General features: G+C 62.9%; 154 protein-coding genes and 1 other RNA gene. 61 read left to right on the top strand and 94 right to left on the bottom strand.

Going from position 1 to position 163,401, the window contains the following annotated elements; genetic code table 11:
* The first annotated feature begins 375 nt into the window (after window positions 1-375).
* From JOY50_RS14935 to JOY50_RS14955, 5 genes are all read left to right on the top strand, one after another.
* On the top strand, window positions 376-1,803 hold the full coding sequence (locus JOY50_RS14935) for a di-heme oxidoredictase family protein (protein WP_138737352.1): 1,428 nt from the start codon (window positions 376-378) through the stop codon (window positions 1,801-1,803).
* Window positions 1,804-1,823: 20 nt separating this feature from the next.
* Window positions 1,824-2,888 carry an imelysin family protein gene (locus JOY50_RS14940; RefSeq protein WP_019473877.1) on the top strand — a complete coding sequence of 355 codons (1,065 nt, stop codon included), beginning with the start codon at window positions 1,824-1,826 and terminating at the stop codon, window positions 2,886-2,888.
* 2 nt (window positions 2,889-2,890) lie between these two features.
* Window positions 2,891-3,988: a DUF1513 domain-containing protein gene (locus JOY50_RS14945; RefSeq protein ID WP_132842353.1), complete on the top strand. Its 1,098-nt coding sequence runs from the start codon at window positions 2,891-2,893 to the stop codon at window positions 3,986-3,988.
* Window positions 3,989-4,224: 236 nt separating this feature from the next.
* On the top strand, window positions 4,225-5,373 hold the full coding sequence (locus JOY50_RS14950; protein WP_132842355.1) for an efflux RND transporter periplasmic adaptor subunit: 1,149 nt from the start codon (window positions 4,225-4,227) through the stop codon (window positions 5,371-5,373).
* Window positions 5,374-5,385: 12 nt separating this feature from the next.
* A complete protein-coding gene (locus JOY50_RS14955) occupies window positions 5,386-8,430 on the top strand; it encodes a multidrug efflux RND transporter permease subunit (RefSeq protein ID WP_132842358.1) in 3,045 nt (1,014 codons plus the stop codon).
* A 169-nt stretch (window positions 8,431-8,599) separates the two neighbouring features.
* On the opposite strand, the gene JOY50_RS14960 is transcribed toward JOY50_RS14955, so the two are convergent.
* The 5 genes from JOY50_RS14960 to colR all read right to left on the bottom strand — a co-directional run bounded on the left by JOY50_RS14960 (window position 8,600) and on the right by colR (window position 12,310).
* Window positions 8,600-8,833, bottom strand: a complete 234-nt coding sequence (locus JOY50_RS14960; protein ID WP_019473785.1) for a hypothetical protein — start codon at window positions 8,831-8,833, stop codon at window positions 8,600-8,602.
* Window positions 8,833-9,531, bottom strand: coding sequence for a lipopolysaccharide kinase InaA family protein (locus JOY50_RS14965; protein WP_019473784.1), 699 nt, complete (start codon window positions 9,529-9,531; stop codon window positions 8,833-8,835). Before JOY50_RS14965 ends, JOY50_RS14960 begins: the two co-directional genes overlap by 1 nt.
* Before the next feature lie 6 nt (window positions 9,532-9,537).
* Window positions 9,538-10,218, bottom strand: a complete 681-nt coding sequence (locus tag JOY50_RS14970; RefSeq protein WP_243055463.1) for a class I SAM-dependent methyltransferase — start codon at window positions 10,216-10,218, stop codon at window positions 9,538-9,540.
* 108 nt (window positions 10,219-10,326) lie between these two features.
* Window positions 10,327-11,637 (bottom strand): HAMP domain-containing sensor histidine kinase, encoded by a 1,311-nt coding sequence (locus JOY50_RS14975; protein WP_019473782.1) that lies wholly within the window; start codon window positions 11,635-11,637, stop codon window positions 10,327-10,329.
* Window positions 11,627-12,310, bottom strand: a complete 684-nt coding sequence (gene colR / locus JOY50_RS14980) for a two-component system response regulator ColR (RefSeq protein WP_003255215.1) — start codon at window positions 12,308-12,310, stop codon at window positions 11,627-11,629. Before colR ends, JOY50_RS14975 begins: the two co-directional genes overlap by 11 nt.
* A gap of 183 nt (window positions 12,311-12,493) precedes the next feature.
* Here colR and JOY50_RS14985 point away from each other — a divergent pair, with 183 nt between their 5' ends.
* Window positions 12,494-13,222, top strand: coding sequence for a phosphatase PAP2 family protein (locus tag JOY50_RS14985; protein WP_138737350.1), 729 nt, complete (start codon window positions 12,494-12,496; stop codon window positions 13,220-13,222).
* A 102-nt stretch (window positions 13,223-13,324) separates the two neighbouring features.
* Here the strand turns inward: JOY50_RS14985 and groL are convergent, their stop codons facing one another.
* From groL to JOY50_RS15010, 5 genes are all read right to left on the bottom strand, one after another.
* Window positions 13,325-14,968 (bottom strand): chaperonin GroEL, encoded by a 1,644-nt coding sequence (gene groL / locus JOY50_RS14990; RefSeq protein ID WP_019473890.1) that lies wholly within the window; start codon window positions 14,966-14,968, stop codon window positions 13,325-13,327.
* 48 nt (window positions 14,969-15,016) lie between these two features.
* Window positions 15,017-15,310 (bottom strand): co-chaperone GroES, encoded by a 294-nt coding sequence (locus JOY50_RS14995; protein WP_016488938.1) that lies wholly within the window; start codon window positions 15,308-15,310, stop codon window positions 15,017-15,019.
* A 244-nt stretch (window positions 15,311-15,554) separates the two neighbouring features.
* Window positions 15,555-16,016, bottom strand: coding sequence for an FxsA family protein (locus tag JOY50_RS15000; RefSeq protein WP_132842364.1), 462 nt, complete (start codon window positions 16,014-16,016; stop codon window positions 15,555-15,557).
* A gap of 67 nt (window positions 16,017-16,083) precedes the next feature.
* Complete coding sequence (locus JOY50_RS15005) at window positions 16,084-16,815, bottom strand: HugZ family protein (protein ID WP_132842366.1); 732 nt, start codon at window positions 16,813-16,815, stop codon at window positions 16,084-16,086.
* Between the two features lie 189 nt (window positions 16,816-17,004).
* Window positions 17,005-18,015: a DUF481 domain-containing protein gene (locus tag JOY50_RS15010; protein ID WP_019472984.1), complete on the bottom strand. Its 1,011-nt coding sequence runs from the start codon at window positions 18,013-18,015 to the stop codon at window positions 17,005-17,007.
* 151 nt (window positions 18,016-18,166) lie between these two features.
* On the opposite strand from JOY50_RS15010, the gene JOY50_RS15015 reads away from it, so the two are divergent.
* Together JOY50_RS15015 and JOY50_RS15020 are read left to right on the top strand one after the other, a co-directional pair.
* Window positions 18,167-18,520, top strand: coding sequence for an MGMT family protein (locus JOY50_RS15015; RefSeq protein ID WP_132842369.1), 354 nt, complete (start codon window positions 18,167-18,169; stop codon window positions 18,518-18,520).
* Between the two features lie 43 nt (window positions 18,521-18,563).
* Window positions 18,564-20,111, top strand: a complete 1,548-nt coding sequence (locus JOY50_RS15020) for an AmpG family muropeptide MFS transporter (protein WP_028614123.1) — start codon at window positions 18,564-18,566, stop codon at window positions 20,109-20,111.
* A gap of 132 nt (window positions 20,112-20,243) precedes the next feature.
* Here the strand turns inward: JOY50_RS15020 and JOY50_RS15025 are convergent, their stop codons facing one another.
* From JOY50_RS15025 to JOY50_RS15035, 3 genes are all read right to left on the bottom strand, one after another.
* The gene (locus tag JOY50_RS15025) at window positions 20,244-21,488 is read right to left on the bottom strand and encodes an MFS transporter (RefSeq protein ID WP_243055464.1); all 1,245 of its coding nucleotides are present in this window, start codon (window positions 21,486-21,488) and stop codon (window positions 20,244-20,246) included.
* 200 nt (window positions 21,489-21,688) lie between these two features.
* A complete protein-coding gene (locus JOY50_RS15030) occupies window positions 21,689-22,531 on the bottom strand; it encodes a mechanosensitive ion channel family protein (RefSeq protein WP_019471528.1) in 843 nt (280 codons plus the stop codon).
* Between the two features lie 114 nt (window positions 22,532-22,645).
* On the bottom strand, window positions 22,646-23,131 hold the full coding sequence (locus JOY50_RS15035; protein WP_016395531.1) for a YajQ family cyclic di-GMP-binding protein: 486 nt from the start codon (window positions 23,129-23,131) through the stop codon (window positions 22,646-22,648).
* A 100-nt stretch (window positions 23,132-23,231) separates the two neighbouring features.
* On the opposite strand from JOY50_RS15035, the gene JOY50_RS15040 reads away from it, so the two are divergent.
* From JOY50_RS15040 to JOY50_RS15050, 3 genes are read left to right on the top strand one after another with little or no spacing between them, the layout of a single operon-like run.
* The gene (locus tag JOY50_RS15040) at window positions 23,232-24,149 is read left to right on the top strand and encodes a putative 2-dehydropantoate 2-reductase (RefSeq protein ID WP_132842375.1); all 918 of its coding nucleotides are present in this window, start codon (window positions 23,232-23,234) and stop codon (window positions 24,147-24,149) included.
* A 38-nt stretch (window positions 24,150-24,187) separates the two neighbouring features.
* On the top strand, window positions 24,188-26,212 hold the full coding sequence (locus JOY50_RS15045) for an ATP-binding protein (protein ID WP_132842377.1): 2,025 nt from the start codon (window positions 24,188-24,190) through the stop codon (window positions 26,210-26,212).
* A 1-nt stretch (window position 26,213) separates the two neighbouring features.
* Window positions 26,214-26,780, top strand: coding sequence for a cob(I)yrinic acid a,c-diamide adenosyltransferase (locus JOY50_RS15050; protein ID WP_019471524.1), 567 nt, complete (start codon window positions 26,214-26,216; stop codon window positions 26,778-26,780).
* 129 nt (window positions 26,781-26,909) lie between these two features.
* Here JOY50_RS15050 and JOY50_RS15055 read toward each other — a convergent pair whose 3' ends face one another.
* From JOY50_RS15055 to secA, 4 genes are all read right to left on the bottom strand, one after another.
* The gene (locus JOY50_RS15055) at window positions 26,910-27,854 is read right to left on the bottom strand and encodes a Nudix family hydrolase (protein ID WP_132842380.1); all 945 of its coding nucleotides are present in this window, start codon (window positions 27,852-27,854) and stop codon (window positions 26,910-26,912) included.
* A complete protein-coding gene (locus JOY50_RS15060) occupies window positions 27,851-28,483 on the bottom strand; it encodes a glutathione S-transferase family protein (protein ID WP_132842382.1) in 633 nt (210 codons plus the stop codon). Before JOY50_RS15060 ends, JOY50_RS15055 begins: the two co-directional genes overlap by 4 nt.
* A 155-nt stretch (window positions 28,484-28,638) precedes the next feature.
* The gene (argJ, locus tag JOY50_RS15065) at window positions 28,639-29,856 is read right to left on the bottom strand and encodes a bifunctional glutamate N-acetyltransferase/amino-acid acetyltransferase ArgJ (protein WP_132842384.1); all 1,218 of its coding nucleotides are present in this window, start codon (window positions 29,854-29,856) and stop codon (window positions 28,639-28,641) included.
* A 182-nt stretch (window positions 29,857-30,038) separates the two neighbouring features.
* Window positions 30,039-32,774, bottom strand: coding sequence for a preprotein translocase subunit SecA (gene secA, locus JOY50_RS15070; RefSeq protein WP_019471520.1), 2,736 nt, complete (start codon window positions 32,772-32,774; stop codon window positions 30,039-30,041).
* A 305-nt stretch (window positions 32,775-33,079) separates the two neighbouring features.
* Between secA and JOY50_RS15075 the strand changes: the two genes are divergently transcribed.
* Entirely contained in the window at window positions 33,080-33,535 is a 456-nt protein-coding gene (locus JOY50_RS15075) for a DUF721 domain-containing protein (protein ID WP_132842388.1), read from the top strand.
* Between the two features lie 52 nt (window positions 33,536-33,587).
* Here the strand turns inward: JOY50_RS15075 and lpxC are convergent, their stop codons facing one another.
* From lpxC to rsmI, 18 genes are all read right to left on the bottom strand, one after another.
* Window positions 33,588-34,499 (bottom strand): UDP-3-O-acyl-N-acetylglucosamine deacetylase, encoded by a 912-nt coding sequence (gene lpxC, locus JOY50_RS15080; RefSeq protein WP_016498054.1) that lies wholly within the window; start codon window positions 34,497-34,499, stop codon window positions 33,588-33,590.
* Between the two features lie 112 nt (window positions 34,500-34,611).
* Entirely contained in the window at window positions 34,612-35,808 is a 1,197-nt protein-coding gene (ftsZ, locus tag JOY50_RS15085; protein WP_016488958.1) for a cell division protein FtsZ, read from the bottom strand.
* A 55-nt stretch (window positions 35,809-35,863) separates the two neighbouring features.
* Entirely contained in the window at window positions 35,864-37,126 is a 1,263-nt protein-coding gene (gene ftsA, locus JOY50_RS15090) for a cell division protein FtsA (protein ID WP_016488959.1), read from the bottom strand.
* A 14-nt stretch (window positions 37,127-37,140) separates the two neighbouring features.
* Window positions 37,141-38,010, bottom strand: a complete 870-nt coding sequence (locus JOY50_RS15095) for a cell division protein FtsQ/DivIB (RefSeq protein ID WP_003251865.1) — start codon at window positions 38,008-38,010, stop codon at window positions 37,141-37,143.
* Between the two features lie 5 nt (window positions 38,011-38,015).
* Complete coding sequence (locus tag JOY50_RS15100) at window positions 38,016-38,972, bottom strand: D-alanine--D-alanine ligase (RefSeq protein WP_019471517.1); 957 nt, start codon at window positions 38,970-38,972, stop codon at window positions 38,016-38,018.
* On the bottom strand, window positions 38,969-40,417 hold the full coding sequence (gene murC / locus JOY50_RS15105) for a UDP-N-acetylmuramate--L-alanine ligase (RefSeq protein ID WP_019471516.1): 1,449 nt from the start codon (window positions 40,415-40,417) through the stop codon (window positions 38,969-38,971). The genes JOY50_RS15100 and murC overlap by 4 nt, the downstream gene beginning before the upstream one ends.
* Window positions 40,410-41,489, bottom strand: coding sequence for an undecaprenyldiphospho-muramoylpentapeptide beta-N-acetylglucosaminyltransferase (murG, locus tag JOY50_RS15110; protein WP_019471515.1), 1,080 nt, complete (start codon window positions 41,487-41,489; stop codon window positions 40,410-40,412). Before murG ends, murC begins: the two co-directional genes overlap by 8 nt.
* Window positions 41,479-42,693: a putative lipid II flippase FtsW gene (ftsW, locus tag JOY50_RS15115; RefSeq protein ID WP_016488963.1), complete on the bottom strand. Its 1,215-nt coding sequence runs from the start codon at window positions 42,691-42,693 to the stop codon at window positions 41,479-41,481. The genes murG and ftsW overlap by 11 nt, the downstream gene beginning before the upstream one ends.
* A complete protein-coding gene (gene murD, locus JOY50_RS15120) occupies window positions 42,690-44,036 on the bottom strand; it encodes a UDP-N-acetylmuramoyl-L-alanine--D-glutamate ligase (protein WP_132842635.1) in 1,347 nt (448 codons plus the stop codon). Before murD ends, ftsW begins: the two co-directional genes overlap by 4 nt.
* 6 nt (window positions 44,037-44,042) lie before the next feature.
* On the bottom strand, window positions 44,043-45,125 hold the full coding sequence (gene mraY, locus JOY50_RS15125; RefSeq protein ID WP_132842391.1) for a phospho-N-acetylmuramoyl-pentapeptide-transferase: 1,083 nt from the start codon (window positions 45,123-45,125) through the stop codon (window positions 44,043-44,045).
* A complete protein-coding gene (gene murF / locus JOY50_RS15130) occupies window positions 45,125-46,492 on the bottom strand; it encodes a UDP-N-acetylmuramoyl-tripeptide--D-alanyl-D-alanine ligase (RefSeq protein ID WP_243055465.1) in 1,368 nt (455 codons plus the stop codon). Before murF ends, mraY begins: the two co-directional genes overlap by 1 nt.
* A complete protein-coding gene (locus tag JOY50_RS15135) occupies window positions 46,485-47,975 on the bottom strand; it encodes a UDP-N-acetylmuramoyl-L-alanyl-D-glutamate--2,6-diaminopimelate ligase (protein WP_405045989.1) in 1,491 nt (496 codons plus the stop codon). Before JOY50_RS15135 ends, murF begins: the two co-directional genes overlap by 8 nt.
* Window positions 47,972-49,711 carry a penicillin-binding protein 2 gene (locus JOY50_RS15140; RefSeq protein WP_165931618.1) on the bottom strand — a complete coding sequence of 580 codons (1,740 nt, stop codon included), beginning with the start codon at window positions 49,709-49,711 and terminating at the stop codon, window positions 47,972-47,974. Before JOY50_RS15140 ends, JOY50_RS15135 begins: the two co-directional genes overlap by 4 nt.
* Window positions 49,711-50,004 carry a cell division protein FtsL gene (gene ftsL, locus JOY50_RS15145; RefSeq protein WP_063422309.1) on the bottom strand — a complete coding sequence of 98 codons (294 nt, stop codon included), beginning with the start codon at window positions 50,002-50,004 and terminating at the stop codon, window positions 49,711-49,713. The genes JOY50_RS15140 and ftsL overlap by 1 nt, the downstream gene beginning before the upstream one ends.
* Window positions 50,001-50,948, bottom strand: a complete 948-nt coding sequence (gene rsmH, locus JOY50_RS15150; protein WP_016488970.1) for a 16S rRNA (cytosine(1402)-N(4))-methyltransferase RsmH — start codon at window positions 50,946-50,948, stop codon at window positions 50,001-50,003. Before rsmH ends, ftsL begins: the two co-directional genes overlap by 4 nt.
* Window positions 50,945-51,400, bottom strand: a complete 456-nt coding sequence (gene mraZ / locus JOY50_RS15155; RefSeq protein ID WP_019439042.1) for a division/cell wall cluster transcriptional repressor MraZ — start codon at window positions 51,398-51,400, stop codon at window positions 50,945-50,947. Before mraZ ends, rsmH begins: the two co-directional genes overlap by 4 nt.
* Window positions 51,401-51,709: 309 nt before the next feature.
* An RNA gene (rnpB, locus tag JOY50_RS15160) (RNase P RNA component class A) lies at window positions 51,710-52,085 on the bottom strand.
* 67 nt (window positions 52,086-52,152) lie between these two features.
* Window positions 52,153-53,028, bottom strand: coding sequence for a 16S rRNA (cytidine(1402)-2'-O)-methyltransferase (gene rsmI, locus JOY50_RS15165; protein WP_132842399.1), 876 nt, complete (start codon window positions 53,026-53,028; stop codon window positions 52,153-52,155).
* Between the two features lie 186 nt (window positions 53,029-53,214).
* On the opposite strand from rsmI, the gene JOY50_RS15170 reads away from it, so the two are divergent.
* From JOY50_RS15170 to JOY50_RS15190, 5 genes are all read left to right on the top strand, one after another.
* The gene (locus JOY50_RS15170; RefSeq protein WP_132842401.1) at window positions 53,215-55,032 is read left to right on the top strand and encodes a penicillin-binding protein activator; all 1,818 of its coding nucleotides are present in this window, start codon (window positions 53,215-53,217) and stop codon (window positions 55,030-55,032) included.
* Complete coding sequence (locus JOY50_RS15175; protein WP_132842404.1) at window positions 55,032-55,403, top strand: YraN family protein; 372 nt, start codon at window positions 55,032-55,034, stop codon at window positions 55,401-55,403. The genes JOY50_RS15170 and JOY50_RS15175 overlap by 1 nt, the downstream gene beginning before the upstream one ends.
* 86 nt (window positions 55,404-55,489) lie before the next feature.
* A complete protein-coding gene (locus JOY50_RS15180; protein ID WP_012274070.1) occupies window positions 55,490-56,083 on the top strand; it encodes a phosphoheptose isomerase in 594 nt (197 codons plus the stop codon).
* Entirely contained in the window at window positions 56,080-56,658 is a 579-nt protein-coding gene (locus JOY50_RS15185) for a BON domain-containing protein (protein ID WP_016488975.1), read from the top strand. The genes JOY50_RS15180 and JOY50_RS15185 overlap by 4 nt, the downstream gene beginning before the upstream one ends.
* A 176-nt stretch (window positions 56,659-56,834) precedes the next feature.
* Complete coding sequence (locus JOY50_RS15190) at window positions 56,835-57,053, top strand: YgdI/YgdR family lipoprotein (protein WP_019471505.1); 219 nt, start codon at window positions 56,835-56,837, stop codon at window positions 57,051-57,053.
* A gap of 51 nt (window positions 57,054-57,104) precedes the next feature.
* Here the strand turns inward: JOY50_RS15190 and JOY50_RS15195 are convergent, their stop codons facing one another.
* From JOY50_RS15195 to rplM, 7 genes are all read right to left on the bottom strand, one after another.
* Complete coding sequence (locus JOY50_RS15195; RefSeq protein ID WP_019471504.1) at window positions 57,105-57,533, bottom strand: ClpXP protease specificity-enhancing factor; 429 nt, start codon at window positions 57,531-57,533, stop codon at window positions 57,105-57,107.
* Window positions 57,534-57,543: 10 nt separating this feature from the next.
* Window positions 57,544-58,167 carry a glutathione S-transferase N-terminal domain-containing protein gene (locus tag JOY50_RS15200; protein ID WP_016498035.1) on the bottom strand — a complete coding sequence of 208 codons (624 nt, stop codon included), beginning with the start codon at window positions 58,165-58,167 and terminating at the stop codon, window positions 57,544-57,546.
* A 117-nt stretch (window positions 58,168-58,284) separates the two neighbouring features.
* Entirely contained in the window at window positions 58,285-59,064 is a 780-nt protein-coding gene (locus tag JOY50_RS15205) for a cytochrome c1 (protein ID WP_012274075.1), read from the bottom strand.
* Entirely contained in the window at window positions 59,064-60,275 is a 1,212-nt protein-coding gene (locus JOY50_RS15210) for a cytochrome bc complex cytochrome b subunit (protein ID WP_010952438.1), read from the bottom strand. Before JOY50_RS15210 ends, JOY50_RS15205 begins: the two co-directional genes overlap by 1 nt.
* Complete coding sequence (gene petA, locus JOY50_RS15215; protein WP_016488981.1) at window positions 60,275-60,868, bottom strand: ubiquinol-cytochrome c reductase iron-sulfur subunit; 594 nt, start codon at window positions 60,866-60,868, stop codon at window positions 60,275-60,277. The genes JOY50_RS15210 and petA overlap by 1 nt, the downstream gene beginning before the upstream one ends.
* A 262-nt stretch (window positions 60,869-61,130) precedes the next feature.
* Window positions 61,131-61,523, bottom strand: coding sequence for a 30S ribosomal protein S9 (gene rpsI, locus JOY50_RS15220; protein ID WP_003260797.1), 393 nt, complete (start codon window positions 61,521-61,523; stop codon window positions 61,131-61,133).
* Between the two features lie 14 nt (window positions 61,524-61,537).
* Complete coding sequence (gene rplM / locus JOY50_RS15225) at window positions 61,538-61,966, bottom strand: 50S ribosomal protein L13 (RefSeq protein WP_003260798.1); 429 nt, start codon at window positions 61,964-61,966, stop codon at window positions 61,538-61,540.
* Between the two features lie 258 nt (window positions 61,967-62,224).
* On the opposite strand from rplM, the gene JOY50_RS15230 reads away from it, so the two are divergent.
* Window positions 62,225-63,265, top strand: a complete 1,041-nt coding sequence (locus JOY50_RS15230) for an NADP(H)-dependent aldo-keto reductase (protein ID WP_243055467.1) — start codon at window positions 62,225-62,227, stop codon at window positions 63,263-63,265.
* 189 nt (window positions 63,266-63,454) lie between these two features.
* Complete coding sequence (locus JOY50_RS15235; protein WP_177313756.1) at window positions 63,455-64,375, top strand: GlxA family transcriptional regulator; 921 nt, start codon at window positions 63,455-63,457, stop codon at window positions 64,373-64,375.
* 33 nt (window positions 64,376-64,408) lie between these two features.
* Here JOY50_RS15235 and zapE read toward each other — a convergent pair whose 3' ends face one another.
* The 3 genes from zapE to JOY50_RS15250 all read right to left on the bottom strand — a co-directional run bounded on the left by zapE (window position 64,409) and on the right by JOY50_RS15250 (window position 67,679).
* Complete coding sequence (zapE, locus tag JOY50_RS15240) at window positions 64,409-65,503, bottom strand: cell division protein ZapE (RefSeq protein ID WP_016498030.1); 1,095 nt, start codon at window positions 65,501-65,503, stop codon at window positions 64,409-64,411.
* 165 nt (window positions 65,504-65,668) lie between these two features.
* The gene (locus JOY50_RS15245; protein WP_132842406.1) at window positions 65,669-67,018 is read right to left on the bottom strand and encodes a tryptophan--tRNA ligase; all 1,350 of its coding nucleotides are present in this window, start codon (window positions 67,016-67,018) and stop codon (window positions 65,669-65,671) included.
* A gap of 25 nt (window positions 67,019-67,043) precedes the next feature.
* On the bottom strand, window positions 67,044-67,679 hold the full coding sequence (locus JOY50_RS15250) for an alpha/beta hydrolase (protein WP_019473789.1): 636 nt from the start codon (window positions 67,677-67,679) through the stop codon (window positions 67,044-67,046).
* 135 nt (window positions 67,680-67,814) lie between these two features.
* Between JOY50_RS15250 and JOY50_RS15255 the strand changes: the two genes are divergently transcribed.
* Complete coding sequence (locus JOY50_RS15255) at window positions 67,815-68,252, top strand: YhcB family protein (RefSeq protein ID WP_016488987.1); 438 nt, start codon at window positions 67,815-67,817, stop codon at window positions 68,250-68,252.
* Between the two features lie 288 nt (window positions 68,253-68,540).
* Here JOY50_RS15255 and JOY50_RS15260 read toward each other — a convergent pair whose 3' ends face one another.
* Complete coding sequence (locus tag JOY50_RS15260) at window positions 68,541-69,737, bottom strand: methionine gamma-lyase (protein ID WP_243055468.1); 1,197 nt, start codon at window positions 69,735-69,737, stop codon at window positions 68,541-68,543.
* A 127-nt stretch (window positions 69,738-69,864) separates the two neighbouring features.
* On the opposite strand from JOY50_RS15260, the gene JOY50_RS15265 reads away from it, so the two are divergent.
* Window positions 69,865-70,344: an Lrp/AsnC family transcriptional regulator gene (locus tag JOY50_RS15265; protein ID WP_132842411.1), complete on the top strand. Its 480-nt coding sequence runs from the start codon at window positions 69,865-69,867 to the stop codon at window positions 70,342-70,344.
* Between the two features lie 77 nt (window positions 70,345-70,421).
* On the opposite strand, the gene cysN is transcribed toward JOY50_RS15265, so the two are convergent.
* The 3 genes from cysN to JOY50_RS15280 all read right to left on the bottom strand — a co-directional run bounded on the left by cysN (window position 70,422) and on the right by JOY50_RS15280 (window position 74,184).
* Complete coding sequence (gene cysN / locus JOY50_RS15270) at window positions 70,422-72,323, bottom strand: sulfate adenylyltransferase subunit CysN (protein ID WP_132842413.1); 1,902 nt, start codon at window positions 72,321-72,323, stop codon at window positions 70,422-70,424.
* A gap of 15 nt (window positions 72,324-72,338) precedes the next feature.
* Window positions 72,339-73,256 carry a sulfate adenylyltransferase subunit CysD gene (gene cysD / locus JOY50_RS15275; RefSeq protein WP_003251799.1) on the bottom strand — a complete coding sequence of 306 codons (918 nt, stop codon included), beginning with the start codon at window positions 73,254-73,256 and terminating at the stop codon, window positions 72,339-72,341.
* Between the two features lie 169 nt (window positions 73,257-73,425).
* Window positions 73,426-74,184: a Nif3-like dinuclear metal center hexameric protein gene (locus JOY50_RS15280; protein ID WP_132842415.1), complete on the bottom strand. Its 759-nt coding sequence runs from the start codon at window positions 74,182-74,184 to the stop codon at window positions 73,426-73,428.
* 168 nt (window positions 74,185-74,352) lie between these two features.
* Between JOY50_RS15280 and algW the strand changes: the two genes are divergently transcribed.
* Entirely contained in the window at window positions 74,353-75,513 is a 1,161-nt protein-coding gene (gene algW, locus JOY50_RS15285; RefSeq protein WP_132842418.1) for a Do family serine endopeptidase AlgW, read from the top strand.
* A gap of 129 nt (window positions 75,514-75,642) precedes the next feature.
* Here the strand turns inward: algW and JOY50_RS15290 are convergent, their stop codons facing one another.
* The 4 genes from JOY50_RS15290 to JOY50_RS15305 form a co-directional block, all read right to left on the bottom strand.
* Entirely contained in the window at window positions 75,643-76,407 is a 765-nt protein-coding gene (locus JOY50_RS15290; RefSeq protein ID WP_016498022.1) for an amino acid ABC transporter ATP-binding protein, read from the bottom strand.
* Window positions 76,408-76,417: 10 nt separating this feature from the next.
* On the bottom strand, window positions 76,418-77,515 hold the full coding sequence (locus JOY50_RS15295; protein ID WP_019470615.1) for an amino acid ABC transporter permease: 1,098 nt from the start codon (window positions 77,513-77,515) through the stop codon (window positions 76,418-76,420).
* Between the two features lie 10 nt (window positions 77,516-77,525).
* Window positions 77,526-78,704 carry an amino acid ABC transporter permease gene (locus tag JOY50_RS15300; RefSeq protein ID WP_132842424.1) on the bottom strand — a complete coding sequence of 393 codons (1,179 nt, stop codon included), beginning with the start codon at window positions 78,702-78,704 and terminating at the stop codon, window positions 77,526-77,528.
* A 67-nt stretch (window positions 78,705-78,771) separates the two neighbouring features.
* Window positions 78,772-79,800, bottom strand: coding sequence for an amino acid ABC transporter substrate-binding protein (locus JOY50_RS15305; RefSeq protein ID WP_019470613.1), 1,029 nt, complete (start codon window positions 79,798-79,800; stop codon window positions 78,772-78,774).
* 332 nt (window positions 79,801-80,132) lie between these two features.
* Between JOY50_RS15305 and JOY50_RS15310 the strand changes: the two genes are divergently transcribed.
* Both JOY50_RS15310 and rhlB read left to right on the top strand, forming a co-directional pair.
* On the top strand, window positions 80,133-80,789 hold the full coding sequence (locus tag JOY50_RS15310) for an alpha/beta hydrolase (protein WP_132842429.1): 657 nt from the start codon (window positions 80,133-80,135) through the stop codon (window positions 80,787-80,789).
* A gap of 100 nt (window positions 80,790-80,889) precedes the next feature.
* Window positions 80,890-82,353, top strand: coding sequence for an ATP-dependent RNA helicase RhlB (rhlB, locus tag JOY50_RS15315; RefSeq protein ID WP_132842434.1), 1,464 nt, complete (start codon window positions 80,890-80,892; stop codon window positions 82,351-82,353).
* A gap of 128 nt (window positions 82,354-82,481) precedes the next feature.
* Here rhlB and moaE read toward each other — a convergent pair whose 3' ends face one another.
* From moaE to JOY50_RS15340, 5 genes are all read right to left on the bottom strand, one after another.
* Complete coding sequence (moaE, locus tag JOY50_RS15320) at window positions 82,482-82,928, bottom strand: molybdopterin synthase catalytic subunit MoaE (RefSeq protein ID WP_132842439.1); 447 nt, start codon at window positions 82,926-82,928, stop codon at window positions 82,482-82,484.
* 2 nt (window positions 82,929-82,930) lie between these two features.
* Window positions 82,931-83,176 carry a MoaD/ThiS family protein gene (locus JOY50_RS15325; protein ID WP_061202735.1) on the bottom strand — a complete coding sequence of 82 codons (246 nt, stop codon included), beginning with the start codon at window positions 83,174-83,176 and terminating at the stop codon, window positions 82,931-82,933.
* On the bottom strand, window positions 83,176-83,646 hold the full coding sequence (gene moaC, locus JOY50_RS15330) for a cyclic pyranopterin monophosphate synthase MoaC (RefSeq protein ID WP_243055469.1): 471 nt from the start codon (window positions 83,644-83,646) through the stop codon (window positions 83,176-83,178). The genes JOY50_RS15325 and moaC overlap by 1 nt, the downstream gene beginning before the upstream one ends.
* Window positions 83,647-83,843: 197 nt before the next feature.
* Window positions 83,844-85,238 (bottom strand): PhoH family protein, encoded by a 1,395-nt coding sequence (locus tag JOY50_RS15335; protein WP_019470603.1) that lies wholly within the window; start codon window positions 85,236-85,238, stop codon window positions 83,844-83,846.
* Between the two features lie 272 nt (window positions 85,239-85,510).
* Window positions 85,511-86,647: a polysaccharide deacetylase family protein gene (locus JOY50_RS15340; protein WP_132842449.1), complete on the bottom strand. Its 1,137-nt coding sequence runs from the start codon at window positions 86,645-86,647 to the stop codon at window positions 85,511-85,513.
* A 137-nt stretch (window positions 86,648-86,784) separates the two neighbouring features.
* On the opposite strand from JOY50_RS15340, the gene yaaA reads away from it, so the two are divergent.
* The 15 genes from yaaA (at window position 86,785) to JOY50_RS15415 (ending at window position 106,104) form a co-directional block, all read left to right on the top strand.
* On the top strand, window positions 86,785-87,564 hold the full coding sequence (yaaA, locus tag JOY50_RS15345) for a peroxide stress protein YaaA (RefSeq protein ID WP_138737344.1): 780 nt from the start codon (window positions 86,785-86,787) through the stop codon (window positions 87,562-87,564).
* 863 nt (window positions 87,565-88,427) lie between these two features.
* Window positions 88,428-89,744, top strand: coding sequence for a nucleotide sugar dehydrogenase (locus JOY50_RS15350; protein ID WP_019470600.1), 1,317 nt, complete (start codon window positions 88,428-88,430; stop codon window positions 89,742-89,744).
* Between the two features lie 70 nt (window positions 89,745-89,814).
* Window positions 89,815-91,296: a glycosyltransferase family 2 protein gene (locus JOY50_RS15355; protein ID WP_033691995.1), complete on the top strand. Its 1,482-nt coding sequence runs from the start codon at window positions 89,815-89,817 to the stop codon at window positions 91,294-91,296.
* A gap of 37 nt (window positions 91,297-91,333) precedes the next feature.
* Window positions 91,334-92,500, top strand: coding sequence for an alginate biosynthesis protein Alg44 (locus JOY50_RS15360; RefSeq protein ID WP_019470598.1), 1,167 nt, complete (start codon window positions 91,334-91,336; stop codon window positions 92,498-92,500).
* A 12-nt stretch (window positions 92,501-92,512) separates the two neighbouring features.
* Window positions 92,513-93,940, top strand: a complete 1,428-nt coding sequence (gene algK, locus JOY50_RS15365; protein ID WP_132842458.1) for an alginate biosynthesis TPR repeat lipoprotein AlgK — start codon at window positions 92,513-92,515, stop codon at window positions 93,938-93,940.
* Entirely contained in the window at window positions 93,937-95,415 is a 1,479-nt protein-coding gene (locus JOY50_RS15370) for an alginate export family protein (protein WP_019470597.1), read from the top strand. Before algK ends, JOY50_RS15370 begins: the two co-directional genes overlap by 4 nt.
* Window positions 95,416-95,437: 22 nt before the next feature.
* Window positions 95,438-96,997 carry a mannuronan 5-epimerase AlgG gene (gene algG, locus JOY50_RS15375; protein WP_138737343.1) on the top strand — a complete coding sequence of 520 codons (1,560 nt, stop codon included), beginning with the start codon at window positions 95,438-95,440 and terminating at the stop codon, window positions 96,995-96,997.
* Between the two features lie 13 nt (window positions 96,998-97,010).
* The gene (locus JOY50_RS15380) at window positions 97,011-98,450 is read left to right on the top strand and encodes an alginate O-acetyltransferase (protein ID WP_132842465.1); all 1,440 of its coding nucleotides are present in this window, start codon (window positions 97,011-97,013) and stop codon (window positions 98,448-98,450) included.
* A gap of 8 nt (window positions 98,451-98,458) precedes the next feature.
* Window positions 98,459-99,562 (top strand): mannuronate-specific alginate lyase, encoded by a 1,104-nt coding sequence (locus tag JOY50_RS15385; RefSeq protein WP_138737342.1) that lies wholly within the window; start codon window positions 98,459-98,461, stop codon window positions 99,560-99,562.
* A 180-nt stretch (window positions 99,563-99,742) separates the two neighbouring features.
* Window positions 99,743-101,200: an MBOAT family protein gene (locus tag JOY50_RS15390; RefSeq protein WP_019470593.1), complete on the top strand. Its 1,458-nt coding sequence runs from the start codon at window positions 99,743-99,745 to the stop codon at window positions 101,198-101,200.
* Window positions 101,201-101,210: 10 nt separating this feature from the next.
* Window positions 101,211-102,368 (top strand): alginate O-acetyltransferase, encoded by a 1,158-nt coding sequence (locus JOY50_RS15395; RefSeq protein ID WP_243055470.1) that lies wholly within the window; start codon window positions 101,211-101,213, stop codon window positions 102,366-102,368.
* A gap of 20 nt (window positions 102,369-102,388) precedes the next feature.
* Window positions 102,389-103,036, top strand: a complete 648-nt coding sequence (locus JOY50_RS15400) for an alginate O-acetyltransferase AlgF (RefSeq protein ID WP_016489019.1) — start codon at window positions 102,389-102,391, stop codon at window positions 103,034-103,036.
* 33 nt (window positions 103,037-103,069) lie between these two features.
* Window positions 103,070-104,524 carry a mannose-1-phosphate guanylyltransferase/mannose-6-phosphate isomerase gene (locus JOY50_RS15405; protein ID WP_016497999.1) on the top strand — a complete coding sequence of 485 codons (1,455 nt, stop codon included), beginning with the start codon at window positions 103,070-103,072 and terminating at the stop codon, window positions 104,522-104,524.
* Between the two features lie 153 nt (window positions 104,525-104,677).
* Entirely contained in the window at window positions 104,678-105,142 is a 465-nt protein-coding gene (locus JOY50_RS15410) for a multidrug transporter (protein ID WP_132842476.1), read from the top strand.
* Window positions 105,143-105,291: 149 nt separating this feature from the next.
* Window positions 105,292-106,104, top strand: coding sequence for an SDR family oxidoreductase (locus JOY50_RS15415; RefSeq protein ID WP_019470589.1), 813 nt, complete (start codon window positions 105,292-105,294; stop codon window positions 106,102-106,104).
* 130 nt (window positions 106,105-106,234) lie between these two features.
* On the opposite strand, the gene JOY50_RS15420 is transcribed toward JOY50_RS15415, so the two are convergent.
* From JOY50_RS15420 to JOY50_RS15435, 4 genes are all read right to left on the bottom strand, one after another.
* Window positions 106,235-107,686, bottom strand: a complete 1,452-nt coding sequence (locus JOY50_RS15420) for an efflux transporter outer membrane subunit (protein ID WP_243055471.1) — start codon at window positions 107,684-107,686, stop codon at window positions 106,235-106,237.
* Window positions 107,683-108,744 (bottom strand): HlyD family secretion protein, encoded by a 1,062-nt coding sequence (locus JOY50_RS15425; protein WP_049274667.1) that lies wholly within the window; start codon window positions 108,742-108,744, stop codon window positions 107,683-107,685. Before JOY50_RS15425 ends, JOY50_RS15420 begins: the two co-directional genes overlap by 4 nt.
* A gap of 28 nt (window positions 108,745-108,772) precedes the next feature.
* Window positions 108,773-110,314, bottom strand: a complete 1,542-nt coding sequence (locus tag JOY50_RS15430) for an MFS transporter (RefSeq protein ID WP_243055472.1) — start codon at window positions 110,312-110,314, stop codon at window positions 108,773-108,775.
* Between the two features lie 116 nt (window positions 110,315-110,430).
* On the bottom strand, window positions 110,431-111,336 hold the full coding sequence (locus JOY50_RS15435) for a LysR family transcriptional regulator (protein ID WP_016497993.1): 906 nt from the start codon (window positions 111,334-111,336) through the stop codon (window positions 110,431-110,433).
* 270 nt (window positions 111,337-111,606) lie between these two features.
* Between JOY50_RS15435 and JOY50_RS15440 the strand changes: the two genes are divergently transcribed.
* Window positions 111,607-112,053: a universal stress protein gene (locus JOY50_RS15440; protein ID WP_132842484.1), complete on the top strand. Its 447-nt coding sequence runs from the start codon at window positions 111,607-111,609 to the stop codon at window positions 112,051-112,053.
* Window positions 112,054-112,199: 146 nt separating this feature from the next.
* Here the strand turns inward: JOY50_RS15440 and JOY50_RS15445 are convergent, their stop codons facing one another.
* From JOY50_RS15445 to JOY50_RS15460, 4 genes are read right to left on the bottom strand one after another with little or no spacing between them, the layout of a single operon-like run.
* Window positions 112,200-113,060 (bottom strand): HlyD family secretion protein, encoded by an 861-nt coding sequence (locus JOY50_RS15445; protein WP_132842486.1) that lies wholly within the window; start codon window positions 113,058-113,060, stop codon window positions 112,200-112,202.
* Between the two features lie 10 nt (window positions 113,061-113,070).
* Complete coding sequence (locus JOY50_RS15450) at window positions 113,071-113,271, bottom strand: DUF1656 domain-containing protein (RefSeq protein ID WP_009685040.1); 201 nt, start codon at window positions 113,269-113,271, stop codon at window positions 113,071-113,073.
* Window positions 113,261-115,438, bottom strand: a complete 2,178-nt coding sequence (locus JOY50_RS15455) for an FUSC family protein (RefSeq protein WP_243055473.1) — start codon at window positions 115,436-115,438, stop codon at window positions 113,261-113,263. Before JOY50_RS15455 ends, JOY50_RS15450 begins: the two co-directional genes overlap by 11 nt.
* Window positions 115,435-116,964 (bottom strand): efflux transporter outer membrane subunit, encoded by a 1,530-nt coding sequence (locus tag JOY50_RS15460; protein ID WP_132842491.1) that lies wholly within the window; start codon window positions 116,962-116,964, stop codon window positions 115,435-115,437. The genes JOY50_RS15455 and JOY50_RS15460 overlap by 4 nt, the downstream gene beginning before the upstream one ends.
* A 192-nt stretch (window positions 116,965-117,156) precedes the next feature.
* Here JOY50_RS15460 and JOY50_RS15465 point away from each other — a divergent pair, with 192 nt between their 5' ends.
* Entirely contained in the window at window positions 117,157-118,104 is a 948-nt protein-coding gene (locus JOY50_RS15465; RefSeq protein WP_019473280.1) for a LysR family transcriptional regulator, read from the top strand.
* Between the two features lie 78 nt (window positions 118,105-118,182).
* The gene (locus tag JOY50_RS15470; protein WP_132842493.1) at window positions 118,183-119,157 is read left to right on the top strand and encodes a D-glycerate dehydrogenase; all 975 of its coding nucleotides are present in this window, start codon (window positions 118,183-118,185) and stop codon (window positions 119,155-119,157) included.
* A gap of 134 nt (window positions 119,158-119,291) precedes the next feature.
* Here JOY50_RS15470 and JOY50_RS15475 read toward each other — a convergent pair whose 3' ends face one another.
* Window positions 119,292-120,194, bottom strand: a complete 903-nt coding sequence (locus JOY50_RS15475) for a DMT family transporter (protein WP_132842495.1) — start codon at window positions 120,192-120,194, stop codon at window positions 119,292-119,294.
* Between the two features lie 273 nt (window positions 120,195-120,467).
* On the opposite strand from JOY50_RS15475, the gene JOY50_RS15480 reads away from it, so the two are divergent.
* On the top strand, window positions 120,468-121,343 hold the full coding sequence (locus JOY50_RS15480; protein WP_132842498.1) for a helix-turn-helix domain-containing protein: 876 nt from the start codon (window positions 120,468-120,470) through the stop codon (window positions 121,341-121,343).
* A gap of 28 nt (window positions 121,344-121,371) precedes the next feature.
* Here the strand turns inward: JOY50_RS15480 and JOY50_RS15485 are convergent, their stop codons facing one another.
* The 6 genes from JOY50_RS15485 to JOY50_RS15510 form a co-directional block, all read right to left on the bottom strand.
* On the bottom strand, window positions 121,372-123,762 hold the full coding sequence (locus JOY50_RS15485; RefSeq protein WP_138737474.1) for a TonB-dependent siderophore receptor: 2,391 nt from the start codon (window positions 123,760-123,762) through the stop codon (window positions 121,372-121,374).
* A gap of 217 nt (window positions 123,763-123,979) precedes the next feature.
* Entirely contained in the window at window positions 123,980-124,960 is a 981-nt protein-coding gene (locus tag JOY50_RS15490) for a FecR family protein (RefSeq protein ID WP_243055474.1), read from the bottom strand.
* Window positions 124,957-125,532, bottom strand: coding sequence for an RNA polymerase sigma factor (locus JOY50_RS15495; protein ID WP_132842506.1), 576 nt, complete (start codon window positions 125,530-125,532; stop codon window positions 124,957-124,959). The genes JOY50_RS15490 and JOY50_RS15495 overlap by 4 nt, the downstream gene beginning before the upstream one ends.
* A 4-nt stretch (window positions 125,533-125,536) precedes the next feature.
* A complete protein-coding gene (locus tag JOY50_RS15500) occupies window positions 125,537-125,863 on the bottom strand; it encodes a DUF3325 domain-containing protein (protein ID WP_132842509.1) in 327 nt (108 codons plus the stop codon).
* On the bottom strand, window positions 125,863-127,437 hold the full coding sequence (locus JOY50_RS15505) for a PepSY domain-containing protein (protein WP_138737476.1): 1,575 nt from the start codon (window positions 127,435-127,437) through the stop codon (window positions 125,863-125,865). The genes JOY50_RS15500 and JOY50_RS15505 overlap by 1 nt, the downstream gene beginning before the upstream one ends.
* Window positions 127,434-127,739, bottom strand: coding sequence for a DUF3649 domain-containing protein (locus JOY50_RS15510; protein ID WP_132842514.1), 306 nt, complete (start codon window positions 127,737-127,739; stop codon window positions 127,434-127,436). Before JOY50_RS15510 ends, JOY50_RS15505 begins: the two co-directional genes overlap by 4 nt.
* 352 nt (window positions 127,740-128,091) lie before the next feature.
* On the opposite strand from JOY50_RS15510, the gene JOY50_RS15515 reads away from it, so the two are divergent.
* The gene (locus JOY50_RS15515; RefSeq protein ID WP_019473941.1) at window positions 128,092-128,439 is read left to right on the top strand and encodes an HPF/RaiA family ribosome-associated protein; all 348 of its coding nucleotides are present in this window, start codon (window positions 128,092-128,094) and stop codon (window positions 128,437-128,439) included.
* 121 nt (window positions 128,440-128,560) lie between these two features.
* Window positions 128,561-128,851 (top strand): DUF3509 domain-containing protein, encoded by a 291-nt coding sequence (locus JOY50_RS15520; protein WP_019473940.1) that lies wholly within the window; start codon window positions 128,561-128,563, stop codon window positions 128,849-128,851.
* A gap of 3 nt (window positions 128,852-128,854) precedes the next feature.
* Here JOY50_RS15520 and JOY50_RS15525 read toward each other — a convergent pair whose 3' ends face one another.
* Complete coding sequence (locus tag JOY50_RS15525) at window positions 128,855-129,325, bottom strand: phosphate-starvation-inducible protein PsiE (RefSeq protein ID WP_019473939.1); 471 nt, start codon at window positions 129,323-129,325, stop codon at window positions 128,855-128,857.
* Between the two features lie 298 nt (window positions 129,326-129,623).
* Here JOY50_RS15525 and JOY50_RS15530 point away from each other — a divergent pair, with 298 nt between their 5' ends.
* Window positions 129,624-129,887 carry a YebG family protein gene (locus JOY50_RS15530; protein ID WP_095116101.1) on the top strand — a complete coding sequence of 88 codons (264 nt, stop codon included), beginning with the start codon at window positions 129,624-129,626 and terminating at the stop codon, window positions 129,885-129,887.
* Window positions 129,888-130,014: 127 nt separating this feature from the next.
* Here JOY50_RS15530 and JOY50_RS15535 read toward each other — a convergent pair whose 3' ends face one another.
* The gene (locus JOY50_RS15535; RefSeq protein ID WP_016497958.1) at window positions 130,015-131,034 is read right to left on the bottom strand and encodes a Glu/Leu/Phe/Val dehydrogenase dimerization domain-containing protein; all 1,020 of its coding nucleotides are present in this window, start codon (window positions 131,032-131,034) and stop codon (window positions 130,015-130,017) included.
* 124 nt (window positions 131,035-131,158) lie between these two features.
* On the opposite strand from JOY50_RS15535, the gene JOY50_RS15540 reads away from it, so the two are divergent.
* Complete coding sequence (locus JOY50_RS15540) at window positions 131,159-131,965, top strand: SirB1 family protein (RefSeq protein ID WP_132842520.1); 807 nt, start codon at window positions 131,159-131,161, stop codon at window positions 131,963-131,965.
* Here the strand turns inward: JOY50_RS15540 and maiA are convergent.
* The 3 genes from maiA to hmgA are packed head-to-tail and all read right to left on the bottom strand — an operon-like array spanning window position 131,959 to window position 135,201.
* The gene (maiA, locus tag JOY50_RS15545) at window positions 131,959-132,591 is read right to left on the bottom strand and encodes a maleylacetoacetate isomerase (RefSeq protein WP_138737478.1); all 633 of its coding nucleotides are present in this window, start codon (window positions 132,589-132,591) and stop codon (window positions 131,959-131,961) included. The genes JOY50_RS15540 and maiA overlap by 7 nt on opposite strands.
* Before the next feature lie 12 nt (window positions 132,592-132,603).
* Complete coding sequence (gene fahA / locus JOY50_RS15550) at window positions 132,604-133,896, bottom strand: fumarylacetoacetase (protein WP_132842525.1); 1,293 nt, start codon at window positions 133,894-133,896, stop codon at window positions 132,604-132,606.
* A 3-nt stretch (window positions 133,897-133,899) separates the two neighbouring features.
* Window positions 133,900-135,201 (bottom strand): homogentisate 1,2-dioxygenase, encoded by a 1,302-nt coding sequence (hmgA, locus tag JOY50_RS15555; RefSeq protein WP_132842527.1) that lies wholly within the window; start codon window positions 135,199-135,201, stop codon window positions 133,900-133,902.
* Window positions 135,202-135,375: 174 nt separating this feature from the next.
* Here hmgA and JOY50_RS15560 point away from each other — a divergent pair, with 174 nt between their 5' ends.
* Window positions 135,376-136,158 (top strand): IclR family transcriptional regulator, encoded by a 783-nt coding sequence (locus tag JOY50_RS15560; protein ID WP_132842529.1) that lies wholly within the window; start codon window positions 135,376-135,378, stop codon window positions 136,156-136,158.
* A 286-nt stretch (window positions 136,159-136,444) separates the two neighbouring features.
* Here the strand turns inward: JOY50_RS15560 and JOY50_RS15565 are convergent, their stop codons facing one another.
* From JOY50_RS15565 to JOY50_RS15580, 4 genes are all read right to left on the bottom strand, one after another.
* Window positions 136,445-137,359 carry an SDR family oxidoreductase gene (locus JOY50_RS15565; RefSeq protein ID WP_132842531.1) on the bottom strand — a complete coding sequence of 305 codons (915 nt, stop codon included), beginning with the start codon at window positions 137,357-137,359 and terminating at the stop codon, window positions 136,445-136,447.
* Window positions 137,360-137,473: 114 nt separating this feature from the next.
* Window positions 137,474-138,379 (bottom strand): alpha/beta fold hydrolase, encoded by a 906-nt coding sequence (locus JOY50_RS15570; protein WP_132842534.1) that lies wholly within the window; start codon window positions 138,377-138,379, stop codon window positions 137,474-137,476.
* Window positions 138,380-138,555: 176 nt separating this feature from the next.
* Window positions 138,556-139,242: an LrgB family protein gene (locus JOY50_RS15575; RefSeq protein WP_016497950.1), complete on the bottom strand. Its 687-nt coding sequence runs from the start codon at window positions 139,240-139,242 to the stop codon at window positions 138,556-138,558.
* A complete protein-coding gene (locus tag JOY50_RS15580; RefSeq protein ID WP_019471691.1) occupies window positions 139,232-139,618 on the bottom strand; it encodes a CidA/LrgA family protein in 387 nt (128 codons plus the stop codon). Before JOY50_RS15580 ends, JOY50_RS15575 begins: the two co-directional genes overlap by 11 nt.
* 98 nt (window positions 139,619-139,716) lie before the next feature.
* Here JOY50_RS15580 and JOY50_RS15585 point away from each other — a divergent pair, with 98 nt between their 5' ends.
* Window positions 139,717-140,610 (top strand): LysR family transcriptional regulator, encoded by an 894-nt coding sequence (locus JOY50_RS15585; RefSeq protein ID WP_243055475.1) that lies wholly within the window; start codon window positions 139,717-139,719, stop codon window positions 140,608-140,610.
* A 131-nt stretch (window positions 140,611-140,741) separates the two neighbouring features.
* On the opposite strand, the gene JOY50_RS15590 is transcribed toward JOY50_RS15585, so the two are convergent.
* A complete protein-coding gene (locus JOY50_RS15590) occupies window positions 140,742-141,197 on the bottom strand; it encodes a flavodoxin (RefSeq protein ID WP_019472692.1) in 456 nt (151 codons plus the stop codon).
* Window positions 141,198-141,435: 238 nt separating this feature from the next.
* On the opposite strand from JOY50_RS15590, the gene JOY50_RS15595 reads away from it, so the two are divergent.
* Complete coding sequence (locus JOY50_RS15595; RefSeq protein WP_019472691.1) at window positions 141,436-142,053, top strand: PilZ domain-containing protein; 618 nt, start codon at window positions 141,436-141,438, stop codon at window positions 142,051-142,053.
* On the opposite strand, the gene JOY50_RS15600 is transcribed toward JOY50_RS15595, so the two are convergent.
* The gene (locus JOY50_RS15600; RefSeq protein ID WP_138737481.1) at window positions 142,038-142,973 is read right to left on the bottom strand and encodes a MerR family transcriptional regulator; all 936 of its coding nucleotides are present in this window, start codon (window positions 142,971-142,973) and stop codon (window positions 142,038-142,040) included. The genes JOY50_RS15595 and JOY50_RS15600 overlap by 16 nt on opposite strands.
* Before the next feature lie 218 nt (window positions 142,974-143,191).
* Between JOY50_RS15600 and JOY50_RS15605 the strand changes: the two genes are divergently transcribed.
* The 4 genes from JOY50_RS15605 to JOY50_RS15620 are packed head-to-tail and all read left to right on the top strand — an operon-like array spanning window position 143,192 to window position 145,163.
* On the top strand, window positions 143,192-143,752 hold the full coding sequence (locus JOY50_RS15605; protein ID WP_132842540.1) for an antibiotic biosynthesis monooxygenase: 561 nt from the start codon (window positions 143,192-143,194) through the stop codon (window positions 143,750-143,752).
* Window positions 143,753-143,785: 33 nt separating this feature from the next.
* Entirely contained in the window at window positions 143,786-144,523 is a 738-nt protein-coding gene (gene folM, locus JOY50_RS15610) for a dihydromonapterin reductase (RefSeq protein WP_132842542.1), read from the top strand.
* 9 nt (window positions 144,524-144,532) lie between these two features.
* Window positions 144,533-144,829, top strand: a complete 297-nt coding sequence (locus JOY50_RS15615; RefSeq protein WP_132842545.1) for a DUF1244 domain-containing protein — start codon at window positions 144,533-144,535, stop codon at window positions 144,827-144,829.
* Entirely contained in the window at window positions 144,822-145,163 is a 342-nt protein-coding gene (locus tag JOY50_RS15620) for a HopJ type III effector protein (protein WP_165931617.1), read from the top strand. Before JOY50_RS15615 ends, JOY50_RS15620 begins: the two co-directional genes overlap by 8 nt.
* 74 nt (window positions 145,164-145,237) lie before the next feature.
* Here the strand turns inward: JOY50_RS15620 and JOY50_RS15625 are convergent, their stop codons facing one another.
* From JOY50_RS15625 to JOY50_RS15640, 4 genes are all read right to left on the bottom strand, one after another.
* Window positions 145,238-146,140, bottom strand: coding sequence for an alpha/beta fold hydrolase (locus JOY50_RS15625; RefSeq protein ID WP_243055476.1), 903 nt, complete (start codon window positions 146,138-146,140; stop codon window positions 145,238-145,240).
* 161 nt (window positions 146,141-146,301) lie between these two features.
* Complete coding sequence (fabV, locus tag JOY50_RS15630) at window positions 146,302-147,513, bottom strand: enoyl-ACP reductase FabV (RefSeq protein WP_132842552.1); 1,212 nt, start codon at window positions 147,511-147,513, stop codon at window positions 146,302-146,304.
* Between the two features lie 249 nt (window positions 147,514-147,762).
* Window positions 147,763-148,296, bottom strand: coding sequence for a cytochrome b/b6 domain-containing protein (locus tag JOY50_RS15635; RefSeq protein ID WP_132842555.1), 534 nt, complete (start codon window positions 148,294-148,296; stop codon window positions 147,763-147,765).
* Window positions 148,293-148,559 carry a PepSY domain-containing protein gene (locus tag JOY50_RS15640; protein WP_019472678.1) on the bottom strand — a complete coding sequence of 89 codons (267 nt, stop codon included), beginning with the start codon at window positions 148,557-148,559 and terminating at the stop codon, window positions 148,293-148,295. Before JOY50_RS15640 ends, JOY50_RS15635 begins: the two co-directional genes overlap by 4 nt.
* A gap of 175 nt (window positions 148,560-148,734) precedes the next feature.
* On the opposite strand from JOY50_RS15640, the gene JOY50_RS15645 reads away from it, so the two are divergent.
* On the top strand, window positions 148,735-149,913 hold the full coding sequence (locus JOY50_RS15645) for an acetyl-CoA C-acetyltransferase (protein ID WP_132842557.1): 1,179 nt from the start codon (window positions 148,735-148,737) through the stop codon (window positions 149,911-149,913).
* 74 nt (window positions 149,914-149,987) lie between these two features.
* Here JOY50_RS15645 and JOY50_RS15650 read toward each other — a convergent pair whose 3' ends face one another.
* Window positions 149,988-150,788 carry a 5-methyltetrahydropteroyltriglutamate--homocysteine methyltransferase gene (locus tag JOY50_RS15650; RefSeq protein ID WP_132842560.1) on the bottom strand — a complete coding sequence of 267 codons (801 nt, stop codon included), beginning with the start codon at window positions 150,786-150,788 and terminating at the stop codon, window positions 149,988-149,990.
* Window positions 150,789-150,996: 208 nt separating this feature from the next.
* Between JOY50_RS15650 and JOY50_RS15655 the strand changes: the two genes are divergently transcribed.
* Window positions 150,997-152,484 carry a methylenetetrahydrofolate reductase C-terminal domain-containing protein gene (locus JOY50_RS15655; protein WP_243055477.1) on the top strand — a complete coding sequence of 496 codons (1,488 nt, stop codon included), beginning with the start codon at window positions 150,997-150,999 and terminating at the stop codon, window positions 152,482-152,484.
* Here the strand turns inward: JOY50_RS15655 and yjiA are convergent.
* The 3 genes from yjiA to JOY50_RS15670 all read right to left on the bottom strand — a co-directional run bounded on the left by yjiA (window position 152,444) and on the right by JOY50_RS15670 (window position 155,848).
* Window positions 152,444-153,421, bottom strand: coding sequence for a GTPase (yjiA, locus tag JOY50_RS15660; RefSeq protein WP_132842565.1), 978 nt, complete (start codon window positions 153,419-153,421; stop codon window positions 152,444-152,446). The two genes, JOY50_RS15655 and yjiA, sit on opposite strands and share 41 nt — an antisense overlap.
* Window positions 153,422-153,566: 145 nt before the next feature.
* Complete coding sequence (locus JOY50_RS15665) at window positions 153,567-153,764, bottom strand: YbdD/YjiX family protein (protein WP_003251633.1); 198 nt, start codon at window positions 153,762-153,764, stop codon at window positions 153,567-153,569.
* A gap of 17 nt (window positions 153,765-153,781) precedes the next feature.
* Window positions 153,782-155,848, bottom strand: coding sequence for a carbon starvation CstA family protein (locus tag JOY50_RS15670; protein ID WP_019472672.1), 2,067 nt, complete (start codon window positions 155,846-155,848; stop codon window positions 153,782-153,784).
* 177 nt (window positions 155,849-156,025) lie between these two features.
* On the opposite strand from JOY50_RS15670, the gene JOY50_RS15675 reads away from it, so the two are divergent.
* Both JOY50_RS15675 and JOY50_RS15680 read left to right on the top strand, forming a co-directional pair.
* Window positions 156,026-156,391, top strand: coding sequence for a PilZ domain-containing protein (locus tag JOY50_RS15675; RefSeq protein WP_019472671.1), 366 nt, complete (start codon window positions 156,026-156,028; stop codon window positions 156,389-156,391).
* A 263-nt stretch (window positions 156,392-156,654) separates the two neighbouring features.
* Window positions 156,655-158,172: a nucleobase:cation symporter-2 family protein gene (locus JOY50_RS15680; protein ID WP_019472670.1), complete on the top strand. Its 1,518-nt coding sequence runs from the start codon at window positions 156,655-156,657 to the stop codon at window positions 158,170-158,172.
* A gap of 228 nt (window positions 158,173-158,400) precedes the next feature.
* Here JOY50_RS15680 and radA read toward each other — a convergent pair whose 3' ends face one another.
* Entirely contained in the window at window positions 158,401-159,771 is a 1,371-nt protein-coding gene (gene radA, locus JOY50_RS15685) for a DNA repair protein RadA (RefSeq protein WP_019472669.1), read from the bottom strand.
* Window positions 159,772-159,947: 176 nt separating this feature from the next.
* On the opposite strand from radA, the gene mscL reads away from it, so the two are divergent.
* Complete coding sequence (gene mscL / locus JOY50_RS15690; protein WP_019472668.1) at window positions 159,948-160,367, top strand: large-conductance mechanosensitive channel protein MscL; 420 nt, start codon at window positions 159,948-159,950, stop codon at window positions 160,365-160,367.
* 33 nt (window positions 160,368-160,400) lie between these two features.
* Here the strand turns inward: mscL and JOY50_RS15695 are convergent, their stop codons facing one another.
* A complete protein-coding gene (locus JOY50_RS15695; RefSeq protein WP_026034600.1) occupies window positions 160,401-161,177 on the bottom strand; it encodes a ferredoxin--NADP reductase in 777 nt (258 codons plus the stop codon).
* A 210-nt stretch (window positions 161,178-161,387) separates the two neighbouring features.
* Here JOY50_RS15695 and JOY50_RS15700 point away from each other — a divergent pair, with 210 nt between their 5' ends.
* Both JOY50_RS15700 and JOY50_RS15705 read left to right on the top strand, forming a co-directional pair.
* Entirely contained in the window at window positions 161,388-162,095 is a 708-nt protein-coding gene (locus JOY50_RS15700; RefSeq protein WP_132842571.1) for an autoinducer binding domain-containing protein, read from the top strand.
* 96 nt (window positions 162,096-162,191) lie between these two features.
* Window positions 162,192-163,316 carry a methyltransferase gene (locus JOY50_RS15705; RefSeq protein WP_138737485.1) on the top strand — a complete coding sequence of 375 codons (1,125 nt, stop codon included), beginning with the start codon at window positions 162,192-162,194 and terminating at the stop codon, window positions 163,314-163,316.
* Window positions 163,317-163,401: the final 85 nt, after the last annotated feature.

The raw sequence follows: 163,401 nt of genomic DNA on the forward strand, positions 1-163,401 counted from the left end.
CATTTCGTGAGTGAGGGACAGGGCTTGTGACAGGCGCATAAAAAAATCCGATGCTCGTTTCCAAGCATCGGATTTTGCGGCCTTAGGGATAAAGGTCAATGTCTCAGTCTTAACTGACTGGCATTAGCCTTCGGGTCGCCTTTTTTGCTTCTGGCCCTATCGCCGGCAAGCCAGCTCCCACAGGTACTCCACAGGTTTTGAGGCTGGTGATGTACCTGTGGGAGCTGGCTTGCCGGCGATAGGGCCCGACCAGGCCATCACAAACACTGGCCAACTGACACCGATTTCATCCAGCAATTGCAAATTGCTCTTATTCAAACACCCCCACTTTGCTAAGCTTGCACGCCGGTTTTTCGCTCACGCCCAGGATCCTTGATGTCCTCGTCGCTGTTCCGACTCTCTCCTTTGCTGCTGACCCTTGCCCTCGCCGCCTGTGACGACGCTCCGCGTTTCACCCAGGCCGAACCCGGCGAAGCGTTGTCGGCTGGCAAGGCGACCGTGCAGCGCAGCGACCGCAACGCCTATTCCCTGCCCTCGGCCAACCTGTCGCCCGAGCGGCGCCTGGACTTCGCCGTGGGCAACAGCTTCTTCCGCAACCCCTGGGTGATCGCCCCCTCCACCACCACCGCACGTGATGGCCTGGGCCCGCTGTTCAACACCAACGCCTGCCAAAACTGCCATGTGCGCGATGGCCGTGGCCACCCGCCAGCGCCGGGTGACAGCAACGCGGTGGGCATGCTGGTACGCCTGTCGATCCCCGACCAGCCCTACCTGGCCAAGGTGATCGAGCGCCTCGGTGTGGTGCCAGAGCCGGTGTACGGCACCCAACTGCAGGACATGGCCATCCCTGGCGTGACGCCAGAAGGCAAGGTGCGGGTGAGCTACACCCAGCAAACCGTGTCGTTCAAGGACGGCCACCAGGTCGAACTGCGCAAACCTGCCCTGCAGATCACCCAGCTCGGCTACGGCGTCATGCACCCCGACACCCGTTTTTCGGCGCGGGTAGCTCCCCCGATGATCGGCCTGGGCCTGCTCGAAGCCATCCCCGAAGCCGACTTGCTGGCCAACGAAGACCCGGACGACCGCAACCGCGACGGCATCCGCGGGCGGGCCAACCGGGTGTGGGACGATGCCCAGGGCAAGACTGTGATCGGTCGCTTCGGCTGGAAGGCCGGGCAACCCAATGTCAACCAGCAGAACGTCCACGCCTTCGCTGGCGACATGGGCCTGACCAGTACCCTGCTGCCCAACGACGATTGCACCCCGGCCCAGGCCGACTGCCTGGCCGCCCCCAACGGCGACGGCGCCGATGGCGAGAAGGAAGTCAGTGACAATATCCTGCGCCTGGTGACCTTCTACACCCGCAACCTGGCCGTACCGGCCCGCCGCGATGTGGGCGCGCCGCAGGTGCTGGCGGGCAAGAACCTGTTCTACCAGGCTGGCTGCCAGGGTTGCCACACACCGCAGTTCACCACCGCTGCCGATGCCGCCGAGCCGGAGCTGGCCAATCAGGTCATCCGCCCCTACAGCGACATGCTGCTGCATGACATGGGCCCCGGCCTGGCCGACGAGCGCACCGAATTCGCCGCCAACGGCCAGGACTGGCGTACCCCGCCACTGTGGGGCGTTGGCCTGAGCGAAACGGTCAGCGGCCACAGCCAGTTCCTGCACGACGGCCGCGCCCGCAACCTGCTTGAAGCCGTGCTCTGGCATGGTGGCGAAGCCGAGGCGGCACGCAACTTCGTCCTCACTTTCGATGCCGAGCAACGTACTGCGTTGTTGGCGTTCCTGAACTCACTTTAAAACGTACAAAGGAGCCGGGCATGTTCCGACCCAAACTGCTGTTCACCAGCCTCGCCGCACTCGCCCTGGGTGCCTGCTCGCCGCAGGATCCGCAAGCAGTGACCTCCGCAGCCATCGCCAAGCAGGTCATCCTGCCCACCTACAGCCGCTGGGTCGAAGCCGATCGCACGCTGGCCGCCAGCGCCCTGGCCTACTGCGAAGGCAAGGAAGACCTGGACAAGGCCCGCGCCGACTTCCTCAACGCACAAAAGGCCTGGGCCGAGCTGCAGCCGCTGCTGGTCGGCCCGCTGGCCGAAGGCAACCGCGCCTGGCAGGTACAGTTCTGGCCCGACAAGAAGAACCTGGTCGGCCGCCAGGTCGAACAGCTGGTCAATGGCGACAAGCCGGTCGATGCCACGACCCTGGGCAAGTCCAGCGTGGTGGTTCGTGGCCTGTCGGCCTACGAGTACATCCTGTTCGACAGCAAGCCGGACATCGCCACGGCCGAGCAGAAAGCCCGCTACTGCCCGCTGCTGGTGGCCATCGGTGAACACCAGAAGGCCCTGGCCGAAGAGATACTCAAAGGCTGGAACAGCACCGACGGCATGCTCTCGCAGATGACCAAGTTCCCCAACCAGCGCTACGCCGATTCTCACGAGGCCATCGCCGATCTCCTGCGCGCCCAGGTTACCGCCCTGGACACCCTGAAGAAGAAGCTAGGCGCACCGATGGGCCGCCAGAGCAAGGGCATCGCGCAGCCTCTGCAAGCCGAGGCCTGGCGCAGCCACAACTCGATGAACAGCCTGCAGGCCAGCCTCAAGGCCGCCGAAACAGTCTGGGTCGGGGTCGACAACCAGGGCCTGCGTGGCCTGTTGCCCAGCGATCAGAAAGCGCTGGCGGACAAGATCGACGCCGCCTACGCTACCTCGCTCAAACTGCTGGCCGACAACCAGAAAACCCTCGGTGAGCTGCTGGCCGACGACGCTGGCCAGCAAACCCTCAACCAGATCTACGACAGCCTCAACGTCGTCCACCGCCTGCACGAAGGCGAGCTGGCCAAGGCGTTGAACATCCAGCTGGGCTTCAATGCCAACGACGGTGACTGATCATGCTGCGACGCCAGGCACTCAAACTCGGTAGCGTATTGCTCAGCGCCCTCACCTTGGGCGGCTGGAGCCTGTTCCGCAACAAAGGCAGCGAACCCTTGCTGCTCTCGGCGCGTGACGACGGCGACGGCAAGCACTATGCCGTCGGTTTCCGCCTGGACGGCACCCAGGTGTTCAGCACCCAGGTCGCCCAGCGTTGCCATGCCATCATCCACCACCCCGAGCAGCCGATCGCCCTGTTCGTCGCCCGCCGCCCTGGTACCGAAAGCTACCTGGTCGACTTGCGCGACGGGCGCCTGCTGCAAACGGTGGTCTCGCAGCCGAACCGGCACTTCTACGGCCACGCCGTGGTGCACAAAGGCGGCGAGTGGCTGTATGCCACCGAGAACGACACCACCGACCCGGGGCGCGGCGTGCTTGGCGTATACCGTTTCGAGGGCGAGCGCCTGGTGCACACCGGCGAGATCCCGACTCACGGCATCGGCCCGCACGAGGTCGCCTGGCTGCCCGATGGTGAAACGCTGATCGTGGCCAATGGCGGTATCCGTACCGAAGCCGAAAGCCGCGTGGAGATGAACCTCAACGCCATGCAACCGAGCCTGGTGTTGATGCAGCGCGACGGCACCCTGCTGAGCAAGGAAACCTTGGCCCAGCAGATGAACAGCGTGCGCCACCTGGCGGTGGGCAGCGATGGCACCATTGCCGCCTGCCAGCAGTTCATGGGCGATGCCGACGAAACTGCCGAGCTGTTGGCGATCAAACGCCCGGGCGAGCCGTTCAAGGCCTTCCCGGTGCCAGAGCGGCAGCTGCAGGCCATGGCCCAGTACACCGCAAGCGTTGCCATCCACAGCGAACTGCGGCTGGTGGCACTGACCGCGCCACGGGCCAACCGCCTGTTTGTCTGGGACCTGGACAGCGGCGCGGTGCGGCTGGACGCGCCCATGCCTGATTGCGCGGGGGTTGGCGCGGTGAAAGACGGCTTTGTCGTCACCTCCGGGCAGGGCCGTTGCCGGTTCTACGATTGCCGCAAGGCCGAACTGGTCGGCCAACCGATGAACCTGCCATCCGGCTTCTGGGACAACCACCTGCATCTCGTCTGATTCATCCGCTGCCTTCACCGGCCCTATCGCCGGCAAAGCCAGCTGCCACAGGTACACCGCAGGTTTCAGGACCTGTGGTGTACCTGTGGCAGCTGGCTCGCCGGCGATAGGGCCGGTGCAGACAATTCACTCCCCTTCAATCAAAAAACAGTCAATACTTCCCCCATCCACACGTGGGCAGGATCGCCCGTTGTCGTGTCCAAGCGAATAACAACCGTATCCAAGGAACCGGACCTATGCTACGCCGCCGCATGCTGATCATGTTGGCCGTGGTTCTGCTGATCGTGGTGGCCCTGGGGGGCTACAAGGCTTTCTCGATCTACCAGCAGATCCAGATGTTCACTGCCCCCAAGCCGCCCATCACCGTAGCGGCAGCCTTGGCCGAACAGCGCCAGTGGCAGGAGCGCCTGCCCGCCGTCGGCAGCCTCAAGGCACTGCAGGGCGTGGAGCTGAGCCTGGAGGTGGAAGGTATCGTCAAATCCTTGCACTTCGACTCGGGCCAGCAGGTCAAGGCCGGGCAACTGCTGCTGCAACTCAACGACGAGCAGGAAACTGCCCTGCTCGGCACCGCCCAGGCCGACCTGGGCCTGGCCAAGGTCGATTTTGGCCGTGGCAGCCAACTGGTCGGCGACTCCGCCATCTCCCGCGGCGAGTTTGATCGCCTTAGCTCCCAATACCGCCGCAACCAGGCAGTGGTCGAGCAGCTCAAGGCGCAGAAGATCAAGAAGAGTATCAATGCCCCGTTCAGCGGTACCATTGGCATCCGTCAGGTAGACATCGGCCAGTACCTCGCCGCCGGCACGATGATCGCCACCCTGCAGGACACATCCAGCCTGTACGTAGACTTCAACGTCCCGGAACAGGCCCTCCCCAGGTTGAGCCTGGGCCAGCAGGTGCTGTTGCAGGTGGCCGCCTATCCGGGCCAGACCTTCCCCGCCAGCCTCAGCGCCATCAACCCCAAGGTCGAAGAAACCACGCGCAACCTGCTGGTGCGTGCCACCCTGGCCAACCCCGACGGCAAGCTGCTGCCAGGCATGTTCGCCAACTTGCTGATCCTGCTGCCCAACCCTCAACCACAAGTGGTGGTGCCGGAAAGCGCCATTACCTACACCCTGTATGGCAACTCGGTGTATGTCGCCACGCCGAAGAAGGACAAGGACGGCAAGCCCGAAACCGACGACAAGGGCCAACCCCAGCTGGTCGCCGAGCAACGCACGGTACAAACCGGCGAGCGCCGCGACGGCGTGGTGGTGGTCAGCAAGGGCCTGCAAGCCGGCGAACAGGTGGTCACCGCCGGGCAACTGAAGCTCACCCCGGGCGCCGCGATCCGCATCGGCCAGGACAAAGCCCTTAAGCCCGAACAGGGCGCGCCGGGCAAGGACTGACAGGAGGCTGGCATGGCGTTTACCGATCCGTTCATCCGTCGCCCGGTACTGGCCAGCGTAGTCAGCCTGCTGATCCTGCTGCTGGGCTTCCAGGCCTGGAACAAGCTGCAGATCCGCCAGTACCCACAAATGGAAAACGCCCTGATCACGGTGACCACCGCCTACCCCGGGGCCAACGCCGAGACCATCCAGGGCTACATCACCCAGCCGCTGCAACAAAGCCTGGCCAGCGCCGAAGGCATCGACTACATGACCTCGGTGAGTCGGCAGAACTTCTCGATCATCTCCATCTACGCGCGCATCGGCGCCGACAGCGACCGGCTGTTCACCGAGCTGCTGGCCAAGGCCAACGAAGTGCGCAACAAACTCCCTCAGGACTCCGAAGACCCGGTGCTGAGCAAGGAGGCCGCCGATGCCTCGGCGCTGATGTACGTCAGCTTCTACAGCACGGAAATGAGCAACCCGCAGATTACCGACTACCTGTCACGGGTCATCCAGCCCAAGCTGGCCACGTTGCCAGGCATGGCCGAGGCGGAGATTCTCGGCAACCAGGTGTTTGCCATGCGTATCTGGATCGACCCGGTGAAGCTGGCCGGCTTCGGCCTGTCGGCCACTGACGTGACCAATGCGGTGCGCCGCTACAACTTCCTCTCTGCTGCCGGTGAGGTGAAGGGCGAGTACGTGGTGACCAGTATCAACGCCAGTACCGAGCTGAAATCGGCCGAGGCATTCGCTGCCTTGCCGGTCAAGACCAGCGGTGACAGCCGCGTGCTGCTGGGCGATGTGGCGCGGGTCGTGATGGGCGCAGAAAACTACGACACGGTCAGCTCGTTCGACGGCACCCCGTCGGTGTATATCGGCATCAAGGCCACGCCGGCCGCCAACCCGCTGGAAGTGATCAAGGAAGTGCGGCGCATCATGCCCGAGCTGGAAAGCCAGCTGCCCTCGGCGCTCAAGGTGTCGATCGCCTACGACGCCACGCTGTTCATCCAGGCCTCCATCGACGAAGTGATCAAGACCCTTGGTGAAGCGGTGCTGATCGTCATCGTGGTGGTGTTTCTGTTCCTCGGCGCCCTGCGCTCGGTGCTGATCCCGGTGGTGACCATTCCCCTGTCGATGATCGGCGTGTTGTTCTTCATGCAGATGATGGGCTACTCGCTCAACCTGCTGACCTTGCTGGCCATGGTGCTGGCCATCGGCCTGGTGGTGGACGATGCCATTGTCGTGGTGGAGAACATCCACCGGCACATGGAGGAAGGCAAGTCGCCGTTCGATGCGGCCCTTGAAGGCGCCCGCGAAATCGCCATGCCGGTGGTGTCGATGACCATCACCCTGGCCGCCGTCTACGCGCCGATCGGCTTCCTCACCGGGCTGACAGGGGCCTTGTTCAAGGAGTTCGCCCTGACCCTGGCCGGGGCGGTGATCATTTCCGGCATCGTCGCCCTCACCCTTTCACCCATGATGTGCGCCCTGCTGCTGCGTCAGGAGCAGAACCCCAGCGGCCTGGCCCACCGCCTCGACCTGCTGTTCGAACGCCTGAAGGTGCGCTACCAGCGCCTGCTGCACGCCACCCTCGACAGCCGGCCGGTGGTCCTGGTGTTTGCCGTGATCGTGCTGTGCCTGATCCCGGTGCTGCTCAAGTTCACCCAGAACGAACTGGCGCCCAACGAGGACCAAGGGGTGATCTTCATGATGAGCAGCTCGCCGCAGCCGGCCAACCTCGATTACCTCAACGCCTACACCGACCAGTTCACGCCACTGTTCAAGGCCTTCCCCGAGTACTACTCGTCGTTCCAGATCAATGGTTTCAATGGTGTGCAGACCGGCATTGGTGGCTTTTTGCTCAAGCCTTGGAACGAGCGCGAGCGCACACAGATGGAGCTGCTGCCACTGGTGCAGGCCAAACTTGAGGAAATCGGCGGCCTGCAGATCTTCGGCTTCAACCTGCCGTCGTTGCCCGGCACTGGCGAGGGCCTGCCGTTCCAGTTCGTGATCAATACCGCTGGCGACTACCCGGCACTGCTGGAGGTGGCTCAGCGCATAAAGACGCGCGCCCAGGCCTCTGGCAAGTTCGCCTTCCTCGATATCGACCTGGCCTTCGACAAGCCCGAAGTGGTGGTCGATATCGACCGGGCCAAGGCGGCCCAGATGGGGGTGTCCATGGACACTTTGGGCGGCACGCTGGCCACCTTGCTTGGCGAGGCGGAAATCAACCGGTTCACACTGGAAGGACGCAGCTACAAGGTGATTGCCCAAGTCGAGCGGCCGTACCGCGACAACCCCGGCTGGCTGAACAACTACTACGTGAAGAACGAGCAGGGCCAACTTCTGCCGCTGTCGACCCTGATCACCCTCACCGACCGCGCCCGCCCGCGCCAGCTCAACCAGTTCCAGCAGCTGAACTCGGCGATCATCCAGGGCGTGCCCATGGTCAGCCTGGGTGAAGCGCTGAAGACGGTGCAGGACATCGCCCGCGAAGAGGCCCCGGAAGGCTTCGCCTTCGACTACGCCGGCGTGGCCCGCCAGTACGTGCAGGAAGGCAGCGCGCTGTGGGTTACCTTCGGCCTGGCACTGGCGATCATCTTCCTGGTGCTGGCAGCGCAATTCGAAAGCTTCCGCGACCCACTGGTAATCCTGGTGACGGTACCGTTGTCGATCTGCGGCGCGCTCCTGCCGCTGTTCCTGGGCATATCGAGCATGAACATCTACACCCAGGTCGGGCTGGTGACCCTGATCGGGCTGATCAGCAAGCACGGCATCCTCATCGTCGAGTTCGCCAACCAGTTGCGTGAGGAACGCGGGCTGAGTGTGCGCGATGCGATCGAGGAAGCGGCAGCCATTCGCCTGCGGCCGGTGCTGATGACAACGGCGGCGATGGTGTTCGGCATGGTGCCGCTGATTCTGGCGACCGGGGCGGGGGCCGTCAGCCGCTTTGACATCGGCACGGTGATTGCCACGGGGATGTCGATTGGCACGCTGTTTACCTTGTTTGTGCTGCCTTGTATCTACACCTTGTTGGCGCACAAGACGAAAGCCAAGGAACCTGCCATAGCCTGATCCGGCCCCTTCGCGGGCTTGCCCGCGCCCACAGGTAGGGCACCAGGCCCGACATGGGTGCAGTACCTGTGGGAGCGGGCAAGCCCGCGAAGAGGCCGGTGAGGCAGACACAAAAAAGCCAGAGGCCCCGGGATTGCGGGGCCTCTGGCGTTTCTAGCTCACACCGGGTTCAACCAAATGGCCGCAACCCCTGACGCAGGCCAAACAGGAACAGCAAAAGGTCCTGGTCCGGCGCAACGTGTGCCTGCTGCTGCGGTTTCGCTTCCCGCGGCAACGCGCACTGGTCGGCCATCTCCGCCTTGCTGAACACGGTAGGCCTCGGCTCTTCCCAGGCAGCGACCGCAACGGTGGTCACCGCCAGGCCAGCTATCAGGAACAAAGCTCGAGCTATTTCTAGTTTCATTACGCTAACCCTTTGACAGCGCTGCCAAACGCCATCTGGTAAAAGTAGAGCAACGACTGCCACTCCGCGTCATTGAGCGACGAATGGCGGCGCAGTTGGCGCAGGTCGTTACCTGCCGCACGCTGACAACTGATACGCCGCCGGCACTTCTCAAGGTCCAGCAGCGCCACTTCGACGCGGGCCTGGTCGCCCTCGCCAATCACCTTGATGAATACGTGCTTGCCATACAGGCAGCCGTGCTGCCAGTGCCCCAGGTGCATGCGCGCCAGGTTATCCGCCAGGTCCTTGAGCATGCGCTCATGCACCACCTGCGGGTAACGCTCGCGGGCACCTTCGGCATGCCAGGTGTCCAGTTCGACAAACCCGTCAAGCGCTTCGCTTACCAGCAGCGCACGCCACTGGTGGTCGGCATCGCGTTCGGCACCACAGAAGACGATGCGGGGTACGCGCACGCCCAGTTGCTCGAAGCTGTTCAACGCATCGAGTTCACGCAATACGGTCGGTCGGCCGAAAGGGTGCAGCACGCTGCGGTAGATATGCCCGACCTGGCGCTTGGCATACAACAGTTTGCCGCTGGCATCGTTGAGGCGTTGCACGCCACTCTCGCCACCGCGGCGTTGGTTAGGCTCCTCTACCCACTCGCCTTGCTGGCGCCAGTAAAAATCGAACCTCGACTCGCCTTTCTGGGCTACAGCCATCAAACACTACCCCTTACGCAATACGTAGACCCGCCACATGGCATAGAACGGCAGGAAGTCGAGGCGTTCCTGGATTCTGAAGCCGGCAGCCCTGAATTCTTCTTCGACCGTTTCGGCCGGTAACACAAAACGGTTCTGGTAATTGTCCTGCTCGGCCTCGGCACTGCGGCGTTGTTCCAGCTTTTTCCGGCGCCAGGCCTTGAAATTGCCATCCACCCAGAGTGACAGGATCACACTATCACGGCTAACTCGTTGAAATTCCGAAAGAATGTTCTTTCTATGGGCGGATTCGCCAATGTGGTGGAACAGGCGCATACAGAAAATGCTGTCCACCGCGTTATCCGGCAGGTCAATGGCAAACGCAGATGTTTGCAAAGGACGTACCCGCGCCACCACTTCTGGCGGTTGCGCGGCGCACGCTGTCTCAATCATCGCTTCGGAGTTGTCGGCGCCGATGATTACCCGGTTGGGCTTTTCTGCCAACAGCGGCCAGAAGCGGCCCGCCCCGCACGGCAGGTCCAACACCAGGCCAGGCTCACCGGCCAATGCCAAGGCGCGACGCGCCAGCTGCTCATCTCGCTTGTGGGAAAGACGTCGCGCCAGGCCGTCCTGGTGCTTGAGAAAGTACTCACGCGCATGGTCTTTGTCGTACTTCTCGGAAAATTCAAGCTTGATGGGGCTACGCATTGGGCATCTCCTGACTCCAGTGCCGCTCACCTTAGGTAAGCAAGCGTTGGAATCAGGTCATGCCAATGTGAAAAAAATGTTGCGCACCCTTTGACCTGTTACAAACCATTACTCGGCAATGGCTTCCAGGTCGCCTTTGCCCGTGGTATTGCTCAGGTCTACCTGGAAGCGGCAACCATGCGGCAAGGTGGATGTCAGGGTAACGCGCCAGCCCTGGTCGTCACAGATTCGCTGCACCAGCGAAAGCCCCAGCCCCAGGCCCTCGCCGCGCCGCTCATCCCCACGTACAAACGGCTTGAACATGGCCTCGCGCTGCTCTTCGGGGATGCCCACACCGCTGTCCTCCACACTGAAGCCGTTGGCTTCCAGGCTCAGGCGGATATAGCCGCTGTCGGTGTAGTGCGCAGCATTGCGCAGCAGGTTGCCCATCACCGACTGCAGGAAAGTGGCGTTGTACAGCACCGGGCTGGCGCTGACGCGGCCATCGAAGTACAGGGTAAGGCCTTTCTGCTCGATGGTGTCGCGCCACACGCCGATCAGTTCGTCGGCCACTTCGCGAAGGGTAGCCTGCGAAGCCACCGCCCCCTCGTCACGCTGTGCCCGCGCCAGCATCAGGAATGTCTTGACCAGTTCGCGCATTTCTTCCGTGGCCCGCGCCACGCGCTCCACCTGGCTACGCGCGCGGGCGTCGAGGTTGGGGTTCTCCATCAACAGCTCGCAGGACGTTGCCAACACCATCAATGGCGTACGCAACTCGTGGCTGACGTCACTGGTGAACAGCCGCTCGCGGGTCAGCGCGTCGCGCAGGCGGCCCAGGGTGTCGTCGAAGGCCACTGCCAGCTGGCCGACTTCGTCAGCGGCATAGTCCGGTGCCAGCGGCGGGGCAAGGCCCAGCAGCTGGTCACGGTGGCGCACCTGGCGGGCCAGGCGAATCACCGGTGCCATCACCCGACGCGCCACCAGCCAGCCGAGGATGACGGCCAACACCAGGCTGAGGACGAAGCCCACCACCACCACCGCGAACAGCACGCGCTCGCGTTCTTCGAAGTCGCTCTGGTCCTGCAGCAGCACATAACGGCGGCCATCGACGATCTCGACCATGGCGTGGTACGACAGCTGGTCGCGAAACACCTCATGGAAGCCACGGTCGAGGTGGCGCAGGTCTTTGGGCAGCTCGAAGTCGTCACGCCCGCCGCTGAAGTAGAACAGCTGATCGGGGCGTGGCCGGTGGCTCCAGTCACCGACGCTGTCCATGCGCAGCAGGCGCTGCAGGTCACCGCCCAATACCGAGGAAATCAGCCGCTCTTCGACCAGGTGCACAGTGGCAACGATGCCGAAGGCGAACGCTCCGGCCACCAGCGCGCTCATCAAGGCAAAAGCGATGATGATGCGCTGGGCAAGGCTTTGCTTAAACTCCATCGCGGCCCTCGGCGAGGCGATAGCCGACGCCATGGACGGTATGCAGCAACGGTTTTTCAAACGGTTTGTCGATCACCTGGCGCAGTTGGTGCACATGGCTGCGCAGGCTGTCGCTGTCAGGGCAGTCGTCGCCCCACAAAGCCTCCTCCAGCACCTCGCGGCGCAGGACGTGCGGGCTTTTCTGCATCAGCACAGCCAACAGCTTGAGGCCGACCGGATTGAGCTTGAGCAAGCGCCCCTGACGGGTAACCTCGAGGGTGTCGAGGTCGTAGCTCAGATCAGCTACTTGCAGGGTACGGCGCCCACCGCCCTGGGCACGGCGCAGCACCGCTTCGATGCGCGCCGCCAGCTCCGACAAGGCGAACGGCTTGAGCAGGTAGTCGTCGGCCCCGGAGCGGAAGCCTTGCAGGCGGTCGTCCAGCTGGTCGCGGGCGGTAAGCATGATGACTGGCGTATCGCGGCGGGCGTCTTCACGCAGGCGCTTGCACAGGGTGTAGCCATCGATGCCGGGCAGCATGATGTCCAGCACGATCAGGTCGTAGTGCTCGGTGGCAGCCAGGTGCAGGCCGGACAGGCCGTCCTGGGCGCAGTCAACGGTATAGCCCTTCATGCCCAGGTAATCGGCCAGGTTGGCCAGGATATCGCGGTTGTCTTCAACCAAAAGGATGCGCATCGGTTTCTCCTGTGCGGCGCTTCTCGCTGTGGTGCGCGGCAGGCGCAGCTTAAGGCCTACGCCGGCAGGGTGCCAGCCCCCAGAAAAATTCACCTCACTTGACGGTTTTTTCACTGATCCTTCACGGACACAGGATAGCGGGCGGCTGACAATGCCCGATCTTTTTCGTGTCCTGGAGCCGCCATGCAGCAACGAACCCGTCCCCGCCCGATCAACTACTGGCTGTACCTGGGAATACCCTTGGCGACTGCGCTGGCCTTGATCCTGCTGGAGCTGACTTCGGTCGACATGGATGTGGCCAACCTGTTCTTCGACCCCGCTGCCGGGCAGTTCATTGGCCGCCACAGTTATCTGCTGGAAAACATCCTGCACGACCGGGTCAAGCAAGGGGTGATCTTGCTGGGCGTGTTGTCGCTGCTGACGTTTGCCGCCAGTTTTTTCTGGCAGCGCCTGTTCGGCTGGCGCCGCGAGCTGGGCTGCCTGGTGCTGGCACTGGGCCTGTCCACGGCGTTTGTCACGCCGTTGAAAAAGGTGACCCAGGTGCAATGCCCGTGGAGCCTGACCCAGTTTGGCGGCACGGAAACCTACAGCAAGTTGCTGGAGCCACGGCCGGCCACCGACAAGCCAGGGCTGTGCTGGCCGGGTGGGCATGCAGCGACCGGGTTCTGCCTGTTTGGCCTGTTCTTCATGCTGCGTGATCGCAAGCCGCGGTTGGCCCGTGTGGCCTTCGCATTGGCGCTGGTAGCCGGATCGGTGCTGGGTGTGGGGCGGATGATGCAGGGGGCGCACTTTTTGTCGCACAACGTGTGGACGGCCGTGTTCTGCTGGTTGATCGGGTTGGGGTCGTATTACCTGGTTCTGTATCGCCGAGGGCAGGCTGAGGTGCCAGTCGCTGAACGCGGCGTCGCCTGAAAGAGGGGCCGCTTTGCGGCCCCACTGGCCCCCACAGCGCACACAAAAAAGCCCCGGTTCTCGCGAACCGGGGCTTTTTGATGGTGCAGGGGTAAGGCTGGCTTACATCATGCCGCCCATGCCACCCATGCCGCCCATGTCTGGCATGCCGCCGCCAGCTGGGGCTTCGCTCGGAGCGTCAGCAATCATGGCTTCGGTGGTGATCATCAGACCGCCGATCGAAGCAGCAGCTTGCAGGGCCGAACGGGTGACCTTGGCTGGGTCCAGGATACCCATCTCGATCATGTCGCCGTATTCGCCGGTAGCAGCGTTGTAGCCGTAGTTGCCCGAACCTTGCTTGACCTTGTCAGCGACAACGCTTGGCTCGTCGCCGGCGTTGGCAGTGATCTGGCGCAGCGGCGCTTCAACAGCGCGACGCAGCAGGGCGATACCGACGTTCTGGTCTTCGTTGTCGCCTTTCAGGTCAACGATCGCGTTCAGGGCGCGAACCAGGGCAACACCACCGCCAGGCACCACGCCTTCTTCAACGGCTGCACGGGTAGCGTGCAGGGCGTCTTCAACGCGGGCTTTCTTTTCTTTCATTTCAACTTCGGTGCCGGCACCGACCTTGATCACGGCAACACCGCCAGCCAGCTTGGCCAGACGCTCTTGCAGCTTCTCACGGTCGTAGTCCGAGGAAGTCTCTTCGATCTGGGCACGGATCTGCTTGACGCGTGCCTGGATGTCATCTTCAACGCCAGCGCCGTCGATGATGGTGGTGTTTTCCTTGGACAGGATGACGCGCTTGGCGTTACCCAGGTGCTCCAGGGTAGCGGTTTCCAGGGACAGACCGATTTCTTCGGAGATGACCTGGCCGCCGGTCAGGACTGCGATGTCCTGCAGCATGGCCTTGCGACGGTCGCCGAAGCCTGGGGCCTTGACCGCTGCAACCTTGACGATGCCGCGCATGTTGTTGACTACCAGGGTAGCCAGCGCTTCACCTTCAACGTCTTCGGCAACGATCAGCAGTGGGCGGCCGGCCTTGGCAACGGCTTCCAGAACTGGCAGCAGCTCACGGATGTTGGAGATTTTCTTGTCGACCAGCAGCAGCAGCGGGCCTTCCAGCTCGGCAACCATGGTGTCCGGCTTGTTGACGAAGTACGGCGACAGGTAGCCACGGTCGAACTGCATGCCTTCTACTACAGACAGTTCGTTATCCAGGCCCGAGCCTTCTTCAACGGTGATCACGCCTTCTTTACCGACTTTCTCCATGGCTTCGGCAATGATGTTGCCGATGGAGTCGTCAGAGTTGGCGGAGATGGTGCCTACCTGGGCGATGGCCTTGGAGTCGGCGCATGGCTTGGACAGGTTCTTCAGCTCGGCGACAACGGCCGAGGTAGCCTTGTCGATGCCGCGCTTCAGGTCCATCGGGTTCATGCCGGCAGCGACGGCTTTCAGGCCTTCGTTGACGATGGCCTGAGCCAGGACGGTAGCGGTGGTGGTGCCGTCACCGGCAGCGTCGTTGGCCTTGGAAGCAACTTCCTTGACCAGCTGGGCGCCCATGTTTTCGAAGGCGTCTTTCAGCTCGATTTCTTTGGCGACGGAAACGCCGTCCTTGGTGATGGTTGGCGCGCCGAAGCTCTTCGCCAGCACCACGTTACGGCCTTTCGGGCCCAGGGTCGCTTTTACCGCGTCAGCCAGTACGTTGACACCAACCAGCATTTTCTTACGAGCGGAATCGCCAAACTTTACGTCTTTAGCAGCCATGATCGTTTAATCCTTGGAATTCTTTGGAGTAACGGGAAGTCGGGGAAATCAGCCTTCGACAACGGCGAGGATTTCGTTCTCGGCCATGACCAGCAGGTCTTCGCCATCGACTTTCACGGTGTTGCTGCCCGAGTAAGGGCCGAATACCACTTTGTCACCCACTTTCACGGCCAGCGCGCGAACTTCGCCGTTGTCCAGGATGCGACCGGTGCCGACGGCAACAACTTCGCCGCGGTTTGGTTTTTCAGCGGCCGAACCCGGCAGGACGATACCGCCAGCGGTTTTCGATTCTTCTTCGCTGCGACGGATGACTACGCGGTCATGCAGAGGACGAAGCTTCATTGTCGATCTCTCCCAAATTGTGGTTTTCATCGGCCGGTATCGACACCGGCGGGTTGATGCTGTCCGGCGTTGCCGGGAAGTGGCCCGCGATGGGCGAACCACTTGTGTAATGTCTGGCGTTGCCACCAGAAACCTTGCGGTGACCACATACATGAGGCCGCCATATTCAATTACAAGGCTAGATATACAAAATTTTTCATCAGGTCGAAAAAGACCGGGGCCGCTTTTGCGGCCCCGGTGCGTTCTACTTGTCGCGGCGCTCGTACTCGCCTTCGATCACGTTCGGGCGATGGCCACCATCACGCGGCTGCGCCTGGAACGGGTCGTCCTGGAACGCACGCTGGCGCATGGCCTGGGCCTCGGCACGCTCGCGCATCTTGCGCGCAGCCAGGCGACGGGTGAACGGCAACAGGCACAGCAGGCCCAGCACGTCGCTGATGAAGCCTGGCAGCAGCAGCAGACCGCCACCAACGGCCAGCATCATGCCCTGGAACATATCCTCGGCGGGCAGTTCACCGCGCTGCAGGCTCTCACGGGCACGCAATGCGGTGGCCAGCCCGGCCACCCGCATCACCAGCACGCCCAGGGCGGAGCCGGCGATGATCAGCAGCAGCGCCGGGAAGAACCCGATCGCCGCGCTGACCTTCACGAAGACGAACAGCTCCAGCACGGGAAACAGCAGAAACAGCAGTAGAAAAGCACGCATCAAAGCAATCCTCGTTGGAAGACAACCTTCCTGTAAGACCTACAAATGGATGCGGATGCTCGGTTTTTCAACCCTCGACCTGCGTCGCAGTCGGCCACTGGTCAGCGCGCGCCAGCAAAACAAGGGCTTCGCGGACTTGTGTCGGCGTGTTGCAAATACTGGGAAAAGGCAACCAGTGCACCGCCTGGCCGATGCGCAGGTGCATGCCCTCGCTGTCCACGCCGGCCATCCGAGCTGGCACATGCTGTGGCAGGTCGGTCAGCGCGACATAGTGGGCGATGGCGTTGGCGTGATCGCTGTTCATGTGTTCGACCATGCTCGCCTCGGCCTTGCCGGCGAACGGGTTGGCCAAGGTCACCTGGTCGAGCCAGTGGATCGCGCCAAAGCCGCCTATGTAGCGGTGACGCACTGGCTGCAGCACCCAGAAGTCGAAGTCGTGGGCCTTGTGGTAGTTGGCGGCGTCCGGGAAATAGCGGTAGTAGCGCTCGGCAGCCGCCTCGACAGCGGCCTCGTCGACCAGTTTATGCGCCTCGGCCATCACCGTCAGGCGCCCGACGGCCTGCACATCCTCGGCCTCGCGCTCACCCACCAGCAGTGAGCACTTGGGGTCTTTCTGCAGGTTGTGGGTGTGCTGGGCGATGCGGCTGATGAGGATCAGCGGGTTACCGTTGGCATCCAGGCAATACGGCACGACCGAGCCGAACGGGTAGCCGGGCATCGACTTGGAATGGGTCGAGAGCACGCCGCGGTATTCCTTGAGCAGCAGTTCCCGGGCTGGGCGGATGGCGTTGGTACTCACTTGAGGGCGGCTCCTGGCGGACTGGATGGGGAACAAGATAAGCATTATCACTGCCAGTGCCAATGGGGCTGCTGCGCAGCCCTATCGCCGGCAAGCCAGCTCTCACAATGACCGCGAAGTGCCCAGGCCTTTGCGGTACCTGTGGGAGCTGGCTTGCCGGCGATAGGGGCGCAAGGCGCCCCCGGCGGTTTACCAGGTAACGCCGAACCCTGCGGTATAGCGGGTCTTGTCCAGGTCACTTTCACGCGTGCCGGTGATGATGTCCTTCTCCGCCTTGAGGTTGAGCGAGGCCCATTCGGTGACCTTGTAGCGCAGGCCAACCTCGGCATCCAGCGAGTAGTCGGCCACCCCACCCAGCGGCTTGGCGAACTCGCCGTTGGTGAACAGCTGCACGTTCTTGCCTATCAGGTAGCGCGTGTAGTCCCACTTGACCGCTGCGGAATAGAAGTTGTCCTTGCCGCCGTCCTGGTACTCGAAGTCGGTGCGGTTGATCAGCGAACCCAGCGAGAACGCCCCCAGTTCATCGTCCCAGAACTGGTAACCCGGGCCGGTACCGACGGTGCGTTGGCGGGCCAGGTCTTCGATGCGGTCACGCTTGTATTCTGCACGCCCCTGCCAGAACCACTTCTCGGTGATGAAGCGGTCCAACGCGTACTCTGCGCTCCAGTTGTCGGTGGTGGTGACGTCGTCCTTGGTCTCGCGGTTGTATTCGCCTTCGGCATTGTGCCGCCAGCGGCCATGGCGAGCGGTGGTCTTGAAGCCTACGTCGTAATCGTCGGTGTCGTTCTCGGCACGCTTGTAGTCCAGGGCCACATCGACGTTGCCTTTCCAGACGAAGTCCTCGACCAGCGGTTTGGGCTTCATGATCTGTTCGATGCTGGCCAGGTCTACAGTTTTCGGCGCCTCGCCATTGGCCAAGGTTACCTTGCCAGGCTCGGCGGCTTTCAGCGACTTAGCTTTTTCACCGCTATAGGCGTCTTGCTTGACCAGCATTTCCTGATCGCTTTCCAAGGTCTGGACTTGTTTCCAGTCCAGCGCGATGGACCCACCATAGGGGGTCTCCAGCAGCAGCTTGCCCCCGTCGAAAACTTTGATCTTGCCACTGAGCCGGTCGCCGTTCTTCATCCACACGGTGTCGGCCAACACCGGAGAGGCGCACAAGGAAGCAGCTAGCAGGCACAACAAGGATCTAGAATACATAAGCGGGCTATGGGTTCGGTTTGACAAAAAAGCCGGGCATTATCCAGATACCGACGGCCAGAGCAAGGACAGACCGAGCACCTGCCGGTGAGTTCAACGCTCATTTGCCCGACCACCGGTCCAGTTTCATCTGCAGCCCAAGGGGGGCGTGATGTCTGATGGTTATGAGCACGCCCTGGATAACGCCGAGGGCCGACGAACGGTGCTGTATTCGGTACTCGGCCAAGTGCCGCCCGGCAAGGTGGTGAGCTACGGCCAACTCGCCGAGCTGGCGGGGCTTGGCCGCGCGGCACGCTGGGTTGGACGCACACTTGGGCAGTTGCCAGCAGACACCCGCCTGCCCTGGCACCGGGTGCTCGGCGCAGGTGGCCGGCTGAGCCTGGCATTGGGTACGCCGTCAGGCGATGAGCAACGGGCGCGATTACGCGCGGAGGGTGTGAATGTAACCAACAATCGTGTGGATATGACGCGCCATGGCTGGCGCCCAATGGAGCACAGCGGTTAGAGTGCGCGCTTTGTTTTCGCAAACTTGAGGCAGATGTTGGCCCATGCCCCGTAAAACCTGGCGCGCTGCGCTTGCTGCCTATGCCAGCCCGTCAACCTTGGTACTTTTGCTGCTCGGTTTCGCCGCTGGCCTGCCCTACATGCTGGTGTTCTCGACCCTGTCCGTGTGGTTGCGCGAAGCCGGCGTTGCCCGCGAAACCATTGGTTACGCCAGCCTGATCGGCCTGGCCTACGCCTTCAAGTGGGTGTGGTCGCCGCTGCTCGACCAATGGCGCCTGCCGCTACTCGGCGGGCTGGGGCGCCGGCGTTCATGGTTGCTGTTGTCGCAAGCGCTGGTGGTGGTCGGGCTGGTAGGCATGAGCCTGTGCGACCCGCAACAGCACTTGTCGTGGTTGATTGCCATGGCGGTGCTGGTGGCGTTCGCCTCTGCCACGCAGGATATCGCCGTCGACGCCTATCGCCTGGAAATCGCCGACGACCAACGCCAGGCCGCACTCGCTGCCAGCTACATGGCCGGTTACCGGGTGGCTGCATTGCTCGCCACGGCGGGCGCACTGTTCTTCGCCGAGTGGTTCGGCTCCACAGGTTTCAGCTATTTGCACAAGGCCTGGGCCGGCACCTATGTCATGTTCGGGGTGATGATGCTGCCCGCCCTGTTTACCACGCTGGTCATGCGCGAGCCGCCAGTGCCCATGCGTACCCAGTTGTCGGCAGCGCGCTATGGGCTGGTGCACCAGCTGGCGTCGGTGTTCGTACTGATCATCCTGCTGGTGTCGGTACCGGCCAGCTTTACCCAGATGTTCAATACCGGCTGGTCCAGCGTCATTTCCGGTGATGCCACGCCGCTCGACCTGCTGCTGGAAGACCGCGCCTTCCTGCGCCTGATCCTCTACGTGCTGCTGAGCTGGGCGTGCCTGTCCAGCCTGGGGCGTCGCGGCCTGGCCCCGGTGCTGACCCCGGTCAACGACTTCATCACCCGCTACCGCTGGCAGGCCCTGCTGCTGCTTGGCCTGATCGCCACGTATCGCATGTCGGACACCGTGATGGGCGTGATGGCCAATGTGTTCTATATCGACATGGGCTTTACCAAGGACCAGATCGCCAGTGTCAGCAAGATCTTCGGCCTGATCATGACCCTGGTCGGCGCCGGGGTCGGCGGCCTGCTGATCGTGCGCTTCGGCATCATGCCGATCCTGTTCATCGGCGGTGTAGCCTCGGCCGGCACCAACATCCTGTTCCTGATGCTGGCCGACATGGGGCCGAACCTGGAAATGCTGGTAGTGACCATCTCGCTGGACAACTTCAGCTCCGGCATGGCCACCTCGGCCTTCGTTGCCTACCTGTCGAGCCTGACCAACCTGAAGTTTTCGGCGACCCAGTACGCGCTGCTCAGCTCGATCATGCTGCTGTTGCCACGGCTGATCGGCGGGTATTCAGGCGTCATCGTGGAGAAGTTCGGCTACCACGACTTCTTCCTGATCACCGCATTGCTGGGTGTGCCTACGCTGATCCTGATCGCCCTGCAGTGGCGCCAGGAGGCCGGCCGGGGTACGCCGGTGGCAGAGGACAGTTCAGCGGCCGAGCGGCCCTGAAAGAACCTATCGCCTGTACCGGCCTCTTCGCGGGTAAACCCGCTTCCACAGGTACGGCACCGCCGTTGAGCGCTGTGCAGTACCTGTGGGAGCGGGTTTACCCGCGAAGAGGCCAGCACAGGCAATCAAACATTACTGCGCGACAGCCCCCTCATCAGGCCGCCCACCTACCACAAACCACAACGGCCACAACGCCAATGCCCCCGCCACACCCGCCGCCAAGGCAAAGTGCAGCAAGCTGGACCCGGCGCCCATCATCGCCAGCACCGCACCGCCCAACCCCAGCAAGGCAATGGTGATCATCCCCAGCATGGCTGAGACCAGGCCTTTGCTTTGCTCGCTGGAAAACAACGTCATGCGGTACAGCACCGCGTTGGCCACACCCAGCCCCAACGCGTACAGCGACATGCCGGCCACCACACTGGTAACACTCGGCCAGTACCAGGTCGCCAGCACCATCAGGCACAGGCCAGCCAGGTATGGCCACAGCGCGCCCCGCACCAGGGCCGGGAGCGGGTAGCGGTCGGCGATGCGGTTGATGATCAGGTTACCGAGGATCAGCCCGCCAAACACCGGCAGCTGCCACAAGGCGTACGCCATGGTGCTCAGCCCCTCATCGTGGATGAGCAGCACCGGCGACAGGCCGATCCAGCCAATCAGCGGCAAACCGACCAGGCCCAAGGCAGCGCTGCCGGCAACGAAACGGCGGTTGGCCAGCAACTGACCGTAGCCCGCCAGCAGTGGCAGCAGGTGAATCGGCGTAAACGCCAGGCGCGAGCCGTCACGGCGTTCCACACCGAGGGTTTCCGGCATCAGGCGGTACAACAGTCCCCACACCAGCACCGCGCCAATGGCAAAGGCCACGAACAGCCAGCGCCAGTCCAGCCACTGCAGCAACAAGGTGCCCACCAACGGCCCGAGCAGGGGTGACAGCAAGGCGATGTTGGCCAGCAAGGCCATCATGCGCACGGCGTCAGCCTCGCTGAAGGCTTCGTTCAGGGCCGGGTAGCTGACGGTGACGACAAAGCCCAGGCCGATGCCCTGCAACAGGCGCAGCAGGTTGAACAGGCCAATGTCGTGGACCCAGAAGGTGGCCAGGCACGCAAGGCCGAAGAACGCGCAGCCAACCAACAGCAGCGGGCGCCGGCCATAACGATCGGCCAGCGGGCCGATCAACCATTGCAGTACCACGCCCCCCAACAGATACAGGTTGAGGGCATGGGGGATGTATTCGGGGCTGGCGTTCAGGTCGCCCACCACCACCGGCATGGCCGGCATGACGGCGTCGCTGGCCAGGTAGGTGAGCAGTTCGAACAGGGCCAGGGTCAGGCCGAACAGCAAGGCGCGCAGGGGGGTGATGTACAGCAGTGGTTTCATGATGGCATATCGGGTGTGACAGGTGGGGCCAGGGTATATGCCAGAAAAGCCGAGCAATTGCTGTGAACAAGTGTAAAAACTAGGGCCGCTGCGCGCCCCTTCGCGGGCTTGCCCGCTCCCACACGGATTGCGGAATCTTTGTGGGAGCGGGCAAGCCCGCGAAGGGGCGCGAAGCGGCCCCGGTCGATGACAAAGCGGTATTACTGCGCGGCAGTCTCCTGCACCACACGGATCACCCGCTGTGGAAACGGAATGTCGATCCCTTCGGCCTTCAACCGGTCACGCGCATGCTCGTTGAGCATGAACATCACGTCCCAGTAATCGGACGTCTTGGTCCACAAGCGCAGCGATACGGTAATCGAGCTGTCGCCCAGCGTCGCCACTACCGCCTGCGGTGCCGGGTCTGGCAGGACACGCGGGTCCTTGGCCAGCTCCAGCAGCACGTTGCGGGCCTTCTGCAGGTCGGCCTCGTAGTCCACCCCCACATCGAACACCACCTTGCGCGTCGGCTGGCGGTTGGTGTTGGTGATGATGCCGTTGGACAGGCTGCCGTTAGGCATGATCACAGTCTTGTTGTCACCGGTGCGCAGCACGGTGTGGAAGATCTGGATGCTGTCGACGGTGCCAGCAACGCCCTGCGCCTCGATCCAGTCACCGATACGGAACGGGCGGAACATCAAGATCAGCACACCACCGGCGAAATTCGCCAGGCTGCCCTGCAAGGCCAGGCCGATGGCCAGGCCTGCGGCACCGATGGCGGCAACGAACGAGGTGGTCTCGATGCCGATCATCGAGGCCACGCTGACCATCAGCAGCACCTTCAGCACGATGTTCGCCAGGGTACTGATAAAACCCTGCAGCGCCAGGTCGGCGTTGCGCAGGCCAACCAGCTTGCCGAGGCGGGCGCTGACCTTGTTGATGATCCACCAGCCGACCGCCAGGGTCAGCAGTGCCAGCAGCACGCGGCTGCCGTACTCCATGATCAAGGGGACCCAGGTCTGGGATTGGCGGACGAGCTGATCGACTTCAGCGTTCAAATCCATATTCATCTCCTGATGCCGAGCGGCAAGTACACGGTAGAACAGGCTGTGCGCATTCGCACAGCCCCGGCCCCCATGGACATCATTGGGCCATCGGGGTTCCGGGCCGCAACTGCATCAGTCGCGGAAGTTGTTGAACTGCAGCGGCATGTCGAATTCCTTGGTGCGCAGCAGGGCAATGGCTTCCTGCAGGTCGTCACGCTTCTTGCCGGTTACCCGCACCTGCTCGCCCTGGATGGCGGCCTGTACTTTCAGCTTGCCATCCTTGATGGCGGCAACGATCTTCTTCGCCAGGTCCTTGTCAATGCCTTCGCGGAACTTGGCTTCCTGCTTCTTTTCCTTGCCGGAGGGGTACGGGTCCTTGGTTTCCAGGCATTTCACGTCGATCTTGCGCTTGACCAGTGCAAGGCGCAGGATTTCCAGCATCGCTTCGAGCTGGAACTCTTCCTCGGCGGTCAGCAGAACGGTCTGATCTTTTTCCTTGAACTCGAAGGTGCCCTTGCCTTTCAGGTCGTAACGCCGATCAAGTTCCTTGATGGCGTTATCAACGGCGTTCTGCACTTCGTGCTTGTCCAGTTCCGATACCACGTCGAACGAAGGCATGGTTGTTCTCCAAAAAATAAAGCGCGCTCGGTCTGAAGATGGAGCACGCTGAGTTAGACGGTTAAAATGCGGACTCATTATAACGGGTTGCGAAACGCATATGAGCAGCACCTGGCATATTCTCGGCGCCGGCAGCCTCGGCAGCCTGTGGGCTTGCCGCCTGGCGCGCGCAGGCAAGGCGGTGCGCCTGATCCTGCGTGACGGGCAACGGCTGCAGGCTTATCAGCAGGCCGGCGGCCTGACCCTGGTCGAGCAAGACCAGCCCCGCCACTACGCCATCCCGGCCGAAACCGCACAGGTGCAGGGCCCCATCCACCGCCTGCTGGTGGCGTGCAAGGCGTACGATGCCGCCCCGGCCATTGCCAGCGTGGCGCCGCGGCTGGCCGAGGGTGCCGAGGTACTGTTGCTGCAGAACGGCCTGGGCAGCCAGGACGAAGTGGCCGACCTGGTGCCCCACGCACGCTGCATCTTCGCCTCCAGCACCGAAGGGGCCTTTCGCGAGGGGGACTGGCAGGTGCAGTTTGCCGGCCACGGATTCAACTGGCTGGGCGACCCACGCAACCCGACAATCCCCGCCTGGTTCGATGACCTGCACGAAGCCGGCATCCCTGCCGAATGGACGGTCGATATCCTCACCCGCCTATGGCGCAAGCTGGCGCTCAACTGCGCCATCAACCCGCTGACCGTTCTGCACGAATGCCGGAACGGCGGGTTGCTTGGGCACCTGGGTGAAGTCGATGCGCTGTGCGCCGAACTGGTCCAGTTGCTGCGGCGCTGCGGCCAGCCGGAAGCGGCAGATGAGCTGAGCGAAGAAGTGCAGCGGGTGATCCTTGCCACTGCAGCCAACTACTCTTCCATGTACCAGGACGTGCGCGCGGGCCGACGCACCGAGGTGCACTACCTGCTCGGCCATGCCTGCCGGGCGGCCGGGCGCCACGGCCTGCAACTGCCACAGCTGGAACACTTGCTGCAGCGCCTGGTCGATAACTTGCGCATGCGTGGCTTGCCCTGCGACTGACGCGGCCCTTTCAACCGGATACGGACATTGCCTAGCCCATGACCTTGCGCCAACGCCTGGAAAACCTCCCGGTCGGGCAGAAGCTGCTGGCAGCCCTGCTGGTATTGCTGGTGACCATCCTGCTGGTGGCCAACCTCACCTTCATCAGCGCCGCCTACTGGATCACCCAGGAAAGCATGGCGCCGCAGGCACTGCAGACCATCGGCCGGCTGGTGGCCAACCCGCAGCTTGCGGCCCGCGCCGGTGACACCCCTGAAACCGCCAGCGCCCTGCTCAAGGAACTGGACAGCTACACGCCGCTGCGCGCCGCCGCCGTCTACGGCGGCGATGGGCGTATGCTGGCGCAATTGCAGCATGGCGAGCCGCTGGCCCTGCCCAAGCGTTTTCGCAACATCGACGGCTGGCGCCTGATGGAGTTTCGCAGCACCCAGCTGATCCGCATACCGCGCGACGCCAACCCGCCGGCGCACCTGCTGCTGGTGGCCAGCAGCGAGCTGCCCACGGCGTTCTACACCGGCACCCTGAGCGCCAGCATGGGCATCCTGGTGTTCAGCATCCTGCTGTGGATTGTGGTCGCCCGGCAAATAAAGCGCCTGATCACCCAGCCGATCAACCAACTCGAAGAGCTCAGCCGCCAGGTTACCCGTGAAGAGAGCTATGCCTTGCGCGCCAAGCGCGGCAATGACGACGAAATCGGCAGCCTGGCCGAAGCCTTCAACACCATGCTCTCGCGTATCGAAGGCCGCGAGCAGCAGCTGAAACGCGCGCGGGACGAATTCCAGAGCGCCTACGACCAGGCCCAGGGTCTGGCCGAGGAAACCCGCCATACCAACCGCAAGCTTGAGCTGGAAGTGCAGGTGCGCAGCAAGATCGAGAAAAAACTCACAGGCTTCCAGAACTATCTCAACAGCATCATCGACTCGATGCCCTCGGCGCTGATCGCCCTCGACGAACAGCTTTACGTGACCCAGTGGAACCACGAAGCCACGGTGCTTTCCGGTACGCCACTGGACGAAGCGCTGAACCAGCCGGTGTTCATCGCCTTCGAGCCGCTCAAGCCGTTCTTGCCGCAGTTGAAGGAAACCGTGGAAAAGCACCGGGTAGCGAAGATCGAGCGGGTCACATGGGCCAAGGGCGATGACCTGCGCCACTACGCCCTGACTTTCTACCCGCTGACCGGCGGCGGTGGGCGTGGCGTGGTCATCCGCATCGACGACATAACCCAGCGCCTGTCGCTGGAAGAGATGATGGTGCAATCCGAGAAGATGCTCTCGGTCGGAGGCCTGGCGGCGGGCATGGCCCACGAGATCAACAACCCGCTGGGCGCCATCTTGCACAACGTGCAGAACATCCGCCGGCGCCTGTCGCCCGAGCTACCGCGCAACCAGGAGCAGGCCGAAGAGCTGGGCATCGACCTGGCCACGGTCAATCGCTACCTGGACAGCCGCGAGGTGCCACAGTTGCTTGATGGCATTCAGCAGGCGGGTGCCAGGGCAGCGAAGATCGTCACTCACATGCTCAGCTTCAGCCGCCGCAGCAACCGCCAGTTGGCACCCTGCGACCTGCCGTCGCTGATCGACCAGGCGGTGGAAATTGCCGGCAATGACTTTGACCTGGCCATCGGCTTCGACTTCAAGGGCCAGGCCATCGTGCGCCAGTTCGACCCTGAACTGGGCCCGGTACCCTGCACCGCCAACGAACTGGAACAGGTACTGCTCAACCTGCTTAAAAACGCGGCTCAGGCCATCCACGTGCGGCCACAGCCCAGTGAGCCCGGGCGCATTACCCTGCGCACCCGGCTGAACCCGCCATGGGCAGAAATCCAGGTCGAGGACAATGGCGTTGGTATGCCCGAGGCGGTGCGCAAACGCACCTTCGAGCCGTTCTTCACCACCAAGGAAATCGGCCAGGGCACCGGCCTGGGCCTGTCGGTTTCGTATTTCATCATCACCAACAACCACAAGGGGCAGATGGAAGTGCAGTCCACGCCCGGCCAGGGCACCTGTTTTACCTTGCGCCTGCCCCTCGGCCAGCCGGCGACGCCGGCCAACACGGAGAAGTGATATGGGCTACCGCCTGTCGAAGATCTACACACGCACCGGCGACAAGGGCGAAACCGGCCTGGGCGACGGACGCCGGGTGCCCAAGGACCACCCACGGATCGAGGCGATTGGCGAGGTGGACAGCCTGAACAGCCAGTTGGGCCTGCTGCTGGCGGGGCTGGACGAGCAAGGTCTGGGCGAGGTGAGCGCCGTGCTGGTGCCGTGTCAGCACCGTTTGTTCGACCTGGGCGGTGAGCTGGCGATGCCGAGCTACCAGGCGTTGACCCTGGCAGAGGTGGAGCGCCTGGAGGCGGCCATCGATGTGTGGAACGAAGAGCTGGGGCCGTTGAAGAACTTCATCTTGCCCAGTGGTTCGGCGCTGGTGGCGCAGGCGCATGTGTGCCGCAGCCTGGCGCGCAGTGCGGAGCGGCGGTGCCAGCAGTTGAATGCCGTGGAGCCATTGGAAGGCGTTGGGTTGGCGTATATCAACCGGCTTTCCGATCTATTGTTCGTGGCGGCGCGGATCATCGGGCGCCGCCAAGGGGTAGCTGAGGTGTTGTGGCAGCCTGCGCCAAAGCCAGAGGGCTGATATTACCGGGGCTGCTTTGCAGCCCATCGCCGGCAAGCCAGCTCCCACAGGTTCATCATCAACCCGAAGGCAACGCTAAACCTGTGGGAGCTGGCTTGCCGGCGATGGGCCGCAAAGCGGCCCCCTTACTCAGGCCTCGGGCCAGAACGCCCGGATCCCGGCAACACCCTGTGCCCCCACTTCCCAGGCTTGCTCGCGCTGATCAGGCCCTACCCCACCCAGCAGGTAAACCGGCTTGTTGAACCCGGCAATCAACCGCTGCGCCTCATCCCATCCCAACGGCACCGCCTCGGGGTGAGTCTGGGTCGCCTGCACAGGCGACAAGGTGACAAAGTCCACCCCCATCTGTTCAGCAAGCGCCAGCTCCTCGGCGCAGTGGCAGGACGCCGCCAGCCAGCGCTCCTTGGGGAACGGCCGGCCCTTGGCAGCGTACTTGCGCAGTTGCGCGGCCGTCAGGTGCCAGCCGGCGGACGGGAAATCACCCAGCCATTCCAGCGGCCCCTTGAGCATCAGTTGCGCCTTGCCCCCACACAACCCGACTGCATCCACCGCCACATCACGGTACTTGGGGTCGTACATGTCCGGCGCCCGCAACTGGATCAGGCGAGTACCGTTGGCCACCGCCTTCTGGATGCCCTTGAGCATCTGCGGCACTTCCAGGCCGTCCGGGGTAATCAGGTACTGGTCTGGCAGCCGCGCCGCAGCAACGATGGGTTTGTTGGCTTCAGGAAATGCGTACTGCGACAGATCACGCGGGGCCACCCACTCCAACGGCTGCCCTTCTACGCCATGAGGTTCGCCCGTGAACGCTTCGACTTCGCGCACGTCCAGCAGCACTTGTTTGTCCGGGTAGTCATGGCTGACCTTGATCAGCGCACGCGAGCGGGTCACCTCGATGCCCAGCTCCTCGCGCAGCTCGCGGGCAAGCGCCGCTTCAACGCCTTCGCCCTCTTCCAGCTTGCCGCCGGGAAACTCCCACAGGCCGCCCTGGTGCTGGGTATCGGCCCTGCGTGCAATAAGAATGCGGCCATCAGTACCGCGAATGACCGCCGCTACAACATGTATCCGTTTCACCCTTCACGCTCCGCCAGGCCGGCCTGCTGCCACGCCTGGAAGGCTGGCCACTGATAAATGGTTTCGATGTAGGCTGCCGCCTCTGCCGGCACTTCCACGCGGTAGGTGCGCAAGCGCACGGCCACAGGAGCGAAGAAGGCATCGGCCAGGCTCGGCTTGCCGAACAGGAACGGGCCGCTGTCCTTGGCCACCACGCGGCATTCGGACCACAACGCGACGATACGGTCGATATCGACCTGCACGTCCAGCGGCACATTGTCCAGGGCCTGGTCACGCGACAGGTCGAACGGCATGGCACCGCGCAGGGCGAAGAAACCGCTATGCATCTGCGCGCAAGCCGAACGGGCCTGGGCGCGGGCAGCTGCATCGGCAGGCCACAGCTGGGCCTCGGGGTGCCGTTCGTTCAGGTATTCGGCGATGGCCAGAGAATCGGCGATCACACCGTGCTCGCTCTTGAGCAGTGGCACCTTGCCAGTGGAGGAAAAAGCGAGGATGCGCTGGCGGGTATCAGGCTGGTTCAGCTTGATCAGGGTTTCTTCGTAGGGCACGCCAGCCAGCTCGAGGGCCAGGGCGCCACGCAGCGACCAGGAGGAGTACAGCTTGTCGCCGATGATCAGGTGATAGCTCATGGTTCGGCTCCATCAGGTTTGTATTGCAAAACCCGCAGGCCGCTGCGCGGCCTTTCGCGGGCAAGCCCGCTCCTACAGGGACCGCACCGCTCCTGCAGGCATTGCAACACCTGTGGGAGCGGGCGTGCCCGCGAAGAGGCCTTCGGATCAGTAGATCAGGTACGGTACTCGGCGTTGATCTTCACGTACTCGTGGGACAGGTCGGTGGTCCAGATGGTTTCGCTGCACTGGCCACGGCCCAGTTCGATACGGATGGTGATCTCTTCCTGAGCCATCACTGCCGAACCCTGCGCTTCGGTGTAGCTCGGGTTGCGGCCGCCTTTGCTGGCGATGCACACGCTGTCCAGGTACACGTCGATCAGGCTCACATCCAGCTCTGGCACACCAGCACGGCCAACGGCGGCCAGAATACGGCCCCAGTTCGGGTCGGAGGCGAACAGTGCGGTCTTGATCAGTGGCGAGTGGGCCACGGCATAGCCGACGTCCAGGCATTCCTGGTGGTTGCCACCACCGTTGACCTGCACGGTCACGAACTTGGTCGCGCCTTCGCCGTCCCGGACGATGGCCTGGGCCACTTCCATGCACACTTCGAACACAGCCTTTTTCAGCGCTTCGAACAGCGCGCCGCTGGCTTCGGTCACTTCCGGCAGGTTGGCCTTGCCGGTGGCAATCAACATGCAGCAGTCGTTGGTCGAAGTGTCGCCATCAATGGTGATGCGGTTGAACGACTTGTTGGCGCCGTCCAGCATCAGGTCCTTGAGTACCGCCGGGGCAACCTTGGCGTCGGTAGCGATGTAGCCGAGCATGGTGGCCATGTTCGGGCGGATCATGCCTGCACCCTTGCTGATGCCAGTGACGGTAACAGTCACGCCATCATGCTGGAACTGACGGCTGGCACCCTTGGGCAGGGTGTCGGTGGTCATGATGCCGGTGGCGGCTTCAGCCCAGTGGTTTTCCGACAGGTTGTCGAGTGCGGCCTGCAGTGCCCCTTCGATCTTCTCGACCGGCAGTGGCTCGCCGATCACGCCGGTAGAGAACGGCAGTACAGACTCGGCCGGCACGCCAGCCAGCTCGGCCAGCTTGGCGCAGGTACGTTCGGCGGCGGCCAGGCCTGGCGCGCCGGTGCCTGCGTTGGCGTTACCGGTGTTGGTCAGCAGGTAGCGCACGGTGCCCTGTACACGCTGCTTGGACAGGATCACCGGCGCTGCGCAGAATGCGTTGAGGGTGAACACGCCAGCCACGCTGGAGCCTTCGGCGCAGCGCATGACCACAACATCCTTGCGCCCCGGGCGCTTGATGCCGGCAGAAGCGATGCCGAGTTCAAAACCCGGAACCGGGTGCAGGGTAGGCAAAGGACCAAGACCAACAGCCATTAGAGCGCTCCTAGAAAAACGATTGATTTCGAAAAGGGGCCGCTTCGCGCCCCATCGCGACACAAGGCCGCTCCCACAAGGACCGCGCCCATCCATGGACGAGCGCGGTACCTGTAGCAGCGGCCTTGTGTCGCGAAAGGGCCGCAAAGCGGCCCCAGGCTTTTTACAAATGTCAGGTCAGATCACTCGATCTGCCCGTGGCAATGCTTGAACTTCTTGCCCGAACCACACCAGCACGGTTCGTTGCGGCCCAGCTTCTGGTCGTTGCGCACCGGCGCTGCGGCGACCGCCACTTCAGCGCCCTCCTCGCTCAGTTGCTCGCTTTCCAGGCCCGGGGCAGGGGCATGCTGGAACTGCATGCGGCTGGCCAGTTCCTCGGCCTCGCGGCGCAGGCGTGCTTCCTCTTCGATCGGATCTTCGCGGCGAACCTGAACGTGCGACAGCACGCGGATGGTGTCGCGCTTGATCGACTCGAGCAGCTCCTGGAACAGGCTGAACGACTCGCGCTTGTACTCCTGCTTCGGGTTCTTCTGCGCATAGCCACGCAGGTGAATACCGTGGCGCAGGTGGTCCATGGTCGACAGGTGGTCTTTCCACAGGTCGTCCAGCACGCGCAGCAGGATCTGCTTCTCGAAGGTGCGCAGGGCGTCGATACCGGCCTGGTCTTCCTTCTCGGTGTAGGCGGTGGTGATTTCGTTCAGCAGCTTCTCGCGCAGGGTCTCCTCGTAGAGGTGATCGTCCTCGTCGAGCCACTGCTGGATCGGCAGTTTCATGGCGAAATCGCTGGCCAATGCAGCTTCAAGGCCGACCACGTCCCACTGCTCGGGCAGCGACTGCGGCGGGATGTGCTGGCTGATGGTAGCGTCCAGTACTTCCTTGCGGAATTCGACGATGGTGTCGCCGATATTCTCGGCGGCCAGCAGGCTGTTGCGCATGTGGTAGATCACCTTGCGCTGTTCGTTGGCCACGTCGTCGTATTCGAGCAATTGCTTGCGGATATCGAAGTTGCGGCCTTCGACCTTGCGCTGGGCCTTCTCGATGGCGTTGGTGACCATGCGGTGCTCGATGGCCTCGCCGGACTGCATGCCCAGTGCCTTCATGAAGTTCTTCACCCGGTCAGAGGCGAAGATGCGCATCAGGCTGTCTTCCAGCGACAGGTAGAAGCGGCTGGAGCCCGGATCACCCTGACGGCCCGAACGGCCACGCAGCTGGTTGTCGATACGGCGCGACTCGTGGCGCTCGGAAGCGATCACGTGCAAGCCGCCCGACTCGATCACTTGCTGGTGACGCTTCTGCCAGTCGGACTTGATCTGGGCGATCTGTTCGGCGGTGGGGTTTTCCAGGGTGGCCACTTCGGCTTCCCAGTTACCGCCCAACAGGATGTCGGTACCACGGCCGGCCATGTTGGTGGCGATGGTCAGTGCGCCCGGGGCACCGGCCTGTGCGATGATCTCGGCTTCTTTCTCGTGGTACTTGGCGTTCAGTACCTTGTGCTCGATACCTTCCTTGAGCAGCAGGTTCGACATGTGCTCGGAGGTTTCGATGGTGGCAGTACCCACCAGCACCGGGCGGCCATGGGTCATGCTTTCCTTGATGTCGGCGATGATTGCGGCGTATTTCTCGTCGGCGGTCAGGTACACCAGGTCGTTGAAGTCTTTACGTGCCAGCGGCTTGTTCGGCGGGATCACCATCACGTTCAGGCCGTAGATGGACTGGAACTCGAACGCTTCGGTGTCGGCGGTACCGGTCATGCCGGACAGCTTGGTGTACAGGCGGAAGTAGTTCTGGAAGGTGGTCGAAGCCAGGGTCTGGCTCTCGGCCTGGATATTCAGGTTTTCTTTTGCCTCGATGGCCTGGTGCAGGCCCTCGGACAGGCGACGGCCCGGCATGGTACGGCCGGTATGCTCGTCAATCAGCAGGACCTGGCCGTCCTGGACGATGTACTCGACGTTGCGGTGGAACAGCTTGTGCGCGCGCAGACCAGCGTAAACGTGGGTCAGCAGGCCCAGGTTATGCGCGGAATACAGGCTCTCGCCCTCGGCCAGCAGGCCGGCCTGGGTAAGCATTTCTTCGATGAACTGGTGACCGGCCTCGTTGAGCTCGACCTGGCGGCTCTTCTCGTCGATGGTGAAGTGGCCTTCCTGGGTAACCTGGCCTTCGACTTCTTCGATGTGCTGGGTCAGGCGCGGGATCAGGCGGTTGATCTCGATGTACAGCTTGGAGCTGTCTTCAGCCTGGCCGGAAATGATCAGCGGGGTACGCGCTTCATCGATGAGGATGGAGTCGACTTCGTCGATTACCGAGAAGTTGAGTTCACGCTGGAACTTCTCTTCCTGGCTGAACGCCATGTTGTCGCGCAGGTAGTCGAAACCGAATTCGTTGTTGGTGCCGTAGGTAATGTCGGACGCATAGGCGGCGCGCTTTTCTTCCGGCGGCTGGAAGGCCGAAACGATACCGACCGACAGGCCGAGGAACTCGTACAGCGGGCGCATCCAGTTGGCGTCACGGCGGGCCAGGTAGTCGTTGACGGTGACCACGTGCACGCCCTTGCCGGACAGTGCGTTGAGGTACACGGCCAAGGTACCGACCAAGGTCTTGCCTTCACCGGTACGCATTTCTGCGATCATACCCTCGTGCAGGGTCATGCCACCGATCAGCTGCACATCGAAGTGGCGCATGCCCATTACGCGCTTGCCGGCCTCTCGGGCCACGGCGAAGGCTTCAGGCAGCAATTGGTCCAGCGTCTCGCCTTTGGCCAGGCGCTCCTTGAACTCTGCGGTCTTGCCCCGCAGTTGCTCGTCGGAGAGGGCCACCATTTTCTCTTCGAAGGCATTGACGATACTCACCGTCTTGAGCATGCGTTTCACTTCACGCTCGTTCTTGCTTCCAAAAAGTTTTTTTAACAAAGGCGCAAACATATCGGCAGGATCTTCCACACGTAGGGATGGAGGGCGGCCCCATGAGTCGCCCGTGCAGCCCTGAGGCCGCATGCGAACGAGCATTCTACCCGGAAACGATGGTGAGGAAAGTGGTGGATTTCCACGATGCTATTACAGCGTTTTGGCAGGGGCCTGTCTTAGATAGGGGCATTTTCCCTGAGTTCAAGCCTTGGCAACATGAAAGCTATCGAGAACTAGTCTTATCTTGCCTGCACCGCCCTCTTCGCGGCGGTACAGGCGGCAGAGGTGTTAAACTGCTGCTCTTGTAACCTCATGCGTACCCAATGGCCTATAAACCCTCCCCTGCCCAGCCGCCCTCCGCATTGCTGCGCCAGGTGCGCCCTCTGCGCCTGCTGCTGAACCAGGCCGAGCGCCTGGAACACCTGCAGCGCCTGCTGGAAAGCCAGCTGCAACCGGCTGCCCGCGAGCACTGCCATGTCGCGTCATGGCGCGATGGCACGTTGTTGCTGGTGGTGACCGACGGCCATTGGGCAACCCGCCTGCGCTACCAGCAGAAGCGCCTGCTGGCGGCATTGCAGGCCATGGAAGCCTTCGGCAACCTTCGGCGCATCCTGTACAAGGTGCAGCCACCGCTGGTACCTGCCAAGCGGGGCGGGCATGCGGCAGAGCTGTCGAACAGCGCCGCCGAGAGCCTGCGTGACACCGCCGAAGGCATCACCGACGCCAAGCTGCGCGCAGCGCTGGAGCGGTTGGCCGCACACGCCAGGAACAAGCCATAAAAAAGGCCACCCGAAGGTGGCCTTGATACAACACTAGAGAGAGTGTTCGAACTTACACGGCCGCAACAGGGCGCATGTACGAGATCGGTGCCGTGCTGGCATCTTCGAAAGTGACCACTTCCCAGGCATCGGTTTCAGCAATCAGCTTGCGCAGCAGCTGGTTGTTCAGCGCGTGGCCGGACTTGTAGCCCTTGAACTCGCCGATCAGGCTGTTGCCCAGCAGATAGAGGTCGCCAATGGCGTCGAGGATCTTGTGCTTGACGAATTCGTCATCGGAACGAAGGCCGTCTGCGTTAAGCACACCGGTCTCGTCGACCACGATGGCGTTCTCGACACTGCCGCCCAGCGCAAGGTTGTGCTTGCGCAGGTACTCGATGTCACGCATGAAACCGAAGGTACGCGCGCGGCTGACTTCCTTCACAAACGAGGTGCTGGAGAAGTCGACGACCGCACTCTGGGTCTGGCCCTTGAGGACCGGGTGATCGAAGTCGATCTCAAAGCTCACCTTGAACCCTTCGAAAGGCAGGAACGTGGCGCGCTTGTCGCCCTCTTCCACGGTTACCTCACGCAGGATGCGGATGAACTTCTTGGCTGCGTCCTGTTCTTCCAGGCCGGCAGACTGAATCAGGAATACAAAGGGTCCGGCGCTGCCATCCATGATCGGCACTTCCGAGGCGGAGAGCTCGACGTAGGCGTTATCGATGCCCAGGCCCGCCATGGCGGAGAGCAGGTGCTCGACCGTATCGACCTTGACGTCACCGTTGACCAGCGTCGTCGACATGGTTGTCTCGCCGACGTTGGCCGCACGCGCAGGGATTTCGACCACAGGGTCGAGATCGGCGCGGCGGAAGACGATGCCGGTGTCCACAGGTGCAGGCTTGAGGGTCAGGTATACCTTCTCCCCAGAGTGCAGACCGATACCTGTGGCACGGATGGTATTCTTCAGGGTGCGTTGTTTAATCATGGCATTGGCCGCTTCAGCGCAAATTGCGAACAGGTATCAACAAAGGCTGGGGATGATAACAGACCCAACCTTTGATGAATACCAATCACCTTTATACCCCTGATAAATTCCATTAATCAGCCTGACGACGCAGGAAAGCCGGGATATCAAGGTAGTCCAGGTCATCCTGAGGGTTCAGTTTAGCGGCTGCAGCAGCACCTGCATGGGCCTGGTTGCGCATGACAGTCGGGCGCTCCAGGTCACGGTAGTTGACCGCTGGCTGCTCCTGGCGAACCGGTGCAGGGTTGGACGCTTCGTACGCCTGCTGGGCGGTCTGCAGGGTGTTATCGACCACTTTGACCGGCTTCTCGATACGCGCACCCAGGCCAGTGGCCACAACGGTCACGTGCAGTTCGTCGCGCATGTCCGGGTCGATCACGGTGCCGACCTTGACCATGGCGTGGTCAGAGGCGAAGGCTTCGATGATGCTACCCACATCGGAGTATTCACCCAGCGACAGGTCCGGGCCTGCGGTGATGTTCACGAGGATGCCACGGGCGCCCTGCAGGTTGACGTCTTCCAGCAGCGGGTTGCGGATCGCCGCCTCGGTGGCTTCACGCGCACGGTTCGGGCCGCTTGCACAGCCAGTACCCATCATCGCCATGCCCATTTCACCCATCACGGTACGCACGTCGGCGAAGTCGACGTTGATCATGCCAGGGCGTTTGATGATGTCGGAGATACCGCGAACGGCACCGGCCAGTACATCGTCGGCCTTGGCGAAGGCGGACAGCAGGCTGGCATCCTTGCCCAGGATGGTCAGCAGTTTCTCGTTGGGAATGGTGATCAACGAGTCGACGCTTTCAGCCAGCATGCGGATGCCTTCATCGGCGATCTGCATACGTTTGCGGCCTTCGAACGGGAACGGACGGGTCACCACGGCTACGGTGAGAATGCCCATTTCCTTGGCCACTTCGGCAATGATCGGCGCTGCACCGGTACCGGTGCCGCCACCCATGCCAGTGGTGATGAACACCATGTTGGTGCCCTGCAGCACTTCAGCGATGCGCTCACGGTCTTCCAGCGCAGCCTGACGGCCGACTTCCGGATTGGCACCGGCACCCAGGCCCTTGGTCACACCAGTGCCCAATTGCAGGATGGTGCGCGCGCCAATGCTTTTCAGCGCCTGAGCATCAGTGTTGGCGCAGATGAATTCCACGCCTTCGATGCTGCTCTTGACCATGTGGTTGACGGCGTTGCCGCCACCACCACCAACGCCGATCACCTTGATGACCGGACTTTGCGGGACGTTGTCTACGAGCTCGAACATTTTCCCTCTCCTTACAGTTCTCTAGTTGTTGCGCCTACCACTACTGCTTTGAAACTTAGAAGTTGCCCTGGACCCACTTCTTGAAGCGCTCAAGCACTGGGGCCTTCGGTTCATCGCCATAGCTGTTGTTGCTGCTGTTGGTGTTACCGGTCAGGATCAGGTCTTCGGACTGCTTCAGCAGACCGTAAGTGAGCAAGCCCACGCCGGTGGAATAGATCGGGTTGCGAACCACGTCGCTCAGCCCGCGAACGCTGTGCGGTACGCCCAGGCGTACCGGCATGTGGAAGATTTCCTCGGCCAGTTCCACGGCACCTTCCATCTTCGCGGTGCCGCCAGTGAGGACGATGCCGGCTGGCACCAGGTCCTCATAGCCGCTGCGGCGCAGCTCGGCCTGGATCAGGGTGAAGAGCTCGTCGTAACGTGGCTCCACCACCTCGGCCAGGGCCTGGCGCGACAGCTCGCGCGGTGGGCGGTCGCCCACGCTCGGCACCTTGATGGTCTCGCCGGCGCCAGCCAGTTTGGCCAGGGCGCAGGCGTAGCGGATCTTGATTTCTTCGGCGTACTGGGTAGGGGTACGCAGGGCCATGGCGATGTCGTTGGTCACCTGGTCGCCGGCAATCGGGATGACTGCGGTGTGACGGATGGCGCCCTCGGTGAAGATGGCGATGTCGGTAGTGCCGCCACCGATGTCCACCAGGCACACGCCCAGCTCTTTTTCATCGTCGGTCAGCACCGAGTAGGCCGAAGCCAGCTGCTCGAGGATGATGTCGTCGATTTCCAGGCCGCAGCGGCGTACGCATTTCTCGATGTTCTGCGCCGCGTTGACTGCGCAAGTGACCACATGGACCTTGGCTTCCAGGCGCACGCCGGACATGCCCAGTGGCTCGCGCACGCCTTCCTGGTTGTCGATCACGTAGTCTTGCGGCAGGGTGTGCAGCACGCGCTGGTCGGCCGGGATCGCCACGGCCTGGGCGGCGTCGAGTACACGTTCCAGGTCGGCCAGGCTGACCTCGCGGTCGCGGATGGCGACGATGCCGTGGGAGTTCAGGCTGCGGATGTGGTTGCCGGCTACCCCGACGAAGGCCGAGTGGATACGGCAGCCGGCCATCAGCTGCGCTTCTTCCACGGCGCGCTGGATCGACTGCACGGTGGACTCGATGTTCACCACCACGCCTTTCTTCAGACCGCGGGACGGATGGGTGCCGATCCCGACGATTTCCAGGGTGCCGTCTTCGCCCACTTCGCCCACCAGCGCCACCACCTTGGAGGTGCCAATGTCCAGCCCGACGATCATTTTGCCGCTATGCGCGTTTGCCATGGTCCTGCCTCTCTCTAATTCTTCGCAACGGCGGGTTGGGCCGTCGTCGGTGCAATCGGTTCCCGCCAACCAACGGCAAGTCCGTTGGAATAACGCAGATCAATGCGGGCGATAGTGGTGATCTGGTCTTTGAGTGTCTTGTCGTAAATGGCAATGAAACGGCGCATCTTCTCCACCAGATGGTCGCGCCCCAACAGCAGCTCGATACCTGGCCCGGCGCTGCTCGCACCGGTAGTCAGGAACCAGCTGCCTCGCTCGCGCAGCTCCAGGCGAGCGATGGAAAAGCCCAGAGGGCGCAGCATCTGGCTCAATACCTGATACTGCTGCATGACTTGTTGCTGAGCACGCTGCGGCCCCGCCAGCTGCGGCAGGTGCTCATAGTTAGCCAGTTCGCGCGGCGTGAAGGCCTGGCCCTGGTTGTTGAGCAGGGCTGCGTCACCCCAGCGTGCCACCGGCAGCTGTTCTTCCAGGCGGATCACCACCTCGTCAGGCCACACCCGGCGCACTTCGGCGTGGGCAATCCATGGCATCTGCTCGAGCTCCGCGCGCATCGCCGGCAGGTCGACGCTGAAGAAACTCGCCGCCACGTAGGGGGCGATGCGCTGCTGCACCGACTGCTGGCTGATGTAGCTCAGGTCGCCCTGCACGTCGATCTTGGTGATCGGCCGGTCGGCATAGGGCATCAGGCGAATGGCGCCCTCGTAGGCACCAAAGCCGGCCGCCACCAGCAGCACCGGCCACAGAAGGCGCTTGAGGCCTCCCAGGCTTGGCCGCGGCAGGCGCGCCGATACGGGCTCGTCGGCCACCAGCCGGCTGGCACCACGCGGCACCGGCTTGCTACGGCCGGTAACGGGTTGCTGCTGACGTATCATCGCGCCTTGCATGGTTGTTAACCTCGGGTCGTCACGCTTTCAGCCAGGATTGCCAGCACCAGTTGCTGGAAGTCCAGGCCGGCCGCGCGGGCCGCCATGGGCACCAGGCTATGATCAGTCATGCCCGGTGCGGTGTTGACTTCGAGCAGCCAGAACCGGCCCTGCTCGTCCTGCATCACGTCCAGCCGCCCCCAGCCTTCGATGCCGATGGCATCACAGGCGCGTGCGGTCAGGTCGATCAGTTCCTGTTCCTTGACGCTATCCAGGCCGCACGGGATGCGGTACTGGGTATCGTTGGCGATGTACTTGGCGTCGTAGTCGTAGAACACGTGCGGCGTACCCAGGGCGATCGGCGGCAGCACCTGGCCGCGCAAGACCGCGATGGTGAACTCCGGGCCGTGAATCCACTGCTCCACCAGTACCTGGGAATCGTATTTGGCGGCGTCCTGCCAGGCGGCGACCAGTTCCTGGGCGCTGTTCACCTTGGCCATGCCGATGCTAGAGCCTTCATGGGCGGGTTTGACGATAAGCGGGAAGCCCAGTTCCGTACTGGCCAACAAACAATCGTTTTCGCTCGCCAATACCGCGTGGCGCGGGGTCGGAATGCCCAGGCTCTGCCATACCTGCTTGGTACGCAGCTTGTCCATGGCCAGCGCCGAGGCAAGGATGCCACTGCCGGTGTAGGGGATGCCCAGGCATTCCAGCAAGCCCTGCATGCTGCCATCTTCACCGCCACGGCCGTGCAGGATGATGAACGCACGGTCGATCTTCTCGCTTTGCAGGCGCTCGAGCAGGTCATCTCCCACGTCGATGGCGACTACGTCGACGCCGGCAGTGGTCAGCGCGTCGATCACCGCAGCGCCGGACTTCAGCGACACTTCACGCTCGGCGCTCTTGCCACCGTACAGCACGGCGACACGGCCGAACGCCTTGACGTCCAGGGTCGAGTGCAACTTTTCGTAGGCGCTGGTCATTTCGACTTCTCCTGCTTGGCGCCTGCGAACAGCGGGCTTTTCATCAACTGCGGGGCCAGGCCACCGACATCACCGGCACCCTGGCAGATCAGGATGTCGCCAGCGCGCAGCAGTGGCTTGACCAGCGGCGCCAGCTCGGCGCCGCGCTCGATGTAGATCGGGTCCAGTTTGCCGCGCTGGCGGATGCTGTGGCACAGCTGACGGCTGTCGGCACCGGGGATCGGCTCTTCGCCAGCCGGGTAGACTTCCATCAGCAGCAGCACGTTTGCATCGCCCAGCACCTGGACGAAATCGTCGTACAGGTCGCGGGTGCGGCTATAGCGGTGCGGCTGGTAGACGATCACCAGGCGGCGGCTAGGCCAGCCACCGCGCACGGCCTTGATCACCGCAGCCACTTCGGTCGGGTGGTGGCCGTAGTCGTCGACCAGCATCACGCTGCCGCCTTCGACCGGCAGTTCGCCGTACACCTGGAAGCGTCGGCCAACACCCTGGAAGCCCGACAGGCCCTGGACGATGGCCTCGTCAGTGATGCCTTCGTCAGTGGCGATGGCAATGGTGGCCAGGGCGTTGAGCACGTTGTGGTTACCGGGCATGTTCACCGACACTTCCAGCGGCTCGCAGTCACGGCGCAGCACGGTGAAGTGGGTCTGCATGCCCTGCTGGCGCACGTTGATGGCGCGGATGTCGGCCTCTTCGCTGAAGCCGTAGGTCACGGTCGGGCGTTTCACCTGCGGCAGGATCTCGCGCACCACCGGGTCGTCCAGGCACATCACGGCCAGGCCGTAGAACGGCAGGTTGTGCAGGAACTCGACGAAGGTTTTCTTCAGCTTGTTGAAGTCACCTTCGTAGGTCGCCATGTGGTCGGCGTCGATATTGGTGACCACGGCCACCATTGGCTGCAGGTGCAGGAAGCTGGCGTCGCTCTCGTCCGCTTCGGCGATCAGGTAGCGGCTGGTGCCCAGCTGGGCATTGGTACCGGCAGCAGTCAGACGGCCACCGATGACGAAGGTCGGGTCCAGGCCACCGGCGGCGAACACCGAAGCCAGCAGGCTGGTGGTGGTGGTCTTGCCGTGGGTACCAGCAACGGCCACGCCATGACGGTAGCGCATCAGCTCGGCGAGCATCTCGGCACGCGGCACCACCGGAATCCGCCGCTCAAGGGCGGTAGCCACTTCCGGGTTGGCCGGGTTGATGGCACTGGACACGACCAGCACGTCAGCGGTTGCGGCGTTCTCGGCGCGGTGGCCGACGAAGATCTCGGCGCCGAACGATTCCAGGCGCTCGGTCACCGGCGAGGCTTTCAGGTCCGAGCCGGACACTTCATAGCCCAGGTTCAGCAACACTTCGGCAATGCCGCACATGCCCACGCCGCCGATACCGACGAAGTGAATACGGCGGATACGGCCCATCTTGGGCTGGGGCATGGCTTTCTGGCTCTCAACCATGGGCCACCTCCAGGCAGATATCGACCACGGTGCTGGTTGCAGCAGGTTTGGCCAGGCGCCGTGCGGTGCCTGCCATGACGTTGAGTTTCTCGGGTTGCATCAGCACCTCGTTCAGGCGTTCAGCGAGCTGCGCTGCGCCAGTTGTCGCTTGTGGCATCAGGAAGGCAGCGCCTTCGCGGGCCAGATATTGGGCATTGTGGGTCTGGTGGTCGTCGATGGCGTGGGGCAAAGGCACCAGCAGCGAAGGCAGGCCCGCTGCCGCCAGCTCGCTGACAGTCAGGGCACCCGCCCGGCATACCACCATATCGGCCCAGCCATAGGCCTGGGCCATGTCCTTGATGAAGGGCTCTACCTGAGCCTCGACGCCCACCTCGTGATAACGCTCGGCGGTGATTGGCGCGTGTTGCTTGCCGGCCTGGTGGAACACCTCTGGCCGCAGCGCGGCAGGGACTTCGGACAGGGCCTTAGGCAACAATTTGTTCAATGGTTCCGCACCCAGGCTGCCACCGAGCACCAGCAGGCGCGCACGGCGCTGGGCCAGGGGCGCGCGTTGTGCATCCATGAACAGCTCCGGGCGTACCGGGTTGCCGGTGGTACGACGCTTGTCGCTCGCCTCGAAGGTGTTCGGGAAAGCTTCGCAGACCCGCGCAGACAGTGGCACCAGCAACCGATTGGCGGTACCGGCACGGGCGTTCTGCTCATGGATCACCAGCGGCACGCCGCACAGCCGCGCAGCCACACCGCCAGGGCCGGTCACGTAGCCGCCAAAGCCCAGTACGCATACCGGTTTGAGCTGGCGAATGATGCGTCGCGCCTGCAGCACGGCCTTGACCAGGGTGAACGGCGCCTTGAGCAGCGACAGCTTGCCTTTGCCGCGCAGGCCGCTGACCTGGATCAGGTGCAGTGGCAGGCCAGCCTGGGGCACCAGCTCGTTCTCGATGCCACGCGGGGTGCCCAGCCAGTGCACGGTAAAACCACGCGCCTGGAACTCACGGGCGCAGGCCAGGGCCGGGAATACGTGGCCCCCGGTGCCGCCCGCCATGATCAGTATGTTCTTGCCGTCAGCGGCCATGACTGGTCTCCTCGGCAAAATCGCTTTCGCTGAACTCATGTTCCTCGCTACCCAGATGCGTGCGGCTCTCCCACTCGATACGCAGCAACAGGCCCACGCAGGCGCAGCAGATCACCAGCGAACTGCCCCCGTAGCTAAGGAACGGCAGGGTCAGGCCCTTGGTTGGCAGCAGGCCGACGTTCACCCCGATGTTGATCAGGAACTGGCCGATCCACAGGAACGCCAGGCCGAAGGCCACATAGGCGGCAAAGAACTGCTTGGCTTTTTCGGCCCATAGGCCGATGTACAGGGCACGCACAGTCACGAACACGAACAGTGCAATGGTCAGCAGCGAGCCAACCACGCCCAGTTCTTCGGCCAGTACCGAGAACACGAAGTCAGTGTGCGCTTCGGGCAGGTAGAACTGCTTCTGCACGCTGTTGCCCAGGCCAACGCCCAGCCACTCGCCGCGGCCGAAGGCGATCAGTGCCTGGGTCAGCTGGTAGCCCGAGCCGAACTGGTCGGACCATGGGTCGGTAAAGGTGATGAGCCGCGCCATCCGGTAGGGCTGCGCCTGTACCAGCACAAACACCGCCAGTACCGCCAACACCACCATGAGGCTGAAGCGGAACAGCCCCACCCCGCCGAGGAACAGCATGGCCGCCGCCGCGCCCATCATCACCACGGTGGCACCGAAGTCCGGCTCCATCAGCAGCAGGGCGGCCATGGGCAGCAGCACGATGAACGGCTTGAAGAAGCCCATCCAGGTTTCGCGCACTTCGGTCTGCCGGCGCACCAAGTAACCCGCCAGGTAGACGACCACGAACACCTTGGCGATTTCCGAAGGCTGGACGTTGAAGAAGCTGAAGCCGATCCAGCGCATGGAGCCGTTCACTTCGCGGCCGATACCCGGCACCAGCACCAGCACCAGCAGGCCGAAGGCGCCCAGCAGCATCATGAAGCCCATGCGCTGCCAGGTGGCGATCGGCACCAGCATGGTCGCGCCGCAGGCAACCAGGCCAAGGAACACGTAAACCAGGTGGCGGAACATGTGGTAAAGCGGGTTGCCCGACTGCACCGCGGCCACTTCCGAGGACGCCGAGGTGATCATCACCAGGCCCAGGCCAAGCAAGGCCAGGCAGCCGGCGAGCATCGGGAAGTCCAGGTCGATGCCACGACCGCTGATCAGCGGCGACGGGTAGGGCTTGAAGATGCCGAAGATCATGCAAGACCTCCCGCTGCCTGGGCAAACAGGCGCCCGCGCTCTTCAAAGTTCTTGAACATGTCGAGGCTGGCGCACGCCGGCGACAGCAGCACCGCATCGCCGGCCTGGGCCAGTTCGGCACACTGCTGCACGGCGTCGTCGAGTGTCTTGACCCGTACCAGCGGCACGTCATCACCCAACGCTTCGGCCAGGCGCTCGGCATCACGGCCAAGCAATACCACGGCGCGGCAGAACCGCTTGACTGGCTCGCGCAGCGCAGTGAATTCGGCACCTTTGCCGTCGCCACCGGCGATCAGCACCAGCTTGCCTTCGATATCGGCACCCAGGCCTTCGATGGCAGCCAGGGCGGCACCGACATTGGTGGCCTTGGAATCGTCATACCAGTTCACGCCATTACGCTCGCGTACCCACTGGCAACGGTGAGCCAGGCCACCGAACTCGCGCAGGGCTTCGAGCATGGGCGCGAACGGCAGCCCGGCGGCATGCCCCAGGGCCAGCGCCGCCAGGGCGTTGCTCTGGTTGTGGGCACCGCGAACCTTCAGCTCGCGCGCCGGCATCAGCGCCTGGAACTCGAACGCCAGGTGCTTTTCACCGTCCACTTCACGCAGGCCAAAGGCCTTGAAGTCGGGTTGGTTGAGGCCGAAAGTCCAGCATGGACGGCCTTCCACCGGCAGTGGCCGGCTCAGGGCGTCCTGGCGGTTGACCACCACCTGGCGGGCACCGCGGAAAATCCGGTGTTTGGCCAGGTGATAGGCCGGCAGGCCGCTGTAGCGGTCCATGTGGTCTTCGCTGATGTTAAGCACGGTGGCCACTTCGGCGTTCAGCTGGTCGGTGGTTTCCAGTTGGAAACTGGACAGCTCAAGCACGTAAAGCTCGACATCATCAGCCAGCAAGTCCAGCGCCGGGGTACCGAGGTTGCCGCCCACGGCCACGCGCTTGCCTGCCTTGACGGCCATTTCGCCGACCAGCGTGGTGACGGTGCTCTTGGCGTTGGAACCGCTGATGGCAACAATCGGTGCCTTCGCGTGGTGGGCGAACAGCTCGATATCACCGGACAGCTTCACGCCACGCGCGGCTGCCTGCTGCAGGGCCGGGGTGGCCAAGGCCAGGCCGGGGCTCACGTACAGCTCGTTGGCGCGGCACAGGAAGTCCACGTCCAGTTCACCACAGCGCACTTCCACCTGCGGGTAATCACGGCGCAGGGTGTCCAGTTCCGGCGGTTGCTCGCGGGTGTCGGCGACCGCAAAGGCAATGCCCCGGCTCGCCAGGAAGCGAACCAGGGACATGCCGCTCTTGCCGAGGCCGACAACGATGCGGAATTGGTCGGAAGCGATCAAAGACACACTCATCTACCTCAGTTTCAGGGATGCAAGGCCAATCAGCACCAGAATCACGGTGATGATCCAGAAGCGGACGATCACCCGCGGCTCTGGCCAGCCCTTGAGTTCAAAGTGGTGGTGGATCGGCGCCATGCGGAACACGCGTTTGCCGGTCAGCTTGAAGGAGGCGACCTGGATCACCACCGACAGGGTTTCCACCACGAAGATGCCGCCCATGATGAACAGCACGATTTCCTGGCGGACGATCACGGCGATGGTGCCCAGCGCGGCGCCCAGTGCCAGCGCGCCGACGTCACCCATGAAGACTTGTGCCGGGTAGGTGTTGAACCACAGGAAGCCCAGGCCGGCGCCGATCAGCGCGCCGCAGAACACGATCAGCTCGCCCGAGCCCGGCACGTAGGGGATCAGCAGGTATTCGGCGAACTTCACGTTACCCGACAGGTAGCAGAAGATGCCCAGGGCGCCGCCGACCATCACCGTCGGCATGATTGCCAGGCCGTCGAGGCCATCGGTAAGGTTGACCGCGTTGCTGGAGCCGACAATGACGAAGTAGGTCAGCACGATGAAGCCAATGCCCAGCGGAATGGTGACATCCTTGATGAACGGCAGGATCAGCGTGGTCTCGACGCTGGTCGGCGCGGTCTTGTACAGGAACACGGCCGCAGCCAGGCCAAACACCGACTGCCAGAAGTACTTCCAGCGGCTTGGCAGGCCACGTGAGTTCTTTTCGATCACCTTGCGGTAGTCGTCAACCCAGCCGATCGCGCCGAATGCCAGGGTAACGATCAGCACCACCCACACGTAGCGGTTGGACAGATCAGCCCATAGCAGGGTGCTGATGGCGATGGCCGAAAGGATCAGTGCGCCACCCATGGTCGGGGTGCCCGACTTGGACAGGTGCGATTGCGGGCCGTCGTTACGCACGGCCTGGCCGATCTGGCGAATTTGCAGGGTACGGATCATCCACGGCCCCAGCCACAGCGCCAGCGACAACGCGGTCAGTACACCAAGAATCCCGCGCAGGGACAGGTACTGGAAGACCGCGAAGCCCTTGTGGAACTGTTGCAGATACTCGGCCAACAGCAGCAGCATTAATGTTTCTCCCCGCTGGCACCGCACAAAGCCGCCACGACGTTTTCCATCGCAGCGCTGCGCGAGCCCTTGATCAAGATAGTGGTGTCGCTGGCATTTTCGGCGCTAACCGCGTCGATCAGCTCAGCTTGAGTAGCGAAATGACGGCCATCGGCGCCGAACGCCCTGACCGCATACGTCATGTTGGAACCTACTGCGTACAGGGCGTCGACCTTGCCACGCGCGTAGTCACCCACCTGACGGTGGCCTTCTTGCGCCCATTGCCCCAATTCGCCGATATCCCCAAGCACCAGGACGGTGCGTCCGGAAAAGCCGGCGAGTATATCAATGGCCGCGCACATGGAGGTGGGATTTGCGTTGTAACTATCGTCGATCACCCGCACACCACTTGGCGCGACCTGGGCCACGGTGCGGCCCTTGACCGGCTGCACCGCAGCCAGGCCGGCAGCAATGCCGCTCAGGCTCAGACCAACGGCATGGGCAGCGGCGGCGGCAGCCAGGGCGTTGCTGACGTTATGGGTACCCAGAAGGTTCAGCTGAACCGGCACGCTGCCATCAGGCCCGTGCAGGGTGAACGACGGGCAGCCCCGTGCGTCGCGACCGATGTCGCTGGCATGGAAATCAGCCTGCGGGTTATCCAGTGCAAAGGTGAAGATACGGTGGTTGCCGGCACGCTTGCGCCAGATATCGAACGCCTTGTCGGCCAGGTTGAGAATGGCGACACCGCCCTCGCCCAGGCCTTCGAGAATCTCGCCCTTGGCTTCAACGATTTTTTCGGGGCCACCGAATTCGCCAACGTGGGCGGTACCCGCGTTATTGATGATGACCACCTGAGGTTGGGTCAGGCCTACGGTGTAGCGGATCTCGCCAATACGTGAAGCGCCCAGCTCGATCACTGCGGCGCTGTGCTCCGGGGCGATTTCCAGCAGGGTCAGCGGCGCGCCGAGGTCGTTGTTCAGGTTGCCACGAGTGGCATGCACCAGGCCCCGGGTGCGCAGGATGCTGGCAAGCATCTCCTTGACCGTGGTCTTGCCACTGGAACCGGTAATGGCCACAACGGGCTTGTCGAAAGCGGCGCGGTTCAGGGCGCCGAGTTGACCCAGTGCTATCCGGCAATCCTTGACCAGCAGCTGCGGCAGGTCGACACCGGCCACTTCACGCTCGACCAGGGCGGCTACTGCACCTTTGGCTTTCACATCAGCCAGGTAGTCATGGCCATCGAAACGCGGGCCGGCCAAGGCGACGAACAGTTGCCCGGTGCTGACACTGCGGCTGTCGATGCTGACACCGGTGAATGTGGCATCGGCACCGACTTGTTCACCGCTCAGTGCTGTGGTCAGCTGGCTGAGAGTCATCGGCTTAAGCATGTGGAGCCTCCCAGGCTGCAAGGGCCTTCTCGGCTTCGATCAGGTCGGAGAAGTCATGGCGCTCGCCATTGATCTCCTGGTAATCCTCATGCCCCTTGCCGGCCAGCACGATCACGTCGTTGGCAGCGGCTGAGGCGATCAGGTGCGCAATGGCTTCGCCACGGCCGGCGACGAACTCGACCTCGCCAAGCCTGGTGAAACCGGGGCGGATGTCGTTGAAGATGCGCAGCGGGTCTTCCGTGCGCGGGTTGTCGTCGGTGACCAACACGCGGTCAGCCAGGCGCTCGGCCACTTCGGCCATCAATGGGCGCTTGCCGCGGTCACGGTCGCCGCCGCAGCCGAACAGGCACAGCAGTTTGCCGTGAGCATGCGGGCGCAGGGCTTCAAGCACTTTTTCCAGGGCGTCGGGGGTGTGTGCGTAGTCGACCACCACCAGCGGCTTTTGGCCGCCACCCAGGCGCTGCATGCGGCCTACCGGCCCTTGCAGACGCGGGGTGACCTCCAGGATTTCGTCCAGCGCGTAATCCAGCGCCAGCAGGGTTGCCACGGCAGCCAGCATGTTGCTCAGGTTGAAGCGGCCCAGCAGCTGGCTGCGCAGGGTGCGCTCACCCTGGGCGGTGACCAGCGTGGCGCGCACGCCATCGTCACTGAACACGGCTTCGCGGCAGAACAGCGATGCATCGGGGTTTTCCAGGCTGTAGCTGAGCAGCCGGGTCTCGACAAGGTCGACACTCGGGCGGCGAGCAAAGTCTTCGGCCAGGCGACGACCAAAGTCGTCATCCAGGTTGACCACCTGGCAACGCAGGTTCGGCCAGGCGAACAGCTTGGCCTTGGCCGCCTCATAGGCCTGCATGCTGCCGTGGTAGTCCAGGTGATCACGGGACAGGTTGGTCATGACCGCGATGTCGAACGCCAATGCGGCGACACGCCCCTGCTCCAGGGCGTGGGAGGAAACCTCCATGGCCACGGCCTTGGCGCCCTGCTTTTTCAGGTCGTAAAGGGTCGACTGCACGGCAATCGGGTCTGGCGTGGTCAACCGACCACTTTGCAGGTCACCGTAAAAGCCGGTACCCAAAGTGCCAATAAGGCCGCAGCGCTGGCCGAGCACATCAAGCGCCTGGGCTACCAACTGGGTAACGCTGGTCTTGCCGTTGGTACCGGTCACGCCCACCAGGTTCAGCTGGCGGCTGGGCTCGCCATAGAAGCGCCCGGCGATGTCCGACAGCTGCGCGATCAGGCCCTTGACCGGAATCAGCGGCACATCGGTCAGCGGCAGCACGTTGGCGCCCTGCTCTTCATAGGCCACGGCGGCAGCGCCACGGGCCAAGGCATCGGCGATATGCTCGCGGCCATCGACCTTGGCGCCCGGCACGGCCAGGAACAGATCGCCCGGGCGCACACTGCGGCTGTCCAGGGTCAGTTCACGGATCAGCGGGTCGCGGCTGGCGTGAGCGAAAAGTTTGCTTAATGGCATTGTCATCATCCACGCCCTCCCTTGGCGGCTGCTGCATTGACTTGCGACTGTGCGGCGGGTGCCGGTGGCGGCAGGTTGTCTGGCGGCACGTTCATCAAACGCAGGGTGCCGGACATGACCTTGCTGAATACCGGTGCCGAAACCAGGCCACCGAAGTAACCACCCTTGCCCGGCTCGTCGATGACCACGACGATGGCGTAGCGCGGGTCGCTCATTGGCCCGAAGCCGGCGAACAGCGAGCGGTAGGCGTTTTCGGTGTAACCCTTGGACCCCACGGTGGCTTTACGCGCGGTACCGGACTTGCCGGCCACGTGATAGAACGGCACCTGGGCACGGAACACGCCGCGCGGCGCTTCAATGACCTGCTGCAGCATGCCCTGGACGGTTTCGGCGGTTTCTTTCGGAATGGCCTGCACGGCTTCCGGCGCCTTGTCGACCTTGATGATCGACAGCGGCACCATCTTGCCGTCGTTGGCCAGCGCGGCGTAGGCATGCACCAGCTGCAGGGCGGTCACCGACAAGCCATAGCCATAAGAAAGGGTCGCGGTTTCGGCCTTGCGCCACTCGCGGTGGTTGGGCAGGTTGCCGACACGCTCGCCCGGGAAGCCAAGGCCGGTGTACTGGCCCAAGCCAACCTGGGACATGACGCGGTAGATGGCCTCGCCGCCGATGTCGAAGGCGATCTTGCTCATGCCGACGTTACTGGAGTTGATCAGGATGCCGGTCAGGTCGAGGATCGGGCCCTCGCTGCGCGACACGTCCTTGATGGTGTAGCGGCCGATCTGCAGGCTGCCCGGGTACACCTCGACCTTGTCGGTCGGCTTCCAGCGGCCGCTCTGCAATGCTGCACTCATGGAAATCGGCTTGACCGTGGAACCCGGTTCAAACACGTCGATGATCGCCCGGTTGCGCATCGCTGCCGGGAACATGCTGCGGCGGTTGTTCGGGTTGTAGGTTGGCTGGTTGACCATGGCCAGAACTTCACCGGTCTTGACGTCCATGATCACCAGGCTGCCGGCCTTGGCGTCCTGCTCGGCAATGGCGTTGCGCAGTTCGCGGGTAGCCAGGTACTGCAGTCGCAGGTCTATCGACAACGCCAAGGTCTTGCCGGCCTTGGCGTTCTTGGTTACCTGGATGTCCTTGATCAGCCGGCCGCGCCGGTCCTTGATCACCTGGCGCTTGCCGGGCACGCCGGCCAGCCATTCGTCATAGGCCAGCTCCACCCCTTCGCGACCGTGGTCGTCGAGGTCGGTGAAGCCGACCATGTGCGCGGTGACATCACCGGCCGGATAGAAGCGGCGGAATTCTTCCAGGCCGTACACACCTGGCACTTTCAGGTCTAGTACGTGCTGGCCCTGTTCCGGGGTCAGGCCGCGGACCAGGTAGATGAACTCCTTGCTGGCCTGCGCGGTCAGGCGTTCGACCAGTTGCTGCGGGTTTTGCCCAAGCGCTGCAGCCAGCTGTGGCCAGCGGTCTTTGGACGCCTGCATTTCCTTGGGGTTGGCCCACAGGGTAGTGACCGGGGTACTCACGGCCAATGGCTCACCGTTGCGGTCGGTAATCAGGCCGCGGTGCGCCGGGATTGGAATATGACGCAGGCTGCGCGCATCGCCCTGCCCCTTGAGGAAGTCACGGTCAACCACCTGCAGGTCGATGATACGCCAGCAGATGGCACCCACCATGATTGCCAGCAAGCCGATCACCACGCGGAAGCGCCACGGGTAGAGTGCGCCTTCGAGCTTCATCATGGCGCCACCATCCGCACTTCGTCAGCCGAAGGCACGCGCATCTTCAACTGCTCGGAAGCCAGGTTTTCGATACGACTGGCGGCGGTCCAGGTGCTCTGCTCGAGAATCAGCCGGCCCCACTCGGCCTGGGCCTTGTCACGCTCGTTCAACTCGCCGTAAAGGGTGTTGAGCAACTGGCGGTTCCAGTGCGCGCTGTAGGACACGGCGACGGCCGAAACCAGCACGCCGACAAACAGCAGAAGCATCAGGAAGCTTCCGCCTGGCAAAGGCTTGGCAAATAGCCTGCTCACCGCAGCTTCTCCGCCACACGCATCACGGCGCTACGCGACCGTGGGTTGGCCTTGAGCTCGGCTTCGGAGGCGAATTGGGCCTTGCCGATGAGCTTGATTTTCGGCTCGAAGACCTTGTGCTGTACCGGCAGGTTGCGGGGCAGATTGTCGGCCTCGCCCTTGACCAGCTTGCGCATGAACAGCTTGACGATACGGTCCTCGAGCGAGTGGAAACTGATCACTGCCAGGCGACCACCGACCTCGAGCGCATCGAGTGCGGCCTCCAGGCCAGCCTCCAGGTCACCCAGTTCGTTGTTGACATGGATACGCAGCCCCTGGAAGGCACGGGTAGCCGGGTTCTTGCCTTTTTCCCAGGCAGGGTTGGCAACCTTCAGCACTTCTGCCAGATCGGCAGTGCGGGTGAACGGCTCCTTCTCACGGCGCTCGACCACGGCACGCGCCATACGGCCAGAGAAGCGCTCTTCACCGTACTCCTTGAAGACGCGGGCAATTTCTTCGACAGGCGCCGTGGCGATGAACTCGGCCGCACTGATGCCCTGGTCCGGGTTCATGCGCATGTCCAGCGGGCCATCATTGAGGAAGCTGAAACCACGCTCGGGGTCATCCAGTTGCGGCGAGGACACGCCCAGGTCCAGCAGTACACCACTGACCTTGCCGTGCAGGCCGCGCTCGGCCACTTCTGCACCCAGCTCGGCAAAGCTGCGCTGCACAATGACAAAGCGGCCGTCTTCGGCCGCCAGCGCTTGCCCCGTGGCAATCGCCTGTGGATCTTTGTCGAAGCCCAGCAGCCGCCCTTGCGGCCCGAGCTTGCTGAGAATCAGCCGGCTGTGTCCGCCACGGCCGAAGGTGCCGTCCAGATAGCAACCGTCGGCGCGCAGGGCCAATGCCTCGACAGCCTCGTCGAGCAGGACGGTAATGTGGTTGAAGCCGCTATCTATGGTCACAGGATCAGGTCACGCAATTCGTCGGGCATGGCGCCCGGTTGTTGAATAGCTGCGAGGTCGGCTGCCGAAACCGTGTTCCAGGCATCTTCATCCCACAGCTGGAATTTGTTCAGTTGCCCCACCAGCATCGCCTTCTTGTCGAGCTTGGCGTACTCACGCAGACGGGGCGGCACCAGGAAACGCCCACTGCCATCGAGCTCCAGGTCAACCGCATTACCGATCAGCAAACGCTGCAGACGGCGGTTTTCCTCACGCAACGATGGCAAGGCACGCAACTTGGCTTCTATCTGTTCCCACTCATCGAGGGGGTATACGCACAAGCAGGGGTCAACGGCGTCAATGGTCACGATCAGCTGGCCATTGCAACGCGAATCCAGCTCGTCACGGTACCGGCTCGGCATGGCGAGACGTCCCTTGGCATCGAGGCTGACGGCGTTGGCTCCGCGGAACACGGCTGCGATTCCCCACAATATTAGCTTTTTTGTGCCAGAAAACCCACTTCATCCCACTTTCTCCCACTTGCGCACACTATAGGAATCCGCCCGCAGCACCGTCAAGGCACGTTCATAAGGAAAAGCCTTACAGGACCGAGATTTAGCGCGATAAGGGAATGTGGAAGCATTACCGAGGGGAAGAAAACACGAGAAAAATCAAACCCACGCAAGCAAATGGAGTTCGAAGTTAAAGTGATTTATGAAGAGTAAGATTTTTTCGGTATTACCAGAGAGGATCTGCTATCGAATCAAGCAGGGGAGGAAAAGGTGGAGAGTCGATCTGTAAGCCGGGTTTTGTCGAGGACAGTCATTCCTCTACGACGGCCATCACTGGACGCCTCTAGCAACCTACCCGGTTCCGACGCGGGCCACGCCTGATGGAACCCTATTTGGTCTTGCTCCGAGTGGGGTTTACCTAGCCACGAACTGTTGCCAGCCGTGCGGTGCGCTCTTACCGCACCTTTTCACCCTTACCGGCACCGAAGTGCTTAGGCGGTTATTTTCTGTGGCACTTTCCGTAGGCTCGCGCCTCCCAGGCGTTACCTGGCACTCTGCCCTATGGAGCCCGGACTTTCCTCCCCCTGCTGCTCACACAACAAAAAGTTGCGGAACAAAAACAGGCAGCGACTGTCCGATCGACTCTCCGCCGCCAAGGTTACCGGCACGCGCGCACAAGAACAAGCAATACCGGCATTTATATCAAACTGCCACTATTCGGCTTTCTGCTTTTCCAGGGCAAGTTGATACAAAAGGTTCTTGCGCACCCCGGTAATTTCCGCCGCCAGCGCCGCCGCCCGCTTCAGTGGCAACTCGGCCAATAGCAGGTCGAGCACGCGCTGGGCCTCGGCACTGATGCCCTGCTCGCCTTCCGGTGCGCTCCAGCCGCCCACCAGTACCACGCATTCACCGCGCTGCTGGTTGCTGTCGCCGGCAACGAACGCCCGCAGCTCGGCCAGCGGCAGGCCCTTGAGGGTCTCGAAGGTCTTGGTCAGTTCACGTGCCAGCAGTGCCGGGCGCTCGCCACCAAATACCAGCTCCATGTCTTCAAGGCATTCGAGGATGCGGTGCGGGGCTTCATAGAAGATCAGCGTACGCGGCTCTTCCTTCACCTGCTCGAGGCGCGCCCGGCGCCCTGCCTGCTTGGCCGGCAGGAAGCCTTCGAAGATGAAGCGGTCCGACGGCAAGCCGGCCGCCGACAGTGCAGCGATCAAGGCGCAGGCGCCCGGCACCGGCACCACACTCACCCCCGCAGCCCGCGCCTGGCGCACCAGGTGGTAGCCCGGGTCGGAAATCAGCGGCGTGCCGGCATCGGATACCAGCGCCACGTTCTCGCCAGCCAGCAGCTTGGTGAGAAAACGCCCGCCCTCGTCACGCTCGTTGTGTTCATGACAGGCCGCCAGCGGTGTGTCGATGCCAAAGTGTTGCAGCAGGCGGATCGAATGACGGGTGTCTTCGGCGGCGATCAGCGCCACATCCGCCAGCACCTTCAGCGCCCGGGCGCTCATGTCGTCGAGGTTGCCGATGGGGGTTGCCACCACATACAGCGTCCCCACCGTGGATTTCGAAGCCCCTGCCACATCAGTCACTGCGCACACCTGTCATTCGGATCAAAGGCGCCATTGTAGCCCGAGCGCCTGCAACAGGGCGCAAAGAACTTCGCCAGCGATCACCGGCAAGCCACCTATAGTGAAGGATCAGCACAGCAACATCGCGCCCCGGCCAGTGCTTGGGTACAATTGCCGGCCAACTTGATCGAGTAACAGGACCTTTACATGATCGCTTGCCTGCGGCTGCTCACAGCCCTCTGCCTCGCTGCCCTGCTGGCAGCTTGCGCCAGCTCGCCCTCATCCAGCCTGGGCGAACTGCCACGCACCCCGGACGCCAGCATCGAGCAACTGCTCGAAAAAGCCGCTTCCAGCAAGTCAGCGGAAGATGCCGCCCTGCTGCGCCTGAGCGCGGCCGACCTGGCCTACAAGCAGAAGGACTTCCCACGCGCCGCACGCATTCTTGAGCAAGTCCCGCTGGACACGCTCAAGCCGGCCCAGCAAGTGTTCGCCAGCACCCTCGCGGCCGAGCTGGCCATGAGCCGCAACCAGCCCAAGGCAGCACTGACCGCCCTGGCCCACCCGAGCCTGCAACGCGTAGCCGAGCTGCCGGCAGAGCAGCAAGCGCGCACCTACAACGTGCACGCCGCCGCCCTTGAAGCCGACGGCCAGGCCCTGGCTGCCGCGCAACAGCGCGTGCTGCTGGCCCCGCTGCTCAGCGGCCAGGCTGCCAGCGCCAACAGTGACGCCATCTGGGCCCTGGTCGCCTCGTTGCCGGCCGAACAACTGCAGCAGCCAGCCAACGACCAGACCCTGGCCGGCTGGACCAGCCTGGCCTTCGCCGTGAAAAGCGCCGGCACCCTGGAACAGCAGCAAGCGGCCATCGACACCTGGGTCAAACAGCACCCGGACCACCCTGCCGCCCAGCAACTGCCGCAGGCACTGACCAAGCTCAAGGAGCTGGCCAGCCAGCCGCTGACCAAGATCGCTCTGCTGCTGCCTCAGGAAGGCCCGCTGGCCGGTGTTGCTCGCGCCCTGCGTGACGGTTTCATGGCCGCGCACTTCCAGGCCCAGCAAGCTGGCCAGCCAGCGCCTGCGGTGCAAGTGTTCGACAGCTCGCGCATCGGCTCGCTCGACGATTTCTATCGCCAGGCCCAGGCCGCCGGCGTGCAACTGGTCATCGGCCCGCTTGAAAAGCCGCTGGTCAAACAACTGGCCGCCAAACCACAACTGCCAATCACCACGCTGGCCCTGAACTACGCCGACGCCGGTCAGAAGGCCCCGCCGCAACTGTTCCAGTTCGGCCTGGCTGCCGAAGACGAAGCGCGCGAAGTCTCCCGCCGCGCCCGCGCCGATGGCATGGTCCGCGCCGTGGCCCTGGTGCCGAGTGGCGAATGGGGTGACCGCGTGTTGGCCGCCTTCCGCCAGGACTGGGAAGGCAATGGCGGCACCCTGCTCGCCGCCGAGCGCATCGCCCAGCCGGTTGCCCTGGCCCAGCAAATCGCCGACCTGTTCCAGCTGCGCCAAAGCGAAGGCCGCGCCAAGAGCCTGCAAAGCACGGTAGGCGGTAGCATCGCCGCACAACCGTCGCGTCGCCAGGATATCGATTTCATCTTCCTGGCCTCGACCCCGCAACAGGCCCAGCAGATCAAGCCGACCCTGAACTTCCAGTACGCCGGTGACGTACCGGTCTATGCCACCTCGAACCTGTACAGCGCCAGCGGCGACGTCAACCAGTACAACGACATGAACGGCATCCGCTTCTGCGAAACCCCGTGGCTGCTCGACACCAGCAACAGCCTGCGCCAGCAGGTGGTACAGCAGTGGCCGCAAGCCGCTGGCAGCCTTGGCCGCCTGTACGCCATGGGCGTCGATGCCTACAGCCTGGCACCACGCCTGGGCCAGCTGAAAGCGCTGCCGGACAACCGCGTCCAGGGCCTTTCGGGCAGCCTGAGCATCAACGCCAACCAGCGTATCGAACGCCAGCTGCCATGGGCCGAGTTTACCGGCGGCCAGGTCAAGCGCCTGCCTGACACCGTGCGCTGATGCCGACAGCGTCGCCCACCAGCGCCGGGCAAGCAGCAGAAACCCAGGCCCTTGAGTACCTTCAAGGGCAGGGCCTGCAGCTACTGGCGCGCAATTGGCGATGCAAAGGCGGTGAGCTTGATCTGGTCATGCTTGACGCCGATACAGTAGTATTCGTCGAAGTCCGCTACCGGTTGCACGCGTGCTTCGGTGGCGCCCTCGAAAGCATCGACGGGCGCAAGCAGAAACGGCTGGTGCTCGCCGCCAGCCGGTACCTGCAGAAGGCGCCCCACTGGGGCAACTACCCCTGCCGCTTCGACGTAGTCGCCCTGCAGGGCAGCCACCATGCAGGCAGGCCGCTTCAATGGCTGAAAAACGCCTTCGAATGCTGAACCCACTTCGTTTTTTTTGCTCTATGTTTCGCGGGCTGGTCGTTGATGCGCGCAGCAAAGGCCACCGCCCCACTTAAGGTCACCAGATGGACATGCAATCCCGAATTCGCCGGCTGTTCCAGGCCAGCATCGATACCAAGCAACAGGCAATGGACATCCTGGCACCGCACATCGAGCAGGCCAGCCTGGTCATGGTCAATGCGCTGCTCAACGAGGGCAAGATGCTCGCCTGTGGCAATGGCGGCTCGGCCGGTGATGCCCAGCACTTTTCGTCGGAACTGCTCAACCGTTTCGAGCGCGAGCGCCCGAGCCTGCCAGCCATCGCGCTGACCACCGACAGCTCGACCCTGACCTCGATCGCCAACGACTACAGCTACAACGAAGTCTTTTCCAAGCAGATTCGCGCCCTGGGCCAGCCCGGCGACGTCCTGCTGGCGATCTCCACCAGCGGCAATTCGGCCAACGTGATCCAGGCGATCCAGGCCGCACATGACCGCGAAATGATTGTCGTAGCATTGACTGGCCGCGACGGCGGCGGCATGGCTTCGCTGCTGCTGCCCGAAGACGTGGAAATCCGCGTCCCTTCGACGGTTACCGCACGCATCCAGGAAGTCCACCTGCTGGCGATCCACTGCCTGTGCGATCTGATCGACAGCCAACTGTTCGGGAGTGAAGAATGACCCCTATGCGCCTCGGCCTGATGGCCCTGACCCTGTGCCTGAGCGTCACCGGTTGCAGCTCGGTACTCACCTCTACCCGCAATTCGCCGATCGAAGACGATCGCGGTACGCGCACCATTGGCAGCAAGATCGACGATTCGCTGATCGAAACCAAGGCCTCGGTGAACATTTCCAAGGCCAGCCCTGACCTGGACAAGGGCTCGCACATTGTAGTCAGCAGCTACAACGGCATCGTCCTGCTGGCCGGCCAGACCCCACGCGCCGACCTCAAGAGCCTTGCCGAGCAGACCGCTAGCCAGGTACAGCGCGTCAAGAAAGTGCACAACGAACTGCAGGTGATGCAGCCCTCCTCCATCCTGGCACGCAACAACGACGCCTGGCTGACCACCAAGATCAAGACCCAGATGCTGGGTGACAGTGCCGTGCCAAGCTCGCGCATCAAGGTGATTACCGAAAACGGCATCGTCTACCTGCTCGGCCTGGTAACCCAGCAGGAGGCCAATTCGGCCACTGCCGTGGTACAGGGCGTGTCGGGCGTGCAGAAGATCGTCAAGCTGTTCGAGTACATCGACTGATTCTTTGCTGCCTGCACCGGCTTCTTCGCGGGTGAACCCGCTCCCACAGGGATCCCACAGCTTTCAAGCCTTGTGCATTCCTGTGGGAGCGCGTTTATCGAAGCGTCGAACCGCCGCGAAAGGGCCAGTACAAGCAACAACAATGCCCCACCTTTCAGAAACCCAGGAAACACCGCATGTCTAAGCTTCTGCTGCCTGCCCTGCTGCTCGGCACCTTCGCCACCCTGGCCGGCTGCTCCACCCCAAGCCTGATCACCCTCAACGATGGCCGTGAAATCCAGGCTGTCGACGCGCCCAAGTTTGACCGTAATGCCGGCTTCTACGAGTTCCAGCAACTCGACGGCAAGCGCACCCGCATCAACAAGGACCAGGTGCGCACCATCAGCGACCTGTAACACGCGCTTGGCGGCAAAGAAAAAGGCGATCCGGTTGGATCGCCTTTTTCGTTACTTGACCACTTTCAGGCTTGGTCGGCCAGTTGGGCGCGGCGGCTGGCCCCCCCCTTCTGGCGGGCCATCATCGTCCGGCTGCACATCATCCTCTTCCAGCTCGTCGCCATCCATCGGCGACTCCAGCTCGAAGACCATGCCTTGGCCATTTTCACGGGCATAGATGCCCAGGATGGCGCCAACCGGCACGAACAGCGAATGGGCCACGCCACTGAAGCGGCCCTCGAAGCTGACCGCGTCGTTATCCATGTGCAGGCTGCGCACGGCACTTGGCGAGATATTCAAGACGATCTGGCCATCACTGGCGAAACCATCCGGCACCTGGACTTTCGGGTATTCGGCATTGACCAGCATATGGGGCGTGCAATCGTTGTCGACGATCCACTCATACAGTGCTCGAACCAGATAGGGGCGACTGGAGTTCATCAACAGCTCCTTAAAGCTTGCGCATTTCACGTTCTACGGAGGACAGGCTCGCCAGGAAAGGCTCCCGAGCGAACTGCCGCTCCATGTAATCCAGCAGCGGCTTGGCTTGCCGCGGCAATTCGATACCCAACACTGGCAAGCGCCAGAGTATGGGCAATAGACAACAATCGACCAGGCTTTGATCCTCACTCATGAAACAGGCGTACTCACCGAACAATGGCGAGACACCGGTGAGGCTTTCGCGCAGGGCCTTGCGCGCCTCGACACGGGCGGCCTCGGTGCTGCGCGAGTCCAGCACGGTGTCGGCCAGGGCACACCAGTCGCGCTGGATGCGGTGCATCAGCAAACGGCTGTTACCCCGTGCAACCGGGTACACCGGCATCAGCGGCGGGTGCGGGTAACGCTCCTCGAGGTATTCCATCACCACGGTCGACTCATACAACGCCAGGTCACGGTCGACCAGGGTCGGCACACTGCCGTAAGGGTTTACCTCGGCCAGCTTGGCCGGCAGGCGACTGGGGTCGACATCGATGACCTGCACGCTGACACCCTTCTCGGCCAGCACAAGGCGTACCCGATGAGAATAGTGATCAGCGGGATCGGAATAGCAGGCTAACCTGTTGGTTGCGCCCATGTAGCGGCTCCTCGCACGGGATGCTTGTGCAACTGTAAATGAAAACGCGCCTGGGGCCCCCTGGCAAAACTGCCAGGGCGCCCCAGGCGCGTTCAACAACCAGAAACTACTGCGTGATCAGTGCACGTCCTTCCAGTATTCACGCTTGAGCAAATAGGCGAATACGAAGAAGAAAGCCAGGTACAGCAACACGTAGGTACCAATGCGCTGGCTTTCCAGTTTGACCGGGTTGGCCGAATAGGCCAGGAAGGTCACCAGGTTCTTGACCTTCTCGTCGAACTGCTCGGTGGTCAGGGTACCGGATTTCGGCGTGATGGTCAGCTGGTCACAGGCTTCGTGGGTGATCGGGCTGCCGGTCAACGGGTCGAATTGCTTCTTGCCATCGGTTACCGTCTGCACCTGCTTGCAGCCAATTACCTGGTTACCCTGCAAGCCCACCAGCACGTTAGGCATGCCGACGTTCGGGAACACCTTGTTGTTCACCCCGTAAGGCCGCGATGGGTCCTCGTAGAAGCTGCGCAGGTAGGTGTACAGCCAGTCGGTACCCCGCACACGGGCGACCAGTGTCAGGTCTGGCGGCGCAGCACCGAACCAGGTCTTGGCGTCACTGGGCTTCATGCCGATCTGCATGTGGTCACCGATCTTGGCACCGGTGAATACCAGCTTCTCGAGCATCAGCTCGTGGGGGATGCCCAGGTCGTCGGCTACCCGCTCGTAACGCTGAAACTTGGCACTGTGGCAACCCATGCAATAGTTGGCAAAGGTGCGCGCACCATCCTGCATGGCCGCCTTGTCGGTCAGGTCGATATCGGCCTTGTCCAGCTCCAGGCCGTGTTCGGCAGCGAAGGAAAACGCAGGCATCACTGCCAGCAAAAATACTGCAATCAACTTTTTCATCAGCCAGTCACCCTTTCCGGAACCGGTTTGGTCTTCTCGAGCCTTGTGTAGAACGGCATCAGCAGGAAGTAGGCGAAGTACAACACCGTGCACACCTGCGACAGCAAGGTACGCCCAGGTGTCGGCGCCAGAACGCCCAGCACGCCGAGGATGACGAAGGACACGCAGAACACCAGCAGGAAAACCTTGCTGATCCAGCCCTTGTAACGCATGGAACGCACCGGGCTGCGGTCGAGCCAGGGCAGTACGAACAGCACGGCAATGGCCGCGCCCATGGCAATCACGCCCATCAGCTTGTCAGGCACCGCCCGCAAGATTGCGTAAAACGGTGTGAAGTACCACACCGGCGCGATGTGCTCAGGTGTCTTGAAGGCGTTGGCCTGCTCGAAGTTCGGTTTCTCCAGGAAGTAACCGCCCATTTCCGGGAAGAAGAACACCACGGCGCAGAACACGAAGAGGAACACCACCACCCCGACGATATCCTTGACGGTGTAGTACGGGTGGAACGGAATACCGTCCAGCGGAATACCGTTTTCGTCCTTTTTCTTCTTGATGTCGACACCATCGGGGTTGTTCGAACCCACTTCGTGCAGCGCAAGAATGTGCAGCACAACCAGGCCGAGAATCACGATAGGCAGGGCGACCACATGCAGGGCGAAGAAGCGGTTCAGGGTGATGCCCGAAATCAGGTAGTCACCACGGATCCACTGGGTGAGGTCGTCACCGATTACCGGGATGGCACCGAACAGGGAGATGATCACCTGGGCACCCCAGTACGACATCTGACCCCACGGCAGCAGGTAGCCCATGAAGGCTTCGGCCATCAGCGCAAGGTAGATCAGCATGCCGAACAGCCAGACCAGCTCGCGAGGCTTCTGGTAGGAGCCGTAGAGCAGGCCGCGGAACATGTGCAGGTAGACCACGATGAAGAACGCCGACGCACCGGTGGAGTGCAGGTAGCGCAGGATCCAGCCGTACTCAACGTCACGCATGATGTACTCGACCGAAGCGAACGCCTCTTCCGCCGAGGGCGTAAAGCTCATGGTCAGCCACACACCGGTGACGATCTGATTGACCAGCACCAGCAATGCCAGGGAGCCGAAGAAGTACAGGAAGTTGAAGTTCTTGGGCGCGTAATACTTGCTCAGGTGGTCTTCCCACATCTTCGTGGCGGGGAAGCGAGCATCAATCCAGTCCATGAACTTGCTCATCATGCGTTCTCCTGATCGACGCCGATGACGATGATATCGTCCGACTCGTAAGAGTGCGGTGGCACAGGCAGGTTGAGAGGTGCCGGCTGCGACTTGTAGACACGGCCGGCGAGGTCGTAGTGGGAGCCGTGGCACGGGCAGAAGTAGCCACCCACCCATTTCGGACCAAGGTCAGCAGGCGCAACTTCCGGGCGGAAGGTGGGTGAGCAGCCCAGGTGCGTGCACAGCCCGACAAGAATGAGAATTTCCGGCTTGATCGAGCGAACCTCAGGGTCGACGTAGGTTGGCTGCACCGAGGCCTTGGACTCGGGATCAGACAAGTCACCCGTGATTTTTTTCAGGTTGCCGAGGATTTCCTCCGTTCGCCGCACGATGAATACCGGCTGGCCACGCCATTCGGCCACCATCTGCTGCCCGGCCTCGACCTTGGCGATATTGACCTTCACCGGTGCACCTGCGGCTTTCGCCTTGGCACTGGGAAACCATGACCCCACGAACGGTACCGCAGCCCCCACTGCTCCCGCTGCCCCGACCACGGATGTCGCGGCTACGAGGAAGCGGCGCCGGCCTGCGTTGACGCCGTCATTGCTCATTCAGTCCTCTCCCATCAGCTTGCTTGGCCTGTTGAACCAGGCTCGTACTTAGGTTGTGTCAATGGCACTAAAATTTGGCAGCCATGGTAAGAAACAAATCCACACACTGACAAGGTGATTACCCAAGCAAGGGCCACAACCCGCGCTTTGCTTGATCTGCGTCTATGCGACAAGCGGCCACTGACATGCTGACAGGTTAGTTCAAGCCAAAAAAAAAGCCCGGTTCCAAGGAACCGGGCTTTTTTCGACTGCCGAAGCGGTATTAACGCTTGGAGTACTGAGGACGCTTACGCGCTTTACGCAGACCCACTTTCTTACGCTCGACTTCACGAGCGTCGCGGGTGACGTAGCCAGCACGACGCAGAGCGCCACGCAGGGTTTCGTCGTATTCCATCAGAGCGCGGGTGATACCGTGACGGATCGCACCGGCTTGACCGCTGACACCACCACCGGAAACGGTGACGTAGATGTCGAACTTCTCAACGGTTTCGGTCAGCTCGAGTGGCTGGCGAACAACCATGCGAGCGGTTTCGCGACCGAAGAACACGTCCAGAGAACGGTTGTTGATGGAAATGTTACCAGTACCCGGACGCAGGAATACGCGAGCGGTTGCGGTCTTGCGACGGCCAGTGCCGTAATTTTGAGTCGCCGACATAATGAACTATCCCGTTAGATCTTCAGTTCTTGAGGCTGCTGAGCAGTGTGTGGGTGAGCAGCACCCGCGTACACTTTCAGCTTGCGGTACATGTCGCGACCCAGCGGGTTCTTAGGCAGCATGCCTTTGACCGCGGTTTCGATAACACGCTCAGGGGCCTTGGCGATCAACTTCTCGAAGTTGATTTCCTTGATACCGCCCGGGAAGCCGGAGTGGGAGTAGTACATTTTGTCGGAAGACTTGGCACCAGTCACACGAACCTGCTCGGCGTTGATAACGACGATGTAGTCGCCGGTGTCAACGTGAGGGGTGTATTCTGGTTTGTGTTTGCCACGCAGACGGCTAGCGATTTCGGTAGCCAGACGACCCAGGGTCTGGCCAGCGGCGTCGACTACGAACCACTCGCGCTTTACTGTTTCCGGTTTAGCAGTAAAAGTTTTCATTCTCTAAAGCCTCAGAGGCCGCCCAGCGAAAAATAGACGGCGAATCTTACTGGATAGTGCACGGCTTGCCAAGGGCAAGCGCGCAGCCGAACACAGACGCTTTTGGGGGCTCGGGTCGGGCACGCCAATGTTCGACGGGGTTCTTCCTGCGTGATGGTGCATCACTTCCGCCACGCGGAGAGGGGCTGAATTATCCAGATTGCGAGAAAAATTTCAACCTGCTTTGATGGGCATCTATTGCCAAGGAGTGTCTAACCGATGGAATACCGCCAGCTCGGCCGTACCGACCTCAATGTCAGCGCCCTGTGCCTGGGCACCATGACCTGGGGCGAACAGAACGTTCAGGCCGAAGCCTTCGAACAGATTGCCCGGGCCAAGGCCGCCGGGGTGAACTTCATCGACACCGCCGAGATGTACCCGGTACCGCCGCGCCCGGAAACCTACGCGGCCACCGAGCGCATCATCGGCAACTGGTTCCGTGACAACGGTGATCGCGACGACTGGGTGCTGGCCAGCAAGGTCGCAGGCCCAGGCAACGGCATCAGCCACATTCGCGACGGCCAGCTCAAGCACAACCGCCAGCACATCGTCGCGGCGCTGGAGGAGAGCCTGAAGCGCCTGCAGACCGACCGTATCGACCTGTACCAGCTGCACTGGCCGGAACGCAGCACCAACTTCTTCGGCAAGCTGGGCTACCAGGACCTGCCCCAGGACCACTTCACCCCGCTGGAAGAAACCCTTGAGGTGCTCGACGAGCAGGTACGTGCGGGCAAGATCCGCCACATCGGCCTGTCCAACGAAACGCCGTGGGGCACCATGAAGTTCCTGCAACTGGCCGATAGCCGGGGCTGGCCGCGGGCGGTGTCGATCCAGAACCCGTACAACCTGCTCAACCGCAGCTTCGAGGTGGGCCTGGCTGAAGTGGCCATCCGTGAGCAGTGCGGCCTGCTGGCGTATTCGCCGCTGGCCTTCGGCATGCTCTCGGGCAAGTACGAGAACGGCGCACGCCCGGACAACGCGCGCCTGACCCTGTTCAGCCGCTTTGCCCGCTACTCCAACCCGCAGACCGTGTCAGCCTGCAGCCGTTACGTGCAACTGGCCCGCGAGCACGGCCTGGACCCGGCGCAGATGGCCCTGGCGTTCGTCACCCGGCAGCCGTTCGTGACCAGCAACATCATTGGCGCGACCAGCCTGCAACAGCTGGACAGCAACCTGGCGAGCCTTGAGCTGAGCCTGAGTGATGAGCTGCTGGCGGCGATCGAAGCCATACACCAGGCGCAGCCGAACCCGGCGCCTTGAGCTGCAAGGGGCTGCCTTGCAGCCCCGCGGCGACACGGGGTAGACACAATCGCCAAAAAATAAGACGATCCAGCCGGTGATTGACCACTCTACCCTATAAGAACAATGACAATGATGTTTACCCAACCCTCCGCGTCGCTGCGGCGCGTCAGCATCCTGGCCATTGACAAGGTGTTTGCTTCGACCTTGATGCAGGCCAAGGACTTCTTCCATCTCGCCAGCCTGCGCTACAGCAAGCAGCTGGGCCTGGGCTTGCAGCCCATGTTCGAGATCTGCCTGGTGAGCCCCGACGGCCAGCCCGTGGACAGCTTCAGCAATGTGCAGCTACCGGTCGACGGTGGCCTGGACGACGCCGATGTGATCATCCTCCCGGCCTACTGGGACGATTTCGACAACCTCCTGCAACGTTATCCACAGGTGCTGCCATGGCTGCGTGAACAGCATGCCCGCGGTGCGGTGCTGTGCGCCGAGGCCAGTGGTGTGTTCTGGCTGGCCGAATCCGGCCTGCTCGATGGCAAGGAGGCCACGACCTACTGGCGCTTCTTCACCAGCTTTGCCGAACGCTTCCCGAAGATCAGGCTGAACCAGGACAAGCACCTGACCGACGCCGACAATATCTATTGCGCCGGCGGCGCCACGTCGGCCTGCGACCTGTACATCTACCTGATCGAGCGCTTCTGCGGCGCCAACGTGGCCCGCGCGGTATCCCGCGACATCCTCTACGAAGTGCAGCGCAACTACACCCCGGGGCGCATGGGCTTTGGCGGGCAGAAGCTGCACCAGGACCTGATCATCCTGCAGATCCAGCACTGGCTGGAGGAACACTTCGCCGACAAGTTCCGCTTCGAGGACGTCGCCCGCAACCACGGCATGAGCATCCGCAACTTCATGCGCCGCTTCCAGGGCGCGACGGGTGACAAGCCGCTGCACTACCTGCAACGGCTGCGGATCGAGACCGCCAAGGGGTTGTTGTCGAGCACGCGCAAGAGTATCAAGACCATCAGCTACGAAGTTGGCTATGACGATGCCAGTTTCTTTGCGCGGCTGTTCCGCCAGCACACCGAGCTGTCACCGAACCAGTATCGGCAGCAGTTCATGCAAGAGGCTTGAGGGCCATGGGGGCTGCTTTGCAGCCCCAAGGGCTTAGGGCTTGTGCGCGCGCGACAGGAATTCGTGCGACTGCATCTCCAGCAACCGGCTCAGGGTGCGCTGGAACTCGAAGCTCAGGCGCCCGCCGGTGTACAGGTCTTTGAGCTCCACTTCGGCCGAGATGATCAGCTTGACATTGCGGTCGTAGAACTCGTCCACCATGTTGATGAAGCGGCGGGCGATGTCGTCGGTGGCGACCCCCATCTGCTCCACATTGCTCAGCAGCACGGCGTGGAAGATCTTGCCCAGTTCGATATAGTCGTTCTGGCTGCGCGGCCCATCGCAGAGGGCGCGGAAGTCGAACCAGGCGACATCGTCGCAGGTGCGCAGGGCATTGATCGGACGGTTCTCGATCATCAGCACATCGTTCTCGACCGCCTGGGTGCACTCAGGCGTCAGCGCCTTGAAGCTGGCACGCATGCTCTGGTGCGCCGCATCGTTGAGCGGGTAGTGGAACAGTTCGGCCTGCTCCAGGTGACGCAGACGGTAGTCGACCCCACTGTCAACGTTCACCACGTCGGTGAACTGCTTGATCATGGCAATGGCTGGCAGGAAGCGGGCGCGTTGCAGGCCGTCCTTGTACAGGCCATCCGGCACGATGTTGGAGGTGGCCACCAGCGACACGCCGTTCTTGAACAGCTCTTCCATCAGGGTGCCGAGGATCATGGCGTCGGTAATGTCCGACACGAAGAACTCGTCGAAGCAGATCACCCTGGCTTCGTCGCTGAAACGCTTGGCGATGATGGTCAGCGGATTCTTCTCGCCCTTGAGGGTTTTCATTTCCTCGTGCACACGCTTCATGAAGCGGTGGAAGTGCGTACGCATCTTCTGCTTGAACGGCAGCGCTTCGTAGAAGGTATCGACCAGGTAGGTCTTGCCTCGCCCTACCCCACCCCAGAAGTACAGGCCCTTGACCGGGGTCTGCTCCTTCTTGCCGAACAGCTTGCCGAACACGCCCGGCTTGTTGTTCTGCGCTTGTACCAGGTCGTCGTACAGGCGCTGCAGGTGACGCACCGCAGTTTCCTGCGCCGCGTCATGGAAGAAGTCGGGACGTTTCAGATCTGCTTGATAGCGTTCTAAGGGAGTCATAATTCGTTAGCGAGGCAACAAAAAACGGGCCGTCACTGTAGCGACAGGCCCGCTTAATGGCAATCAGTCTGTGGGAGCGGGCGCGCCCGCGAACACCGGCAAAGCCGGTGCCAAGCACCGCGGCGCCTGCTTCGCGGGCTTGCCCGCTCCCACAGTTCGACAGCCTCAGTCCTGCAGGGGTGCCAAGGCATCACGCAGGCTTTGAATGGCCGCATCACGGGCTTCGGCGCTGTCGAACTGCGGCCCTTCGGCAACCTGCTCGCCGTTGAGCCACAGGCCGAAGCTCAGGCCTTCGACCCGTACATCGGCCTCGCCACCCTGCTGCAGCTGCTTGCTCACGGCGCCGGCGCTCTTGCCATCGGCGAAGCTTCGCGACAACAGCAGCTGCTCTCCGTCAGCGGCCAGCAGGCGGAAGCGGAAGCTGCCGTCTTCGTCGCGGAAGCTGACAAAGCGTGCGCTTTTGGCGGCCTTCTTCTTCACCTCGGTGCTGGCCTGCACGCTGCTGCGGAACGACCGCAGGCCCACGGCCTCGCGCAGCTGCTCAAGGAATGGCGTGGCAATCTTGCGGGCCTTGGCGGCGCCGGCCAGCAGGATGTCTTCCAGGTCCGCCGGGCGGGCGATCAGCTGGTGGTAGTACTCGCGTTTTTCAGCCAGCTGGCCATCCAGCAGCTGGAACAGGCGCTGCTTGGCATCGCCCCAGCCCAGGCCCTGCAGCAGCTCTTCGCGGAACCCGGCGCATTGCTCCGGCGTCGAGAAGGCCTGGTACAGGGTGAACAGGTGCGAGTTGTCCGGGTCTTTCGCTTCACCCGGCGCGCGCGAGTCGGTAACGATGCGCGAGATGGCGTCTTTCATATCCTTGGCGCTGGTGAACAACGGGATGGTGTTGTCATAGCTCTTGGACATCTTGCGCCCGTCCAGGCCTGGCAGCGTGGCCACGCTTTCCTCGATCACCGCCTCTGGCAGGGCGAAGAAGTCCTGGCCCTGGCCGAACAGGTGGTTGAAGCGTTGGCCGATGTCGCGGGCCATTTCCACGTGCTGGATCTGGTCACGGCCGACCGGCACCTTGTTGGCGTTGAACATCAGGATGTCCGCGGCCATCAGCACCGGGTAGCTGAACAGGCCCATGGTCACGCCGGCGTCCGGGTCTTCGCCGTTTTCGACGTTCTTGTCCACCGAGGCCTTGTAGGCATGCGCGCGGTTCAGCAGGCCCTTGGCGGCAACGCAGGTCAGCAGCCAGGTCAGCTCGGGGATTTCCGGGATGTCGGACTGGCGGTAGAAGGTCACCTTGTCCGGGTCGAGGCCACCGGCCAGCCAGGTGGCGGCGATTTCCAGGCGCGAGCGCTGGATGCGCAGCGGGTCATCGCACTTGATCAGGGCGTGGTAGTCGGCCAGGAAGTAGAACGAATCGACACCGGGCTGCTGGCTGGCACGGATCGCCGGGCGAATGGCGCCGGCGTAGTTGCCCAGGTGCGGAGTGCCGGTGGTGGTGATACCGGTAAGAATGCGCGTGGTCATGGGTGTTCGCTTATTCAGGCTTGGCTCAGTTCGAAAGGCGCGGCAGCAGCAGATCCTTCAGATCGGTCAGCTTGCCATGGAAGAAGTGTCCGCATTCTGCCACTTTCAGCAGCTCATGGGGGCGCGACAGGCTGTCGGACCATTCGTAAACCAGCTGCGGCGCGACCACTTCGTCGGCATCTGGCTGCACCACAGTGATCGGGCAGTGCTGTGGCAGCGGGAATTCGGCCGTCAGGCGCATCACTGCCGGGGCAATCATGAACAAGTGTTGCAGCGTTACCCCGGCGGCCTCCAGGCGGCCGGCCAGGCTGGTGGCAACGAAACCGCCGAACGAGAAGCCCATCAGCACCAGTGGCAGGTCGGGGTGCCTGGCGCGCAGCCAGGCGGCGGCAGCCTCGGCATCGGCCACTTCGCCGGCCCCCATGTCATGGCTGCCGGCGCTCTGGCCGACGCCACGGTAGTTGAAACGCAGGGTCACGTAGCCGGCATCGCGGGCCGTGCGTTGCAGGGTCGAGACCACCTTGTTGAGCATGGTGCCGCCCTGGACCGGGTTGGGGTGGCAGATCAGCACCGCGCCACGGGCCTCAGCCACGTCCAGGTACAAGGCTTCCAGCTGGCCGGCGGGGCCATCGATGAACAAGGGGGTTTCGCGGACAAGCAAGGCACTACTCCGTGACCTCGGGAAGGGTCGATTCGTCTAGGTGAGGAATTCTGTTCTGATTTGCGATCGCTCGCGGTATACAGCGCAGGTCTGAGCCGTTAACGTAAAGCAAAGCCGTTTATAGAGGAAGGACTCGTGGAACTCTCGCTCCTTGTTTGGTTGTTGCCAACCCTGGCCCTGGTCATCGGCGTGGCGGTCGGTTTCATTGTTGCCCGCCTGCTGCCCAACGCAGCGCCCAGCAACACCCAGCGCCAACTGGACGACATCCAGAAGCGCTTCGACAGCTACCAGAACGAAGTGGTCACCCACTTCAACAGCACCGCCATGCTGGTCAAGAAACTGACCCAGAGCTACCAGGACGTACAGGATCACCTGGCCGAAGGCGCCAACAGCCTGGCCCTCGATGAAGTCACTCGCCAGCGCCTGCTGGCTGCCCTGCATTCCGAAGCGCCGCAAGGCCCGCGTGACCGCCTGACCCCACCGAAAGACACCGCCGAAGTGCCGCGCGACTATGCGCCAAAAGCACCGAACTCGCCGGGCATGCTCGATGAGAGCTACGGGCTCAAGCGTTGATCTGCTGAACATGCAAAAGGCCTCGCGAGAGGCCTTTTTTGTGCTTTGAATCGCCAAGAGAACCCCGCCAGTGCGGGGCTCCCAGTTCAGATCAAGGCTTGCGCCAGGACTGGCCACCTTCATCATCGTCACCGCCACTGCGGCAAATGAACAGGTCGATGTATTTCGGGACTACGGTCATTGTCAAACTCCTCTTGGATAAGCCGGCCAATTCACCAGCTCACCCAAAGTGCCATCGCCTGATCCCATAAGGCATTGGGCAAGTGTTCCCGATCCTGCAAGGCAAGTTCATGCACACGCCTTCAACGCCACCTCGATATCTGCCAGCAGGTCCTCCACATCCTCCAGCCCCACTGACAACCTCACCAACCCTTCCGATATCCCGTGATGGGCCCGCTCCTGCGGCGTGTAACTGGAGTGGGTCATGCTCGCCGGGTGCTGTGCCAGCGACTCGGCATCCCCCAGGCTCACCGCCCGGGCAAACAGCTGCAACGCATTCATGAAGCGCCGCCCGGCCTCGATACCGCCCTTGAGCTCAAAGGCAATCATCCCGCCCGGCAAACGCATCTGCCGCTGTGCCAGTTCGTACTGGGGAAACGACGGCAAGCCCGGGTAGTGGATAAGCTCCACCTGGGGCTGCCCGGCCAGGAACTGCGCGACCTCCAGGGCGTTGGCGCAATGCCGGTCCATGCGCAGTGCCAGGGTCTTGATACCGCGCATCAACAACGCAGCGTCATGCGGTGACAAGGCTGCCCCGGTCATGTCCTTCAGCCCTTCCAGGCGAATGCGGTCGACCAAAGCCTTGCGTCCCACCACCAGGCCCGCAGTGATATCACCATGGCCACTGAGGTACTTGGTCGCCGAATGCACCACCAGGTCCACCCCCAGCTCCAGTGGCCGCTGCAGGTACGGCGTGCAGTAGGTGTTGTCGACGACCACAAGCACGTCTTCCCCACGTACAGCCTCGACCACCGCTGCTATGTCGACCAGTTGCATATTGGGGTTGGCCGGTGTTTCGAAGTAGATCATCCGCGTTTTACTGTTGATCGCCGCTTTAAGGGCTTTGGCGTCGTTGAGGTCGACATGCTGAATCTTGACCCCGAACTCGCCAATACCATGGTGCAGGAATGCGAAGGTACAGCCATACAGCGTACGCCCGACGATCAGTTCATCACCGGGCCGCAGCAAGGTCCAGAGGGTCGAGGTAATCGCGCCCATCCCCGACGCCAGCGCCAATCCTGCTTCACCGCCCTCCAGCGAGGCCATGCGTTGCTCAAGCAAGGCCAAGGTGGGGTTGGAGATGCGGCTGTAGAAGTGCCCAGCCTCTTCCCCGGCGAAGCAGGCAGCGCCGTATTCAACGGTGGGAAAGGCATAGGTAGCGGTCTGGTACACCGGTGGCACCAGGGCACCACCGTGGGAAAGCGGGTCGTAGCCATGGTGAATGGCCCGTGTGGAAAAACCGGTGTTGTTATGGGAGCCGCGCATGGCAACAGCCTCTTGTGGTTTGTTATAAGCTTATGCCACCAAGCTGCCCGATTTTTTCCAAAATAGCCCACGCATCTGCGTGCTTGCTGGAACAAAAACAACAATTAACGGACCAGGAGGGCAAAATATGCCTTCAAGCCTCGACCGCACCGACCGCGCCCTGCTTGCCGCCTTGCAGGACAACGCCCGCCTGACCATTGCCGAACTTGCCGACCAGGTGGCGTTGACCACTTCGCCCTGCTGGCGTCGGGTCAAACTGCTGGAAGACAACGGCTACATCACCGGCTACCAGGCGATCCTCTCGCCCAAGTCGCTGGGGTTTGGCGTGACCGCGTTCGTCAGCATCATGATGGACTCGCACACCAAGGACATGGCGCTGGCGTTCGAGCAGCGGCTGATGGAGATTCCCGAAATCGTCGCCTGCCACAACATCTCCGGGCGCTATGACTTTTTGCTGGAGATCCTGGCGCGGGACCTGGAGTCGTTCGGGGAATTTACCCGGGAAGTGCTGCAACGGCTGCCGGGGGTGAAGGAGATCTATTCGAGTTTTTCCTACAAGGCGGTGAAGGAGCGGCGGGTGATTCCGGTGTCGGAAAAACATATTTGAAACGGATACGCAGCACCTGTGGGAACGAGAAATAAAAAACCCCGCCGAAGCGGGGTCTTTTAATTGCAGGCCAGCGCTTAGATAGCGCCGCGCTGACGCAGCACGTCGAGCACCTGTTTCACACCTTCATCCACGCTGGTGGACTGGGTGTCGATTACAAGGTCGGCATCCAGCGGCACATCGAACGGGAAGCTTTCGCCCGGGATGTTTTCGCCACCGGCAGCGTACAGGCCTTGCGGGTCGCGCTCGCGGCAAGCCAGCGGCGAGGCCTGGACGTAAACGGTCACCAGGCGCTCTTTGCCGATCAGGGCCTTGGCCTGCTCGCGGCCTTCGGCATCCGGGGCCACGAACGCAGCCAGGGTCAGCAGGCCGGCTTCGTTGAACTGGCGCGCCACATGGGCGGCGCGGCGCCAGTTTTCGGTGCGACCGGCGCGGTCTTGCGGCAGGCCCTTGTTCAGGTCGTGGCGCAGGTTCTGGCCGTCCAGCACGTATACCGCACGGCCCATGTCGAACAGCTTGCGCTCCACGGCGTAGGCCAGGGTGCTCTTGCCCGCGCCGGACAGGCCGCTGAACAGCACGGTGGCCGGCTGCTGACCGAAGCGCAGGGCGCGCTCTTCGGTAGACACGTGGGCCTGCTTGCCATGCTGGCCGGTGCTGCCATGCGGCAGGACTGGCGGAGCGATGATCATGCCAGCGCCAACGGTGCCGTTGGTCAGGCGGTCGATGACGATGAACGCACCGGTGGTGCGGTTGCTGTCGTAGCCGTCCAGGGCGATCGAGGCGTCCAGCGCAACCTTCACGCGGCCGATCTCGTTCAGCTGCAGCGCGCTGGCAGCGCCCTGCTCCAAGGTGTTCACATCGACCTTGTGGGTGATGCTGGCAATCGAGCCCGGTACGTAGCTGGTGGCGCGCTTGATGTCGTACTTCTTGCCCGGGAGCATCGGCTCTTCGGCCATCCACACCAGCATGGCGTCGAACTGGTCGGTCACCGGCGGCACGTTGTCGGCATGTACCAGCAGGTCGCCACGGGAGATGTCGATCTCGTCTTCCATGGTCAGGGTCACGGCCTGGCCTGGGCCGGCGTTTTCCAGTTCACCTTCGTAGGTGACGATGGACTTGACGCGGCTGCTCTTGCCCGACGGCAGCACGACGATTTCATCGCCCTTGTGCACCACGCCGCTGGCAATGGTGCCGGCGAAGCCGCGGAAGTTCAGGTTCGGACGGTTCACGTACTGCACCGGGAAGCGCAGGTCGGTGAAGTTGCGGTCGGCCGCAACCTCGACGGTTTCGAGGATTTCCATCAGCGTCGGGCCGGTGTACCACGGCGACCGCTCGCTGTGGTTGACCACGTTGTCGCCCTTGAGCGCCGACATTGGCACGAACTGCAGGCTGCTCGGGGTCAGGTTGATGGCTTCGGCAAACTTCAGGTAGTCGGCCTTGATCGACTCGAAGACGCCTTCATCGAAGCCCTTGAGGTCCATCTTATTGACCGCGACCACGATGTGCTTGATGCCCAGCAACGAGGCAATGTAGCTGTGGCGACGGGTCTGGGTTTGCACGCCATAGCGGGCATCGACCAGGATGATCGCCAGGTCACAGGTGGATGCACCGGTGGCCATGTTGCGGGTGTACTGCTCGTGGCCCGGGGTGTCGGCAATGATGAACTTGCGCTTGGCGGTGGAGAAGTAGCGGTAGGCGACATCGATGGTGATGCCCTGCTCACGCTCGGCCTGCAGGCCGTCGACCAGCAGCGCCAGGTCGACTTCTTCGCCGGTGGTGCCGGACTTCTTCGAATCACGGGTGATGGCTTCGAGGTGGTCCTCGTAGATCATCTTCGAATCGTGCAGCAGGCGCCCGATCAGGGTGCTCTTGCCATCGTCAACGTTGCCGCAGGTCAGGAAGCGCAGCAGTTCCTTGCGCTCGTGCTGGGCCAGGTAGGCGAGGATGTCCTCGCTGATCAGATCAGATTGGTGCGACATGGAGTAACCCTGAAATTAGAAGTAGCCTTGGCGTTTCTTGTCTTCCATGGAACCGGCGCCATCGTGGTCGATGACACGGCCCTGGCGTTCGGACGTTCGGGTCAGGAGCATTTCCTGAATGATGTCCGTCAGGGTCTCGGCTTCCGACTCGACAGCGCCCGTCAGCGGGTAGCAGCCGAGGGTACGGAAACGCACCTTCTTCTTGACGATACGGGCTTTCTCTTCCTCGGAGAGGTGCTCGAGGATGCGCTCGTCGTCGATCATGATCAGGGTGCCGTTCTTCTCGATGACTTCACGCTCGGCGGCGAAGTACAGCGGCACGATCGGGATGCCTTCAAGGTAGATGTACTGCCAGATGTCCAGCTCGGTCCAGTTCGACAGCGGGAATACGCGGATCGACTCGCCTTTGTTGACCTTGCCGTTGTACACGTTCCACAGCTCGGGGCGCTGGTTCTTCGGGTCCCAGCGGTGCTTGCTGTCGCGGAACGAATACACACGCTCTTTGGCCCGCGACTTCTCTTCGTCGCGGCGCGCGCCACCGAAGGCGGCGTCGAAACCATGCTTGTCCAGTGCCTGCTTCAGGCCCTGGGTCTTCATGATGTCGGTGTGCTTGGAGCTGCCATGGGTGAACGGGTTGATGCCCTGCGCCACACCCTCAGGGTTGACGTGGGTGATCAGTTCCAGGCCCATTTCCTCGACCATCTTGTCGCGGAAGCTGTACATCTCCTGGAATTTCCACTGGGTGTCGACGTGCATCACCGGGAACGGCAGCTTGCCCGGGAAGAAGGCCTTGCGCGCCAGGTGCAGCATCACGGCGGAATCCTTGCCGATCGAGTACAGCATCACCGGGTTGTCGAACTCGGCGGCCACCTCGCGGATAATGTGGATGCTTTCCGCCTCCAGCTGTTTCAAGTGCGTCAGTTTGTCGACCATGGCTACTCACGAAAAACGATCTTATGGACGGCCTGCGGGCCGTGTTCGAGCGAGCCACTTTATCACAGCGGCTGCTTCTATTTAGGAGGCGAGCTAGATCGAAAAGGTCTAACGATATGACTGTGGGTTTGGGCTGCCAGGCCCGGCCCCTTCGCGGGCGACGCTGATATCAGATGGGATTGGGGCAATCGATGAACAGGTGCTCCACGGCAAACCGCCGCGCCAGGTAATCGCCCAGCGCCTGCACCCCGTAACGCTCGGTGGCATGGTGCCCGGCAGCAATGAAGCTGACGCCATTCTCGCGCGCACTGTGGTAGGTCTGCTCCGACGCCTCGCCGGTCAGGTACAGGTCCACCCCGGCCGCAATCGCCGTGTCGATGTAACCCTGCCCGCCACCGGTGCACCAGCCGACCCGGCGGATCATCTGCTCCCCCTCCACCAGCAACGGCTCACGCCCCAGCACGTCCTGAACTCGCCGGGCAAAATCGCGCGCAGTCACAGGTTCGGCCAATGAGCCGACCAACCCGATCACCTTGGGGTTCTCCGGGTCCAGCGGCCCCTCGACAGTGATGTCCAGTTGCCGCGCCAGTTGCACGTTGTTGCCCACCTCCGGGTGCACATCCAGCGGCAGGTGAAAGGCCAGCAGGCTGATGTCGTTGTTCAGCAAGGTTTTCAGGCGACGCTGGCGGATACCGGTAATGCAGGGGTTCTCGCCCTTCCAGAAGTAACCATGGTGCACCAGCACCAGGTCGGCCTGGGCCTCGACCGCAGCATCCAGCAACGCCTGGCTGGCGGTAACGCCGCTGACGATACGGCTGACCTGCGGCCGGCCCTCCACTTGCAGGCCATTGGGGCAATAATCCTGGATCTTCGGGCTGCCCAGGTAACGCTCGGCTTCCTCGACCAGGGTGTTTAGAGCGACGGCCATGAAAATCTCCTCGAAAACTGCGCTTTTCTCGGGCGCAACGCCAATGGAACGCCCGTATAATGCCGGCCATTATGGGCCGTCGCCGGCACTGGGGGAACCGGTGTATGATCGCGCGCGCTCATGCCCCACTGCGCGGCCACTGGCCCTCGCTCTTTCCAGGATTCGTTCATGTTCAAGGCTTTGCGTTACTTTGGCTGGCCCCTGCTTACCGGCGTACTGATCGCCATGCTGATCATCCAGCGTTTCCCGGAGTGGGTAGGCCTGCCCAGCCAGGACGTCAACCTGCAACAGGCACCGCAGACCACGCGGATCATGCAAGGCCCGGTGTCGTACGCCGACGCCGTGACGCTGGCTGCCCCTGCAGTGGTCAACCTATACACCACCAAGGTGGTGAACAAGAGCGCTCATCCACTGTTCGAAGACCCGCAGTTCCGCCGTTTCTTCGGCGACAACCTGCCCAAGCAGCGCCGCTGGGAGTCGAGCCTGGGCTCGGCGGTGATCATGAGCCCCGAGGGCTACCTGCTGACCAACAACCATGTCACCAGCGGCGCCGACCAGATCGTCGTGGCCCTGAAAGATGGCCGCGAAACCCTGGCCCGCGTGATCGGCAGCGATCCGGAAACCGACCTGGCGGTACTGAAGATCGACCTGAAGAACCTGCCGGCAATCACCATCGGCCGCTCCGACACCATCCACATCGGCGACGTGTCGCTGGCCATCGGCAACCCGTTCGGGGTCGGCCAGACTGTGACCATGGGTATCATCAGCGCTACCGGCCGTAACCAGCTGGGCCTGAACAACTACGAAGACTTCATCCAGACCGACGCAGCGATCAACCCCGGCAACTCGGGTGGCGCGCTGGTCGATGCCAGTGGCAACCTGGTCGGCATCAACACCGCCATCTTCTCCAAGTCCGGTGGTTCGCAGGGCATCGGCTTCGCCATCCCGGTGAAACTGGCGCTGGAGGTGATGAAGTCGATCGTCGAGCACGGCCAGGTGATCCGTGGCTGGCTGGGCATCGAGGTGCAACCGTTGAGCCAGGAGCTGGCCGAATCGTTCGGCATGAAGGACCGCCCGGGTATCGTGGTGGCAGGCATCTTCCGCGAAGGGCCGGCGGCCAAGGCTGGGTTGCAACTGGGTGACGTGATCCTGAGCATCAACGGCGAACCGGCCGGTGACGGGCGCAAGTCGATGAACCAGGTGGCGCGGATCAAGCCCAACGAGAAGATCACCATCGAGGTGATGCGCAATGGGCAGCAGCTGAAGCTGATTGCCGAGGTGGGGCTGCGGCCGCCGCCGGCGCCGGCTGCCAGCCAGGAAGAGAAATAAACCCAGGGCCGCGTTGCGGCCCTTCGCGGGCACGCCCGCTCCCACAGGAATTACGCAGGCTCCAAAGCCAGCGCTAAACCTGTGGGAGCGGGCGTGCCCGCGAAGGGCTGCCGCGCAGCCCAAACAGCATCAATGCAGGATCTGGCTCAGGAACAACCTGGTCCGGTCGCTGCGCGGCCGGTCGAAGAAGTCATCCGGCGCCGCCTGCTCCACGATCTCCCCCTTGTCCATGAAGATCACCCGGTTCGCCACGGTGCGGGCAAAGCCCATCTCGTGGGTCACGCAGAGCATGGTCATGCCATCCTCGGCCAGGCCGACCATGGTATCGAGCACTTCCTTGACCATTTCCGGGTCCAGCGCCGAGGTCGGCTCGTCGAACAGCATGATCTTCGGCTTCATGCACAGCGCACGGGCAATCGCCACACGCTGCTGTTGGCCACCCGACAGCTGCCCCGGGTACTTGTGCGCCTGCTCGGGAATACGCACGCGCTCCAGGTAGTGCATGGCAATTTCCTCGGCCTTGCGCCGCGGCATCTTGCGCACCCACATGGGCGCCAAGGTGCAGTTTTCCAGAATGCTCAGGTGCGGGAACAGGTTGAAGTGCTGGAACACCATGCCCACTTCACGGCGGATGGCCTCGATCTGCTTCAGGTCGTTGGTCAGCTCCACGCCATCAACCACGATGCGCCCCTGCTGGTGTTCTTCCAGGCGGTTGAGGCAACGGATGGTGGTGGACTTGCCCGAGCCGGACGGCCCGCACAACACTATGCGCTCGCCTTGGCGCACGTTCAGGTTGATGTCCTTTAGCACATGGAACTGGCCGTACCACTTGTTCACACCCTGCATCTGGATGATGCCTTCGGGGCCGGCAGGCTGCTTGATCGCTTCACTCATTTCGAAACTCCTAACGCTTGTGGCCAGTGTCCAGCTTGCGCTCCAGGTGCATGGAGTAGCGGGACATACCGAAACAGAAAATCCAGAACACCAGGGCGGCGAACACATAGCCCTCGGTAGCCATGCCCAGCCAGGCCGGGTCGGCGGCGGCTTGCTTGACGCTGTTCAGCAGGTCGAACAGGCCGATGATGATCACCAGGCTGGTGTCCTTGAACAGGGCAATGAAGGTGTTGACGATGCCGGGGATCACCAGCTTGAGCGCCTGCGGCAGAATCACCAGGCCCATCGAGCGCCAGTAGCCCAGGCCCATGGCTGCGGCGGCTTCGTACTGGCCCTTGGGGATGGCCTGCAGGCCGCCGCGCACCACCTCGGCGATGTACGCCGACTGGAACAGGATCACGCCAATCATCGCCCGCAGCAGCTTGTCGAAGCTCATGCCTTCGGGCAGGAACAACGGCAGCATCACCGACGACATGAACAGCACGGTAATCAACGGCACGCCGCGCCAGAACTCGATGAAGGTCACGCACACCACCTTCACGGCCGGCATCCTCGAACGCCGGCCCAGGGCCAGCAGGATGCCCAGCGGCAAGGCGCCGACGATACCCACGGTAGCGATCACCAGGGTCAGCATCAGCCCGCCCCACTGGCTGGTCGGTACGCTTTCCAGGCCCAGGTACCCACCGTGCAGCAGGGTGTAGGCCAGTACCGGGTACAGCACCAGGAAGCCCAGGCCGTAGAAGGCCTTGCGCGGGAAGCGCTTGATGAACAGCGGCGCAGCGCCGATGACGGCAAGCCACACTGTCAGGTCCACCCGCCAGCGCAGCTCGGCCGGGTAGTAGCCGTACATGAACTGGCCAAAGCGCTGCTGCACGAACACCCAGCAGGCGCCCTCCTTGGTGCAGTCGGCGCGGGTGGTGCCGACCCAGTTGGCGTCAATCAACGCCCACTGCAGCAGCGGTGGCACGATCAGCCATACCAAGTAGATGGCGAGCAGGGTCAACAGCGTGTTGAGCCAGCTGGAGAACAGGTTGGCACGCATCCATGCGAGCACGCCGACGGTTTTCACCGGTGGCGGCATATCGGGTTTGAAAACATGGGCATTCACGGGCGTATCCTCACCGCTCGATCAGCGCAATGCGCTTGTTGTACCAGTTCATCAGCAGCGAAATGCTGATGCTGATGGCGAGATAGACACTCATGGTGATGGCGATCACCTCGATGGCCTGGCCGGTCTGATTGAGCACGGTGCCGGCGAACAGCGAGACCATCTCCGGGTAGCCGATACCGGCCGCCAGCGACGAGTTCTTCGCCAGGTTCAGGTACTGGCTGGTCAGCGGCGGAATGATCACCCGCAGTGCCTGGGGAATGATCACCTTGCGCAGGGTCGGACCCTCGCGCAGGCCCAGCGAGCGCGCGGCTTCGGTCTGGCCATGGCTGACCGAACGGATGCCGGAACGCACGATTTCAGCAATGAAGGCTGCCGTATAGATAGTCAGTGCCAAGGTCAGCGCCAGCAGCTCGGGGATCAGCACCCAGCCACCGACAAAGTTGAAGCCCTTGAGCTGCGGCACTTCCCAGCTGACCGGGTTGCCGAACAACAGCACGCTCAGGCCCGGGATGACCAGCAGCAGGGCCAGCCCCACCCAGAACTTGTGGAACGGCACGCCGGTCTCGTCGAAACGCTTGTTGGCCAGGCGCACCATCACGACAACGGCGGCAATTGCCACCAACAGGGCCACGACGAACGGCCAAAAGCCATCGGCAATGGACGCGCCAGGCATGTTCAGGCCCCGGTTGCTGATGAAGAACATATCGTCGATGTTGATGCTGCCCCGCGGTCCCGGCAGGGTCAGGAACACCGCGAAGTACCAGAACAGGATCTGCAGCAACGGCGGAATGTTGCGGAAGGTTTCCACATACACCGTCGCCAGTTTGTTGATCATCCAGTTCGGTGACAGGCGAGCCACACCAATGATGAAGCCCAGAATCGTCGCCAGGATGACGCCGATGAAGGTGACCAGCAGGGTATTGAGCAGGCCGATGACGAACACCCGCGCATAACTGTCCGACTCCACATAGGGGATCAGGTGCTGGGCGATGCCGAAGCCGGCACTGCGGTCGAGGAAGTCGAAGCCCGAGGTGATACCCCGGTGTTGCAGGTTGGTTTGCGTGTTGTGGAACAGGTACCAGCCCAGGCCGACCACGAAGACGATCGTGAGGATCTGGAACAGCCACGCGCGCACACGCGGATCATTAAGGGACAAGCCCTTGGGTGCGCCGATTTGATTTTGCATGAAGTGCCCCGGACAGTAGGGATTCGAACAGCCTGCGGCGGCGGGATGCCGCCGCAGGGTGCAACCATCAGCGCACAGGTGGCGCGTACTGGATGCCGCCGTTGTTCCACAGGGCGTTCATGCCACGGTCGATCTTCAGGTCGGTGCTCTGGCCCAGGTTCTTCTCGAACACTTCGCCGTAGTTGCCGACTTGCTTGACGATCTGTACTACCCAGTCTTTGGGCAGCTTGAGGTCCTTGCCGTACTCACCATCCGCACCCAGCAGGCGGGCCACGTCCGGGTTCTTGGTGCCTTTGGCTTCGGCCTCGACATTCTTCGAGGTGACGCCCGCCTCTTCGGCGTTGAGCATGGCGAACAAGGTCCACTTGACGATGCTGAACCACTCCTCGTCGCCTTTACGCACCACCGGGCCCAGCGGCTCCTTGGAGATGGTTTCCGGCAGTACCACGTAGTCGGTCGGCGCGGCCAGCTTGGAACGCTGGGCAAACAGCTGCGACTTGTCCGAGGTCAGCACGTCGCAACGGCCCGACTCCAGCGACTTGGCGCTTTCGTCCGAGGTGTCGAAGGTGATCGGGGTGTACTTCAGGTTATTGGCGCGGAAGAAGTCCGACACGTTCAGCTCGGTGGTGGTACCGGCCTGGATACAGATGGTTGCGCCATCAAGCTCCTTGGCACTGGAGACACCCAGCTTCTTGTTGACCAGGAAGCCAACCCCGTCGTAGTAGGTGACACCGGCAAACACCAGGCCCATGCCGGCATCGCGCGAGCTGGTCCAGGTGGTGTTGCGCGACAGCACGTCGACCTCGCCCGACTGCAGGGCGGTGAAGCGTTCCTTGGCGTTGAGCTGGCTGAACTTGACCTTGGTCGCGTCGCCGAACACGGCGGCGGCCACGGCGCGGCAGACATCGGCGTCGATACCGACGATCTTGCCCTGCGCATCAGGTACCGAGAAGCCCGGAAGACCGTCGCTCACGCCACACTGGACGAAGCCCTTCTTCTTTACCGCATCCAGGGTGGCGCCGGCCTGGGCATTGCTCACGGCGCCCAGTGCGGCGGCAGCGGTCAGGACTGCCAGGGTGGTTTTCAACATCTTCATTCACAACCTCCAAATCGCTCTTGTTGTGTCGAGCCGGAATTGCACCGCACCCTTTTGAGGCGTATCCGACCCGTATTGGCTTGTTATTGGGTCACTTGGCGCAATGGACTGTTCTGTGACAGCCTTCGCGTGCTAAGGGTGTTACCGTCTAGGCCTGCCCTTTGCATCACAGATTGAATTGCAAAGCGCGTACCAGATTCTGTGGCTGTAGCGTTTAAGCGCTCGTCAAGTAGGGAAAGTTGTATCGTTGCGACATTCTTTTTCCGACAATCATTTCCAGCGCCTTCTTTTCACGCACGCCATAACAAGACCCGCACACTTTCGGAGCAGTCATGACCAACCCGCTGATTCTCGAACCACAGAAAACCGCTGATGCCTGTGTGATCTGGTTGCACGGTTTGGGGGCCGACCGTTACGACTTCCTACCGGTAGCCGAATTCATGCAGGAGCGCCTGCTCAGCACCCGGTTCATCATGCCCCAGGCCCCGACCCGAGCAGTCACCATAAATGGCGGTTATGCCATGCCCAGCTGGTATGACATCAAGGCCATGACCCCAGCCCGCGCCATTGACGAAGCGCAGCTGGAAGCGTCGGCCGAGCAAGTGGTTGCCCTGATCAAGGCCGAGCAGGCCAAAGGCATCAACCTGTCGCGTATCGTCCTGGCCGGTTTCTCCCAGGGTGGCGCGGTGGTGCTGCACACTGCCTATATAAAGTGGCAAGAAGCACTGGGTGGGGTGATTGCCCTGTCCACCTATGCCCCCACCTTCAACGACCAGCACCAGTTGAGTGCCTGCCAGCAGCGCACCCCGGCCCTGTGCCTGCATGGCGTGCATGACCCGGTGGTGATCCCGTCCATGGGCCGCACCGCATTCGAGTACCTGAACACCTGGGGCGTCGCCGCCCGCTGGTACGAGTACCCGATGGAACACGAAGTGGTGGTCGAAGAACTGAACGACATCCACAACTGGCTCAGCGAGCAGCTGCAATAGGCTGGCTCTCTTGTAGTTGTGGGAGTATTCCACTACGCCGCGCCCGGATCTTGCATTACACTGCCCGGCGTACATTCCTTAATCAGTTGATGAGACGATCGTGCTCAAAGCACTCAAGAAAATATTCGGCAAGGGAGACGCCGCGCCACAAGCCGTCGCTCCTGTTGCCAGCGTGACGCCGCCTGCGCCCGCACCCGCCAGCGAGGCCCGGCCCGCAACAAAACCGGCCGTAGCGCATGCCAACCCCGCCCCAAAGGCTGAACAACCCGCTGCTGCTACGCCACCTGCCGACAAAGCGGCCAAGGACAAACCGCGTCGCGAGCGCAAGCCCAAACCGCAGGCCAGCCTGTGGAAGCCGGAAGACTTCGTGGTCGAGCCACAGGAAGGCAAGACCCGCTTCCACGACTTCAAGCTGTCCAACGAGCTGATGCACGCCATCCACGACTTGGGCTTCCCGTACTGCACGCCGATCCAGGCGCAGGTGCTGGGGTATACCCTGCGCGGCCAGGACGCCATCGGCCGGGCCCAGACCGGTACCGGCAAGACTGCAGCGTTCTTGATCTCGATCATTTCCCAGCTGCAGCAGACGCCACCGCCCAAGGAACGCTACATGGGCGAACCGCGCGCGCTGATCATCGCGCCGACCCGCGAGCTGGTGGTGCAGATTGCCAAGGACGCCGCTGCGCTGACCAAGTACACCGGGCTGAACGTCATGAGCTTCGTCGGCGGCATGGACTTCGACAAGCAGCTGAAAGCCCTTGAAGCACGCCACTGCGACATCCTGGTGGCCACCCCCGGCCGCCTGCTGGACTTCAACCAGCGCGGCGAAGTGCACCTGGACATGGTCGAGGTGATGGTGCTGGACGAAGCAGACCGCATGCTCGACATGGGTTTCATCCCTCAGGTGCGCCAGATCATTCGCCAGACACCACCGAAAAGCGAGCGCCAGACCCTGCTGTTCTCCGCCACCTTCACCGACGACGTGATGAACCTGGCGAAGCAGTGGACCACCAACCCGGCCATCGTCGAAATCGAGCCGGAAAACGTGGCCAGCGAAACGGTCGAGCAGCACGTGTACGCGGTGGCGGGCAGCGACAAGTACAAGCTGCTGTACAACCTGGTGACCCAGAACAACTGGGAACGGGTGATGGTATTTGCCAACCGCAAGGACGAAGTGCGGCGCATCGAGGAAAAACTGGTGCGCGACGGCATCAATGCCGCCCAGCTGTCGGGCGACGTGCCGCAGCACAAGCGCATCCGCACCCTGGAAAACTTCCGCGAAGGGCGCATCACCGTGCTGGTGGCCACCGACGTGGCCGGGCGTGGCATCCATATCGATGGCATCAGCCACGTGATCAACTTCACCCTGCCGGAAGACCCGGACGACTACGTGCACCGCATTGGCCGTACCGGCCGCGCGGGGGCCAGCGGCGTGTCGATCAGCTTTGCCGGGGAGGATGACTCGTATCAGCTGCCGGCGATCGAAGAGCTGTTGGGGCGCAAGATCAAGTGCGAAATGCCGCCCGATGAGCTGCTAAAGCCGGTGCCGCGCAAGCACCATTAGCCTGTGCCGGACTATTCGCGGGTAAACCCGCTCCCACAGGTACTGCGCTGCCCTCAAGTCACGCGCGATACCTGTGGGAGCGGGTTCACCCGCGAACCGGGGCAAAGCCCCGGCCATCAGACAGAAATCTACCAGCGCCCCGCCGCATCCTGGTCACTCTGCTTGCCTTCAACCCACCGCGGCCCTTCCTGGGTATTCTCCTTCTTCCAGAACGGCGCCCGGGTCTTCAGGTAGTCCATGATGAAGTTGCAGGCATCGAACGCCGCCTGCCGATGGGCACTGGCCACACCGACAAACACGATCGGCTCGCCCGGCTCCAGCGCCCCGATGCGGTGCAACACCTCCACCTTGAGCAACGGCCAGCGCTGCTCGGCCTCGACCACGATCTTGGCCAGCGCCTTTTCGGTCATGCCCGGGTAGTGTTCAAGGAACATCCCCGCCACTTCGCGCCCGTCGTTGAAATCCCGCACATAACCAACAAAACTGACTACCGCGCCCACGCCAACATTGGCCGCATGCATGGCATTCACCTCGGACCCTGGGTCGAACGCGCCTTGTTGCACTCGTACTGCCATGTTCAGCCTCCGGTCACCGGCGGGAAGAACGCCACTTCGTCACCCTCTTCCAGTGGCTCATCAAGCTTGCACAGCTCTTCGTTGCGCGCGCACATCAGGTTCTGCTCAGCCAGCACCGCATAGTGCCCACCCTTGCCCACCAGGGCCTGGCGCACATCGTCCAGCACCTTGAACGCGCCTTCTACACGCTCGCCATCCACACCAAGCAGTTCGCGGTAGCGGGCGAAGTACATCACCTTGACCTTCATCATGCCTGCACCTTGTAGTGGCCACTCTTGCCGCCGAGCTTTTCCAGCAGGCGCACCTGTTCGATGACCATGCCCTTGTCCACAGCCTTGCACATGTCATAGATCGTCAGCGCGGCAACGCTGGCAGCCGTCAGCGCCTCCATCTCCACACCGGTCTGCCCGGCCAGCTTGCAACGGGCGACAATACGCACGGCGTCCTCGCCCTCGGCGCTGAGCTCGACCTTGACGCTGGTCAGCATCAGCGGGTGGCACAGCGGGATCAGGTCGCTGGTCTTCTTCGCCGCCTGGATCCCGGCAATGCGTGCCACGGCGAACACGTCGCCCTTGGGATGTTCGCCGTCGACGATCATCTGCAAGGTCTGCGGCAACATGCGCACCCGCGCCTCGGCGGTGGCCTCACGCTCGGTCACGGCCTTTTCAGTGACGTCGACCATGTTGGCCCGCCCCTGGGAATCAAGATGTGTCAGCACTGCTCTGCTCCTGTGAAGGGAACAGCCAGTGTAAACCTGTGGGTCAGGTTTGAGCAGAGGTATGTGCAGGCAGGTCCGGCCTCTTCGCGGGCACGCCCGCTCCCACAAGGTTTCCAATGCCGCAGATCCAGTGGAGACCCTGTGGGAGCGGGCGTGCCCGCGAAGAGGCCGGGCGGTGATCTGCCCGGCTCATCGCTTTACAGATGCGACTCGGCGTACTCGGCCAGCACCGAGCGGGGCACGCCCTGCAGGGTAATGTGCACGCCATGGGGGAAGTCCTTGAAGCGCTCGGTCAGGTAGGTCAGGCCCGAGCTGGTCGCGGACAGGTAGGGGGTGTCGATCTGCGCCAGGTTGCCCAGGCAGACCACCTTGGACCCGGAGCCGGCACGGGTGATGATGGTTTTCATCTGGTGCGGCGTCAGGTTCTGGCACTCGTCGATCAGGATCAGGCTCTGCTGGAAGCTACGGCCTCGGATGTAGTTCAGCGACTTGAACTGCAACGGCACGCGCTCGAGGATGTACTCGACGCTGCCATGGGTGCTTTCGTCATCCATGTGCAAGGCTTCGAGGTTGTCGGTGATGGCGCCCAGCCAAGGCTCCATTTTCTCGGCCTCGGTGCCCGGCAGGAAGCCGATTTCCTGGTCCAGCCCCTGCACGCTGCGGGTGGCGATGATGCGCCGGTAGCGCTTGCTGACCATGGTCTGCTCGATGGCTGCGGCCAGGGCCAGGATGGTCTTGCCGGACCCGGCCGCGCCGGTCAGGTTGACCAGGTGGATATCCGGGTCGAGCAACGCGAACAGCGCCAGGCTCTGGTGGATGTCGCGAGGCTTCAACCCCCAGGCTTCCTGGTGCAGCAGTGGCTCCTGGTGCAGGTCGAGCAACAACAGCTCGTCGTTGCGGATGCCCTTGATCCAGCCGACGAAGCCCTGCTCATCGATGATGAATTCGTTGATGTGCACCGCAGGCAGGTTGTCGATCATCTGCACCCGATGCCAGGTGCGGCCGCGCTCCTGACGGGTATCGACCTTGCTGACGCGGTCCCAGAACGAGCCGGTGACCGAATGGTAGCCCTTGGACAGCAAGGACACGTCATCCACCAGCTGGTCAGTGCTGTAGTCCTCGGCCGCTATGCCACAGGCGCGCGCCTTCAGGCGCATGTTGATGTCTTTGGTGACCAGCACCACGTCCAGGTCGCTGCGCCGCGCCCGTACTTCGAGCAGCTGGTTGATGATGATGTTGTCGTTGAGGTTTTCCGGCAGCAGCTTGTTAGGCTCGTTGCGCGGGGTCATCAGGATGGACAGGAAGCCCTTGGGCCCGCTCTTGTTGCGCTGGATCGGCACGCCCTGCTCGACATCGCTGGGCGAAGCGTCGCCCAGGGTCTGGTCGATCAGGCGGATGGCCTGGCGGCATTCGGCGGCGATGGTCTGTTTGCCGGTCTTGAGCTTGTCGAGTTCCTCCAGCACCGTCATCGGGATGGCGACATGGTGCTCCTCGAAGTTCAGTAACGCATTGGGGTCGTGAATCAGGACGTTGGTATCGAGCACATACAGGATTGGCTTGCTGGAGGAAGGGTTGCGTCCTTGGTCATCCATACTCGGGTCACCTTATGTCGAAGCCACACGGCGCGGTCTGTTGCGCCGCAGAGTGACTACCGTTCTCCCCGAATCCGCGTTGTTACGGCCGGGAAGCGAACCTGGCTAGGTGGGCCTGGATGACGCCACCTGTGCTGCAGGAATCGGCTGTCTGGTTTCTTCATACCGCAAAAACGATGAACGAAAAAAGTATTTTTATGTGTTTTGAAGTTTATTTTTCTGATTGATGAAGAAGCCTTGGCGGCGAAGCCAGACGGGGCTACGCTCAGAAGTCATACCCCCTCTTCGCGATAAGCATATTCCCGGCAATCCGCCCACCCAATGCCGCTCTGGGCAGTGTTGCGCAGCAACCATTCCACCGCTGGCTGGGCCTTGGGCAGGCTGTCATGCAGCTGGATCACGCCCTTGCGCCACAACAGCATCAGGGTCAGCACCCGCTGCGCAGAGGCCTCTGCGCTCAATGCGCCATCGTCCAGCGCATCGATATCCCACAACGACACCCGCAGCTGCTGGCTGGCCATGAACGCCTCGCCATCGGCCCGACGCTGCCCGTAGGGTGGCCGAAACAACGGCACATACGCTGCCGGCAAGTCGGCCTGCACCCGTGCCTGGCTGCGCCGCAACGAGTCCTGCCACTCCGTCCACTGGGCATGGGAACGGTATTCCCAACCCTGAATGCCCACACACTGGCCGCGGTAGAGCTGGCGCAAGGCATTTGCCGCCCCGGCGTCACGGCGCTGCTGCAAGCGGTTCCCCAACACGAAGAATATGCCTTCAAGCTTCTGCCGGCGCAGGTAGTCGGCAAGCAGATCGGTGTTGCCGCCCTCTGGCCCCGGGCCGCCGACGAAGGTGAGCAAGAACATACGGTCGTTCAGTTCATCGCCATGGCGCTCCCGGGCAGACAGCCGCTCCACCTCGCTGCTGGTCTGCGGCAGCAACGCCGCCTTGCGCAGTTGCTCGTCCAGGTAACGCACATGGAACTGGTGGCTTGGCTCGATCCAGTTTGTATAGAACGTGCCGACATCGGCAGCGAAAGTCGCCGCTTGCGTGCGCAAATCCATCATCGATGTAACCGGGTAGCAGAATGAGGCATCCTGCTCGCAGCTGCGCTGCGCCTGCTCATACCCCTGCCACAGCCGCTGCCACATGCGCGCGCGCACCAGTCGCACCTTCTGCAGGTTGACCTGCCGCAACCCCAGCCGCGCGGCCAACGCCGCGTCGTCCAGCAATTCGCTTTCATGCAGCACCTGAGCAAACGAGAGAATCTCGGCCCGCGAGGCCACATCGAACAACGCCGGGCTGTTCAGTTGCTCGGGCCACAGGCTGCGGTCCAGACTCACCTGGGGTAATGGGGCGGCTTGCACGGCCAGGCTCAGCAGAGCGGCCAGCAAGGCAAAGGCAATGCGCACGGTGGAAGGCTCCGCAACGGCAAAACGCGAACTATAGCGCCTGCACCCGCCATGGTCTGTGACTATCGTCGGCATAGTTTGGACTTGCACCGCCCAGCCCGTAGAATCCTCGGCCAATGATGCCAGGAGCCGACCCGATGCTGACGGTGATTTCCCCCGCCAAGACCCTCGACTACGACACCCCGCCTGTGACCGAGCGTTTCACCCTGCCCCAGTACCTGGACGACTCCCAGGCACTGATCCAGCAGCTGCGCGAACTGTCGCCGGCGCAGATCAGCGAGCTGATGCACCTGTCCGACAAGCTCGCCGGCCTTAACGCCGCCCGCTTCGGCAGCTGGACCCCGGACTTCACCCCGACCAATGCCAAGCAGGCCCTGCTGGCGTTCAAGGGTGATGTGTACACCGGCCTCGACGCCGAGAGCCTGGGTGAGGAAGACTTCAGCTACGCGCAAGACCACCTGCGCATGCTCTCGGGCCTGTACGGCCTGCTGCGTCCGCTGGACCTGATGCAACCCTATCGCCTCGAAATGGGCACCAAACTGGCCAACGCCCGCGGCAAGGACCTGTATGCCTTCTGGGGCACACGCATCAGCGAATGGCTGAACCAGGCCCTGGCCGAACAGGGGGATGACGTGCTGCTGAACCTGGCCAGCAACGAGTACTTCAGTGCAGTGAAACGCAGCGCGCTGAAGGCCCGGGTGATCAATGTCGACTTCAAGGACCTGAAGAACGGCCAGTACAAGATCATCAGCTTCTACGCCAAGAAAGCCCGCGGCATGATGAGCCGCTTCGTCATCCAGCAGCGCATCAGCGACCCGGAACAGCTCAAGCAGTTCGACGTACAGGGGTACTACTACAGTGCCGAGCAGTCCAAGCCGGACCATCTGGTGTTTTTGCGGGATCATCCCTCGGAGTGATCCTGTGGCGCCCTCTTCGCGGCTAAAGCCGCTCCCACATGACGCGCGCTGAGCTCCCGGCCAGCGCTCCATCAGTGGAAGCGGCTTTAGGCGCGAAGAGCCTGCTGCCCTGAAACATCCCTCCGCCCTGCAATGGGGCTTGCTGCAAATCGCCATCATGTCACGATTTCGGCGCCAAAAAACCAACGCCCATACCTTTATCGCCAAACGCCATAAGACCGTTCATACCTTTTTTGACGAATTCTGAAAAAAATTTTCAGATGCTGGCATAAAAATATCTCGTAACAGTTACACCCTTGATACACGGGGGTGAAACACCCGCGTGCTATCAAATTGAAACTGTTCACAACTGAATAAATATTTAGAAATCTTTCATCCGGACGAAACTCACTCAGGAACTTCTCCTACGGCCAATCGCTCATAGTGCCGTAACGATTTTCCTGCCTACGGGCTGTGAGAGATGACTTACAGATGACAGCGGCAGGTATCCACTGCCCGCCCTGATAAATTCGACAGGTATAACGGGAACCCCCGAAAACCGTGTCCACGCAGGAGAGTAGCGTCCCTTACACATCGTCCTAGTGGTTGATTTCAAAGGATTTATCCACTTGAAAAAACAAGCACAGCAACGCGCCAAGTAGCGCATTGCAATAAAGACGGCTGCATTTCAGGGCACGTTTTTTAATTAATGGCTTTTTACTGCCAACTTTGAGTGCATAACTTTTTGCGCTCCGGATTTATTTTGCCTGCGCTCGGCGAAGTGTGCATTCGCCATGGACCCGTGCGCCCGAAAACTGATGTTAATCAACCCAGCCCGGCTCTCTGCGGAGGCGTCGGCGTGATAAACACATGAGGTGATAGCGATGCGTATCAGCATCTTTGGTTTGGGTTATGTGGGTGCAGTCTGTGCAGGCTGCCTGACGGCGCGTGGCCATGAAGTGATCGGTGTGGACGTGTCCAGCACCAAGATCGACCTGATCAACCAGGGCAAGTCGCCCATCGTCGAACCTGGCCTGGAAGCACTGCTGCAACAGGGCATCGCCAATGGCCGCCTGCGCGGCACTACCGACTTCGCCGAAGCCATCCGCGCCAGTGACGTGTCGATGATCTGCGTGGGTACCCCCAGCAAGAAAAACGGCGACCTGGGCCTGGAATACATCGAGTCGGTGTGCCGTGAAATCGGCTACGTACTGCGCGACACCACCCGCCGCCACACCATCGTGGTGCGCAGCACCGTACTGCCGGGTACCGTCAAGAACGTGGTCATCCCGATCCTCGAAGACTGCTCGGGCAAAAAAGCCGGCGTCGACTTCGGTGTCGCGGTCAACCCGGAATTCCTGCGTGAAAGCACCGCGATCAAGGACTACGACCAGCCACCGATGACCGTCATCGGCGAACTGGACACTGCCAGCGGCGACATCCTGCAAGCCCTGTACGAAGAACTCGACGCCCCGGTCATCCGCAAGCCGATCGAAGTGGCCGAGATGATCAAATACACCTGCAACGTGTGGCACGCCACCAAGGTCACCTTCGCCAACGAAATCGGCAACATCGCCAAGGCGGTAGGCGTTGATGGGCGTGAAGTGATGGACGTGGTCTGCCAGGACACGGTGCTGAACCTGTCCCAATACTACATGCGCCCCGGCTTCGCCTTTGGCGGTTCTTGCCTGCCCAAGGACGTGCGCGCCCTCACCTACCGTGCCGCCAGCCTCGACGTGCGCGCACCGCTGCTGGACTCGCTGATGCGCAGCAACGAATCGCAGGTGCAGAACGCCTTCGAGCTGATCGAAGCCCACGACAAACGCAAGGTCGCCCTGCTTGGCCTGAGCTTCAAAGCCGGTACTGACGACCTGCGCGAAAGCCCGCTGGTAGAGCTGGCCGAGCGCCTGATCGGCAAGGGCTACCAACTGGACATCTACGACGAGAACGTTCAGTACGCCCGTGTACACGGCGCCAACAAGGACTACATCGAGTCGAAGATCCCGCACGTGTCGTCGCTGCTCAATGCCGACTTCCAGCAGGTGATCGACAACGCCGACATCATCGTCCTCGGCAACCGTGACGAGCAGTTCCGCGCGCTGGCCCAGCAAGCGCCGGCCGGCAAGCAGGTGATCGACCTGGTTGGCTTCATGAGCAACCCGTCCTGCACCACCAGCCGTACCGAAGGCATCTGCTGGTAAGCCCTCGGCCGGGCGACGCAGGCGAGCCTGCGCCGCCCACCCTTTCCCGAATTCTCGACGGATGCTGAACATGCAAAGGCTCCAGACCGTGCTGTTGCAGTGCGCCGGGTGGCTGCTCTACATGAGCCTGCTCATGCTGATCGCCCTGGCCCTGCCAGCCGATATCTTCGACTCGCAATCGAAGCACTTCATCTTCCTGGTCGGCGCAGTCGGCATCTGGCGCTATTCCATGGGCGCCACCCATTTCATCCGCGGCATGATCTTCCTCTACGGCGTGTACCCGTACCTGCGCCGCAAGGTGCAGAAAATGGGCGATGCCACCGACCCGTCGCATGTCTACCTGATGGTGACCAGCTTCCGTATCGAGGCGCTGACCACTGCCCAGGTGTACAGCTCGGTGATCCGCGAAGCGATCAACTGCGGCTTCCCCACCACCGTGGTCTGCTCGCTGGTGGAGATGTCCGATGAACTGCTGGTGAAGAGCCTGTGGGCCAAGTACAACCCGCCGGCCCATGTGAAGCTGGACATCGTGCGCATTGCCGGTACCGGCAAACGCGATGGCCTGGCCTACGGTTTCCGCGCCATCTCGCGCATGCTGCCGGACGAAAACGCCGTGGTGGCCGTGATCGACGGCGACACCGTGCTGGCCGATGGCGTGGTACGCAAGACCGTGCCGTGGTTCAAGCTGTTCCCCAACGTCGGCGGCCTGACCACCAACGAGTTCTGCGAAGTACGTGGCGGCTACATCATGAGCGAGTGGCACAAGCTGCGCTTCGCCCAGCGCCACATCAACATGTGCTCGATGGCCCTGTCCAAGCGCGTGCTGACCATGACCGGGCGCATGTCGATGTTCCGCGCAAGCGTGGTGACCAACCCCGAGTTCATCGCCGACGTCGAAAGCGACTCGCTGATGCACTGGCGCCTGGGCCGCTTCAAGTTCCTTACCGGTGACGACAAATCCAGCTGGTTCAGCCTGATGCGCCTGGGCTACGACACCTTCTACGTGCCGGACGCCGCCATCAACACGGTCGAGCACCCGCCCGAAAAGAGCTTCTTCAAGGCCAGCCGCAAGCTGATGTACCGCTGGTACGGCAACAACCTGCGGCAGAACTCCCGTGCACTGGGCCTGGGCCTGGGTCGCCTGGGGCTGTTCACCAGCATCGTGCTGTTCGACCAGCGCGTGTCGATGTGGACCAGCCTGCTGGGGTTGACCGTGGCGGTGATCGCCAGCCTCAAGTTCGGCATGGCCTTCCTGCTGGTGTACCTGCTGTGGATCGGCATCACCCGCCTGATCCTCACCATCATGCTGCTGTGCTCCGGCCACAACGTGGGCCCGGCCTACCCGCTGATTCTCTATTACAACCAGATCATCGGCGCGCTGATGAAGATCTACGTGTTCTTCCGCCTCGACAAGCAGTCGTGGACGCGTCAGCCCACTGCCCTCAAGCGTGACCTCGCCAGCTTTCAACAATGGTTCAACACCTGGTCCTCGCGGACCATGACCTTCTCGGCTGCCAGCATCTTCGTTGCTGTGCTGTTCATGGTCGTGTGAGCCCAACCCGGATCGGATCTAACAGGAACAAACCACCATGAATACCGCCGTGAACGTCAATGTCGTGCATGAGTCCGAAGCCCAGCGCCAACACGCCCGGGTGCGCATTCCCGCCAAGCTGCGTTTCCTGGACGCCCAGCGCCAAACCCACGAAGTGAAGGTCGACGACCTTTCCGCAGGTGGCCTGAGCTTTCACACCAAGCAGCAACTGTCGGTGGGTGACGTACTGCGCGGTCGGCTGCAGTTCGTGGTCGACAACCTGGGCCTGTCGATCGACATCGAGTTCCAGGTGCGCTCGTACAACCCGAGCAACGGCCGTACCGGTGCGCAGTTCCAGAACCTTGAACCACGCGACATCGCCACGTTGCGGCACATCATCACCAGCCACCTGTCGGGTGAGCTGATCAGCATCGGTGATGTGCTCAGCACCCTGCAGCGCGACAACTTCACCAAGGCACGCAAGCAGAAGGACGGTGGTTCGGGCCTGAGCGCCTTCGGCCGACTCAAGGCGGTCACCGTTACCCTCGGCGTATTCGTGGTCGGCGTCGCTGCTTTCGGCTTCGTCGCCAAGTCGCTGTACGGCATGTACTTCGTCAGCCATGCCGAAGCCGGTGTCGTCGCGGTACCGACCACCACTGTCACCATGCCGCGCGACGGCACCGTGAGCAGCCTCATCGAAAGCGGTGGGCAGATCGCCAAGGGCGCACCACTGGCCAGCTTCACCACCAGCATGCTGGACATGCTCAAGGGCAACCTGGACGACGCGCAGCTGGAACCGGCGAAGATCGAGGAACTGTTCGGCAAGCAGCTGTCTGGCACCCTCACCAGCCCCTGCGATTGCGTGGTCGCCCGCCAGCTGGTGGACGATGGCCAGTACGCAGCCAAGGGCCAGGCGATCTTCCAGCTGATCCCGCGCACCACCACGCCGATGGTCGAGGCGCGCTTCAGCTACCGCCAGTTCGACGAGGTCAAGCCAGGTACCCGGGTCAACTTCCAGGTCGCCGGCGAAGACGAAGTGCGCACCGGCCAGATCGTCAGCAGCACCAGCCTCAACAGCGAAGACCTATCCTCCGACATCCGCGTGCAGATCAAGCCCGACAGCGGCATGCCCGCCGAACTCGCCGGCCGCCCGGCAGCGGTCAACAGCGACCGTGGCCCTTCAATGAACTGGCTGATCGACAAAGCCGTGGCCCGTGGCCTGTAAGAGGATCACCGCATGATTCCCTACAACAAGCGCGCAAGCCTGGGCCTGTGTGCCCTGGCTGCTGCCATCACCCTGGCCGGCTGTGCTGGCCTGCCCGACCAGCGCCTGGCCAACGAAGCCATGAAGCGCGGCGACACGGCATTGGCCGAGCGCAACTACAAGGCCCTGGCCGACCTGGGCTACAGCGAAGCGCAAGTGGGCCTGGCGGACATCAAGGTAGCCACCCGCGACCCGTCGCAAATCAAGGAAGCCGAGGCGACTTACCGCGCCGCGGCCGCTACCTCGCCCCGTGCCCAGGCGCGCCTTGGCCGCCTGCTGGTGGCCAAGCCCGACAGCACCCAGGCCGAACGCGAGGAAGCCGAAACCCTGCTCAAGCAGGCCGCGAAACAGGGCGAAAGCAATACCCTGATCCCGCTGGCCATGCTTTACCTCAGCTACCCGCAGAGCTTCCCCAAGGTCAACGCGCAGCAGCAGATCGACCAGTGGCGCGCCGCCGGCAACCCGGAAGCGGGCCTGGCCCAGGTGCTGCTGTACCGCACCCAGGGCACCTACGACCAGCACCTGGGCGACGTGGAGAAAATCTGCAAGGCCGCACTGAACACCACCGACATCTGCTACGTCGAACTGGCCACCGTGTACCAGAAGCGTGCGCAGGCCGACCAGCAAGCCGCCCTGCTCACCCAGCTGAAATCTGCCTACGCCCGTGGCGCAGTGCCGGCCACCCGGGTCGACAGCGTTGCCCGGGTACTGGCCGATCGCAGCCTCGGCCAGACCGATGAAAAAACCGCCAAGGACCTGCTTGAGCAGGTGGCCCCAAGCAACCCGGCATCCTGGGTCAGCCTGGCGCAACTGGTCTACGACTTCCCCGAGCTGGGCGACACCGACCAGTTGCTGGCCTACATCGACAAGGGCCGCGAAGCCGAACAGCCACGCGCCGAACTGTTGCTGGGCCGCCTGTACTACGAGGGCAAGACCCTGCCGGCCGACGCCAAAAAAGCCGAGCAGCACCTGCAAGCCGCCGCCGACGCCGGTGAAATCAGCGCCCATTACTACCTGGGCCAGCTGTACCGCCGCGGCTACCTGGGCAATGTCGAGCCGCAAAAGGCCGTCGACAACCTGCTGGCCGCCGCCCGTGGCGGGCAGAACAGCGCCGACTATGCCCTGGCTCAGCTGTTCAGCGAAGGCCACGGTATCCGCCCGCAACCCGGCAACGCCTGGGTATTCGCCCAGCTGTCGCAGGCCAACCCGACGCCGCAATCGGCTGAACTGCTGCAGCAGCTCGATCAGCAACTGACACCTGACCAGCGCAGCCAGGCCCAGCAACTGCTGGACCAGGAGAAGCGTGCACGCGGCAGCATGGCGCAGGGCGCAAATAGCACCCTGGCCCTCGAAGCCCTGCAGGACGACGAAAAAGAAGTAGACGGTGAGGACTCGCTATGACGCTCAATCCCTTCGTGAAAGCCGGCATCGGCCTGAGCTTCGCCCTGCTGTGGTCCTGCCCGACCCTGGCGGAAATGACCGCCGATAAAAACTTCGGCCTGGACGTGAAAATCACCGGTCAGTCGGAAGACGACCGTGACCTGGGCACCCGCCCTGGCGGCGACGTCAACGGCCTGGGCCTGGACCTGCGCCCATGGGTGTACGGCGAGCGCGGCAACTGGAGCGCCTATGCCATGGGCCAGGCGGTCGCAGCCACCGACACGATCGAAACCGACACCTTGCGCCAGAACGACGACGGCAGCACCACCGACACCGGCGAAGACAGCCGCCAGCCAGACAAAAGCTACCTGGCCATGCGTGAGTTCTGGGTTGGCTACAGCGGCCTCACCGCCTACCCGGGCGAGCAACTGCGCTTCGGTCGCCAGCGCCTGCGCAGCGACGATGGCATGTGGCGCGACACCAACATCGAAGCGCTGAACTGGACCTTCGACACCACCCTGCTCAAGGCCGACCTGGGCGTTGCCCAGCGCTTCAGCGAGTACCGCACCGACCTCACCGAGCTGGCCCCGGAAGACAAGGACCGCACGCACATCTACGGCAACGTCGCCACGCAGTGGACCCCTGGCCACTGGGTGGGCGTACGGGCCCACCACACCCATGACAGCGGCAGCCTGAAGAACCCGGGCGAAACCGTCGATGCGCTGGACAAGACCCGCACCGGCGACCTGACCTGGCTGGGCCTTGAAGCCAACAGCGACGCCTACAACTGGCGCAACGACCATACCGTCAACTACTGGGGCAGCGTCACCTGGCTGACCGGTGACCGTGACAAGCTCAGCAGTCAGGCCGTAGGCGACGACCAGGTTGCCACCGGCAAGCAGAGCGGCGACGTCAATGCCTGGGCCACCGACCTCGGCATCCGCCTGCGCCTGGACCCGCAATGGCAGGTCGGTGCGGCTTACGCCCGTGGCAGCGGCGGTGGTGGCGACGACGGCTCGAACAACTTCGAGCAGACCGGCCTTGAGAGCAACCGCTCCAACTTCACCGGCACCCGTTCACGCGTGCACCGCTTTGGCGAAGCCTTCCGCGGCGAGCTGGGCAACCTGCAGGCCGCCACCCTCTTCGCCTCCTGGCAACTGCGCGACGACTACGACGCCAGCCTGATCTACCACAAGTTCTGGCGCGTCGACGGTAACCAGAACATCGGTTCCAGCGGCATCAACGCAGCCGTCAACGACAACGGCATCAGCCGCCAGCTGGTCGACGGCGAAAAAGACCTTGGCCAGGAAATGGACGTGGTCGTGACCAAGTACTTCAAGCAGGGCCTGCTGCCGGCTTCGATGAGCCAGGCCATCGACGAACCGTCCGCCCTGGTGCGCTTGCGTGCCGGTGTGTTCAAGCCGGGCGATGCCTACGGCAAGGAAGCGGACTCGTACATGCACCGCGCCTTCGTCGATGTGATCTGGCGCTTCTGAGGCCGGTAGGGGACTGACCGTTATGAACCTTCACCCGCACTTACGACACAGCCTCTTGGCCAGCGCCTTGCTGCTGGCCAGCGGCCTGGTCGCTGCCGCAGAGCCCCAGGTGATCGCCAAGGAGCTGCAGCAGGCCAAGACCTACACCGTGGCCAGCGCACCGATCGAGCCGCTGCAGATGGACCCGCCAAAGCTGCCCGACCTGACAGGCTTCACCGCCGAAGCGGTGCAGAAGAAGATCGACCGCCGCCACAAAGGCAAGGTCAGCCTGCGCCGCATGTTCCAGGAAGACACCCTCAAGGAGTTCGTCGGCGGCGACAACAAGGCAGCCGAGTGGGTGCAGCGCCAGCACGGCATCCCGCAGGCAATCTTCGTCGATGACGGCCATATCGACCTGGTCGAGCTGAGCAAGAAGGTACCCAAGCAATACCTCAGCGAGGTCGAGCCAGGGGTTTACCTGGCACGCCTGCCAATCGTAGTCGGGCAAAAGGGCATCCTCGAGATCGACGGCAAGGTCAAGCAGCTGCGCCTGTCCCAGGAAGGCGGTTCGTTCCTGGTCAATGACGGCAAGCTGTTCGTCACCGATACCCAGGTGACCGGCTGGCGCGAAAAGGATAACGGCCCGGCCACCTTCCGCTCGCCCAAGGAATTCCGCCCGTTCCTGCTGTCGTGGGGCGGTACCGAGACCTACATCGTCAATACCAAGATGGCCAGCTTCGGCTATGCCAAGTCCAAGTCGTATGGCGTGAGCATTTCGCAGTACACGCCCAACATGGCCAAGCGCATGGGCCGCACGGAACCTACCGGCTGGATCATCGGCTCGGAGTTCAGCGACATGTGGTACGGCTTCTACTGCTACGAGACCCAGGACTTCGTGGTCAAGGACAGTACCTACCGCGACAACATCGTCTACGGCATCGACCCGCACGACCGTTCGCACCGCCTCATCATCGCCGGCAACACGGTATACGGCACCAAGAAGAAGCACGGCATCATCGTTTCGCGTGAGGTCAACGACAGCTGGATCATCAACAACAAGAGCTACGACAACAAGCTCTCGGGCGTGGTGATCGACCGTAACAGCGTCAACAACCTGGTGGCCTACAACGAGATCTACCGCAACCACACCGACGGCATCACCCTGTACGAAAGCGGCGACAACCTGATCTGGGGCAACAAGCTGATCAACAATCGCCGCCACGGCATCCGCGTGCGTAACAGCGTGAACATTCGCCTGTACGAAAACGTTGCCATGGCCAACGGCCTGGTCGGCGTATACGGCCACATCAAGGACCTGTCCGACACCGACCGCGACATCGCCCTCGACCCGTTCGACACCAAGGTGTCGCTGATCGTAGTGGGTGGCGAGCTGGCGGCCAACGGCTCCGGCCCGCTGTCGATCGACTCGCCGCTGTCGGTCGAGCTGTACAAGGTGTCCATGCTCGCCCCACGCAAGGCCAGCGGCATCAGCCTCAATGGTGTGCTGGGCGAGCGCCAGGACGAAATCCTCGACCTGCTGGTGCGCCAGCAAAAAGCTGTGCTGATCGACCCGGTCGAACGCCAGACCGAAATGATCGATTAAGGAAGCCCAGACCATGACCCCACACCTGATGAAACTGCTGGGCCTGTCCGCCGCCCTTCTGGCGATCAGCCAAGGCGTGCGCGCCGACGAAGTGAAGGCCCCCACCTTCAGCGCCGAACCTTGCTGCCAGCTGTGCCCCGAAGCGCACGATGCCAGCCGCTACACCACTCGCTACCAGCAGAACTTCACCACGCTGGTCCAGGCCAAGGGCGACTGGCTGTTCCGTACCCGCGAAGACCTGCGCACCGAGTTCAACACCACCCCGGCGGGCTACAAACGCCTGCAGCAAGTGCATGACGCGTTCAAGAAGCGCGGCGTGGAGCTGGTGGTGGTGTACCAGCCGACCCGTGGCCTGGTGAACCGCAACATGCTCAACCCAGCCGAGAAAGCCGCCTTCGACTACCAGAAGGCCCTGGGCAACTACCAGGCCATGCTCAAGCGCTTCGCCAGCATGGGCTACAACGTGCCCGACCTGTCGCCGCTGACCAACGAGCAACTGGCCGCCGCCGACCAGGGCAAGGACTTCTACTTCCGTGGCGACCAGCACTGGACGCCGTATGGCGCCGAGCGCGCTGCCAAAATCGTGGCCGACACCGTGCACAAGATGCCGGCCTTCGAAGGCATCCCGCGCAAGGAATTCGAGACGAAGAAGTCCGGGCGCATGGGCAAGACCGGTACCCTGCACAACGTTGCCGGCCAACTGTGCGGCACCAGCTACGCCGTGCAGTACATGGACCAGTTCGCCACCGAACCGAAAGGCTCGAGCGGCGGCGATGACCTGTTCGGTGACGGCGGCAATGCGCAGATCACCCTGGTCGGCACCAGCCACAGTGGCAAGAACTACAACTTCTCGGGCTTCCTCGAGCAATACATCGGCGCCGACGTGCTCAACGTCGCCTTCCCTGGCGGTGGTCTGGAAGGCTCGATGATCCAGTACCTGGGCAGCGAGGAGTTCCAGAAGAACCCGCCGAAGATCCTGGTCTGGGAATTCTCCCCGCTGTACCGCCTGGACCAGGAAACCATCTGGCGGCAAATCCTTGGCCTGCTCGATGACGGCTGCGACGACCGCCCGGCCCTGATGAGCGCCAGCACCACCCTCAAGCCCGGCAAGAACGAGCTGATGGTCAACGGCAAGGGCGGCGTGATCAAAGACCTGATCAACCGCAACCTGCAGATGGACGTCAAGTTCGAAGACCCGTCGGTGAAGGTGCTGCAGGCCACCCTCTGGTACCTCAACGGCCGCCACGAGGACATCAAGCTGGAGAAACCGGAAACCTCCGACACCGACGGCCGCTTTGTCTTCCAGATGCGCGAAGACGAAGACTGGGCCAGCCAGAGCCTGCTGGCGTTCGAGGTACAGGGGCCGGAAAACGGCACCCAGAAGGTCGAGGCCAAGCTCTGCAAACGCAACAACTTCGCCGTGCCTGCGCAAACCGCGCAGGCCGGCCAGTGAGGCGACCCATGACCATGCTCAAGCGAATCTCAAGCCCCGCCCTGCTCGCCTTGGCCCTGTTCGGCGGTGCCGCGCACGCCGCGCTGGTACCACCCCAGGGTTACTACGAGGGGATCGAAAAACTCAAGACCAGCGATGGCAACTTCCGCTGTGAAGCGGCGCCCAAGCCCTACACCGGCGCACTGCAGTTCCGCAGCAAGTACGAAGGCTCGGACAAGGCACGGGCAACGCTCAACGCTGCCTCGGAAAAGGCCTTCCGCAAGTCGACCGAAGACATCACCACCCTTGAGAAAGGCGTAAGCAAGATGGTGGGCCAGTACATGCGCGACGGTCGCCCGGCGCAGCTGGACTGCACCCTGGCGTGGCTGGGCACCTGGGCGCGGGCCGATGCGCTGTTGTCCACCGACTACAACCACACCGGCAAGTCGATGCGCAAATGGGCGCTGGGCAGCATGAGCGGTTCGTGGCTGCGCCTTAAGTTCTCCAACTCGCAGCCGCTGGCCGCGCACCGCGCCGAGGCCGAGCTGATCGAAAAATGGTTCGCCCGCCTGGCCGAGCAGACCGTGCGCGACTGGAGCGACCTGCCGCTGGAGAAGATCAACAACCACAGCTACTGGGCGGCCTGGTCGGTCATGGCAACCGCCGTGGCCACCGACCGTCGCGACCTGTTCGACTGGGCCGTAAAGGAATACAAGGTGGGCGCCAACCAGATCGATGACCAGGGCTTCCTGCCCAACGAAATCAAGCGCAAGCAGCGGGCGCTGGCCTACCACAACTACGCCCTGCCGCCGCTGGCGATGATTGCCAGCTTCGCCCAGGCCAACAACGTCGACCTGCGCAGCGAGAACAACTTTGCCCTGCAGCGCCTCGGCGAAGGTGTACTGGCCGGTGCACGCGACCCCAGCCACTTCAAGGCGCGCGCGGGTGAGAAACAGGACATGACCGACCTCAAGGTCGACGGCAAGTACGCCTGGCTCGAACCCTGGTGTGCGCTTTATCACTGTGTCGGCGACACGCTTGAGCGCAAGCAGCACATGCAGCCGTTCAACAGCTTCCGGCTGGGCGGGGACCTGACCCGGGTTTATGACCCGAGCGCAGAGAGCAAAAAATGAATTGAGCCCCATTGTGGGGGCGGAACCTGTGGGAGCGGGCATGCCCGCGAAGAAGCCACCGCGGTGCATGGCAAGGGCTTCGCCCGCTCCCACAGGGATCTAAGTTGCCTTCCAGTCTTGCACTGGGGGGTTTGGGGGGCGCTTTGCCCTGGATGCTGTGAACAAATTAGGAGAACCGGGATGGTCTTCTCGTCCAACGTGTTCCTGTTCCTGTTCTTGCCGATCTTCCTCGGCCTGTACTACTTGAGCGGGCAACGCTATCGCAACCTGCTGCTGCTGGTCGCCAGCTACATCTTCTATGCCTGGTGGCGGGTGGACTTCCTGGCCCTGTTCGCCGGGGTCACCCTGTGGAACTACTGGATCGGCCTGAAAGTGGGTGCCGCCGGCGTACGTACCAAGCCGGCCCAGCGCTGGCTGCTGCTCGGCGTGGGCGTCGACCTGGCCATCCTCGGCTACTTCAAGTACGCCAACTTCGGCGTCGACAGCCTGAACGCGATCATGACCTCGTTCGGCCTGGAGCCGTTCATCCTCACCCACGTGCTGCTGCCGATCGGTATCTCGTTCTATATCTTCGAGTCGATCAGCTACATCATCGACGTGTACCGCGGCGACACCCCGGCTACCCGCAACCTGATCGACTTCGCAGCATTCGTGGCGATCTTCCCGCACCTGATCGCCGGCCCCGTATTGCGCTTCAAGGATCTGGTCGACCAGTTCAACAACCGCACCCACACCTTGGACAAGTTCTCCGAAGGCTGCACCCGCTTCATGCAGGGCTTCATCAAGAAAGTGTTCATCGCCGACACCCTGGCCGTGGTCGCGGACCACTGCTTCGCCCTGCAAAACCCGACCACGGGTGACGCCTGGCTGGGCGCGCTGGCCTACACCGCGCAGCTGTACTTCGACTTCAGCGGCTACAGCGACATGGCCATCGGCCTGGGCCTGATGATGGGCTTCCGCTTCATGGAGAACTTCAAGCAGCCGTACATCAGCCAGTCGATCACCGAGTTCTGGCGGCGCTGGCACATCAGCCTGTCGACCTGGCTGCGCGACTACCTGTACATCACCCTGGGCGGTAACCGCAAAGGCACCTTCAACACCTACCGCAATCTGTTCCTGACCATGCTGCTGGGCGGCCTGTGGCACGGCGCAAACTTCACCTACATCATCTGGGGCGCCTGGCACGGCATGTGGCTGGCCATCGAGCGTGCGCTGGGCCTCGACACCAACCCGCAGCGCTTCAACCCGGTCAAATGGGCCTTCACCTTCCTGCTGGTGGTGGTCGGCTGGGTGATCTTCCGCGCCGAAAACCTGCACGTGGCCGGCCGCATGTACGGCGCCATGTTCAGCTTTGGCGACTGGCAGCTGTCGGAACTCAACAGCGCCCAGCTTACCGGCCTGCAAGTGGCCACCCTGATCGTCGCCTACCTCTCCCTGGCGTTCTTCGGCCTGCGTGATTTCTACCGCAATGCCAAGCCAACGCCCCAGGCCACACCGGTGCAGGTCAACAACGACGGTTCGATCGGCCTGGACTGGACCCGGGTGATGACCCGCGCCCTGGTGCTGCTGCTGTTCGTGGCCTCGATCCTCAAGCTTTCGGCGCAGAGCTACTCGCCGTTCCTGTACTTCCAGTTCTGAGGCCGATGACATGAACCGTACATTACGCATCACTTACTCCCTGTCGTTCCTCGGCTTGCTGGTGGGCATGGGCGTGTGGTCCACCGGTGGCCTGCAAAGCTTTCAGCGCACCGAGCAGATGACCCTGCTCAACGGCAAGCTGGCCAAGGCCGCCGAGACCCACTACGACGCCGAATTCCCGATCAAGCGCCTGGGCACCAACCTTTGGGCGGCCATGGACTTCAAGTTGTTCAACGAGGGCCGCCCCGGTGTGGTGCTGGGCCGCGACCAATGGCTGTTCAGCGACGAAGAGTTCAAGCCCACGGCTGGCGCCGAACAACTGATGCAGGAAAACCTGGCGCTGATTCGTGGCGTGCGCGACACCTTGCAGCAGCACGGTAGCCAGCTGGTGCTGGCGATCATCCCGGCCAAGGCGCGCCTCTATTCGGAATACCTGGGCAAGGAGCAGCCGGCCAGCCTGCACGATGACCTGTACAACCAGTTCCATGCCCAGGTGCGCCAGGCCAACGTGTTCGCCCCGGACCTGCAAGCGGCCATGGAACAAGCCAAGGCGCGTAGCCAGGTATTCCTGCGCACCGACACCCACTGGACACCGATGGGCGCCGAAGTTGCAGCCCAGGCCCTGGCCGAGGCTGTAAGCCGGCAGAACCTGCTCAACGGTGACCCGCAAACCTTCGTCACCGAAGCCGGCAGCACCGCGCCCTACAAAGGCGACCTGACCAACTTCCTGCCACTGGACCCGCTGTTCAGCAACCTGCTGCCGCCCCCGGACAACCTGCAACAACGCAGTACCCGCCCGGCGCAAGCCGAGGGTGAAGGCGACGACGCGCTGTTCGCCAACAACGAGATCCCGGTCGCACTGGTGGGCACCAGCTACAGCGCCAACCCGCACTGGAACTTCCTTGGCGCGCTGCAGCAGGCCCTGCGCAGCGACGTCGCCAACTACGCCGAAGACGGCCACGGCCCATTGCTGCCGATGCTCAAGTACCTGCAAAGCGATGCCTTTAAAAACGCCGCACCGCAAGTGGTGGTGTGGGAATTCCCCGAACGTTATCTGCCCATGAAAAACGACCTCAGCAGCTTCGATCCGCAGTGGATCGCCCAGCTGAAAAACACCCGTAAATCCGAAGAAAACCTGGCCTTGTCGTCCACCCGGACGAACCACTGAACGAAAGAGAGGAAATGCACATGACTACCAAGACTTCCATTGCCAAAGCCCTCACCCTCGCGGCCGGCCTTTCCCTTGCTTCGATGCAGGCCTTCGCCGGTGCCGACGCCGCCCTGTACGGCCCTAGCGCACCGAAAGGCTCGACCTTCGTGCGCCTGTACAACGCGGCCAGCGCACCGGCCGCCGCGTCGGTCGGCAACACCCAGATCAAGCAGGTTGGCGCCCAGGCCAGCAGCGACTTCAGCTTCCTGCCAGGCGGTGACTACACCGCCCAGGTCGGCGGCAAGAGCGTGCCGGTGAAGCTGGCCTCGGACAAGTACTACACCCTGGTCAACAGCGGCACCGGCAACCCGCAGCTGATCGAAGAACCACCGTTCAAGAACAAGCAGAAAGCCCTGGTGCGCGTGCAGAACCTGAGCGACCAGCAGCTGACCCTGAAAACCGCCGACGGCAAGACCGAAGTGGTCAAGCCGGTGGCCGCCAACGGCCGTGGCGAACGCGAAATCAACCCGGTCAAGGTCAACCTGGCGCTGTACCAAGGTGACAAGAAAGTGGGCGACGTGAAACCCGTCGCCCTGGAGCGCGGCGAAGCCGCCGTGCTGTACGTAACCGGTTCCGGCAACGCCTTGTCGCCGGTGTGGGTAACTCGCCCCGTGGCTAGCAACTGATCCCCTGCCTTTAACGACTATTGGAGAAACATGATGATCCCGGTAATTCTTTCTGGTGGTAGCGGTTCGCGTCTGTGGCCTCTGTCGCGCAAGCAGTTCCCCAAGCAGTTCCTGGCCCTGACCGGCGAACACACCCTGTTCCAGCAAACCATCGAGCGCCTGGCGTTCGAAGGCATGGACACGCCGATCGTGGTCTGCAACAAGGACCACAAATTCATCGTCCAGGAACAGCTGGCTGCGCTGAAGCTGGAAACCCAAGGCATCCTGATGGAACCGTTCGGCCGTAACACCGCGCCGGCCGTGGCCATGGCCGCCATGAAACTGATCAACGAAGGCCGCGACGAGCTGATGCTGGTGCTGCCTGCCGACCACGTGATCGACGACCAGAAGGCCCTGCAGCGCGCCCTGGCCCTGGCCACCATCGCCGCCGAGCGTGGCGAAATGGTGCTGTTCGGCGTGCCGGCGACCAAGCCGGAAACCGGCTACGGCTACATCCGCTCCAGCCAGGACGCCCTGCTGCCCGAGGGCGTGGCACGCGTGGCGCAGTTTGTTGAAAAACCCGATGAGAAACGTGCCGCCGAGTTTGTCCAGGCCGGTGGCTACTTCTGGAACAGCGGCATGTTCCTGTTCCGCGCCAGCCGCTTCCTCGAGGAGCTGAAAAAGCACGACGGTGATATCTACGACACCTGCGTGCTGGCCCTGGAGCGCAGCGAGGAAGAGGGCGATGTGCTGAGCATCGATGAAGCCACCTTCGCCTGCTGCCCGGACAACTCCATCGATTACGCGGTGATGGAAAAGACCCAGCGCGCCTGCGTGGTGCCGATGTCAGCCGGCTGGAGCGATGTGGGCTGCTGGTCGTCGCTGTGGGATGTGCACGAGAAGGACGACAACGGCAACGTCACCAAGGGCGACGTGGTGGTGCAGGACAGCCGCAACTGCATGATCCACGGCAATGGCAAGCTGGTGTCGGTGATCGGCCTTGAAAACATCGTGGTGGTCGAGACCAAGGACGCCATGATGATTGCCCACAAGGACAAGGTCCAGGGCGTCAAGCAGATGGTCAAGACCCTCGACGAGCAGGGCCGTACTGAAACCCAGAACCACCTGGAAGTGTATCGCCCGTGGGGCTCGTACGACTCGGTGGACATGGGCGGCCGCTTCCAGGTCAAGCACATCACCGTCAAGCCGGGTGCCAGCCTGTCGCTGCAGATGCACCACCACCGTGCCGAGCACTGGATCGTGGTGTCCGGCACTGCCGAGGTCACCTGTGACGAGAACGTGTTCCTGCTGACCGAGAACCAGTCCACCTACATCCCGATCGCTTCGGTGCACCGCCTGCGCAACCCGGGCAAGATCCCGCTGGAGATCATCGAAGTGCAGTCCGGCAGCTACCTGGGCGAGGATGATATCGAGCGCTTCGAAGATGTGTACGGGCGCACTTCCACGCCGGTCGAGCGTGGGGTATCGGTCAAGACCATTGCGCAGTAAGTAGACCCCGGGGCCGCTCCCACAAAGGTCACGCGATCTCTTGTGGGAGCGGCCTTGTGTCGCGAAAGGAGGGCAAAGCCCTCCCGCTTTTGAGCCCTCCCCCATTTCAGGCTACGATGGTCAGACCCCGCGCAACCTAGGTCTGCAAGCCCCATGATCATCGGCGCCTTCCTCATCCTCACCTGGCTGGTGCTGCTGCTGCGCTACCCGGCCAAGGCCCTACCGATCTCCTTGGCCGCCGTATGTGGCCTGGGCCTTGTAGCCCTGTTCGTCGCCTGGCAAGACAACCGCGAAACCTCGCAACTGGCCCGCCTGGACCTGCGCCTTACCTATGCCCCCGAACAATGCCCGGCCGACCGCGCGCTGCAGGTACGCATGAAAAACGGCAATAAGGCCCCGCTGACCGAGCTGCGCTGGCGTGTGGCGGCGTATGCGCCGGGCGACACTGTGAATTTGGCCGAAAGCACCTACAACGCCCCGCGCTACCGGGGGCCGGGTGACTTGCAGCCGGGGGCCGAATGGAAGGATTGCCTGCCGTTGCCACCGCTGCGGTCCGGGTACAGGCCGCAGACTCTGGAATTTCGTGCCGAGCACCTGCAAGGTACATTTGCCAATTGATGTTTTGCCTGTACCGGCCTCTTCGCGGGCATGCCCGCTCCCACAGGTACACCACAGTATTCGATAGCTGTGCAGAATCTGTGGGAGCGGGTTCACCCGCGAAAGGGCCGGCACAGGAAAACCAATCCTCCTCACAACAGGCCCCAACCATGCCCACCGTCCTGATAACCGGTTGTTCCAGCGGCATCGGCCGCGCCCTCGCCGACGCCTTCCGCGATGCCGGCCACCACGTCTGGGCCACTGCTCGCAAGGCAGAGGATGTTGAAGTGCTGAACGCCGCCGGCTACACCGCCCGGCAACTGGATGTGAACGACAGCGAGGCCCTCGCCCGCCTGGCCGAAGAACTCGAAACACTGGATATCCTGATCAACAACGCCGGTTACGGCGCCATGGGGCCGTTGCTGGACGGTGGTGTGGATGCCCTGCGCCAACAGTTTGAAACCAACGTGTTCGCCGTGGTCGGTGTGACCCGCGCGCTGTTCCCGCTGCTGCGCCGCTCACGGGGAACAGTGGTGAACATCGGCAGCGTCTCCGGCGTGCTGGTCACGCCATTCGCCGGCGCCTACTGCGCCTCAAAAGCGGCCGTGCATGCGCTGAGCGATGCCTTGCGTCTGGAACTGGCGCCGTTCGGTGTGCGGGTGATGGAAGTGCAGCCGGGGGCGATTGACACGCAGTTCGCCAATAATGCCCAGCGCCAGGCCGAGCAGGTACTGGCGGCGGACTCGCCATGGTGGCCGTTGCGTGAACATGTCCAGGCGCGGGCGCGGGCTTCGCAGGACAGGCCGACTTCGGCGGCGGTGTTTGCCCAGGGTGTGTTGGCGGCAGTCGGCAAGTCGCCGGTACCGGGGGTGGTGCGGTTGGGGAATGGCAGTACGGCGTTGCCGCTGATGGCGCGTTTGCTGCCACGGCGCTTGCTGGATTGGGCACTGCGCAAGCGCTTTGGCCTGCTGCGCCCGCTCTGAGATATCGGCAACCTGTACCGGCCCTATCGCCGGCACGCCAGCTCCCACAGCTATAGCGCTGTGCCTGAGGTCTGCACTGCACCTGTGGGAGCTGGCTTGCCGGCGATGGGCCGCATAGCGGCCCCTGCCTTTAGGCTTTCTTCGCAGGCTGCTCATCAAACGCCTGCCAGCCGCCCCCCAAGGCTTTGTACAGCCCCACCAACGCCTGCGACACCGCCGCCGAGCTGTCGATCCACTGCTCCTCGCTGGCCAACAATGCACCCTGCACTGTCAGCACATTGAGAAAGTCCACCGCCCCTTCCACATACTGGCGCTGGGCAGTTTCCAGGGCGATGCGGTTCTGTCGCACCGCTTCGGCCAGGTGGTCACGGCGCAATTGGCTGGCGTTGTACAGGCGCAGCACATCGTCAATCTCATGCCAGGCCCCCAGCACCACCTTGCGATAGTTCAGCGCCGCTTCCTGCTGCTGCGCCTCGCGCAACTCCAGGGTGCCCTTGAGCCGGCCGCCCTCGAAGATCGGCAACGACAACTGCGGCCCGAAGGCAAAACGGCGCGAATCCCAGCCACCGAAATCAGACAGCTGCATGGCCTGGAAGCCGACGCTGCCCGACAGCCGGATGCTCGGGTAGAAATCCGCCTTGGCCACGCCAATGCTGGCGGTGGCGGCATGCAGGCGGGCTTCGGCCTGGCGGATGTCAGGGCGGCGCTCGGCCAGCTCGGACGGCAAGCCGATGGCAAACTGCTGCTGCGGCGCAGGCAGCTCGCCGCCCTGCAGCAATTGGGCCTGCAAGCTGCGCGGCGGCTCGGCGGCGAGTAAGCTGAGGGCGTTGATCAGGTCGTCGCGCCGGGCTTCCAGGCTTGGCAAGCGGGCCTCGATCGACGCGACCTGGGCGCTGGCCTGGGCCACGTCCAGGCGTGTGGCGACGCCTTCGGCCTGGCGATTTTCAGACAGCTTCAGGCTGTGCCGGGCGACCTTCAGGTTGTCCTGCGTCACATCAATCGTGTGCTGCACCGCGCGCAGCTGGATGTAATTGCCGGCGGTTTCCGACAGCAAGGCCAGCAGCACCCCCCGGCGGTCGTTCTCCGCCACTTCGACGGTGGCATCGGCAGCCTCGACCTGGCGCCGCACGCGGCCCCACAGGTCCAGTTCCCAACCGGCCACCAGGTCGCCTTGCCAAAGGTTGTACGCCTCTTTGCCCGCCTTGCCAGACGGATCGCTCAGGCCTTCGGCGCTGTTGCGGGCGCGGTTGTAGCCGGCGTTTGCATCCACCGACGGCACTTCATCGGCGGCCACGGTACCGCGCAAGGCGCGGCTTTGCAGCAAGCGGGCGCTGGCCATCTGCAGATCAAGGTTGCGTTCGGCAACGCGCTGGATCAAGGCACTGAGCTGTGCGTCATGGAAGGTTTCCCACCAGCGCAGTTCCAGCGGTTCGGCCTGCGGCTGGCTGGCCGCCGCCTCGCCTTGCAGCGGCGCCCACTGCTGCGGTGCCTGGCTGTCGGGGCGCAAGAAGTCCGGGCCCATGGTGCAGCCGGCCAGCAACACGGCCAGCAGCAACGGGCTCAAGCGTAATGCCGGTTTCATCGTGCGCTTACCTCTTTGCCGTCCAGCTTGTCGCCACGGGTATCGATGGTCGCTTCTACCGACATGCCCACCCGCAGGCGGGTGAGCAGCGGCTGGCCGTCATCGAAGACAATCTTCACCGGAATGCGCTGCACCACCTTGGTGAAGTTGCCGGTGGCGTTGTCCGGTTTGACGGCGGCAAACGTCACGCCGGTGGCCGGGGCGATGCTTTCCACATGCCCTTGCAGCTTTTCGCCAGAGAAGGTGTCGACGCTGATGCTCACCGGTTGGCCAGGCTGCACGTGAGTCAGCTGGGTTTCCTGAAAGTTGCCCACTACATAGGCCTGCTGCAACGGCACCACCGACAGCAGCCGGGCACCCGGGTTGACGTAGGCACCTATGCGCAGTGCGCGCTCGCCGACCATGCCGTCCACCGGCGCAGTAATGCGTGTGTAGGACAGGTCGAGCTGGGCCTTTTCCACGCCCGCTTCGGCCCGTTTCAGCTGGCCATCGGCACTGGCCACCTGGGCCGTGAGAATGTCCACCTGCTTGCGCGCCGCCACTAACGCTGCCTGGGCATTCGCCAGGCGTGCGCGTGCCTGGTCTACACCGCTGCGCGCCTGCTGGGCGTTCTGCACGGTACCGGCGCCCTGCTCGGCCAGGCGGCTGTAGCGGTTGACCTCGTGGTCGGCGAACGCCGCTTCGGCCTGGGCGGCTTTGACAGCAGCCTCGGCCTGGGCAATCAACGATGCCTGGCGCTCAAGGGTGGCGCGGGCATCGGCGCTTTGCGCCTGAGCCACCAGCAACTGCGCCTGTGCGGCGTCCAGGGCGGCCTGGTAATCGCGGGGGTCGATGGTCGCCAGCAACTGGCCGGCCGTAACCTGCTGGTTGTCCTCCACCAGCACTTCCTTGATAAAGCCAGCCACCTTGGGCGCGACCACGGTGTAGTCGGCGATCACATAGGCGTCGTTGGTGCTCTGGCGATGGTCGCTGCCAAACATCCAGGGGCCGACGATGCCAGCCAGCACGGCCACGGCCAGCACCGAGCCAATGAACAGGGTTTTGCGGTTGTTGGTCATTTCAGGTGTTCTCGAATTCATCCAGGGTTCAGGCCACCGCACGCGGCGGATAGACCCGGGTAGGCACGAAAGGAATCAGGCAGATCAGGGCCACGGCGATGCAGGCCATGACCAGGTAGAGGTCGGCCGAGGTCAGTACCAGCGCCTGGTCGTGGATGCGCTTGGCCAGGCCCGCAGCGCTGTCGTCGACCAGCGGGGCGTTGCCCAGGCTGTCCACCAGGTGGTTGGAATGGAAGTGCCGGCGCAGGGTGCCAAGGGCGTCCAGCAGGCCACCGGCGATCACTGCAGCCAGGCCTTTCACGGTGTTGAACCAGCTGGAGGCGAACGGGCCTTCCTGCGGGGTCATGCCGTTGGTGGACAGCATCAGCAACGGCAGCACCGCCATCGGCTGGCCGAACACCTGCAGCAGGTAGAACGGGTAGAAGTCGCCACGGATCCACTCGCTGGTCAGCAGGCTGCTGCCGACACAGGACATCGCCAGCATCGCCAGGCCGATGCCCAGCACCCAGCGGCAGTCCACCGCACGGATGTTGCACAGCGCCGCGGTCAGCGGCAGGGCGATCAGCTGCGGCATGGCCACCAGCATCATCAGCGGGCTGGTCTGCGCCGGGCGGTAACCCTGGATCTGTGCCAGGTAGGCCGACGGGATGCTGCCCACGCCCGACAGCACGACCAGCACACCGGCCAGGGTCACCAGGGCAAAACTCAGGTTGCGCCGCTGCAGCATGCGCAACTGGAAGAACGGCAGCGGCTCGGACCACTCGTTGTACATGAACAGCACCAGCAAGAGCAGGCCACCGCCCAGCAACCAGCAGATCAGCGGCGAGTCGAACCAGCCCCAGCGGTCGCCCAGCGACAGGCCCAGCACAATGCAGCTGATGGCCGGCAGGCCAAGCAGCACGCCACGCCAGTCGAACTGTTTGAAGCGCTCCAGGCGCAGCGGGTCCTGCGGCAGGCCCCAACCGACGCAGAGCATGGCCAGCGCCGAAGGCAGGACGATCTGCCAGAACGCCCATTGCCAGCCGACGTATTCGGTCCACAGCCCCGCCAGTGGCGTGCCGAGGTTGGGGCCGAAGGTGGCAGTCAGGGCGTAGCAGGCCAGACCATAGACCTTGATACCGGGCGGCAAAAAGCGCAGGGCCACGCTCATCAGCATCGGCGGCAAGGCACCCGAGGCAAAGCCTTGCAGCACACGCAGCAACATCAGGCTGTGCAGGTTGGGGGCGAACGGTTGCAGCAGGCCGAGCACGGCGAACAGGGCGATGGCGCTCATGGTGAAGCGCCGCAGCGAGAAGGTGGTGGCCAGCCACGGCGCAAAGGCCATGGCCGAGACCGACGCGGCGCTGTACACGGCCAGCAGCCAGGCACCCTCGTCGGCACCGATGCCCATGGCACCGCGGATATCGGCAAGGGAAATCTTGGTGACCGACTCGTTGAGGCCTGCACACAGCACGGCCAGCAACACACCGAACAGCCCGACCACCACCTGCAGGCCAAACGCCGTCTGCGCAGGTGCGGCCGGCGCGGGGGCGGCGGCCAGCGCCGCAGAGGGCGCGGTCAGGGAACTCATGGGAATACATCTCCAGCAACAATTTCAGGGCTGGGGCAAGTTTAAGAAGGTCGAATGCTGACGAAAACTGACTTGTCGGTAGTTTTATATTGCGTCAGACGCAATCCATGCCTGAATCACGGATCTATGCGGCCACACGCTTTCAACGTCTGGCGCAACCAACGGTGCGCGGGGTCGTTGTCGAAGCGCGGGTGCCACGCCTGCATCACATTGACCTTCTCCAACGGCACCGGGATCTCGAACGAGCGCAATGGCAACTTCAACCGCTGCACACTGTTGAGGATATTGGCGGGTATCGGCAGGATCAGGTCCGAATCCGGCAGCGAGAACATCGCCGAGTGGAAGCTGGTGGTGATCAGGGCCACGCGCCGCTCCACCTTGTGGTTGGCCAACGCCACATCGATCGGCCCGTTGGCACGGCCGCGCCGCGATACGCTGATCTGCGGGTAGGCGGCAAAACGCTCAGGGGTGATAGGGGCGTCGAAGATCGGGTGCCCAACACGCGCCAGGCCCACGAAGTAGGTGTTGAACAGGCTCTGCACCTTGATTTCCGGGCCCAGCTCAATGGCCGAGCTGATGATCAGGTCGATATGCCCGTTGCGCAGCACTGCATCATCGTCACCACTGCCCTCCGGGACAAACCGCAACACCGTACGCGGCGCCTGGGCCAGCATCATGCGCAACAGCTGGGCGCCGTAGAGGGCAATGAACAAATCATTGGTGCGGATATTGAAGGCACGGTCCAGGTTGACCAGGTCGACATCGTCACGGCTGCGAAACACCTGCCCGGCCTGCTCTACCAGGCCATGCACCTGCTCGCGCAGGGCCAACGCGCGCGGCGTCGGCACCAGGCCACGGCCGGCGCGCACCAGGATCGGGTCGCCCAAAGCATCGCGGATACGCCCCAAGGTCCGGCTCATGGCCGCCGGGCTCAGGTTCATGCGCTGCGCCGCGCCCACCACGCTGCCCTCGTCGAGCAGGGCATCGAGGGCGACGAGCAGGTTCATGTCCGGGAGTTGCATGGCCGTTTTCCGTTACAGCTGTTGGAAACGCGATGGTAGCAGGTTGGTGGATTGCATCAGACGCAATGCGCTCTTGCGTGGTGGGGCATTTATTCACTGAGTGGACTGAGCCAAGAATGTGGCATGGCAGGTTCGCCCTCTTCGCGGGTAAACCCGCTCCCACAGGGACTGCGCAGGTTTGAAATACTGTGGAGTACCTGTGGGAGCGGGTTTACCCGCGAAGAGGCTAGAACAGGCACCCATTCAGCCAGCCTTGTACAAGGATCTTCAATGCCCAGCCCCATCCTGATCGCCATCGACGCCTCCCCCGCTTCCAGCGCCCTGCTCACCCTCGCCCGCCGCTACTGCCGCCCCGGCGAACACGAACTGCACGTGCTGCTGGCCATCGATTCCACCTTCGCCGTGCATGAGCAACCTGCGCCCTACACCGCAGAGGAACTGGAAGAATACCCCGCCGCCTGCGAGGAACAACAGCATGCCGACCACGCCGTAGCCGAGGCCGTGCGCGGGCTGCAGCAAGCCGGCTTCACCAGCCAAGGCTGCATGGTGGCAGGCCAGCCGGTTGAAGCGATTGTGGCCAAGGCGCAGGAATTGAACTGCGAACTGATCATCATGGGCCACCGCCACCTGTCGCGGTTGGGGCGGTTGCTGGACCCGTCGATCAGCGCGAAGGTGATTGATCGGGTGCAGGTGCCGGTGTTGGTGGGGGTAGCTTAGGGGGCTTTTGAACGGGTTGGGGTTGGTAGGTGCATGTCTCGAGGGGGGTGGCGCGGTTAAGATCGAGCGCCGCGCGGGCGGCGCTCGATCTCAAGGGCGCCACAACCCTCGAGACATGCACTTACCAGCCCCAACGCCACCCCAACTCACCCCTCGCCAGGCGTCACCACCACCGTACACGTCGTCCCCGCCGCCAGCAAAAACCCTTCCGGCACTTCATCAATGTGGATCCGCACCGGCACCCGCTGCGCCAACCGCACCCAGTTGAACGTCGGGTTCACGTCGGCGATCAGCTCGCGGCTTTGTGGGTTGTCGCGGTCGTAGATACCGCGGGCGATGCTCTCCACATGCCCTTTGATGCGCTCGCCGCTCATCATCTGCAACTCGGCCTGGTCACCCACCTTCACGTGGGGCAGCTTGGTTTCTTCGAAGAACCCGTAGACCCAGAACGAATTTTCGTCGACCACCGCCATCACCGCCTCACCCGTGCGCGCATAGTCGCCCTTGTGGATATTCAGGTTGGTCACGTAGCCATCCACCGTGGCGACGATATGGGTGCGCTTGAGGTTCAGCTCTGCTGCAGCCAGTTCGGCAAGGGCTTGCTGGTAATCGGCCTGGGCGGAGTTGGCGATGTTGCTGGCGTCGTCGCGGTTTTCCTTGGAGATCACCAGGTTGTCCATGTCGGCACGGCGCTTGGCGTTGACCTTGCGCATTTCCCAGGTGGCCTTGCGCGAGGCGACCATGGCCTTGGCCTGGTCGACCGCCAACTGGTAGTGCTCGGGGTCGATCTGGATCAGCAGGTCGCCCTTCTTCACCCGCTGGTTGTCCTTGACCGGTACGTCCACCACGTAGCCCGGCACGTCGGCGGCGACGTTGATGATGTCGGCGCGCACGCGGCCGTCGCGGGTCCATGGCGTGGTCATGTAGTGCAGCCACAGCTGGCGACCGATGGCCACGGCAGCGACCAGCACCAGCAGGGTGGCGATCAGGCTGAAGAACTTTTTCATCGAAGGATTCTCACCAGTAGACAGTCAGCGCCATGGCGCCGAACAGGCAGACGAACAGGCTCAGGCGCAACAGCGCCGGGTGCCAGAAGAAGCGGTAGCCATCATGGCTGGCAATGAACCGGTCCAGGCCCCAGGCCAGGCCCAGGGCGAACAGGAACATCAAGGTCATGGTGGGCATGTACACGCCATGGAAGGCGATCTCACGGGGCATGGTTCAATCCTTTCGCCGGTGCCAGTGGCGACTGTGGGTCGAGCAAGGAGGAACGGATGAAGTGCAGGTAGCTTTGCGCGCGGCGCAGTACCGAGGTGTCGAAGTGCCGGGCGAACGGTTCGTCGGTGGCCTGCACGCGGGCAATGGCATGGTCCACGGCGACCAGGGCGCGTTCGTGGTTGCTGGCACTGGGCTGCAAGAACAACCGCGTCAGGGCACGGCCCATGACGCGGATGGCCTGGCGCCACGGCTGTGACTCGGCGTAGGCCGGGTGCACCGGTGCGCGGGCTTGTTCCTTGCGCAGCTCGATCACGGCGTGGCCGATTTCCAGCACGGTGAACATCCAGCCCATCAGCTGGCTCTGCACCTGCGGCTTGCCGGCCGCCAAACCATAGGCCTGATGCAGCAGGTCGCGGGTGCGGCTTTCGAACGCCGTGCCGATGCCGCGCAGGCGTCCGCTGATGGCAAACAGCACCTGCTCGCGCAGCTCTTGCTCCAGGCGGCTCCACAACCAGCGGCTGTTGGGCGGCAGGATGATCGCCCCGGCGGCGGCGCAGACAAACATGCCGATGACCATGCCGATGTAGTCATTGATGAAGGTGTACGGGTCATACACCGTCAGGTTGTTGGGCACCGAGCCAATCGCAAAAAACACCAGCAGGCCGATGCCGTAACCGGCGTAGGCCGGGCGTGACGAGAGAAACGCGCCCAGCACGAACACCGGCGCCAGCACCATGCACAGGAGCGGGAAGCCGTCGATCCAAGGGAACACGAAGAAGGTTTCGAAAAAGCCGATGAAAGCACCGATGGCGGTGCCGCAGGCCATCTGGAACGACATGCGCTTGGGGTTCGGCGAGGCCGCCGAGAGGCCCACGGTGACGGTGGCGATCAGGGTCATCATGGCGCCACTGGGCCAGTCACTGAGCAGCCAGTAGCTGCCCAGCAGCAACAGCACCGCCGAGGCGCGCACACCAGCGGCCAGCGACACCAGCCAGCTGGTCTGCGCCACGTAGGGCTCGTCCCACTGCTCGCGCTCGTGCTTGTGCGCAGCCAGCGAGGCGTGGGTTTCGGCGTAGCTGTACATCTCGTCGACGAAGCGGTACAGCAGCTCGAACGCGGTGTGGAAGTCGAGCAGGTCTGATTCGCTGGGGTCGGTTGCCAGGTACTCGGCGCGCAGGCCGCGCACCTGGGCTTGCAGGCCTTCCTTGTAGGCCGCCAGCTCCAGGGTCAGGCGCAGTGCATCGGCGTCGGTCAACGCCCGGCCCACGTAAGGCTGCAGCAGCTCCACCAGGGTGTTCAGGCCCGGTTCGATGGCACTGACAATCTGCAGCGGGCCACGGGCACGCAGGCGCTCCAGCAAACGGTGCAGGGCGTTGAAGCGCGTGGTAATGGCCATGAACTCGCTGTTCATCCGTACCAGCCGGCCACTGCGGCGGCGCATGTGCGGATCCTCGAAAGCAGTGACGTTGCGCAGGCTCTCAAGGCCCACGGCCTCGGCCACGAAGCGCACGTTGCTGCTCTCGAAACGGTCCTTCTGGCTATCACCACGCAGGGCCTCGACCACTACCCCGGCAAACACGCCAAAGCGCTGGTACAGCGCGTTGCGCATGGCGGCACTGGCCGACTGCGGCAGGATTGCGGCACTGACGAAGGTCGACACCAGAATCCCCAGGGCAATCTCCAGCACCCGCCATACCGCCGCCATGAATGCTTGGTCGGGGTGCTGCAGCACCGGCAAGCCGATCATCGCGGCCGTATAACCGGCCAGCACGAAGCCATAGGCGCGGAAGGTGCGATAGCGCATGGCACCAGCCGAGCACAGGCCCACCCACAAGGCCAGGCTGGGTAGGAACAGTTCGGTGTTCTGCGGGAAGATGGCAATCAGCGCCACCATCATCGCCGAACCGGCGAGAGTGCCGAGCACCCGGTAGAAGCTCTTGGCGAACACATGCCCGCTTTGCGGCTGCATGACGATAAACACGGTGATCATCGCCGTGCGCGGTTGCGGCAGCTCCAAACGCATGGCCAGCCACAGCGTGATGAACGCGGCGGCCAGCACCTTGAAAATGTACACCCAGGTCACGCCGTCGGTGCGCGCCCAGGCAAAAAAGCCCCGGCGCCATTCCAGGCTTTGCAGCCAGCGCACGGGCAAACTGGAAGTGCTCATTCGGCGTTATCCGGCTTCTTGTCGAAAATGGCCAGGGTGGCCGGGGTTTTCGGCGCGGCCTGGCGTTCCTCTTTCGGCGCATCCTGACCGGCCTGCAGGCCACCACCCAGGGCGGTGACCAACTCAGCATGGGCGATCAGGCGGGCGGCCTGCACCTGCTGCTGCACCTGTTGCTGGCGGAACAGCAAGGTCTGCGCGTTGAGCACGTTCAGGTAGTCGGTGAGGCCGCGCTGAAAGGCGACCATGGCGATGTCGTACGTTTTCTGCGCGGCAGCAACCGACTCGGCAGCGAAGTGCGACTGCTCTTTCATCGACTCGCGGCGTATCAACTGGTCGGAGATGTTCTTCAGTGCCCCCACCACGGTCTGGTTGTAACGGGCCACAGCCACGTCATACCCCGCCGAGGCCACGCCCAGTTCTGAGCGCAGGCGACCACCGTCAAAGATCGGCAAGCTGATGGCCGGGCCGACGTTGTAGTTGAATTTGCGCCCGGTCAGGAATTCCAGCGGGCCACCGCCGGTGGCCATGAAGCCCAGGCTGCCGACCAGGTCGACGTTGGGGAAGAAGCCGGCATGGGCGACGTCGATGCCACGCGCCTGGGCAGCCACCTGCCAGCGGCTGGCGACCACATCGGGGCGCTGGCCAACCAGTTCGGCAGGCAGGTTCGATGGCAGCTTCAGCGGCGCGGCCAAGGCCAGGGCCGGGCGCTGCAACTGCGCACCTTCCCCCGGGCCCTTGCCGGCCAGTGCGGCCAGCTGGTTGCGGGTCAGGGCAATTTCTTCGTTCAGGCTGTCGAGCTGGCGGTGGGTTTCCGGCAGCGGCGCTTCGGCCTGGCTGACTTCGAAATGGGTGCCGATGCCGGCATCCAGGCGGCGCTTGGCCAAGGCCAGGATCTGTTCCTGCTGTTGCAGTTCGGCCTCGACGATATCGCGTTGGGCAAAATGCAGGCTCAGCTGTATATAGGCACGCACCACGTTGTTCTGCAGCTCCAGCTGCGCCTGGCGGGCTTCGGCCACGCTCATGTGCGCCTGGTCCACAGCCTGCTCGCTGGCATTGCGCTCGCGCCCCCACAGGTCGAGGGCGTAGCTGAAGCCGATGGCGGCGTTGTTGTCCCAGGTGTTGGCGCCCGACAGCGCGCCCGGGCCGTAGAACTGGTCTTCAGGCCAGTTGTGGCGCTTGAGCGTGGCCTGGCCATTGCCCTGGAGCTTTTCCGCCGACTCGACCACGCCAGCCATGGCCTTGGCCTCACGTACCCGCGCTGCGGCCATGGCCAGGCTCGGGCTGCCGGCTACGGCCAGGGTAATCCAGCGATCCAGCTGCGGGTCGCCATAGGCGTGCCACCACTGCTGGTCGGGCCAATGGGCGTCGGTCGCGGCTTCGCGTATGGCCGCGTCGGTGGTCAAGGTATTGGCTTGCAGCGTCTTGCTTTGCGGGGCGATGCCCCAGGTTCCGATACAGCCACTCAAGGTGAGGGCAAGGGCACAGGCACTGAACGCATTGAGCGTTCTGATGATGCGACGCGGCACAGCTGCGATTTCCCGAGGAAGAGGTGAAGGGGGCTGGGCAATTCTAGGGGGCGGCAGCACTGGCGATAAGCGCAGATTCCTGCGAATCTTTGTTACCAAAACAGCGATAATCCGCCTTTGGTCGAAGGCAACTTTTCAGCTTTTCTGCGTTACTTCGTGACACAATTTTGTCCTCTACATCGAGAGTGACCCATGGACACCCTGCAAAACATGCGTGCTTTCAGTTGCGTAGCCCAGCTTGGCAGCTTTACCGCTGCTGCCGCGCAACTGGATACGACCACCGCGAACGTGTCGCGGGCGGTCTCCAACCTGGAAGCCCATCTGCAAACAAGGCTGCTCAACCGTACCACCCGCCGCATTGCGCTGACCGAGGCCGGCAAGCGCTACCTGATGCGCTGCGAACAGATTCTTACCTATGTGGAAGAAGCCGAAGCCGAAGCCAGCGATGCCCATGCCCGCCCGGCCGGGCAGCTGAAGGTGCACTCGATGACCGGGGTCGGCCAGCATTTCGTGGTCGATGCAATCGCCCGTTACCGTGAATCGCACCCGGACGTGACCTTCGACCTGACCATGGCCAACCGCGTGCCTGACCTGCTCGACGAGGGCTATGACGTGTCCATCGTGCTGGCCACCGAACTGCCCGACTCGGGGTTCGTGTCCCAGCGCCTGGGCATCACCTACAGCATCGTCTGCGCCTCGCCCGACTACATCGCCCGCCACGGGGTGGCGCACAAGCCCGTCGACCTGCTCAAGCACGCCTGCCTGCGCATGGTCAGCCCAGTGATACCGCTGGAAAAATGGCTGTTCGACGGGCCGGAAGGCCAGGAGATGGTCAACATCACCAGCTCGCCGTTCATGGTCAATACCGCCGATGCCATGAAGACTGCAATCCGCAGTGGCATGGGCGTAGGTGTGCTGCCGATCTATTCGGCCATCGATGGCCTGCGTGATGGCAGCCTGGTGCGGGTACTGCCCGAATACCGCCTGCAAGAGCTGAACCTGTACGCCATCTACCCGTCCCGGCAGTACCTGGATGCCAAGATAAAGACCTGGGTCGAGTACCTGCGCAACTCGCTGCCGGAGATTCTCGCGGCCCATGAGGCGGACCTGAAAACCCATCAGGTGCTGATCGCCAACTAAAAAGCTGCTGCATTGCGGGGGTGGACAATGGTAGGTTGCTAACCATTATCCACCACCGCCTTGCAGAGAAGTTGCCCGATGAAAAAGACCGTCCTGGCCTTCAGCCGTATCACCCCGGCCATGGCCGAGCGCCTGCAGCAAGACTTCAACGTGATTTTGCCCAACCCCAAGCTGGGCGACATCAATGCCCAGTTCAACGAAGCCCTGCCTGAGGCCCACGGCCTGATCGGTGTCGGCCGCAAGCTGGGCCGTGCGCAGCTTGAAGGCGCGGCCAGGCTGGAGGTGGTGTCCAGCGTGTCGGTTGGCTACGACAACTATGACCTGGACTACTTCAACGAACGCGGCATCGCCCTGACCAACACCCCCGACGTACTCACCGAAAGCACCGCCGACCTGGGCTTCTCGCTGGTCATGGGCTGCGCCCGCCGCACTGCCGAACTGGATGCCTGGACCAAGGCCGGCAACTGGCAGGCCACCGTGGGCCCGGCCCACTTCGGCAGCGATGTACATGGCAAGACCCTGGGTATCGTCGGCATGGGCAACATCGGTGCCGCCATTGCCCGTCGCGGCCGGTTCGGCTTCAACATGCCGGTCATCTACGCGGGCAACAGCCGCAAGACCGCGCTGGAGCAAGAGCTGGGCGCGCAGTTCCGCAGCCTGGAGCAGTTGCTGGCCGAAGCGGACTTCGTGGTCATTGTAGTGCCATTGTCCGACGCCACCCGCAAGCTGATCGGTGCGCGTGAACTGAAGCTGATGAAGCCAAGCGCGTTCCTGATCAACATCGCCCGCGGGCCGGTGGTGGACGAAGCCGCGCTGATCGAAGCGCTGCAGAACGGCACCCTTCGTGGGGCAGGCCTGGATGTGTACGAGAAAGAGCCGCTGAGCGATTCGCCGCTGTTCAAACTGCCCAATGCGCTGACCTTGCCGCACATTGGCTCGGCCACTGCCGAAACCCGTGAGGCCATGGCCAACCGTGCGATGGAAAACCTGCGCGCGGCGCTGCTGGGTGAGCGGCCGCGGGACCTGGTGAACCCGCAGGTGTGGAAGGGCTGATAGTTATTCGTTGCCTGCACCGGCCTCTTCGCGGGCTTGCCCGCTCCCACAGGTAAATCACAGCCCTCAACACCTGTGCAGTACCTGTGGGAGCGGGCAAGCCCGCGAAGAGGCCGGTGCAGGCAATAGATTATCTATTTAGCCACCAAAATACCCTCAGCCACCTTGGCCTTGGGCTTGCGAAACACCAGCACATTCCCCGCCATCACCGCCACCAGCCCGCACAAGGCCGGCGCCGTCCACTGATACCCTTCGGCCACCGCCGACACATTCAACGCCACCAACGGGAACAGCACCGTGCAGTAGGCTGCCCGCTCCGGCCCCATGCGCCCGACCAGGGTCAGGTAGGCAGTGAAGCCGATCACCGAACCCGGAATCACCAGGTACATCAGCGAACCGATGTAGCGGGTGTTCCACTCCATGGTGAAAGGAATGCCGCTGAACAGGCAATAAACCATCAGCATGGCGGCCCCGTAGACCATGCCCCAGGCATTGGTGGTCATGGGCTTGAGCCCGGCCTTCTGCTGCATGCTCGACAGCATGTTGCCTGCCGAGAAACACAGCGTGCCGAGCAGGGCCAGGCCGAGCCCGAACAGGGTTTCGCGGCTGGCGGCATGGTGGGACAGCTCTGGCCAGAACAGCAGCCCCAGGCCGAGCAGGCCCAGGGCACCGCCGCCCAGCACATTGGCTGCGATCTTCTGGCCGAAGAACACCCGCGCGTTAAGTGCGTTCCACAGGGTTGCAGTTGAGAACACCACGGCGATAAGGCCACTGGCAATCCACTGGCTGGCAGTGAGGAAGCACATGAAATTGACGCAGAACAGGCACAAACCCTGGGCCAGGCAGATCTGGTGGCCGCGGCGGTTCATGGGTTGCAGGCGACGGGTAAGCAGCAGAATGGCGAACAGGATGAGGCCCGCCAGGGCGAAGCGATAGACGATCGAGACCGGGATGGCGACAACGCCCAGCTGGAGCTTCAAGGCGATCCAGGTGGTGCCCCAGATCAGGACGGTAAGCAGATAGAGTGACAGGTTCATGGGTGGGGCTCCTCAAGCGGTCGTCCATTCACACCGGGGCCGCTTCGCGACCTATCGCCGGCAAGCCAGCTCCCACAGATACAGTGCCGGGTTGAGGCAGATGCTGTACCTGTGGGAGCTGGCTTGCCGGCGATCGAGGGCGCAGCCCTCGCCAGTGCCACCAGTGTTTGCCCTGTGCGGCGCCTGGCGCTTGCACAAACTTGCGCTTTTCCTTTGCCGGTAGATGCCACTCGATGCAAGGCGCAGTAGGATGGCTGGCAAGAGGACCCGCCCATGACGCCACTCACCCAACTGCAAGTGTTCAACGCCATGCATGCCTCGCCCCATGCCAGGCTGGAACTGAGCGCGCACCTGGGCGATGGGCTGGCCGCGGCGCTGTGGAGCAACCGCGATGATGCCCGCGACTATCAGGCCCCGACCCACCATACCCTGTCGTGCTACATCGCCGATGGTACCGGCACCTTTCGCCGCCAGCGCCCGGCCGACAAGGGCGCGCCCGGCAAGCTGTGCGTGATGCCGGCCGGGCAGGAATCGAACTGGGTGGTCAATGGTGCAATCCGCCTGGCGCACCTGTATGTCAGCGAGGCGCAGTTTGCCCTGGGCTGCGTGCGCCTGCTCGATCGGGAACCGCGTGAACTGCAGTTGCAGGAAGCGACCTTTCTTGACGACCCGCAACAGGCCGTGCGCTTTCGCCAACTGATCACCCTGGCCTGGGACGAGCCCGGCGAGCGCTTGCTGGCCAGCAGCCTGGCCCACGAGATCGTCGACCATGCGCTGCTCAGCCAGGTGGGGCTACGCCAAGGCCTGCGCTTGAAAGGCGGCCTGGCGCCAAACCTGCGCCGGCAGCTGGTCGACTACATCGAGGCGCACCTGGACCAGCCGATTACCCTGGGTGAACTGGCCATGCGCTGCAACCTTTCCGAGTACCACTTTGCGCGCATGTTCCGCACCAGTTTCGGCTTGCCGCCGCACCAGTACCTGCTGGCCCGGCGACTGCACCGGGCCTGCCAGTTGCTGCAGCTGGGCGTGATGCCGCTGGGGGAGATTGCCCTTTTGTGCGGGTTTGCCAGTGCCAGCCATTTCAGCAACCGGTTCAGGCAGGCGCTTGGTGCAACACCTGGGGAATATCGCTCGGCATTCAATGCGTGAAATGGGGCTGCTTTGCAGCCCCAAATACCTAGAATTCGAAGGTGCTGGACAGGCTCACCTGCCGCGCATCCCCGATAGCCACGAAGTACTGGTTCACCGCCGAGCTGTAGTAAACCTTGTCGAACAAGTTCTTTACGTTCAGCTGCAAACGCACGTTGTGCTCATCAAGCTTGGTCTCGTAAGTGGCGAACGCATCGGCCACGGTGTACGACGGCAGGTCGAAGGTGTTGGTCGAGTTGCCCGCCCGTTCACCCACATAACGCGCGCCTGCACCTACACGCAGCTTGTCGCCACCGAACAGGCTGCCGAAGTCGTAAACAGCCGATAGCGAACCACTGTGTTTGGCCACGTTCTGCAGGCGGTTACCCTCAAGGTCCGGGTCTTTTGTAACCTTGGCATCGGTAAAGGCATAGCTGCCGATCAAGCTCCAGTGGTCGCTGAGCTGGCCGGTCAGGTCAAGCTCCACACCTCTTGAATTGACCTCACCGGCATTGCTGTAGGCAGTCTCGCCAGTCCCGCTGTCGAAATTGGCAACCAGCACATTACGCTTGGTGATATCGAACAGCGCCAGGGTACCGGTCAGGCGACCGGGAATGTCCAGCTTGGCGCCCAACTCCCACGACTTCCCCTCCTCAGGTGCAACGGACGCGTCCAGCACCACACCGCCAGTCAGCGGCGCAATGCTGGAATTGGGCTTGAACGACTCGCTGTAACTGCCGTAGAACGACAACTGCTCATCGACCTTGTAGACGATGCCCGCATGCGGCACCCAGGCCTGGCCGCTGTTATCGGTATTGGCCGTGAACGGGCGGCCGCGGCCGGCATACTGGTCGAACTGCTGGAAGCGTGCGCCGGCCACCAGGATCCAGTGGTCATCCAGGTGTAACGCGTCCTGCACGAACAGTGCATCGGTGCGCAGCTTGTCGGTCTGGTCGCTGTCGCTGGCACGCACCGTGCTGCCTTCCACTTCCTGGCCGTAGACCGGGTCCACATAGCTGAAAGTGGATTTGGCAGTCTGGCGAATCAGGTCGCCGCGATACACCTTGCGGTCTTCATGGTCGACGCCGAACAACAGATCATTCTGCATGCCAGCCAATTCCACATTACCGGCCAGGCTCAGGGTAGCGAACTGGTCACGGCTCATGGCGTTGTGAGTGCCGTCGATGCTGCGTGTCAGCGTGCCCTTGGCTTCGTTGACGCCTGTCACACGCACCTGGCTTGCGTCGTAGGTCTCGCGGTTGAAGCTGTAGCCAAAGTGCAGTTTCCAGTCATCGGCCAGCTGATGGTCGACCTCAAGGCGGTACAGGTCGGAGCGCCCCTCCATGTCGTTGAACGGCTCGTCCAGGCGACGCGTGGCGGGGATGTTCAGCGGGTGGCCATTACTGCCGAACGCGGTGCCCCGGTCGAAGGGGTAGAGAAACTCGCGGTGCTCGTAGGCCAGCACCACCTGGGTGTCTTCGCCCAGCCAGGCCAGCGAGGGCGCCACCAGCGATTCGCGGTGCACGCCGTAATTGCGCCAGTAGTCTTCGTCTTCATGGTCGACGATCAAGCGGTAGGCGAACTTGCTGTCGCCCAGCGCACCGGTAGTGTCGAGCCCGCCGCCACTGCCATTCTTGCCGCTGCCATAGCTCGAGCCGCGTACGGTCAGTGCATTGTATTGCTGCAGTTGCGGGCGCTTGCTGACCACGTTGATCACCCCGCCCGGGTCCTGGATGCCGTACAGCAGCGAGGCCGGGCCCTTGAGCACTTCGACCCGCTCGGTGCTGGCGTTGAGGCTACGCCCCTGCACGATGGGCATGCCATCGCGCATGATCGAGCCGTCGCGGTTGTCGCCAAAGCCGCGCTTCATCACCGTGTCGGAGGTGCCGCCAAAGTTGTTGCCCTGGGTAATGCCGCTGACGTTGGCCAGCGCATCGTCGAGGTTGCGCGGGGCCTGGTCGCGGATGACCTGGGCCGGTACCACGTTGATGGCCTGGGGGATGTCCTGGTTCGGGCCCTGCCCGCGCATGATCGAAGCACTGGCCGGGGGCTGGTAGCTGTAGTCGTCCAGTTGTGAGGTCACGTTGGTGGCCTGCAGGTTGAGGGCGCCTGAGGTGTCGGCGGTTTCGAGGGTCAGGGTGCGTGCGTCGACACGGCGCCAGGCCAGGCCAGCGTTCCCCAGCAGCTGTTGCAGCGCCTGCTCGGCGCTGAACCGGCCATTCAACGCGGGCGCTTGCACGCCCGGCAGTTCGAGGGTGTAGACCACGCTCTGGCCGGTGGTGCGGCTGAAGGCGTTGAGGGCCTGGGCCAGGGGTTGGGCCGGTTGGGCGAAGGCATAGGCCTGCAGCTGCTCGGCGGCGCTTGCCAGGGGGGCGACAGCCAAAGCCGGCAGCGCAGCAAGGCCGAGCCAGAGAGGGACGCAACGCGGGGAGAACTTCATGGACGCTGACCTGTGAGAGGGTGATTATTGCGAATGAATCGCACTTTCACTCATTACACGGATGCCACGTCCTGTTACCTCACCCGCTATCTGAAAATATTTTTCCTGTACCGGCCTCTTCGCGGGCACGCCCGCTCCCACAGGGATGGCACAAGTTCAACATCCTGTGCAGTACCTGTGGGAGCGGGCATGCCCGCGAAGAGGCCGGCACAGGCAACTACCGGATCAAGGTCAAACGCCCCAACACGGTCTGCCGCGAAAAGCCCATCACCTTACCCAGCGAATCCAGCGCCAGCAGCGGCTCGGCCACCGGGAAACTGCCACTGACCTTGCGCTGCCCCAGTTCGCCATCCAGCAACAGGATGCGCCCCGGGTAATAGCGCCCAAGGTCTTCGACCACCTGCGCCAGCGGCATCTGGTAATAGTTCAGCCACCCCTGGCGCCAGGCCAGGCGGTTTTCACTGTCCACCGCCAGGGTGTCGCCTACCCTGCCTGCGCTGTAGGCCACCTGCTGGTTGGCCGTCAGCTCACGCGCCAGAGTGCCTTGCGCAGGGCTCACGCCCACACGCCCGCTGCGCACCGTCACCTGGGCGCCCTCGCCTTGCTCACGCACCTCGAACTGGGTGCCGAGCACCCGCACTTCGCCACCGCCCGCTTCGACCAGGAACGGCTCGCCGGTATGAGTGACCTCAAAGAATGCCGCGCCATGCAGCAACCGTACACGGCGCTCACCCTGGGCAAAATCGACTGCAATGGCGCTACCTGCGTCAAGCGTCACCTGCGACTGGTCGGCCAAGGTCACCTGGCGAATCTGCCCGGCACTGCTGTAGTCAGCCTGCACGTCCTGCAACCAGTACCCCGGGTGCCAGCCCCCGGCAACGCCCACGGCCAGCACGAGGCAGGCCGCCATCGCCATTGCCGCCATCCACCGCCACGGGGCACGGGTCGGTGGCCTGGCCATGGTATCGAGGTAGTGCTGCAGGGCGTCCTGTTCTTCGTCCGCCAGCCGCGCCGCCGGGGTGGCGCTTTTCTGCCACAGCGCCTGGGCCTGTTGGTAGGCCTCACGGTGCCTGGGGTCGGCCAGCAACCAGCGCTTGAACGCAGCCCCTTCGGCTTGCGCGGGCTGCTCATTGATGCGGCTGAGCCATTGCAGGGCGGCCTGGGACTGCGCCTCGGTGATCGGGGGCAAACGGCTCATCGACGGGCACTCCCTGGCCGGCGTGGGGTGGGCGCGGGCTCGGCAACACTCGCCTTGCACGCTTCAAGGGCGCGCATCATATGCTTTTCCACGGCGCTCTGGGACAGCTGCATGGCCTTGGCAATTTCGCCGTACTTGCAGCCGTGGATGCGGTTGAGCAAAAAGATCTGCCGGGTGCGCTCGGGCAAGGCGCGCAAGGCGGCTTCGATACGCTGCAGGTCGTGGTCGACCTCCAGCGCCTGCTCCGGCGCCTGAGCCATGGTCGCTTCGTCCATTGGCAAAGCGGCTTCTGCCACGCGTTCGCGGCTGCCTTCACTGCGCAGGTGGTCGATAGCCAGGTTGCCGGCACAACGCAACAGGTAGGTGTCCAGCGCCTCGACCTTGACCTCGGGGCGGCGCCAGAAACGCAAAAACAGTTCCTGCACCAGGTCTGAAGCCGTGGCGCGGCAGCCAACGCGCCGGCTGACCAGCGCCTCCATGCGCGCCCGTTGGGCCAGGAACACCTGGACGAAACGTGCACGACCGCCACTGCTGTCGGCGTCGGGCTCGATGATATCCCCCTGCTCGCTCACAGGTTCACACGGCAAACACGGCCAGCAGCGGCCCCAGCACCACGCTGGCGACGGCCAGGCCCAGCAGCAGGCGCGGTTGGTAGGGCAGGCCAAACACCCACACGGTTACCCCGGCCATCATCACGGCGGTCCACTCCACCAGGCCATGGGCCCAGCCACGCACGTGCACGCTAAGCACCAGCGATAGCATCAGCAGCAGCCAACCAGCGACACGCAACAGCCGCAACTGCCCGGGGCGCGGCTTGCGCCCAAGCAAATCGCTGAAGTGCTTTTCCATGGCCAGGCACAGGGCGACAAACCCTGCGAATGCGATCAGTGCGTTACCCAGCATCAGCTCACCTGCGCCGTTTCAGTGCTGGTTTTTTTTGCCGCGCGTTGTCGCTTGGCTACCGGTTTGGGGCTGCGCAACATCTTGCCGGCCAGCCAGGCCAGGAACAGGCCAGTACCCAGGGCCGTGAGGTCGAAGCCGGCCATGGCCCAGTCACCCGCCTGCAACGAATGGTTCAAACCCCGGTCGGTGCTCCAGCCATTGAGCAGCGGCAACAGGGCAAAGGCCAGCGCCCCCAGTGCCAGTTGCTCGCTCCACGCCCGGCGCCCGCTGCGCAGCACGGCATGCACCAGTGACAAGCCCCAGGCGATGAAGAAGGCATTGACCTCCCAGTCGGCGCGGCCATCGATGCCCACCGGGATCAGGCGGTTGGCCCAGAAGAAGCCCGCCACCGCCAGCAGCAGGCCGCTCATGCTGGCGATATTGAGCACCTCGACCAGGCGCAATTCACCCGGCATGTGCGCGCTCTTGGCATGCTTGAGCTGGCGCTTGCCCAGCCACATCACCAGCCCGGTGCCGATCACCGCAGTGCCGGCGACGCCAAAGAAGAAATACAGCCAGCGCAGCCAGGGCCCGGCAAAATTGCCCATGTGCAACCCGGCAAAACTGAAGGCGGTCATCATCGCCCCGCTCTCTGGTTTGCCCTGGCTCAGCAGCGCGCCACTGGCGCCGTCGAACGTCCAGTTGGCGCTGCGCCGGTAAGCCACGTGGTCGGCAGCCGACTGGGTGAAGGTGACGCGGGCATTGCTGTCGCCCGGGTTCTGCACCTGGACGAAGCCGATACGCGCGCCCGGTTGCAGCTCCTGCACCTTGGCATACAGGCTTGGCAGCGCTACCAGCGGCGTGGCCACCTGGGCCGCTTTGGGCGCATCGTCGCGGCCGAACAGGTCGTTGAAGTACTTGCCGGTATCATTGCCATAGCTGGCCATGATGCCGGCCGGCATCACCATGTACATGAATAGCACCAGGCTGCTGTAACTGATCATCAGGTGGAAGGGCAGCACCAGCACGCCGATGGCGTTGTGCCCGTCCAGCCAGGAGCGCTGACCCTTGCCGGGACGGAAGGTGAAGAACTCCTTGAAGATCTTCTTGTGGGTGATGATGCCGGTGACCAGCCCCAGCAGCATGATGAAGGCGCAGAAGGTCGACAGCCAGCGGCCAAACGGGTGCGGCATCTGCAACTGGAAGTGGAACCGGTAGAAGAACTCGCCACCCCGGCTGTCGCGAGCTTCCACCGGCTGGCCGGTCTGCGTGTCGAGGGTTTTGTTGACGAAGCCACGCGGCCCGCCGTTGGGGTCGCGATAGCCCACGCTCAGGGCCGCCTCACGCTCGTTGGGCATGTCGATGAACCAGGAGGCGGAATGCCCGGCATTGTCCTGCAGGTATTGCTGGGCCTTGTCCAGGCTGAGGGCCGGGTCCAGGGTATGACTGCGCACCTCGGGCTGCGCCCAGTGGGTGATTTCATCCTTGAAGTACGACAGCGTGCCGGTGAGGAAGATGGCAAACAACAGCCAGCCAAAGATCAGGCCGGTCCAGGTGTGCAGCCAGGCCATCGCCTGGCGGAAGCCTTCTTTCATGGGTTTTTCATCCAGTAGGCAACACCGCTGATCATGCCCAACAGCAGGGTTGGCACCAATACACCCAGCCAGGCACGCCAGGCGCTGCGGCAGGCAAAGCACCAGATGAATGCCAGCAGGTAGAAGACGAACGACGACAGCAAGCCGGTCAGCGTGGCATCGACCGTTGGCAGCGGTGCCACCAGGGCAATGCAGACGCTGGCCATGGACGCCAGCAGGTAGCCACCCAGCAGCGCGGCCAGGCTGCGTGAGGCAACGGCCAGCCGATAGCTGAGCGAGAGGCCGGCGGTTTTGCGCGTCATGGCGAAGGTCCGGGCGTTTTTCGGGGCTGCAATAATAATGATTTCAATTCTCATAAGCAAAGCCCGAGCGATGTAGTACCACGAAGCGCCCGGCGCTCACGTCCGCGTACCTTCTATGCAGGCGTCGGTTGAGTTTTGACCCCTCGTACGGGGGCCGCTGGGCGGCCCTTCGCGGGCACGCCCCGCGAAGAGCTGCACAGCAGCCGCGATTTGCAACAAGACATTTATTTTCAAATAGGGCTTGAATTCATTCGACGGTTGCCTGACCTTAGAGTCAAGAGGCGCAGAAATTCCAAGGGTCTCAAGGACCTGAGCGCGTCTCCATGCGAGCAAGCTGAATAAGGATTGAATCATGCAAATCCAGGTCAACAGCAGCAACCATTTCGAAAGCAACGCCCGTCTCGACCAGTGGGTCCGCAGTACACTGCAGAGCTCCCTGGAACGTTACGAAGAAGACCTCACCCGTATCGAGGTTCACCTACGCGACGAGAACGGCGCCAAGCCCGGACCGCATGACAAACGCTGCCAGATGGAGGCTCGCCCCAAAGGCCACCAACCGATTTCCGTGACCCACACCGCCACGTCGGTGGACCAGGCAGTCGACGGTGCCGCCACCAAGCTCAACCACGCGCTGGAACACTTCTATGGCAAGCTGCGCAGCAAGCGCGGCGCCCTGGAACTGAGCGATCCGGAAGCCTGATTGACTTAGCCAAACGCCCGGCCTTGAGCCGGGCGTTTTCGTTTGTGCCGATCAATGGCGGTGAACCAACGTGCGAAGTTCCCGGTCAACTCCTGCACTCATTCACCGCAGAAGCAACACCATGAACAACCCATTCGAACGAATCAGTGCTGCATTCGCCCCCGAATACCGGGTCAACCTGAGCATCGCCAACCTCGACGGCAGCATCATGCTGACCCTGTCGGACGACGCCGGCGTGGTCGCCAAGCGCCTCATCACCCAGGCCCAGCGCAACGACCCGGTGCGCTTGCAGCGGGTCATCGACAGCATCCGCCTGGGCCTTGCCATCGAACTCAGCCAGAACCCCATGCAAGTGCTGGCCGCGCTCACCCGTGACGCCCGTCACGAGCCGCGACATTTCGTTGCCAACTGAGGGCTACTTGCCCTCCTCCACTTGCTTGCCGTTGGCATCCAGCACCTTGGTCGAGGGGTAGCGGTACGAGGCGTAGCGCACCACCAGGATCGAGAACGCCAGCAACAGGATGCCCCCGCACAGGTACAGCAGCCCCTCGTCCGGTGCCTTGTGGTGCGAGACATCGCCGATCAGCAGGCGCGTCAGCGCGGTGATGGCCACATACAGCAGGAAGCGGATCGGCATGTGGTTGGTCTTGAAGTAGATACCGACCATTGCCCCCAGCTCCAGGTAGATGAACAGCAGCAGGATGTCATCGACGCTGATCCCGCCCTTGCCCAGCATTTCCAGAAACGTCGCCACCGCCGCGTAGGCGGTGATCGCGCCAATGCCGAACAACGCCAGGTAATGGAACGCCTCGACGCACAGGTTGCCCAGCGAGTCGGCCGAGCCGTGCAGGCCCTTGCGCAGTTTTTCTGCCCATTTGATGTTCACGATGTTCCATTCCCCGATACGTCTTGAAGGATGATGCGTCACCGGTGTGACGCTTGTGCCATGCAGTTAAAGGGCCAGGCCCCTGTCTTGGAAGGCGACCGATTGCCGCAAGGCACTTTGGGCATGGCAAGTAGACAGGTCGCCTGGGCCGGCCCTTTCGCGGGTGAACCCGCTCCCACAGGTACTGCTTCCCTTGGCAACGCTACAATTTCTGCTTGCGAACCAACCAACATTGCCATTACTGTATATAGATACAGTAAGCCGCAACACAAACAGCAAAAAGGCATAGAGGTGATGAATGGCCGTCGAAGTGGTGTACCGCAGCAGCCGCGACCCGGAGCACTTGTTTATGGATAAGGCCGAAGCAGACCGTCACGACAAGATGCTCGAACTGGCCGAGCGCCTCGCTGAAGTGCTGCACAAGGCGGTGCCGTCGCTGACCGAGCAGCAGGTCGAGGAAGCCGGCATTTACATGGCCAAGAACCGCGATGTGTTCGCCCGCGCGTTCAAAAGCCAGCCGGATGCGTTGGCCGAACTGCTCGAAGCGCCCGCAGCAGAGTAAATACCTGCACTGGCCTCATCGCCGGCAAGCCAGCTCCCACAGGTACAGCGCACAGCCAAAAGATGGCACCCTCCCTGTGGGAGCTGGCTTGCCGGCGATAGGGCCAGTGCAAACAGCCCGAAGCCCATCAGCCGTACAGCAACCGCTCCGCCAGCATCTGCGCCACTCGCGCCGGCGAACGCTTTTCCGCCTGCGCATGGCCAAACACTTCGGTCAGCCGTGAAGGAATCCGCGCCAGGTGCGCAGTGATGGTGCCCAGGTCCTCGCCACGATGGGTCAGCGCCACGTAGATAAGCCCACCGGCATTGATCACGTAGTCTGGCGCATACAGTATTCCGCGGGACTCCAACTGGTCTGCCACCTGCAAGGTAGTCAGCTGGTTGTTGGCCGCCCCCGCCACTGCCGCACAGCGCAGCTGCATCACGCTCTGCCCGTTCAGTACCGGCCCCACGCCACAGGGTGCGAAGATGTCGCATGGGGTGCTGATCAACGCATCGTTGGTCACAGGTTTTGCATCGAACTGCTCCATCGCCAAGCGCACGCGCCCTGGGTCCAGGTCGCTGACCAGCAGCTCCGCGCCCACCGCATGCAGTTGCTCGGCCAGCGCATAACCAACATTGCCCAGCCCCTGTACCGCTACCCGCAGCCCTCTGAGGTCATCGCTGCCCAGCCGGAACGAGGTGGTGGCACGAATGCCGGCGAACACCCCCATCGCCGCATGTGGCGAGGGGTCACCCGAGGCCGTGGTGCTGGTCACATGGGGGGTACTCTGGGCGATGCAGTCCATGTCCAGGGTCGAGGTGCCGCTGTCTACGGCGATGATGAAACGCCCATGCAAGGTATCGATGAAGCGGCCAAACGCCTCGAACAGCGCGGCGCGGTTCTCTACATGCGGGTTGCGCATGATCACCGCCTTGCCCCCACCCAGCGGCAAGCCCGCCAGCGCCGCCTTGTAGCTCATGCCCTGGGCCAGGCGAATGGCGTCGGTCATGGCGCTTTCGTCATCGGCGTAAGGCAGATAGCGGCAACCGCCCATGGCTGGGCCCAGCTGCTCGCTGTGGATCGCCACAACCGCTTTCAGGCCCGTCGCCGGGTCGTTGAACAGGTGCAGTGACTGGGTACGGGTGCTTTGCATCAGTGCGAACATCGACAGGCTCCCCCACGAGGTGCTCCTTCCAGTATAGGCACGGCCCCGAAGCTGGCGTGGCCGCCGGACCACTGGACGAAACCGCCCGCCACAGCTAATACTCAAGCGTGTGTGGAGATACCCCATGAAGCCACGTCAAGCCTGCCTGGCCTGCCTGGAACGCGAGCCTGTCGCCCTGCTGGAAGCCGCATTGTGGATGGCCGCCGAGCACGACCGCAGCGTCGAGCCCGCGGCCAGCCTTGCCATGCTGCATGACCTGCAGCGTGAGATCAGCGCCAACCTGCCGATGCTGCCACTGTGCGAACTGGCCCAGCCACTGCTGCGCCAACTCAATGCCTTGGGCTTTCAGCAGGATGAGTACCACCCCCTGCGCCCGCAGGCCGCGATGATGGACAAGGTGCTACAACGCCGCCGTGGCCAACCACTGACCTTGGCCATCCTTGCCCTGGAGCTGGCCCAGCGGCTGTCCATCCCGCTGGAGGGTGTGGGCTTCCCTGGCCATTTCCTGCTGCGGGTGCCAGGTGCCGACCACCTGCTCGACCCCTGTGGTGGCCGGCGCCTGTACCCCAATGATTGCCGTGAGCTGCTGGCGCGCCAGTTCGGCCCGCACGTTGCGCTGACGGCAGAGCACCTGCGCAGTGCCAGCCCGCTACAGATGCTGCAGCGGCTATCACGCAACCTGCGCCAGTTGCACATCAGCAACGACAACCACCTGGCGGCCTTGATCGATGCCGAGCGGATCATGCAGCTGGGCCCGGTTCAAGTCAGCGACTACGTGACCCGCGCCTCGCTGTACCAACACCTGGACTGCCCACAGGCCGAGCGCTTCGACCTGGAGCATGCGTTACTGCTCACGGAAGACCCGATCCAGCGCCTGAAGCTGTCCGAGCGTATCGGCAAGCTACCGACGGCGAACCGTTCGCTTCACTGAGCCGGGCTGTCCGGCTGCTGGGCAGGGTGGGCCTTGGCGAATGCCGGGTGCCCGGCCGCCAGTGCGGCAACCCGAAGGATGCGCGGGTAGCTGTCGAGGTCGATGTTGAAGCGCTCGGCGGCATACAGCTGCGGGATCAAGTACACATCCGCCAGCCCCGGTTGGTCACCAAAACAAAAGCCCTCATCACCAATCAGTTGCTCCACCGCCGCCAACCCCTGGCTGACCCACTGGCCGATCCACTGGTTGACCTGGCCCTCATCCTGGCCGGCTTGGCGCAGCCGGTTGAGTACGCTGACGTTGTGCAGCGGATGAATGTCGCAGCCGATGATTGCCGCCACGCCACGTACCTTGGCGCGTGCTTGGGCCGTGGCCGGCAGCAGTGCAGGCTGTGGATAAACTTCTTCCAGGTACTCGATGATCGCTGGCGACTGCACCAGCAATTCTCCGCCGTCGGTGCGCAAGGCCGGCACGCGGCCCTGCGGGTTGATGGCGACATAGTCCGCACCGCGCTGCTCACCCTGTAGCAGGTTGACCGGCAAGGACTGGTAGGCCAGCCCCTTCAGTGCCAGGGCAATGCGCACCCGGTAGGACGAGGTGGAACGGTAATAGGTGTACAGCTCCATGCCCCTGCCTCCTCAGTTGGCCGCAATGACCGTGCCACGGCATTCGCCGAAGCCGATGCTGGCCACGCCGTCACGCGTGCAGCGGGCACGCAGGATGATCTCGTCGCCGTCTTCGAGGAACTTGCGCACCTCACCGCTGGCCAGTTCAACTGGCAGCTTGCCGCCTTCGGTGATCTCCAGCAGGCTGCCATGCGAACCCGGCGTGGCGCCCGACAATGTGCCCGAACCGAACAGGTCGCCCGGCTGCAGTTGGCAGCCGTTGACGCTGTGGTGCGCCACCAGCTGCGCCACGGTCCAGTACATGCTGCGGGTGTTGCTCAGGGTCAGGCGGTGCGGGGCAGCGCCCTGCTCGCGCATGCGCTCGGTCAGCAGCAGCACTTCGAGTTCGATATCGAATGCACCGGCGGCCTGGTCGCGCTTGTCCAGCAGGTACGACAGTGGCTGCGGGTCGCCATCCGGACGTGCCGGCTGGGCGCAGCGGAAGGGTTCCAGCGCTTCGGCAGTGACCACCCAAGGCGAGATCGTGGTAATGAAGCTTTTGGACAGGAACGGCCCCAATGGCTGGTATTCCCAGGCCTGGATATCACGCGCCGACCAGTCGTTGAGCAGGCACAGGCCGGCGACGTGCTCGGCAGCATCGCCAATAGGGATCGCCTGGCCCATGTCATTGCCCTGGCCAATCCAGATGCCCAGTTCCAGTTCGTAGTCCAGCCGCGCGCAAGGGCCGAAGCTCGGCTCGCTGTGCCCGGCCGGCAAGGTCTGGCCCTTTGGCCGGCGCACATCGGTGCCGGACGGGCGGATGGTCGAGGCGCGGCCGTGGTAACCGATCGGCACGTACTTGTAGTTGGGCAGCAGCGGGTTGTCGGGGCGGAACAGCTTGCCCACGTTCTTGGCGTGCTCGATGCCCACGTAGAAGTCGGTGTAGTCACCGATCTGCGCAGGTACATGCAACTGGCAGGCGCTGGCCGGGTACAGCGCGGCCTGCAGCGCCGCCTGGTGTTCGCTGTGTTCGCCAAGCAGCACCTGCAAGCGCTCGCGCAGGGCGACACGGGCGCTGCGGCCCTGCGCAAAGAATGCGTTCAATGCCCCACCGCGGGTGGCTTCGACGGCGGCCTTGGCGGCTCCGTCGAACAGGCCGGCGGCCAGCACCGCCTCCAGGTCAAGGATCGCGTCGCCGATGGCCACGCCACAGCGCCTGGCTTCACCCGGCCGGCTGAAGATACCCAATGGCAGGTTTTGCAGCGGGAAGTCGCTGTGCCCGTTGGCGTGCTCGACCCAGCTACGGGCATTGGCAGTGTGGTTCATCGGTTATCTCCGGTTCGGGTTGAAGGTGCTCGGCAAGGTGGCCCAGCAACTGTCGTAGTCGGCCTGCAATTGCGGGCACTCAAGGGCCTGCTGGCTCGGGCGCAGCACTTGGCTGGTCTCGAACATGAAGGCCATGGTGTTATCGATCTTGTGCGGCGCCAGGTCGGCGGCAATGGCTTTTTCGCAGGTTTCGGCATCGGGGCCATGGGCGCTCATCACCCCGTGCAGCGAGGCGCCACCGGGCAGGAAGCCCTCGGCCTTGGCATCGTAGGCACCGCTGATCAGGCCCATGAACTCGTTCATCAGGTTGCGGTGGAACCATGGCGGACGGAAGGTGTTCTCGGCCACCATCCAGCGCGGCGGGAAGATCACGAAGTCCATGTTGGCCAGGCCATGCACGCTGGTCGGCGAAGTCAGCACGGTGAAAATCGACGGGTCCGGGTGGTCGAAGCTGACCGTACCGATGGTGTTGAAACGGCGCAGGTCGTATTTGTACGGCACGTTGCTGCCGTGCCAGGCAACCACATCCAGCGGTGAGTGCTGCAGTTCGCAGGCCCAGTGCTCGCCAAGGAACTTCTGCACCAGTTGCACCGGCCCTTCGGCCTCTTCGTAGTGCGCCACCGGGGTGAGGAAGTCGCGCGCGTTGGCCAGGCCGTTGCTGCCAATCGGGCCCAGTTCCGGAATACGCAGCGGTGCACCGTGGTTTTCGGCGATGTAGCCACGGGCCTGGCCGTCGAGCAGTTCGACGCGGAACTTCATGCCACGTGGAATCACCGCGATTTCCAGCGGCTCGACCTCGAGCACACCCAGTTCGGTGGCAATGCGCAGGCGGCCCTGTTCCGGCACCAGCAGCAGTTCACCGTCGGCGTTGAAGAACACCCGCTCCATGGAACGGTTGGCGCGGTAGATGTAGATGCTCACGCCGGCCGGTTTTTCCGCGGCGGCGTTGGCCACCATGGGCAGCCAGCCTTCGATGAAATCGGTCGGCTCGGCAGGCATCGGCTGGGGGCTCCAGCGCAGGCGGTTGGGGTTGATAGCCCCCAGCGGGCCGCTCAGCGGCTGGCGTGACAGGCGCTCGAAACGCGGGTGCAAGGCAGACGGGCGAATACGGTACAACCAGGTACGGCGCAGCTCGCTGCGGGCCATGGTGAACGCCGTGCCCGAGAGCAACTCGGCATACAGCCCATAGGGCGCCTTCTGCGGCGAGTTCTGCCCGACCGGCAAGGCACCCGGCAGCGCTTCGCTGGCAAACTCGTTGCCGAAGCCGCTGAGGTAGAGAAGGTCGGGTGATGTGTCGCGAGTCATCGATGCCTCCGGGCTCTGACCGAGCCGTTGCTGGCAGCTGGCTGCTGGCCCGATGCGGGGTGACAGCGCGTCTGCATTGTTTTTATCGTAATCAGATTACGAATAACGTAATTTGCTACGCGCATGGCGTCAAGCTATAAAGGCGCGACTCGAAGAATCCGGAAGCAGATGTCCATGACCAAAGCCAGCTCCTCCGCCGACAATGGCAAGCAGAAAGTCCGCTCGGCGGAGGTTGGCACAGACATCCTCAAAGCCCTTGCCGAACTCTCCCCCTCCACCTCGCTGTCACGCCTGTCGGAACATGTGCAGATGCCGGCGAGCAAGGTGCACCGTTACCTGCAGGCGCTGATTGCCAGCGGCTTTGCCGAGCAGGATGCTGCCACCAACCATTACGGCCTGGGCCGTGAGGCACTGCGGGTAGGCCTGGCGGCGCTGGGCAGCATCGATGTACTGAAGATTGCCGCACTGCCGCTGTCGCAACTGCGCGACGAGCTGAACGAGAGCTGCTTCATTGCGGTGTGGGGCAACCAGGGCGCAACCGTAGTCAGCATTGAACCCGCAGTGCGTGCAGTCACCGTGGTCACGCAGATGGGCTCGGTGCTGCCGCTGCTCACCTCGTCCACCGGCCTGGTGTTCGCCGCCTACCTGCCTGAGCGCGAGACCCTGGAGTTGCGTGACCGGGAATTGGCTGCGCTGCGCCAGAGTGCAGACGATTATCAGGAGGTACTGGCGGGCATTCGCGAACGCGGCCTGCACCATGTGCACGGGCTGCTGATGCCGGGCGTGGATGCACTGTCGGCGCCCGTGTTCAATGCCATGGGGCAGGTTGCGGCGGTGATGACCGTGGTCGGGCCGACGTCGATCTTCCACGCCGACGAACATGGCCCTGCGGCGCAACGGCTGCTGGCAGCTGCGCGGGAAACCAGCTGGCGCATGGGCTATTCGCCCGCTGCCTGAGCGCCTGCGGCACTATTGCCCGATACGTAAAGGTGAATGTCATAAGCCGCTATTTTTCCTACGGGATCAAGCGCTTATTCTTAACTCACTGGCCGGCATGAAGGGCTCTCCCCCCGCTTTTCATGCCTGCGAGGTTCACCGACGTAGATTTTGAAGCTCCTTGATCTGACGTCTCGATTGGCCGCTGCGGCTTGCAGCGGCCTTTTTTTTGCCCTGAAAAATCTTCCGCCTGTGCTGGCCTCTTCGCGGGCTTGCCCGCGAAGAGGCCAGCACAGGCAATAAAAGTTCAGCTCAGCGGGTACTTCTGCAGGTTCGCCATCATCTGCTGCAGCGCCTGCAAACTGTCCTGCGGGTGCACCGCCCCCTCAAAGTCACCGATCCGTGCCCAGTTCTCGGCCACCTGCTCCGGGGTAAAGCCCTCGCGCGGATCAAAGCCCACCCCCAGGCTGCGCTCCCAACGCACCTTGCCCACCCAGCCGCCGCCTACTTCGAACAACTCACCCGTGCCCTGGCACTGCTCGCTGCCCAGGTACACCACCAGCGGGCTGACCAGCTCGGGCTTGAGCCGCTCGAATACCTGGGGCGGGATCAGCCCTTCGGTCATGCGGGTGCCGCCTGTTGGGGCGATGGCGTTGACCAATATGCCGTGCTTGCGCCCTTCGATCGCCAGGGTGCGGGTCAGCCCGTACAAGCCCAGCTTGGCCATGCCGTAGTTGGCCTGGCCGAAGTTGCCGTAGATGCCAGAGGTAGAAGCGGTGAAGATCACCCGCCCCCAGTTCTGCTCGCGCAGGTGTGGCCAGGCAGCCCGGGTGACTTTGTAGGCCCCTTCGACATGCACCTGGTAGACCTGCTCCCAGTCGCTGTCGTCCATCTTGTGGAACGTCTTGTCACGCAGGATACCTGCATTGTTCACCACCACATCGACCCGGCCGAAGCTGTCCAGGGCCTGCTCGACGATGCGTGCGCCCTGGCTGACCGAGTCGTGGTTGGCGAGGGCGATGCCACCGGCGGCGCGGATCTGCTCCACCACCCGGTCGGCGGCCGAGGCGCTGGCACCTTCACCGTGGGCAGTGCCGCCGAGGTCGTTCACCACCACCCTGGCGCCACGTGCGGCGAACAGCAACGCATGGGCACGGCCCAGGCCACCGCCGGCTCCGGTGACAATCACCACGCGATCTTGCAGACGGACAGGCTCGCTCATGCTCATGGCTCCAGGCAGGTTCAGGTAAGCCGAGTGTCCGCCGCCAGCAACGGGCGGACAATCAAGCTCACGCAGGCTGAATGCCTGGCAATAACGCAGGGCGATGAGGCCCGGTCAGGACCACGCCACTTTCTGCGGGTAGAAGCTCACAAGCTGCTCACGAAAGGCCAGGTAGTGACGCAGCACCTGCACTGGCGCTTCAGTGTGCGGGTAATGGCCGATGCCGGGTAGCTGCACGGTGTCCGGCTCCGGCACCAGTTGCCGGTAGCGCTCGAGCATGTGCGCGCCGGAAAGCGGGTCGACCACACCATTGATCAAGCGCAGTGGCACGCCTGTGCGCTGCATTGCCCCGACCCAGCGTTCGCGATGCAATCTGCGCTCGGGCATGTAGCTCGCCAGCTTGTGCAGGATGCGTGTGCCCCGGTTGGCGGTGATCAGGCTCCAGAAATCATCCAGGGCACTTTCGCTGGGGTGGGTGCAAGGGCCGTAGACTTGGGTGACGCTGCGCACCAGGTCGTCACGCCCGAACGAACGCCCGACCAGCCAGCCGAACCGGCTAAGCAGCAGCTTCTGGATCAGCAGCATGCGGCAACTTTCGGGGAACAGCCCGCTGTTGAGGAATACGCAGCTGGCAATGTCGGCACGCTGTTCATGGTGGCGCGCCAGCAATTCCTGGGCAACGCTGCCGCCGTAGTCGTGGGCCAGCAGGTGCACCGGCTGGTCGACCTGCAGGTGGCCAAGCAAAGCCTGCTGCAAGTCCGCCTGCTCCATCAGGCTGTAGGCGTGATCGACCGGCTTGGCCGAATCGCCAAAGCCGAGCATGTCGCAAGCGATCACCCTGAAGCGTTGGCTCAAAGGCCCCCACAGGTAGTGCCAGTCCCAACTGGCGGTGGGGAAACCGTGTAACAGAAGCAGGGGCTCTCCTTGCCCTGCGGTCCAGTAGCGGATGCTCTGGCCCCGGAAAGTGAAACTCTGTCCCCGGGTACGCCAGACGCACAATGGAATTTCGGCCATAGGCATCAGAACGGTCCCGGTGAAGTGGTGTTGGCGGAATAGGGCAAGGCTGCGGTCATTGCATGTCACCTCGGCACATACATGTGCTCTCTATGTCGAGGCAGAGTCTAGCCAGCAGCCCAAAGCCTGAAACTTGCGTTGCCAGCCAGCTTGATGACTGAGCGAGTCAGTGGCACGAACGGTCAGAGCAGCATGGCCAGCAGCGGTGCCGCGAACAGGTTCAACAGCCCGGTCAGGACCATGACCAGGCCGGCCACCGAGCCTTCCTCACGGCCCACCTCCTGTGCCCGGCTGACCCCGGCACCGTGCGCCCCAACGCCAAACAGCGCACCCCGTGCCAGGGGCGTGCGCAGCGGCAACCAGCGCAGCAGCACGCCACCGAACATGGCGCCGAGCACGCCGGTGAACATCACGAACACCGCCGTCAGCTCCGGCACGCCACCCAGGTCATGGGCCAAGGGCATGGCAAACGGCGTGGTGATCGAACGCGGCACCAGCGACAGGCTGGTTGCACTGTCCAGCGCCAGCAAGTGCGCAAGGCCCCAGGAGCTGGCGATCGAGGCACTGCTGCCAGCCACCATGCCCACCATCAAGGCCGGCCAATGGCGCGCCAGCATGGCCCGCTGCTGCCAGATCGGCACCGCAAAGGCCACGGTCACCGGGCCAAGCACGCTCATCAACCAGTGGGTGTTGCGGGCATACTCGGCATAGGCGGTATGCAGCGGCACCGCCACCGCCAGCAGCAACACGGGTACCAATATCAACGGCGACAGCAGGTAGCGCTTGCTGCGCCGGTACAGCCAGCGGCTGCCCAGGTATGCCAGCAAGGTCAGGGCCAGCCAGAACAGCGGCATGGGTTCAAGGCTCATGGCGCACACTCCAGCGGCACACCAGCTCCACGGTCATGGCAGTGACCACCATCACCATCAGCGTGCTAACGGCGATCACCAGCAAGATGCGCCAGCCCTCTTCACGGATGAGCGAGCCGTAATCCAGCAGGCTCATCAGCGCCGGGATGAAAAACAGCAGCATCTCGGCCATCAGCCAACCGGCGCCCAATTGCAGCATGGCCGGCTTGAGCACACCCGAAGCGAACAGTATCAGCAACAAGGCCAGGCCCATCACGCCGCCGGGGATCGGCCAGCCCAGCCAGGTGGCAAGCTGGCCACCAAGCAGGAACAGGGCACAAAGAATTGCCAGCTCGACAAGCAGGCGCAGGGCTTTTTTCAATAACGCGGGTTTCATGATGCGGGTTCCTCGACAGGCCCTCATTTTAAGATTCGGCTGCCTAGGCCAGAAGCGAATTGTTAGACTTATTGCCATTCCAGAATGGAATTCAGAGCATGGAATTCAAACAGCTGCGCAGCTTCATCGAAGTGATCCACCGCGGTGGTTTTACCCAGGCGGCCCAGACCCTGCACATCAGCCAGTCGGCCGTGAGCAAGCAGGTGGCCCAGCTGGAGCAAGATGTGGGCCAGCCACTGCTGGAGCGCCAGGCCTCGCAACTGCACCTGACGGCTGCCGGGCGCATTGTGCTGGAGCGTGGCGAGGCCCTGCTGCGTCAGCGCCAGGCACTGCTCAACGAGCTGGACGACCTCAGCCAGATGGAACGTGGCGAGCTGCGCCTGGGCTTGCCGATGCTGGGCAGTGACGCCTTGTTCGCCGGCTTGTTCGCCGAGTACCGGCGGCGTCACCCGAACATTGCGATCCAGTTGCTCGAAGGCGGCAGCCGTAGCGTCGAACAGGCAGTCAGGAGCGGCGAACTGGAACTGGGAGGCAGCCTGACGCCCAGCGACCAAGCGTTCGACTACCAGCCGTTCTGCAACGAACCGCTGGATGCCCTGCTGCCGGCTGGCCATGCCTTGGCGGGCCTGGACGGGGTGGACCTGGGGCAACTGGCCGATACCCCGTTCCTGCTGTATCAGCGCAGCTTCGTGCTCAACGACCGGCTGCTGAAGGCGTGCCAGCAGCAAGGGTTTACACCGAAGGAAGGCGGGCGCAGTGGCCAGGCGGATTTTTTGGCAGCGTTGGTGGCGGCAGGCCAGGGCGTGGTGTTGCTGCCCCGGGTGGTGGCAAAAGCGCTTGAGCGCCCCGGGGTGGTGCGTTTGCCGCTGCGTTCGCCGCAGGATTTGCGTTGGGATATTGCCTTTATCTGGCGGCGCGGGGCATACCTGTCACGGGCGGCGCAGGCGTGGTTGGCGTTGCTGCGCGAGTGGCCGGTGCCGCGCAGTAGCTAATGATTGAGCCAGTGCCGGCCCTTTCGCGGGTGAACCCGCTCCCACAGGGACACCACAGTTTGGGAAAACTGCGCCCTACATGTGGGAGCGGGTTCACCCGCGAAGAGGCCAGGACAAGCGAAAATGCCCCGTCAGGCTTTCAACGCTTGAAGCAGCTCCGCCAACCACGGTTCGGCATCGGCTTCCGGGGTCACGGTCTCGCTGGCATCCAGGCGCAGCATCGGCAGCACTTCGCGCACGCCCAACTCGGCAAACAGCTCGCGCATTTGCTCGCCACCACCACAGTAGGTGTCACCGTAGCTGGCGTCGCCCAGCGCAATCACTGCACCCGGCAGGCCACGCCATGCCGCAGGCAGGGTGTCACGAATGGCGCAGTACAACGGCATGAGGTTGTCCGGCAGCTCGCCCATGCCGGTGGTCGAGGTCACGGCCAGCAGCGCGTCTGGGGCAAAACCTTCAAGATCCTGCAACGTAGCACGCGCCGCATGCCAGGCCTCCAGGCCAGCTGCCTTCAGCAGCGATTCAGCATGACGGGCGACTTCTTCGGCGGTGCCATAGACCGATCCGGAAATAATGGCGACTTTCATCGGGTAGAGGATTCCGAAACTGAGTGAAAACGTAGGATACTAGCATTCAGCGCTGGCAAAAGGCCGCCTCTACCAAAGCGGGCCTATCATAGGTATTCAGAAAAGACGTCATCCGCCAGGTCGCGGAGCGGGAACGGGCCTAACTGCGCGTTGGTCTGAAAACCGACGAACGTGCCTGAACCAAGTACGCCACGCACGGTCAATTCCGTTGAAGAAATCGCCACCACCGAGTTCGATCATGCAAGCAGACGCGCTCCTGACCCAGGACGAGCTGGATTTCATCCAGAGCATGCAGCATTCGCCGCAGTTGAACCTGGCCGACTCCATGTCGAGCCTGCTGGTCAATGGCGACCGTCGCATCCAGAGCTTGCTGACCCGCCTGGTGGCCAACGAACAGGTGACCTTGCAGGCCCAGTTCAACAACCAGCAGATCAGCTTCCCGCTGCAACTGGTGGAAGACGAGTTCCACGCCCTGCACTTGCAGCTGGGTTCACCGGAAATCTACGAAGACGGCCCCATGCTGCGTGCCTGGCGCCTGTCGATGGAAACGCCCAGCCCGCTGCTCGATAGCCACGATCAGCAAAGCGGCCTGTGGGTACGCGATATTTCGTTCAAAGGCGTACTGGTGGAGATCCGCGGCTTGCCAGCAGCGCCCACCCGCTTCGAGTTGCACTTCGCCCCGGGCGACATCAGCCCGATCGAATTGCATGGTGTACTGGGCCGGCGCATCGGCCCGGACCTGGCGGCCTACGACCTGGGCCAGAGCCCGGCCGAAGAGATCGACCGCCTGCGCGACTATATCCTCCAGGCCCATCGCCGGGCGCACCCCGAACTGCACACTCAGGTATCGAGCTGACCGGCCAGAAACTGCCGCAAGCGCTGGCGCATCACACTACCCTGCGCACCCAGGCAGGCGACCAGGCTGCCCGCCAGGTGGTCCTGTGCCACTTCCGCCGCTTCACCGGCCAGTAACAACGGGCATTCCAGCACCGCAGCCAGGCGCACCAGTTTTCGGGTGAGTTCCGCCGTGGGTGGCTGGTGGGAAAACAGCACCAGGGCATCCGGCTTCAGGCGTTCGCAGACCAGCGCCAGCTCCTGCAACGGCTGCCCGCTCGCCAATGGCGTCACACCAATCTCGTCGCTGCCCAGGTGCAGGCCGGTCACCAGCAACTCCAGCTCGTGGCATTGCCCCGGCAACGCGGCCAGCAGCACCGCGCGATCACGCGGCACGTGGGCAAGCTGCAAACGCGCAAATACCCGGCCACGCAGGAACTGGTCGAGGAACAGCCACTCGCTGGTCTGCCCATAGCCGCGCTGGCCAGCCGCCAGGTCGTGCCAAACCGGCATGAACACTTCGGCGAACACCTGGTCGACGGTGCTGGCGGCAAACACCTCATCGAACAGGCGGTCCAGGCCTGCCATGTCAAAACGCTGCACGGCCTGCCGCGCCTGCCGCTGCCAGGTCAACCAGGTGTCCGTTGCACCGCTGCCCTGTACGGCTAGGGCATGGCCGCGAGCGAGGATGCTGGCCACCCTACTCACGGCCACACCGCGCTCTAGCCAGCCGACGATACGGCGAATGTCATCGATGTCGGCCTGGGAGTACAGGCGGTGACCACTGTCGGTGCGGGTTGGCTGAATCAGCCCGTAGCGGCGCTCCCAGGCACGAAGGGTCACGGCATTGACGCCTGTCAGACGGGAAACTTCACGGATCGGAAAAAGCTCCTGCTGCTCAAGACCCACTTCGATCAGCGGATTACGTCCCTGTTCGTTCATCTGCACGGGGTACCCTGAGTGCGGAAGTTGAACGCTCATTCTACTACGTCAACACCGATCCCAGGGTGCAACCGTTTGCCGGCTGACATTTGCCGAAGATCACACATGCGCGATAATCCGCGCCCGATTCTTGCATGCACACCTGCGTTGCCCACCACCCCGGGCCACGCAGCCAAAGGGGCCAGCTACCCGCCAGCCCCGTTGCCAGGAGATACACGATGTCTACCCCACCCGTCACCTTGATGGTGTCGCGCCGCGCCGCCCATGGCCGCTACCAGGACCTGCTGGCCTGGCTGCATGAAGGCGAGCAGCTGGCCACCGACTTCCCCGGCTACCTCGGTTCAGGCATCCTCGCCCCGCCCCGCGATGGCGACGAATTCCAGATCATCTTCCGCTTCAGCGACGAACCCACCCTGCATGCCTGGGAGCATTCCGCCTCGCGCCGGGCCTGGTTACAACGCGGCAACGGGCTGTTCGAGCGCCCCAAAGAGGCGCGCGTCAGCGGCATCGACGACTGGTTCGGCACCAATACGGTGCAAAAACCGCCCCGTTGGAAGCAGGCCGTGGCCATCTGGCTGGCGTTCTTCCCGGTCTCGCTGGCGTTCAACCTGCTGTTTGGACCCTGGCTGGCACCGCTGGACCTGCTGCCCCGGGTAATGCTCAGCACCCTGGCCCTGACACCGGTCATGGTGTACCTGTTCATCCCCTTGTCCACCCGCCTGCTGGCCAGTTGGCTGCATGCCTCCCCGGCCACCAGTGGCGCCTTGCGCAGCCGCTGAGGCCAGGCCATACAACAGGGAAACAGTTCGGGTATGCTGGGCGGCAACCAAAGGACAGACAAGTTGACCGCCCCGAACATGAACAGCCCCATTCTCGTTACCGGAGCCAGCCAGCGCGTCGGGTTGGCCCTGGCCCTTGAACTGGCACAGGCCGGCCATACGGTGGTCAGTGCCAGCCGCAGCATCCAACCACAGACGGCGCACCCGAACATCGTGCAGTTCCAGGCCGACCTGTGCATGGCGGCCGACCGCCAGGCCCTGATCGACCACTTGCATACCCATTACGACGGCCTGCGCGCCATCATCCACAACGCCTCGCTGTGGCTCGATGACGGTCTCGACAACCTCGATACCATGTTCCGCCTGCACGTCGAAGCGCCCTACCACCTCAACCTGGCCCTGGGCGACATGCTGGCCAAGGTGGACAAGGCCGACATCATCCATATCTGCGACGAAACCTCTTCGCGCGGCAGCAAAAGCCACATTGGCTACGCCGCCACCAAGGCTGCGCTGCAGAACATGGTGCTGTCGTTCGCAGAAAAATATGCGCCCAAAGTGCATGTGAACGGTATCCTGCCCGGGCTGCTGATCCTCAAGGAAGGGGGCGACGAAGCCTACCGCCAGCAAACCCTGAAAAAGGCCCTGCTGGAGTTCGAACCCGGCGCCGGCCCGCTGATCGAGACAGTCAAGTACCTGCTCGCCAGCCAGTACAGCACCGGCAGCCAAGTGGTCATCAACGGTGGCCGCCACTTGAAGAACCGCATGACCTGAGAGAAGCCCATGACCCCACAGCAACAGCTAGAACTCGAAGCCGCCGCGTTCCGGCGCCTGGTCGAACACCTGCAAAAGCGCACCGATGTACAGAACATCGACCTGATGAACCTGTCCGGTTTCTGCCGCAACTGCCTGTCCAAGTGGTACAAGGCCGCAGCTGACGAGCGCCAGCTCGAACTGAGCCTGGATGACGCCCGCGAAGCGGTGTACGGCATGCCCTATGCCGAGTGGAAAGCCCAATACCAGAAAGAAGCCAGCGCCGACCAACAAGCGGCGTTCGAAAAAGGAAAACCTCGTGACTGATCTGAACTCCCTGCGCGCCAGCCTGGCCAGCGGCCAACATGTATTTGCCGATACCTTGGCGTTCATTGCCGACAACTACAGCTACCAGCCGCAGGCCTTCAACAACGGCGGCGTGGAGAATGCGGCCGGGCAGAACGAAGGTTCGTGCAAGACCCTGGGGCTGGCTTTGCTGGAAGGGCTGAGCGACCAGGAAGCGTTGCTGGCTTTTGGCGAGCATTACCGTGATGTGGTGGCCACGCCTGAGGGCAGCGACCATGGCAATATCCGTGCGCTGATCGAGCATGGTTTGGCCGGTGTGAAATTTGCCGGGCAGCCGCTTTCGCGCAAGGCTTGAGATAGCTGGGGCCACTTTGCGGCCCTTGCGTCGCGCAAGGGCTGCAAAGCAGCCCCAAAACATCGAATCCATCCTCAATCCATAAGGGTGCCAGGCCCACCTTCTTCCAGCTCTCCCTGCATCAACCACTGCAAGGCCACCGGCCACAGGCTCTGGCGGAACCGGTCATGGAAAAACGCGAAATGGCCAATCTCCTCGACCGAGATATCCACAGGCGCGATACGCAGGTGCCGGGCACCCTGTAGATAACTCAGCAACCGCTCGGTCGCCGCCACAGTGCCAAACGGGTCATCGGTCAAGCTGATGGCCAGCGTCGCTGCCTGGACATGTGCAAACGGTACCCTCTCCAGCCGGCGCCCACTTGGCCGGTGCTCATAGCGTGGCGTACGGGTGGTCCAGTCATTCACCACCCCCGCCGGGGTGTCTTCCATCCAGCCCAGACGCTTGCCGGGGAAGTAGCCCAAAGCGCGGGTAAGCAAAGGCATCACCACATGCCATTTGCCGAACAGCCGCCAGCGTTGATCAGCCGCGTAATCGCGCCAGTAGGCAAACTGTGCGCCTACCATCACTACTCTGCGTATCTGGCCGGCCGACGGTGCCAGGCCGACTGCGCAACCGCCGAAACTGTGCCCCACCACGTCTATTGGCTGACCGGGGAAATGCGCGGCCGCATGCGCCAACATCGCTTCGAAATCCAGACGGCCCCAGTCGCTCCACGATGCCTGGAAGCCACGCAACGAAGCCGGGCGGGATTCACCGATGCCACGGTAGTCGTAGGTCAGCACATCGCAGCCTTGGGCAAACAGGTAGTCGGCAAAGCGGGAGTAGTAGCGGCAACGTACCGAAGTGGCAGCGTTGATGATCACCAGCGGGCGCTGGGGGTCAGGCTGGGCGTGGCGCCAGATAAAGCCGCCGAGGCTGTAGCCGTCGGCTGTGGCTTGGCGAAAGTGGGTGGCGGGTTGGGTGAGGCTGCTCATGGCGCATTCCCTGTTGTTGTGCGCCAAAACTAGCAAAAAATCTTGAGCCTGTACTGGCCTTATCGCCGGCAAGCCAGCTCCCACAGGATTCCACAGGTCATGAGGCTTGTGGTGTACCTGTGGGAGCTGGCTTGCCGGCGATAGGGCCAGCGCGGTTCAGCTTACAACTCGATGCAGTCGAACTTCACATCGGTGGCCACGTCTTCGTCATAGTTGACGTCAGCGCGCTCGAAGCCGAACAGGTTGAGGAACTGCTTCTTGTAACCGGCGTAGTCGGTCAGTTCGAACAGGTTCTCGGTGGTCACTTGTGGCCACAGGGCCTTGCACTCGTTCTGCACGTCGTCGCGCAGTTCCCAGTCGTCCAGGCGCAGGCGGCCCTTCTCGTCGACTTCGGCCGGCGCACCATCGGCGCGATACAGGCGGTCGCGGTACATGCGGTCCAGTTGGTTCTGGGTGCCTTCGTGAACGCCTTTCTCTTCCATGATCTTGAAGACCATCGACAGGTACAGCGGCATCACCGGAATGGCCGAGCTGGCCTGGGTAACCACCGACTTCAGCACGGCCACGTTGGCGCCGCCTTTCACTTCGCCGGCCAGCTTCTGGTCCAGGCGCAGGGCAGTTTCGTCCAGGTCCTGCTTGGCCTGGCCCAGTGCACCGTGCCAGTAGATCGGCCAGGTGATGTCGCTGCCGATGTAGCTGAAGGCCACGGTGCGAGCGCCTTCGGCCAGCACGTTGGCGCCTGCCAGAGCGTCGATCCACAGCTGCCAGTCCTGGCCGCCCATGACGGTCACGGTGTCGGCAATTTCCTGCTCGGTGGCCGGCTCGATGCTGGCCTCGATGATGGTGTCCTTGTTGGTGTCGATGGCGGTCGACTTGTAAGGCTCGCCGATCGGCTTCAGGGCCGAGCGGATGACTTCACCGGTCTGCGGCAGTTTGCGCACAGGCGAGGCCAGCGAGTAGATGACCAGGTCGACCTTGCCACCCATCTCGTTCTTGATCAGCTCGATGACCTTGGCACGGGCCTCGTCGGAGAAGGCGTCACCGTTGATCGACTTGCTGTACAGGCCCTCGGCCTTGGCAAACTTGTCGAAGGCAGCGGAGTTGTACCAGCCAGCAGTGCCGGCCTTGGTTTCGGTGCCTGGTTTTTCGAAGAACACGCCCAGGGTGTCGGCCTTGAAACCGAACGCTGCGGTGATACGCGCTGCCAGGCCGTAGCCACTGGAAGCACCGATGACCAGGACCTTCTTCGGGCCATCCTCGCGCACGCCCAGCTTGCGGGTGGCTTCGATCTGGTCACGGACGTTGAGCTCGCAGCCCTTCGGGTGAGTCGTGGTGCAGATGAAACCGCGAACCTTAGGATGAATGATGGCCAATGTCTGTACCTCGTCAGGTTTATGCCGGGGAAACGCCGCTTGGGGCGATTCCGATTGATCAGAGGGTGAGACTACCCCCGCAGGTTATCCGACACATATTACGGGGTGATCAAAAGGATGCAAAACCAAGGTTCTCCTGTGCCGGCCTCTTTGCGGGCTTGCCCGCTCCCACAGAGGGTTCACAACCTCAAGGCCTGTGCAGTACCTGTGGGAGCGGGCAAGCCCGCGAAGAGGCCAATACAGGTCCCCTCAATCGCGACGCCGGCGACGCCCGGTGATCATCGACAACGGCAGGTTCTCGCGCAGGCGCACGCTCTCGACGATGGCCGCGAGCACATGGATACACACCAGCGCCAACACCGCATCGGCCAACCAGCTGTGCAGGTCGGTCGGCCAATCGGCGCCCCACAGTGCATCCACTTCCTGGGACGCCCACCCGGTCAGGACCAGGCCTGCGATACCGGTCAGCATCAGCAGCATCACCAACGCGCCAATCGGCGAATGCCCCAGGCGGTGACAAGGCTCGCCGCGCAGCAGCGTGCGGGCATGCCCGACCAGCCGCGCCGGGGTCGGCCAGAAGTCGGCCCAGCGCGCGCTGGGTGGCCCGATAAAGCCCCAGACTACGCGCACCACGACACAACCCAGCGCGTAATAGCCCAGCCACTGGTGCCAGTCGTCACCTTCTTCGTTGAAAAAATAGTCAGCGAAAAACACACCGGCGATGGAGAGATGGCACAGCCGCAGGAGCGGGTCCCACAGCTGCACCGTGCCGTCACTGTTCAATCGTGATACTCGGACTTGACCGCCTTGCCAGTCACCGGGTCATGGTAGATCTCGACCTTGCGGCCATCCTTGTCGAAACCATAGATCTCGTAGCAGTTGCCCTTGGTAACCTTGAACTTGTTGATCTTGTAGCCCTGTTCCTTGAGCTGCGCCTGGAACTTATCCTGGTCTTGCCAGGTGCTTTTGTCTGCGGTGGTGCATTGGGTGGCGGCGAATGCTGTGCTGCTGCCAATCAGAAGCGTCAGGGCGATCAGGATGCGCATGGGTATGGGCTCCATTCAGTTGAGTGAAACAGCACGAAATTCAGCTTAGTTGGATAGAACGCCGAGCGCCCATTGATTTGTTTTCCACATCAATCCGAAAGAAAAACAAACTTAACAAATGAGCCAAAGCCACCGATGCTTGAAGCATTACGCCCATCGCACGGAGAACAACAACATGAACGACGTGGTCATCGTCGCCGCTACCCGTACCGCCATCGGCAGCTTCCAGGGCGCCCTGGCCGCGGTACCCGCGGTCGACCTCGGTGCCGCCGTGATCAAGCGCCTGCTGGAGCAGACCGGGCTGGACCCGGCGCAGGTCGACGAAGTGATCCTCGGCCAGGTGCTCACCGCCGGCGCCGGGCAGAACCCGGCACGCCAGGCCGCGATCAAGGCCGGTTTGCCTTACAGCGTACCGGCGCTGACCCTGAACAAAGTCTGCGGCTCGGGCCTCAAGGCCTTGCACCTGGCCGCCCAGGCCATCCGCTGCGGTGATGCCGAGGTGGTGATTGCCGGTGGCCAGGAAAATATGAGCCTGGCCCCCTATGTGATGCCTTCGGCCCGAACTGGGCAGCGCATGGGCCATGGCCAGCTGATCGACAGCATGATCACCGATGGCCTGTGGGATGCCTTCAACGACTATCACATGGGTATCACCGCCGAGAACCTTGTGGATAAGTACGGCCTCAGCCGTGAGCAGCAGGACGCGTTCGCCGCCGAATCGCAGCGCAAGGCCGTGGCGGCCATCGAGGCTGGCCGCTTCGTTGATGAAATCACCCCGATCGTGCTGCCACAGAAAAAGGGTGAACCCAAAGTGTTCGCCCAGGACGAACAGCCACGCCCGGACACCACCGCTGACTCCCTGGCCAAACTGCGCCCTGCCTTCAAGAAGGACGGCAGCGTTACCGCTGGCAACGCCTCCAGCCTGAATGACGGCGCCGCCGCCGTGCTGCTGATGAGTGCCGCCAAGGCCAAAGCCCTGGGCTTGCCAGTGCTGGCGAAGATCGCCGCCTATGCCAGTGCCGGGGTAGACCCGGCAATCATGGGTATCGGCCCGGTTTCAGCGACTCAGCGTTGCCTGGACAAGGCCGGTTGGCAACTGGCCGAACTGGACCTGATCGAAGCCAACGAAGCCTTTGCCGCACAGGCGCTGGCGGTGGGCAAGGTGCTGGAATGGGATGCTGCGCGGGTCAACGTGAATGGCGGGGCGATTGCTCTGGGCCACCCGATTGGCGCTTCCGGGTGCCGGGTACTGGTGACCTTGCTGCACGAGATGATCAAGCGGGATGCCAAGAAAGGGCTGGCTACCTTGTGCATTGGCGGTGGGCAAGGGGTGGCGCTGGCGATCGAGCGCTGATCACCGAATGATTTCAGCAGGCCCGGCCTATTCGCGGGTTTACCCGCGAAGAGGCCGGCACAGGCAGCCGATGATCAAGCCGCAGCGCGGTTCTGTTCCAGCGCAGCAGCCAGCACCGCCACTTCCTGGCACTTCTGCACAGCCAGGTCCAGCGGGCAGCGCAGCAGCGCGCAAGATGGCGCCAGCCACAGCCGCTCTCCCAAACGCTCATGGGCATCGTGCAGCAGGTCCAGGGTGTGGCCCAGGTTGCAAGGCGCGGCGTTGACGCCGTCGACCAGGCCCAGTGACAGCACTTTGTAGGCCGGCAGGCGGTCGAGAATGGTCACGTACTGGTCGGGCGCCTGAACCAGGTCGATGTGCAGGCCATCGACCGGCAGGTTCGCGGCCAGGCCGAGGTTGCCGCCGAGGCCACCCGAGTAGGTGGCAATCAGCTTCTTCAACGGCGCGCGCTGAAGGATGTTATAGACGCGTTCGTAAGCGTTTTTCCAGTCCTGCGGCAGGTCTTCGGCGAGGGCCGGCTCATCGATCTGCACCCACTCGACCCCCAGGGCAGCCAGGCGGTTGAGATGCTGGTCATACAGCGGCAGCAGGCCGTCGAGGCGCTCCAGCTTGTCGACGCTGCCGTTGGTTTCGCCCTGCCACAGATAGGTCAATGGGCCGATCACCACTGGCTTGACCGCATGGCCCAAGGCCGTGGCGTGCGCCACTTCGTCGAAAAGTTGCGCCCAGCTCAGGTCGAACGGTTGGTCAAACCAGGCGAAGTCGCCAACGGGCAGCAGTTCGATACCGGCGTCTTTCTGCACCTGCCAGTGGCGGGCACGCAGTTCATGGTCGCGGCCGATGCGTGGAAAGCCCAGGTTGTGTGCCAGTGCCATGTCTTGTCCCTTCAGCATGCATAAATGAATGAGGGGATTGTCCGGTTGACACCGGTTTGAGACAAACTCATTAAATTTGAGATGAACCCAAGATTTTTTCATGATCATGGTGATGTCTCATTCAGAGCACCACCCTGCGCATCCGGACATGACCCCGCCCGCCTTCTGCCGCACAATGCCAGCCTGACCACACCAGGTGCCCGGCCACATGAGCCTGCTGAAAACCGCGCTGCGCGAACAGAACTTCGTCTGCGTCATGGAGTTCGTCCCCAAACCTTCCGCAGAACGCTTCGCCGCCATGGAAGCGATCATGGCCCGTACGCACCTGTGCGGCTGGCCGATGACCGTGGCCATCGGCGATCGCGTCGGCAGCCCGCTGGACATGTCGCCGCTGGACGCCCTCGCCTCTTTCAGCAACCCGGTACCTGCCCTGCCGCATTTTTCCGGCAAGGACCGCGAGCGTCACCACCTGCTCGGCCAACTGCAGCGCATGGACGCCGCGGGCCTCGACCAGCTGTTGCTGCTGACCGGCGACCGCCTGCCCGGCCACGAGCCCGGCCAGCGCCCGGTGCGCTACCTGGAATCGGTCGCCGCCCTGCAGATCGCCCGCCAGGCTTGCCCGCACTGGCTGCTGGGCGCTGCATTGAACCCGTTCAAGTACTGTGAGGAAGAAGGCGGCGCCCAGTATTTCAAGGCCGAGAAAAAGCTGACAGCAGGCGCCGACTTCCTCACCCTGCAACTGGGTTTCGATGCCGCCAAGCATCAGGAAGCCATGCACTGGATGGGCCGCCAGCCCACACCCAAGCCCATGCTGGCCTGCCTCATGAGCCTCACCCACGGGCGCGCGGCAATGCTTGACCATGTGGCCGGCGTTACCGTAACGCCGTCCATGCGTGACATGCTCGAAGCGGAGACCGCGCAGTCCAAGGCCTTTGCCCAGGCACGCAGCGTCGACCGCCTGGCCTTGCAGATCATCGGTGTAAAACTGATGGGCTACGCCGGTGTGCACCTGTCGGGGGTTCACGAACTCAAACAGCTGCTGGCCCTGGAAGCCCGTATCGAGCACTGGCAACCCCAGATCCACACGCTGGAGCAGTGGGCGCCCGCCTGGCAGGCCAGTTGGCAGATGCCCGGCCTGCCGGCAGTGATCTTCCACCCGCCACAAGCGGCCTGGCGCCAGGGCGAATTACGGGTCGATGCTTCCTTCAAAGAAAAAGCACGCTATCACCTGCTGCACGGTATGCATTCGCTCCTGTTCAGCCGCCGCAATGGGCTGAGCAAGGCATTTGGCTGGGCGGTACGCCGGCCGCTGTGGGCTACGCGCGTTGGTGCCCAGGTGCTGCATACAGTGGAACGTGCGGTGAAACGACCACTAGTGGGTTGCGATACGTGCGGCCGCTGCCGGCTGGAAGACACATTGTACGTCTGCCCGGAAACCTGCCCCAAAGGCCTGGCCAACGGCCCCTGCGGCGGTACCGCGTTGAACCGCTGCGAATTCGGCGACCGCGAGTGCATCCACAGCGTCAAGTACCGTACCGCCAAGGCAGTGCGGCAAACCGCTGTGCTGAGCGAGCGCCTGATCCCGTGCATCGATGTCGAAACCCGCCACCGCAGCTCGTGGCCGCAGTGGTTCCAGGCCGCAACGCCGCGCCGGCTCAGCCCGCAGCCAGCGCCTCGAAGCCAGCCCGAATCGTAGCCTCGGGCAGGTCATCGGCGATGAACACCATTACGCTCTCGCGGGCTTCACCCTCGGCCCATTCTGCGTCCCAGTCGAAACCGTAAAGCTTGAGCACGCCCTGAAACACCAGCTTGCGCTCCTCACCGGCAATGTTCAGCACGCCCTTGTAGCGCAGCAGCTGTTTGCCGTGGGTTTCCAGCAGCTCGTTCATGAAGCCGCTGAGGCGGTCGATGTCCAGCGCGGTTTCCGTGCGCAGCACCATGGTGGAGATACGGTCGGGGGTGGCGGGCTTGAGCACCGGGCGAAGCATCGGTTTCAGGTTCGCGCCCAGGTCGGGGTTGAGATTGAAACCACGCACATCCAGTAGCTCCGCCAGGTCGATACGGCCGTGTTCGACGACGCGGATGGCGGCCCGGCCATTGATGCGCGCCAGGCGCTCGCGCAGGGCCTGCACCGCAGCCGGCTCGGCCAGGTCGGTCTTGCTCAGCAGCAGGCGATCGGCAAAGCCGACTTGAGCCTGGGCGATGGTCTGGGTCAGGTGCAGTTCGGCATGAACAGCATCGACCAGGGTGATGATGCCGTCGAGGATGTAGCGCTCACGCAGTTCCTCGTCGATGAAAAAGGTTTGCGCCACCGGCGCCGGGTCGGCCAGGCCGGTGCATTCGATGACCAGGCGCTCGAAGGCGATCTCGCCTGCGTCCAGGCGTTCGAGCAACAGGTACAAGGCGCGCGTGAGGTCACCGTGGATGCTGCAGCACACGCAGCCATTGGCCAGGGTCATCACCTGCACCGGCTCGTCGCCCAGCAGCTGGCTGTCGATGCCGGCCTCGCTGAATTCGTTTTCGATCACGGCAATTTTCAGGCCGTGCTCGGCCTTGAGCATGTGCTTGAGCAAGGTGGTCTTGCCAGCACCGAGGAAGCCTGTGAGTACGGTTACGGGAATAGGCGTCTGCACGCAGAACATCTCCTGTGCGGAAAAAACAGTGGCCCCATCGCCGGCAAGCCAGCTCCCACAGGTACTGCACAGACCTTGTGGCCTATGCAGTACCTGTGGGAGCTGGCTTGCCGGCGATGAGGCCGGACAGGTCAACGCTTAGGGTTCAACAGCACTTGGGCCCGGACTTGCCGCCGTAACGGGCTTCCTGGCGTTCGCGGAAGAACGCCTCGTAGCTCATCACCGGCTTGTCCGGGTGCGTCTTCTGCATGTGTTCGACATAGTTGTCGTAGTCGGGCATGCCGACCATCAGGCGGGCTGCCTGCCCCAGGTATTTTCCCAGCCGACCCAAGTCGTTGAACATTATTGCAGTCCTCTCGATTACGCGTCAGGCAAGGCCTGGAACGGGGTTTCCTTGTCGCTGCGCTCCTTGCGGCCCCAGGCGGCGTAGCCAACCTTGATGGCGAAGAACAGGATGCTGAAGACCACCAGCAGGAACAGAATCGTCAGGCCCGCGTTGGTGTAGGCGTTGAAGATCACGTGCTGCATCTGCCCGATGTCCTTGGCCGGGGCCAGTACCTGACCGGCGTCCAGCGCAGTGCTGTACTTCTTGGCCAGGGCCAGGAAGCCAACGGCCGGGTTCGGGTCGAACAGCTTGATCAGGCCTGCAGCAGTGGTGCAGATCAGCAGCCACACGGCCGGCACCAGGGTGACCCAGATGTAGCGTTGACGCTTCATCTTGATCAGCACCACAGTACCGAGCATCAAGGCGATACCGGCCAGCATCTGGTTGGAGATGCCAAACAGCGGCCACAAGGTGTTGATGCCACCCAGCGGGTCGATCACGCCCTGGTACAGCAGATAACCCCACATTGCCACACAGCCAGCGGTGGCGAGCAGGTTGGCACCCCACGATTCGGTGCGTTTGAGCGCCGGCACGAAGCTGCCCAGCAGGTCCTGCAGCATGAAGCGCCCGGCACGGGTACCGGCGTCCACCGCAGTGAGGATGAACAGCGCCTCGAACAGGATCGCGAAGTGGTACCAGAAGGCCATGGTGTTTTCACCCGGCAACACCTGGTGCAGGATCTGCGCGATACCGACTGCCAGGGTTGGCGCACCGCCGGCACGGGCCAGGATGGTGTGCTCGCCAATATCACGGGCCACGGCTTCGAGCTGCTCAGGGGTAATCAGGAAGCCCCAGCTGCTGACCGTCTGCGCCACCGACGCAACGTCTGCGCCCACCACGGCGGCCGGGCTGTTCATGGCGAAGTACACGCCCGGCTCGATCACCGAAGCAGCGACCATGGCCATGATGGCAACGAACGACTCCATCAGCATGCCGCCGTAGCCGATGTAGCGGGCGTTGGTTTCGTTGTCCAGCAGCTTGGGCGTGGTCCCCGAAGAGATCAGCGCATGGAAGCCGGACACCGCACCACAGGCAATGGTGATGAACAAGAACGGGAACAGGGTGCCCTTCCACACCGGGCCGGTTCCGTCGGTGAACTGGGTCAGCGCCGGCATTTTCAGCTCGGGTGCGATGATCAGGATACCGATGGCCAGGCCAACGATGGTGCCGATCTTGAGGAAGGTCGACAGGTAGTCACGCGGCGCCAGCACCAGCCACACCGGCAACACGGCGGCGACGAAGCCGTAGCCCACCAGCATCCAGGTAATCTGCACGCCGGTGAAGGTGAACGCCGGGCCCCAGACCGGATCCGCAGCGATGACGCCACCCAGCCAGATCGAGGCCAGCAGCAATACCACGCCAACAATCGAGATCTCGCCAATGCGGCCCGGGCGGATGTAGCGCATGTAGATGCCCATGAACATCGCGATCGGGATGGTCGCCATGACCGTGAACATGCCCCACGGGCTCTCGGCCAGGGCCTTGACCACGATCAGCGCCAGCACCGCGAGGATGATGATCATGATCAGGAAGCAGCCGAACAGGGCGATGGTGCCCGGAATGCGGCCCATCTCCTCGCGCACCATGTCGCCCAGCGAGCGGCCGTTGCGGCGGGTAGACAGGAACAGGACCATGAAGTCTTGTACCGCACCGGCCAGCACCACGCCGGCGATCAGCCACAGCGTGCCGGGCAAATAGCCCATTTGCGCAGCGAGCACCGGGCCGACCAAGGGGCCTGCGCCAGCGATGGCAGCGAAGTGGTGACCGAAGAGGATGTGTTTGTTGGTCGGGACGTAGTCCAGGCCGTCGTTGTTGAGCACCGCCGGGGTAGCGCGGCGCGGGTCCAGTTGCATCACCTTGGTGGCGATGAACAGGCTGTAGTACCGGTAGGCAACCAGGTAGATGGCCACTGCCGCGACCACGATCCACAAGGCGTTGATTGCCTCACCCCGACGCAGGGCAACCACACCCAGCGCACAGGCCCCTATGACTGCCAGCGCCAGCCACGGAATGTGGCGTAGCAGGCTATTATTGTTGTTCATGGTTAGCTTCCAGCTGGTGGATTGGAAAGACCGCCCACCGAGTCTAGGGCGAGTCATCGCGCATTGCCACACTTGCTTTGGTCTAGAGCCTCTGCAGCCAGATTGCGGTACCTGATGCACATAGCATTCTAACTATAGTCAGGATGTCACTTTAGGACGTAAACGAGGATCCATGCCATGAGCGATCACGACGAACGCCGCCGTTTCCAGCGTATCCAGTTCGACGCCCCGACCAGGCTGTGCCAGGGCGCACGTTGCTGGGAGGTGAAACTGCTCGACCTGTCCCTCAAAGGCCTGCTGGTCGAACGCCCTAAACCCTGGGATCCCGACCTGAGCCAGGATTTCGAAGCCTACATCCTGCTCAACGACGAAGTGACCGAGGTGCAGATGCAGGTCGAACTGCGTCACGAAGAACCGGATCGACTGGGCTTCATCTGCCTGTACATCGACATCCATTCGATGAGCCATTTGCACCGTCTTGTGGAATTGAACGTGGCCGACAGCACCGAAATGATGCGTGAGCTGCGCGAACTCATCGAATAATGAAATCTCTTAGCTAGCTAATAGCCTCCCCACGTTGTGTTTCTTGTCTACCCAGACAGCTTTAGGCCTGGGTAGCAACGCTTTGTACACACCCCTCTAATACAGCTTTTGCCGAGTTGGTACGCCTTCTGCATTGGGTTTTCGCACATCCGGCGACCGCCCCTGTGCGCGCTCCGATCAAAATATTGTATACAATTCTTGTGGTAATCATTTGCAGGAACTGTCTACAGTAGCGACACAAAAATAAACAGAGAGCCTGCTCCATGACTACGTCCCCTAGCACGTCTCCCGCCAAGCGCCCCGAGGATGAAAACCTCGGCCTTGGTGCCAACCTGGCTTACGGTCTGCAGCATGTGTTGACCATGTATGGAGGGATCGTCGCGGTACCCCTGATCCTGGGGCAGGCCGCAGGCCTCAACGGCGCCGAAATCGGCATGCTGATTGCCGCCTCGCTGTTTGCCGGTGGCCTGGCCACCCTGCTGCAAACCCTCGGCCTGCCGTTTTTCGGCTGCCAGTTGCCCCTGGTGCAGGGCGTGTCGTTCGCCGGTGTGGCGACCATGGGTGCAATCCTCAGCAGCGAGGGCGGCGGTGGCCTGCCCGGCGTGCTCGGCGCGGTCATGGCAGCATCGCTGATCGGTTTTCTGATCACCCCGGTGTTCTCGCGCATCACCAAGTTCTTCCCGCCGCTGGTGACCGGTATCGTCATCACCACCATCGGCCTGACCCTGATGCCGGTGGCCGCCCGTTGGGTAATGGGCGGCAACAGCGCCTCACCGGAGTTCGGCAGCGTGGCCAACATCGGCCTGGCGGGGCTGACCTTCGCCATCGTGCTGCTGCTGAGCAAGCTGGGCAGCGCAACCATCTCGCGCTTGTCGATCCTGCTGGCCATGGTGCTCGGCACACTGATTGCCTGGGCGCTGGGGATGACCGACTTCAGCAAGGTCACCGAAGGCCCGATGTTCGCCTTCCCCACGCCGTTCCACTTCGGCATGCCGGAATTCCACATCGCCGCGATCCTGTCGATGTGCATCGTGATCATGGTCACCCTGGTGGAAACCTCGGCCGACATCCTCGCCGTGGGTGAGATCATCGATACCAAGGTCGATTCCAAGCGCCTGGGCAACGGCCTGCGCGCCGACATGGCATCGAGCATCCTGGCGCCGATCTTCGGCTCGTTCACCCAGAGCGCGTTCGCCCAGAACGTCGGCCTGGTGGCCGTGACCGGGGTCAAGAGCCGTTACGTGGTGGCCACGGGCGGTGTGATCCTGGTGGTGCTCGGCCTGCTGCCGGTCATGGGCCGGGTAATTGCCGCGGTACCAACCCCGGTACTGGGCGGCGCGGGCATCGTGTTGTTCGGCACGGTGGCGGCCAGTGGTATCCGCACCCTGTCCAAGGTCAGCTACAAGAACAACGTCAACCTGATCATCGTCGCGGCTTCGCTGGGCTTCGGCATGATCCCGATCGCCGCGCCGAACTTCTACCACCACTTCCCCAACTGGTTCGAGACCATCTTCCACTCGGGCATCAGTTCGGCGGCGATCATGGCCATCCTGCTGAACCTGATCTTCAACCACTTCACCACCGGCAACTCGGAAAACCAGTCCGTGTTCGCCGCAGCTTACGAGCGCACCATCCAGTACTCCGACATTTCCGCGCTGCGTGATGGCGACTACTTCAAGGATGGCAAGCTGTTCGATGCCGAAGGGAACGAAGTGCCGTTGCTGGAGCTGGACGAGCATGGCAACCAGACGGTCAGGCGTGCGGCAGTTGCCGAGCATTGATCGCTGATTGAGCGGTGAGAGGGGGCCGATGCGCATCGTCGGCCCCTTTTTCGTTTGCCTGTACCGGCCCTATCGCCGGCAAGCCAGCTCCCACAGGTACTGCACAGGATCTGCAAACTGTGGTCCTCCTGTGGGAGCTGGCTCCCACAGGTGCTGCACAGGATCTGCAAACTGTGGTCCTCCTGTGGGAGCTGGCTTGCCGGCGATAGGGCCGGGCCTGGCTACGAATTACTCGAACAATGCATCCAGGGCCTGTTCCAGGCGGGTGACGGCAATAACCTGCAGCCCCGCCGGCGACTCTTTCGGCGCATTGCCCTTGGGCACGATGGCGCGCTTGAAGCCATGCTTGGCCGCTTCCTTCAGCCGCTCCTGGCCACTGGGCACCGGCCGCACCTCGCCCGACAGGCCGATCTCGCCAAACACCAGCAGCCCATGGGCCAGTGGCCGGTTACGCAAGCTGGACATCACCGCCGCCAGCAACGCCAGGTCCGAAGCCGTCTCCAGCACCTTCACACCGCCCACCACGTTGAGGAACACGTCCTGGTCATGGGTGGGAATACCGCCGTGGCGGTGCAGCACCGCCAGCAACATGGCCAGGCGATTCTGGTCCAGGCCCAGGGTTACCCGGCGCGGGTTGGCCAAGTGGCTGTCGTCTACCAGTGCCTGTACCTCGACCAGCATTGGCCGGGTGCCCTCCCAGGTCGCCATCACCACACTGCCCGGCACTTCTTCCTGGGTACGGTTAAGGAAGATCGCCGACGGGTTGGACACCTCTTTCAAGCCCCGGTCGGTCATGCCGAACACGCCCAGTTCGTTGACCGCGCCAAAGCGGTTCTTCACCGCCCGCAACAGCCGCAGGCGGCCGTCGGACTCACCTTCGAAGTACAGCACGGTATCGACCATGTGCTCCAGTACCCGCGGCCCGGCCAGCGAACCTTCCTTGGTCACGTGGCCGACCAGGAATATCGCCGTGCCGCTCTGCTTGGCGTAACGCACCAGCAGCGCCGTGCTCTCGCGCACCTGGGCCACGCCGCCAGGTGCCGACTGCAACTGCTCGGTAAAGATGGTCTGGATCGAGTCGATCACCATTACCCGCGGTTTCTCGACCCGCGCCGTGGCAATGATGGTTTCGATGCAGGTTTCGGTCATCACCTTGAGCTGGTCCTGGGGCAAGCCCAAGCGCCGCGAGCGCATGGCCACCTGCTGCTGCGACTCCTCCCCGGTGACATACAGCGCCGGCATGCCAACGGCGATGTTGCACAAGGTCTGCAGCAGGATGGTCGACTTGCCGATGCCAGGGTCGCCACCAATCAGCACCACCGAGCCATCCACCAGGCCGCCGCCCAACACACGGTCCAGTTCGGTGCTGCTGGTGGTAAAGCGCGGGATTTCCTCGACACTGACTTCGGCCAGGGTCTTGATCTGCGCTTGCTGCCCGGTCCAGCCGGCGCGACCGCTACTGGGCGCAGCGGCACCGCCGCTCTCGATCATGGTTTCGACCAGCGTGTTCCAGGCCCCGCATTCGCCGCACTGGCCGGCCCATTTGGGAAAGGTCGCGCCGCACTCGGTGCAGCCATACAAGCGCTTGGCCTTGGCCATGGGTGAGGTCTCCTGGAAAAAACCGCCATGATAGCCGAGCAGGACGTGTCTCGAACGCCTCGGGATGCGACAAAACTATTCGTTCTAACCGCAGTCACTAACCCTGAACACGACGCATGAAGCGTTTAAGTGGCTTACACTGCGTTAACCTTACCTTTTGTTACAAGGAACCAAACATGGGCATGATCAGTGAGTTCAAGGCCTTCGCGGTCAAAGGCAATGTCGTCGACATGGCGGTCGGTATCATCATCGGCGCGGCCTTCGGCAAGATCGTCTCGTCCTTCGTCGGAGACGTGGTCATGCCGCCACTGGGCCTGTTGATCGGGGGGGTGGACTTCAGCGACCTGGCCATTACCCTGAAGGCTGGCGAAGGTGACATCCCGGCAGTGGTGCTGGCCTATGGCAAGTTCATCCAGACCGTGATCGACTTCCTGATCGTTGCCTTTGCCATCTTCATGGGCGTGAAGGCGATCAACAGGCTCAAGCGTGAAGAAGCCGTGGCGCCAACTGTGCCGCCTGTGCCTTCGGCTGAAGAGACCCTGCTGACCGAGATTCGCGATTTGCTCAAGACGCAGAACCAGAATCGGCTGCCTTGAGGTTGCTGGGGCCGCAAAGCGGCCCCAATAGCATTACCAGTAGTTTTCCACAGCCACCTGCCCCGGCCGCTTGCTCAGGCTCAGTTGCAGGTCACGCGCCTTCAGCACCTTGCGCGTCTCGTCGATCATCTCCGGGTTACCGCACAGCATCACCCGCGAATGCTCCGGCGACAGCTCCAGCCCTGCTGCCTTCTCCAGCTCACCATTCTCGATCAGCGTGGTAATGCGCTCATTCAGTGCCCCCGGGTGCTGCTCACGGGTCACCACCGGAATGAACTGCAACTTGCCCGCGTACTCGGCCAGGTAATCACGCTGTTCCAGCCCGGCAATTTCATCCACGTAGGCCAGCTCTTTCGCTTCACGCACCGAATACACCAGCTTGATGCTGTCAAAACGCTCCCAAGCCTCGAAGTCCTGCAGGATCGACATGAATGGCGCAATACCGGTCCCGGTTGCCAGCAGCCACAGGTCGCGCCCACCCACGAAGCGGTCAAGGGTAAGGAAACCGAAGGCCTGGCGGTCGATCAGCAAGGTATCACCTGCCCCCAGCCGGCTCAGCTCACTGGTGAACTCGCCCCCTGGCACCACGATGGAAAAGAAGTCGAGGTGTTCGTCATGGGGTGCGCTGACCATGGAATAGGCGCGCCACACCACGCTGCCATCGGCCTTGGTCACGCCAAGGCGGGCGAACTGGCCGGAACGGAAGCGGAACCCCGCATCGCGCGTAACCCGCAGGCTGAAGAGGTTCGGCGTGAGCGGCTGAACATCGAGCAGGGTCTGGCGGGTGAACTTTTCGGCGCTAGCGGTCATATCGGGCTCCAGGTTTGACGTGCGCACAGTGTCGCGCAAAGTGACCCGGATAAAAACCACTGCTTTGTAGGGCCTCATCAAGGGTGATCGCGCCGAAGTTGCAGAAAACTGTGAGCGCTATAACAAAAAATCCCAACGCCATGGTAGGTCTTTTCCTACAATGTTCCGGGTACCCAAATGGATTGGATCCGACACCCCGAGGAGCTTCAGATGCTTCACTGGAATCCCGAACACCTTCAGGCGTTCGTCAACGAACGCAGCCCACGGAAGCTGTTCGACATCGCAGTACATCTGGCACAAGACCTGGGCATGGACTACCTCGGCTTGAACCTGCGCATCCAGATCGCCACGCAGACACCCAGGGTGTACCTCTACAGCAACTACCCAGATGAGTGGATCGAGCGCTACCAGCGCGATGAGTTCTACAAGCAGGACCCGGCCGCCAACGTCAGCCACAGTTCGACCATGCCGGTGCTGTGGACCGACGAACTGTATCGTGAAGCCCCGCAATTTCGCGAAGCGGCCTGCCTGCACGGCTTGCGCCATGGCTGGACGCAATCACTGCACGACCTGCAGCACAACGAAAGCCAGATCAGCGTGGCCAGGCCAGCCGAAAAAATCGACATCGTCGAGCTTTACGACAAGGCCGGCAGCGTTCAGTGGCTGTGCCATACCCTGCATGCAGTACTCGGCGAACACCACCTGAACGCACTGTGCCCACCGCAACCTAAAATGAGCGAGCGAGAACTGGAAGTCCTGAAATGGTCGGCCGCCGGCAAGACCGCAGCCGATGTGGCGTGCATCCTCTCACTGTCGCAGAGCACGGTGAACTTCCATATCCGCAGCGTGATTACCAAGACCAACGCCGCCAACAAGGCCGGCGCCATCGCCATCGCCGCCCTGCGTGGCTGGATCTGACCCTCAAACCTGCGACCTTGGGCAAAGCCCTGTAGAATTGCCCGGCAAAGCCCGGGGCGAACCGCAACGGGCAGTTTCATACCCGAGCCAGACGCCATGCCCCTGTTGACCACCCCCTACGCCGAACTCGACCTGATCCGCCAGCCGGAACAGGCCAACGACCCACTGCAGGCTTTCGATGCCGCCGACGAGTACCTGCTTGCGCAGTTGCACGCACAGGCACCCGACGCCAGCTGCCGGGTGCTGGTGCTCAATGACAGCTTCGGTGCCCTGGCCGCCAGCCTGGCAGGCCGGCTGCAGGTGGTCAGCAGCGGCGATTCGCACCTGGCGCACCTGGCCCTGGAAAAGAACCTGGTGCGCAACGGCTTGCCGTTCGACAGCGTGCCCTTCGTGCCGGCCAGCGAACATTGGCAAGGCCCGTTCGACCGGGTGCTGGTGCGCGTGCCCAAGACCCTGGCCCTGCTTGAAGAACAGCTGATCCGCCTGCAGGGCCACCTGGCGCCTGGCGCGCAAGTGATTGCCGGGGCAATGATCAAGCACTTGCCCCACGCAGCCGGCGACCTGATGGAAAAGTACATAGGCCCGGTGCAGGCTTCGCTGGCGCAGAAAAAGGCCCGCCTGCTGACCGCAACGCTGGCCGAACGGCCGGCCGCAAGCTCGCCCTACCCTAGCCGCTACCGCCTCGACGCGCCGGCGCTGGAACTGGTCAACCACGCCAACGTGTTCTGCCGTGAAGGCCTGGATATCGGCACCCGGGCGTTCCTGCCGCATTTGCCACGCGACCTGGGCAACGCACGGGTTGCGGACCTGGGCTGCGGCAATGGCGTGCTGGCAATTGCCAGCGCTCTGGCCAATCCGGATGCCCAGTACACGCTGGTCGACGAATCGTACATGGCGGTGCAGTCGGCGCAGGAAAACTGGCAAGCCGCGCTGGGCGGACGCCCGGCGACCTTCATCGCAGCCGATGGGTTGGCCGGGGTGGAGAAGCAGTCGCTCGATGTGGTGCTGTGCAACCCGCCGTTCCACCAGCAGCAGGTGGTGGGCGATTTCCTTGCCTGGCGCATGTTCCAGCAGGCGCGCGAAGCGCTGGTGGTGGGTGGGGCGTTGTATATCGTGGGTAACCGCCACCTGGGCTATCACAGCAAGCTGGCGCGGTTGTTCCGGGGTGTGGAGCAGGTGGCGGCGACGCCCAAGTTCGTCATCCTCAAAGCCCGTAAATAAGCCTGTACCGGCCCTATCGCCGGCAAGCCAGCTCCCACAGGTGCAGCGTTGCCCAAGGGCAGTAGCTAACCTGTGGGAGCTGGCT

The sequence above is a fragment of the Pseudomonas sp. BP01 genome, assembly GCF_022760795.1.
GTDB classification, from domain to species: Bacteria; Pseudomonadota; Gammaproteobacteria; order Pseudomonadales; family Pseudomonadaceae; genus Aquipseudomonas; species Aquipseudomonas putida_Q.

What these genes read in the sequence shown, in the direction of transcription:
- JOY50_RS14935 (WP_138737352.1), top strand. Translation starts at nt 376, where the DNA reads ATGTCCTCGTCGCTGTTCCGACTCTCTCCTTTGCTGCTGACCCTTGCC.
- JOY50_RS14940 (WP_019473877.1), top strand. Translation starts at nt 1,824, where the DNA reads ATGTTCCGACCCAAACTGCTGTTCACCAGCCTCGCCGCACTCGCCCTG.
- JOY50_RS14945 (WP_132842353.1), top strand. Translation starts at nt 2,891, where the DNA reads ATGCTGCGACGCCAGGCACTCAAACTCGGTAGCGTATTGCTCAGCGCC.
- JOY50_RS14950 (WP_132842355.1), top strand. Translation starts at nt 4,225, where the DNA reads ATGCTACGCCGCCGCATGCTGATCATGTTGGCCGTGGTTCTGCTGATC.
- JOY50_RS14955 (WP_132842358.1), top strand. Translation starts at nt 5,386, where the DNA reads ATGGCGTTTACCGATCCGTTCATCCGTCGCCCGGTACTGGCCAGCGTA.
- JOY50_RS14960 (WP_019473785.1), bottom strand. Translation starts at nt 8,833, where the DNA reads ATGAAACTAGAAATAGCTCGAGCTTTGTTCCTGATAGCTGGCCTGGCG.
- JOY50_RS14965 (WP_019473784.1), bottom strand. Translation starts at nt 9,531, where the DNA reads ATGGCTGTAGCCCAGAAAGGCGAGTCGAGGTTCGATTTTTACTGGCGC.
- JOY50_RS14970 (WP_243055463.1), bottom strand. Translation starts at nt 10,218, where the DNA reads ATGCGTAGCCCCATCAAGCTTGAATTTTCCGAGAAGTACGACAAAGAC.
- JOY50_RS14975 (WP_019473782.1), bottom strand. Translation starts at nt 11,637, where the DNA reads ATGGAGTTTAAGCAAAGCCTTGCCCAGCGCATCATCATCGCTTTTGCC.
- colR (WP_003255215.1), bottom strand. Translation starts at nt 12,310, where the DNA reads ATGCGCATCCTTTTGGTTGAAGACAACCGCGATATCCTGGCCAACCTG.
- JOY50_RS14985 (WP_138737350.1), top strand. Translation starts at nt 12,494, where the DNA reads ATGCAGCAACGAACCCGTCCCCGCCCGATCAACTACTGGCTGTACCTG.
- groL (WP_019473890.1), bottom strand. Translation starts at nt 14,968, where the DNA reads ATGGCTGCTAAAGACGTAAAGTTTGGCGATTCCGCTCGTAAGAAAATG.
- JOY50_RS14995 (WP_016488938.1), bottom strand. Translation starts at nt 15,310, where the DNA reads ATGAAGCTTCGTCCTCTGCATGACCGCGTAGTCATCCGTCGCAGCGAA.
- JOY50_RS15000 (WP_132842364.1), bottom strand. Translation starts at nt 16,016, where the DNA reads ATGCGTGCTTTTCTACTGCTGTTTCTGCTGTTTCCCGTGCTGGAGCTG.
- JOY50_RS15010 (WP_019472984.1), bottom strand. Translation starts at nt 18,015, where the DNA reads ATGTATTCTAGATCCTTGTTGTGCCTGCTAGCTGCTTCCTTGTGCGCC.
- JOY50_RS15015 (WP_132842369.1), top strand. Translation starts at nt 18,167, where the DNA reads ATGTCTGATGGTTATGAGCACGCCCTGGATAACGCCGAGGGCCGACGA.
- JOY50_RS15020 (WP_028614123.1), top strand. Translation starts at nt 18,564, where the DNA reads ATGCCCCGTAAAACCTGGCGCGCTGCGCTTGCTGCCTATGCCAGCCCG.
- JOY50_RS15025 (WP_243055464.1), bottom strand. Translation starts at nt 21,488, where the DNA reads ATGAAACCACTGCTGTACATCACCCCCCTGCGCGCCTTGCTGTTCGGC.
- JOY50_RS15030 (WP_019471528.1), bottom strand. Translation starts at nt 22,531, where the DNA reads ATGGATTTGAACGCTGAAGTCGATCAGCTCGTCCGCCAATCCCAGACC.
- JOY50_RS15035 (WP_016395531.1), bottom strand. Translation starts at nt 23,131, where the DNA reads ATGCCTTCGTTCGACGTGGTATCGGAACTGGACAAGCACGAAGTGCAG.
- JOY50_RS15040 (WP_132842375.1), top strand. Translation starts at nt 23,232, where the DNA reads ATGAGCAGCACCTGGCATATTCTCGGCGCCGGCAGCCTCGGCAGCCTG.
- JOY50_RS15045 (WP_132842377.1), top strand. Translation starts at nt 24,188, where the DNA reads ATGACCTTGCGCCAACGCCTGGAAAACCTCCCGGTCGGGCAGAAGCTG.
- JOY50_RS15050 (WP_019471524.1), top strand. Translation starts at nt 26,214, where the DNA reads ATGGGCTACCGCCTGTCGAAGATCTACACACGCACCGGCGACAAGGGC.
- JOY50_RS15060 (WP_132842382.1), bottom strand. Translation starts at nt 28,483, where the DNA reads ATGAGCTATCACCTGATCATCGGCGACAAGCTGTACTCCTCCTGGTCG.
- argJ (WP_132842384.1), bottom strand. Translation starts at nt 29,856, where the DNA reads ATGGCTGTTGGTCTTGGTCCTTTGCCTACCCTGCACCCGGTTCCGGGT.
- secA (WP_019471520.1), bottom strand. Translation starts at nt 32,774, where the DNA reads ATGTTTGCGCCTTTGTTAAAAAAACTTTTTGGAAGCAAGAACGAGCGT.
- JOY50_RS15075 (WP_132842388.1), top strand. Translation starts at nt 33,080, where the DNA reads ATGGCCTATAAACCCTCCCCTGCCCAGCCGCCCTCCGCATTGCTGCGC.
- lpxC (WP_016498054.1), bottom strand. Translation starts at nt 34,499, where the DNA reads ATGATTAAACAACGCACCCTGAAGAATACCATCCGTGCCACAGGTATC.
- ftsZ (WP_016488958.1), bottom strand. Translation starts at nt 35,808, where the DNA reads ATGTTCGAGCTCGTAGACAACGTCCCGCAAAGTCCGGTCATCAAGGTG.
- ftsA (WP_016488959.1), bottom strand. Translation starts at nt 37,126, where the DNA reads ATGGCAAACGCGCATAGCGGCAAAATGATCGTCGGGCTGGACATTGGC.
- JOY50_RS15095 (WP_003251865.1), bottom strand. Translation starts at nt 38,010, where the DNA reads ATGCAAGGCGCGATGATACGTCAGCAGCAACCCGTTACCGGCCGTAGC.
- JOY50_RS15100 (WP_019471517.1), bottom strand. Translation starts at nt 38,972, where the DNA reads ATGACCAGCGCCTACGAAAAGTTGCACTCGACCCTGGACGTCAAGGCG.
- murC (WP_019471516.1), bottom strand. Translation starts at nt 40,417, where the DNA reads ATGGTTGAGAGCCAGAAAGCCATGCCCCAGCCCAAGATGGGCCGTATC.
- murG (WP_019471515.1), bottom strand. Translation starts at nt 41,489, where the DNA reads ATGGCCGCTGACGGCAAGAACATACTGATCATGGCGGGCGGCACCGGG.
- ftsW (WP_016488963.1), bottom strand. Translation starts at nt 42,693, where the DNA reads ATGATCTTCGGCATCTTCAAGCCCTACCCGTCGCCGCTGATCAGCGGT.
- mraY (WP_132842391.1), bottom strand. Translation starts at nt 45,125, where the DNA reads ATGCTGCTGCTGTTGGCCGAGTATCTGCAACAGTTCCACAAGGGCTTC.
- murF (WP_243055465.1), bottom strand. Translation starts at nt 46,492, where the DNA reads ATGCTTAAGCCGATGACTCTCAGCCAGCTGACCACAGCACTGAGCGGT.
- JOY50_RS15135 (WP_405045989.1), bottom strand. Translation starts at nt 47,975, where the DNA reads ATGATGACAATGCCATTAAGCAAACTTTTCGCTCACGCCAGCCGCGAC.
- JOY50_RS15140 (WP_165931618.1), bottom strand. Translation starts at nt 49,711, where the DNA reads ATGAAGCTCGAAGGCGCACTCTACCCGTGGCGCTTCCGCGTGGTGATC.
- JOY50_RS15170 (WP_132842401.1), top strand. Translation starts at nt 53,215, where the DNA reads ATGATCGCTTGCCTGCGGCTGCTCACAGCCCTCTGCCTCGCTGCCCTG.
- JOY50_RS15175 (WP_132842404.1), top strand. Translation starts at nt 55,032, where the DNA reads ATGCCGACAGCGTCGCCCACCAGCGCCGGGCAAGCAGCAGAAACCCAG.
- JOY50_RS15180 (WP_012274070.1), top strand. Translation starts at nt 55,490, where the DNA reads ATGGACATGCAATCCCGAATTCGCCGGCTGTTCCAGGCCAGCATCGAT.
- JOY50_RS15185 (WP_016488975.1), top strand. Translation starts at nt 56,080, where the DNA reads ATGACCCCTATGCGCCTCGGCCTGATGGCCCTGACCCTGTGCCTGAGC.
- JOY50_RS15190 (WP_019471505.1), top strand. Translation starts at nt 56,835, where the DNA reads ATGTCTAAGCTTCTGCTGCCTGCCCTGCTGCTCGGCACCTTCGCCACC.
- JOY50_RS15195 (WP_019471504.1), bottom strand. Translation starts at nt 57,533, where the DNA reads ATGAACTCCAGTCGCCCCTATCTGGTTCGAGCACTGTATGAGTGGATC.
- JOY50_RS15200 (WP_016498035.1), bottom strand. Translation starts at nt 58,167, where the DNA reads ATGGGCGCAACCAACAGGTTAGCCTGCTATTCCGATCCCGCTGATCAC.
- JOY50_RS15205 (WP_012274075.1), bottom strand. Translation starts at nt 59,064, where the DNA reads ATGAAAAAGTTGATTGCAGTATTTTTGCTGGCAGTGATGCCTGCGTTT.
- JOY50_RS15210 (WP_010952438.1), bottom strand. Translation starts at nt 60,275, where the DNA reads ATGAGCAAGTTCATGGACTGGATTGATGCTCGCTTCCCCGCCACGAAG.
- petA (WP_016488981.1), bottom strand. Translation starts at nt 60,868, where the DNA reads ATGAGCAATGACGGCGTCAACGCAGGCCGGCGCCGCTTCCTCGTAGCC.
- rpsI (WP_003260797.1), bottom strand. Translation starts at nt 61,523, where the DNA reads ATGTCGGCGACTCAAAATTACGGCACTGGCCGTCGCAAGACCGCAACC.
- rplM (WP_003260798.1), bottom strand. Translation starts at nt 61,966, where the DNA reads ATGAAAACTTTTACTGCTAAACCGGAAACAGTAAAGCGCGAGTGGTTC.
- JOY50_RS15230 (WP_243055467.1), top strand. Translation starts at nt 62,225, where the DNA reads ATGGAATACCGCCAGCTCGGCCGTACCGACCTCAATGTCAGCGCCCTG.
- JOY50_RS15235 (WP_177313756.1), top strand. Translation starts at nt 63,455, where the DNA reads ATGCAGGCCAAGGACTTCTTCCATCTCGCCAGCCTGCGCTACAGCAAG.
- zapE (WP_016498030.1), bottom strand. Translation starts at nt 65,503, where the DNA reads ATGACTCCCTTAGAACGCTATCAAGCAGATCTGAAACGTCCCGACTTC.
- JOY50_RS15245 (WP_132842406.1), bottom strand. Translation starts at nt 67,018, where the DNA reads ATGACCACGCGCATTCTTACCGGTATCACCACCACCGGCACTCCGCAC.
- JOY50_RS15260 (WP_243055468.1), bottom strand. Translation starts at nt 69,737, where the DNA reads ATGCGCGGCTCCCATAACAACACCGGTTTTTCCACACGGGCCATTCAC.
- JOY50_RS15265 (WP_132842411.1), top strand. Translation starts at nt 69,865, where the DNA reads ATGCCTTCAAGCCTCGACCGCACCGACCGCGCCCTGCTTGCCGCCTTG.
- cysN (WP_132842413.1), bottom strand. Translation starts at nt 72,323, where the DNA reads ATGTCGCACCAATCTGATCTGATCAGCGAGGACATCCTCGCCTACCTG.
- cysD (WP_003251799.1), bottom strand. Translation starts at nt 73,256, where the DNA reads ATGGTCGACAAACTGACGCACTTGAAACAGCTGGAGGCGGAAAGCATC.
- JOY50_RS15280 (WP_132842415.1), bottom strand. Translation starts at nt 74,184, where the DNA reads ATGGCCGTCGCTCTAAACACCCTGGTCGAGGAAGCCGAGCGTTACCTG.
- algW (WP_132842418.1), top strand. Translation starts at nt 74,353, where the DNA reads ATGTTCAAGGCTTTGCGTTACTTTGGCTGGCCCCTGCTTACCGGCGTA.
- JOY50_RS15290 (WP_016498022.1), bottom strand. Translation starts at nt 76,407, where the DNA reads ATGAGTGAAGCGATCAAGCAGCCTGCCGGCCCCGAAGGCATCATCCAG.
- JOY50_RS15300 (WP_132842424.1), bottom strand. Translation starts at nt 78,704, where the DNA reads ATGCAAAATCAAATCGGCGCACCCAAGGGCTTGTCCCTTAATGATCCG.
- JOY50_RS15305 (WP_019470613.1), bottom strand. Translation starts at nt 79,800, where the DNA reads ATGAAGATGTTGAAAACCACCCTGGCAGTCCTGACCGCTGCCGCCGCA.
- JOY50_RS15310 (WP_132842429.1), top strand. Translation starts at nt 80,133, where the DNA reads ATGACCAACCCGCTGATTCTCGAACCACAGAAAACCGCTGATGCCTGT.
- moaE (WP_132842439.1), bottom strand. Translation starts at nt 82,928, where the DNA reads ATGGCAGTACGAGTGCAACAAGGCGCGTTCGACCCAGGGTCCGAGGTG.
- JOY50_RS15325 (WP_061202735.1), bottom strand. Translation starts at nt 83,176, where the DNA reads ATGAAGGTCAAGGTGATGTACTTCGCCCGCTACCGCGAACTGCTTGGT.
- JOY50_RS15335 (WP_019470603.1), bottom strand. Translation starts at nt 85,238, where the DNA reads ATGGATGACCAAGGACGCAACCCTTCCTCCAGCAAGCCAATCCTGTAT.
- yaaA (WP_138737344.1), top strand. Translation starts at nt 86,785, where the DNA reads ATGCTGACGGTGATTTCCCCCGCCAAGACCCTCGACTACGACACCCCG.
- JOY50_RS15350 (WP_019470600.1), top strand. Translation starts at nt 88,428, where the DNA reads ATGCGTATCAGCATCTTTGGTTTGGGTTATGTGGGTGCAGTCTGTGCA.
- JOY50_RS15355 (WP_033691995.1), top strand. Translation starts at nt 89,815, where the DNA reads ATGCAAAGGCTCCAGACCGTGCTGTTGCAGTGCGCCGGGTGGCTGCTC.
- JOY50_RS15360 (WP_019470598.1), top strand. Translation starts at nt 91,334, where the DNA reads ATGAATACCGCCGTGAACGTCAATGTCGTGCATGAGTCCGAAGCCCAG.
- algK (WP_132842458.1), top strand. Translation starts at nt 92,513, where the DNA reads ATGATTCCCTACAACAAGCGCGCAAGCCTGGGCCTGTGTGCCCTGGCT.
- JOY50_RS15370 (WP_019470597.1), top strand. Translation starts at nt 93,937, where the DNA reads ATGACGCTCAATCCCTTCGTGAAAGCCGGCATCGGCCTGAGCTTCGCC.
- algG (WP_138737343.1), top strand. Translation starts at nt 95,438, where the DNA reads ATGAACCTTCACCCGCACTTACGACACAGCCTCTTGGCCAGCGCCTTG.
- JOY50_RS15380 (WP_132842465.1), top strand. Translation starts at nt 97,011, where the DNA reads ATGACCCCACACCTGATGAAACTGCTGGGCCTGTCCGCCGCCCTTCTG.
- JOY50_RS15385 (WP_138737342.1), top strand. Translation starts at nt 98,459, where the DNA reads ATGACCATGCTCAAGCGAATCTCAAGCCCCGCCCTGCTCGCCTTGGCC.
- JOY50_RS15390 (WP_019470593.1), top strand. Translation starts at nt 99,743, where the DNA reads ATGGTCTTCTCGTCCAACGTGTTCCTGTTCCTGTTCTTGCCGATCTTC.
- JOY50_RS15395 (WP_243055470.1), top strand. Translation starts at nt 101,211, where the DNA reads ATGAACCGTACATTACGCATCACTTACTCCCTGTCGTTCCTCGGCTTG.
- JOY50_RS15400 (WP_016489019.1), top strand. Translation starts at nt 102,389, where the DNA reads ATGACTACCAAGACTTCCATTGCCAAAGCCCTCACCCTCGCGGCCGGC.
- JOY50_RS15405 (WP_016497999.1), top strand. Translation starts at nt 103,070, where the DNA reads ATGATCCCGGTAATTCTTTCTGGTGGTAGCGGTTCGCGTCTGTGGCCT.
- JOY50_RS15410 (WP_132842476.1), top strand. Translation starts at nt 104,678, where the DNA reads ATGATCATCGGCGCCTTCCTCATCCTCACCTGGCTGGTGCTGCTGCTG.
- JOY50_RS15415 (WP_019470589.1), top strand. Translation starts at nt 105,292, where the DNA reads ATGCCCACCGTCCTGATAACCGGTTGTTCCAGCGGCATCGGCCGCGCC.
- JOY50_RS15420 (WP_243055471.1), bottom strand. Translation starts at nt 107,686, where the DNA reads ATGAAACCGGCATTACGCTTGAGCCCGTTGCTGCTGGCCGTGTTGCTG.
- JOY50_RS15425 (WP_049274667.1), bottom strand. Translation starts at nt 108,744, where the DNA reads ATGACCAACAACCGCAAAACCCTGTTCATTGGCTCGGTGCTGGCCGTG.
- JOY50_RS15430 (WP_243055472.1), bottom strand. Translation starts at nt 110,314, where the DNA reads ATGAGTTCCCTGACCGCGCCCTCTGCGGCGCTGGCCGCCGCCCCCGCG.
- JOY50_RS15435 (WP_016497993.1), bottom strand. Translation starts at nt 111,336, where the DNA reads ATGCAACTCCCGGACATGAACCTGCTCGTCGCCCTCGATGCCCTGCTC.
- JOY50_RS15440 (WP_132842484.1), top strand. Translation starts at nt 111,607, where the DNA reads ATGCCCAGCCCCATCCTGATCGCCATCGACGCCTCCCCCGCTTCCAGC.
- JOY50_RS15445 (WP_132842486.1), bottom strand. Translation starts at nt 113,060, where the DNA reads ATGAAAAAGTTCTTCAGCCTGATCGCCACCCTGCTGGTGCTGGTCGCT.
- JOY50_RS15450 (WP_009685040.1), bottom strand. Translation starts at nt 113,271, where the DNA reads ATGCCCCGTGAGATCGCCTTCCATGGCGTGTACATGCCCACCATGACC.
- JOY50_RS15455 (WP_243055473.1), bottom strand. Translation starts at nt 115,438, where the DNA reads ATGAGCACTTCCAGTTTGCCCGTGCGCTGGCTGCAAAGCCTGGAATGG.
- JOY50_RS15465 (WP_019473280.1), top strand. Translation starts at nt 117,157, where the DNA reads ATGGACACCCTGCAAAACATGCGTGCTTTCAGTTGCGTAGCCCAGCTT.
- JOY50_RS15470 (WP_132842493.1), top strand. Translation starts at nt 118,183, where the DNA reads ATGAAAAAGACCGTCCTGGCCTTCAGCCGTATCACCCCGGCCATGGCC.
- JOY50_RS15475 (WP_132842495.1), bottom strand. Translation starts at nt 120,194, where the DNA reads ATGAACCTGTCACTCTATCTGCTTACCGTCCTGATCTGGGGCACCACC.
- JOY50_RS15480 (WP_132842498.1), top strand. Translation starts at nt 120,468, where the DNA reads ATGACGCCACTCACCCAACTGCAAGTGTTCAACGCCATGCATGCCTCG.
- JOY50_RS15485 (WP_138737474.1), bottom strand. Translation starts at nt 123,762, where the DNA reads ATGAAGTTCTCCCCGCGTTGCGTCCCTCTCTGGCTCGGCCTTGCTGCG.
- JOY50_RS15490 (WP_243055474.1), bottom strand. Translation starts at nt 124,960, where the DNA reads ATGAGCCGTTTGCCCCCGATCACCGAGGCGCAGTCCCAGGCCGCCCTG.
- JOY50_RS15500 (WP_132842509.1), bottom strand. Translation starts at nt 125,863, where the DNA reads ATGCTGGGTAACGCACTGATCGCATTCGCAGGGTTTGTCGCCCTGTGC.
- JOY50_RS15505 (WP_138737476.1), bottom strand. Translation starts at nt 127,437, where the DNA reads ATGAAAGAAGGCTTCCGCCAGGCGATGGCCTGGCTGCACACCTGGACC.
- JOY50_RS15510 (WP_132842514.1), bottom strand. Translation starts at nt 127,739, where the DNA reads ATGACGCGCAAAACCGCCGGCCTCTCGCTCAGCTATCGGCTGGCCGTT.
- JOY50_RS15515 (WP_019473941.1), top strand. Translation starts at nt 128,092, where the DNA reads ATGCAAATCCAGGTCAACAGCAGCAACCATTTCGAAAGCAACGCCCGT.
- JOY50_RS15520 (WP_019473940.1), top strand. Translation starts at nt 128,561, where the DNA reads ATGAACAACCCATTCGAACGAATCAGTGCTGCATTCGCCCCCGAATAC.
- JOY50_RS15530 (WP_095116101.1), top strand. Translation starts at nt 129,624, where the DNA reads ATGGCCGTCGAAGTGGTGTACCGCAGCAGCCGCGACCCGGAGCACTTG.
- JOY50_RS15535 (WP_016497958.1), bottom strand. Translation starts at nt 131,034, where the DNA reads ATGTTCGCACTGATGCAAAGCACCCGTACCCAGTCACTGCACCTGTTC.
- JOY50_RS15540 (WP_132842520.1), top strand. Translation starts at nt 131,159, where the DNA reads ATGAAGCCACGTCAAGCCTGCCTGGCCTGCCTGGAACGCGAGCCTGTC.
- maiA (WP_138737478.1), bottom strand. Translation starts at nt 132,591, where the DNA reads ATGGAGCTGTACACCTATTACCGTTCCACCTCGTCCTACCGGGTGCGC.
- fahA (WP_132842525.1), bottom strand. Translation starts at nt 133,896, where the DNA reads ATGAACCACACTGCCAATGCCCGTAGCTGGGTCGAGCACGCCAACGGG.
- hmgA (WP_132842527.1), bottom strand. Translation starts at nt 135,201, where the DNA reads ATGACTCGCGACACATCACCCGACCTTCTCTACCTCAGCGGCTTCGGC.
- JOY50_RS15560 (WP_132842529.1), top strand. Translation starts at nt 135,376, where the DNA reads ATGACCAAAGCCAGCTCCTCCGCCGACAATGGCAAGCAGAAAGTCCGC.
- JOY50_RS15565 (WP_132842531.1), bottom strand. Translation starts at nt 137,359, where the DNA reads ATGAGCGAGCCTGTCCGTCTGCAAGATCGCGTGGTGATTGTCACCGGA.
- JOY50_RS15570 (WP_132842534.1), bottom strand. Translation starts at nt 138,379, where the DNA reads ATGCCTATGGCCGAAATTCCATTGTGCGTCTGGCGTACCCGGGGACAG.
- JOY50_RS15575 (WP_016497950.1), bottom strand. Translation starts at nt 139,242, where the DNA reads ATGAGCCTTGAACCCATGCCGCTGTTCTGGCTGGCCCTGACCTTGCTG.
- JOY50_RS15580 (WP_019471691.1), bottom strand. Translation starts at nt 139,618, where the DNA reads ATGAAACCCGCGTTATTGAAAAAAGCCCTGCGCCTGCTTGTCGAGCTG.
- JOY50_RS15585 (WP_243055475.1), top strand. Translation starts at nt 139,717, where the DNA reads ATGGAATTCAAACAGCTGCGCAGCTTCATCGAAGTGATCCACCGCGGT.
- JOY50_RS15590 (WP_019472692.1), bottom strand. Translation starts at nt 141,197, where the DNA reads ATGAAAGTCGCCATTATTTCCGGATCGGTCTATGGCACCGCCGAAGAA.
- JOY50_RS15595 (WP_019472691.1), top strand. Translation starts at nt 141,436, where the DNA reads ATGCAAGCAGACGCGCTCCTGACCCAGGACGAGCTGGATTTCATCCAG.
- JOY50_RS15600 (WP_138737481.1), bottom strand. Translation starts at nt 142,973, where the DNA reads ATGAACGAACAGGGACGTAATCCGCTGATCGAAGTGGGTCTTGAGCAG.
- JOY50_RS15605 (WP_132842540.1), top strand. Translation starts at nt 143,192, where the DNA reads ATGTCTACCCCACCCGTCACCTTGATGGTGTCGCGCCGCGCCGCCCAT.
- folM (WP_132842542.1), top strand. Translation starts at nt 143,786, where the DNA reads ATGCTGGGCGGCAACCAAAGGACAGACAAGTTGACCGCCCCGAACATG.
- JOY50_RS15615 (WP_132842545.1), top strand. Translation starts at nt 144,533, where the DNA reads ATGACCCCACAGCAACAGCTAGAACTCGAAGCCGCCGCGTTCCGGCGC.
- JOY50_RS15625 (WP_243055476.1), bottom strand. Translation starts at nt 146,140, where the DNA reads ATGAGCAGCCTCACCCAACCCGCCACCCACTTTCGCCAAGCCACAGCC.
- JOY50_RS15640 (WP_019472678.1), bottom strand. Translation starts at nt 148,559, where the DNA reads ATGCGCATCCTGATCGCCCTGACGCTTCTGATTGGCAGCAGCACAGCA.
- JOY50_RS15645 (WP_132842557.1), top strand. Translation starts at nt 148,735, where the DNA reads ATGAACGACGTGGTCATCGTCGCCGCTACCCGTACCGCCATCGGCAGC.
- JOY50_RS15650 (WP_132842560.1), bottom strand. Translation starts at nt 150,788, where the DNA reads ATGGCACTGGCACACAACCTGGGCTTTCCACGCATCGGCCGCGACCAT.
- JOY50_RS15655 (WP_243055477.1), top strand. Translation starts at nt 150,997, where the DNA reads ATGAGCCTGCTGAAAACCGCGCTGCGCGAACAGAACTTCGTCTGCGTC.
- JOY50_RS15665 (WP_003251633.1), bottom strand. Translation starts at nt 153,764, where the DNA reads ATGTTCAACGACTTGGGTCGGCTGGGAAAATACCTGGGGCAGGCAGCC.
- JOY50_RS15670 (WP_019472672.1), bottom strand. Translation starts at nt 155,848, where the DNA reads ATGAACAACAATAATAGCCTGCTACGCCACATTCCGTGGCTGGCGCTG.
- JOY50_RS15675 (WP_019472671.1), top strand. Translation starts at nt 156,026, where the DNA reads ATGAGCGATCACGACGAACGCCGCCGTTTCCAGCGTATCCAGTTCGAC.
- JOY50_RS15680 (WP_019472670.1), top strand. Translation starts at nt 156,655, where the DNA reads ATGACTACGTCCCCTAGCACGTCTCCCGCCAAGCGCCCCGAGGATGAA.
- radA (WP_019472669.1), bottom strand. Translation starts at nt 159,771, where the DNA reads ATGGCCAAGGCCAAGCGCTTGTATGGCTGCACCGAGTGCGGCGCGACC.
- mscL (WP_019472668.1), top strand. Translation starts at nt 159,948, where the DNA reads ATGGGCATGATCAGTGAGTTCAAGGCCTTCGCGGTCAAAGGCAATGTC.
- JOY50_RS15695 (WP_026034600.1), bottom strand. Translation starts at nt 161,177, where the DNA reads ATGACCGCTAGCGCCGAAAAGTTCACCCGCCAGACCCTGCTCGATGTT.
- JOY50_RS15700 (WP_132842571.1), top strand. Translation starts at nt 161,388, where the DNA reads ATGCTTCACTGGAATCCCGAACACCTTCAGGCGTTCGTCAACGAACGC.
- JOY50_RS15705 (WP_138737485.1), top strand. Translation starts at nt 162,192, where the DNA reads ATGCCCCTGTTGACCACCCCCTACGCCGAACTCGACCTGATCCGCCAG.